Annotated in this window: 192 protein-coding genes, 3 tRNA genes, 2 pseudogenes and 1 riboswitch (1 of these 198 running past the window's edge); of the genes and pseudogenes, 92 read left to right on the forward strand and 105 right to left on the reverse strand. The window is 69.0% G+C overall.

The window, feature by feature from the left end; translation table 11 throughout:
* On the forward strand, positions 1 to 1,182 hold the 3' portion of the coding sequence (locus DL991_RS20090) for an alpha/beta hydrolase (protein WP_233598915.1). Its footprint begins 282 nt before the window's first position; 1,182 of the gene's 1,464 nt are visible here — the last part of the coding sequence; its start codon lies off the left edge, out of view; it ends in the stop codon at positions 1,180 to 1,182.
* On the opposite strand, the gene DL991_RS20095 is transcribed toward DL991_RS20090, so the two are convergent.
* The 4 genes from DL991_RS20095 to DL991_RS20110 form a co-directional block, all read right to left on the reverse strand.
* Complete coding sequence (locus tag DL991_RS20095; protein WP_125785877.1) at positions 1,158 to 2,387, reverse strand: styrene monooxygenase/indole monooxygenase family protein; 1,230 nt, start codon at positions 2,385 to 2,387, stop codon at positions 1,158 to 1,160. The genes DL991_RS20090 and DL991_RS20095 overlap by 25 nt on opposite strands.
* A 9-nt stretch (positions 2,388 to 2,396) precedes the next feature.
* Positions 2,397 to 3,632, reverse strand: a complete 1,236-nt coding sequence (locus tag DL991_RS20100; protein WP_125785878.1) for a serine hydrolase — start codon at positions 3,630 to 3,632, stop codon at positions 2,397 to 2,399.
* A gap of 10 nt (positions 3,633 to 3,642) precedes the next feature.
* Positions 3,643 to 4,443 carry a siderophore-interacting protein gene (locus tag DL991_RS20105; RefSeq protein WP_199754015.1) on the reverse strand — a complete coding sequence of 267 codons (801 nt, stop codon included), beginning with the start codon at positions 4,441 to 4,443 and terminating at the stop codon, positions 3,643 to 3,645.
* A gap of 121 nt (positions 4,444 to 4,564) precedes the next feature.
* Positions 4,565 to 4,978 carry an SgcJ/EcaC family oxidoreductase gene (locus tag DL991_RS20110; RefSeq protein ID WP_125785879.1) on the reverse strand — a complete coding sequence of 138 codons (414 nt, stop codon included), beginning with the start codon at positions 4,976 to 4,978 and terminating at the stop codon, positions 4,565 to 4,567.
* A gap of 111 nt (positions 4,979 to 5,089) precedes the next feature.
* Between DL991_RS20110 and DL991_RS20115 the strand changes: the two genes are divergently transcribed.
* On the forward strand, positions 5,090 to 5,764 hold the full coding sequence (locus DL991_RS20115) for a TetR/AcrR family transcriptional regulator (protein ID WP_125785880.1): 675 nt from the start codon (positions 5,090 to 5,092) through the stop codon (positions 5,762 to 5,764).
* 61 nt (positions 5,765 to 5,825) lie between these two features.
* Here DL991_RS20115 and DL991_RS20120 read toward each other — a convergent pair whose 3' ends face one another.
* From DL991_RS20120 to DL991_RS20140, 5 genes are read right to left on the reverse strand one after another with little or no spacing between them, the layout of a single operon-like run.
* Entirely contained in the window at positions 5,826 to 6,848 is a 1,023-nt protein-coding gene (locus tag DL991_RS20120; RefSeq protein ID WP_125785881.1) for a GNAT family N-acetyltransferase, read from the reverse strand.
* Positions 6,842 to 7,885, reverse strand: coding sequence for a GNAT family N-acetyltransferase (locus tag DL991_RS20125; protein ID WP_125785882.1), 1,044 nt, complete (start codon positions 7,883 to 7,885; stop codon positions 6,842 to 6,844). Before DL991_RS20125 ends, DL991_RS20120 begins: the two co-directional genes overlap by 7 nt.
* Positions 7,882 to 8,985: a hypothetical protein gene (locus DL991_RS20130; protein WP_125785883.1), complete on the reverse strand. Its 1,104-nt coding sequence runs from the start codon at positions 8,983 to 8,985 to the stop codon at positions 7,882 to 7,884. Before DL991_RS20130 ends, DL991_RS20125 begins: the two co-directional genes overlap by 4 nt.
* The gene (locus DL991_RS20135; protein ID WP_125785884.1) at positions 8,979 to 10,016 is read right to left on the reverse strand and encodes a GNAT family N-acetyltransferase; all 1,038 of its coding nucleotides are present in this window, start codon (positions 10,014 to 10,016) and stop codon (positions 8,979 to 8,981) included. Before DL991_RS20135 ends, DL991_RS20130 begins: the two co-directional genes overlap by 7 nt.
* Entirely contained in the window at positions 10,013 to 10,789 is a 777-nt protein-coding gene (locus tag DL991_RS20140; protein WP_125785885.1) for a hypothetical protein, read from the reverse strand. Before DL991_RS20140 ends, DL991_RS20135 begins: the two co-directional genes overlap by 4 nt.
* A 271-nt stretch (positions 10,790 to 11,060) precedes the next feature.
* Here DL991_RS20140 and DL991_RS44000 point away from each other — a divergent pair, with 271 nt between their 5' ends.
* The 4 genes from DL991_RS44000 to DL991_RS20160 are packed head-to-tail and all read left to right on the forward strand — an operon-like array spanning position 11,061 to position 17,088.
* The gene (locus DL991_RS44000; protein WP_125785886.1) at positions 11,061 to 13,295 is read left to right on the forward strand and encodes a glycosyltransferase; all 2,235 of its coding nucleotides are present in this window, start codon (positions 11,061 to 11,063) and stop codon (positions 13,293 to 13,295) included.
* The gene (locus DL991_RS20150) at positions 13,292 to 14,569 is read left to right on the forward strand and encodes a hypothetical protein (RefSeq protein WP_125785887.1); all 1,278 of its coding nucleotides are present in this window, start codon (positions 13,292 to 13,294) and stop codon (positions 14,567 to 14,569) included. The genes DL991_RS44000 and DL991_RS20150 overlap by 4 nt, the downstream gene beginning before the upstream one ends.
* A 21-nt stretch (positions 14,570 to 14,590) precedes the next feature.
* Positions 14,591 to 16,393, forward strand: coding sequence for a carbamoyltransferase C-terminal domain-containing protein (locus DL991_RS20155; RefSeq protein ID WP_125785888.1), 1,803 nt, complete (start codon positions 14,591 to 14,593; stop codon positions 16,391 to 16,393).
* Positions 16,390 to 17,088, forward strand: a complete 699-nt coding sequence (locus DL991_RS20160; protein ID WP_125785889.1) for a hypothetical protein — start codon at positions 16,390 to 16,392, stop codon at positions 17,086 to 17,088. The genes DL991_RS20155 and DL991_RS20160 overlap by 4 nt, the downstream gene beginning before the upstream one ends.
* 248 nt (positions 17,089 to 17,336) lie before the next feature.
* Here the strand turns inward: DL991_RS20160 and hemW are convergent, their stop codons facing one another.
* The 3 genes from hemW to DL991_RS20175 form a co-directional block, all read right to left on the reverse strand.
* Positions 17,337 to 18,551 (reverse strand): radical SAM family heme chaperone HemW, encoded by a 1,215-nt coding sequence (gene hemW / locus DL991_RS20165; RefSeq protein ID WP_125785890.1) that lies wholly within the window; start codon positions 18,549 to 18,551, stop codon positions 17,337 to 17,339.
* A 63-nt stretch (positions 18,552 to 18,614) separates the two neighbouring features.
* Positions 18,615 to 18,971 (reverse strand): hypothetical protein, encoded by a 357-nt coding sequence (locus tag DL991_RS20170; protein ID WP_125785891.1) that lies wholly within the window; start codon positions 18,969 to 18,971, stop codon positions 18,615 to 18,617.
* An 85-nt stretch (positions 18,972 to 19,056) separates the two neighbouring features.
* Positions 19,057 to 19,470 carry a VOC family protein gene (locus tag DL991_RS20175; RefSeq protein ID WP_125785892.1) on the reverse strand — a complete coding sequence of 138 codons (414 nt, stop codon included), beginning with the start codon at positions 19,468 to 19,470 and terminating at the stop codon, positions 19,057 to 19,059.
* A gap of 83 nt (positions 19,471 to 19,553) precedes the next feature.
* On the opposite strand from DL991_RS20175, the gene DL991_RS20180 reads away from it, so the two are divergent.
* The 10 genes from DL991_RS20180 to DL991_RS20220 all read left to right on the forward strand — a co-directional run bounded on the left by DL991_RS20180 (position 19,554) and on the right by DL991_RS20220 (position 27,548).
* Positions 19,554 to 20,126 (forward strand): TetR/AcrR family transcriptional regulator, encoded by a 573-nt coding sequence (locus DL991_RS20180; protein WP_125785893.1) that lies wholly within the window; start codon positions 19,554 to 19,556, stop codon positions 20,124 to 20,126.
* A gap of 153 nt (positions 20,127 to 20,279) precedes the next feature.
* Positions 20,280 to 20,366 carry a putative leader peptide gene (locus DL991_RS44005; RefSeq protein ID WP_360907593.1) on the forward strand — a complete coding sequence of 29 codons (87 nt, stop codon included), beginning with the start codon at positions 20,280 to 20,282 and terminating at the stop codon, positions 20,364 to 20,366.
* Positions 20,367 to 20,402: 36 nt separating this feature from the next.
* Entirely contained in the window at positions 20,403 to 22,097 is a 1,695-nt protein-coding gene (locus DL991_RS20185; protein WP_125785894.1) for a nitrite/sulfite reductase, read from the forward strand.
* Positions 22,094 to 22,246 (forward strand): hypothetical protein, encoded by a 153-nt coding sequence (locus DL991_RS43380; RefSeq protein ID WP_005158649.1) that lies wholly within the window; start codon positions 22,094 to 22,096, stop codon positions 22,244 to 22,246. The genes DL991_RS20185 and DL991_RS43380 overlap by 4 nt, the downstream gene beginning before the upstream one ends.
* On the forward strand, positions 22,243 to 22,938 hold the full coding sequence (locus DL991_RS20195) for a phosphoadenylyl-sulfate reductase (protein ID WP_125785895.1): 696 nt from the start codon (positions 22,243 to 22,245) through the stop codon (positions 22,936 to 22,938). Before DL991_RS43380 ends, DL991_RS20195 begins: the two co-directional genes overlap by 4 nt.
* Before the next feature lie 11 nt (positions 22,939 to 22,949).
* Complete coding sequence (gene cysD, locus DL991_RS20200) at positions 22,950 to 23,870, forward strand: sulfate adenylyltransferase subunit CysD (RefSeq protein ID WP_125785896.1); 921 nt, start codon at positions 22,950 to 22,952, stop codon at positions 23,868 to 23,870.
* A complete protein-coding gene (locus tag DL991_RS20205; RefSeq protein WP_125785897.1) occupies positions 23,870 to 25,132 on the forward strand; it encodes a sulfate adenylyltransferase subunit 1 in 1,263 nt (420 codons plus the stop codon). The genes cysD and DL991_RS20205 overlap by 1 nt, the downstream gene beginning before the upstream one ends.
* A complete protein-coding gene (locus tag DL991_RS20210) occupies positions 25,129 to 25,878 on the forward strand; it encodes a sirohydrochlorin chelatase (protein WP_125785898.1) in 750 nt (249 codons plus the stop codon). Before DL991_RS20205 ends, DL991_RS20210 begins: the two co-directional genes overlap by 4 nt.
* 193 nt (positions 25,879 to 26,071) lie before the next feature.
* Positions 26,072 to 26,695 (forward strand): cyclase, encoded by a 624-nt coding sequence (locus tag DL991_RS20215; protein WP_125785899.1) that lies wholly within the window; start codon positions 26,072 to 26,074, stop codon positions 26,693 to 26,695.
* A 79-nt stretch (positions 26,696 to 26,774) separates the two neighbouring features.
* The gene (locus DL991_RS20220) at positions 26,775 to 27,548 is read left to right on the forward strand and encodes an enoyl-CoA hydratase family protein (protein ID WP_125785900.1); all 774 of its coding nucleotides are present in this window, start codon (positions 26,775 to 26,777) and stop codon (positions 27,546 to 27,548) included.
* Positions 27,549 to 27,567: 19 nt separating this feature from the next.
* Here the strand turns inward: DL991_RS20220 and DL991_RS20225 are convergent, their stop codons facing one another.
* Genes DL991_RS20225 through DL991_RS20235 form a run of 3 tightly spaced genes read right to left on the reverse strand, consistent with a single transcriptional unit; the run spans position 27,568 to position 28,612 of the window.
* Positions 27,568 to 27,924: a barstar family protein gene (locus DL991_RS20225; RefSeq protein WP_125785901.1), complete on the reverse strand. Its 357-nt coding sequence runs from the start codon at positions 27,922 to 27,924 to the stop codon at positions 27,568 to 27,570.
* Positions 27,921 to 28,397, reverse strand: a complete 477-nt coding sequence (locus DL991_RS20230; RefSeq protein WP_125785902.1) for a ribonuclease domain-containing protein — start codon at positions 28,395 to 28,397, stop codon at positions 27,921 to 27,923. Before DL991_RS20230 ends, DL991_RS20225 begins: the two co-directional genes overlap by 4 nt.
* Positions 28,398 to 28,408: 11 nt before the next feature.
* Positions 28,409 to 28,612 carry a CDP-alcohol phosphatidyltransferase family protein gene (locus DL991_RS20235; RefSeq protein WP_125785903.1) on the reverse strand — a complete coding sequence of 68 codons (204 nt, stop codon included), beginning with the start codon at positions 28,610 to 28,612 and terminating at the stop codon, positions 28,409 to 28,411.
* Positions 28,613 to 28,672: 60 nt separating this feature from the next.
* Between DL991_RS20235 and DL991_RS20240 the strand changes: the two genes are divergently transcribed.
* From DL991_RS20240 to DL991_RS20250, 3 genes are all read left to right on the forward strand, one after another.
* Positions 28,673 to 29,638 carry a zinc-binding dehydrogenase gene (locus DL991_RS20240; protein ID WP_125785904.1) on the forward strand — a complete coding sequence of 322 codons (966 nt, stop codon included), beginning with the start codon at positions 28,673 to 28,675 and terminating at the stop codon, positions 29,636 to 29,638.
* A gap of 183 nt (positions 29,639 to 29,821) precedes the next feature.
* On the forward strand, positions 29,822 to 30,865 hold the full coding sequence (locus DL991_RS20245) for an alpha/beta hydrolase (RefSeq protein ID WP_125785905.1): 1,044 nt from the start codon (positions 29,822 to 29,824) through the stop codon (positions 30,863 to 30,865).
* Positions 30,866 to 30,944: 79 nt separating this feature from the next.
* On the forward strand, positions 30,945 to 32,423 hold the full coding sequence (locus DL991_RS20250; protein WP_125785906.1) for an amino acid permease: 1,479 nt from the start codon (positions 30,945 to 30,947) through the stop codon (positions 32,421 to 32,423).
* On the opposite strand, the gene DL991_RS20255 is transcribed toward DL991_RS20250, so the two are convergent.
* Entirely contained in the window at positions 32,398 to 33,447 is a 1,050-nt protein-coding gene (locus tag DL991_RS20255; RefSeq protein ID WP_125785907.1) for a nitronate monooxygenase, read from the reverse strand. The two genes, DL991_RS20250 and DL991_RS20255, sit on opposite strands and share 26 nt — an antisense overlap.
* Before the next feature lie 154 nt (positions 33,448 to 33,601).
* Between DL991_RS20255 and DL991_RS20260 the strand changes: the two genes are divergently transcribed.
* The gene (locus DL991_RS20260) at positions 33,602 to 35,365 is read left to right on the forward strand and encodes a family 20 glycosylhydrolase (RefSeq protein WP_305016695.1); all 1,764 of its coding nucleotides are present in this window, start codon (positions 33,602 to 33,604) and stop codon (positions 35,363 to 35,365) included.
* A gap of 56 nt (positions 35,366 to 35,421) precedes the next feature.
* Entirely contained in the window at positions 35,422 to 35,868 is a 447-nt protein-coding gene (locus tag DL991_RS20265) for a pyridoxamine 5'-phosphate oxidase (RefSeq protein WP_125785908.1), read from the forward strand.
* Between the two features lie 49 nt (positions 35,869 to 35,917).
* Here the strand turns inward: DL991_RS20265 and lepA are convergent, their stop codons facing one another.
* The gene (lepA, locus tag DL991_RS20270) at positions 35,918 to 37,759 is read right to left on the reverse strand and encodes a translation elongation factor 4 (RefSeq protein ID WP_125785909.1); all 1,842 of its coding nucleotides are present in this window, start codon (positions 37,757 to 37,759) and stop codon (positions 35,918 to 35,920) included.
* Between the two features lie 113 nt (positions 37,760 to 37,872).
* On the opposite strand from lepA, the gene DL991_RS20275 reads away from it, so the two are divergent.
* Positions 37,873 to 38,460: a class I SAM-dependent methyltransferase gene (locus tag DL991_RS20275; RefSeq protein WP_125785910.1), complete on the forward strand. Its 588-nt coding sequence runs from the start codon at positions 37,873 to 37,875 to the stop codon at positions 38,458 to 38,460.
* On the opposite strand, the gene DL991_RS20280 is transcribed toward DL991_RS20275, so the two are convergent.
* Both DL991_RS20280 and DL991_RS20285 read right to left on the reverse strand, forming a co-directional pair.
* Positions 38,457 to 38,831, reverse strand: a complete 375-nt coding sequence (locus DL991_RS20280; protein WP_125785911.1) for a VOC family protein — start codon at positions 38,829 to 38,831, stop codon at positions 38,457 to 38,459. The two genes, DL991_RS20275 and DL991_RS20280, sit on opposite strands and share 4 nt — an antisense overlap.
* A gap of 23 nt (positions 38,832 to 38,854) precedes the next feature.
* Positions 38,855 to 39,733 (reverse strand): EamA family transporter, encoded by an 879-nt coding sequence (locus tag DL991_RS20285; RefSeq protein ID WP_125785912.1) that lies wholly within the window; start codon positions 39,731 to 39,733, stop codon positions 38,855 to 38,857.
* A 358-nt stretch (positions 39,734 to 40,091) separates the two neighbouring features.
* On the opposite strand from DL991_RS20285, the gene rpsT reads away from it, so the two are divergent.
* Positions 40,092 to 40,352: a 30S ribosomal protein S20 gene (rpsT, locus tag DL991_RS20290; protein ID WP_125786046.1), complete on the forward strand. Its 261-nt coding sequence runs from the start codon at positions 40,092 to 40,094 to the stop codon at positions 40,350 to 40,352.
* Positions 40,353 to 40,404: 52 nt separating this feature from the next.
* Here rpsT and holA read toward each other — a convergent pair whose 3' ends face one another.
* Complete coding sequence (holA, locus tag DL991_RS20295; RefSeq protein WP_125785913.1) at positions 40,405 to 41,388, reverse strand: DNA polymerase III subunit delta; 984 nt, start codon at positions 41,386 to 41,388, stop codon at positions 40,405 to 40,407.
* 135 nt (positions 41,389 to 41,523) lie between these two features.
* A riboswitch (SAM riboswitch) is annotated at positions 41,524 to 41,656 on the forward strand.
* A 12-nt stretch (positions 41,657 to 41,668) separates the two neighbouring features.
* Between holA and thrC the strand changes: the two genes are divergently transcribed.
* The gene (gene thrC, locus DL991_RS20300; protein ID WP_125785914.1) at positions 41,669 to 42,934 is read left to right on the forward strand and encodes a threonine synthase; all 1,266 of its coding nucleotides are present in this window, start codon (positions 41,669 to 41,671) and stop codon (positions 42,932 to 42,934) included.
* A 193-nt stretch (positions 42,935 to 43,127) separates the two neighbouring features.
* Here thrC and DL991_RS20305 read toward each other — a convergent pair whose 3' ends face one another.
* The 7 genes from DL991_RS20305 to nadD form a co-directional block, all read right to left on the reverse strand.
* On the reverse strand, positions 43,128 to 45,533 hold the full coding sequence (locus tag DL991_RS20305; RefSeq protein ID WP_125785915.1) for a ComEC/Rec2 family competence protein: 2,406 nt from the start codon (positions 45,531 to 45,533) through the stop codon (positions 43,128 to 43,130).
* Entirely contained in the window at positions 45,530 to 46,255 is a 726-nt protein-coding gene (locus tag DL991_RS20310) for a ComEA family DNA-binding protein (RefSeq protein ID WP_125785916.1), read from the reverse strand. The genes DL991_RS20305 and DL991_RS20310 overlap by 4 nt, the downstream gene beginning before the upstream one ends.
* A gap of 146 nt (positions 46,256 to 46,401) precedes the next feature.
* Positions 46,402 to 47,247: a DegV family protein gene (locus tag DL991_RS20315; RefSeq protein ID WP_125785917.1), complete on the reverse strand. Its 846-nt coding sequence runs from the start codon at positions 47,245 to 47,247 to the stop codon at positions 46,402 to 46,404.
* 10 nt (positions 47,248 to 47,257) lie between these two features.
* On the reverse strand, positions 47,258 to 47,983 hold the full coding sequence (octT, locus tag DL991_RS20320) for a diglucosylglycerate octanoyltransferase (RefSeq protein ID WP_125785918.1): 726 nt from the start codon (positions 47,981 to 47,983) through the stop codon (positions 47,258 to 47,260).
* Positions 47,984 to 47,986: 3 nt separating this feature from the next.
* On the reverse strand, positions 47,987 to 48,601 hold the full coding sequence (locus DL991_RS20325; protein WP_125785919.1) for a histidine phosphatase family protein: 615 nt from the start codon (positions 48,599 to 48,601) through the stop codon (positions 47,987 to 47,989).
* Positions 48,598 to 49,017: a ribosome silencing factor gene (gene rsfS, locus DL991_RS20330; RefSeq protein WP_125785920.1), complete on the reverse strand. Its 420-nt coding sequence runs from the start codon at positions 49,015 to 49,017 to the stop codon at positions 48,598 to 48,600. The genes DL991_RS20325 and rsfS overlap by 4 nt, the downstream gene beginning before the upstream one ends.
* Positions 49,018 to 49,039: 22 nt before the next feature.
* Positions 49,040 to 49,672 carry a nicotinate-nucleotide adenylyltransferase gene (gene nadD / locus DL991_RS20335; RefSeq protein WP_125785921.1) on the reverse strand — a complete coding sequence of 211 codons (633 nt, stop codon included), beginning with the start codon at positions 49,670 to 49,672 and terminating at the stop codon, positions 49,040 to 49,042.
* A gap of 161 nt (positions 49,673 to 49,833) precedes the next feature.
* Here nadD and DL991_RS20340 point away from each other — a divergent pair, with 161 nt between their 5' ends.
* The 3 genes from DL991_RS20340 (at position 49,834) to argS (ending at position 55,113) form a co-directional block, all read left to right on the forward strand.
* On the forward strand, positions 49,834 to 51,939 hold the full coding sequence (locus DL991_RS20340; RefSeq protein WP_125785922.1) for a RecQ family ATP-dependent DNA helicase: 2,106 nt from the start codon (positions 49,834 to 49,836) through the stop codon (positions 51,937 to 51,939).
* Positions 51,940 to 52,030: 91 nt separating this feature from the next.
* A complete protein-coding gene (locus tag DL991_RS20345; protein WP_125785923.1) occupies positions 52,031 to 53,317 on the forward strand; it encodes an MFS transporter in 1,287 nt (428 codons plus the stop codon).
* Positions 53,318 to 53,388: 71 nt separating this feature from the next.
* The gene (argS, locus tag DL991_RS20350; protein ID WP_125785924.1) at positions 53,389 to 55,113 is read left to right on the forward strand and encodes an arginine--tRNA ligase; all 1,725 of its coding nucleotides are present in this window, start codon (positions 53,389 to 53,391) and stop codon (positions 55,111 to 55,113) included.
* Here argS and DL991_RS20355 read toward each other — a convergent pair.
* A complete protein-coding gene (locus DL991_RS20355; protein WP_125785925.1) occupies positions 55,108 to 56,382 on the reverse strand; it encodes an NAD(P)/FAD-dependent oxidoreductase in 1,275 nt (424 codons plus the stop codon). The genes argS and DL991_RS20355 overlap by 6 nt on opposite strands.
* A 90-nt stretch (positions 56,383 to 56,472) precedes the next feature.
* Between DL991_RS20355 and DL991_RS20360 the strand changes: the two genes are divergently transcribed.
* Entirely contained in the window at positions 56,473 to 57,108 is a 636-nt protein-coding gene (locus tag DL991_RS20360; RefSeq protein ID WP_125785926.1) for a TetR/AcrR family transcriptional regulator, read from the forward strand.
* A 72-nt stretch (positions 57,109 to 57,180) separates the two neighbouring features.
* Here DL991_RS20360 and proB read toward each other — a convergent pair whose 3' ends face one another.
* From proB to DL991_RS20385, 5 genes are all read right to left on the reverse strand, one after another.
* Positions 57,181 to 58,290 (reverse strand): glutamate 5-kinase, encoded by a 1,110-nt coding sequence (gene proB, locus DL991_RS20365; protein ID WP_125785927.1) that lies wholly within the window; start codon positions 58,288 to 58,290, stop codon positions 57,181 to 57,183.
* On the reverse strand, positions 58,287 to 59,744 hold the full coding sequence (gene obgE, locus DL991_RS20370; protein ID WP_125785928.1) for a GTPase ObgE: 1,458 nt from the start codon (positions 59,742 to 59,744) through the stop codon (positions 58,287 to 58,289). Before obgE ends, proB begins: the two co-directional genes overlap by 4 nt.
* 110 nt (positions 59,745 to 59,854) lie before the next feature.
* Complete coding sequence (rpmA, locus tag DL991_RS20375) at positions 59,855 to 60,112, reverse strand: 50S ribosomal protein L27 (protein WP_086846674.1); 258 nt, start codon at positions 60,110 to 60,112, stop codon at positions 59,855 to 59,857.
* A 38-nt stretch (positions 60,113 to 60,150) separates the two neighbouring features.
* Positions 60,151 to 60,465, reverse strand: a complete 315-nt coding sequence (rplU, locus tag DL991_RS20380; RefSeq protein WP_005158538.1) for a 50S ribosomal protein L21 — start codon at positions 60,463 to 60,465, stop codon at positions 60,151 to 60,153.
* A gap of 169 nt (positions 60,466 to 60,634) precedes the next feature.
* On the reverse strand, positions 60,635 to 63,724 hold the full coding sequence (locus DL991_RS20385; RefSeq protein ID WP_125785929.1) for a translation initiation factor IF-2 N-terminal domain-containing protein: 3,090 nt from the start codon (positions 63,722 to 63,724) through the stop codon (positions 60,635 to 60,637).
* A 538-nt stretch (positions 63,725 to 64,262) separates the two neighbouring features.
* Between DL991_RS20385 and DL991_RS20390 the strand changes: the two genes are divergently transcribed.
* On the forward strand, positions 64,263 to 65,696 hold the full coding sequence (locus DL991_RS20390; protein ID WP_125786047.1) for a S8 family serine peptidase: 1,434 nt from the start codon (positions 64,263 to 64,265) through the stop codon (positions 65,694 to 65,696).
* A gap of 63 nt (positions 65,697 to 65,759) precedes the next feature.
* Here DL991_RS20390 and DL991_RS20395 read toward each other — a convergent pair whose 3' ends face one another.
* The 3 genes from DL991_RS20395 to DL991_RS20405 are packed head-to-tail and all read right to left on the reverse strand — an operon-like array spanning position 65,760 to position 68,318.
* Positions 65,760 to 66,587 (reverse strand): ABC transporter permease, encoded by an 828-nt coding sequence (locus DL991_RS20395; protein ID WP_125785930.1) that lies wholly within the window; start codon positions 66,585 to 66,587, stop codon positions 65,760 to 65,762.
* A 1-nt stretch (position 66,588) separates the two neighbouring features.
* Positions 66,589 to 67,404 (reverse strand): ABC transporter permease, encoded by an 816-nt coding sequence (locus tag DL991_RS20400; protein WP_125785931.1) that lies wholly within the window; start codon positions 67,402 to 67,404, stop codon positions 66,589 to 66,591.
* Entirely contained in the window at positions 67,404 to 68,318 is a 915-nt protein-coding gene (locus DL991_RS20405) for an ABC transporter ATP-binding protein (RefSeq protein WP_125786048.1), read from the reverse strand. The genes DL991_RS20400 and DL991_RS20405 overlap by 1 nt, the downstream gene beginning before the upstream one ends.
* Positions 68,319 to 68,436: 118 nt before the next feature.
* On the opposite strand from DL991_RS20405, the gene DL991_RS20410 reads away from it, so the two are divergent.
* Positions 68,437 to 69,471, forward strand: a complete 1,035-nt coding sequence (locus DL991_RS20410; protein ID WP_125785932.1) for a M14 family zinc carboxypeptidase — start codon at positions 68,437 to 68,439, stop codon at positions 69,469 to 69,471.
* A gap of 59 nt (positions 69,472 to 69,530) precedes the next feature.
* On the opposite strand, the gene DL991_RS20415 is transcribed toward DL991_RS20410, so the two are convergent.
* The 4 genes from DL991_RS20415 to DL991_RS20430 all read right to left on the reverse strand — a co-directional run bounded on the left by DL991_RS20415 (position 69,531) and on the right by DL991_RS20430 (position 74,625).
* Positions 69,531 to 72,875 carry a phosphodiester glycosidase family protein gene (locus DL991_RS20415; RefSeq protein ID WP_125786049.1) on the reverse strand — a complete coding sequence of 1,115 codons (3,345 nt, stop codon included), beginning with the start codon at positions 72,873 to 72,875 and terminating at the stop codon, positions 69,531 to 69,533.
* Between the two features lie 128 nt (positions 72,876 to 73,003).
* On the reverse strand, positions 73,004 to 73,747 hold the full coding sequence (locus tag DL991_RS20420; protein ID WP_125785933.1) for a maleylpyruvate isomerase family mycothiol-dependent enzyme: 744 nt from the start codon (positions 73,745 to 73,747) through the stop codon (positions 73,004 to 73,006).
* Between the two features lie 55 nt (positions 73,748 to 73,802).
* The gene (ndk, locus tag DL991_RS20425; RefSeq protein WP_037310703.1) at positions 73,803 to 74,213 is read right to left on the reverse strand and encodes a nucleoside-diphosphate kinase; all 411 of its coding nucleotides are present in this window, start codon (positions 74,211 to 74,213) and stop codon (positions 73,803 to 73,805) included.
* A 64-nt stretch (positions 74,214 to 74,277) separates the two neighbouring features.
* Positions 74,278 to 74,625 (reverse strand): helix-turn-helix domain-containing protein, encoded by a 348-nt coding sequence (locus DL991_RS20430; RefSeq protein WP_125785934.1) that lies wholly within the window; start codon positions 74,623 to 74,625, stop codon positions 74,278 to 74,280.
* A gap of 112 nt (positions 74,626 to 74,737) precedes the next feature.
* Here DL991_RS20430 and DL991_RS20435 point away from each other — a divergent pair, with 112 nt between their 5' ends.
* Positions 74,738 to 75,631, forward strand: a complete 894-nt coding sequence (locus DL991_RS20435; protein ID WP_125785935.1) for an NAD(P)-dependent oxidoreductase — start codon at positions 74,738 to 74,740, stop codon at positions 75,629 to 75,631.
* Here the strand turns inward: DL991_RS20435 and DL991_RS20440 are convergent.
* Positions 75,585 to 77,141, reverse strand: coding sequence for an alkaline phosphatase (locus DL991_RS20440; RefSeq protein WP_125785936.1), 1,557 nt, complete (start codon positions 77,139 to 77,141; stop codon positions 75,585 to 75,587). The genes DL991_RS20435 and DL991_RS20440 overlap by 47 nt on opposite strands.
* A gap of 160 nt (positions 77,142 to 77,301) precedes the next feature.
* Between DL991_RS20440 and DL991_RS20445 the strand changes: the two genes are divergently transcribed.
* On the forward strand, positions 77,302 to 79,683 hold the full coding sequence (locus DL991_RS20445) for a penicillin acylase family protein (protein ID WP_125785937.1): 2,382 nt from the start codon (positions 77,302 to 77,304) through the stop codon (positions 79,681 to 79,683).
* A 75-nt stretch (positions 79,684 to 79,758) separates the two neighbouring features.
* On the opposite strand, the gene DL991_RS20450 is transcribed toward DL991_RS20445, so the two are convergent.
* Entirely contained in the window at positions 79,759 to 80,157 is a 399-nt protein-coding gene (locus tag DL991_RS20450; protein ID WP_125785938.1) for a DUF4233 domain-containing protein, read from the reverse strand.
* A complete protein-coding gene (locus DL991_RS20455) occupies positions 80,154 to 81,830 on the reverse strand; it encodes a folylpolyglutamate synthase/dihydrofolate synthase family protein (RefSeq protein WP_125785939.1) in 1,677 nt (558 codons plus the stop codon). The genes DL991_RS20450 and DL991_RS20455 overlap by 4 nt, the downstream gene beginning before the upstream one ends.
* A gap of 70 nt (positions 81,831 to 81,900) precedes the next feature.
* Here DL991_RS20455 and DL991_RS20460 point away from each other — a divergent pair, with 70 nt between their 5' ends.
* Complete coding sequence (locus DL991_RS20460) at positions 81,901 to 82,530, forward strand: bifunctional 2-polyprenyl-6-hydroxyphenol methylase/3-demethylubiquinol 3-O-methyltransferase UbiG (RefSeq protein ID WP_125785940.1); 630 nt, start codon at positions 81,901 to 81,903, stop codon at positions 82,528 to 82,530.
* A gap of 107 nt (positions 82,531 to 82,637) precedes the next feature.
* The gene (locus DL991_RS20465) at positions 82,638 to 83,513 is read left to right on the forward strand and encodes an SGNH/GDSL hydrolase family protein (RefSeq protein WP_125785941.1); all 876 of its coding nucleotides are present in this window, start codon (positions 82,638 to 82,640) and stop codon (positions 83,511 to 83,513) included.
* Between the two features lie 70 nt (positions 83,514 to 83,583).
* Here the strand turns inward: DL991_RS20465 and DL991_RS20470 are convergent, their stop codons facing one another.
* Complete coding sequence (locus DL991_RS20470; RefSeq protein ID WP_125785942.1) at positions 83,584 to 86,217, reverse strand: valine--tRNA ligase; 2,634 nt, start codon at positions 86,215 to 86,217, stop codon at positions 83,584 to 83,586.
* Between the two features lie 68 nt (positions 86,218 to 86,285).
* Here DL991_RS20470 and DL991_RS43385 point away from each other — a divergent pair, with 68 nt between their 5' ends.
* From DL991_RS43385 to DL991_RS20485, 3 genes are all read left to right on the forward strand, one after another.
* Entirely contained in the window at positions 86,286 to 86,570 is a 285-nt protein-coding gene (locus tag DL991_RS43385; RefSeq protein WP_233598918.1) for a hypothetical protein, read from the forward strand.
* 566 nt (positions 86,571 to 87,136) lie between these two features.
* Positions 87,137 to 87,460, forward strand: a complete 324-nt coding sequence (locus DL991_RS20480; RefSeq protein WP_125785943.1) for a hypothetical protein — start codon at positions 87,137 to 87,139, stop codon at positions 87,458 to 87,460.
* A 46-nt stretch (positions 87,461 to 87,506) separates the two neighbouring features.
* Positions 87,507 to 89,813: an FdhF/YdeP family oxidoreductase gene (locus tag DL991_RS20485; protein ID WP_125785944.1), complete on the forward strand. Its 2,307-nt coding sequence runs from the start codon at positions 87,507 to 87,509 to the stop codon at positions 89,811 to 89,813.
* 3 nt (positions 89,814 to 89,816) lie between these two features.
* Here the strand turns inward: DL991_RS20485 and DL991_RS20490 are convergent, their stop codons facing one another.
* The 4 genes from DL991_RS20490 to DL991_RS20500 form a co-directional block, all read right to left on the reverse strand.
* On the reverse strand, positions 89,817 to 91,220 hold the full coding sequence (locus tag DL991_RS20490; protein WP_125785945.1) for an LCP family protein: 1,404 nt from the start codon (positions 91,218 to 91,220) through the stop codon (positions 89,817 to 89,819).
* 48 nt (positions 91,221 to 91,268) lie between these two features.
* Complete coding sequence (locus DL991_RS20495; protein WP_125785946.1) at positions 91,269 to 92,012, reverse strand: SDR family NAD(P)-dependent oxidoreductase; 744 nt, start codon at positions 92,010 to 92,012, stop codon at positions 91,269 to 91,271.
* Positions 92,013 to 92,075: 63 nt separating this feature from the next.
* Entirely contained in the window at positions 92,076 to 92,204 is a 129-nt protein-coding gene (locus tag DL991_RS43765; RefSeq protein ID WP_255431427.1) for a hypothetical protein, read from the reverse strand.
* A complete protein-coding gene (locus DL991_RS20500; protein WP_125785947.1) occupies positions 92,201 to 93,562 on the reverse strand; it encodes an OFA family MFS transporter in 1,362 nt (453 codons plus the stop codon). Before DL991_RS20500 ends, DL991_RS43765 begins: the two co-directional genes overlap by 4 nt.
* A gap of 119 nt (positions 93,563 to 93,681) precedes the next feature.
* On the opposite strand from DL991_RS20500, the gene fdhD reads away from it, so the two are divergent.
* Positions 93,682 to 94,512 (forward strand): formate dehydrogenase accessory sulfurtransferase FdhD, encoded by an 831-nt coding sequence (gene fdhD / locus DL991_RS20505; protein WP_125785948.1) that lies wholly within the window; start codon positions 93,682 to 93,684, stop codon positions 94,510 to 94,512.
* Between the two features lie 73 nt (positions 94,513 to 94,585).
* Here fdhD and DL991_RS20510 read toward each other — a convergent pair whose 3' ends face one another.
* Positions 94,586 to 96,028: a carotenoid oxygenase family protein gene (locus DL991_RS20510; RefSeq protein ID WP_125785949.1), complete on the reverse strand. Its 1,443-nt coding sequence runs from the start codon at positions 96,026 to 96,028 to the stop codon at positions 94,586 to 94,588.
* A 73-nt stretch (positions 96,029 to 96,101) separates the two neighbouring features.
* Between DL991_RS20510 and DL991_RS20515 the strand changes: the two genes are divergently transcribed.
* Positions 96,102 to 96,800 carry a TetR/AcrR family transcriptional regulator gene (locus DL991_RS20515; protein ID WP_125785950.1) on the forward strand — a complete coding sequence of 233 codons (699 nt, stop codon included), beginning with the start codon at positions 96,102 to 96,104 and terminating at the stop codon, positions 96,798 to 96,800.
* A gap of 96 nt (positions 96,801 to 96,896) precedes the next feature.
* A complete protein-coding gene (locus tag DL991_RS20520) occupies positions 96,897 to 97,838 on the forward strand; it encodes an alpha/beta hydrolase-fold protein (protein ID WP_125785951.1) in 942 nt (313 codons plus the stop codon).
* A gap of 4 nt (positions 97,839 to 97,842) precedes the next feature.
* Here DL991_RS20520 and DL991_RS20525 read toward each other — a convergent pair whose 3' ends face one another.
* The 6 genes from DL991_RS20525 to tig all read right to left on the reverse strand — a co-directional run bounded on the left by DL991_RS20525 (position 97,843) and on the right by tig (position 103,684).
* Positions 97,843 to 98,763 (reverse strand): sensor histidine kinase, encoded by a 921-nt coding sequence (locus DL991_RS20525; protein WP_305015727.1) that lies wholly within the window; start codon positions 98,761 to 98,763, stop codon positions 97,843 to 97,845.
* Positions 98,764 to 98,837: 74 nt separating this feature from the next.
* Complete coding sequence (locus DL991_RS20530; RefSeq protein WP_125785952.1) at positions 98,838 to 99,221, reverse strand: hypothetical protein; 384 nt, start codon at positions 99,219 to 99,221, stop codon at positions 98,838 to 98,840.
* A gap of 103 nt (positions 99,222 to 99,324) precedes the next feature.
* Entirely contained in the window at positions 99,325 to 100,620 is a 1,296-nt protein-coding gene (gene clpX, locus DL991_RS20535; RefSeq protein ID WP_125785953.1) for an ATP-dependent Clp protease ATP-binding subunit ClpX, read from the reverse strand.
* A gap of 218 nt (positions 100,621 to 100,838) precedes the next feature.
* Positions 100,839 to 101,510, reverse strand: coding sequence for an ATP-dependent Clp protease proteolytic subunit (locus DL991_RS20540; protein WP_125785954.1), 672 nt, complete (start codon positions 101,508 to 101,510; stop codon positions 100,839 to 100,841).
* Positions 101,511 to 101,538: 28 nt separating this feature from the next.
* The gene (locus DL991_RS20545; RefSeq protein ID WP_125676314.1) at positions 101,539 to 102,141 is read right to left on the reverse strand and encodes a ClpP family protease; all 603 of its coding nucleotides are present in this window, start codon (positions 102,139 to 102,141) and stop codon (positions 101,539 to 101,541) included.
* Between the two features lie 172 nt (positions 102,142 to 102,313).
* Complete coding sequence (tig, locus tag DL991_RS20550) at positions 102,314 to 103,684, reverse strand: trigger factor (protein WP_125785955.1); 1,371 nt, start codon at positions 103,682 to 103,684, stop codon at positions 102,314 to 102,316.
* Between the two features lie 453 nt (positions 103,685 to 104,137).
* On the opposite strand from tig, the gene DL991_RS20555 reads away from it, so the two are divergent.
* The 7 genes from DL991_RS20555 (at position 104,138) to DL991_RS20585 (ending at position 114,848) form a co-directional block, all read left to right on the forward strand.
* A complete protein-coding gene (locus tag DL991_RS20555) occupies positions 104,138 to 106,150 on the forward strand; it encodes a fatty acid desaturase (RefSeq protein ID WP_125786051.1) in 2,013 nt (670 codons plus the stop codon).
* Between the two features lie 325 nt (positions 106,151 to 106,475).
* The gene (locus tag DL991_RS20560; RefSeq protein WP_125785956.1) at positions 106,476 to 108,008 is read left to right on the forward strand and encodes a cell wall metabolism sensor histidine kinase WalK; all 1,533 of its coding nucleotides are present in this window, start codon (positions 106,476 to 106,478) and stop codon (positions 108,006 to 108,008) included.
* Positions 108,009 to 108,012: 4 nt separating this feature from the next.
* On the forward strand, positions 108,013 to 109,854 hold the full coding sequence (locus DL991_RS20565; protein WP_199754017.1) for a glycosyltransferase family 39 protein: 1,842 nt from the start codon (positions 108,013 to 108,015) through the stop codon (positions 109,852 to 109,854).
* Positions 109,855 to 109,928: 74 nt separating this feature from the next.
* A complete protein-coding gene (locus tag DL991_RS20570; RefSeq protein WP_199754018.1) occupies positions 109,929 to 111,182 on the forward strand; it encodes a bifunctional glycosyltransferase family 2/GtrA family protein in 1,254 nt (417 codons plus the stop codon).
* Positions 111,183 to 111,186: 4 nt separating this feature from the next.
* Positions 111,187 to 113,037, forward strand: coding sequence for a glycosyltransferase family 39 protein (locus tag DL991_RS20575; RefSeq protein WP_125785958.1), 1,851 nt, complete (start codon positions 111,187 to 111,189; stop codon positions 113,035 to 113,037).
* 44 nt (positions 113,038 to 113,081) lie between these two features.
* Positions 113,082 to 113,903 carry a hypothetical protein gene (locus DL991_RS20580; RefSeq protein WP_233598919.1) on the forward strand — a complete coding sequence of 274 codons (822 nt, stop codon included), beginning with the start codon at positions 113,082 to 113,084 and terminating at the stop codon, positions 113,901 to 113,903.
* 246 nt (positions 113,904 to 114,149) lie between these two features.
* Positions 114,150 to 114,848, forward strand: a complete 699-nt coding sequence (locus DL991_RS20585; RefSeq protein ID WP_125785960.1) for a PP2C family serine/threonine-protein phosphatase — start codon at positions 114,150 to 114,152, stop codon at positions 114,846 to 114,848.
* Positions 114,849 to 114,857: 9 nt separating this feature from the next.
* Here DL991_RS20585 and DL991_RS20590 read toward each other — a convergent pair whose 3' ends face one another.
* From DL991_RS20590 to DL991_RS20605, 4 genes are all read right to left on the reverse strand, one after another.
* Positions 114,858 to 115,322: a DUF2127 domain-containing protein gene (locus DL991_RS20590; protein ID WP_125785961.1), complete on the reverse strand. Its 465-nt coding sequence runs from the start codon at positions 115,320 to 115,322 to the stop codon at positions 114,858 to 114,860.
* Between the two features lie 59 nt (positions 115,323 to 115,381).
* Complete coding sequence (locus tag DL991_RS20595; RefSeq protein WP_125785962.1) at positions 115,382 to 115,786, reverse strand: hypothetical protein; 405 nt, start codon at positions 115,784 to 115,786, stop codon at positions 115,382 to 115,384.
* A 39-nt stretch (positions 115,787 to 115,825) separates the two neighbouring features.
* Positions 115,826 to 117,283, reverse strand: a complete 1,458-nt coding sequence (locus tag DL991_RS20600) for an amidohydrolase (protein ID WP_125785963.1) — start codon at positions 117,281 to 117,283, stop codon at positions 115,826 to 115,828.
* A gap of 93 nt (positions 117,284 to 117,376) precedes the next feature.
* Entirely contained in the window at positions 117,377 to 117,829 is a 453-nt protein-coding gene (locus DL991_RS20605; protein ID WP_125785964.1) for a MarR family winged helix-turn-helix transcriptional regulator, read from the reverse strand.
* A 142-nt stretch (positions 117,830 to 117,971) separates the two neighbouring features.
* On the opposite strand from DL991_RS20605, the gene DL991_RS20610 reads away from it, so the two are divergent.
* The 3 genes from DL991_RS20610 (at position 117,972) to DL991_RS20620 (ending at position 122,091) form a co-directional block, all read left to right on the forward strand.
* Positions 117,972 to 119,153 carry an MFS transporter gene (locus DL991_RS20610; RefSeq protein ID WP_125785965.1) on the forward strand — a complete coding sequence of 394 codons (1,182 nt, stop codon included), beginning with the start codon at positions 117,972 to 117,974 and terminating at the stop codon, positions 119,151 to 119,153.
* A gap of 28 nt (positions 119,154 to 119,181) precedes the next feature.
* The gene (locus DL991_RS20615) at positions 119,182 to 120,015 is read left to right on the forward strand and encodes an aldo/keto reductase (protein WP_125785966.1); all 834 of its coding nucleotides are present in this window, start codon (positions 119,182 to 119,184) and stop codon (positions 120,013 to 120,015) included.
* Between the two features lie 234 nt (positions 120,016 to 120,249).
* Complete coding sequence (locus DL991_RS20620; RefSeq protein WP_233598920.1) at positions 120,250 to 122,091, forward strand: M48 family metalloprotease; 1,842 nt, start codon at positions 120,250 to 120,252, stop codon at positions 122,089 to 122,091.
* A 322-nt stretch (positions 122,092 to 122,413) separates the two neighbouring features.
* On the opposite strand, the gene DL991_RS20625 is transcribed toward DL991_RS20620, so the two are convergent.
* Positions 122,414 to 123,244, reverse strand: a complete 831-nt coding sequence (locus DL991_RS20625; protein WP_125785968.1) for an SAM-dependent methyltransferase — start codon at positions 123,242 to 123,244, stop codon at positions 122,414 to 122,416.
* Positions 123,245 to 123,383: 139 nt separating this feature from the next.
* Positions 123,384 to 124,481: a hypothetical protein gene (locus tag DL991_RS20630; RefSeq protein ID WP_125785969.1), complete on the reverse strand. Its 1,098-nt coding sequence runs from the start codon at positions 124,479 to 124,481 to the stop codon at positions 123,384 to 123,386.
* Positions 124,482 to 124,625: 144 nt separating this feature from the next.
* On the opposite strand from DL991_RS20630, the gene DL991_RS20635 reads away from it, so the two are divergent.
* Entirely contained in the window at positions 124,626 to 125,951 is a 1,326-nt protein-coding gene (locus DL991_RS20635; protein WP_125785970.1) for a serine/threonine-protein kinase, read from the forward strand.
* A 43-nt stretch (positions 125,952 to 125,994) separates the two neighbouring features.
* A complete protein-coding gene (locus tag DL991_RS20640; RefSeq protein WP_125785971.1) occupies positions 125,995 to 126,381 on the forward strand; it encodes a hypothetical protein in 387 nt (128 codons plus the stop codon).
* On the opposite strand, the gene DL991_RS42975 is transcribed toward DL991_RS20640, so the two are convergent.
* A complete protein-coding gene (locus DL991_RS42975; RefSeq protein WP_199754019.1) occupies positions 126,374 to 126,550 on the reverse strand; it encodes a hypothetical protein in 177 nt (58 codons plus the stop codon). The genes DL991_RS20640 and DL991_RS42975 overlap by 8 nt on opposite strands.
* Positions 126,551 to 127,000: 450 nt before the next feature.
* Entirely contained in the window at positions 127,001 to 128,578 is a 1,578-nt protein-coding gene (locus DL991_RS20645; protein ID WP_125785972.1) for a SpoIIE family protein phosphatase, read from the reverse strand.
* Between the two features lie 130 nt (positions 128,579 to 128,708).
* On the opposite strand from DL991_RS20645, the gene DL991_RS20650 reads away from it, so the two are divergent.
* Complete coding sequence (locus DL991_RS20650) at positions 128,709 to 133,403, forward strand: HAMP domain-containing protein (RefSeq protein ID WP_370307003.1); 4,695 nt, start codon at positions 128,709 to 128,711, stop codon at positions 133,401 to 133,403.
* Between the two features lie 371 nt (positions 133,404 to 133,774).
* Here DL991_RS20650 and DL991_RS20655 read toward each other — a convergent pair.
* Positions 133,775 to 133,848, reverse strand: a tRNA-Gly gene (locus tag DL991_RS20655).
* Positions 133,849 to 133,932: 84 nt separating this feature from the next.
* Between DL991_RS20655 and DL991_RS20660 the strand changes: the two genes are divergently transcribed.
* A tRNA-Pro gene (locus DL991_RS20660) sits at positions 133,933 to 134,009 on the forward strand.
* A 62-nt stretch (positions 134,010 to 134,071) separates the two neighbouring features.
* On the opposite strand, the gene DL991_RS20665 is transcribed toward DL991_RS20660, so the two are convergent.
* Together DL991_RS20665 and DL991_RS20670 are read right to left on the reverse strand one after the other, a co-directional pair.
* Positions 134,072 to 134,587: a DUF1877 family protein gene (locus DL991_RS20665; RefSeq protein WP_125785974.1), complete on the reverse strand. Its 516-nt coding sequence runs from the start codon at positions 134,585 to 134,587 to the stop codon at positions 134,072 to 134,074.
* A gap of 33 nt (positions 134,588 to 134,620) precedes the next feature.
* A complete protein-coding gene (locus tag DL991_RS20670) occupies positions 134,621 to 135,016 on the reverse strand; it encodes a hypothetical protein (protein ID WP_125785975.1) in 396 nt (131 codons plus the stop codon).
* 63 nt (positions 135,017 to 135,079) lie between these two features.
* Here DL991_RS20670 and DL991_RS20675 point away from each other — a divergent pair, with 63 nt between their 5' ends.
* The 8 genes from DL991_RS20675 (at position 135,080) to DL991_RS20710 (ending at position 142,905) form a co-directional block, all read left to right on the forward strand.
* On the forward strand, positions 135,080 to 135,526 hold the full coding sequence (locus tag DL991_RS20675; protein ID WP_125785976.1) for a GNAT family N-acetyltransferase: 447 nt from the start codon (positions 135,080 to 135,082) through the stop codon (positions 135,524 to 135,526).
* Positions 135,527 to 135,568: 42 nt separating this feature from the next.
* On the forward strand, positions 135,569 to 136,735 hold the full coding sequence (locus DL991_RS20680; protein ID WP_125785977.1) for an ROK family transcriptional regulator: 1,167 nt from the start codon (positions 135,569 to 135,571) through the stop codon (positions 136,733 to 136,735).
* 90 nt (positions 136,736 to 136,825) lie between these two features.
* The gene (locus tag DL991_RS20685; protein ID WP_125785978.1) at positions 136,826 to 137,845 is read left to right on the forward strand and encodes an ABC transporter substrate-binding protein; all 1,020 of its coding nucleotides are present in this window, start codon (positions 136,826 to 136,828) and stop codon (positions 137,843 to 137,845) included.
* Complete coding sequence (locus DL991_RS20690) at positions 137,842 to 138,603, forward strand: ABC transporter ATP-binding protein (RefSeq protein WP_125785979.1); 762 nt, start codon at positions 137,842 to 137,844, stop codon at positions 138,601 to 138,603. Before DL991_RS20685 ends, DL991_RS20690 begins: the two co-directional genes overlap by 4 nt.
* Positions 138,603 to 139,442, forward strand: a complete 840-nt coding sequence (locus DL991_RS20695) for an ABC transporter permease (RefSeq protein WP_125785980.1) — start codon at positions 138,603 to 138,605, stop codon at positions 139,440 to 139,442. Before DL991_RS20690 ends, DL991_RS20695 begins: the two co-directional genes overlap by 1 nt.
* Complete coding sequence (locus DL991_RS20700) at positions 139,439 to 140,761, forward strand: LLM class flavin-dependent oxidoreductase (RefSeq protein ID WP_125785981.1); 1,323 nt, start codon at positions 139,439 to 139,441, stop codon at positions 140,759 to 140,761. Before DL991_RS20695 ends, DL991_RS20700 begins: the two co-directional genes overlap by 4 nt.
* Entirely contained in the window at positions 140,758 to 141,660 is a 903-nt protein-coding gene (locus DL991_RS20705) for a TauD/TfdA family dioxygenase (RefSeq protein ID WP_125785982.1), read from the forward strand. The genes DL991_RS20700 and DL991_RS20705 overlap by 4 nt, the downstream gene beginning before the upstream one ends.
* Before the next feature lie 27 nt (positions 141,661 to 141,687).
* Positions 141,688 to 142,905 carry an RNA polymerase sigma factor gene (locus tag DL991_RS20710; RefSeq protein ID WP_125785983.1) on the forward strand — a complete coding sequence of 406 codons (1,218 nt, stop codon included), beginning with the start codon at positions 141,688 to 141,690 and terminating at the stop codon, positions 142,903 to 142,905.
* Between the two features lie 3 nt (positions 142,906 to 142,908).
* On the opposite strand, the gene DL991_RS20715 is transcribed toward DL991_RS20710, so the two are convergent.
* The 3 genes from DL991_RS20715 to DL991_RS20725 are packed head-to-tail and all read right to left on the reverse strand — an operon-like array spanning position 142,909 to position 144,863.
* Positions 142,909 to 143,538, reverse strand: a complete 630-nt coding sequence (locus DL991_RS20715; protein WP_125785984.1) for a hypothetical protein — start codon at positions 143,536 to 143,538, stop codon at positions 142,909 to 142,911.
* Between the two features lie 2 nt (positions 143,539 to 143,540).
* Positions 143,541 to 143,984, reverse strand: coding sequence for a nuclear transport factor 2 family protein (locus DL991_RS20720; RefSeq protein ID WP_125785985.1), 444 nt, complete (start codon positions 143,982 to 143,984; stop codon positions 143,541 to 143,543).
* A 3-nt stretch (positions 143,985 to 143,987) separates the two neighbouring features.
* Positions 143,988 to 144,863: a TIGR03619 family F420-dependent LLM class oxidoreductase gene (locus DL991_RS20725; RefSeq protein ID WP_125785986.1), complete on the reverse strand. Its 876-nt coding sequence runs from the start codon at positions 144,861 to 144,863 to the stop codon at positions 143,988 to 143,990.
* Between the two features lie 110 nt (positions 144,864 to 144,973).
* On the opposite strand from DL991_RS20725, the gene DL991_RS20730 reads away from it, so the two are divergent.
* Positions 144,974 to 145,747, forward strand: a complete 774-nt coding sequence (locus tag DL991_RS20730; protein WP_125785987.1) for a hypothetical protein — start codon at positions 144,974 to 144,976, stop codon at positions 145,745 to 145,747.
* A gap of 88 nt (positions 145,748 to 145,835) precedes the next feature.
* Here DL991_RS20730 and DL991_RS20735 read toward each other — a convergent pair whose 3' ends face one another.
* Together DL991_RS20735 and DL991_RS20740 are read right to left on the reverse strand one after the other, a co-directional pair.
* Entirely contained in the window at positions 145,836 to 146,645 is an 810-nt protein-coding gene (locus DL991_RS20735; RefSeq protein WP_125785988.1) for an Fpg/Nei family DNA glycosylase, read from the reverse strand.
* A 1-nt stretch (position 146,646) separates the two neighbouring features.
* Positions 146,647 to 147,120: a ribose-5-phosphate isomerase gene (locus tag DL991_RS20740; protein ID WP_007034718.1), complete on the reverse strand. Its 474-nt coding sequence runs from the start codon at positions 147,118 to 147,120 to the stop codon at positions 146,647 to 146,649.
* A gap of 39 nt (positions 147,121 to 147,159) precedes the next feature.
* Here DL991_RS20740 and DL991_RS20745 point away from each other — a divergent pair.
* Positions 147,160 to 147,887, forward strand: a pseudogene (locus tag DL991_RS20745) (2-phosphosulfolactate phosphatase).
* Positions 147,884 to 148,687 (forward strand): MBL fold metallo-hydrolase, encoded by an 804-nt coding sequence (locus tag DL991_RS20750; protein WP_125785989.1) that lies wholly within the window; start codon positions 147,884 to 147,886, stop codon positions 148,685 to 148,687. Before DL991_RS20745 ends, DL991_RS20750 begins: the two are co-directional and overlap by 4 nt.
* Here the strand turns inward: DL991_RS20750 and DL991_RS20755 are convergent.
* Positions 148,684 to 149,304 (reverse strand): disulfide bond formation protein DsbA, encoded by a 621-nt coding sequence (locus DL991_RS20755; protein ID WP_125785990.1) that lies wholly within the window; start codon positions 149,302 to 149,304, stop codon positions 148,684 to 148,686. The genes DL991_RS20750 and DL991_RS20755 overlap by 4 nt on opposite strands.
* A 167-nt stretch (positions 149,305 to 149,471) precedes the next feature.
* Between DL991_RS20755 and pepN the strand changes: the two genes are divergently transcribed.
* Entirely contained in the window at positions 149,472 to 152,045 is a 2,574-nt protein-coding gene (pepN, locus tag DL991_RS20760) for an aminopeptidase N (protein ID WP_125785991.1), read from the forward strand.
* Between the two features lie 84 nt (positions 152,046 to 152,129).
* Here the strand turns inward: pepN and DL991_RS20765 are convergent, their stop codons facing one another.
* The 3 genes from DL991_RS20765 to DL991_RS20780 all read right to left on the reverse strand — a co-directional run bounded on the left by DL991_RS20765 (position 152,130) and on the right by DL991_RS20780 (position 154,114).
* Complete coding sequence (locus DL991_RS20765; RefSeq protein ID WP_125785992.1) at positions 152,130 to 152,612, reverse strand: DUF5130 family protein; 483 nt, start codon at positions 152,610 to 152,612, stop codon at positions 152,130 to 152,132.
* Positions 152,599 to 152,856 carry a hypothetical protein gene (locus DL991_RS20770; protein ID WP_125785993.1) on the reverse strand — a complete coding sequence of 86 codons (258 nt, stop codon included), beginning with the start codon at positions 152,854 to 152,856 and terminating at the stop codon, positions 152,599 to 152,601. Before DL991_RS20770 ends, DL991_RS20765 begins: the two co-directional genes overlap by 14 nt.
* A gap of 763 nt (positions 152,857 to 153,619) precedes the next feature.
* Entirely contained in the window at positions 153,620 to 154,114 is a 495-nt protein-coding gene (locus DL991_RS20780; RefSeq protein WP_037319481.1) for an HNH endonuclease, read from the reverse strand.
* Between the two features lie 430 nt (positions 154,115 to 154,544).
* Between DL991_RS20780 and DL991_RS20785 the strand changes: the two genes are divergently transcribed.
* Genes DL991_RS20785 through DL991_RS20795 form a run of 3 tightly spaced genes read left to right on the forward strand, consistent with a single transcriptional unit; the run spans position 154,545 to position 157,491 of the window.
* On the forward strand, positions 154,545 to 155,522 hold the full coding sequence (locus DL991_RS20785) for a mechanosensitive ion channel family protein (RefSeq protein ID WP_125785994.1): 978 nt from the start codon (positions 154,545 to 154,547) through the stop codon (positions 155,520 to 155,522).
* A gap of 20 nt (positions 155,523 to 155,542) precedes the next feature.
* Positions 155,543 to 155,938: a globin gene (locus tag DL991_RS20790; protein WP_125676391.1), complete on the forward strand. Its 396-nt coding sequence runs from the start codon at positions 155,543 to 155,545 to the stop codon at positions 155,936 to 155,938.
* A complete protein-coding gene (locus DL991_RS20795) occupies positions 155,938 to 157,491 on the forward strand; it encodes a glycoside hydrolase family 13 protein (protein WP_125785995.1) in 1,554 nt (517 codons plus the stop codon). Before DL991_RS20790 ends, DL991_RS20795 begins: the two co-directional genes overlap by 1 nt.
* A gap of 77 nt (positions 157,492 to 157,568) precedes the next feature.
* On the opposite strand, the gene DL991_RS20800 is transcribed toward DL991_RS20795, so the two are convergent.
* A complete protein-coding gene (locus tag DL991_RS20800) occupies positions 157,569 to 159,023 on the reverse strand; it encodes an LVIVD repeat-containing protein (protein ID WP_125785996.1) in 1,455 nt (484 codons plus the stop codon).
* 87 nt (positions 159,024 to 159,110) lie between these two features.
* Here DL991_RS20800 and DL991_RS20805 point away from each other — a divergent pair, with 87 nt between their 5' ends.
* Positions 159,111 to 159,752 (forward strand): DUF305 domain-containing protein, encoded by a 642-nt coding sequence (locus DL991_RS20805; protein WP_125785997.1) that lies wholly within the window; start codon positions 159,111 to 159,113, stop codon positions 159,750 to 159,752.
* A 79-nt stretch (positions 159,753 to 159,831) separates the two neighbouring features.
* Here the strand turns inward: DL991_RS20805 and DL991_RS20810 are convergent, their stop codons facing one another.
* The 8 genes from DL991_RS20810 to DL991_RS20850 form a co-directional block, all read right to left on the reverse strand.
* Positions 159,832 to 160,140 carry a hypothetical protein gene (locus DL991_RS20810; RefSeq protein ID WP_125785998.1) on the reverse strand — a complete coding sequence of 103 codons (309 nt, stop codon included), beginning with the start codon at positions 160,138 to 160,140 and terminating at the stop codon, positions 159,832 to 159,834.
* Positions 160,141 to 160,202: 62 nt separating this feature from the next.
* A complete protein-coding gene (locus DL991_RS20815; protein WP_125785999.1) occupies positions 160,203 to 160,838 on the reverse strand; it encodes a hypothetical protein in 636 nt (211 codons plus the stop codon).
* Complete coding sequence (locus tag DL991_RS20820) at positions 160,831 to 161,250, reverse strand: thioesterase family protein (protein WP_125786000.1); 420 nt, start codon at positions 161,248 to 161,250, stop codon at positions 160,831 to 160,833. The genes DL991_RS20815 and DL991_RS20820 overlap by 8 nt, the downstream gene beginning before the upstream one ends.
* A complete protein-coding gene (locus tag DL991_RS20825) occupies positions 161,250 to 166,223 on the reverse strand; it encodes an NAD-glutamate dehydrogenase (RefSeq protein ID WP_125786001.1) in 4,974 nt (1,657 codons plus the stop codon). The genes DL991_RS20820 and DL991_RS20825 overlap by 1 nt, the downstream gene beginning before the upstream one ends.
* Positions 166,224 to 166,567: 344 nt before the next feature.
* Positions 166,568 to 169,273 (reverse strand): hypothetical protein, encoded by a 2,706-nt coding sequence (locus DL991_RS20835; protein ID WP_125786002.1) that lies wholly within the window; start codon positions 169,271 to 169,273, stop codon positions 166,568 to 166,570.
* Between the two features lie 16 nt (positions 169,274 to 169,289).
* Positions 169,290 to 170,966: an energy-dependent translational throttle protein EttA gene (ettA, locus tag DL991_RS20840; RefSeq protein ID WP_125786003.1), complete on the reverse strand. Its 1,677-nt coding sequence runs from the start codon at positions 170,964 to 170,966 to the stop codon at positions 169,290 to 169,292.
* A gap of 63 nt (positions 170,967 to 171,029) precedes the next feature.
* On the reverse strand, positions 171,030 to 171,512 hold the full coding sequence (locus DL991_RS20845) for a single-stranded DNA-binding protein (RefSeq protein WP_233598922.1): 483 nt from the start codon (positions 171,510 to 171,512) through the stop codon (positions 171,030 to 171,032).
* 389 nt (positions 171,513 to 171,901) lie between these two features.
* Positions 171,902 to 173,929, reverse strand: coding sequence for a cytochrome c oxidase assembly protein (locus DL991_RS20850; protein ID WP_125786005.1), 2,028 nt, complete (start codon positions 173,927 to 173,929; stop codon positions 171,902 to 171,904).
* A gap of 42 nt (positions 173,930 to 173,971) precedes the next feature.
* On the opposite strand from DL991_RS20850, the gene DL991_RS20855 reads away from it, so the two are divergent.
* On the forward strand, positions 173,972 to 174,610 hold the full coding sequence (locus DL991_RS20855; RefSeq protein WP_125786006.1) for a histidine phosphatase family protein: 639 nt from the start codon (positions 173,972 to 173,974) through the stop codon (positions 174,608 to 174,610).
* On the opposite strand, the gene DL991_RS20860 is transcribed toward DL991_RS20855, so the two are convergent.
* Together DL991_RS20860 and DL991_RS20865 are read right to left on the reverse strand one after the other, a co-directional pair.
* Positions 174,584 to 175,750, reverse strand: coding sequence for a sensor histidine kinase (locus DL991_RS20860; protein WP_370307039.1), 1,167 nt, complete (start codon positions 175,748 to 175,750; stop codon positions 174,584 to 174,586). The genes DL991_RS20855 and DL991_RS20860 overlap by 27 nt on opposite strands.
* Positions 175,751 to 175,852: 102 nt before the next feature.
* On the reverse strand, positions 175,853 to 177,031 hold the full coding sequence (locus tag DL991_RS20865; protein WP_125786007.1) for an MFS transporter: 1,179 nt from the start codon (positions 177,029 to 177,031) through the stop codon (positions 175,853 to 175,855).
* Positions 177,032 to 177,152: 121 nt separating this feature from the next.
* Here DL991_RS20865 and DL991_RS20870 point away from each other — a divergent pair, with 121 nt between their 5' ends.
* The 4 genes from DL991_RS20870 (at position 177,153) to DL991_RS20885 (ending at position 180,284) form a co-directional block, all read left to right on the forward strand.
* Complete coding sequence (locus tag DL991_RS20870) at positions 177,153 to 178,202, forward strand: LacI family DNA-binding transcriptional regulator (protein WP_125786054.1); 1,050 nt, start codon at positions 177,153 to 177,155, stop codon at positions 178,200 to 178,202.
* A 188-nt stretch (positions 178,203 to 178,390) separates the two neighbouring features.
* On the forward strand, positions 178,391 to 178,780 hold the full coding sequence (locus DL991_RS20875) for a peptidase inhibitor family I36 protein (RefSeq protein ID WP_125786008.1): 390 nt from the start codon (positions 178,391 to 178,393) through the stop codon (positions 178,778 to 178,780).
* Between the two features lie 242 nt (positions 178,781 to 179,022).
* Positions 179,023 to 179,096: transfer RNA gene (locus DL991_RS20880), tRNA-Arg, on the forward strand.
* A gap of 528 nt (positions 179,097 to 179,624) precedes the next feature.
* A complete protein-coding gene (locus DL991_RS20885) occupies positions 179,625 to 180,284 on the forward strand; it encodes an MFS transporter (protein ID WP_125786009.1) in 660 nt (219 codons plus the stop codon).
* Between the two features lie 3 nt (positions 180,285 to 180,287).
* On the opposite strand, the gene DL991_RS20890 is transcribed toward DL991_RS20885, so the two are convergent.
* Positions 180,288 to 180,698, reverse strand: a complete 411-nt coding sequence (locus DL991_RS20890) for a MarR family transcriptional regulator (protein WP_125786010.1) — start codon at positions 180,696 to 180,698, stop codon at positions 180,288 to 180,290.
* A gap of 87 nt (positions 180,699 to 180,785) precedes the next feature.
* Here DL991_RS20890 and DL991_RS20895 point away from each other — a divergent pair, with 87 nt between their 5' ends.
* The 3 genes from DL991_RS20895 (at position 180,786) to DL991_RS20905 (ending at position 183,547) form a co-directional block, all read left to right on the forward strand.
* The gene (locus DL991_RS20895; protein WP_255433303.1) at positions 180,786 to 181,862 is read left to right on the forward strand and encodes a substrate-binding domain-containing protein; all 1,077 of its coding nucleotides are present in this window, start codon (positions 180,786 to 180,788) and stop codon (positions 181,860 to 181,862) included.
* 82 nt (positions 181,863 to 181,944) lie between these two features.
* Positions 181,945 to 182,562, forward strand: coding sequence for an AmiS/UreI family transporter (locus tag DL991_RS20900; RefSeq protein ID WP_125786011.1), 618 nt, complete (start codon positions 181,945 to 181,947; stop codon positions 182,560 to 182,562).
* On the forward strand, positions 182,549 to 183,547 hold the full coding sequence (locus tag DL991_RS20905; protein ID WP_125786012.1) for an aliphatic amidase: 999 nt from the start codon (positions 182,549 to 182,551) through the stop codon (positions 183,545 to 183,547). Before DL991_RS20900 ends, DL991_RS20905 begins: the two co-directional genes overlap by 14 nt.
* Here the strand turns inward: DL991_RS20905 and DL991_RS20910 are convergent.
* Positions 183,528 to 184,019, reverse strand: a complete 492-nt coding sequence (locus tag DL991_RS20910) for a hypothetical protein (RefSeq protein WP_125786013.1) — start codon at positions 184,017 to 184,019, stop codon at positions 183,528 to 183,530. The genes DL991_RS20905 and DL991_RS20910 overlap by 20 nt on opposite strands.
* A gap of 64 nt (positions 184,020 to 184,083) precedes the next feature.
* Here DL991_RS20910 and DL991_RS20915 point away from each other — a divergent pair, with 64 nt between their 5' ends.
* A complete protein-coding gene (locus tag DL991_RS20915; RefSeq protein ID WP_125786014.1) occupies positions 184,084 to 184,548 on the forward strand; it encodes an SRPBCC family protein in 465 nt (154 codons plus the stop codon).
* On the opposite strand, the gene DL991_RS20920 is transcribed toward DL991_RS20915, so the two are convergent.
* Positions 184,488 to 185,900 (reverse strand): MFS transporter, encoded by a 1,413-nt coding sequence (locus DL991_RS20920; protein ID WP_125786056.1) that lies wholly within the window; start codon positions 185,898 to 185,900, stop codon positions 184,488 to 184,490. The two genes, DL991_RS20915 and DL991_RS20920, sit on opposite strands and share 61 nt — an antisense overlap.
* Before the next feature lie 128 nt (positions 185,901 to 186,028).
* Between DL991_RS20920 and DL991_RS20925 the strand changes: the two genes are divergently transcribed.
* A complete protein-coding gene (locus tag DL991_RS20925; protein WP_125786015.1) occupies positions 186,029 to 186,457 on the forward strand; it encodes a helix-turn-helix domain-containing protein in 429 nt (142 codons plus the stop codon).
* 8 nt (positions 186,458 to 186,465) lie between these two features.
* Complete coding sequence (locus DL991_RS20930; protein WP_125786016.1) at positions 186,466 to 187,440, forward strand: ROK family transcriptional regulator; 975 nt, start codon at positions 186,466 to 186,468, stop codon at positions 187,438 to 187,440.
* On the opposite strand, the gene DL991_RS20935 is transcribed toward DL991_RS20930, so the two are convergent.
* The 5 genes and pseudogenes from DL991_RS20935 to ligD (DL991_RS20950) all read right to left on the reverse strand — a co-directional run bounded on the left by DL991_RS20935 (position 187,418) and on the right by ligD (DL991_RS20950) (position 192,085).
* Positions 187,418 to 188,806: an amino acid permease gene (locus tag DL991_RS20935; RefSeq protein WP_125786017.1), complete on the reverse strand. Its 1,389-nt coding sequence runs from the start codon at positions 188,804 to 188,806 to the stop codon at positions 187,418 to 187,420. The two genes, DL991_RS20930 and DL991_RS20935, sit on opposite strands and share 23 nt — an antisense overlap.
* A gap of 34 nt (positions 188,807 to 188,840) precedes the next feature.
* Positions 188,841 to 190,205, reverse strand: coding sequence for an aminotransferase class V-fold PLP-dependent enzyme (locus DL991_RS20940; protein ID WP_125786018.1), 1,365 nt, complete (start codon positions 190,203 to 190,205; stop codon positions 188,841 to 188,843).
* A 79-nt stretch (positions 190,206 to 190,284) separates the two neighbouring features.
* On the reverse strand, positions 190,285 to 190,827 hold the full coding sequence (locus tag DL991_RS20945) for a MarR family winged helix-turn-helix transcriptional regulator (protein ID WP_125786057.1): 543 nt from the start codon (positions 190,825 to 190,827) through the stop codon (positions 190,285 to 190,287).
* 117 nt (positions 190,828 to 190,944) lie between these two features.
* Positions 190,945 to 191,164: pseudogene (locus DL991_RS44010) on the reverse strand (hypothetical protein); the annotation flags it as partial.
* A 3-nt stretch (positions 191,165 to 191,167) separates the two neighbouring features.
* Positions 191,168 to 192,085 (reverse strand): non-homologous end-joining DNA ligase, encoded by a 918-nt coding sequence (gene ligD, locus DL991_RS20950; protein WP_125786019.1) that lies wholly within the window; start codon positions 192,083 to 192,085, stop codon positions 191,168 to 191,170.
* A 21-nt stretch (positions 192,086 to 192,106) separates the two neighbouring features.
* Here ligD (DL991_RS20950) and ligD (DL991_RS20955) point away from each other — a divergent pair, with 21 nt between their 5' ends.
* From ligD (DL991_RS20955) to DL991_RS43770, 5 genes are all read left to right on the forward strand, one after another.
* Positions 192,107 to 193,066, forward strand: a complete 960-nt coding sequence (gene ligD / locus DL991_RS20955; RefSeq protein WP_125786020.1) for a non-homologous end-joining DNA ligase — start codon at positions 192,107 to 192,109, stop codon at positions 193,064 to 193,066.
* 298 nt (positions 193,067 to 193,364) lie between these two features.
* Positions 193,365 to 194,183 carry a DUF4097 family beta strand repeat-containing protein gene (locus DL991_RS20960; RefSeq protein ID WP_125786021.1) on the forward strand — a complete coding sequence of 273 codons (819 nt, stop codon included), beginning with the start codon at positions 193,365 to 193,367 and terminating at the stop codon, positions 194,181 to 194,183.
* Positions 194,184 to 194,502: 319 nt separating this feature from the next.
* Complete coding sequence (locus DL991_RS20965; RefSeq protein WP_125786022.1) at positions 194,503 to 195,759, forward strand: HNH endonuclease signature motif containing protein; 1,257 nt, start codon at positions 194,503 to 194,505, stop codon at positions 195,757 to 195,759.
* A 332-nt stretch (positions 195,760 to 196,091) separates the two neighbouring features.
* Positions 196,092 to 196,505: a tyrosine-protein phosphatase gene (locus tag DL991_RS20970; RefSeq protein ID WP_255431424.1), complete on the forward strand. Its 414-nt coding sequence runs from the start codon at positions 196,092 to 196,094 to the stop codon at positions 196,503 to 196,505.
* Positions 196,490 to 196,672: a tyrosine-protein phosphatase gene (locus tag DL991_RS43770; RefSeq protein WP_255433305.1), complete on the forward strand. Its 183-nt coding sequence runs from the start codon at positions 196,490 to 196,492 to the stop codon at positions 196,670 to 196,672. The genes DL991_RS20970 and DL991_RS43770 overlap by 16 nt, the downstream gene beginning before the upstream one ends.
* 8 nt (positions 196,673 to 196,680) lie before the next feature.
* Here the strand turns inward: DL991_RS43770 and pip are convergent, their stop codons facing one another.
* Positions 196,681 to 197,637, reverse strand: a complete 957-nt coding sequence (gene pip / locus DL991_RS20975; RefSeq protein ID WP_125786023.1) for a prolyl aminopeptidase — start codon at positions 197,635 to 197,637, stop codon at positions 196,681 to 196,683.
* A 134-nt stretch (positions 197,638 to 197,771) separates the two neighbouring features.
* Here pip and DL991_RS20980 point away from each other — a divergent pair, with 134 nt between their 5' ends.
* Positions 197,772 to 198,869: a glutamate--cysteine ligase gene (locus tag DL991_RS20980; RefSeq protein ID WP_125786024.1), complete on the forward strand. Its 1,098-nt coding sequence runs from the start codon at positions 197,772 to 197,774 to the stop codon at positions 198,867 to 198,869.
* A 12-nt stretch (positions 198,870 to 198,881) separates the two neighbouring features.
* Here the strand turns inward: DL991_RS20980 and DL991_RS20985 are convergent, their stop codons facing one another.
* Positions 198,882 to 199,487 (reverse strand): DNA-binding response regulator, encoded by a 606-nt coding sequence (locus tag DL991_RS20985; protein ID WP_125786025.1) that lies wholly within the window; start codon positions 199,485 to 199,487, stop codon positions 198,882 to 198,884.
* Positions 199,488 to 199,940: 453 nt separating this feature from the next.
* On the opposite strand from DL991_RS20985, the gene DL991_RS20990 reads away from it, so the two are divergent.
* Entirely contained in the window at positions 199,941 to 200,639 is a 699-nt protein-coding gene (locus tag DL991_RS20990; RefSeq protein WP_125786026.1) for an AraC family transcriptional regulator, read from the forward strand.
* Positions 200,640 to 200,717: 78 nt separating this feature from the next.
* Here DL991_RS20990 and DL991_RS20995 read toward each other — a convergent pair whose 3' ends face one another.
* On the reverse strand, positions 200,718 to 201,713 hold the full coding sequence (locus tag DL991_RS20995; RefSeq protein WP_199746773.1) for a DUF1702 family protein: 996 nt from the start codon (positions 201,711 to 201,713) through the stop codon (positions 200,718 to 200,720).
* Between the two features lie 437 nt (positions 201,714 to 202,150).
* Between DL991_RS20995 and DL991_RS21000 the strand changes: the two genes are divergently transcribed.
* The 3 genes from DL991_RS21000 to DL991_RS21010 all read left to right on the forward strand — a co-directional run bounded on the left by DL991_RS21000 (position 202,151) and on the right by DL991_RS21010 (position 204,435).
* On the forward strand, positions 202,151 to 202,756 hold the full coding sequence (locus tag DL991_RS21000) for a DNA-binding response regulator (RefSeq protein ID WP_125786028.1): 606 nt from the start codon (positions 202,151 to 202,153) through the stop codon (positions 202,754 to 202,756).
* 166 nt (positions 202,757 to 202,922) lie between these two features.
* Complete coding sequence (locus DL991_RS21005; RefSeq protein WP_125786029.1) at positions 202,923 to 203,702, forward strand: AfsR/SARP family transcriptional regulator; 780 nt, start codon at positions 202,923 to 202,925, stop codon at positions 203,700 to 203,702.
* 46 nt (positions 203,703 to 203,748) lie between these two features.
* On the forward strand, positions 203,749 to 204,435 hold the full coding sequence (locus tag DL991_RS21010) for a winged helix-turn-helix transcriptional regulator (protein ID WP_125786030.1): 687 nt from the start codon (positions 203,749 to 203,751) through the stop codon (positions 204,433 to 204,435).
* 74 nt (positions 204,436 to 204,509) lie between these two features.
* Here the strand turns inward: DL991_RS21010 and DL991_RS21015 are convergent, their stop codons facing one another.
* Complete coding sequence (locus DL991_RS21015; RefSeq protein ID WP_125786031.1) at positions 204,510 to 205,130, reverse strand: L-threonylcarbamoyladenylate synthase; 621 nt, start codon at positions 205,128 to 205,130, stop codon at positions 204,510 to 204,512.
* A gap of 355 nt (positions 205,131 to 205,485) precedes the next feature.
* Here DL991_RS21015 and DL991_RS21020 point away from each other — a divergent pair, with 355 nt between their 5' ends.
* Positions 205,486 to 207,807, forward strand: coding sequence for a sensor histidine kinase (locus DL991_RS21020; protein ID WP_125786032.1), 2,322 nt, complete (start codon positions 205,486 to 205,488; stop codon positions 207,805 to 207,807).
* 161 nt (positions 207,808 to 207,968) lie between these two features.
* Here the strand turns inward: DL991_RS21020 and DL991_RS21025 are convergent, their stop codons facing one another.
* The 7 genes from DL991_RS21025 to DL991_RS21055 form a co-directional block, all read right to left on the reverse strand.
* Positions 207,969 to 208,577, reverse strand: a complete 609-nt coding sequence (locus DL991_RS21025) for a DNA-binding response regulator (protein WP_199746772.1) — start codon at positions 208,575 to 208,577, stop codon at positions 207,969 to 207,971.
* Positions 208,578 to 208,796: 219 nt separating this feature from the next.
* The gene (locus DL991_RS21030) at positions 208,797 to 208,988 is read right to left on the reverse strand and encodes a hypothetical protein (protein WP_125786033.1); all 192 of its coding nucleotides are present in this window, start codon (positions 208,986 to 208,988) and stop codon (positions 208,797 to 208,799) included.
* A gap of 244 nt (positions 208,989 to 209,232) precedes the next feature.
* Positions 209,233 to 209,778 carry a carboxymuconolactone decarboxylase family protein gene (locus tag DL991_RS21035; RefSeq protein WP_125786034.1) on the reverse strand — a complete coding sequence of 182 codons (546 nt, stop codon included), beginning with the start codon at positions 209,776 to 209,778 and terminating at the stop codon, positions 209,233 to 209,235.
* Positions 209,750 to 210,226 carry a DUF6187 family protein gene (locus tag DL991_RS21040; protein ID WP_125786035.1) on the reverse strand — a complete coding sequence of 159 codons (477 nt, stop codon included), beginning with the start codon at positions 210,224 to 210,226 and terminating at the stop codon, positions 209,750 to 209,752. Before DL991_RS21040 ends, DL991_RS21035 begins: the two co-directional genes overlap by 29 nt.
* Positions 210,219 to 211,535, reverse strand: coding sequence for an NAD(P)-binding protein (locus tag DL991_RS21045; protein WP_125786036.1), 1,317 nt, complete (start codon positions 211,533 to 211,535; stop codon positions 210,219 to 210,221). Before DL991_RS21045 ends, DL991_RS21040 begins: the two co-directional genes overlap by 8 nt.
* Before the next feature lie 8 nt (positions 211,536 to 211,543).
* Positions 211,544 to 212,029, reverse strand: a complete 486-nt coding sequence (locus tag DL991_RS21050; RefSeq protein WP_199746771.1) for a DUF6423 family protein — start codon at positions 212,027 to 212,029, stop codon at positions 211,544 to 211,546.
* Positions 212,030 to 212,286: 257 nt separating this feature from the next.
* Positions 212,287 to 212,595 carry a DUF6235 family protein gene (locus DL991_RS21055; RefSeq protein WP_125786038.1) on the reverse strand — a complete coding sequence of 103 codons (309 nt, stop codon included), beginning with the start codon at positions 212,593 to 212,595 and terminating at the stop codon, positions 212,287 to 212,289.
* Positions 212,596 to 212,887 lie beyond the last annotated feature (292 nt).

The raw sequence follows: 212,887 nt of genomic DNA on the forward strand, positions 1-212,887 counted from the left end.
TTCAGCAGGTTCCAGACTCCGTCCTTGCACCGGCAGTTCGACATCGTCGGCTTCGACCCCCGCGGCGTCGGCGCCAGCACCCCGGTCCGGTGCTTCACGAGCGACGCCGAAACCGAGCCGCTCAAACGAATCCTGGGGAACTTCCCGATCACCGCCGAGCAGGAGGCCCGGCATTTCGCCGACGTCAGGGAGGTCACCGCGTCCTGTGGCCGCAACGCCGGGCCGCTGCTCGGCCACCTGTCGACCGCGAACGTCGCCAGGGACCTCGACAGGATGCGCGAAGCCGTCGGTGAGCGCCGTCTGCGCTATTACGGGCTTTCCTACGGCACCTATGTCGGCGAGGTGTACGCCAACCTGTTCCCGCATCGCGTCGGCGCCTTGGCGCTGGACGCCGTCAACGATCCGATCGCCTGGTCCACCGGGCACCGCCCGGAGGACGCGAACGTCCCGTTCAGCATCAGGCTCGGCGGGTTCCGGGACGCGGACCGCGCGCTCCAGGCGTTCCTCGACGCGTGCGCGGCCGACACCCGGTGCGCGTTCCGTGAGCCGGGGACGGATTTGCGGGCCAAGTACGACGCGCTCCTCGACCGGCTGGAAGCCTCGCCGGGACCGGTGACCTATCAGGAGGTCATCCGGCGTACCCACCACGCGCTGACCGACGAGGCCCACTCGCCCGCGCTGGCGGAATTCCTTCAGTCCGTGGCGAAACCCGTTGCGGCGAAGGCCATCGCGACACCTTTCGATTCCGCGATGGGTGGTGGCGGGACGATCTGCGCGGACACCACGAACCCGCGTGATCCGGCCGCCTGGCCCCGCGCCGCCCGCGCCGCAGACCGGGAAAGCCGCGGTTTCGGTTCCTACGACGCGTATCTCTCCCTGCCGTGCGCCTTCTGGCCCGCCTCCGACCCGGCACGGTACACAGGGCCGTGGAACCGGCCGACCGCGCCGATCCTGTTGCTGGCCAACGGCAAGGGCGACCCGGAAACCCCGTACGCCGGGGCGCGGCGGGCTGAACGCATCCTCGGCAACGCGCGGCTCCTGACGCTGGACGCATGGGGGCACGGCGCGTTGAACCGCAGCGCCTGTGTCGACGCGGCTCTCGACGCGTACCTGGCCAACGGACGCCTTCCGGCGCGCGGCACCGTCTGCGCCCCGGATCACGCGCCTTTCGACGCCAGGTAAGCGCGTGCGGTGTCCGCGTCGGTGAGCCAACCGGCGTAGTCGACGGGGTCGGAGAAGATGTTCGCGAACCGGCGCGCCACCTCGGGCGCCGTCTGCGCGGCTTCCAGCGTGGCCAGCACGTGATCCGGCGGCGGAGCGAGCAGATCGTTGCTCAGCCGGGTCGCGTGCTGCGCCTTTTCCCAGTATTCGGCGAAAGTGCCGCGCAGGAACGCTTCGTCGAACGGACGGTCACCGTGGTCGAGGATGCGCCGTTCGTAGACCGCGGCGGCGTGAGCCGCCATGTTCGCGCCCTGCCCGGCGACCGGATCGTTCGTCACCGCGGCGTCGCCCATCGCCAGGACCTTCGCCCCCGACGGCAAGGTCCCGACCGGATCGCGCACGATCGGCAGGACCCGGCCACGCAGGACGTCCAGCGGCCCGCTGGGGAGGGCGTCGGCGAGCGACTCCTCGACCCACGGGAACTGCTTGCGCAGCAACGTCATCGCGAGGGCGAAGTGCTCGTCGAGGCCGGTGACGCCGTCCCAGACGTCCATCGGGCCGCCGGGTACACCGAAGAACCCGAGACCGAAGACGGGTCCGCGCACGGACTGGATCGGCAGTCCGAACAACTCACCGGCCGGGGAGAGCCCGAACGTCAGCCCCGGATACACCGGAAGCGGCTCGTCCCGGCCGGACACGAGGTACAGGATCCCGATGGTCCGCTGCGGTTCGCGGTGTGGGGAACGTGCGTCGTCACGCGGGAAGAGGGCGTCGAACCGCGGTCCCCGTCCGGCCGCGACCAGCACGAGATCGAACTCGCGGGCGTACTCGTCCAGCCCGTCCGGGGTCACCTTGCCGATCCGGATTTCGCCGCCGCGTTCGGCGAAGGCGGTCAGCCAGGCGGACACCTTGACCCGCTGGTCGACCGACTGCGCGGGATGGTCGAACCGGGCCTGCCACGAGACGGCGGGCTCCGGGGAGTCCCCGGCGAGCCCGAACGACGCGCCGAGGATCTCCGGGGCCTGTCCGTCCCAGAAGTTGATGCCCAGCGCGCGTTCGCGGGTCAGCGCGGGGTGGAACACGCACTGGTTCGAGATGAGCCTCCCCGCGTGGATCGTTTCGGCGTCGCGGTCGGTGACCATGGTGACGGCGTATCCGTGCCGTTGTAGGCCCAAGGCCAGTACCAGCCCGGCTTGTCCGGCCCCGACCACCACGATCCGGCGCATGGCTCCCCCTCAGTCGACCAAAGCCTGATACACCAGGTTCCTCAATTCGACGCGGATCGGATAGGTCGACGACGGCAGCAACTGGGTGAAGAACAAGACCGTGATGTCCTCGTCCGGATCGACCCAGAACGCGGTGCTCGCCGCGCCACCCCAGGCGAATTCCCCCGCGCTGGCGAGGGTCTTGGCCTTCACCGGGTCGTCGAGCACCGAAAAGCCCAGCCCGAAGCCGAAACCGTCGTACGGCGCTTCGGAGAACCCGGTCCGTCCGCAAGTCTCCAGGTCTACGCCGCCGGGCAGGTGATTGGTCGCCATGAGCCGCACCGTGCGCGGGCCGAGCAGCCGGACGCCGTCGAGTTCGCCGCCGCACACCAGCATCTGGGCGAAACGGTGGAAGTCACCCGCCGTGGAGACCAGTCCTCCGCCGCCCGAAAAGCACGAGGGCGCGACGCGGCCGACGTTGCCCAGCTCGTCGTGACGGAACGGCTCCTTGGTGACCGGATGCGGCACGTAGAGCGCGGCCAGCCGGTCGAGATCACCGTCGGCGGCTTGAAATCCGGTCTCGTGCATGCCGAGCGGGGTGAAGATCCGCTCGGCGAAGAAGGCGTCGAGTGACTGACCGGAGACGACCTCGATGAGCCTGCCGAGGATGTCCGTGGCGACCGAATAGTTCCATTCCGAGCCCGGCTGGAACAGCAACGGCAGCCGCGCGATCGCCTCGGAAACACCCGCCAGGTCGAGCCCGGGCGCGGTGCCGAGGTCGAACCCCGCCTCACGGTAGAGCGCGTCGACCGGATGCGTGCGGTGGAATCCGTAGGTCAGCCCCGCGGTGTGGGTGAGCAGATGCCAGAGGCGGATCGGTTCGGCCGCGGGCACGGTCGCCTGCTTCACCGACGAGCCCGCGGCGAACACCCGCGGTTCCGAGAACTCCGGCAGCCAGCGCGAAATCGGGTCCTTGAGGTCGATGAGCCCCGCTTCGACGAGCATCATCGCGGCGACGGAAGTGACCGGCTTCGTCATCGAGTAGACGCGCCAGATCGTGTCGGTCTCGACCGGCAGCCCGGCCTCGATGTCACGCTGCCCGTTCGACGCGAGATGCGCGACCTTCCCGTTCCTGGTCACCACGGCCAGATACCCGGGAATCCGATTGCGCTCCAGGTACCCGTCGAAGTGCTTGTCGATCCGGCGCAGCCGCTCCGCGTCGAAACCCACCTCGGCCGGGTCGACGTCCACCTTCAGCTCGATCATGCGACCGAGGCTACGCGTTCCGTTCGGCCCGTTTCTCCAGTCGCCACGCCTCGTCGGTCTTCCCGATCCGCCAGTATCCGGAGATGGACAGCAGGTCGCGCCGCACGCCCCGGTCGTCCAGCAGATGACGCCGCAGGTCCCGGACGAACCCGGCCTCGCCGTGGACGAACGCCTGCACGACACCTTCACGCCAGTCGAGCGCACGGACGGCGGCCGCGAGATCGTCACCCCGGCTCCGGTGCAGCCAGGTGATCCGCGCGTCGCCCTTGGTGGTCAGCGACTGCTCTTCGGCCACGTCCTCCACGAGAATCACCGCGTGCACGGGCACACCCTCAGGCATCGCCTCGAGCGAAGCGGCGATCGCCGGCAGGGCGCTCTCGTCTCCGGCGAGCAGATGCCAGTCGGCGTCCTCGCCCGGCGTGTACGCCCCACCGGGTCCGGAAACGAGCAGCTCGTCGCCCGGTTTCGCGGCGGCGGCCCACGGCCCGGCGACGCCCTCGTCACCATGGTGGACGAAGTCGAGCACCAGTTCACCGAGGTTCGGGTCGAACGCCCGGACGGTGTAGGAGCGCATCCGCGGCCACTGCTCGCGCGGCAGTTCCTCGCGGACCCGCGCCAGGTCGAACGGTTCGGGATAGGTGACGCCGGGCACCGGGAAGTGCACCTTGACGTAGGCGTCGGCGAATTCGTTGGGCCTGAACGAGGCGATCTCTTCGCCCCCCAAGACGATCCGGACCATATGCGGGGTGATCCGTTCGGTGCGCAGCACCCGCAACCGGGTCGCTGATACCGCTCTCCTCGCCTCGGCCATGCACACTTCCTCTCCTGGGTTAGGTGAACCTAACCGAGCGTACGCCTCTCGCCGCGTGCCGGGCCAGGTCTCCCAGCGTCCGATCGAAGCCCTCCCGGACCCGCTCGGCGAACCCGACGCTTCACGAAGCCTTCGCGGCCGGATCGGTCACCCGGGTGTTCTGGAACGACGCGACGCGCCAGCCGTCGGGCTCCTCCACGAGCACGTACGTCAGCGTCGATTCCCGGCCGGGCTCCGGCTTGCCGCCCGACAGCGACGACCCGCCACCGGCCACGACGATCGCGACGTCCGGCCGGACGAACCGGACCTTCGGCTCGCCACCGCCCGCCTCCAGCTTCGATCCCTTGAGCGGCCCTTCGAACAAGGCCCGGTGCGCGCTTTCGATGACCGCGCGGCCCGGCATGTTCATCCCGAAGAAGGTCACGTAGTCGGCGTCTTCGGTGAAGAGCGACGCGTACGCGGCCGCGTCGCCGTCGTTCCACGCGTCGGCAAGCCTGCTCAGCACGGCCAGGACTTCGGCCTGTCGTTCGGTCATGACTTCCTCCAGTTAGACGAACGGCGTTCGTTTGACGAACACCGTTCTACAGGCGAACGCCGTTCGCGTCAAGTAGAGTGCCCCGGGAACCCGGACCAGGAGGCGAACGAAGTGAGCAGGCCCCGGCGTCGCGCCGAGAAACCCGTGCTGTCCCAGGAGCTCGTGGTGAAGACGGCACTCGACCTTCTCGCCGCCGAAGGGCTGGAGGCGGTGAGCATGCGACGCGTCGCACAGGCTCTGGAGACCGGCCCGGCGTCGCTCTACGCCCACGTCGCGAACAAGGAAGAGCTCCACGAGCTGATGGTCGACCACGTCCTCGCCTTCGGCCCATTCCCCGAGCCCGACCCGAAACGGTGGGTCGAGCAGGCGAAGGAGCTGCTGCGCGAGAACGTGCGCGCCCTGACGTCGTTCCCCGGGATCGCCAAGATCGCGTGGGCCATCCCCGTACCCGTCGGCGCGAACGCCTTGCAGCAGGCCGAAGCCATGCTCGCGGTGCTGCGCGCAGGCGGCCTCGACCTCAAACGGGCACTGTTCGCCGCCGACGCGTTATGGCTCTACGCCAAGGCTTTCGCCTACGAAGGCGCCGGCTGGCAGCACGGCGACATCGACCTGGCCGAGCAGGAGGAACGCGGCAAGCGGATGGTCGAGTACATGACGTCGTTCCCGCCCGGCGCCTTCCCGAACCTGCTGGCTTCGGGCGAGTACTTCACCGCCGAGACCGCGCAGGAACGGTTCGAGTTCGCCATCGATCTGTTCCTGCGCGGGTTGGCCTCCACCGCCTCGTGAGTGCCTCCGGGTACGCGCGTGTCCGGCCGGAGGTGTCGCGAAGGGAGCTTTCCCCGCTACCTCAGAGCAGCGCGACCGCGGCCGCGTACTGCGGCACCAGATGCGCCCCCAAGGACACCTTTATCTCCGACATCTTCTTGCCGAACACCACCTGCGGCCGCCCTGCTTCCACCGCCCAGCGCACGACTTCGCCGTAGAAGTGGAAGTACAGATTGGGCCGCCCGCCGAGTTCCGGTGGCAGCGCCGCCCAATGCCGGGCGATCGGCAGAGCCGGGTGATCGAGCAGGGTCGCGACGGCGATCGCCCGGCCCGTGGCGGTCTCGCGGTACTCGATGACGTACACGTCCGGTTGCCGCAGCAGCGCGCTCACGTAGCCGACGAACGCCGGGAGCGGCACGATCGGCACGTCGCGATGCTTGGATTCGTTGTGCCGCAACAGTTCCGCGATCTCCACCGGATCGGCATCGGCACCTGGCCGCACGCGCACCCCGATCGACGGATCGGCCTCGAAGGTACGGAAGATCTTGCGCAGGTTCTGTTTGCGCTTCCTGGCCAGCGAGTACATCCAGTCGTCCCGGTTCGAGAACGGCGAGACGTCGAGGACCGCGACGTCCTCGGTCCGGCGCACCAGCTTCGGCCCGCCGCGGACACTGTCCACTCCGGACTCGCCGACCTGCCGGATCAGGAGGCCCCGTAGCCCAAGGCCCAGCTCCGAGCGCATGGCCGGGACGAAGGTGTCCAGCAACCTGCCGACGCCGCCGTCACCGTCCGCGCCGTCGAACCACCAGCCCGGCATCGACCCCGAACCGGGGGCACGGACGTCGAGCCCGCCGACCCGTCCGCGCCCTGCCGGGCGGGCGAACCGGTGCCGCCGCGTGAGCCCGGCGACCCACGCGGAACTGACCACGCCACGCGGTTCCCCGTCTTCGAGCAGGACCGTGACCGGCTGTTCGGTGCGTGCCGCCCACGCCTGGGTGGTGAGCACCTCCCAGCTCCAGTCCGCGCGCAGACCGGCCTTGGCCCGCAACGGTTTCCAGTAGGCAGGCTCCGGATCGCGGCGGGGATCCAGCACTTCGATCACCATCGTGTCACCGGTCTCGGCACGATGACCCCGAGCAGCGGGACCGGCTGGAAGCCGAGCGTCGCCTTCAGGTCGGTCAGCCCTCGCCCCATCGACAGGGACTTCCGGTTTCCCTCGATCATATGGCGCACGTTACGGACGACGGCGTCGAAGTAGAGATGTTTCGGCCGCCCCTCCTCCGGCGTCACCGCTGCCCAATGCTGGTGCAGCGGCGCCACCGGGTGATCGAGCACGTTGCCGAACGCGAGCAGCCTGCCGTCGGCGTCGTGGTAGGTCGTGGTGATCACGTCCGGCCTGCGCACGAGTTCCGCGAAGTATTCGGCGGTGATCGGACCGCGCCGGTCGAACTTCACCTGTCCCATCCGCTCGCGGTGCTTCCGCAGCAGGGTGGCCAGTTCCCGTGCGTCGAGGTCGATGCGTGCGGCCTCGCCTCGGACGATCACGTCCGGGTCGGCGGCGACCTTCTTCGACTGGCCGCGCAGGCTCAGCCGCCTGCTCCGGCGCAGGGACGCCAGCCAACCTTCGACGTCGACGAACCGGTTCTCCAGCACCGAGGTCGGCATCGTGTCGAGAACATGCCTGCCCCGTCCGGTCAGCATGTCGAGCGCTTCCGGCTCCACGGTGCGGTAAACGACGCCGAGGCAGCCGGGCCCGGTGAAGCGGCCGACGGCCCGCTCGAACCGGCGCATGATCTCCCGCCGGTCGGCGGCGTCCACACCGTCCGAGAACAACCACGGCGGATATCCGGAAAGCCACGCGTGCTGCACCTCGACCCAGCGCGGCCCCAACCGCACCACCCCGCGTACCGCTCCAGGCCGCTCCGAGGCCGCCGGGGCACACAGCATCGCCAGTACCGCGGCGACGATCTCTCCGCCGGCGCTGATCACGGTGAGGACGTTGGGGCTGCGGGAAAAGCGCGACTCCACCCGCAGCAATCCGTAGTCCCACGGAACCGGAGCCTGCTGCGCGACGAGGAACCCGGCCCAGCCCTCGGGTTCCGGATCGGTCCGCGGGTCGAGCACCCGCACTTCCCAGGTCATCGGCCCAGCACCGGTCTCGGCACGGCGACCGACACCAAGGACCTGGTACCGAAGCCGAACGCGGCCTTGTTCTCCAGCATCGCCCGGCCGGCGGTCAGCTCAGGGCGCCCTTGCGTGATCATGTGTTCCACTCCCCTGGCGTAGAAGTCGACATAGAGCCCTTTACGTCCGCCGCGCGCACTCGGCAGCGCGGCCCACTGGTGCAGCGCGCATCCGTCGTCGGCGTCGAACACCGTGCCGAAGCCCAGCAGACGTCCGGATCCGTCGCGGTAAGTGCGGGTGATGACGTCCGGACGGCGTACGAGGGCGTCCAGGTAGGACGGTGCGATCGGGCTCCGGGTGTCCATGTGCAGCCCGCCGAACCGCGACCGCTGTCCCCCCGCCCAGGCCCGTTCGTCCTGCCTGGTCCGGTGGGCGTTGAGCAGCATGGCGAGTTCGTGGCAGTCCAGGTCCTGGCGGGCGGAGGCCGCTTCGGTGCGCAGATCCTCGTCCTCGTGCAGGTCTCGCAGCGTCTTCCGGGTCTCGTCGCCGAGCGCCCGCTCCCAATCGTCCACAGTGGTGTATTCATTGGCCAGCACGGCGGCCGGGTCGATCTCCCGTGACATCCGGCCGCGGCCTTCCAGCGCCGGGAGGAGTTCCGGGTTCATCGCGCGGTAGATCACGCCAAGCAGACCCGGGCCGAGCCGGGCGCACAGTGCCCGTTCGAACCGGCGGACCGCCTCCCGCCGCTCGACGCCGTCCAGCCGTTCGTCGAGCGCCACGGCGGGATACCCGCTGAGCTGCCAGAGGTAGGCCTCCGCCCAGCGCGGGCGGAACCGGCCGCGCCGGACGGACAGCGGCGCGAAGTCCCCCGCCCGCCAGCTCCGGCACACCATCACCGTGAACGCGCCGACGATCTCCTCGCCCCTGCGGAGCACCGCGAGCACCGCGGGGTTCTTCGCCATCCAGGCTTCCCGGCGCAGCACCTCGTACTCCCAGACCGGCCGTAACCTCGCCCGTCGCAGGAACCCACGCCACCCCTCGGGTTCGGCCGCGGTCCTCGGATCGAGCACCTCGACCTCGACATCGGTGCTCCGTTCCGTCACCTTCATCGTCACCATCCCAGTACCGGTCTCGGCACCGCCGCGGAGTAAACCGGGCGCGCCCGGAAACCCAGCGTGGCCTTGAGTTCGGGCAGTCCGCGCCCGGCGGTGAGCTCCTTGACCCCACGCCGCGTCGCGTAGCGCATGGCGTGGATGTAGGAGTCGAACAGCAGACCCTGCCGCCCGCCTTCGCCCACCGGCAAGGTGCCCCAATGCTGTTTCGCGGGACTGTCCGGATGGTCGAGCAAGGTGTTCACCGCGAGCAGCCTGCCATCGGCGGCGGTGTAGGTCAGCGTGTGCACGTCCGGCCGCCGGAGGAACCAGTGCAGGAACGCCGCGGACGGCGGTGTCCTGGTGTCGAGCGGGAGCTTCCCGTGCCGGTCACGATGTCCCTGGATGAGGGCGGCGACCTCGGCGCTGTCGACGTCTTCCCGGCCCGCACCGCCTTCGACCACCACATCGGGATCCGCGGCCAGCCTCCGTCGCTGCCGTCGCAGGCCACCCCGTCGCGATTTGGGCAGCGACGCGATCCATTCGTCTTCGGAAGCGAAGTGGTTCTCCAGCACCGCGACCGAATCGACCACCTTCACCAGCCGGCCTGGGCCCCGGAGGTCCTGCGCGAAGTCGTGACCCAACGCTCGGTACAGCACCCCGAGCAGGCCCGGACCGAGCCGGCGGCGCAGTGACCGTTCGAATTCCCGGATCAGCGGACGCCGGTCGGCGCCACCGATCCCCGGCGCGAACGCGAACCCCGGATAGCCGCTCAGCCACGGTTGGCACACCTCGGCCCAGAACGGGCGCAGCAACCTGTGCCCCGGCGTCGGCGCGAGGCGGTACCGCAGCCGGGGACGGCACACCAGCACCGAGAACGCCGCGACGATCCCGGCACCGTTCGTGACGGTGGCCAGCATCGGCGGGTTCCGCGCGGTCCAAGCGTCGAGCCTCATCACCTCGTAGTCCCACACCGGATGCAGGCGCGCGACGTGGAAGAACTCCGGCCAGCCGACCGGAACGGGATCGGTGCGGGGATCGTGGAAGCCGATCTTCACGTGAGCACGACCGGTGTCCCGTGTCGCGGGCACGGCGCGATCTCGCCACGGACGCCGCCCGCCGGGAGCACGTCCACGAACCTCGGGGAATCCTGACGCAGCAGGGTGAACGCGAGCCCGCCCGCCGTGGATCGCGCGTAGACGCGGGGCCAGTCGAGGTGCCAGCGGCCGCACTCCTCGATCGCGCCCAGGTACCCCAGCGACGGATCGTGGAGGACACCGTACGGACCGGTGTCCATTGTGTCCAGTTCCCGTCGCGGTACGGATTCGACCCGGTACGCACGGTCCTCGGGTAGCGCCGCGGAGAAGACAGCCAGTTGCTTGTCGTCACCGATAGCGAGCACTCGCCGCCCTCGGCGAAGCGCGGCGGACAGTTCGGCGAGCACACCCGGCGCCGGGACGTCGGGATCCACCAAACAGCAACGAACTCCACGAGGCAGGTCCACCGGTGGCCGCACCCCGTCGTCACCCAGCACGACGACCAGTGCCTCCCCGGTCACCGAGCGTGCCTTGCGCAGCACGGGACCCAGCCCCCGGCTCGACTCGATCCGTTGCGTGCCACCGGCGAGCGGCACGAGATCGATGATCTTGTGCACCGCCTCGGCCAGCGGCGCCGCGCCGGAATCCGTCCCGGTGCGACCGGGCACCAGCACAGGATCCGTTCTGCCGTCGAGTGCCCAGCGCTCCCGGTAGAACGGCACCGTCGCGAAGGCCGACCGTACCGAACGCCGATAGGCGGCCCGCCAGGCAGCACTCACCCCCACTGTCCACATGGCGCGCAAGCCTGCGTCATCGACGCCGGTTTGGGAATACCCCGCGCCAGGTTCATCCGGTTTCCGGCCGACTTCCCACCTTTTCGACTGAGCTGAAAGGACGAACTTTCGGTATGTGCTGGCGATAACAAAGCGAGTCTGCCTATAACACGGGAACTTTCGAGCCGGCACGACCTGCCGGACGCCTGGGGCCAAGGGGACTCATGAACCGTGAAATCACGACGAGTGACGCTACGAACACGATAGCGCAAGCAGCGCGGGGAATCGGAAGATGAGCTGGACGGTCCCCGGTCCGGCGCAGAGTGGACTCACCGTGGTCGTTCCGTGCTTCAACGAAGTCGACAACGTCGAGCCCTCCTATCAGGAGATCGTCGCCGAGCTGGGAAACCTCCCACTCGAACTGCTCTATGTGGACGATGGGAGCACCGACGGGACACTGGACGTCGTCCGGGCGCTCGCGCATACCGACCCTCGGGTGCGGTACCTGTCCTTCACCCGGAACTTCGGTTTCGAAGCGGCGTTTTCCGCGGGTTACCGGTACGCGGGGAAACCGTGGATCCTGCACATCGACGCCGACCAGCAGTTTCCGGCCGCCGAGGCGTGGAAATTGATCACCGCCGCCGAGGAGGGCAACGACGCCGTTTTCGGCGTGCGCACAAATAGGCAAGATCCCTTACTAAGACGCTGGGGTACCGCGGCCTTCCATTTCCTCGGCCGCCGCGTGCTGCGTATCGAGATCCCGCCCGGCGCGACGGCGTTCCGGTTGGTGCGCACGGAGCTCGCGCGCAAGATCGTCGACCTCCGCCTGGGAACCCCGTACTTCCTCGCCACCGTGCCGAGGCTGACCAGCCGCTACACCACCGTCCCGGTGGCACACCGGGCACGCGAACGCGGCGAGTCCAAAGTGGGCTTCGGTTTCCTTTCCTCGCACGCCATCGAGTTGTTCGTCGGCTTCACCCGGCGGCTGACGACGGTGGCTTCGACCACGGCGGTGCTGGCCGCCGGGATCTCGGTGCTCGCCGGGATCGCGGCCGCCACCGGACTGCTCGGCCTGAACGCCGCGTCGACGCTGACGTTCGTCCTGTTCTCCGTGCTGCTGACCGTGCTCGCGTTGTCCGTCCGCTACCTGGTCGTGGTCGGCGCGGGACAGCCGCGGCCACGGCAGTTCTACATCAGGGAAGCCAACTTCCCGGTCGACGAGGACGACCGGCTCTACGCCTCGGCCATGGCCGAGATCCATCCTGGGGAAAGGCAAGCGGGAGTGAAGAAAACCGAAGAGACGGCGGCACCTCGGAGCCTGGTGATCCTGGGCGGGGCCGACGGTTCGGTCAGCACGTACCACCGGGCGCGGGAACTCGGTTTCCGCACCATCTGCGTGGACGTGCGCACGAGCGCGCCCGCGGCCGCGCTGGCCGACGAGTTCGTCCAGGTCAGTGTCCGCGCGCCGGAACAGATCGCGGCGGCGCTGGACGGACGCGACGACATCGCCGGGGTGCTCTGCCCGGCCAGCGACGTCGGACTGCCCGCGCTCGCCTGGCTCACCCGGCACTGGAACCTGCCGGACCCGCTGCCAGAAGCCGCCGTCGCCGCGTCCGTCGACAAGTCCGTCTTCCGCGAACTCTGCGACAGGCTGCGTCTGCCGACCTACCGCAGTGTCGGCGGGAAACCCGGACCGGACCTCGCGCTCGCCGCGCAGCAACTGCGGTTCCCCACGCTGGTGAAACCGGTCGACTCCTCCGGGAGCCGCGGCGTCGTCTCGTGCGCGAGCCCCGGCGGCCTGGACACCGCGTTCACCGACTCGCTCGCGTTCTCGCCGTCCGGGCGGCTGGTCGTCGAGGAACATCTCGACGGCTCGCACTACACGATCGAAGCGCTCGTGGTCGACGGCCGGATCGTGTTCCACGCGGTCACCCGGCGCACGCTCACGCCGCCACCGTTCTTCGTGACGGCCTCCCATCTCTTGCCCGCCGGACTGCCGCCGATGGTCGACCGCGCGCTCCCGGTGATGCTGGCCGGGTTGTGCGCGGAACTCGGCTACCGCACCGGGCCGCTCACCCTCGACGCCGTTCTCGGCCGCGACGGGAAGTTCTACCTGATCGAGATGGGCGCCAGGATGGGCGGGAACGGACTGGCCGAGGCGATCGAGCTCAGCACCGGCGTCGACCTGATCGCCGCGGGGATCGCCGCCGCGACCGGCGGTGAAGTGGTGCTCGCGCCGCGCGCCCCGCGGCCGACGCTGATCCACATCCTCGCCTCCGACCGCGGCGGCCGGATCGTGCGGATCGAGGGCGCCGACGAGGTCCGCGCCATGCCGGCGGTGCACAACCTGGAACTGTTCGCGGAGCAGGATTCCTACGTCAAACCGTATGAGCAGGCGGGCTACAAGATGGGCTACGCCGTACTTTCGGCGCCGACCGTGCCCGATGTCCTCGCCGCGGAGGACGAGTTGCGCGGCACGCTGAAGTTCCTGCTCGACGAACAGGGTATGGCGGTGCCGCTCCCTTGACCGACACTTCGCTCACCGGCTCCGGCACCGCGTCGATCGCGGCGCCGAAGCCGTCGATGGTGCTGCGGCTGCTCGCCGGTCGCGGCGTCTTCCGGCTGGCGATCCAGGCGATGGGCCTGGTGCTGGTCACCGCGTGGGGGGCGCACGACTACGGCCGGTTCGCCACCGCGCTCGGGCTGATGACGTGGCTCAACTTCGTACCGTCCTCGGCGGAGAAGTCGGCGTTGAAATGCCTGCCCCGCCTGCGGATGACGCGGGACGCGGTCGCGGGCTTGGCCGTCCGGGTCGCCGTCGTCCCGGTCATGGTGGTGCTGGTGGCGATGGCGGTCGCGCTGCTCGTCGCGCCGGGCTCGGACGCCGCGCTGTACCTGACGGCGGCAGGCTGGTCGATCTCCGGCGGCCTGCTGATGACCGTCTCCGGCCTGCACCGGTTCAACGGCAAGTCCACTTTGGACGCATTGGCGTTCACCGCGGGCGCGATCGTGGTCGGCGCGGTGACCGTGGGCACCTGGTTCGTCCGCTGGCCGCCCCTGACGCATCTCGGCCTGCTGCTCGGCGGGATCCTGCTCATCCTCGTCTGCTCCGCGGCACTGCTGCCGAAGAAGTGGCTACGGGTGGAAAGGATCGACGGGCACCGGCTCTGGCCCGCGTTCGGCCGGACCACGGTGCTGCTCGGGATGACCGAGGTTTTGGACGTCCTCGCGACGTCGTCGGTGTTCGGCGTGCTGGCGCTGGCCGGACGCACCGTCGACAGTGGACCGTTCTACGTCGCCTTACTGGCCAGCAGCGCGTTCTGTTCGCTGTTGTTCTATCAGCTCCGGGTGCACCAGCCGACGATATCCGCGCGGCTGCGCGGAAGCGGGGCGGTGGCGGGCCGGGCCCGTGCGGTCGAACTGCTGAAACTGGTCGAACGGGGCGCGCTCGCCTTCCTCGTCCTGGTGGGCGTCGCCCTCGTGATCCCGGCGGCTCGCGCGGTGCTGACCGCCGAAAACACCGTCGGCGCCTATGTGGTCCTCGGTGTCTTCGTCCTGGTCGAAACGGTGCTGTTCGCCGTGCGGCTCTACGCGGGCTTCCTGATCGAGAACACCAACAGCAAGGTCCTCACGCTCACCGCGTCCGCCGCGATCGCCGGTCTGGTCGCCACCCCGCTGGCCGCCGCCGCGCTCGTCCCGGCGATGGGGCCGGTCGGCGGATTCGCCGCCCTCGTCTTCGCCATCGGCACGCGGGCGGCCGTGCTCCGGCGGCTGCTGCGCCGCCACCACCCCGAACTCTGAACGTCGCACTGGAGAAGGAACATGTACGTACTGGGAATCAGCAGGGTCCACGACTCGGCGGCCGCGCTCGTGCGCGACGGCGAGATCATCGCTTTCGCCGAGGAAGAACGCTTCACCCGCAAGAAGCACGACGGGGACTTCCCCGCGGAGGCGATCAAGTTCTGCCTGGAGCGCGGCGGGATCACCCTCGCCGACGTCGACCACGTCGCCTACTACTGGCAGCGCTGGCGCGAAGGCATCCACGCGGCGAAGGTGTTCGCGAAGTACTTCCCGGCGACGCTGGAGGTCTTCCGCAATCAGAACGGCGACGAGGGCGGCTCCTCCGCGGGCATGGTGGAGACGTTCAAGACCGGTGGCGGCAAGGGCGTCGACGACTACCACGTCGGCGGCGCGGTGCTCGCGCATCTCAAACGGTCCTACACGCTCGAACGTGACGTGAAGGAAGCCGTGGGCTGGACCGGCCCGACGAAGTTCAAGACGCATCTGGTCGACCATCACAAGGCCCACGCCGCCAGCGGCTACTTCATCTCGCCATGGGAAGAGTCGGCGGTGCTCACCTTCGACGGCATCGGCAGCGACGGCACCGCGACCTATCTGGGCCACGGCAAGGGAAACCGGATCATCGACATCCGGCGGATCAAGTTCCCGCATTCACTCGGCGCGATGTACGCCGGCGTCACCGGGTACCTCGGCTTCTACCCCACCCGTGACGAAGGCAAGATCATGGGGCTGGCGCCGCTCGGCGACGACACCTACGTCGACGCGTTCAAGCAGCTGATCCACCTCGACGACGATGGCGGGTACGAGCTCGACCTGAGCTTCTTCGGCCACCACCGCACCGGCAAGCACGTGATGTCGAAGAAGTTCACCGACCTGTTCGGCCCGGCGCGGCCCAAGACCCGGGTCACCGCGGAGAACCCGGTGCCGCAGCACTACTGCGACATCGCCTATGCGCTGCAGGTCACCCTGGAGGAAGCCGGGCTGCACCTCGCGCGCTGGCTGCAACGGGAAACCGGGTCGCGGCGGCTGTGCGTCGCGGGTGGTGTCGCGCTGAACAGCGTGATGAACGGACGGATCCTGCTGGAAACCCCGTTCGAGGACTTCTTCGCCCAGCCCGCGGCCGCCGACGACGGCTGCGCGCTCGGTTCGGCGCTGGAGGTGTCGGTCGGCAAGTACGGCAAGCCGCGCCCCCGCGACGGCTATACCTACACCGGCCCGGACCACACCGAGGCGGAGATGGAACTGGCGCTGCAGGACGCCGGTGTCCGGTACACCAAGGTCGACGACATCGCCGCCCACACGGCGAAGAAGATCTCCGAGGGCAAGATCATCGGCTGGGTGCAGGGCCGGATGGAATGCGGGCCGCGCGCTCTCGGCAACCGTTCGCTGGTGGCCGACCCGCGTGACCCCGACTCGAAGACGCGGATGAACGAGAAGGTCAAGCACCGCGAGGCGTTCCGGCCGTTCGCCCCGTCGTGCCTGGCGGAACGCGCGGGCGACTGGTTCGTCAGCGACTACCCGTCGCCGGTGATGCTGCTGGTGTTCGACGTCCTGCCGGACAAACGCGACGAGGTCCCCGCCATCACCCATGTCGACGGGACCGCCCGCGTGCAGACGGTGAGCGAAACGGACAACCCGCTGTACTACCGCATGATCAGCGAGTTCGAGAAACTCACCGGCGTGCCGATGGTGGTCAACACCTCGTTCAACGACAACAACGAACCGATCGTCGCCAGCCCGGCCGACGCGGTGGCCTGTTACCTGAAGACCGACGTCGACGCGCTCGCCCTCGGGCCGTTCTGGGCAGAGAAGGACGACCTGTGACCGCCACGCTGCCCGACACGGACGGATGGGTGCCCGCGCTTTACCGGCGGCGCAAATGGTTGTGGCTGGTGGCCGCCGTCCCGGCCGTGGTCACCACGCTGCTGATCATGGTGATCCTGCCGCCGGACCAGACGCTCGACAACGTCGTGGACTGGGCGTTCAAGCTGTGCCCGTTCGTGTTCGCGGTCTGCACGGTGGCGCTCTTCCCGCGCACCAAGTGGGGTCCGGCGCTGATCGCGCTCGCGGTGTTCGTCTACATGTCCTATTTGGACACCGAACTGATCATGCGGATCCAGGCGTTCGCCAGGAACGCCGCCACCGACGAGGACGCCTTCCAGCCGGTGTACCAGTTCGAACTGTTCATCGTGACGTTCATCGTCCTGTTCGGACTGATGGCGTACCGGCTGGGCGGCGGCCGGACGGCGAACGTGCTCAAAACCGGCATCGCGGCGATCCTGGTGGTGATCTCGGGCGCGAACGACCTGACGTTCTGGGCGCTCAACGACGTCTGGGCCGCCGGGACGAAACCGACCGAGCTGAAGTGGGCGTCGCATATGATCGTGTTCCTCGGCGGACCGCCGAGCGTTCCGGTCGCGGTCGTGTTCATGGTGGTGCACCTGGTGCTGGCGGCGATCGTGGTGGCACTGCCGGTTGGCCGGTGGGTGGACCGGGCGCTGGGACTCGCTTCGACCTGACGCACGCGTCACTTTCCAGGTGGCGTGTGGCTACTCGAGCTATTGAGGGGTAAGGCAATGGTGTCGGGTCGCGGGGATTCGCTCGCGGCCGTGGGGCACCCGGTGTCGCGAAAGCCACTTTCGGGACCTCAGGCGTCGCGAAAGTGGCTTTCGCAACCCGCCACCTTTGCCTTACCCCTCGAAGCCGGCAAACGTGCCCCTGACCGCAAAGGCACGGTCACGCCACTCCCCACACACGAGCCCCACGCTCAGGTGAGCCGGCGCACCAGACCGTCGGCCAGCAACCGCCCGCGATCGGTCAGCACCGCACGTCCCTGACAGTCCAAAGCGGACTGATCCAGCAACCCTTCGGCGGCGGCGGCGCGGGCTTCGGCCCGGCCGTCGTCGTCGAGGGCGTCGAGCGGAAGCCCTTCGGAGAGCCGGAGTTCCAGCATCACGCGTTCCAGATGCCGGTCCTCGCCGGTCAGCAGTTCACGGCCCGCGGCCGGTGAGTCACCGGCGGCGAGGGACGCGGCGTAGCGGGCCGGATGCTTGACGTTCCACCAGCGGACGCCGCCGACGTGACTGTGCGCGCCGGGTCCGGCGCCCCACCAGTCGCCGCCGCGCCAGTAACCGATGTTGTGCCGGCAGCGGGCTTCTTCCGAGGTCGCCCAGTTGGACACCTCGTACCAGCGCAAGCCCGCCGAAGCGAGGACGCGGTCGATCATCTCGTAGTCGGCGGCGAGCACGTCGTCGTCCGGCGCGGGCAGTTCACCGCGGCGGATGCGGCGGGCGAGCGCGGTGCCCTCTTCGACGATCAGCGCGTACGCCGAGACGTGGTCGACGCCGGCCGCCAGCACCGCGTCCAGCGAAGCCTGGAGGTCTTCGATCCGCTCCCCCGGCGTGCCGTAGATGACGTCGAGGTTGACGTGCTCGAACCCGGCGGCGCGGGCCTCTTCGGCGGCCGCGACCGGGCGGCCCGGGGTGTGCACGCGATCGAGGATCTTCAGCACGTGCTGAGCGGCCGACTGCATCCCGAGCGAGATCCGGTTGTACCCGGCGTCACGGATGCCCGCGAAGAACTCGGGCGAGGTGGACTCCGGATTGGACTCCGTCGTCACCTCGGCGTCCGGCGCGAGCCCGAAGGTGTCACGAACGGCGTCGAGGACGCTTCGGAGCCCTTCGGCGCCGAGGAGGGACGGGGTGCCGCCGCCGACGAAGACGGTGTCGACCGCGGGCGGCTTCCCCAGCACGCGCGCGGCCAGGTCGAACTCGCGCTTGAGACCTTCGAGCCAGGACTGCGGCGACGAACCGCTGTCCAGCTCTCCGGCGGTGTAGGTGTTGAAGTCGCAGTAGCCGCAACGGGTCGCGCAGAAAGGGACGTGCACGTAGACGCCGAACGGCCGGGTGCCGAGCCCTTCCAGCGCGCTCTCGGGGAGCGCGGACTCGACGGGCGTGGTGGTTTCGGGCAGCAACGCGGGCACACCCCAGTGTCCCCCACGCCGTGAAGGCCTCCTTCCCCGGGGAAAGAGGCCTTCACGGACGAGCTACCGGTCGGCGATGCGCACCTTGACCGAGGTGGAGCGGGTGCCGTCCTCGAACCGCACCCAGACCAGGGTCTCCATGCTCAACGAGTAGTCGTTGACCACGTGGTCCACCGACCAGTCACCGTGTTCGTCCGAGGCGGCGTCGCGGCTCATGGCCACCTCGACGAGCACCATCTGGGACAGGTGTCCCCGGACGTCCCGCGAACAGCCGACCGCCTCGAACCGGTACGAGCTGCCCTTGTGCAGCACCGCACCCTCCTCCGGCGAAACCAGTCTGCACCCCTGCTGAGCCCCGGCGGCCGTACCCGGGATCAGCAGGGATGCCAGCACCATCGCGGCGACCACCCATCGGCGCATGCGCAACTCCTCCGTCCTCTGTGGATCGAAGATCGAAGCTAGCGGCGACGGCGACCCGGCGCGGCCTCACTCACCCGAAGCGGTACTAGGCCAACCCGTTAGCGGCCAGCCACTCCGGCGACGGCGGGATCACCTCGATGATGTCGACCAGGAAGCCGTTCAGGTCCTCGATGTAGAAGTGCCGCTGGCCGAATTCCTCGTCCACGAGTTCGGTGACGATCTTGACCCCTTCTTCGCGCAGCCGCTCATATTCGGCTGCCGCGTCGGCGACCATGAAGCCGACCATGGAACCGGCCGCTTCCTGCGCCCGCCACGGCTCCGGCGTGGCCTTGTGACCACGCTTCGCGAAGCTCATTTCATAGCCGGGGACTCCGGCGTTGAGGCTGGAGAACCAGTCGAGCTCGATCGTCACCGTCAACTGCAGGTGCCGCTTCCACCAGGCGGTGGTCTCGGCGATGTCATCGACGAGCACACAGGCACCGAAACCGCTGAGTTGCATCTGGTGTTTCCTCCCAGTTGTTTACCACTTGATGCGTAGTACTATAGGCATAGTGGTTTGACTGAAGCAAGGAGAATGTCCCGATGCGACAGAACCCGGAGCGCCGGACCGCGCTCACCGACGCCGCGATCACCGTCCTCGCCCGCGAAGGCGCACGCGGCCTCACCTATCGCGCTGTGGACGTCGAAGCAGATGTCCCGCCGGGAACGACGTCCAACTACTTCCGCAACCGGGACCAGCTGCTCGGGGAGGTCGGCGTCCGCGTGCACGAACGGCTGTCGGCGCCGGCCGACGTGATGGCGAACCCGCAGGCCGAGACGCCGTCCCACGACCGGGTCGGCGTCCTGCTCGGCGAGCTCATGGGGCGGCTGACCGCCCACCGCGAGCCCTATCTCGCGCTGCTCGAGCTCAGGCTCGAAGCCACCCGGCGCCCGGATCTTTCGGCCGAACTGACCAAGACCATCCGCGAGGGCATCGACATGAGCGTCGACTGGCACGTCGCGGCGGGAATGCCGGGCGGGCGCGCCGAGGTCCTGCTGATGTACCTCGCGCTGACGGCGCTCACCGTCGAACGGCTGACCCTGCCGGAGGTGCTCGCGGACGTCACCGACGAGGACGTCATCCGGATCATCGTGGACCGCGTCCTGCCTTCTTGAGCCGTGCGCGTTCTGCGTCACAATGCCCGGCCACGAACCCGGGCTTGACCTCCAAAGCAGACCTCTGACCTGCGAATACAGCCAAGTTCGGACAGTGTTCCCAGCATTCGGACCGGCCTGGACCACATAGTGGGCGCGTGGCACGCTGAATCAATGACCCGCGCCGGAATCACCCTCGTGGCACGCCGCCACGTGGATCTCCGTCGTGTGGCGAGCGCGCTCTGTGCGACGAACCGCTGACTCCCCGCCACCACCACGATCTGCCGGAGGACTCCCATGTCGTCGCCCACGCGCGAAACCCCTGCCCGCACGCCCCGGGTGAAACAGAAACGGGGCGAGGGACAGTGGGCTTTGGGCTACCGCGAACCGCTGAACCCCAACGAGCGGTCCAAGAAGGACGACAACCCGCTCAACGTCCGTGCCCGGATCGAGAACATCTACGCCCGCGGCGGCTTCGATTCCATCGACCCGGGTGACCTCCGCGGCCGGTTCCGCTGGTTCGGTCTCTACACCCAGCGCAAGCCAGGGATCGACGGCGGCCGCACTGCGACGCTGGAGCCCGAGGAGCTCGACGACCGCTACTTCATGCTGCGGGTCCGGCTCGACGGCGGCGCGCTGACCACCGATCAGCTGGCCGTGCTCGCCGAGATCTCGCAGACCCACGCGCGCGACACCGCCGACATCACCGACCGGCAGAACATCCAGTACCACTGGATCCAGATCGAGGACGTCCCGACGATCTGGGCGAAGCTGGAGAAGGCCGGAATGACCTCGATGGAGGCCTGCGGCGACAGCCCGCGCGTCATCCTCGGCTCCCCCGTCGCCGGTATCGCCGCCGACGAGATCATCGACGGCACGCCCGCGATCGACGAGATCAAACGCCGCTACATCGGCGACCCGCGCTACTCGAACCTGCCGCGCAAGTTCAAGACCGCGGTCTCCGGGCAGCAGGACGTCGCGCACGAGATCAACGACGTCGCCTTCGTCGGCGTGAACCACCCCGAACACGGCCCCGGTTTCGACGTCTGGGTCGGTGGCGGCCTGTCCACCAACCCGATGATCGGGCAGCGACTGGGCGCCTGGGTCTCCCTCGACGAGGTCCCCGACGTCTGGGAAGGCGTGATCAGCGTCTTCCGTGACTACGGCTACCGGCGGCTGCGCGCCCGCGCCCGGATCAAGTTCCTGGTGAAGGACTGGGGTGTCGCGAAGTTCCGCCAGGTGCTGGAAGACGAGTACCTCAAGCGCAAGCTGACCGACGGCCCGGCACCCGAGGTGCCCGCCACCCAGATCGACCACGTCGGCGTGCACCCGCAGATCGACGGGAAGTTCTACGTGGGCGCCGCGCCGGTCGCCGGTCGCGTCTCCGGGGCCACCCTGCTGGCCGTCGCCAAGGCCGCCGAGCGGGCCGGGTCGAACCGCGTCCGCCTGACCCCGCACCAGAAGCTCGTGGTCCTCGACGTTCCCGAGGCCGAGGTGAACGGGCTGAAGACCGAACTGGCCGATCTCGGCCTTCAGACCGAGCCTTCGCCGTGGCGGCGCGGGATCATGGCGTGCACCGGCCTGGAGTTCTGCAAGCTCGCGATCGTCGAGACGAAGGCCCGCGCGATCGAACTGGTCACCGAACTCGAGAAGCGCCTCGCCGACATCCAGGCCGAGATCGAGAATCCGGTGACCGTGCACCTCAACGGCTGCCCCAACTCCTGCGCCCGGGTCCAGACCGCCGACATCGGGCTCAAGGGCCAGATCGTCACCGACGAGGACGGCAACCAGGTCGAAGGCTTCCAGGTGCACCTCGGCGGCGGGCTCGGGCTCGACGCCGGATTCGGCCGGAAACTGCGCGGGCACAAGGTGACCGCGTCGGAGCTGACCGCGTACGTCGAACGGGTCGTGCGGGCGTACGTCGCCGGCCGCGAACCCGGCGAGCGGTTCGCCCAGTGGGTCCTGCGGGCCGACGAGGGCGTTTTGCAATGACCGAACGCGCGACCCCTTACTACTGCCCTTTCTGTGGCGATGAAGACCTGCGGCCCGAAGAGGGCGGCTCCTGGCTGTGCTCGGGCTGCCGCCGGGTCTTCACCGTGAAGTTCCTCGGACTGTCCTTTCCGGAGGTGTCACCAGGATGACCGCCACTGCCGACTACAAGACGCTCGCCGAACGGGCCTCGAAGGAGCTCGCGGAGGCGACCGCGACCGAGGCCCTGCGCTGGACCGCGGAGACCTTCGGCGACGATTTCATCGTCGCGTCGAACATGCAGGACGCCGTCCTCATCGATCTGGCCACCCAGGTCAAACCCGACGTCGACATCCTGTTCCTGCAGACCGGTTACCACTTCCCGGAGACCATCGGCACCCGTGACGCGGTGCAGGCGGTGTACCCCGGGGTGCGGATCGTCAACGCCGAGGCCGCGCAGAGCGTCGCCGAACAGGACGCCGAGTACGGCCCGAAGCTGCACGAGCGCGACCCGAACCAGTGCTGCCAGCTCCGCAAGGTGGTGCCGCTGCGGAACACGCTCGCGAAGTACTCGGCGTGGGTGACCGGCGTCCGCCGCGTCGACGCGCCGACCCGCGCGAACACCCCGATCGTCACCTGGGACGACCGCAACGGGCTGGTGAAGATCAACCCGATCGCGCCGTGGTCCGACGACGAGTTCCGGGACTACATCGACGAGCACGGGATCCTCGAGAACCCATTGGTGTCCATCGGTTATCTGTCGATCGGCTGCGCGCCGTGCACCGCGAAGGTCGCTCCGGGCCAGGACCCGCGAAGCGGCCGGTGGGCCGGGCAGGGCAAGACCGAGTGCGGCTTGCACGGGTGAGAAGGGACGACATGACCACGCTCGAACCGGTCGCGGCCGCGGCACAGGACAACCTGGCGGCGTTGGAATCCGAGGCCATCCACATCTTCCGCGAGGTGGCGGGTGAGTTCGACCGGCCGGTGATCCTGTTCTCCGGCGGCAAGGACTCGACGCTGCTGCTGCACCTGGCGATCAAGGCGTTCTGGCCCGCGCCGGTGCCGTTCCCGTTGCTGCACGTGGACACCGGGCACAACTTCGACGAGGTCATCGACTTCCGCGACCGGGTCGTCGAGCAGCACGGGCTCCGGCTGGTCGTGGCGAAGGTCCAGGACTGGATCGACGACGGCAGGCTCGAAGAGCGCGCCGACGGGATGCGCAACCCGTTGCAGACCACGCCATTGCTCGACACGATCGCCGAGAACAAGTTCGACGCCGTCTTCGGCGGCGGACGCCGCGACGAGGAACGCGCCCGCGCCAAGGAGCGGATCTTCAGTCTCCGCAACTCCTTCGGCCAGTGGGACCCCCGGCGGCAACGCCCGGAACTGTGGAACCTCTACAACGGTCGGCACCGCCCCGGCGAGCAGGTCCGCGTCTTCCCGCTGTCCAACTGGACCGAGGCGGACGTCTGGAACTACATCGCGCGGGAGAAGGTCGAACTGCCGTCGATCTACTACGCGCACCGGCGCGAGGTCTACCAGCGCGACGGCATGTGGCTGGCCGAAGGACCGTGGGGCGGGCCGCGGCCGGACGAGGTCGTCAAGGAACTGACCGTGCGCTACCGGACCGTCGGCGACGGTTCGTGCACGGGCGCCATCGAATCGGCCGCCGCCACGGTGGACGAGGTCATCGCCGAGGTCTCGGCCTCCCGGCTCACCGAACGTGGCGCCACCCGCGCCGACGACCGGATGTCGGAGGCGGCGATGGAAGACCGCAAGCGGGAAGGGTACTTCTGATGTCCAGCCTCCTCAGGCTCGCGACCGCGGGCAGCGTGGACGACGGGAAGTCGACCCTCGTCGGGCGGCTCCTGTACGACACCAAATCCGTGCTCGCCGACCAGCTGGACGCGGTCACCCGCGCCAGTGTCGACAAAGGACTGTCCACTCCGGACCTCTCGCTGCTCGTGGACGGCCTTCGCTCGGAACGCGAGCAGGGCATCACGATCGACGTGGCGTACCGGTACTTCGCCACCCCGAAGCGCAGTTTCGTGCTCGCGGACACGCCGGGCCACGTGCAGTACACGCGGAACACGGTGACCGGGGCGTCCACCGCGCAACTGGCCGTGCTGCTGGTCGACGCGCGCAAGGGCGTCATCGAGCAGACCCGCCGCCACGCCGCGGTGCTCGCCCTGCTTGGCGTCCCGAACCTGGTGCTGGCGGTGAACAAGATCGACCTCGTCGGCTACGACGAAGCGACGTTCACCGTGATCGCCGAGGAGTTCGCCGAGCACGCCGCCTCCCTCGGCTACGAACGGGGTTCCGTGCTCGCGGTGCCGGTTTCGGCGCTGGTGGGCGACAACGTGGCGGACAAGTCGGACAAGACCCCGTGGTACTCCGGCCCGACCCTGCTGGAGCATCTGGAAACCGTGCCGGTGGCGCCGGATCCGCACGATTCGGCGTTCCGCTTCCCGGTGCAGTACGTGATCCGGCCGCGCACGGCCGACCACCCCGACTACCGCGGTTACGCGGGGCAGATCGCGGCGGGCACCGTCCGGCCGGGCGACGAGATCGTCGTTCTGCCGCAAGGCATCCGCAGCCGCGTCGAAGGCATCGACACCGCCGACGGACCGCTCGCCGAAGCCGGGGCCGGCACCTCGGTGACCCTGCTGCTCGCGGACGATCTCGACATCTCGCGGGGTGACCTGATCTCCGCCGCCGACCGGCAGCCGACAGTGACCGACGAGATCACCGCGACCCTGTGCTGGCTCTCGGCCAAGGCGCTGAAGCCGGGCGCGCGGGTGCTCGTGAAGCACGGGGCGCGGACGGTGCAGGCACTCGTCGGCGAACTCCACGCCCGCTTCGACGAGCAGGCCCTGTCCAGTGTGGACGATCCGGGCACGTTGGAACTCAACGACATCGGCCGGGTCACGCTGCGGCTGGCCGAGGAGATCGGCGTGGACGACTACGGCGTCAGCCCGCGCACGGGCGCTTTCCTGGTCATCGACCCGAAGGACGGCGATACACTGGCGGCCGGACTCGTCGGCGAAAGGTTCGCATGACCTCAAGCCTCACTCCGCCTCTGGTCGCCGTCGCCCACGGCAGCCGCGATCCGCGGTCCGCCGCGACCATCCGCGCCCTGCTCGACGTCTCCCGCGGGCTGGCGCCGGGTCTCGACATCCGTGAGTCCTTTTTGGATCTCTCGGAGCCGCTGCTCACCGATGCCCTGCGCGGGTTGTACGCCGAGGGGCATCGCGAGGTCGTCGTGGTGCCCCTGCTGCTCGGCGTCGCGTACCACGCCCGGGTCGATCTGCCCGCGCTCGTCGCCGAGGTGACCGCGGACTGCCCTGGCTTCGACGTGCGGGTTTCCGGGGTACTGGGCATCGACCCGCTGATCGAGACGGTCGCGCTGGACCGGCTCGCCGAGGCCGGCGCCGATCTGGACGATCCGGGGCTGGGTGTCCTGCTGGCGGGTGTCGGCTCGTCGAACGTCGCGGCGAACGACGCGGTCGCCGGGATCACCACCCGCTGGCAGCTGCGCCGCGGGCTGCTCGCGACCCCCGCGTTCGCCGGCGCCGCGCAGCCGGACGTGCCCGCCGCCATCGCGCGGTTGCGGCTCAACGGCGCACAGCGGCTCGCGGTCGCGGGCTGGTTCCTCGCGCCGGGGCTGTTGCCGGACCGGATCGCGCGGCTGGCCCGCGAAGCAGACCCGTCGGTGGTCGTCGCCGGACCGCTGGGGCCGGATCCGCGGATCGCCGGGCTCGTCCTGGACCGCTACGACGTCGCCGCCGCCCGGCTCGCCGCCTGATCGTTCATCGGCACAGTAGAGCGTCACGTCCCGTTCGGGCGCTTGATACCGATTTTCGGTGGGTCCCGTTCCCAGTTCCGTGACACCCCGCGTATGGGAACGGAGATTTCTTGACGAGTTACTTAACTTGCCGGTAACTCTCTAATCGCTGCGCAGCTCCCTCTCTCCCCATCGAACCCCAGGTAGGTGGAACATGAAGGCTGCCATCCGTGCCCTCGTCTGCGCGTCGGCCGTGCTCGTCCCGCTCGTCGGTCTCGCCGCACCGGCTTCGGCGGCGACCACCGTCGTCTTCGACTGCGAGGCGAAGCCACCGCTCGTCGGCAACAAGTACCTCAAGCTGAACCAGGACGCCGACGTCACCGCGCCTGCCACGGTCGCCCCCGGCGCCGCGCTCGACATCGTCATCGACCCGGCGCCGAACACCGTCCCGGCCGAGGTCAGCGGCTACCAGGTCAAGCAGATCAAGGACTTCTCCCTGAAGATCCCGATCCCGGCGAACTCGACCTGGGTGAGCGCCGACCTCGCCGGCGGCTCCGGCATCGGCTCGACCCCGCCGAAGATCACCGTGTCCGGCAGCGTCGCGACGCTGAGCTTCCCCGGCCCGATCGCGGGCGGTTCGACGTTCGAACTGCCGACCGTGACGGCGCACCTCACCGCCGGCACGTCCGGCACCATCGAGACGAAGCTGGGCGGTTCCAGCTACGCCGACCCGGGCCTGACGTTCACCGCCGTGGTCAGCGCCGGTTTCGACGTCTCCGCCCCGACGTCGTGCTTCCCGAACCCGAGCCCGACCTTCACCACGACGACGATCGGCTGACCCGTGCCTGCGCCACCGTCGGAGGAGATGGTGGCGCAGGCCACTGCCCGGCCCGACTTCGCCCATGCGAAGGTGAGGCATGGCTGACGAACTGGTGCACTACGACGTGGTGGGCGGCACCGCCACGATCACCTTGGACTCCCCGCACAACCGCAACGCGCTCTCCGCCCAGCTGCGGCGTGAACTGAGCGAGTCGCTGGACAAGGCACGGGCGGACGACGCCGTGCGGGTCATCGTGCTCACCCACACCGGCCCGGTGTTCTGCGCGGGAATGGATCTCAAGGAGGCCCGCGGCGCCGGCGCGGGTGCCCAGGGCGTCAACGAGTTCCCGAAGATCCTCGAGCAGCTGTGGACCAGCCCCAAACCTGTCGTGGCGAAGCTGGCGGGCCCCGCGCGAGCGGGCGGGATCGGCATGGTGGCCGCGACCGACATCGCCGTGGCCGTCAACGAAGCGACCTTCGCCTTCTCCGAGGTGCGGATCGGCGTCGTGCCCGCCGTCATCTCGCTCACCGTGCTGCCGCGGCTCACCGCCCGCGCCGCCCACGAACTGTTCCTGACCGGTGACACCTTCGACGCGAAGCGCGCCGTCGAGATCGGCCTGCTGAACTCGGCCGTCTCCGCCGACGAACTCGACGGCGAGGTCGCCCGCTACGTCAAGGCGCTCGCCCTCGGCGGGCCGAAGGCGCTCGCGGCGACGAAGGAACTACTCAGCAAGCCTCGCCCGGCGACACCGAGCGAAGGCTTCGAGGCCATGAACAAGCTGTCCGCCGGCTTCTTCGCGAGCGAAGAGGGCCAGGAAGGCATCACGGCTTTCGCGCAGAAGCGCAAGCCGAACTGGGTGCCCGAAAGCTGAGCCTCAGTCGGGCAGAGCCTCAGTCGGGCAGGACTACGGTGAGGCGCCGGGAGTCCGTCCGCTCATCGGACGGCCCCAGCGCCCGCTGCGCGTCGGAAAGCACGCTGCGGATGGCCAAGTACGCCTTCGGATCGCGCTCTTTGAGCAGCGAGGAACCGGTCCAGATCAGCACGTGCTCACCCGGCGCGAGCCACGACAGGTCGGTGAGGCAGTCGTAGAGCGCGTCGAGGTTCTTCCCGAAGTAGTCGGGAAAGGACAACGCCTCCGCGATCGCGTCGAGTGTCGAAGCCTTGTCGACCGTCTTGCCGCCATCGATCAGATGCGGACGCGCACCGCGGGCGAACGCCTTGTCCGCCGCTTCCTTCGCCGCGCTCATCGGCTGGGGTCCACGACGACGAAGGACTTGTAGTGGTCCTCGGTGTAGTACAGCTCCTTGCCGGAGCCGGTCACCATCCGCCGCGCTCCGCGATCCGGGCTGCCCGGCGTCTTGACCGTGTACTCCCGGTAGTAGCCGGAAGCCTTGGCAGGCAAGACCTTTTCCCGGTTCTGGAAGGTCACGTCGTCGTTGCGCGGATACGGGTACGGCCCGCCCGCCTGGATGAGCTTCCAGGTGTCGGACGCCTGCGAGGGAAGTCCTGTGAGCGGTTTGACCGGAAGACCGGAGTCCGCACCCGCGACCTTGCCCTTCGCCTGGCTCGCGGCGTCTCCCGACGGCGCGGCCGAAGCGGACGAACTCGCCGGAGCGCTCTTCGTGTCGTCACCGCTGATGCCGTCCTTGACGAACCAGCCTGCGAGCACCAGCACGATCAGGCCGATCAGGGCGGCGGTGATCCGCCTACGGTTGAACATGGTGTGCCAGCTTAGGAGGACCGGTCGGAGTCGTTCGCATCGCGGGCCGTACCGAAGAGCCGGGCGACCTTGCCGAAGACCGAGTCGAGCACCCAAGCGGCGACCAGGCACAGCGGTACGACGACCGCCATGACCAGCACGAACTGCACGGGAAACGGGGCCTGCGCGAGCCACAACTCGACGCCGTCCCACCAGTCTGCAAGCCCGTTGAACACGAGTGTGAGCCTACGCTCGCACCCACTGCCACCGCCCGTCAGGCCATGTAGGTTGCTGGCATGTTCGCCGTTTACGCTTCCGAACCCAACGCCGAAAAGCCGCTGGACTCGCTCGTGACCGGCGAGCGACCCGAACCCGACGTGCCCGAAGGCTGGGTGCGGGTCGACGTCAAGGCCGCCAGCCTCAACATGCACGACCTGTGGACGCTGCGCGGCGTCGGCATCAAACCCGAGCAGTTCCCGATGATCCTTGGCTGCGACGGCGCGGGCACCCTCGACGACGGCACCGAGGTCGTCATCCACTCGGTGATCAACGCCCCGGGCTGGCAGGGCGACGACACCCTCGACCCGAAACGCACCCTCCTCACCGAGAAGCACCAGGGCACCTTCGCCGACCAGGTCGTGGTTCCTGCCCGCAACGTCGTGCCGAAGCCGTCGGGCCTGACCTTCGCGGAAGCCGCGACCATGGGCACGGCGTGGCTGACCGCGTACCGGATGCTGTTCGTGAAGTCCGGGCTGCGGCCGGGGCAGACGATGCTCGTCCAGGGCGCCTCCGGCGGCGTCTCGACCGCGCTCGTGCAACTCGGGCGTGCGGCCGGGTTCCGGGTTTGGGTGACCGGGCGTAGCGAGGAGAAGCGTGCGCTGGCCGAGAGCCTGGGCGCACATCAGACCTTTGAGTCCGGCGCGCGGCTGCCGGAGCGGGTCGACGCGGTCTTCGAAACCGTCGGGAAGGCGACCTGGTCCCATTCGGTGAAGTCGCTCAAACCGGGCGGGATCATCGTTGTTTCGGGGTCGACCAGCGGCCCGGACGCTCACGCGGAGTTGCAGCGCGTGTTCTTTCTGCAACTGCGTATCGCGGGTTCGACGATGGGGACCAGGGACGAACTGACCGATCTCCTCGCCTACCTGGAGCTCACCGGGGTGCGCCCGCAGATCGGCGCCGAGTTGCCGTTCGCGGAAGCCGAAACCGGGTTTGAGAACATGCTCCGCGGGGAAACTTCCGGCAAGGTGGTCTTCACGCATTGATCGGAGGGGTGAGCGCTCCCCCTCGCGGTGATCAAGCGCGCACACAAGCGCACGTCCGCGCGTTCCTCCCAGGTCAAACAGTCATTTCGTAGTCTTGTCAAGTGTCAAGAACGTTATGACTCAGGGAGCTTTTCACGACCAAAGTTCGACCAAAATCCGACCTCTCGCGGTTAGCCTGGAACGATGACCGCATCGCAGCGGCCCGAACCGGCGGACCCCGGGGGCCGGACCACCACGGACACCGACCCGATCCGCGTCTCGTTCAGGCGCTACGCCGGCGTTCGCACCAGAGTGCTCGAAGTCGGGCCACAGCCGGTGGAATCGGCCGACCGCGCTCCCCGGCGAGTGCTCGGCAAGCGGGCCGCAGCACGCGCGCACGCCAAGCCGACGGCGCCGCGACTGGTGCTGCTGCACGGCTATTGCGACAGCGCCGACACCTGGCGCCCGGTTCTGGAGCTGCTCGCGGCCGCCGGTGTTCCGGCGGTCGCGGTCGATCTACCCGGGTTCGGTGACGCTCAGCCATTGCGGCCGGGCTCGATGTTGCCGCAGCTGGACGCGTTCACCGCGGCCGTGATCAAGGAACAGGCCGTCCTCGGCACGGTGGTGCTCGCCGGCAACTCGCTCGGCGGCACGATGAGCCTGCGCGCCGCGGAGAACCACCGGCTCCCGGTCGCTGGCGTGGTCTCGATCGCCGCGCCCGGTTTCGTGGACAGCTGGCTCATCCGCACCGTGGCCCGCTATCCGCTGCCGCTTCGGATGTACTCGGCTCTCCCGCTGCCGATCCCCGGCTTCCTCGTGCGCGCCGTCGCCGAGCAGGTCGTCCCCCGGCTGCTGTACGCCAACGCGACGGCCGCGGACGCCGAGCAGGTGCGCCGGTTCACCTCGCTGTTCCCGGACTACCGCTCCACCACCACCCGGCTCGAACAGGCGCGGCAACTGGTCGAAGAGCTGGCGGACGCGTACCGGCTCGAAGAGATCCGCGTCCCGCTCCTGGTGGTCGTCTGTGGCAAGGACAAACTGGTCAGCGCCGCCTCCGGACGGCAGCTGCACGCGCTGGTCCCGCACAGCAGGCTGATGGTGCGCGAGGACTGGGGCCACTGCCCCCAGCTGGACGACCCCGTCGAGATCTCGGAACTGCTCACCTACTTCTCCGCCAGCGCGTCCAGGCCGTCCAAGATCGCCGCCCGCGTCGCCGCCGAAGTGAGCGAGGACACCGTCGCCGGATAGGTGCGATGTCCCGACTCCCGCTACGGTGCCTCTCGGACTGTGACCCAGTCCGAAAAGCACCAACTGTTGGGAGACGACGATGTCCGCACCGCGCAGCCTGGGCTCGGGATCCGGGATATTCCGACGCAAACCGATCGAGCAGATCCAAGAACTCAGTGACGGCGGCGGTGGGCTCCAGCGCACGCTGGGCCTGCGCCAGCTGACCGCGATCGGGGTCGGCGGCATCATCGGCGCGGGGATCTTCTCCCTGGCCGGCGCGGTCGCGAACGAGAAGGCCGGCCCCGCCGTGCTCATCTCCTTCCTCATCGCGGGCATCGCCAGCGCCGCCGCCGCGTTCTCCTACGCCGAGTTCGCCGGGCTGATCCCCCGCGCCGGATCCGCGTACACCTACGGGTACACCGTGCTGGGCGAGATCGTCGGCTGGTTCATCGGCTGGGATCTCCTGCTGGAGTACACCGCGATCGTCGCGGTGGTCGCGATCGGCATCTCCGGCTACTTCAACGAGCTACTGGGCTACCTCGACATCAACCTCCCGGTCTGGATGCTGGGCGCCCCCGGCACCGAAAAGGGCGACGTCGCGGCAGGCTCCTACAAGATCAACCTGTTCGCCGTCCTGCTGTGCCTGTTGATCGCCTTCATCCTCAACCAGGGCATGAAGAACGCCGCCCGGTTCGAGACGCTGCTGGTCTACCTGAAGGTCGGCCTGGTCCTGCTGGTGATCGTCGTCGGTGTCTTCCACATCAACACCGACAACTACTCGAACTTCTTCCCGTTCGGCCTCAGCGGCGCGTTCGCCGGAGCCGCGACGGTCTTCTTCGCCGTTTTCGGCTACGACGCCATGTCCACCGCGGCCGAGGAATCGACCGACTCCCAGAAGCACATGCCGAAGGCGATCATCTACTCGCTCGCCATCTCGATGGTGCTCTACGTGCTGGCCTGCCTGGTCCTGACCGGGATGGTCAACTACAAGGACATCGACGGCGAAGCCGCCTTCTCCAGCGCCTTCGCGGGCGTCGGGATGAAGTGGCTCGGCCTGATCATCGCGGTCGGCGCGATCATCGGTATCACCACCGTGCTGTTCACCTTCCTCATGGGCGCAAGCCGCGTCGGCTACTCGATGAGCCGCGACGGCCTGCTGCCGAAGTGGTTCAGCAAGACCCACCCGGTGCGCAAGGTGCCGAGCCGGATGACCTGGGTGCTCGGCATCGCCTCGGCGATCATCGCCGGGCTGCTGCCCATCGGTGAGGCCGCGGAACTGACGAACATCGGCATCCTGCTCGCGTTCGTCGTCGTCTGCGTCGCGGTGATCGTGCTGCGCTACAAGCAGCCGGACCTGCCGCGGACGTTCAAGACCCCGGGCATGCCGGTCGTGCCGATCATCGGCATCGTCTTCTCGATCTGGCTGATCACGTTCCTGAACTACCACACCTGGCTGCGGTTCGCGGCCTGGTTCGGCCTCGGCCTGATCATCTACTTCGCCTACAGCCGCCGTCACTCCGCGATGAACGCGAACAATGGTGACGCGAAGCAGGTCAGCGGAGACGACTCAAACGCGTAGCGGCTTCGCGGGCTTCGGTCTGGAGGCGTTCGACGATCGACGCCGCCGGGCCGGAGCCCGCGAGTTCGTAGGTCTGCCCCGCGTAGAGGGACATGATCTCGGGGTCGCCCGCCTTGCCCGCCGCCGCGCGGATCGGTTTGGTCAGGTTGTTGACCTGCGGATACGCCGACGGCGCCGTGGCCGAGAAGTCCGTGACCGCGCGGTTGACCAGCGACCGGGCGGGACGCCCGCTGAACGCCCGGGTGAACGCCGTCGGCCTGCCCCCGTCCGCGAGCGCCTGCCGATGCGCGGGCTGCGTCCCTGCCTCGTCCGCCCGCAGGAACGCCGTGCCCAGCTGCGCCGCGACGGCACCCGCCGCCAGCACCGCCGCGATGTCGGCACCGTGCACGAGCCCGCCGGTCGCGACGAGCGGCAGGTCCGTCCGCGCGGAGACCAGGCGAAGCAGGCTGAGTACGCCGTACTGCGCTCCCCCGCCTTCAGCTCCGGGCTCGTCAGCGAAGAGCCCGCGATGCGCTCCGGCCTCGAATCCCTGGACCACGAGCACGTCCGCGCCGACCGCCACCGCCTGATCGGCTTCCGCCGGGCTGGTGACAGTGACGGCCACCTTGCTCCCGTTGGCGTGCAAGCGTTCCACGTCTTCGGGCGAGGGCGTGCCGAAGGTGAAGGAAACGACCGGAACCTTCCGCTCCAGAACGACCTCGAGCTTCGCGCCATAGGCGTCGTCATCCCAGCTCGGCTCGCCGGGCTCGACGCCGTGGCGTTCGGCCTCCGCGCGCCAGCGCTCGATGTGGCCGCCGAGATCAGCCTCTGCGGCGTCACCAGGGACGAAGAGGTTCACGCCGAACGGCTCACTGGTGAGTTCGGCGGTCTTCGCGATCCGGTCCGCGAGGACGTCGGCGCTCAGATAGCCCCCGGCCAGGAAGCCGAATCCGCCCGCCGCGGTCACCGCGGCCACGAGCTCGGGAGTGGTCGGCCCGCCCGCCATCGGGGCCGCGATCACGGGAAAACGCAGATCCTCGAACACGAATCCGACGATAGTCCCCTGGCGGCGACACGGTATGTGACGTTCGAGTCACTCCAAGGATCGCCCAGGGTGGTCTAGACCTTTAACGCAGAAAGTGCGACGATCTGAACCGGCCGTGACGCGGGTCACGTTCCCTGTCCCCTTGGAGGCCCCGGTGAAGACCTTGAGAGCGCGGCTGACCCGCGCCGTCGTCGGGGTGACGCTGCTCGCCGGCGTCACCACCGCAGCCGCCCCCGTCGCCGACGCGGCCACCCCGCCGCTGCAGGCGATCGTCCCGGTCCCGGTCTCGGCCCGAGCGGTCACCGGATCCGACCACGCCCTGACCGCGAACACCAGGATCTACACCCAGGCCGGCTCGGCGCAGGCCAAAGCCGTCGGCGAGTACCTCGCCGGGGTCTTCCGCACCTCCACCGGCTTCCCCCTGCCCGTCTCCGACGCGCCGTCGGGCACACCCACCGACGGCATCTCGCTCCTGCTGTCCGGCGCCGATGCCCGCGTCGGCGACCAGGGCTACCAACTGAACTCGACGTCCACTTCCGTCGTCCTCCGCGCGACGACGGCGCAAGGCCTCTTCGGCGGCGTACAGACACTGCGGCAGTTGCTGCCCGGCAAGATCGAAAGCTCCACGGTGCAGCAAGGCCCCTGGACGATCCCGGGCGCCGACATCCTGGACTACCCGCGCTTCGGCTACCGCGGCGCGATGCTCGACGTCGCCCGGCACTTCCACCCGGTCGCCACGGTCAAGCGCTACATCGACCAACTGGCCCAGTACAAGATCAACAATCTGCACCTGCACCTGGCCGACGACCAGGGCTGGCGCATCCAGATCGACAGCTGGCCGCGGCTGGCCACTTACGGCGGCAGCACCCAGGTCGGCGGGGGCGCCGGTGGCTACTACACCAAGACCCAGTACACGGAGATCGTGAACTACGCGGCTTCGCGGTTCATCACGGTCATCCCGGAGATCGACATGCCCGGGCACACCAACGCCGCCCTGGCGTCGTACGCCGAACTGAACTGCAACAACACCGCTCCCCCGCTGCGCACCGACACCGCCGTCGGCTACAGCTCGCTCTGCATCTCGAAGGAAGTCACCTACACCTTCGTCAACGACGTCATCCGGGAGATCGCCGCACTGACCCCCGGGCCCTACTTCCACCTCGGCGGCGACGAAGCCCAGGCCACCAGCGACGCGGACTACCGCACGTTCATGAACCGGGTGCTGCCGATGGTGGCGGCCGCGGGCAAACAGGTCGTCGGCTGGCACGAGATCGGCAAGGCCACCCTGCCGGCCACGGCCACCCCGCAATTCTGGGGCACGACGACCTCCAGCACTGAGGTTTCGAACGCCGTCGCCCGCGGCAGCAAGGTGATCCTGTCGCCGGCGAACAAGGCGTACCTGGACATGAAGTACAACTCCAGCACGCCGATCGGGCTCTCGTGGGCGGGCTACATCGAGGTCCAGGACGCCTACAACTGGAACCCGGGCGCCTACCTCTCCGGTGTCCCCGAATCCGCCGTCCGCGGCGTCGAATCCCCGCTGTGGACCGAAACCGTGGTAACCCCGGCGAACATCGACTACCTCGCCTTCCCGCGGCTCCCGGCGCACGCCGAACTCGGCTGGTCTCCGTGGGCGACCCACGACTGGAACGCCTTCCGGGTACGCCTCGGCGCACAGGCTCCGCGCTGGCAGGCACAGGGCATCGGCTACTACGCGTCGAGCCAGGTGCCTTGGGAAACGGGATCCGGCAACCCGGGCACCTGTTCACTCCCGGCGTGGGACCGCGCTTCCGTGTACACCGGCGGGGCCACCGTCTCCCACAACGGGCACAAATGGACGGCACAGTGGTGGACGCAGGGCGAAGAACCCGGCGCGGGCGGCCAATGGGGCGTCTGGCGCGACAACGGAGCCTGCTGAGCCCTCCGCTCGCCCGCTCGGCCCCTTGCACCGGCCGGGCGGGCTACGGTGGTTCCATGGCCGCTGATCTCGAACTCGTCCGCACTCTTTCCTTGCGCGAAAACGGACTCACGACCGTCTCGACCGTCCGCGCGGACGGCACCGTGCACTCGTCGGTCGTGAACGCCGGGGTGATCGAAGACCCGGTCACGAAAGCGCCGGGGGTCGGTTTCGTCGCGGTGGGCGGGGCGAAGAAGCTCGACCTCTTCCGCCGGGCGGGCCACGCCACGATCACCTTCCGCCGCGGCTGGGAATGGGCGGCGGTCCAGGGGACCGTCCACCTCATCGGCCCGGACGACCCGGACCCGGACTTCGACCCGAGCGGGCTCCCCGGGCTGCTGCGCGAGGTGTTCATCGCGGCGACCGGGACCCACGACGACTGGGACGAGTACGACCGCGTGATGGCCGCCGAACGCCGCGTCGCCGTCTTCGTCACGGCGAACCGCATCAGCGGGAACCGCTGACACGAAAAGGCCGCCCGGATCGTGCCCCGGGCGGCCTTTTCGTCTGCCGTTACTGCTTCTTCTTGCCTGAGTCCTCTGTGGACAGCGCGGCGACGAAGGCTTCCTGCGGGACCTCGACCCGGCCGACGGTCTTCATCCGCTTCTTGCCTTCCTTCTGCTTTTCCAGCAGCTTGCGCTTACGCGAGATGTCACCGCCGTAGCACTTCGCGAGCACGTCCTTGCGGATCGCGCGAATGGTCTCGCGGGCGATGATGCGGGCGCCGATGGCGGCCTGGATCGGCACCTCGAAGTTCTGCCGCGGGATCAGCTCGCGAAGCCGGTTCACCATGCGGTTGCCGTAGTTGTAGGCGTCGTCCTTGTGCACGATCGCGGAGAAGGCGTCGACGCCCTCGCCCTGAAGCAGGATGTCCACCTTGACCAGATCCGCCGCCTGCGCGCCGGCCTCTTCGTAGTCCAGCGACGCGTATCCGCGCGTCCGCGACTTCAGCGTGTCGAAGAAGTCGAAGATGATCTCGCCCAACGGCAGGTTGTAGCGCAGTTCGACCCGGTCCTCGGACAGGTAGTCCATGCCGAGCAGCACGCCACGCTTGTTCTGGCACAGCTCCATGATCGTGCCGATGAACTCCGACGGCGCCAGGATGCTCACCTTGCTGACCGGTTCGAGCACCTTGTCGATCTTGTTCCCGGTCGGCCAGTCCGACGGGTTGGTGACGTGGATCTCCTTGCCGTCGTCCAGCACCACGTCGTAGACCACGTTCGGCGCGGTGGAGATCAGGTCGAGGCCGAACTCGCGCTCCAGCCGGTCGCGGGTGATCTCCAGGTGCAGCAGGCCGAGGAAGCCGCAGCGGAAGCCGAAGCCGAGCGCCACCGACGTCTCGGGCTCGTAGTCCAGCGCGGCGTCGTTGAGCTGGAGCTTGTCCAAGGCCTCGCGCAGGTCCGGGTAGTCCGACCCGTCCACCGGGTACAGGCCGGAATAGACCATCGGCTTCGGCTCGCGGTAGCCGGCGAGCGGCTCCTTCGCGCCCTGGCGCTCGGAGGTGACGGTGTCACCGACCTTCGACTGCCGGACGTCCTTCACCCCGGTGATGAGATAGCCCACCTCGCCGACGCCCAGCCCCTTGCTGGGCTTGGGCTCCGGCGAGATGATCCCGACCTCGAGGAGCTCGTGGGTCGCGCCGGTGGACATCATCTTGATCCGCTCGCGCGGCGTGATCTTGCCGTCGACGACCCTGATGTAGGTGACGACGCCCCGGTAGGTGTCGTACACCGAGTCGAAGATCATCGCCCGTGCCGGAGCATCGGCGTCACCCTCCGGCGCGGGCACCTGCTTCACCACCGCGTCGAGCAGGTCACCGACGCCGACGCCGGTCTTGGCCGACACACGCAGCACGTCCGAGGGCTCGCAGCCGATGATGTGCGCGAGCTCGGCGGCGTACTTGTCCGGATCCGCCGACGGCAGGTCGATCTTGTTGAGCACCGGGATGATCTGGAGGTTGTTCTCCAGCGCGAGGTACAGGTTGGCGAGCGTCTGCGCCTCGATCCCCTGCGCGGCGTCGACCAGCAGGACGGCGCCTTCACACGCCTCGAGCGCGCGGGAGACCTCGTAGGTGAAGTCGACGTGGCCCGGCGTGTCGATCATGTGCAGGACGTGGTCCTGCCCGTCGACCTTCCAGGGCAGGCGCACGTTCTGCGCCTTGATGGTGATCCCGCGTTCCCGCTCGATGTCCATTCGATCGAGGTACTGAGCCCGCATGGCCCGTTCCTCGACCACGCCGGTGAGCTGCAGCATCCGGTCGGCCAGGGTCGACTTGCCGTGGTCGATGTGCGCGATGATGCAGAAGTTCCGGATGAGCTCCGGGGGCGTGAAGGTCGTGTCGGCGAACGTCGTCAACGGGTTTCCTCGCGAAGGTCGGGGTGTGCCACCTCTATGGTCCCATGCCGCTCCGGGTGCGGGTGGGGGTCATCCCCGATGCGGCCCGTGGTGAGCTGTGGTGCCCTCGAAGTATGAGTACTTCACTGTCCCAAATGCTCGATCGCACGTTCGGCCATCCCAGGGGACTGCTCGGCCGGTTCGGCGGCCTGGCGATGGCGCACGGCAACGCCGCCACCGAACTTCGCATCGTTGAACTGGCGTCGATCGAGTCCGGCGAAACCGCGCTGGTCGTCGGCCCCGGCCCAGGAGTCGGCCTCCAGGCCGCGGCCGAACGCGCGGACCGTGCGGTCGGCGTCGACCCCTCTCCGGAGATGCTCGCCCGCTCCCGTCGCCGCTGCGGCGACAAGGTCGAGCTACGGCGCGGCGCCGCGGAGTCCACCGGTGAGCCCGACGAGAGCGTCGACGTGATCCTGAGCGTCAACAACGTGCAGCTGTGGGAAGACCGGGCGGCCGGTTTCGCCGAGCTGTTCCGCGTGCTGCGGCCCGGCGGCAGGCTGCTGCTGTCTTCGCACGAGAAGTGGCTGCCGGTGTCCCGGCACGAGCTGGCCGACGAAGCGGCCGCCGCCGGCTTCACCGACCTGCAGACCTGGACCTGGGACCCGCCGGGCTTCGGCGCCTCGCTCGCCGCTCAGCTGCGCGCGATCAAGCCGCGGTCCTAACGCGGGTCGGTGCGCAACGGATGCTCACGCGGCACCTCGACCAGCACGATCCTGGTGCCGTCCGGATCGGCGATCCACGCTTCGTCCAGCCCCCAGGGTTCACGACGCGCCCCGCGGACCGGTTCCAAGCCCTTCGCCGCGAGCTCCGCGAGCGCCGCGGACAGATCCCGGACCTGGAGCCACAAGGCGACGTCAGGGGTCGGGCCGGTCTCCCCGGTACCGACGATCTCGATCGACCCGTTCCCGGCGAAGAACACCGTCCCGCCGGGGAACTCCTTGTCGATCGCCAAGCCCAGGGTGTCCCGATAGAACGCCGTCGACACCTCGAGGTCCTTCGGGTGGATCAGCACCCTGCTGCTCAGCACGTCCATGACCCCATCCCTACCGGACGGGTTCAGGCCATCGCAATCGCGGTGATCCCGGCCAGCACCACCGCCGACCCGGCCAGCCTGCGGACGGCGTTCGCCTCCCCCAGTACCAGCCAGGCGGCGAGGCCGCCCAGGACGATGCTCAGTTCGCGCGCGGGTGCGATGAGGCTCACCGGAGCGATCTGGAGGGCGTAGAGGACCAGCAGGTAGGCGACCGGTGAGAGCAGGCCGACGATGAGGATTTCGCGCTTGTGCTCGCGCCACAGCCACGCGACCTCCTCGCGGTCCTTCAGCGCGTACGGCGCCATGAGCAGGCTCTGCACGATCGCACCGGTTCCGAAATAGATGATCGGCGGGACACCGAGGCCGGTGACCGAATGCGCGTCCCACAGTGTGTAGGCGGCGATCGTGACCCCGGTCAGCAGTCCGTAGGCCACGCCTTTGCGGCGAGCGACGCGATCGGCGGCGTCGGCATGCGCCGGTGCGCGTCCGGTACCGATGACCAGCACGCCGGCGATCACGAGGAACGCGCCGATCAGGCCGAGCACCCCTGGCCGCTCGCCGAGCAGCACGACGGCCGCGAGCACCGAGAGCAGCGGCCCGGTACCGCGGGCGACGGGATAGACGACGGACAGATCGCCGACGGCGTAACCCCGTTGGAGGACGATCCCGTAGGTGACGTGGAACACCGCCGTAACCACGGCCGCGAACAGCCAGGTCCACTGTGGACGTTGCGGCTCCACCGCCAGTGAGACCGCCATGACGGGTACGAGAAGGATCGCGGAGAGGCTGTAGTAGGCCCAGACGAACCGGGCTCCGCCACGGCGGATCCGCTTGGCTGCCAGATTCCAGCCCGCGTGGATGACTGCGGCGATGACGACCAAGGACAGAGCGGTGGCGTTCACGGCGGACCTTCCCGTTTTCCGCGCATGCGGAAAACACCGGTCCTCCAGGCTTTTGTCCCGTCAGATGAACGGCAGCGCTTCCGGCCCCGCCGATGGTGCCGCTCGGACCTGTCCCCTCTGCCCTGATTATGTGTTTCGCTGAACGGGCAGGCGGCGGAACCCTAGGCACTACGATCTTCACCGTACCGCAATCCCCCTCCCCAGGCGGCCGTGAGCGGCCCCGGGGCGGCTGTTAAGATTGCCTCTCACCGTCGTGTGGCATTCCGTCATGGAGGAAACCCGCGCCGCTCTCACGAGCATGCAGGGCCGGTCACAGCGCGGCGGCGAAACCACCGAGAGATTCAAGAGGAGCGCCCCCGTGGCCAACATCAAGTCGCAGATCAAGCGCATCACCACCAACGAGAAGGCGCGTCAGCGCAACCAGGCGATCCGGTCCTCGGTGAAGACCGCGATCCGCAAGTTCCGCGAGGCAGCCGACGCCGGCGACAAGGCCAAGGCCCTGGAGCTGCAGAAGGACGCGGCCAAGAAGATGGACAAGGCTGTGACCAAGGGCGTTCTCCACGCCAACCAGGCCGCCAACAAGAAGTCCGCGCTCGCGAAGCGCGCGAACTCTCTCTGATCGGCTTTCGAAGGGCCCCGGCGACTCACGTCGCCGGGGCCCTTCGCCATGTTCAGCGGCTTGTACCGTGGGCGTCGACGACCTCAAGCACGGCGCGTTCCAACGCGTACTCCGGGTTGGCCGCGACCCCCTTGACCTCGGCGTTGAGCCGGGCGACCACCCGCATCGCGGTGGCCAGACCGTCCTGACCCCAGCCTCGGGCCTGCCCCTGCGCCTTGCGCACCTTCCACGGCGGCATCCCCAGCTCGCCGGCCATCTGGTTCGGGTTCCCGCGACCGGCGCCGGACACCCGCGCGATCGTCCGGACCGCGTCGGCGAGAGCGTCGGCGACCAGCACGTGCGGCACGCCCAGTTGCATCGCCCAGCGCAGCGATTCGAGCGCCGCGGCCTTGTCACCGGCGACGGCCTTTTCGGCGACGGCGAATCCGTTCACGTCCGCGCGGCCCCGGTGGTAGCGGCGGACCGCCTGCTCGTCGACCGTTCCGCCCGCGTCCGCGACGAGCTGGGTCGCGGCCGACGACAACTCACGCAGATCCGAGCCGACCGCGTCGATCAGCGCGAGCACGGCCGCACCGTCGATCTTCCCGCCGACCCGGCGGACCTCGTTGCGGACAAAGGATTCCCGCTCAGCGGCCTTGGTCAGTTTCGGGCATTCGACGACCTCCGCCCCTGCCTTCTTCAAGGCGGCGGGGAGCGCCTTCGCGGCCTTGCTCCGACCGCCTCCGCTGTGCACGACGACGAGCACGATGCCGTCGGCGGGCGCCTTGACGTAGGCCATCACCCCGTCGGCGAGCTCCTGCGAAATGTCCTGCGCCGATTCGAGGACGATCACCCTGCCTTCCGCGAACAGCGAGGGGCTGACCATCTCCGCGAGCGCCGGGACTGTGAGGTCCGACACCCGGATCCGGGTGAGATCCGCCGTCGGATCGGCGGCTTTGGCCGCATCCGAAGCGCCGCGGACCGCGCGTTCGATCAGCAGCTCTTCCTCACCGAGAACCAGGACCAGCGGCGATGGGGCGGAAGCTTGCGTCGTCACGGTGACGATCCTGCCACTCGTCCTCTCGTGTGCTTTGTCCGGTGATGTGTTCCGGGCACGGTGGCCCCACCTGAGGCTCATGTCGTACGGTGTTGGCGAGGCGACGCGATGACACGCGTGCCGACAATCGAATACCGCTCATCCAGAGGGGCAGAGGGAACGGCCCGACGAAGCCCCGGCAACCGGCGTCAGCCTGTCATTCCGCGATCGCGGGATAGCTGACGAACACGGTGCCAATTCCGGCCCGCCACGGCGGGGCAGATGAGGAAAGGACCTCGCGATGACCGCAACCCTCGGCACGACCTCCACCACCAAGACCCCGGATCTCGGACCGGCCGTCGAACTGGTGTCGAAGGAAGAGGGACACCGGCAGCCGCTCGCCCCCGAATTCGTTTCCGCCGAGGACTTCTCGCCGCTCGAAGTCGCCTACGACTTCGGCCGCGTGCGCCGCGAGGACATCGAAGCCGGACCGAAGAACATCTGGCGCTACAAGAAACTCCTTCCCGTTCCGTCGAACGTCGAAGAAATCCCCAACACCGAACCCGGCGCCACCCGGCTCATCCAGGCCGACAGGCTCGCGAAAGCCTTGGGCGTCAAGAAGGTCTGGGTCAAGGACGACACCGGCAACCCCACGCACTCGTTCAAGGACCGTGTGGTCGCCGTCGCGCTGGCCGCCGCCCGCGAATTCGGCTTCGACGTGCTCGCCTGTCCGTCGACCGGCAACCTGGCCAACGCCGTCGCCGCCGCGGCGGCCCGCGCCGGCTGGCGGTCGGTCGTGCTGATCCCGAAGACCCTCGAGCGCGCGAAGATCCTCACCACCGCCGTGTACGACGGCGACCTGATCGCGGTCGACGGCAACTACGACGACGTGAACCGGCTCGCCACCCAGCTCGCCGCCGAGCAGGAGAGCTGGGCGTTCGTCAACGTGAACGTCCGGCCCTACTACTCCGAAGGCTCCAAGACGCTGGCCTTCGAGGTCGCCGAACAGCTCGGCTGGCGGCTCCCCTCCCAGATCGTGGTCCCGATCGCCTCCGGTTCCCAGCTCACCAAGGTGGACAAGGGTTTCCGCGAGTTCGGGCAGCTCGGTCTCGTCGACGAGACGCCGTACAAGGTGTTCGGCGCGCAGGCCACCGGCTGCTCCCCCGTCTCGGCGGCCTTCCGTGCGGGCCACGACGTCGTCCAGCCGGTCAAGCCGGACACGATCGCCCGGTCGCTCGCGATCGGCAACCCGGCCGACGGCCCCTACGTCCTCGACGTGGTCAACCGCACCGGCGGCGCGATCGAAGACGTCACCGACGAAGAGGTCGTCGAGGGCATCCGGCTGCTCGCCCGCACCGAGGGCGTCTTCACCGAGACCGCCGGTGGGGTCACCGTCGCGACGGCCAAGAAGCTCATCGAGACCGGCAAGCTCAACCCGGACGAGGAGATCGTCCTGCTGATCACCGGTGACGGCCTGAAGACCCTCGATGCCGTCGAGGGCAAGATCGGCCCGAAGGCCACCGTCAGCGCCTCAGCCGACGCGGTCCGCGAAGCACTCGGCATCTGAGACCTGTTGGCGGAGCTGAGGACGGGTTCGCCAACAGGACATAACGCGTGAACCCGCCCTGGTCGAAGGCCCGCTATCGCGGTGGCAGGACGCCCTGACCGCCCATAAGGACGTGTTCAACCAGATCGCGTCCTGTCGACGTCGATCGCGGCGCGGATTCACCGACAGGCACTGAGTTCCCGCCCGGCCCGCCTCAAGAACGAGGCGGGCCGCGGGGCTCACCCCGGCGCAGCAAGGCAAGTCCCCGCGCGTCGGCGACGACCGCGGTGTCGCCGTCAGTGTCCGTTCTGGCGATCGACGCGCCGACCGTGGCCAGATTGTCCAAAGTGGACTTGTTCGGATGGCCGTAGGTGTTTCCGGCCCCGACACTCACCAACGCCACCCTCGGTGCGACGGCGTTGAGGAAATCCGGTGCCGTGTAACGGCTTCCGTGATGCGGGACTTTCAGGATCTCGGCTTGCAGATCGGCACCCTCGGCCATCAGGTCGGCCTGCGCGGCGAGCTCGACGTCGCCCGTCAGCAGAAGCCTGCCCGCCGGGGTCCCGGCGCGCAGGACGACCGAACCGTTGTTGATCACCGTGCCGTCCTGTTCGAGGACCGAACGCCGGGTGACATACCGCGGCCCCAGTACGTCGAGCGACAGCCCCGGCCAGTCCAGCCGCTGCCCGATCCCCAGCTCCAGCAAGGGAATCCCGCGGCGTGCGGTCTCGTCCGCGACCTGTTGCCACGCCCAGGCGGGAGCCCGGCCCGGGCCGACGGCGACCGCACCGACCGACCGGCCCTCGAAGACGGATTCGAGGCCGCCGATGTGGTCGGCGTGCAGATGACTCAACACGATCAACGGAACACGATCCACGCCGAGCCTGCGCAGGCATTCGTCGACCGGTCCCGGTTCCGGCCCGGTGTCGACCAGGACCGCTCTGCCTGGCTCGCCCGTGGCGAGGGCTACGGCATCCCCCTGTCCGACGTCGCAGGCGACGGCGCTCCACGACGCCGGTGGCCAGGCCGGTGCCAGCACCCGCACCGGTACGAAGACGAGCAGACCGGCGGCCAGCGCAACCGCCAGCAAGATCCTGGCGTGGCGCAGCCGGACGACGACGAGCACCACGACGAGCAGGCCGGCCGCCAGCAGCCCACCCCACCAGCCATCCGGCCAGTCCACGACCGCACCCGGCGCCCGGGCGCCGTGGCGGGCCACGGTGATGAGCCAGCTCGCCTCGGGTTCGGTCAGGCGGACCAGCAGCCTGCCCGCCGACGGCCACCACGGTCCGACGACGGTGGCGAGCACGCCGAACACGGTGGCCGGGGCGACCACCGGCGCGGCGAGCACGTTGGTCACCACCGAGACGAGACTGACCGATCCCGCCATGCCCGCGATGACCGGCGTCGTCACCACGAACGCGGCCAGCGGGATGGTCAGCCCCTCGGCGTAGCCTGCCGGAACTCCGCGTCCGACCAGCCACTCGGCCCACCGCGGTGCCAGCAGGACGAGCCCGGCCGTGGCCAGCACCGAAAGCGCGAACCCGAAGTCCGCGGCCATGGCCGGATCGGCCACGACGAGCCCGGCGACCGCGAACGCCAGCGCGGGCAGCGCCGAACCCCGGCGCCCCAAGGCCAGCGCCAGCAGCCCGACCGCCCCCATCACCCCGGCGCGGAGCACGCTGGGCGCGGGCCCGGCGAGGACCACGAACCCGGCGAGCCCCGCGGCGGCCGCGGCGGCGGACGTCCGCGGCCCGACCCGGAGCACCCTCAGCAGGAGAAGGATCGAGCCACAGACGATCGCCATGTTCCCACCGCTCACGGCCATCAGGTGGGACATGCCGGAGTCCGTGAACTCGCGTTCGACCCTCGGGGACAACGTGCTCGTGTCCCCCACGACCAGTCCGGGCACCAGACCGGCCTGCTCCTCCGGGAGGACGGCGCACAATTCCCGGAGCCCGGTGCGCAGCGATTCCGCGGCTCGCTGCCACCAGGGCGCCGGTCCGAGGGCCGACGGCGGACCTCGCACCGAGAGGACCGCGACCGTGAGCTCGGCCCCCTTCGCCGGTGCGAGCCGCCCGGAAGCGGTGACCTGCTGCCCGGGCAGCAGGTCCGTCCACCCCTCGGCGGGAGCGAGCAGGAGGATCCGGCCGGCCGAATCCACCACCCGCTCACCCGTCACCACGGTGTCCACCGTCGCGGCGATGACCACCAGGCGGGTGCCTGCCCGGCGATCGGCGTATCCGGCACCGCGGACCGGACGTGGCCGCTCGGTGACCACCACCCTCGTGGTGACTTCGCTCCCCCGTGCGGCGGCGGCACGGAGGTCGTCGTGCTCGGCGGCCCGGATCCGCAGCGCCACCGGACCGGCGGTGAGCACGCCGAGGACCGCGAGCGCGCCGAGGCCCACCACCCACCGGGACGCCGTCCGGCGGGCACGGACACCGGCGGTGATCGCGAGCACCACGGCGGCCGCACCGCAGAGCATCGTGATCCACCAGCCGCCCAGCAGCCCGGAAAGAGTGCCGAGCCAGGCCGTCGCCGCGGCCGGTACCAGCCGCAGGTCCTGCCCTCGCCACGACGCGGTGTCCACTTCGGACGGATCGGCGGACGGGTTCATCCGACGGACACCAATTCCCGGACCTTCTTGAATTTAGATTCGCCGATCCCTTCTACTTCACGGAGTTGCTCGACACTGGTGAACCCGCCATGCCCGGACCGCCAGTCGACGATGCGCTTCGCCATCACCTCGCCGACCCCGGGCAGGGTGTCGAGTTGCTCGGCCGTGGCCATGTTCAGGTCGAGCTTCCCCACCGGTGCCGCCGTTCCGGCCGCGGCCGGAACGGGGACGCCGACGGCCACCTGCTCGCCATCGGTGAGCCGCCTGGCCAGGTTCACCCCGGTCAGATCCGTTCCGGGCTGTGGCCCACCGGCCGCCGTGAGGGCATCGGCGACCCGTGCGCCCGGAGGGATCGTGACCAGGCCGGGTTTGAGCACCCGGCCGACGACGCTGACCACCAGAGGCGCCTTGGCCGCCGCGGCGGCGGGGGCGTCTCCGGCGGCCTTCGCCGACGGCAGGGGCGGCGCGGTCTCCGCCCCTGGCCGGTGTCCGAACAAGGCGATCGCGCCGGTCACGATCACGGCCACCGCGATCAGCACGGCCGCCACGGCGAGCCACCGCCGGTTCACCGGGATCCCGTCCGCCGTGAACCGGGCGGGCACCCAGCGGCGGGCGAGCCTGCCCACGGGCGGGCCCTGGCTGGGCGACGACAGCTGCGCGGTCAGCCACGCCAGCCTGGCGTTGACGGAGGGACCCGATGGACGGGCGGTTTGGTCGAACACGTGAACGACGCTACGGAGCGGGGATGGCGGGCGGCAGTGGCAAATCCCGGGGCTGTGGACAAGTGGGGTGTTGTGGACAACTCGGCCCCAGCCGAGGCCTGATCACCGGTTTCCGTCGGTGCCGTATGGGACCCTGGCGGATTGCCCTAGCCCGCGCGCTGGATCACGACACCGAGCACACCGGGGCCGGTGTGGGCCCCGATGACCGCGCCGATCTCCGAAACCACGCACCCCTCCGGGCAGCTGATGGACTCCTCCAGCCGGTTGGCCAATTCGACGGCGCGTTCCGGGGAAGCCAAGTGATGGACGGCGATGTCGGCCAGTCCGCCTTCGGCCGCCTTCACGGCGAGCTCGACCAGGCGAGCCACGGCGCGATTCATCGTCCGGACCTTCTCCAGCGGCTGGATCCTGCCTTCGGACATGTGGAGCACCGGTTTCACCGCGAGCGCGGTGCCGAGCAGGGCGGCGGCCGGGCCGATCCGCCCGCCACGGCGCAGGTATTCGAGGGTCTCGACGGCGAACAGGGTTTCCGAGCGGCTCACCGCGTCGACCGCCGCAGCCTCCACTGCGGCCGGTTCCGCCCCCGCCGCGGCGGCGCTCGCCGCTCGCAAGGCGGCGAAGCCGAGCCCCATCGCGGTGCTGCGTGAATCGACCACGCGCACCTTGTCCGGCCCGACCTCCTGGGCGGCGAGCACCGCCGCCTCCCAGGTCCCGGACAGTTCCCGGGACAGATGAACCGACACGACGGCGTCCGCGCCCTCGGCCAGCGCCGCACGGAACTCCTTGACGAATTCGGCGGGCGTCGGCCGGGACGTCGTCACCAGACTGCGTTTGCCGAGCGCCTCGGCCAGGGCCGCGGGCCCCATTTCGACGCCGTCGAGGAAGACGACACCGTCCACGAGGACATGCAGCGGGACCACCCGGATCCCGTTCCGTTCGGCGAAGCCTTCCGGCAGGTGGGCGGTGGAATCCGTGACTACGGCGACCGACACGGCAGCCAGCCTACGTTGCCGCGGGGCGGAGCACCGGGGCCATCAGGCGGGCCATTTCCGTGCCGACGGCGGCATGTCCTTCCCAGCCCCAGTGCATGCCGTCCGGATTGCCCCGGCCGCTCAGCACGTGTTCGCCGACGACGGCTTCGAGATCGAGAAGCGGGACATCCGCGCGACGGCCCCAGTCGGCGAGGGCGGCGGCGGCACCGGCGCGGGCGGTGTGGACGCGGCCGTACGAGTCGGATCGATGCACGGAGGGCAGCATGCCGAAAATCGGCAGTTCCGGTCGCAGCGCGCGCAAGGCTCCGACAGCGGTGTCGAGATACTGGACGGTGAGCCTCGACGGCAAGACCACCGGACGGCCTCGGAGGGCGATCGCGAGCCGGGGCTGAGCGGCCAGGTACGCCTTGCGCACCACGCGTCGCAGCGGGTCGGGCCGCAGATAGCGGAGACCGGTGCGAAGGTAGGTGGGCAGCGGCGAGGGCAGGGTGTCCATGCTCCCGATGGCCAGCACGACGGCGTCGACGTGATGGAGATCGGCCCAGACACGCGGGTCACCGATCAACGACCACCAGGCGTCACGGGCATTCCAGCCGAACCCGGCGACGAGGTCCGCGGCGCCACCGAGCGCTTCGGCGGCGATGTTGGGCCACAGACGCGCGTCGTCGGCGGCGTGCGGGCCGTCCGGGCCGTGGAAGCTGAGGGAATCGCCGAACACCAGCAGGCGCGGGGCCATGGGTCAGCCGGTGATGCCCGCGTTGTAGGCGGCCAGCCGCCAGTTGCCGTCGCGCCGGGTCAACTCGACCCAGTGACAGTTCGCGATCCCGCCCAGCGTCGGCCAGGACGTGACCGGGAGACCGAGCAGTTTCGCGGTCAGCGCGATGATCAGGCCACCGTGCGTGGCGAGCAGCACGGCGTCGCCGGCGTCGGAATTGGGCCGATCCAGGTCCGCGACGACCTCCATCGCGCGTGCGGCGACGTCCACCCGCGACTCGCCGCCGGGCGGGGCCCACGTCGCGTCGACACGCCAGCGGGCGCGTTCACCCGGGTACGACTCGTCGACCTGCTGGCCGGTGAAGCCCTGCCATTCACCCAGATGGGTTTCCCGAAGACGCTTGTCGATCCGCAGTGGGACGCCGATGGCCTCCGTGAGCACGGTGGCCGTGTCGGTCGCGCGGCGCAGATCCGAGGCGATCACCAGATCCGGCGAGAACCGGGCGAGCGCGGGCACGGCGAACCTGGCCTGGTTCCAGCCGACCGGGGTCAGCGCGGAGTCCAGATGCCCCTGCATCCGGCCCGCCGCGTTGTAATCGGTCTCACCGTGGCGCCAGAGCACCAGCCGCCGCGGGCTCATGGGGCGCCTTGCGCGTCGGCGGGGTCCTCCTCGGCTGGGTCCTGATGATCCGGCACTGCCAGACCAGCGACCTCGATCCGCGGGCAGTCCTTCCAGAGCCGCTCGAGACCGTAGAAGGAGCGTTCCTCCTGGTGCTGGACGTGGATGACGACGTCGACGTAGTCCAGCAGGACCCAACGGCCCTCGCGGGCGCCTTCACGGCGGACGGGCTTGTGCCCGCCGAGCCGCAGCTGCTCCTCGACGTTGTCGACGATGGCGCCGACCTGGCGTTCGTTGGGCGCGGACGCGATGACGAAGGCGTCGGTGATCACCAGCTGGTCGGACACGTCCAGCACGACCACGTCGCTCGCCTTCTTGTCCGCCGCCGCATGGGCGGCCGCTACGGCCAGCTCTCGTGCCTCGGACGTGGCTGTCACAGTTCTCCTCAAACAGATGGTTTTACTCGCGGGTGCGCCCGACGAGGGTACCCGGTGGGGAACCCCGGTCTTTCCGATAGAGGTCCTTTTTGGCGATGTAGCGCACCACACCGTCGGGGACGAGGTACCAGACGGGCTCCCCGGCCTCGACCCGCTCACGGCACGCGGTCGACGAGATCGCCATCGCGGTCACCTCGACGAGGCTCACCTTCCCGCTCGGCAGATGCTGCGAATTGAGCCGGTAGCCGGGCCTGGTGACGCCGATGAAATGCGCCAGGTCGAACAGCTCGTCGGCGTTGCGCCAGGTGAGGATCTGTTCGAGCGCGTCCGCGCCGGTGATGAAGAACAGCTGGTCGTCGGGATACTCCGCGCGCAGGTCGCGCAGGGTGTCGACGGTGTAGGTCTGCCCGACGCGGTCGATGTCGACGCGGCTGACCGAGAACACGGGGTTGGACGCCGTCGCGATCACGGTCATCAGGTAGCGGTCCTCGGCCCGGGTGACCACTCTGTCGGACTTCTGCCACGGCTGACCGGTGGGCACGAAGATGACCTCGTCGAGCGCGAACCGGGACTGGACTTCGCTGGCCGCGACGAGGTGCCCGTGGTGAATGGGGTCGAACGTGCCGCCCATGACCCCGATCCTGCGTGGTGACATGGGTCGTGAGCCTATACAGCGCGCACGGCTTCACGCGCGGGTCGCCGGACCCACCGACCGGTGGTGATCTGGGTCACATTACAGTCGGTTCCATGGATGAACGGTCCGTTCACGACATGCCGATCGCGACTTCGTCGGTGGCATGGGGTAGAGGTGGGGACGTGGACACATCGACTCTCCGGGACCGCGCCGAGACCCTCCTCCAGTCGTTGGCGGGCGACGGCGCCCGCCTGCGTGACGACCAGTGGACGGCCATCGAAGCGCTGGTCGCGCACAGCCGTCGCGCACTCGTCGTGCAGCGCACCGGCTGGGGGAAGTCCGCGGTGTACTTCCTCGCCACCGCGTTGCTGCGGGAACGCGGCAACGGCCCGACCGTGATCATCTCGCCGCTGCTCGCGCTGATGCGCAACCAGATCTCCGCGGCGGCGAGGGCGGGTATCCGCGCGGTGACGATGAACTCCGCGAACCCGCAGGAGTGGGATCAGGTCCAGGCGGCGATCGCGGCGGGCGAGGGCGACGTCCTCCTCGTCAGCCCGGAACGGCTCAACAACCCGGACTTCCGCGACACCGTCCTCCCGAAGCTGACCGCGACGGCCGGCCTGCTCGTGGTCGACGAGGCGCACTGCATCTCGGACTGGGGCCACGACTTCCGGCCGGACTACCGGCGGCTGCGGACGCTGCTGAAGGAGCTGCCCGACGGCGTCCCCGTCCTCGCCACCACCGCGACCGCGAACGACCGCGTGGCGACCGACGTCGCCGAGCAGCTCGGCATCGGCAACGGGGGCGACACCCTCGTCCTGCGTGGCAGCCTGGACCGCGAAAGCCTGCATCTGTCGGTGGCCAAGCTGCCGACGTCGCAGGCCCGGCTCGCCTGGCTTGCCGAACACCTGGCGGAACTGCCGGGATCCGGGATCATCTACACGCTCACCGTCGCGGCCGCACACGATGTGGCCGGCCTGCTGACCGAGCGCGGCTATCCGGTCGCCGCCTACACCGGGAAGACCGACCCGGCGGACCGGCAGGCGTCCGAGGACGATCTGCTGAACAACAACGTCAAGGCACTGGTGGCCACTTCGGCGCTGGGCATGGGGTTCGACAAACCGGACCTGGGCTTCGTCGTCCATCTCGGCGCACCGTCCTCCCCCATCGCGTATTACCAGCAGGTCGGCCGTGCCGGTCGTGGCGTCGATCGCGCCGAGGTGATCCTGCTGCCGGGCCACGAGGACAAGGACATCTGGGCGTACTTCGGTTCGCTGGCGTTCCCGGACGAACTGCGGGTGACCCAGGTGCTCAACGCGCTGGCGTACGCGGACCGTCCACTGTCGACACCGGCGCTCGAACCGTTCGTCGAGCTCTCCCGTTCTCGGCTGGAGATGGTCCTGAAGGTGCTGGACGTCGACGGCGCCGTGCGCCGGGTGAAGGGCGGCTGGGAAGGCACCGGCGAAGAGTGGCGCTACGACAAGGAACGCTATGCGCGGGTGAGCGCGGCGCGGACCAACGAACAGAACGCCATGCTGGCGTATCTGGAGACCACCGGCTGCCGGATGGAGTTCCTGCGCAAGCAGCTCGACGATCCCGAAGCCACCCCCTGCGGGCGGTGCGACAACTGCACCGGAAAGCATTGGGACACCACGATTTCCGACGACGTCGTCGATGCCACCCGGCAACGGCTCCGCCGTCCGGGGGTCGAGGTCGCGCCGCGGAAGATGTGGCCGACCGGGATGGCCGGACTGGAAGTCCCGCTTTCCGGGCGGCTGCCGGCAGGCGAGCAGGCCGAAACCGGCCAGGTCGTGGGCCGGGTCACCGACGTCGGCTGGGGCACACGGCTGCGCGAACTCGTCGGCCCGGCCGCGGCGGACGCCGAACTCCCCGATCCGGTGTTCCAGGCCTGTATCGAGGTACTCAAGGGCTGGCAGTGGACGGAACGTCCGGTCGCGGTGGTGGAGGTTCCCTCCGTCACCCGGCCCCAGCTGGTGCACAGCCTGGCGACGAAGCTGGCCTCGATCGGACGCCTGGAGTACCTGGGCGCCATCGCCTCGGCGGGGCCGCCCCCGCGGCAGGCGAACAGCGCCCAACGGCTGGCCGATCTGTGGAAACGCCTCAGTCTTCCCGACGAGCTCGCCGCCGAGGTCGCCGCGGCCGAGGGCCCGATCCTGCTGGTCGACGACCTGATCGACACCGGGTGGACGATGACGTTGTCCGCGCGCCTGCTCCGCCAGGCCGGAGCCCGTGCGGTGCTGCCGTTCGCTCTCGCCAGCACTTCGTGACCGAGGAGCCCGATCCCGGCATTCGACAGGTTCTTTCCCGCGCGGGAACTTTCTGGCAAGGTTCCGTCCACGCGCGAGTACGGAGGTGCCGATGGCGGATGCGACGACGGAGCGGCTAGAGCATCGGCTGCCGGTGAAGAAACTGTTCGCCGCCAGTGTCGGGAACGCGCTGGAATGGTTCGACTGGACCATCTACGCGACCTTCAGCATCTACTTCGCCAGCGAGTTCTTCCCCAAGGGCAACGAAGCCCTCGCGCTGATCAACACCTTCGCCACGTACGCCCTGGCGTTCTTCTTCCGGCCGCTCGGCGGGATGCTGCTCGGCCGCTTCGCCGACGTCAGGGGCCGGAAGCCCGCGATGATCCTGACCATCGTGCTGATGGCGGGCGGTTCCGTGGCGATCGGCCTCCTGCCGACGTTCGACCAGGTCGGCTGGCTGGCTCCGATCCTGTTGCTGCTGGCGAGGGTGGCACAGGGATTGTCGCTCGGCGGCGAAGTCTCCAACGCTTCGGCGTACCTGGGTGAGATCGCGCCGCCCACCCGCCGCGGGCGGTACTCCGCCTTCTTCTACATCTCGACCGGTTCCGCCGTCTTGCTCGCTTCGATCCTCGGGTTCGTGCTCGCGCGGACGATGTCCAAGGCGGATCTGACCGCGTATGGCTGGCGGATCCCGTTCCTGCTCGGCGGCGTTCTCGGGATCATCGGACTGTGGCTCCGGCGCAGTCTCGTCGAGACCGAGATCTTCGAGGCGAAGAAGTCGACGGCGCGCCGGGTCGAGCGGCCGCTGCGCACCACTCTTCGCGAGCACCCTCGGGCCGTCGTGCAGCTCGTGGGTTTCTCGATGCTGTCGACCCTTTGCTACTACACGTTCTTCAGCGCCCTGACCTCGTTCGCGGTCAAGACCCGCAAGGCCGACGACGTCGACGTGTTCCTCGCCTTGTCGATCGCGACGGCGTTGTTCGTCGCGCTTCAATATCCGATGGGTGCGTTGTCGGACCGCTTCGGCCGGAAACCACAGCTGCTCTTCTGGTCGGCGGCGACCGCGATCCTCATCGTTCCACTGTCCACTTTGGTCCGCCCGGGACTGCCGGGGCTGCTGGTCGTATTCTGTGTCGGGCTCTGCCTGTACACGGCGATGACGTCGATCGCGCCCGCGATCATGAGCGAACTGTTCCCCACCGAACTACGCGGGCTGGGCATCGGCGCCTGGTACAACCTGACCGTCGCGCTGTTCGGCGGCACCGCTCCCCTGGTGCTCACCGCGCTGTCCGACGCCGGGTTGTCGACGTTGTTCTTCTGGTACGTGGCCGCCGGAGCGGCGATCGCGTTCTTCGTCATCCGGACCCTGCCGGAGACCAAGGGCAGCGACCTGCGCTGAAACTCCGTCGCCGACAACGTGGCGAGGTGGCTACTCTCGCGCTCCTACGACGAGCGCGAAGGAGGGACACCGTGTTGTTCGGCGATGTGAGCGAGGAATTGGCGCGACGCGTGGTGGAAGCCCTCCATCACGTCACCGGCATCGAGCCACCGTCCGCACTGGTGCGGGTCTCCTCGCAGAGCGGGGTCGACTATCAGTGCGATCTCGCGATGAGTCTGGGCAAGCGGCTCGGCAAGCCGCCGAGGGAGATCGCCGCCGACATCGCGGCGCGGCTCGACGTCACCGACATCGCCGAGCCGCCGGAAGTCGCGGGGCCGGGCTTCCTCAACTTCACGCTGCGCTCGGCCTGGCTGGCTGAACGGACGACCGCGCTCAACGGTGATCCACGGCTAGGCGTCGCGGTGACGCCGCGGCCACGGCGGATCGCCATCGACTACAGCAGCCCGAACGTGGCGAAGGAAATGCACGCCGGGCATCTGCGGTCGAGCGTCATCGGTGACGCGATCACGCGGCTGTCGCGGTTCGCCGGGCACGAAGTGATCCCGCACAACCATCTCGGCGATTGGGGCACTCCGTTCGGCATGCTGATCGAGCACCTGCTCGACGAACGCCCGTCAGGTCCTTACACGATCGGAGATCTCAACGGCTTCTATCGGGCCGCCCGGTCGAAGTTCGAGACCGACGAGGACTTCGCGACCCGGTCACGGGAGCGTGTGGTGCTGCTTCAAGGCGGTGACGACGAGACCTTGTCGCTGTGGCGGCGTCTGGTCGATGAGTCGACCCGGCATTTCAGCCAGGTCTACGAACTCCTCGGGATCGACCTGTCGAGCGAGGACGTCTACGGCGAGAGCTTCTACGGCCCGTTTCTCGCCGCGGTCGTGGACGATCTGACCACCGCCGGGCTGACCGAGATCAGCGATGGCGCGGTCTGCGTCTTTCCCGACGGTTTCCGCAACCGGGAAGGCGAGCCGCTGCCGCTCATCGTGCGGAAGCGGGACGGCGGTTACGGCTATGCCGCCACCGACCTCGCGACCCTGCGCTACTGGACGGAACAACGCGGCGTCACTGATCTGCTCTACGTCGTCGGAACGCCACAAGCACAGCACTTCGCGATGGTGTTCGCCGTCTGCCGGGCCGCCGGTTGGCTCCGTGAGGAGCATCGGGCCGAGCACATCGGGTTCGGCTCGGTGCTCGGCGAGGACGGCCGTGCCATGAAGACCAGGGCGGGCGAATCGGTCCGTCTTTTCGATCTGCTCACCGAGGCGGTTTCCCATGCCGCCGAAGTGATCGAGGGCCGAGGCGACCTCTCCCCCGAGGTCCGGGAAGAGGTCGCCAGGGCGGTCGGTATCGGCGCGCTCAAGTACGCGGATCTTTCCGGCGATCGCGAGCGTGACTACGTCTTCTCCTGGGAACGCATGCTCTCCAAGAACGGGAACACGTCGGTCTACCTGCAGTACGCCAACGCACGGATCCGTTCCGTGTTGGCGAGGGCGGATCAGGACCTCGCCGGAGTGCGGATCCTGCTTGGCCATCCCGCGGAACGGGCGCTGGCGCTCGCACTGATCCGCTTCCCCGAGGCGGTCGGCGCGGCGACCGCCGGGCATCTCCCCCACAAGCTGTGCACCTATCTGTACGAAACCGCCGTCGTGTTCTCGCGGTTCTACGAACAGTGCCCGGTGCTGGACGCGGAAGGCGACGGTGTCCGTGACTCTCGTCTGCTGCTGGCCGAACTCACGTCGAAGACCTTGACGCTGGGCTTGTCCCTGCTGGGCATCTCCACCCCTGACCGGTTATGAGTCGCCGTGGTCGCTGAAGACCTTGCGCTTCAACGGAGGGACCGCCTGGAAGAAGCGGAACATCCCTCGCGCCATCGTGCGGCCCGCCCGGTTCTCCGAAACGAACTGACGGGCACTGCGTTCCGAGTCGCGCACCGCCGCGAAGCCGTAGTCGCGCATTCGCCGCTCGTAGTCGGCGATCGCGGGAAGCAGCGCGCCGGTCTTCCGCGCTTCGATGAGGTTGCGGCACAACAGTTGCGCGTCGCGGAGCGCGGTGTTCGCACCGATGCCGCGGAACGGGGTCATGCTGTGGATCGCGTCGCCGAGCAGGGTGACGTTGCTCGGCGACCATGGCTCGACGGACTTCGAGGTGAAGATCGGCAGCCGGGACACAGTCCCTCCGGGCGAGCCGGCGACCAGTTCCTTCAACGCGGGGTCCCAGCCGTCGATCAGGTCCAGCACCAAGGCCCGCAGCGCTTCACCGTCCAATGAGGACAGGTTCTCGGGATAACGCCGGTTGTCCGCCGCGAACGCCCACATGATGTAGCTCGAGGTGTTGTCGAACAGGACGGGGTCGTGGTCGGCGGTCTCGTCGTTGACCGACGAAGCGTCGGTCAACTCGTGCGGCGCGCTGAACAGTCCCGCGCCGGTTCGCGGCATCACCATGCTCGGGCCGTCGGTGAGCCGGGAAGGCAAACGCTTGCGGGTCTCGTCGTTCAGCGGATGCTTGCCCGCGATCGCGACGATCCCGGTGTCCACCCGGCCGGCTTCGGGCAGGAGCTGTCCGCGCACCCGGGAATTGGCCCCGTCTGCGCCGATGACCAGATCGGCCTCGACGGTGCTGCCGTCGGCGAACTCGCAGACGACCGCCCCGCCCTCGCGGCGGTAGCCGACGAACTCCTTGCCGTGGTGCAGAACTCCGTCGAGCCCGTCGGACAACACCTGGTGCAGGCTGATCCGGCTGACCGAGTGGTGGTTCGACGCGGGATCGGGGCTCGACGTGAGTTCGCTGTCGATCACCATCAGATCCCGCAACCGCTCGGTCACGAAGGTGAACGGACCGCTCGTGGTCCCGGTGGTGGCCAGGAACCGTTCCCAGAGTTCGGGCGGCAGACATTCGTGCAGTGCGGCCGAGCCGTGCGGGTTGATGTGCACGCGATAGCCCTGCAGGCGTTCGGTCCGGGTGCGGCTGCGCTCGTGGACGGACACGTCGATTCCCGCCTTGCGCAGGCCTTGCGCCAGGCAGAGCCCGCCCGTTCCGCCGCCGATGATCGCGATTCTCGTGGTCATGGGTTTCTCCTCTCTTCGCCGTCCACTATCAACCGTATGGGTAATTAAGTCAACCGTACGTTTGAATGAGTCAGCGGCTAAGGTGATCCCATGTCCGAAGCCGCCGCGCGCAGCCCACGCCGCGCCCCCGTCGAACGCCAGCGCGACCCCGAGCGCACCAAGACACAGCTCCTGGAGGCGGCGAAGGCCGAGTTCGGCGCGAAGGGTTACGCCGCGGCACGAGTCAGCGAGATCGCCGCGAAGGCGGGAGTGAACAAGCAGCTGATCTCGTACTACTTCGGCGGCAAGGAAGGGCTGTACAACGCACTGACCGCGACGATGTACGACGGCTACGCCGCGGTCGCCGACCACGACAGGCCGTTCGCCGAGGTGGTCCGGTTCTTCGTCCAGTCAGGGGTGCGGGACCACGATCTCGCCAAACTGTTCCTCTGGGAGAACCTGACCGACGGCGCCCCCGGCGCGATCGGCGTCGAAGATCAGCGCGAGTTCCTCCGGCGGCAGGTGGAGTACGTCCGGGCCCGCCAGGCCGCGGGCGATTTTCCCGCCGACCTCGATCCGGCCTTCCTGCTGGTGATCTTCATGGCCGCGTCCAGTGCCGCGCTGGCCCTGCCCCGGATCGTGCGAGCCGTCTCGGGTCAGGAGCCCGACTCGGCCGAGTTCGCCGAGGCGTACGGCGAACAGCTGGCACGGCTCGTCGGCCATCTCGCCGATCCGGGGAAGCGATAGCAAAGGTCCCCCGCTGTTCGCTTGGACCTTTCGCGACCTGCCGGACCGGCGACTTCGGCAGGGTCTGGTGCCCTAGCGACGAAGGGGGACGAGGTCGTCCGCGTGGACGACCTCGCGTCGCTGTTCGGCGGGGAGGTCGTGGCTGGAGCGGCCGATGAGGTCGGGCAGTTCGCCCGCGTCGAAGGCCACGACGCCACGCGCCACGGTCCGCTGCCGAAGGTCGACCAGGTCGACGACGTCGCCCGCTTGGAAGTCGCCGTCGACGCCGGTGATCCCGGCGGCGAGCAGCGAGCGGCGGCGGCGGACGACGGCCGCGACCGCGCCGTCGTCGAGGTGCAGTTTCCCGGATGCGCCCGCGGCGTAGCCCAGCCAGAACCGGCGGGCCGACAGCCGGGAGTCCGCGGCGGCGAACGCCGTGCCGACCTCGGCGGTCGTGAGGGCGCGCGCGGCCTCGGAAGCGGCGGCGAGCAGGACCGGGATCCCGGCACCCGCGGCGGTGCGGGCCGCGGCGAGCTTCGAGACCATGCCTCCGGTACCCAGTCCGGAGCTCGACATGCCGACGGTGATGCCGTCCACGTCGGCGTCTCCGGCGACTTCGGCGATCTTGCGAGTCGCGCCGTCACGCGGATCCCCGTCGTACAGACCGTCCACATCGGACAACAGGACCAGTGCGTCGGCACCGATGAGGTGGGCCACCAGCGCGGCCAACCGATCGTTGTCGCCGAAGCGGATCTCTTCGGTGGCCACGGTGTCGTTCTCGTTGACCACGGGCACCGCGCCGAGGGCCAGCAACCGGGTGAACGTGTTCTGCGCGTTGCGGTAGTGCGCGCGGCGTACGACGTCGTCCGAGGTCAGCAGGACCTGGCCGACGATCAGGGAAAACCGGCCGAACGACTCGGCGTAGGCATGGGCCAGCGCGAGCTGGCCGACGCTGGCCGCGGCCTGCTGGGTGGCGAGGTCACGCGGTCGTTTTCCGAGCGCGAGCGGCGCGAGTCCCGCGCCGATCGCCCCCGAGGACACCAGCACGATCTGCGTGCCGCGGGACACCCGGTCGGCGATCGCGTCGACCAGCGCGTCCAGCCTGGCCACGTCGAGACCGTCGCCGGCGGTGGTCAGCGCGGAGGAACCGACCTTGACGACCACCCGCTTCGCGTCGGCGATCGCACCACGGGTCGAGCTCACTCGTCGTCCATCGCGTCTTCGACACCGTCCGGGCCGTCACGACGGATCCGGCGGGCTTCCTTGCGCTCGGCGGCACCGATCCGGTCGGTGTTCTCCAGCCGCACGTCCGTGCCGCGGCCCGAAAGGTGTACCGCGACGCCCGCCGGGGTCGACGGCTCCCACTCGAACTGGACGTCGCCGATGGTGACCGGGCTCCCCGGTACGGCGCCCTTGCGGGCCAGCGCTTCCTCGACGCCGAGCCGCTGCAACCGGTCCGCGAGGTAGCCGACGGCCTCGTCGTTGCCGAAGCTCGTCTGGCGGATCCACCGCTCGGGACGGACACCCCGGACGATGAAGGCGCCTTCCTCCTCCGGGTCGTGCTCGACGGTGAAGCCCGCGTCGTCGACAGCCATCGGGCGCAGCACGACCTTCGCCGGCTCCGGGGCGGGCTGGTCGGCGCGGTACTTCTCGACCACGGCGGCGAGCGCGTACGTCAGTTCCTTGAGTCCCTTCCGCGTCGCCGTGGAGATCTCGAACACACTGAGCCCGCGGGCTTCCAGTTCCGGGCGCACGAACTCCGCGAGTTCGGCGGCCTCAGGAACGTCGATCTTGTTGAGCACCACCACGCGGGGCCGGTCGGCGAGGTCGCCGCCGAGACTCGGGGTGTAGCGGGCGAGTTCCTCTTCGAGGGCGTCCATATCGGACAGAGGGTCGCGTCCGGGCTCCAAGGTCGCGCAGTCGATGACGTGCACCAGCACCGCACAGCGTTCGATATGGCGCAGGAAGTCGAGGCCGAGGCCCTTGCCCTCGCTCGCACCGGGGATCAGGCCCGGCACGTCGGCCATGGTGAACACGGTCGACCCGGCGGTGATCACGCCCAGGTTCGGCACCAGCGTGGTGAACGGGTAGTCGGCGATCTTCGGCTTGGCCGCGGACAGCACCGAGATCAGCGACGATTTGCCCGCGGACGGGAAACCGAGCAGGCCGACGTCGGCGACCGAACGCAGCTCCAGGACGAGGTCGCGGGCCTCCCCCGGCTCGCCGAGCAGCGCGAACCCGGGCGCCCGGCGGGCCTTGGAGGCCAGCGCCGCGTTCCCGAGACCGCCACGGCCGCCTTGCGCGGCGACGAAGGTGGTGCCGGGGCCGACCAGGTCGGCCAGGATCTCGCCGTCCTCCGTCATCACGACGGTGCCGGACGGGACCCGCATCTCCAGCGTCTCCCCCGCCGCACCGGCGCGGTTGCCGCCCTGGCCCAGCTTGCCGTTGCCGGCGCGGGCGTGTGGGCGGAAATGGAAGTCGAGCAGCGTGTGGACGTTGGGGTCGACGATCAGCAGGACGTCGCCGCCGTTGCCGCCGTTGCCGCCGTCCGGACCGCCGAGGGGCTTGAACTTTTCGCGGTGCACCGAGGCGCAGCCGTTCCCACCGTCACCGGCGGCCAGATGGATCACCGCACGGTCCACGAACCGGGACGCCATGACTTGCCTCTATTCACTCGCGATAGAAAAGGGGATACACAAAACAAACGAGGGGTGGGCCCGGATATTCCGGCCCACCCCTCGTCAGAGGTCTAGCTTGAAGCCGAAACTCAGGCTTCGGACGGCACGATGTTGACCGTCTTGCGGCCACGCTTCTCGCCGAACTGGACCGCACCGGCGGCCAGGGCGAACAGCGTGTCGTCGCCGCCACGTCCGACGTTCACGCCGGGGTGAAACTTGGTGCCACGCTGGCGGATCAAGATCTCGCCCGCGTTGACTTCCTGACCACCGAAACGCTTGACGCCCAGCCGCTGCGCGTTCGAATCGCGACCGTTGCGGGAGCTGGACGCACCCTTCTTGTGAGCCATGGCTCAATCCTCTTTCTGACGAAGATCCGGAGAAAGTCCTACTTGGAGATGCCGGTGACCTCGACGCGGGTCAGCTTCTGCCGGTGACCCTGGCGCTTGTGGTAGCCGGTCTTGTTCTTGAACTTGTGGATCCGGATCTTCGGACCCTTGGTCTGCTCGACGACCTTGCCGGTGACCGAGACCTTCGCCAGTGCGTCGGCGTCCGTGGTGACGTCGCCACCGTCCACAAAAAGGACTGCGGGGAAGGTGTGCTCGGTACCCGGCTCGCCTTCGAGCTTCTCGACCTCGACGACGTCGCCGACGGCCACCTTGTACTGCTTGCCGCCAGTCTTGACGATCGCGTACGCCGACACGGAAGTCTCCTGCTTACTCGACAACGGGTGGGGGCTTGCGTGATCGGCCCACCAGGAAAGTCTCGGTGGTCCAGATGCTGCGCAAGGTGCCCGCTCTAGGTGGCGGGCCGTTCTACAGGTTACGTGGAGCTCCCCGGTGCGATCACACCGGGGTGCCCCTAGGTGTTCACTAGCTCTTTTCCGACGCCTTGACCGGCGGACCGGCCGGCCGCGAGGCCGCCCGTCGCGGACGACGGCGAGTGGTGGCAGGACCGGCCGGGGCCGGAACGTCCACCTCGGACTCGGAAACCTCTGGTGTCACAACGGTCTCAGTAGTCACCGGAACCTCGGGAGCTTCGGGCTCGGGGCCCGATTCCCCGACGACGGCGATCTCTTCGTCCCGCGCGGCCGGAGCCTCGTCGTCCGGAGTCGTCACCGGTTCACCGGCGAGTTCGGTCGCGGGCGGCTCGGCGACCGGCTCCGAAACCGGCTCAGCTGCCGCCTCGGCCGCCTGTTCGACGGTTTCCTTGGCAACGGGCTCCGAAGCTTCCTTCGCCGTCTCAGCGGGCTGCTCCGCCGCCTGCGGGGCGTGGCCGTTGAGCGCGGCGCCCTCGGTGTTCTCGGTGACCTCGTGCGGGTGCTCACCCTTGGCCGCCTTGGCGGCGTTGGCCACGGCCTGGACCGCCGAAACCACCGACTCACGCTGGCCGGAGGCCTGCGGAGCCTCGGTCTTGGGCGCCGCGGGCTCGTTCTGCCCCTGGTCCTCGCCCTTGCCGCGACCGCGGGACCGGCGAGAGCTCTGCTCCTTGCCGCCGCCGCTGCTGCCGCCACTGCCGCCGTGGCTGTGACCATTGCCACCGCCGGCGGTGCGCTGCGGCTCGGTCGAGACGACCACGCCGCGGCCCTTGCAGTGCTCGCACGGCGTCGAGAACGCCTCGAGCAGGCCGGTGCCGATCTTCTTGCGGGTCATCTGCACCAGGCCGAGCGAGGTCACCTCGGCGACCTGGTGGCGGGTGCGGTCGCGGCCGAGGCATTCGGTCAGGCGGCGCAGCACCAGCTCACGGTTCGATTCGAGCACCATGTCGATGAAGTCGATGACGATGATGCCGCCGATGTCCCGGAGCCGGAGCTGGCGGACGATCTCCTCCGCCGACTCCAGGTTGTTCCTGGTCACCGTCTCCTCGAGGTTTCCACCCGATCCGGTGAACTTGCCGGTGTTGACGTCGATGACCGTCATCGCCTCGGTGCGGTCGATGACCAGGTAGCCACCCGAGGGCAGCCAGACCTTCCGGTCCAGCGCCTTGGTGATCTGCTCGTCGATCCGGTGGTCGGCGAAGGCCGAACCGGTGCCCGTGTACCGCTTGACCCGGTCGGCCAGATCCGGCGCCACGTGCTGCACGTAGTCGTAGATGGTGTTCCAGGCCTTGTCGCCCTGGATCTCCAGCTTGGCGAAGTCCTCGGTGAACAGGTCACGCACGACCTTGACCAGCAGGTCCGGCTCTTCGTAGAGCATGACCGGGGCGCTGTTCTTCTTGCCGCCGTTGCCGGCTTCGGCCTTCTCCTTGATGACGTCCCACTGCGCCTTGAGGCGGCGGACGTCACGGTCCAGCTCCTCCTCGGCGATGCCCTCGGAAGCGGTGCGGATGATCACACCGGCGTCCTCGGGGACGATGCGCTTGAGGATGTCCTTCAGGCGGCGACGCTCGTTCTCCGGGAGCTTCCGGGAGATGCCGGTGGCACCGCCCGCGGGCACGTAGACCAGGAAGCGGCCCGGCAGCGAGATCTGCGTGGTCAGCCGGGCACCCTTGTGCCCGACCGGGTCCTTGGTGACCTGGACCAGCACGGAGTCGCCACTGGAGAGCGCCTGCTCGATCTTGCGGGCCTTGCCCTCGAGACCGGCGGAGTCCCAGTCGACCTCACCGGCGTAGAGCACGGCGTTGCGGCCGCGGCCGATGTCGATGAAGGCGGCCTCCATCGACGGCAGCACGTTCTGCACGCGGCCGAGGTACACGTTGCCGACGATCGAGCCGGTGCCCGACGAGGTCACGAAGTGCTCGCACAGGACACCGTCCTCGAGCACGCCGATCTGCGTGGACTCGCCCTTCTCGGCGACGACCATGGTGCGCTCGACCGACTCGCGGCGGGCGAGGAACTCGGCCTCGGACAGGATCGGCGCCCGACGGCGGCCCGCCTCGCGGCCGTCCCGGCGGCGCTGGCGCTTGGCCTCGAGCCGGGTGGAGCCGCGCACGCTGCGGACCTCGTCCCTGGCGGGACGCTCGGTCTCGGCTGCCTTGGCCTGGCGCACGTGGACGACCGTGTTGGGCGGGTCGTCGCTGGTGGCCTCGGTGGCGTCGTCGTCCCCGCCCTTGCGGCGGCGACGGCGACGGCGGCGCTTGCTGCCGTTGTCGGAATCGGCGTCGTTGTCCGAATCGGACTCCGCCGAATCAGAAGCAGCGGATGCCTCTTCGGCGTTCTCGGCCGCGGCCTCTTCGGCCTCGGCGGCCTTCTCCTTGTCCTTCGCGCGCTGATGACGACCGCGCGGGGCTTCGGGCTGCTCGTCCTCGTTCTCGTTCTCGGACTCGGCCGAGTTCTCGTCCCCGCCCTTGCCGCGGCCACGGCCACGACGTCCGCGACGACGGCGGCGACGGCCGTTGGCGTCGTCACCGTCGTCGTCGGTGCCGTGGCCCTCGGCCTGGTCGTTCTGCGTCTCGTCCTCGTCGGCAGCCGTCTCTTCGGTGAAGGCGGGCTCCGGCTTGCGGGCGGGCTTCGCCGAGACGGGCTCCGGCGGCAGGAACACCGGCGACGGCGCGGCGAACACCGGGACGTGCACGGCGGCCTTCGACCGCCGGGTCGTCGTCTGCGGCGGCTCCGGGGTCACCGGGGCGGCCAGCGCGGGCGGAACACGCCGCGAAGGAGCCTCCACCTGCGGAGCGGGCTCCGGCTCGGCCTCGGGCTTCTTCGCCTCGGGTTCGGGAGCCGCCGGGGTCTCGGCGACGGGTGCCTCGACCGCAGCAGCCTCGGCAGCGGGGGCCGCCTCGGGCTCGTCTCCGACGGCGAGGGCTTCAGCGAGCTTGAAGGCCACATCGCGAGTGACGCTGGACTGCGCACTCCGGACGGTCTCGCCGAGCTCGCCGAGCTTGGCCATCAGTTCACGGCTGTTGGATCCCAGCAGCTTCGCCAGCGCGTGCACCCGGATCCGGGGAGGCAGTTCGCCCAGCTGGGCTGCGATGGGTGTGGCGGTATTCCCGCCGGTGACGGCGGGTGTGTCCGCGTTCGACATATATCTCCTCCGCCCCCGGGCGCGTCGGCTGGCTCACACCGGCTCGACGCGGCCGCGCAGGGGCCCCTTTCTGTTCGTTCCGCCGTGGTGGTCACCAGCAGCGGGAATCCTTGCCCGGCACCGCGACGGCGCGCCGGGGTTGTCCGGGCGCCGCATACGGCTGAAGGTCTGCTCGGCGGAGCGCTGGCCACGTTCGCGACATCGGGCCGCCCGCCACGTCGTCGAGCCGCATACAAGCGGCGACGCGTGTGGAGGATGTGCAGCACACCACCGGGCCACGAGACCGCGAGCGCCACCTCTCACGTGTGCCCATCGGCCAGCGGCCATCGTGAGTATCCCACACCCCGGCCCCACTCCGGTGTACTCGGTGCCACAGACCCGGCTCCCGGGCGCGCCGCGACCACCGGCCGAGCGAACTTCGCGGGAGAGCTTGTCGACCCGGCCGAGGGTGGCTACCGTGCCGCTCGGGGATACCGACGTCCAGGCTGGCCAGGTCGCGGCGACCCCCGTTGTCCGATGTTCTCCGGTGGGAGGTCCGGTGTCCCTGCTGGGGCAGCCCCTGCGAGCGGCCGTGTGCGCCTTCTTGGTGCTCTGCGGCTCGGTCGCCGCTGTGGCGACGGCCGAGGCCGAGCCATCGTGTCATCCCCAGGGCCGGGCGCTGCGTTACGTCGTGGCCTTCGACCGCGGCACCTCCGAGGCCGAGGCCAGAGCGGCCGTCACCGGCGGCTGCGGGAGCACGACGATCTACTACCCGCAGATCGCGGTGGCCGTGGCGACCTCCGCCGACAAGGACTTCGCCGAGCTGGTCCGGCCGGCCGCCGCGTTCAGCGCACAGGCGGAACGGCTGGCCGTGCAGCGGGCCAACGGCACGTCACCGGCCAGTTCGGCGCCCGCGCGCGCCGAACTCGAACCGACGGATCCCACAAAGGTGCCTTCCGCGGACCGCACCGGCGAGCAATGGGACATGCGCGCGATCGGCGCCGACAAGGCCCGTGAGCGGGAGCCGGGCAGCCAGGACGTCGTCGTCGGCGTCCTCGACTCCGGCGTCGACCCCACCCACCCCGAACTGGCGAGCGCCCTCGATCCCGGCAAGTCCGCGGGCTGCCTGACCGGCGCACCCGACCGGAACTGGGCCGCGACGACGTCGGTGCACGGCACCCACGTCGCGGGGATCATCGCCGCCGCCGACGACGGCAAAGGCGTCACCGGGGTGGCGCCCGGCGTGCGGATCGCCTCGGTGAAGGTGATCGACGATCGCGGGTACGCCGACCCGGAGGCCGCCGTCTGCGGGCTGATGTGGGCAGCCTCACAGGACATGGCCGTGACGAACAGCAGCTACTTCGTCGATCCGTGGTCGCTCTCGTGTACCCACGACGATCGACGGGGCGTGGTGAACGAGGTCATGGCCCGTGCCGTCGAGTACGCGACCTCGGCAGGCACGCTCACCGTCGCGGCGGCGACCAACGAAGCCGTCGCGCTGGTGCCCTCGCCGCACTCGGGTGCGCGGCCCCAGAGCGAAGGCTGCCAGGCGCTGCCCGCCGGCCTCCGTGACGTCGTCGCGGTGTCGTCGGTGAGCGAAGAGCGGGTCAAGGCCGGCTACAGCTCGTACGGGCTGGGCGTGATCGATGTGACCGCTCCCGGCGGCGAGGCCGGGCGGTGCGTGCTTTCGACCGTTCCCGGCGGATACGCGCCGCTGTGCGGGACGTCGATGGCGGCACCGCACGTCGCCGGTGTCGCGGCGTTGCTCGCTTCGGAACACCCCGGTTACAGCGCCCGCCAGCTGAGGCGGACGCTGAACGGCCAGGCCACCCCGATCGCGTGTCCCGCCGACTACGACCTGACCGGTGACGGCTCTCAGGACGCGTACTGCACCGGGTACGCGGGGTTCAACGGCTTCTACGGGCACGGGATGGTCGACGCGCTGGCCGCCGTGGCGCCGCGGCGATCCAGCTCGACCTTCTCCCGCAATTAGTCACCTACTTGCGGGAGAAGAGCAACGCAAGTAGGTGACTAATTGCGGGGAGGATCGACGGGGTCAGCGCAGCAGGAGCTTGCCGAACCGCTTCGAAGACGCGTAGATCCCGACGGCCGCCAGCGCCAGCAGATACGCCACGTTCCCGGCCATACCCCACGACAGGACGCCGACCGAGAGGCCGCGCATCAGCTCGATCCCGTGGTACAGCGGGAAGATCTGCACGATCCACTGGATCCCCGCGGGGTAGACCGAAAGCGGGTAGAACGTGGTGGAGAACAGGAACAGCGGCATCAGCACGAGGTTGATGTAGTCGAACTGCGAGACCGACCGCAGGAAGGTCACCAGCACGATGCCGATGGCCGAGAACGCCATCGCGATCAGCAGTGCCGCCGGGATCATCAGCAGGGCCCACCACGATCCGGGCAGCCCCATCACGGTCATCACGCCGAGGAACGTCGCCGAGTAGATCCCGCCGCGCAGCACCGACCAGCCGACCTCGCCGAGCGCGATGTCCAGCGGCCCGATCGGGGTCGCGAGCATGGCGTCGTACAGCTTGGCGTACTTCAGCTTGAAGAACAGGTTGTACGTCGAGTCGAGGATCGCGCCGTTCATCGCCGACGCCGCGAGCAGGCCGGGAGCGACGAAGGCGACGTAGCTCATCGCCTGTCCGCCGGGCCCGACGACCTCGCCGACGAGTTTGCCGAAGCCCAGCTGGAAGGCCATCAGGTAGAACAGCGGCTCGAAGACGCCGGACACGAACAGCATCCAGGCGTGCGAATACGTCAGGAAGGTGCGCTCCAGCACCGCCGTCGACCGGCCGCTGTACAGCGCGGACGGCAGGACACGCAGCAGCACCCCGCGCCGCGGGGCTTCGGTGAGCACTGCCATTTCAGACCACCAGCCGTCGGTAGAAGTACTTGTGCGCCAACGCCCAGCCCGCCCCGGCCAGCACCACCAGGAACGCGAGGTGACCCAAAGTGGCGAGCGGGCCGACGGTGCCGAGGCTGACCGCCCTCGCCGCTTCGTTGCCGTGCCACAGCGGGGAGATCCAGGCGATCCACCTCAGGGGATCCGGCAGCTGCGAGATCGGGAAGAACGTGCCGGAGAACAACGTCATCGGGATCAGGACGAACCGGAACACCAGGCCGAACCGGGCGCCCTCGTCGTAGGTGGTCGCGGCCAGCGCCATCACCGGGGTGCCGCACGCGATGCCGGTGAGCGTCCCGATCAGGATGACGGCGAGGACGCCGAAGCTCGTCCAGGATCCGAAAAGCGCCGCGATGACGGCGTAGATCGTGCCGGCCATGGTCAGCCGCAGGCTCACCCACATGATCTGGCTGCCGAGCACCTGCCCCGGTGTGATCGGGGTGGCGGTGACGGCCAGGTAGTCCTTTTGCCACTTGAACCCCGACAGCACCGGATAACTGGACTCCCCCACCGCCAGTTGCGCCGCGCCGGCGACGAGCAGTGCCGGGGCGACGTACTCGAGGTACGAGAACCCGCTCGTCGCCGCGCCCGCCTGGACCTGGGAGCCGAACCCGAGCCCCATCGCGACCAGGAACAGCACCGGCTGGAGACCCGTCGAGTACAAGGTGGACACCCAGTACCGGCGGTACCACATCCAATGGCCCTCGACCCGCAACCAGGCTCCCGCCCAGCGCGAGACCACACGGCCCGTCGACGCCTTCGTCTGTGCTGTCGTCATCAGTCGACCAGCGTCCGGCCGGTGAGACGGAGGAAGACGTCCTCCAGCGAACTACGGCGGACCAGGCTCGACAGGGGACGCAGCCCGCGCGCGTGCGCCTGTTCGAGAGTGGCCTCGCCGGTCATCGTGTAGAGCAGGACGCGGTCCGGCAGCACCTCGACGCGTTCGGCGAGGCCTTCGATCTGCTTCGCGGCCGCCTCCTGCTCGCCGTTCGGGAAGCGCAGCTCCACGACCTCGCGGGTGGAATACCGGCTGATCAGGTCCGCGGGCGAACCTTCGGCGGCGATCCGGCCGTTGTCCATCACGACCAGCCTGTCGCAGAGCTGCTCCGCCTCGTCCATGTAGTGCGTGGTGATGATCAGCGTGGTCCCGCCGGCCTTGAGCCGGAACAGCCTGTCCCACAACAGGTGGCGGGCCTGCGGGTCCAGCCCTGTCGTGGGTTCGTCGAGCAGGAGCAGCTCCGGGTCGTTGACCAGGGAGCGGGCGATGGTCAGCCGCCGCTTCATCCCGCCGGAGAGCGAATCGACCTCCGCGTTCGCCCGGTCGGTGAGCTGGGCGAACTCCATCAGCTCCTCGGCCTTGCTCCGCACGTGTGACCGGGAGAGCCCGAAGTAGCGGCCGTAGATCTGCAGGTTCTGCCGGACGGTGAGCTCGGTGTCCAGGTTGTCCTGCTGCGGCACGACCCCGAGCCGGGCACGGATCTTCGGCCCCTCGACGTCCGGATCCATGCCGAGGACCCGCAGGTCGCCGTCGCTGCGCGGGGAGACGCTCGCGATCATCCGCATGGTGGAGGACTTGCCCGCGCCGTTGGGCCCGAGGAACCCGAACGCCTCCCCCGGCCGGACCTCGACATCGATCCCGCGGACGGCCTCGAAATCGCCGAAACGCTTGACCAACGCCTTCGCCTGCACCATCGCCGGTTCGTGCTCTGAGTCGCCCACGGTTGGCACCCTAGGACCTGCCACCGACAAAACTCGACCGGTTTACCGGCACCCTTGTTGGACGGCCCCGGCTCGTCGATACTCACCGACCATGAGTCTCAAGACCGGAATCGCCCTGTTGTCCTTTTTTGTCAGCGCCGGGCTCCTGGTGACGCCCGCCGCTCAGGCCGCCGAGACCACCGCGCCCACGGTGACCACTGTGGACGGTCGGACCGTCGACCCGCGGCCCTCCACCGCCAAGCTGGCCTTCGAACTGCACAAGCTGGCCGTGCTCAGCCACGGGAAGATCCGGGTGGACAGGATCGGCCGCAGCAACGAGGGCCGTCCGGTGTGGGCGGCCAGGGTCGGCCACGGCAAGACCCGGATCCAGTACGTCACCCAGCAGCATGGCGACGAGCCGCTCGGCACGCCCGCCGCGCTCGAGTTCCTGCGCAAGGTCGGCGTCGGGCACAGCGCGTGGCAGCAGAAACTGCTCGCGAAGGTGACCGTCGACATCGTCGTGCGCGCCAACCCGGACGGCCACGAGCGCGACTGGCGCTACAACTACGACCCGGCCGCCACTCCCGAATACGGTGAGAAGGGCAAGGGTTACGACATCAACCGCTACCACGACCCGGCCGTCGCTCCCGAGGACAACCCGGCCACCGAGGCTGGCCTGATCCAGCGGCGGAACGCGTCGTTCAAGCCGGACATCATGGTCGACTACCACATGCAGGGCCGGTACCGGGACGCCGACGGCAAGGAGATCACCGCTTCGACGATGTGGCCGACGCATCCGGGCGTGAAACCGTCCGATGTGGACTTCGCGAAGCAGATCGCGGTCGTGGTGCAGCGGTCGATCGACGGCAACGGCGGCTACGTCTCGCAGTACCCCGGCGGTGACTACCAGGGCATCGCGCGCAACGGGTACGGGCTGCTCGGCAACGGCAGCGTGCTGATCGAGCTGAGCCTCATCCCGGAGCGGGAGCAGCAGCAGATCCAGGACGCGCTGGCCTCGATGCTCGCGATCGCGCGGACCGCGGCCGACGGTTCGGTGCGGAAGGTCGACCCGGCCGACGCCGAGGCGATCCCGCCGCGGGGTCCGGCGCTGCCGGGTACGGTCGAAGAGGCGCACGAAGCCGCCTGACGCGTGCAATGAAAGGTCCTTTCCTAGCAAATTTTGCTAGGAAAGGACCTTTCATTGCATTAGCGGACGGTGACCGAGAGGCTCTTCGTAACCCCGTTGACGGTGACCGAGAGGTTCGCCACCCCCGCCCGCAGCGCGGTCAGCACCCCGGTCGCCGGATCGAACGACGCGACGTCCCACGGCATCGCGGGAACGAAACCGCCGGCGACATGCGTGCCCCAGCCGCCCTTCCAGTCCGCGCTGACCGGATACGAAACCGGCACCTGACGCGCTCCCTGCGTCACCACCGCCCGGACGTCCGCCTTCTCCCCCGGCGCCAGCGACGAGGGCCCGGACAGCGTCAGCGCGTCGACGTTCGGCCGCGTTTCGAACCGCACCGGCTGCGCCTTGTCGCCCGGCTCGAACCGGACCATCGTCCAGCCGACGAACCCGCCGTCACCCGGAGCCGCCGCGGGCGACTTCCCGGAGTTGCCGTTCACCAGATAGGGCACGCCGTCGACCCGCGAAAGGCTGAAAACGCCCGCGTGCGAGGCGATCGCGGCCGTCTGCTTGCCCGACTCGCGTTCGAAGGCGGTCAGCCAGTCGGTCAACATGGCGGCTTCCTTGCGGTCGGCCAGCTGCGAGTTCCCGGCCGCGCTGGGGTCCTTGACCGGATGGTGCATCGCGACGACCACGCCGCGGATCCGCCGGTCCGCCTTCGCGCCGTCCAGCGCCTCGCGCAGCATCCGGATCTGGTCGAACCCGCCCGCGCGCAGCGATCCGCGCGAGGAATCCATGAGCACCAACCGGATCCCGGCGACATCGGCGACGCGGTGGGTCTCCCCGAACGCCGCCTGGAACTCCGCCAGCCCGTGCCCGCCGTCGGCCTCGTGATTGCCCGGAACGTAGTACCAGGGCGCCTTGCCGACGAGCTCTTCATCGATGATCGAGCGAGCCAGCACGAAATCGGCGGCCGTGCCGCGGTCGACGAAGTCGCCGTTGATCAGCACGAGATCCGGTTTCGCCGCCACCGCCTCGCGCAGCGCGCGCCGGGCCTGGGCGACCAGCGGGCCGTCCGGCTGGTCGGCGGTGAACTGCGCGTCGCTGACCACGGCGATCCGCAGGCCGCCGGTCGCGGCGCCGTCGATGATCAGCGCCGGGTCACGCGGCGCCGGGTCGGCCGGGACGGCGGCCGCGGGCGCGACCTCGAAGGTGAGGTCGTCGAACACCAAACGTCCCTCGTACTGCTGGGCCGGGACGTTCTCGACGGCATAGAACTTCGTCAGCCGCTGCCCATCGGGAAGCCCGGCCGGGATCGCCGCGCGGACGTAGCGCCAGCCCGTCCAGTCGACACTCAACGACAGGTCCACGACGGACGGGACGTTGGCGGCGTCACGGAGTTCCGCCCGCAGCCAGGCGCCCTTCGCGTCGCCGTTGACCCACAGGCCGACACGCTGGGTGCCGGGCGGCAACGCGACCGGTGCCGCCGAGTTGACGTATGCGGCGCGCGTGGCGTTGGTCCCGTTCAGCCGGTAGTCCAGTGCGAGACCGCGTCCGCCGTCACGCCCGGGTGCCTCGGAAAGCGCGGCGCCGACGACGGCGGGGAAGACGCTCGCGGTCCAGCCCGCCGGGCCGTCCAACGACGCCGCCACGCGGGATTCCGTGCCGACGGACGCCGCCAGATGCGTCACCTTGCCGCCGGCGGTGGCGGTGATCGCCGAAGCACCCGAGGCCTTCAGCGCGGTGACGGCGAACCCGTCACCGGACGGTTCGATCCGCACCACCGCGGGGTCGTAGTCGAGTTTGACGTCGTCGGGCTCGATCCACGTGCCGTAGCCGTCGGCGTCGTAGCCGAACACCTTGAAGGTGCTCTTCGCGCCTTCGCCGGACAACGCGACCTGCTCGGTGCTCGTGCCCAAGCGGACCGGTGAGCCGAGGACGTTCAGCGTCGCCTTGCCCATGACACCGCCGCGCTTGGCGTAGACGTCGACGCTCGCGGGCGCGTCCGGGCGGAGCCTGTCGGCGTGCGCGGTGAACACGCCGCCGGTCACGGTGCCGCGGACAGGATTCGTACTGAGCCACTGGACCTTGCCGTCGACGGCGGCACCGGTCTCGTCGTGGCCTCCGGCGGCGAGTTTTCGCGTCAGCCCGGAGAGCACGCGTGTCGCGTCGGCGCTGTCCTGCGCGGGACGGGGCGAGAAACCGGTCAGGCGCCCGCTTCCCGGCACGGTGGCGACACCGATGCCGTTGGGCACCAGCCGTTCCCCGCCGTCCGACGGCGCATTGCGCACCAGCGGCGACTTCTCGCCCTCCTCGCGGGCGAGCATGGTCGACGAGCCGCCACCGTCGAGGTTGATCGCGTCGTCCGCGCCGAGCGACTTCAGGTGGCGGGCGAGTTCCAGTTCGGTCATGCCACGGCTGTCCGCCTGACGGCCGTCGACCGTGGCCAGCCACATCTTCGTGCCGTCGGCGGAGAACCCGACCGCGGTCCGGGGGTGCATGGCGACGTTGTCGACCGGCTGGATCGCACCGTCACGCACCAGGATCTTGTTCCCGCCGATCGACACGGACAGCTTGCCCGCGTCACTCTTCGGCGCGTACGCGACGCCCACCCTGTCGCCGGTCTTCAAGCCGGACAACGTGTCCACGCCGCCGTCACGGGCCAGCAGGATCGTCGTGCCTGCCACGATCGGACCGTCCGCGGGCTGCGGACGCACCTGCGTGACGACGCCGTCGGAAACCTCGATTTCGACGACACGCTGGGCTCCGGCGACCGAGGTCCGTCGCGAAGACGCGCCCCACAGCGGGGTGTAGACGCCGATCGCGTCACCGCTCAGCACGGGGCTGTTGAAGTTCGACGCGGGCACGACCCGGCCGTCGGGCAAGGTGACCGACGCGTCGAGGAACACCTCCGCGAGCCGCGCCTTGCCTTCTTCGGTGATCGACGCGGTCAGGTTGTGGCCGCGCGCGGGCGCCGTCTGGAGTTTCCCGGCGTCGATGCCGACGCCGATCGGCGCGCCGCTGGCGTTGATGTCGAAGAAGTCCCCGTTGACCCCGGCGACCGCGCCTGCCCTGGCGACCTGTTGCGAAAGCGGTGTCCGCGCGGAAACCGTGCCAGGGCTGAGATACGTCGGCTTGAGGGTCTTGCTGGTGAGGTCGACGGCGAGGGTGTCGCCGCGGATCCAGCCCGCCGGGTCGTAGCGGTCGAACTCGGTCAGGCTCAGGCCCGGCGCGACGGGCGAAGTCGCGCTGGTGGTGACGAGACCGTCGTCGGGCGCGGCCACGGCGTACGCGGACGGCCCCTCCTTCGCAGAGGAGGCCGCGGGGGCGGCTTCGATGGGCGCAGGGCCGAGTGGAGCGGCCAGAGGATCGGCGTGCGCCGGTGCGGCGACGAACAATCCGGGCAGCAGGGCAGCGAGCAGCAACAGGCGTGAATTTCTCACGAAATACCCCACGATCGAGTGATAGGCAGCTCGGCTCAGCACAGCGGACGCGAGCCGCCAGGAGAAGACCCGGAGGTGAACGTGAACCGAACGGCGTAGGGCGCCGAAGGTCAGGGCGTGAGAGGCCCGGCGAGGAACGTCTCCGCCGCCGCGACGTCACCGGTGATTTCGAGGCTCACACCATCGAGTTCGATCCGTTGCCACAGCAGCAAGTCCAGCCCTTCCGCGGGCCCTTCGACGACGGCTTCCGCGGTTTCGGCGGGATCGGCCGTTCGCGAACCGGGGACGTCGCTTTCGCCCGGCGGTGTGATCAACCAGGCGTGTCCGGTGTCGCATGTCTTCAGCAGCAACGGAACGGTGACCACGGGCGGGGTGTGCCAGCGCTTCACCTTCGGCAGCATGCCGAGGAGGACCTCGTCCACGCCGTCGGCGGCGATGGCCGGGTCGAGGGTGTGCTCGGTCCCCGCCGCGCGGTGCGCGTCCAGCAGATGCACCGCGGTCTCGTGGACCTGGCGGCGGAACCAGAAGGCCTTGGTCTTGGCGGCGGCGGTGAAGTTCCAGGCGCCGTCCTGCGGGGAAGCCTCACGCAACGCCTCGATGAGGTCATCCGCGCATTCGCCGTACCAGGCGGCGAGATCCGCGCCCGGTTCGGCTTCGAAGATCTGCTGCGCGGGGTCGCCGGTGCGCACGATCCCTGCCGCCCAGCGGTGCACGTTGCCGAGGTGGACGACCAGGTCACGCAGGCGCCAGTCGCCGCAGCACGGCACGGGCGCGGCGTGGTCCGCGGTGCGTGCCACCCGGGCGAAACCGGTGGTGAGTTCCCGCAGCCGTTCCAGGTACTCGTCCGGTGTCATCGAAGCTCCCCCGATCCGTGGACGGCGCGGCGATCCCGCGCCGCCCACGAGTGTGTCAGACCTCGGGGAACCAGAGCTTGAGCTCGCGCTCGGCCGACTCCGGGGAGTCCGAACCGTGCACCAGGTTGTACTGGGTCTCCAGCGCGAAGTCGCCGCGCAGGGTGCCAGGGGTGGCCTTCTCGACCGGGTCGGTGCCGCCGGCGAGTTGACGGAAGGCGGCGATGGCGCGCGGGCCCTCGACGGCGATCGCGACCAGCGGGCCCGAGGTGATGAACTCGAGGAGGTCGCCGAAGAACGGGCGCTCCTTGTGCTCGGCGTAGTGCTCCTCGGCGACCGAGCGCTCGACGGTGCGCAGTTCGAGGGCGGCGAGCTTCAGGCCCTTGCGCTCGATGCGCGAGATGACCTCGCCGACGAGGCCGCGCGCGACGCCATCGGGCTTGACGAGGACCAGCGTGCGTTCAGTCACGGCGGTATTTCTCCTTGGGTGGGTTTCGTGCTATTCGCCCGGAGCCTACTGGGTGCTTCGCCGCTCACTTCACGTCGGACCAGGGAATGGCCTCGATACGCTCCAGGTGCTCGTCGCCCCACTCCCCCAGCGCGGCCATCGCCGTGTTGAGGGAATCCCCGAACGCGGTCAGCGAGTACTCCACCTTCGGCGGGACCTGGTGGTACACCTCGCGATGCAGCAGTCCGGTGGCCTCCATCTCTCGCAGTTGCAGGATCAGCACCCGTTCGCTGATGCCGGGCACCGCGCGCCGCAGCTCCCCGAAGCGCAGCGGCCCGTCCTGGAGCGCGAACAGGATGAGCCCCTTCCATTTGCCGCCCACGACGGCGATCGCGGCGTCGAGGCCGCAGGTGAACGTCCGGTTCTTGGTCATCGCGTCACTTACCTTTTTGTCAGTACCCGGCAAAATAGTAGGTACTTGATCGAATGTACGCGACCGTCCAGCATGAAGTCATCCCGAAGATTTCCTTTGACTGGAGCGAAAAATGACGAAGACGCCGGTGACCGTCCTTGGCCTCGGTTCGATGGGCTCGGCTCTGGCGGGCGCGTTCGTCACGGCCGGGCATCCGACCACGGTGTGGAACAGGACGGCCGCGAAGGCCGATCCCCTTGTCGCGCTGGGAGCGCGGCGGGCCACGACGGCCGAAGAGGCTGTGCGTGCAAGTCCGTTGGTCATCGCCTGCTTGACCACCTACGAGGCCACTCTCGCCGCCTTGGCGCCGGTTTCCTTGACCGGACGCGCTTTGGTCACCTTGAACAGCGGCTCACCGGCGGGAGCGCGCCGGATGGCCGAGTGGGCGACGAGCCGGGGCGCGCGGTACCTCGACGGCGCGATCAAGAACGTGCCGTCGGCCGTGGGCGGACCGGACACACTGCTGTACTACGGCGGCGACAAGACCGTTTTCGACGAGCACCTGGACACGTTGCGGGTGCTGGGCGGCGACACCGTCCACCTCGGCGAGGACACCGACCTCGCGGCGCTGTACGAAACGGCCGTCGGCGGCACCCTGTTGCCCGCGCTGGTCGGGTTCTTCCAGGGCGCCGCCGCTCTGCGGTCACGCGGACTCGAAGCCGAGACGCTGCTGCCGTACGCCACCAAGTGGTTCGAGATGATCATCTCCGTCCTGCCGATGCTCGCCAAGGAAATCGACAGCGGCGACTACTCGAATCCCGCCTCCTCGGTGGACATCTTCCACGCCGGCGCCGCCGCCGACCTCGGACTGGCCGAGGAAGGCGTCGACGTCGGCTGGCAGCTCCCGATGCATGACCTCGTGCGGCGGGCCGCCGAGGCCGGGCACGGCGACCGCAGCATCGCGGTACTGACTGAACTGCTCAGCGTTGGGCCTGCAGGGTCTTCGACCACAGAGAAGCGCCGGTAGCGTCCCTCAGATCCACAGTGAGCGCACCGCTCCGTCCGTCGATGTTCACCTCGCCGAAGTGCTGGAACCCGTCGGCGGGCGAGGTGTTCGCGGCGGGCGGGGCGTGCACGAACACCGCTTCCGGCCCGAAGGTCGGGTCGAGCGTGTTCGGGCCGAACGCGCCGGCGTTGAGCGGGCCGGAGACGAACTCCCAGAACGGGTCGAAATCGGTGAAGGACGCGCGATCCGGCGAGTAGTGGTGCGCCGCGGTGTAGTGCACGTCGGCGGTCAGCCAGACGACGTTGCGCACCCGGCGCCGCGAGATCTCCCGCAGCACCCAGGCGAGTTCCGTCTCACGGCCGCCGGGCGCGCCGGGCAGGCCGTTGGCGACGCCCTCGATGGCCTTGCCGTCCGGCACGGTGAGGCCGATCGGGAGGTCGGCCTGGACGATCTTCCACGTGGCGGTGCTGCGGTCGAGCGCGTCGACGAGCCAGCGCGCCTGGCGGTCGCCGAGGATCCGGCCCGGCTTGCTCTGGTCGGCGGTGTTGGCGTCCTTGTAGGTCCTCATGTCCAGCACGAAGACCTCGGCGCGCGAACCGTGCCGGAAGTTGCGGTAGACGCGGCCGTCGACGGCCTGGCGCCGGTCGATCGGATGCCATTCGTGGAACGCCTGGAACGCCCGCGCGGCGAGTACGTCGACCCGCTTCTCGGTGTATTCGGGACGGTCGTTGAGGATCTCGCCCGGGTACCAGTTGTTCACGACTTCGTGATCGTCCCACTGGACATAGGCTGGCACGTTCGCTGTGAACCGCTTGAGGTTGTCGTCGAGGAGGTTGTAGGCGAACTGGCCGCGGTACTCGTCGAGCGTCTCGGCGACCTTCGACTTCTCCGGGGTGACGATGTTGCGCCACACGCGCCCGCCGGGCAGCGCGACGGTCTCGGTGAGCGGCGCGTCGGCGTAGACCGTGTCTCCACAGTGGAGGAACAGATCCGGACGGCGGTCGGCCATCGCGCGGTAGATCGTCATTCCGCCGCGTTCGGGGTTGATGCCCCAGTTCTGCCCCGCGACGTCACCGGACCACACCAGGCGCACGTCGGAGCGGCCGACCGGGGCGGTGGCGAACCGGCCGGTGACGGCCTCGCTGTGCGTCCGGCCGTCGAGTGCTTCGGCGGTCACGCGGTAGTGGACCTCGGTCCCCGGCGGCAGGCCCGCGACACGGATCTTGCCGGTGCCGCCCGTCTCCGGGCTCATCACCGGCCCGCGCACGCGGCGCGCGTGCCGGAACGAGGGGTCTTTGGAGACCTCGACGATCAGTCGTGCGGGCCGGTCGGCGCGCGACCAGACGATGCCGGAACCGGTGGTGACGTCGCCGGACTGGACACCGTGCGTGAGCACCGGGCGGTCGCGGCGGATCAGCGGGACGGGATTCGCGATCGCGGTTCCGGGGAGGAGCAGGCCGCCCGCGACCGCTCCGGCGCCGGTGAGACCGGCCTTGAGCAGCGTGCGGCGGTTGTGGTGGGTTGCAGTCATGGCGCGGTTCTATCCCGCGGCCACGGCCGGTGGGCCAACGGCGGTTGACCTGGTGATGAACGAACGGACGGTAGCCGGCTCAACCGTTCGGCCGATGCTTCCTGCCGCTCGCCGCCGGTAGCGTCGATCACCGGGGACGATCGATCCGGATGGGGGAACGATGCGAAGATTCCAGCGTGGTCTCGTGCTGCTCACAGCGGCTTTGGCGACGTCGAGCCTGGTGACGGGGGTTTCGTCGGCGGGCGAGCTGGGCCGCACGAGGGCGGTGATCGCGTACACCGAGTACGGGATTCCACACATCGCCGCGAAGGACTTCGACGGGCTCGGCTACGGCTACGGGTTCGCCGCGGCCAAGGACAACATCTGCGAACTCGCGAACACCTATCTGACGGTCTCCGCGCGGCGGTCCGCGCACCTCGGACCGGGCGGCCAGGGCAATCCGGCGATGAGCGAGGCGAAGAACAACCTCGACAGCGACCTGCACTTCCAGCGGATCAACGATTCCGGCGTGATCGAACGGCTGCTCGCGCGGCCCGCGCCGCAAGGCCCGCGGACGGAGGTCCGGGAACTCGCCGCCGGATACGTCGCGGGGTACAACGAGTATCTGAAGCGGACCGGCGTGCGGCGGATCACCGATCCGATGTGCGGCGGCGCGGACTGGGTCCGGCCGATCACCGAGCTGGACTTCTACCGGCACCTGTACGCCATCTCCTCGGTGGGTGGGCAGGGCGCGCTCGCGGCCGACCTGGTCCGCACTCAGCCTCCGTCCACAAAGGACGTTCCGGCCGCGGGACCGGAATCGGCACCGAAGATCGCCGACGGACTCCGCAAGGCCATGGGGTCGGGTGAGCTCGGCAGCAACGGCATCGCCATCGGCGGCGACGGAACGAAGTCCGGCGGCGGCCTGCTGCTCGGGAATCCGCACTATCCGTGGCAAGGCGGACGCCGGTTCTGGCAGTCGCAGCTGACCATCCCCGGCCGGTTCGACGTCGCCGGCGGAAGCCTGTTGGGGCTCCCGCTGCCGCAGATCGGGCACAACGCCGACGTCGCGTGGACGCATACGGTGTCGACAGCCATCACGTTCGGCCTCTTCGAGGTACCGCTGGCACCCGGCGACCCGACGACGTACCTCGTCGACGGGAAACCGGAGAAGATGACCGCGCACGAGGTGAAGGTCGAGGTCCGGGAGCCGAACGGCGAGCGCAGGCAGGTCGGCCGCACCTTCTACGGAACGCGTTACGGCCAGGTGATCGGGTCGGCGTTCGGCGTGCCGACGCCATGGACGACGACGTCCGCGCATGCGTTGCGAGACGGGAACGCGGGCAATCTGCGCGCACTGAACACCTGGTTCGAACTGAGCGGATCGCGCAGCACCAAGGACGTCGCCGCGGCGCTCGAGCACACCCAAGGTGTCCCGTGGGTCAACACCGTCGCCGCCGACCGGGCGGGCAACGCGTTGTACAGCGACATCCAGGTCGTCCCGCACGTCACCGACGATCGGGCGGCGAACTGCGGCACCCCGCTGGGCCGTGCGCTGTTCCCCGGCACCGGACTGTCCATCTTGGACGGTTCGAAGTCCTCATGCGACTGGGGTTCCGACCCGGGCTCCTTGGAGCCGGGCCTGTTCGCGCCGTCCCGGCTGCCGCTGCAACAGCGACGCGACTACGAACTCAACGCCAACGACAGCGCCTGGCTCTCCAACGCCCGCGCGCCGATCGCGCCACTCCCCCGGATCGTCGGCACGACCGGGACACAGCGATCGGACCGGACGAGGGAAGCGCTGATCGCCACCGAAGAAGGCTTGACGGGCAAGGGTTTCACGCCGTCGTCGATGAAGGAGATGCTGTACCGCGATCGAAGCCGCACCGCGGAACTCGCGGCCGCCGACACGGCGAAGATGTGCGCGACCTTCCCGGAAGGGCAGGCTCCGTCCGCGTCAGGCCCGGTGCCCGTCGGCAACGCCTGCGCGACACTTTCGGCCTGGGACCGCACGTTCCGGCTCGACAGCCGCGGCGCGCTCTTCTTCGAGCGGTTCAGAAACCGGCTCAACGGCCTTCGGAACATCTGGCAGGTCCCGTTCGACCCGAACCGGCCGGTCACGACGCCGCATTCGCTCGCGACCGGGAATCCCGACGTGCAAAAGGCTTTCGGTGACACACTCGCCGAATTCCGCGACAACGGACTCCCCGTCGACGGCAGGCTCGGCGACCACCAGGCGGTGACACGCGCCGGACAGCGGATCCCGATCCACGGCGGGCCTGGCGGTCTCGGCGTGCTCAACGTGATCACGTCGCTGTGGGACCCGGCCAAGGGCAACCACGAGGTCGTGCACGGATCCAGTTACGTGCAGGTGGTCGGGTTCAGCGGCAAGGCCTGCCCGGACGTCTCGACGATCATGACGTATTCACAGTCGGCCGATGTCACCTCGCCGCATTTCACCGACCAGACGCGGTTGTACTCGCAGGGCGGCTGGGTGCGGGGCCGGTTCTGCGCCGCGGATATCGCGAGGTCACCGGAACTGCGGGTGGTGCGACTGCGGTAAGCGCTCCCAATGTCATGAAAGGGTCGTTCAGGACATTTTTGTCCTGAACGACCCTTTCATGACATCCGCGAAGCCCTACTGCGGTTGCTGCTGCTGACTCGGGAGCATCCCGGCCGCCATCCGCCGCGCCACGTCCTTCCGCAGCCACAACAGCCACAGCCAGATTCCGAGGAAGACCACCCCGAGGATCGCCACGGCGGGCAGTGCGACGAAGAAAGCGATCAGCGCGACCTGCAACACCAGCACCGCGGGCACCGCCCACGGCTTCTTCAGGAAACCGCACAGCACGATCAGCGCGACCGCGATCACGATCACCGACCAGCCGGTCAGCGAGCCGACGCCGCCGCCGAGTTTCGCCACCACCGGCAGCGCGAGCGCGACGGTGATGCCCTCCATGATCAGGGAACCGGCCATCACGCCACGGAAGGACTTCATCGGGTCCTTGGCGGGCGGTTTCGGGGTCTCGTCGGTCACGCCGGCTCCTTACCGAACAGGGTCCTGGCCTCGCCCGCGGTGACGACCGAGCCGGTGACCAGCACGCCGCCGCCCGCCAGGGGCTCCTCGGGGTCGTCGCTCTGCTCGACGAGGCCGATGGCGGTCTCGATCGCGGCGTCCAGGCTCGACTCGGCCACGACGCGGTCTTCGCCGAAGATCGAGATGGCGATGTCGTTGAGTTCGTCGAGCGGCATCGCGCGCGGGGACGAGTTCTTGGTGACGACGATCTCGGAGACGACCGGTTCGAGGGCGTCGAGGATGCCGCGGGCGTCCTTCTCGGCCATCACGCCGACCACGGCGACGAGGCGACGGAAGGCGAACTCCTCGGCGACGGTGGTGGCGAGCGCCTTGGCGCCGTGGGGGTTGTGGGCGGCGTCGAGCAGCACGGTCGGTGCGGCGCGGACGCGCTCCAGCCTGCCGGGGGTCTCGACCTCGGCGAAGGCCTCGCGGACGGCCTCGACGACCAGTTGCCTGTCCTTGCCCGCGCCGAAGAACGCTTCGACGGCGGCCAGCGCGAGCGCGGCGTTGGCCGCCTGGTGCGCGCCGTGCAGGGGCAGGAAGATCTCGTCGTAGACCCCGCCGAGGCCCTGCAGCTTCAGCATCTGCCCGCCGACGGCGATCTCGCGCTCCATCACGCCGAACTCGCTGCCCGCGCGGGCGACGCTCGCGTCGACCTCGATGGCGCGTTCCAGCAGGATCTGCTGCACTTCGGGGTCTTGATCGGCGATGACCGCGACGCTGCCGGGCTTGATGATCCCGGCTTTCTCCACCGCGGCTTTGGCCGGAGTGCCGCCGAAGTACTCGACGTGGTCGACGCCGATCGGCGTGATGACGGCGACCTCACCGTCCACGACGTTCGTGGCGTCCCAGGAGCCACCGAGACCGGTTTCGACGACCGCGGCTTCGACGGGTGCGTCGGCGAAGGCCGCGAACGCCATCCCGGTGAGCACCTCGAACTTGCTCATCGGCACCGCGTCGGGTCCGCCCGCGTTGTCCACCATGGTCACGTACGGCGCGACATCGCGGTACAGGTCGACGTAGGCGGCGGCGGAGATGGGGGCGCCGTCGAGCGCGATCCGTTCGGTGACCAGCTGCAGGTGAGGGCTCGTGTACCGGCCGACGCGCAGGCCCATGCGGGTCAGCAGCGCGTCGATCATCCGGGTGGTCGAACCCTTGCCGTTCGTCCCGGCGACGTGCACCACCGGATAACCGCGGTGCGGTTCACCCATGAGGTTGACCAGGGCCGCGATCCGGGCGAGGGACGGCTCGATCTTGGTCTCGGGCCACCGCTGGTTCAGCTCGGCTTCGACGGCGAGCAGCTCGCGGCGCGCCTGCTGCCCGTTCGGGTCGGCCGGGGCGAACTCGTCGCCCTGGTCGTCGAGTTCGTGCAGTTCCACGTCCTCCGGGGCGACGAGGTCCGGCACGGGGCCGAGCGCGAGGTTGTCCCCCAGCTGCCCGATCCCGCCGATGCCGCCACCGGCACCGCCACCCGCCTGGTACGCGGCGTCGGGGGCGTCCAGATCCGGGTCGGTGTCGTCGGACGGATCGTGGGCGCGTGCCCCCAATTCGTCGACACCGGCGAAACTGTCCAGATCTGCCAGGTCCGGGGATTCCCTGAAATCTTCGGAATCCCGGCCGTCACCTCGCGGCACGAACTCTCCTCTTAGCCTTGCTACCTGTCGGACCGAGTCTACGTGCGGCTTTTGCTGGCACTCTCGACGCATGGGGTTCAACCACAACGACCACTACCATCCGCTGCTGCTCGACCAGCTGCCTCCCGGTCCCGGCGTGGCGCTGGACGTGGGCTGCGGCGGCGGACGGTTCGCGCGGCGGCTCGCGGCGACCGGAATGCACGTCGAGGCGATCGACCGGTCCGCTTCGATGATCGACCTCGCCCGCGCCGCCGGCTCGCCGGGCCCCGGCACGATCTCGTACCGGCAGGCCGACGTCGTCACCGAGAAGCTGCCGGAGGGCGCGTACGACTTCATCTCCTGCCTCGCATCACTCCACCATGTGCCGTTCGACACGGTCACGAGGCTGCGGGACGCGCTGGTCCCCGGCGGTGTCCTTGCCGTGCTCGGCCTCGGCAGACCCAGCACGTTCGCCGACTACGCACGCGCCGCCGTGGCGTCGCCGGTCAACGCGCTGGCCAGGGTGGTCGTGCACGCGGGCGACCGGCTCAACGGCGGGGCGGATCCGCTGCCAACGGCGCCGATCGTGGAGACCTACCCGCCGATGAGCCGCGTCCGGCGCGACGCGGCTCGGCTGCTGCCGGGGAGCAAGGTGCGGAATCTTCTCTTCTACCGCTATCTCCTGGTCTACCGCAGGCCGGAAGACGATCACCCGATCTGACAGCCCAAGCGGGTGAAACCGGCGCTCGTCCACCCGATCGGCGGCGCCGGGCCGGCCGGATCCGGTTCATTTTTGAGAGGCCATCCAGTCCGGAGATCGGGGTCCTCATGCGCTTAAGACGTGTCCTGTTCGCGGCCGTCTCGACCGTCGTCCTGCTGATCGCCTCCGCCACGGCGGCCACCGCCGCCGAGCGGTCCTACCGGAATTACGTCGCGCTGGGTGATTCCTACACCTCCGGACCGCTCATCCCGCTCCCCCGCCTCGACCCGCTCTTCTGCGGCAAGTCGACGCAGAACTACCCGTCGATCCTCGCCTCGGCGCTGCGGGTGCGCTCGTTCACCGACATCAGCTGCGGTGGCGCCGACACCACGAACATGACGCAACGGCAACGGGTGACCCTCGGCAGCAACCCGCCGCAGTTCAGCGCGCTGCGCGCGAACACCGACCTGGTCACCGTCGGTATCGGCGGCAACGACTACGGCGTCTTCGGCACGCTGGTCGGCACCTGCCCGACGCTGCGCGCGAGCGATCCCACCGGGAGCCCGTGCCAGAACAGGTTCACCGTCGGCGGCGTCGACACCATCAAGGCCAAGATCGCCGACACCGGCAAGAACGTCGAGAAGGTGCTGGCCGGCATCCACGCCCGCTCGCCGCGCGCCGACGTGCTCGTCGTCGGCTACCCGCGGATCGCGCCGGAATCCGGCTACTGCCCGAAGATCCTGCCCTTCGCCGAAGGCGACTACGCCTGGCTCAACGACGTCGAGACGGCGTTGAACTCGGCGATCGAGAAGGCCGTCGCCGCCGACGGCAAGGCGACCTTCGTGGACACGTTCGGCCCGTCCGCCGGACATGACGCCTGCGCGCCGAACGGTGCCGCGTGGATCAACGGGCAGCACACGAAACTGCTCGCCGCGGCGGCGTACCACCCGTACCGCACCGGGATGGCGGGGGTGGCCGGAGTGGTCCTCCGTCACCTCCGCTGAGCCTCCGCGCGTGCAATGAAGGGGCCTTTCATAGCAAAATTTGCTATGAAAGGCCCCTTCATTGCAGTCGTCAGGAGGCGGGCAGCGTCGCCAACCGGGCGTTGATGCGCTCGATGTCGGCCACCGCGGTCTCCTTGCGGGCCCGGATCTTGCCGATCACCGGCTCCGGCGCCTTGTCGATGAAGGCCTGGTTGCCGAGTTTGGCCTCGGCCTGCGCCAGTTCCTTCTCCGCCGCGCCGAGGTCCTTCTGCAGGCGCTTGCGCTCCGCGGCGACGTCGACCGTGCCGGACAGGTCCAGTTCGACGGTGACGACACCGGCCGACAGCCCGACCTCGAGCGACGCGCTCGGCGCGAAGCCATCTTCGGGCTGCGTGAGGCGGACCAGCGCGCGGATCGGCTCGTCGTGTCCGATGAGCTCGGCGAACCCGTCGCCGGACAGCCGCGCGGCCACCTTCTGGCTGGGCTTGAGGCCCTGGTCCGCGCGGAACCGGCGGACCTCGGTCACCAGCTTCTGCACGTCCGCGATCCGCTTGTCGGCCACCGCGTCGGCGTACGAGGCGTCCGCCACCGGCCACGGGGCGATCACCAGCGACTCGCGGCCGGTCAGCGCCGTCCACAGCTTCTCGGTGATGAACGGGATGAACGGGTGCAGCAGCTTCAGCACGGTGTCGAACACGTGCCCCAGCACCGCGCGCGTCGCCGTCACGCGGGCTTCGTCGCCCTGGAAGACCTGGACCTTCGACAGCTCCAGGTACCAGTCGCACAGCTCGGTCCAGGTGAACTGGTAGAGCGTGTCGGTGGCCTTCGCGAACTGGTAGTCCGCCAGGTATCCGGTGACCTCGTCGACGACGGTCCCAAGCCTGCCGAGGATCCAGCGGTCCGCTTCGGTGAGTTCGGCCGGGGCGGGCAGCGGGGCGTTCGCGTCCGCGCCGTTCATCATCGCGAATTTGGTGGCGTTCCAGAGCTTCGTGGTGAAGTTCCGGGAACCCGCGACCCACTCCTCGCCGATCGGGACGTCGGTGCCCGGGTTGGCGCCACGCGTGAGGGTGAACCGCAGCGCGTCGGTGCCGTAGCGGTCCATCCACTCGATGGGGTCGACACCGTTGCCCGCGGTCTTCGACATCTTCTTGCCGAACTGGTCGCGGACCATGCCGTGCAGCGCGATGGTCTTGAACGGCGCCTCGCCGGTGGCGTAGAGGCCGAACATCATCATCCGCACGACCCAGAAGAACAGGATGTCGTAGCCGGTGACCAGCACCGACGTCGGATAGAACTTGTTCAGGTCCGGGGTCTTCTCCGGCCAGCCGAGGGTGGAGAACGGCCACAGGCCCGACGAGAACCAGGTGTCGAGCACGTCCGGGTCCTGGGTCCAGCCTTCGCCGGAGGGCGGCTCCTCGTCCGGGCCGACGCAGACGACCTCGTCGTTCGGGCCGTACCAGACCGGGATCCGGTGGCCCCACCACAGCTGACGCGAGATGCACCAGTCGTGCAGGTTGTCGACCCAGTCGAAGTAGCGCTTCTCCATCTCCGGCGGGTGGACGTTCACCCGGCCGTCGCGCACCGCGTCGCCGGCGGCCTTCGCGAGCGGGCCGACCTTGACGAACCACTGCAGCGAAAGCCGCGGCTCGATCGGCTCCTTGGACCGCTCGGAGTGCCCGACGCTGTGCAGGTACGGACGCTTCTCCGCGACGATGCGGCCCTGCTCGCGCAGCTTCTCCCGCACCGCGACACGGGCTTCGAACCGGTCCATGCCGTCGAACTCGGTACCGGTGCCGTCGATGCGGCCCTGCTCGTCCATGATCGTGATCATCGGCAGGTCGTGCCGCTGGCCGATCTCGAAGTCGTTCGGGTCGTGCGCGGGGGTCACCTTGACCGCGCCGGTGCCGAACTCCGGATCGACGTGCTTGTCCGCGACGATCGGGATCTTGCGCCCGGTCAGCGGAAGCTCGACCTCGGTGCCGATGAGGTGCGTGTAGCGCTCGTCGTCCGGGTGGACCGCGACGGCGGTGTCGCCGAGCATCGTCTCCATCCGGGTGGTGGCCACGACGATCGCGTTCTCGCCGTCGCCGTAGCGCATGGAGACGAGTTCGCCCTCGACCTCTTCGTGCTTCACCTCGGCGTCGGACAGCACCGACCGCAGCTCCGGCGACCAGTTGACCAGCCGCTCGGCGCGGTAGATCAGGCCGTCGTCGAAGAGCTTCTTGAAGATCGTGTTGACGGCCTTGGACAGGCCGTTGTCCATGGTGAACCGCTCGCGGGACCAGTCGACGCCCTCGCCGAGGCGCTTCATCTGGGCGAGGATCTTGCCGCCGTGCTCGTTCTTCCACTGCCAGACGCGCTCCACGAAGGCCTCACGGCCGAGCTCGCGGCGGCTGGTGCCCTCGGCGCGGAGCTGCTTCTCGACCAGCGCGTGGACCGCGATGCTCGCGTGGTCCATCCCCGGCAGGTACAGCGTCTCGTCGCCGAGCATGCGGTGGTAGCGGGTGATGGCGTCGATCAGGGTGTGCTCGAACGCGTGCCCGATGTGCAGCGAACCGGTCACGTTCGGAGGCGGGATGACTACCGTGAACGGCGGCTTGTCCGACGTGGGGTCGGCCGTGAAGTAGCCGGCGTCTACCCAACGCTGGTAGAGCGAGGCTTCTTCGTCGGCCGGGTTCCAGGCACCCGGAAGGTCGGTCTGCTGCGGCTGGGCGTTCTCGGTCACAGTTGTCAAGTCTACGAACCCCCTCCGACGAGTTCCTCACCGGCCGTAACGCCCGCCGTTCCCAGCCGATGAGGGGATGTCGTCACGCACTGGGGGAAGGCGGGCTCGTAGAAGACCGGCAGCTGGAGACGCATCCGGATCTGATGGATCCGGAATGGCGCAAGCGGGCCGAACGGGACGCACGGCTCGGCGCGAAGCTGGACCTCGAACGGCGGCGGAAACAGCGGCCGCGCCGCCGGTTCCGGATGTCCCGGTGGCACGTCGTGGTCCTGTTCCTGCTCATGACCGTGGCCGTGCTCGCGGCCTCGGTGGTGGTCGTGAACCAGATGCGGGGCAGCGCCGTCTCCGGATGACCTCCGAAGGTGGCTCCGGTGCTCAGCGGCGTCGACCTCGACCGGCCATTCGACCGCACCCCCGCCGCGAACTGGCGCGAAGGCATCGCCGGGATCACCGTGCCGCCGGGGCATCGGTACTTCACCCTCATCGGAGCGAAAGGGCTGTCGCAGGTGCCGCCGCGCATGACCGGGTCACTCACGGCGAAGCCCGGCGGCAAGGGCGAGTTGATCGTCCACGCGAGTTACGCGGTCGCCTACGCCTTCGACGCGCGCCCGGACGAGGCCCGGTCACCGGCGGACATCGTCCCGTTCGTCCGCGAGGAACAGGACTACGTGCTCCGCAAGGCTCCGCCGTTCGCGAGGCCGACGCCGGGCCCGGCATCGGGGAAGGTTCGGGCTACACGTCGCGCATGGCCTGCGACGCGATCGAGACGGGTATCCTCGCGCCCCAGTACGCTGACAAGGGCAGACCGGTCGTCGGCGTACCCGTCGGCGACGATGCCGCTGCCTACGATCCGACGAAACCCCTGCCGTCGCTGGACACCTGCGGGTAGCGGGCCGAAACACTGGGGAAGAGGACAGAGATGGACGAAGAGGACCGGCGGATCGAGACCCACCCGGACCTGGTCGACCCGAACTGGCAGAAACACGCCGAACTGGACGCCTGGCTGGGTGCGAAGAAGGAACTCAAGAAGAAGCGCCGTAAGCAGCGCAAGGCGGCCTCCTCCGGTGGCGGCTACTCCGCGCCGGGTTCGAGCCGGTGGCCGGGCATCGCCGCGATCGCCGGCCTGATCGTGCTGGTCGTGGCCGCGGTGACGGTGAACGCGGTGCAGGAACACGGCGTCAACGAGACGCCCTGGTTCCCGCTGGACGAATCGCAGATCACCCGGCTCGTCACCGACGCCTGACACCCCTCGGTCGCGCGCGGAGGCGGCAAGGCGCACGATGGGGTCCATGACCCGCGAAGCACCCGCGAACGACGTTGACGAGACACAGCTCGAAGTCGGGAAACCGAAGAGCTGGGCGGCAGGGATCCCCGGGGTCGCCGTCTCCCTGATGCGTGGCATGGAGCAGATGGGCGCCGCGCGCACGGTGAAGACGCTGCGCCTGCTGAACCAGCGCGACGGCTTCGACTGCCCCGGTTGCGCCTGGCCGGAGCCGCGCGAGGTCGACGGCGAGCACCGCAAGCTCGCGGAGTTCTGCGAGAACGGGGCGAAGGCCGTCGCCGAGGAGGCGACGAAACGCCGGGTCGGCCGCGAGTTCTTCGCCGAGCACTCCATCCACGATCTCGCGGACAAGACGGACTTCTGGCTCGGGCAGCAGGGCCGCATCACCGAGCCGTTCGTCCTGCGCGAGGGGGCGTCGCACTACGAGCCGATCTCCTGGGACGACGCCTTCACCCTGGTCGCGGACGAGCTCCGCGCGCTGCGGAACCCGGACGAGGCGATTTTCTACACCTCCGGCCGCACCAGCAACGAGGCCGCGTTCCTCTACCAGCTGCTCGTGCGTTCCTACGGCACCAACAACCTCCCGGACTGCTCCAACATGTGCCACGAGTCGTCCGGCGCGGCCCTCGCGGCCACGACCGGGATCGGCAAGGGCTCGGTGTCGCTCGCCGACATCCACAAGGCCGACCTGATCGTGGTCGTCGGCCAGAACCCCGGCACCAACCACCCGCGCATGCTCTCCGCGCTGGAGGAGGCCAAGGGCAACGGCGCCAAGATCATGGCGGTCAACCCGCTGCCCGAAGCCGGCCTGATGCGGTTCAAGAACCCGCAGAACGTCCGTGGCGTGATCGGCAAGGGAACCCCGCTGGCCGACGAGTTCGCGCAGATCCGGCTCGGCGGCGACCTCGCGTTGTTCCAGGCGATCGGTCATCTGCTGCTGAAGTGGGAACGGGAGACCCCCGGCACGATCGTCGATCGCGCGTTCGTCGAGTCGTCCACCGAGGGCTTCGAGGACTACGCGAAGCATCTGCGGGAGATCGACTGGACCGAAGTGGGCGCCGCGACCGGGTTGCCGCGTGAGCAGATCGAGCGGCTGGCGCGGATGATCGCGACGTCGGAGCGGACCATCTACTGCTGGGCGATGGGCCTGACCCAGCACAAGCACGCGGTGCAGACGATCTCCGAGATCGCGAACCTGGCACTGGTGCGCGGCATGATCGGCGAGCCGGGCGCGGGACTGTGCCCGGTGCGCGGGCACTCCAACGTCCAGGGCGACCGGACGATGGGCATCTGGGAGAAGATGCCGGAGTCCTTTATGGACAGTCTCGACGCCGAGTTCGGCATCGAGGTCCCCCGGGAGCACGGTTACGACACGGTCGCCGCGATCCGCGCGATGCGGGACGGCAAGGGCAAGGTCTTCTTCGCCGTCGGCGGCAACTTCGCCTCCGCCACCCCGGACACCGAGCTGACCGAGAAGGCGCTCAAGTCGTGCTCGCTGACCGCGCACGTGTCGACGAAGCTCAACCGCTCGCACGTCGTCCCCGGCAAGACCGCGCTGATCCTGCCCACCCTCGGCCGCACCGAACGCGACGTCCAGACCGGCGGCGAGCAGTTCGTCACCGTCGAGGACTCGATGTCGCAGGTGCACACCTCACGCGGCAGGCTGGCCCCGGCCAGTGAAAAGCTGCTCTCCGAGGTCGCGATCGTCTGCCATCTCGCGGAAGCGCTGTTCGGTCCCGGACATGCCGTGCCGTGGCGGGACTTCCACGCCGACTACGACCTCATCCGCGACCGGATCGCCCGTGTCGTCCCCGGTTGCCACGACTACAACGCCCGGGTGCGCGAGCCCGACGGCTTCGTCCTGCCGCACGCGCCGCGCGATTCCCGGCAGTTCAACGGAACCGCCAACGGCAAGGCGAACTTCACCACCTCCGAGCTCGAGTACCCGCAGGTGCCCGACGGCAGGCTCCTGTTGCAGACGATGCGCAGCCACGATCAGTACAACACCACGATCTACGGTCTTTCCGACCGCTACCGCGGCATCGAGGACGCCCGGCGCGTGGTGCTGGTCAACCCCGAAGACCTGGTCTCGCTCGGGCTGACCGACGGCGCGATGGTCGACCTCGTCTCGGAATGGCGGGACGGCGACCGCCGGGCCCCGCGGTTCCGGGTGGTCTCCTATCCGACGGCGAAGGGCTGCGCGGCGGCGTACTTCCCCGAGGCGAACGCCTTGGTGCCACTGGATTCGGTGGCGGACAAGTCGAACACCCCAGTGTCGAAGGCGATCGTGGTGCGGCTGGAACCGGTGGCTTGACCCTCAGTTGATGCACTCGGTGTCTTCGGAGGTGATGGGCTGGTCGGTCCGGACCCCGGCCGCCCCGCCGCCCGCGGATACGCCCGGTCCCTTGTAGACCTGTCCGAGCACGACCTGGACATGGCCGGCCGCGACGGAAGCGGCCTTCTCGGTTTCCAGACCGCCGAGCAGTTTCGCGATCTCCGTGGCGGGGCCGGACGCGTCGCTGAACCGGACGACGGAGGTCCGCCGTCCGGCATCGGCCGTCGTCTCGCCCTTGCCGAATCCCTTCTCCGCCAGTAGATCCGAAACGCGAGCGGCCAGGCCGTCCTTGCCGCTCGCGTTGACGACGTCGACCTTGGGGCCGGCGGGCGCCTGCGGCGTCGCGGGCTGGACGCCGATCAGCGAGGCGGCGAAGGCGCGCACCTGCGCGGGGTCGACCTGCACGGCGGTCGCGGTCGGTTGCCTGGGGTTGTAGCGGTAGTCGGGGTTGACCACCGGGATCGTGTCGAAGGCGATCCCGCCGCCGGAGACGCCCCGCATCTGCCGGACGAAGTCGAGCAGATCCCACGAGCCGTCGAGCACGACGGAACGTTTCACCGCGTCGATCAGTTCGGAGAGGCGGGCCGGGTTGGCGAGAGTTCCGGCGGAGAGCACCTGCTTCGCCAGTCCCGCGAGGAACACCTGCTGACGGCGGACGCGGTCGAGGTCGCTGCGAGGCAGGTCCTCGCGCTGGCGCACGAAGGCCAGCGCGTCGGCGCCCTGGATCGTCTGCTTCCCCGCCTTGAAGTTCGCCCCGGACTTGATGTCCTTGGTGTCCCTCTTCAAGCACACCTCGACCCCGCCGACGGCCTTGCTGATGTCGTAGAAACTCTGCAGGTTGACCTCGGCGAAGTGGTCCATCTTGACACCGGTGAGGTCCTCGACCGCCTTCAAGGTCGCCTTCCGCGCGGCCGTGATCGCCACCTTGTCGATCTCCGCCTTGTCGGTCTTGCCCGCCGTGCGCTGTGCACTCGCCGAAGCGAACTTGGCGTGACCGAAGATCCCGTTGATCTTGGTCTTGTCCTTCGTCCCCGGCTCCGCGACCCAAGAGTCGCGCGGGATGGAGAAGGCCTTCACCGCCTTCTGGCCGTTCGGGATGCGGAGGACGATAAGCGTGTCCGTCAGGTCGTCGCCGTTCGCACCCACGCGCAGCTCGCGCAGCATCTCCGGGGACAGCGGGTTACCGTGCTCGTCGGTCCGCGAATCGCGCCCGACCAGCAGGATGTCCAGCGAACCGTCGGCGGGCTGCTCCCCCGGGTCCGGCGCTTCGATCACGTCTTCGCGGGTGACGCCTTCGAGCGACTCCAGCGTCGTGTATCCGTACGCGGTCCCGCCGAACACCGCCACCGCCATCGCGGCGACCAGGACCTTCCCCAGCTTGTGCACCTCCCTAAGACGCACGGGAGGCCGTGATTGCTGCAAGGGTGAGCCACTTCACATCCGCAGATGCGACGCGCCGTTCAGGTCGAGGATCGCGCCGGACGCCCATGCGGCGTCGGCGGAGGCGAGGTAGAGCACCGCCGCCGCGACCTCCTCCGGCGTCCCGACCCGGCCGAACGGGCTCTCGCCGCTGGCGCCTTCGACCTTCGCCGCGACCCGGTCGGTGGCGGTGAAGCCGGGTGCGACCGAGGTCACCTCGATCCCGTGCGGGGCGAGGGCGACGGCGAGCGACTGTCCGAGCGAGTGCAGCGCGGCCTTGCTCGCGCCGTAGGCCGGGAACTCGGGCTCACCCTTGAAGGCGCCCCGCGAACCGATGTTGACCACCCGGCCCGCCGCGCCGCGCTCGATCATGTGCCGGGCCACGCAGTAGGTCACGTTCGCGGTGCCGAGCACGTTGACGTCGACCATCCGCCGCCAGATCCGCTGCCAGTCCGCATAGGACACTTCGGCGACGGGATGGGCCGCCGCCGCGGACGGCGCGTAGGCGGCGTTGTTCACCAGGACGTCGACACCGCCGGCCAGTGCCTCGGCTTCGTCGGCGACCCGTTGGGCCACTTCGGGATCCGAGAGGTCGCCCTGGACGAGCCCGTGGCCGGAACCCGGCAGCCCGGCGAGCGTCCGCTCGGCGTCCTCCCGGTTCGAGGCGTAATGGACGGCGACACGGTCGCCCTTTTCCGCGAAGGCCCGCGCGATCGCACGGCCGATGCCGCGCGACGCCCCGGTGACCAGAATTCCCACGGGCCGACCCTAGTGGTCACGTCCGAAGTTCGAGACCCCCGACAGGCTTCCGGACGTGACCACTCAGCCGCCGAAGAGCTGGACCATCTTGCGGAACAGTTCGTAGACGCCGTAGGCGAACGGGAGCGCGACCCACAGCCAGGCGAAGACCATCAACCCGGTGCGGCGGCGTTCGGGAGCCTGTTCGGTCATCGGGTCTCGCTCCTCGCGGGCTCGCCGGACGGCGCCGGCTCGTGGAACTTCGGGTTGACCGGGCGCACCAGTTCGTTGGCGACGAAACCGGCCACCAGCAGGCCGATCATGATGAACAGCGACGTCGTGTAGAGGTCGGGGCCGACCTTGCCCGCCGCCTTCTGGCTGTCGGAGATGGCGTTGACGATGAGCGGCCCGAGCACGCCTGCCATCGACCAGGCGGTCAGCAACCTGCCGTGGATCGCGCCCACCTGGTAGGTGCCGAAGAGGTCCTTCAGGTACGCGGGCACGGTCGCGAAGCCGCCGCCGTAGAACGACAGGATCAGCATGGCGCACAGGACGAACACGAGCTTCGAAGCGTTGGTGGTCAACGCGATCACCAGGTACAGCAGTGCGCCGACACCGAGGTAGAGGCGGTAGATGTTCTTGCGCCCCACCAGGTCCGAAGTGGACGACCAGACGAACCGGCCGAGCATGTTGGTCAGCGAGAGCAGCGCGACGAACCCGGCCGCGGCGGCGGTGCCGACCGGCGTCGACGTCTCGCGGAAGAAGTCCGCGATCATCGGCGCCGCCTTCTCCAGGATGCCGATCCCCGCGGTCACGTTGAAACACAGGACCACCCAGAGCAGCCAGAACTGCGGCGTCTTGATGGCGTTGCGCGCCGACACGTTCGCGGTGGTGATCATCGCGTTGCCGTGGTCGGTCTTCGGCGTCCAGCCCTTCGGCTTCCAGTCGTCTGCGGGGACCCGCACCAGCAGGATGCCCAGGCTCATGAAGACCGCGTAGACCAGGCCGTGCACGAGGAAGGCCGTCGCGACCGTCCCGATCGACCACGGCGAGCCGCCCAGCATCTGCGTCGACCACGGGGAGGCGATCAGCGCGCCGCCGCCGAAGCCCATGATCGCGATACCGGTGGCCATCCCCGGCCGGTCGGGGAACCATTTGATCAGCGTCGACACCGGCGAGATGTAGCCGATCCCGAGCCCGATGCCGCCGATCCCGCCCCAGCCGAGGACGACGAGCCAGTACTGCGACGTCGCGACACCCAGCGCCGAGATCAGGAAGCCCGAGCTGAAGCAGACCATCGAGACGAACATCGCCCAGCGCGGCCCGTTTCGCTCGACCAGCGTCCCGCCGAAGGCCGCCGAGAGCCCGAGCATCACGATCCCGAGCTGGAACGGGAGCGCGCTCTGCGTGCCGGTGAGCCCGAGGGTCTTCTCCAGCGGCGCCTTGAAGACGCTCCACGCGTACGCCTGCCCGATCGACAGGTGGACGGCCAGCGCGGCGGGAGGGATCAGCCAGCGGCTCCAGCCCGGTGATGCGACGATGCGGGAACGGTCCAGGAAGCCGACAGCCATCCGGCGCCTCCGTACTCTGGGGATGTGCACTGGGAATGTATTACTTAATTCCCGACGTTGCAGTACTCAGGTGTTGAATGTTTCGGCGTCGAGCAATCGGTCAGAAGGGTGGACCACACGTGGGCAGGGTGACGGTGCGGCGTCCGGTGCGGATGATCTCCGCGACGAAGGACGTGCGACGACCCGACTCGCTCGCGGCCGAAGAACCGCTGGAGATCCGCGTCGGCGGCAAGGCACTCGCGGTCACCATGCGGACACCCGGTAACGACGTCGAACTGGCGCACGGGTTCCTGTTGTCCGAGGGCGTGCTCGCCTCCCGCGAGGACGTCGCGGTCGCCCGGTACTGCGACGGCGTCGACGACCAGGGGCGCAACACCTACAACGTCCTGGACATCGCGCTGGCCGAAGGTGTCGCGCCACCGGAGACGGGCGTCGAGCGGAACTTCTACACCACGTCCTCGTGCGGCGTCTGCGGCAAGGCCGCGCTCGACGCGGTGAAGCTCAAAAGCCGGTTTTCACCGGAGAAGTCCGGATTCACCGTGAGCAAGGACGTGCTGGCGAAGCTCCCGGACACGCTGCGCACGCATCAGAAGGTCTTCTCCAGCACCGGCGGGCTGCACGCGGCCGCCCTGTTCGACGGCGACGGGAACCTCGCCGTCGTCCGCGAGGACGTCGGCAGGCACAACGCCGTCGACAAGGTCCTCGGCTGGGCACTGCAGGAAGGCCGGATCCCCGCGTCGGACGCCGGCCTGCTGGTGTCCGGACGCGCCTCGTTCGAACTGGTGCAGAAGGCCGCCATGGCGGGGATCGGCCTGCTGGCGGCCGTTTCCGCGCCGTCGTCGCTGGCCGCGGAACTGGCCGACGAGAACGGCATGACCCTCATCGGTTTCCTGCGCGGCGAGAGCATGAACCTCTACACCGGCGAACAGCGGGTGCTCGGGCTCGCCTGACCCTGGACCGGGGCCCGTGTCGCGAAAGCCACTTTCGCGACACTCGCCACGGCACGTCAGCGGCCGAGCGCCTTCAGTCGGTGCCCACCCAGTTACCGTGGAAACCGTTGGGCACCCGGTCCGGCAGATGCACGGCACCGACGGTCTCCAGCGTTCCCGCGTCCAGGATCGTCAGGTCGCTCTTCTGTGTCGCGGGATCGTAGACGAAACCCATCAGCACGCCCTCGTCCTCACCGGCGTCCACTGAGGACGGGACGAACACGAACTCCCCGACCTGGCTGCCCTCGCCGAATTCCCTCGAAGCGACCGACCGGTTCCACAGATCGTGCTTCAGCAAGGAACCCGAGGACGCCGATCCGTCCCTTGTGGACACCGAGTAGCCGAAGCGGTGCCGTCGCCCGACCAGCCGCTCGTCGACGCGCGGGAATTCCTGGCCCTGGTCGTCGAGGCGTTCCTCGACGACCTTGCCGACGGTCAGATCGATGGTCCAGCGGTCCAGGGTCGGCGGCCCTTCGGCGGGACCGAGCAACTCGGTGTCGAACATCTTCGGGTGGCGGACGACGTCGAGGACGATGTCGTCGCCGTCGTCGTAGGCGTTCATCGGGTGGAACACGTAGCACGGCTCGATCTCGAACCAGCGGACGTCGCCGTCGCCGCCCTCTCGCGGCATGACCCCGATCCGTGCCGGGTACTTCGGGTTCCAGCGATACGGCAGGCCGGAGTTGCCCGAGATCCGCTGACGCAGCCTCGCGCTGAGGGGATCCGGCACCTTCACCTTGCCCACGAGCGCGGACAGCACCAGCTGGGCGGGAGTGCGCAGGAACGGCGGGACGGACGCGGCGACGGCCTGTTCGGTGTCGAAGGTGACCGGGAGGTCGTAGAAGACGACGTGTTTCTCGGTCAGGGAGAAGTCGTGCATCATCGGCGAACCGGTGACCTCGATGTCCACCTTGCGCCGCGCGCGGCCTCGGGCGTCGATCACCGAATACTGCACTTTGTTGCCCTGACCGAAGAAGTACGACACGGCGTGCAGTTCGCCGGTCTCCGGATCACGCTTCGGATGCGCGGTGTAGCCACCGGGAAGGGTGCCGTCGAAGTCGCAGGCGCCGACAGTGTCGAGTTCGTCGGTGAGCTCGAAGCTGGTGGCCCCGCCTTCGATCAACGCGAGGGTCTTGCCGGCGTGGCCGATCACGTTCGTGTTGGCCCCGAGGGAGGAGACCCCGGAGACCGGTCCGTCTTCCCAGCGTTCGCCGATCTGCCGCGACAGCCGGGGGTTGCGCACCCAGCGGTTGCGATACCACTCGGCGCGGCCGTCACGCAGCCGGACGCCGTGCACCATGCCGTCGCCCATGAACCAGTGGTAGGCCTCCGGGTCCACTTCGGACAGCGGATTCGGCCCGTTCCGCAGGTAGCGCCCGTCCAGGTACTCCGGGATGTGCCCGGTGACGCTCAGTTCGGTGATCGTGTGTTCACGGCTGACCGGGGCGAAGTTGCCCTGGAGGAACTTGTTGCCCATCAAAGGCCCCCTAGCGACGGATATAACACAGTTATGGATACATTTATAACAGGGTTATGGAATACTGGCAAGCATGTCACCGAAACCCTCCGCCACCGAGGTCAAGGCGAAACTGGTCGAAGCGGCGATCCGGCTGCTCTCGGACGGCGGCCCGGAGGCACTGCAGGCCCGCAAGCTGGCGGCGGAGATCGGCGCGTCGACCATGGCCGTGTACACCCACTTCGGCGGGATGGGCGCACTGGTGGACGAGGTCGCGCGCGAGGGATTCCGGCGGCTGTCGGCGAATCTGGGCGAGGTCCGGGAAACCGCCGACCCGGCGGCCGACATCCTCACCTTGGCGCTGGCGTACCGGCGGACCGTGGTGGACAACCCGCAGCTCTACGCCGTGACCTTCGGCCAGAGCCAGCCCAACGGGCAGAAGGCGGCACTGGTCGACATGACCAGCAAGGAGACCCGCGAGAGCCTCAGCGACGAGGGCATCGAGGCCTTCGGTTACCTCGTCCGTGCCGCGAAACGCGTGATCGACGCGGGCCGGTTCCGGCCGGCCCCGGAGTTCGACGTCGCCGCCCAGCTCTGGAGCGCCGTGCACGGCTACATCACGCTGGAGGTCGCCGGCCACTTCGGCGACAGCGGGAATGGTGTGGACCACATCCTGATTCCCCTGGCCACCGCCCTCGGCGTGGGTCTCGGCGACACTTACGAGGCCGCGACGCGGTCCGCGCGGATCTCGATCGAGGCATGGCGCGCGAAAGAGGGAAACATCGGCACCTGATCCGGCGATACCCCGGTCACAGGTCGGTGACATGTGCAACCTTCCAGCGGAAACGTGCGTCTGACCTGGTGGAAGCAAACGGGGGAACGGGGATCGGTGAACGAGGACGATCAGGGGCACACGACGCTGCCGGGGGTGGACGGCGCCCGTCGCTGGCTGAGCCGCCGGTCCGTGCTGATCGCCGGCGCCTCCGGTCTCGGCGTCGCCGGGCTCGCCGCCGGAACGGCCACCGGAGCCCTGCCGTTCAGTGAGGCGCTCCAACGGGCACTCGGCGTCGCGTCGCCGACCCCGGCGACCCAGCTGGGTAGCCCCCGCGTCGAGCGTGTCTATTCCGAAGCCCGCGGGCGCGAGGTCGACCTCGTGCTCATGCTGCCGACCAAGGCACCGCCCAAGGGCCTGCCGATGTCGCTGATGCTCCACGGCCTCCACGGCACCGCGCGGCACGCGGCCCCCACCGGGCTGCTCAAGCAACTCAGCAGCGAGGTCGCCCGTAAGGCGGTGCCCCCATACGGGTTCGTCGCGGTCGACGGTGGCGACCATTACTGGCACGAGAACCAGCCCGGCGACAACCCGATGGCGATGCTGCTCGAAGAGGTCCCCCGCTGGCTTGCCGCCCGCGGCCTCGGCGGCCGGGACGGGTTGCCGTTCGCCGCCACCGGGCTTTCGATGGGCGGTTTCGGCGCGCTGCTCTACACGCGGCGCCGTCTCGAACGCCGTCGCCCGCCCGCCGCGGTCGCGGCGCTCGCGCCCGCGCTGATGACGTCGTGGGCCGAGATGAGCAAACGGCGCGCGTTCCGCGACGCCACCGACTGGGGCTCGCTGGACCCGTTGCGCCACATCGACGTCACTAAGAAGGTGCCGACCGGGATCTGGTGCGGCACCGAAGATCCGTTCATCGGCGGGGTGCGGAAGTTCATCTCCGAAGCGCGGCCCATGGTCGCGCACACGGCGCGCGGCAAACACGGCGACACGTTCAACCGCACCGTCGTGCCGAGCCTGGTCGCGTTCCTCGGCAAGCACGTCCCGAAGAACGCCTGAGCGCTCAGACGCGGAAGAAGATCCTGGTCACGGTCGAGCCCGGTCTCAGGTACTGCCGGACGAGATCGGCGACCTGGTTCACCAGCACCAGACCGCGTCCGCCGATCTGTCCGGCGGTGGCGGGCCGCCTGCCCGCCAGCGGATCGCTCAGGGTGCCTTCGTCGATGACCTCGCAGAGCACGTGGTCCTCGTCGCGCCAGACGCGGACGACACCCTGGCCCGAACCGTGCAGCACGCTGTTGGCGGACAGTTCCGCCACGGCGAGCACGAGATCCTCCACCCGGTTCGGGGCGAGCCCGCTCTCCTCGGCCCGCACCTGCGCGAAGTGCCGCACCGCGCTGAGCCTGGCGAGATCGAACCGGAACGCGTCGGCCACGACCGGTTCGGGCAGCGGCAGGTTGTACTGCTCGACGACCGCGTCGGGGGCGTAACCCTCGCTGCGGCGGTCGCCGTCGGCGCCGGAGAGGATCGGGTGGGTCCGCTCGGCGTCGGCGAGGACGCCGTCTTCGAGCCTGGTCCGGTCGTACGGGCACAGGATGCTGAGGTCGCGGTCGCCGAACGCGAAGTTGATCAGCGCCTCGTGCTGGGCACACGCCGGGTATTCGAGGGGCGACCGGCCCGCCCAGATCGGTTCGCCGATGATCCGGACCGGCCCCGGCCGGTTGTCGGCGAACGCGAGCAGCACGCCGGGAAGGATGCGGCCCGGGTTACGGCCCGCTTCGGTCATGTCGATGAGCTCGACCTCGGCGGCGGAATCGCCCAGCGCGTCTTCGATCAGCGTCAGGTTCCGGCCCGGGACGGCGACCGCGACCGGCTCGTCGAGCTTCAAGCCCTCGAGGATGTACGGAATCGTTCCGTCCAGGTACTCGGTGTCACCGGAGTAGAGCAGGCCCACGTGGGTGAAGGGACCCGCGGTGACTGTCACGGACTCGTCTTACCCCGTTGGAGCGGTTCTGAAACCCCGCTAACGGAGGGAAATCCGAAAATGGTGCGGGCCGATCAGCCGAGCCAGCGTCCCGCCATCGAGATCAACCAGAATCCGGCGAGCGTCGCACCGGTGAAGAGTCCTGTCCAGGCGACGAGTGAAGAGTTTGCCTCCGCGCTTCGCGCCGTCTTGATCCGGACGAGCGCGTACGCCGAGACGGCGAAGAACGGCAGCGGGATCAGCGGAAGCGGCGACAACCGGACGACACCGGCCACCAGGCAGGTCGCCACCAGCACGCCCAGCGCGATCGTGAGCGCGCGCGGGATCCACGGATGCCCTCGATACGCCCCGACGACGATGCGTTCGGTGAGTTCGACGAGTCCCCTGACCTCGCGTGGACTCGCGGCTTCCAGCTCGGGAGCCTCGTTCTCGTCCTTCGTGGGAGTCAGCGGCACCATCGCATCCTATCTCGGTCCGGTCACCGGCCGGACCTGGCCGGAGAAACCGATGCCCCGGCCGGAAGGCTCCGGCCGGGGCATCGTTGACGCTGACGTGCTTTTGTCAGGCTGACTTCTCGCCGCGCTCGTTGCCACGACGGCGTGACGGCTGACGCGCCACGATCGTCGGGTTCACGTTCTCGCGGACGGTCTGCTCGGTGATGACGACCTTCGCGACGTCGTCGCGGCTGGGGATGTCGTACATGACCGGCTGCAGGACCTCTTCCATGATCGCGCGCAGGCCACGGGCGCCGGTGCCGCGGAGCACGGCTTGGTCGGCGATGGCCTCGAGCGCGGTCTTGGTGAACTCCAGCTCGACGTTGTCCATCTCGAAGAGCTTCTTGTACTGCTTCACCAGCGCGTTGCGCGGCGTGGTCAGGATGCTGACCAGCGACTCCTTGTCCAGGTGGGTCACCGTCGCCACGACCGGGAGGCGGCCGATGAACTCCGGGATCAACCCGAACTTGATCAGGTCCTCCGGCATGGTGTCGGAGAAGATGTCGCTCTCGTCGATCTCGGCCTTGGTGCGGATCTCCGCGCCGAAACCGAGGCCGCGCTTGCCGACCCGCTCGTTGATGATCTTCTCCAGCCCGGCGAACGCGCCGGCCACGATGAACAGCACGTTCGTCGTGTCGATCTGGATGAACTCCTGGTGCGGGTGCTTGCGGCCGCCCTGCGGCGGCACCGACGCGGTGGTGCCTTCGAGGATCTTCAGCAGCGCCTGCTGAACACCCTCGCCCGACACGTCACGCGTGATCGACGGGTTCTCCGACTTCCGGGCGATCTTGTCGACCTCGTCGATGTAGATGATGCCCGTCTCGGCGCGCTTGACGTCGTAATCCGCCGCCTGGATCAGCTTGAGCAGGATGTTCTCGACGTCCTCGCCCACGTAGCCGGCTTCGGTGAGCGCCGTGGCGTCCGCGATCGCGAACGGGACGTTCAGCATCTTCGCCAGCGTCTGCGCCAGATAGGTCTTGCCGCAACCCGTCGGCCCGAGCATCAGGATGTTGGACTTCGCCAGTTCGACGGTCTCGTCCTTGGAATCCTTCGGCCCGGCCTTGTCGTCGGACTGCACACGCTTGTAGTGGTTGTACACCGCCACGGCCAGCGAACGCTTCGCGTCGTCCTGGCCGATGATGTACTGCTCGAGGAACTCGTGGATTTCGGCGGGTTTGGGCAGCTCGTCGAGCTTGACCTCACCGGCTTCGGCCAGTTCCTCTTCGATGATCTCGTTGCAGAGATCGATGCACTCATCGCAGATGTAGACCCCGGGGCCGGCAATGAGCTTCTTCACCTGCTTTTGGCTCTTGCCGCAGAAAGAACATTTCAGCAGGTCGCCGCCGTCACCGATCCGTGCCATGGCCGTTGACCTCGTCCCCTCCGGCGCGATACGCGCCTGACTGTCTTACCGCCCCGGTCACGGATGACCGCTCGGAGCCTCACACACTGCCACTGACGGTACCCGCCCGATGCCGCCGGCGGGAGAACCAACGTCACATCTGAGCACGCCAGAAGCTGACCTTAGACCAGGGATCCGGTGCGTGTCGTCTCCCGACACGCACCGGGCCCCTCCCGCGATCAGCTGCTCGAGGCCTTGCGGTACTCGAGAACCTCGTCGACGATCCCGTACGCCTTGGCCTCGTCGGCCGTCAGGATCTTGTCGCGCTCGATGTCCTTCTTGATGTCGTCGGCTTCCTTCTTCGTGTGCTTCGCCAGGATGACCTCCATCTGGCGCCGCACCCGCTGGATCTCGTTGGCCTGGATCTCCAGGTCCGAAACCTGGCCGTAGGTGCCCTCGGTCGCGGGCTGGTGGATCAGCACCCGCGAGTTCGGCAGCGTGAACCGCTTGCCGGGGGTCCCGGCCGCCAGCAGCACCGCGGCGGCCGAAGCGGCCTGGCCGATGCACATGGTGACGATGTCGGGGCGGACGTACTGCATCGTGTCGTAGATCGCCATCAGCGCGGTGAACGAGCCACCGGGCGAGTTGATCAGGATCATGATGTCGCGGTCCGGGTCCTCGTGCTCGAGGTGCAGCAGCTGGACCATGACGTCGTTCGCCGACGCGTCGTCGATCTGCACGCCGAGCATGATCTGGCGCTCTTCGTACAGCTTGTTGTACGGGTTCGATTCCTTGATGCCGTAGCTGGTGCGCTCGACGTACGAGGGCAGGACGTACCGCGACTGCGGCAGCTGGAGCCGCGACTGCATCCCAGGCGCCTGCGACCCGATCGGAAGCTGGAAGTTGCTCATTGAAAATTCTCCTGTGTGCCGGCGCGGATCAGCTGTTGGGAAGCGGGTTCTCGCGCGTGAGGACCTGGTCCACGAAGCCGTAGTCCTTCGCCTCCTGCGCGGTGAACCAGCGGTCGCGGTCACCGTCCTTGACGATCTGCTCGACGGTCTGGCCGGTCTGCTCGGCCGTGATCTTGGCCAGCTCCTGCTTCCACTTGCCGAACACCTCGGCCTGGATGGCGATGTCGGAGGCCGTGCCGCCGACACCCGCCGAGGGCTGGTGCATGAGGATGCGCGCGTGCTGCAGCGCGTACCGCTTGCCGGGCGTGCCGGAGGAGAGCAGGAACTGCCCCATCGACGCGGCCAGGCCCATCGCGTACGTCGCGACGTCCGGGCGGATCAGCTGCATGGTGTCGTAGATCGCGAAACCCGCGGTGACCGAGCCACCGGGCGAGTTGATGTAGAAGCGGATGTCCGACTCGGAGTCGTCTGCGTCGAGCAGCAACAACTGGGCGGTGATCCGGTTGGCGACCTCGTCGTTGACCTCGGAGCCGAGGACGACGATGCGCTCCTGGAGCAACCGCTCGAAGACCGAGTCGGTGAGGTTGAGCCCTGCGGTACCGGTCCGCGCCTGGGGCGTGTGCTGCGTCACGTCATGCCTGCCTTTTCGCCGACGGCGGCGGGTGGAACGTTCGCCGCCGCGTATGTCCAGATGCTTGAGGATCTTGCAACCGACCCTAACGAACTTGGGCGGTGCAGAATGCCTGACACCGCCCAAGTTCGCTTACAGCTTTACGGTCCGTTTCGACCGGACCGCGTATTCCCTACTCGGCCGCAGTCTTCGCGGTCTCTTCGGTGACCTGCGTCTCCTCGGCTGCGGGGCCGAAGAGCTCTTCGAGGTCGACCGTGGCGCCGGAGGCGTCGGTCACGGTGGTCTTGCGGACCACCGAGGCCAGCGCCTTGCCGCGGCGCACGTCGGCGTAGATCGCGGTCAGCTGGCCGGACTGCTGCGCCCGCTGGACGTACTCGTCCGGGCTGACGCCGAAGCGCTGCGCCTGGTAGATGATGCGTTCGGTGAGCTCGCCGTCGTTGACCGACGTCTGCTCGGCGTCGGCGATGCTGTCCAGCAGCAGCTGCGTGCGGACCGCCTTCTCCGACTCCTCGCGGACCTCGGTGTCGAACTCTTCGAGGGTGCGCCCTTCGGCCTCGAGCGCCTGCGCGAACTGCGCCTCGTCGTGGTCGAACGGGTGGATCGCGTCGTGCTTGCGGTTCTCGATCTCGGCCTCGAGGACCTTCTCCGGGATCGCGACCTCGGTGCGCTCGAGGAGCTCCTCGAGGACCTTGTCACGGGCCTGGACGCCCTGCTGCATCTTCTTGACGCGGCCGAGACGCTCGCGAAGGTCGGCCTTCAGCTCGTCGATCGTGTCGAACTCGCTCGCCATCTGGGCGAACTCGTCGTCCGCCTCGGGCAGCTCACGCTGCTTGATGGTCTGCACGGTGACGGTGACGTCGGCGTCCTTGCCCGTGTGCTCGCCGGCGACCAGCTTCGTGGTGAAGGTCTTGGTCTCGCCCGCCTTCGCACCGATGATCGCCTCGTCGATCCCGTCGACGAGCTGGCCGGAGCCGATCTCGTAGGACAGGCCGGTGGTCGAGGCCTCCTCGACCTCCTGACCGTCGACGGTGGCCGCGAGGTCGATCGAGACGAAGTCGCCGTTCTCGGCCGGACGGTCGACGCCGGTCAGCGTGCCGAAGCGGGCGCGCAGCTCGTCGAGCTGCTCGTCGACCTCGGCGTCGGTCAGTTCGACGTCGTCGACGCTGACCACGAAGCCCTCGAGGTCGGGCAGCGAGATCTCCGGGCGGATGTCGACTTCGGCGGTGAACTCGAGGACCTCACGGTCCTCCAGCTTGGTCACCTCGAACTCGGGCTGGCCCAGCGTGCGGACCTCGCCCGCGCGCACGGCTTCCATGTACTTGGCCGGAATGACCTCGTTGACGACCTCGTCGAGCACCGGGGCTCGCCCGATCCGGCTTTCCAGCACGCGAGCCGGCGCCTTGCCCGGGCGGAAGCCGGGGATGCGCACCTGCTGGGCGATCTTGCGGTAGGCGCGGTCGAAGTTCGGCTTGAGCTCGTCGAACGGCACCTCGACATTGATCTTGACTCGCGTCGGGCTGAGCTGCTCGACGGTGCTCTTCAACGTATTCTCCTCGAGCGGTAAACGATGTGATGGGGCATCCGCATGCGGTCGACAGCGGATGTGCCCTGGCCAGCTTGTGGACAGGGCCGTCCGAGTCTAGGCCGTAGCCCTGATAGGCCCGGGCCCGGGGCCATCAGCCCGCCCTCCCCCGCCGAGCACAGCCCCCGCGCGCGGTCCGGCAAACGGGACGTGGACCACCCGATCGGACGAGTTTTCGGTTCTTCTCTGTTACGAAGCGGCCCGTTCCTGGACACGGATGCGCGCCACGCCTCACCATCGGGCGCTGTGACGTGGTGTTTCAGCACTCGGATGAAGTTTACAACCCAGTACTAATTGTCTACGGTGTGACAGCTTGTCCCGGTAGCCATCGACCGAGGGGAACGATCGATGACCGTCGCCGTAACCCGGTCCGAGGACACGGGGGAGATACCCGAGAGAAGACCGAGACGCGGCGTGCCCAGCCCGCGGATCCCGCTGCCGGTCGTCTCGGTTCCGACAGTGTTGTTGTTCACCGGCGGCCTCATGGTGTGGAGCGGCGCCACCTGGCTGGTAGTCAACGAGGCCGCGCCGCTGTGGGTGACCATTCCCCTGCACGCGCTCGTCACCTTCACCATGTTCACCGTGCTGCACGAGTCGACGCATCACGCGGCCGGACAGCTCACCTGGGTCAACGAACTGCTCGGCAGGCTCGCGATGCCGTTCGTGGCGGCCTACGGCTCCTTTCCCCTGGTGCGCTACATCCATCTGGAGCACCACCGCAACACCAACGAGGACGCCCACACCGATCCCGACGCCTGGACCGCGCACGGCCCCTGGTGGCAGTTGCCGCTGCGCTGGCTGACCATCGACTTCTGGTACGCCCGCTTCTACGTGGCCCGGCAGCGCACGCGCCCGCCGTCGGAGCGGATCGAGACCGCGGCCGTCGTCACGCTGAGCCTCGCCGCGTTCGCCTGGCTGGCGGTGACCGGCCACGGCTGGGAACTGCTGATGGTCTACCTGGTCCCGCAGCGCTTCGGGCTGGCCGTACTCGCCTGGTGGTTCGACTGGCTCCCCCATCACGACCTCGGCGCGCAGCGGCAGAACCGGTTCGGCGCCACTCGCGTCCGCGTCGGGCTCGAATGGCTGATGACGCCGATCATGCTGTGCCAGAACTATCACCTGGTGCACCATCTCCACCCGGCTATCCCGTTCTACCGGTACCTGCGCACGTGGAAGGACAACCGCGACGCCTACCTCGCCAGGGACGTCCCGATCGCGACCCCGTGGGGCCGCGAGCTGACGGCGACGGAGTACCGCGAATGGCGTCAGCTCACCGGTTCGTTCGACGAGGAACCGCCCGCACCCCAGCCCCGGGGGCCGAGCCGGTTCCACTCGCTGCGGGTCGCCGAGGTCCGGCCGCTGTGCGAGGGCGCCGTCACCGTGACGTTCGACGTGCCGGAGCGGCTGCGGGAGACCTTCCGGTTCACCCCTGGCCAGCACCTCGTCATCCGCGCCGAGGTCGACGGGGAAGAGGTGCGGCGCGCCTACTCGATCTGCTCGACGCCGGACTCCGGCATCCTGCGGATCGCGATCAAGCACCAGCTCGGCGGCGCGTTCTCGACGTTCGCCACGACGGAACTCGCGCCGGGCGACGAACTGGACGTCCTGCCCCCCGACGGTGTTTTCACCCTGACCCCGGAGCAAGGCCGCGCGGGCCGGTACGTCGCGCTCGCCGCGGGCAGCGGGATCACGCCGATCCTGTCGATCCTGACCGCGACGCTGGAGAACGAGCCGAACAGCAAGGCGACCCTGCTGTACATCAACACCTCCGGCGCCAGCACGATGTTCGCCGACGAACTCGGCGGCCTCGCCGCGCGGCTGGGCGGACGGCTGCACGTCGTGCACTACCGCACCGACGAACGCGACCCGGACCTGCGCACACACCGGCTGGAGAAGCCGTTCGACATCGTCGGCGAGGCGCTGGCCATCTCGCATGAGCGCTACCAGCGCGGCAGGCTCGACAGCACCCGCCTCCGCGCGCTGCTGCAAGCGCGGCTGCACCCGGCGAAGGTGGACGACTGGTTCCTGTGCGGCCCGCGCGACCTCGTCGACATGGCCCGCCGGACACTGGCCGACCGTGACGTCCCCGAGGAACACGTCCACTTCGAACTGTTCCAAGGCGCGCTTCCCGTCCGCCCCTCACGGCGGCCGGGCCCGACGCTGACGGTGACGGCGGCCGGGAAGACCGTCGAAATCGCCGCGACGGTGGGCGAAACCGTGCTCAGCGCCGCGCTGCGGCACGGCGTCGACGCGCCGTACGCGTGCGTCGGCGGCGCTTGCGGCACCTGCCGGGCGACGGTGGTGCGAGGCAGCGCGCGGATGGACGTGCACTACGCGCTCGGGGACGAGGAGGTCGCGGCCGGGCAGATCCTGACCTGCCGGGCGGTGGCGACTTCGGCCGAACTGGGCGTGGACTACGACCGCTGAGCCCTTCGCAATTAGTCACCTACTTGCAGCGGGTCGGGGCACTCTGGCCCCGGGCGCAAGGGCGTCGAATCCTCCGCCGGCCTTCGCCCCCGCCTTGAGTACAGGTAGAAGACTGGTCGCGAAAGCCACTTTCGCGACGCCTGATGTCCCGAAAGTGGCTTTCGCGACATAGGTTGCACGCCGGCGGGTAGTGAGGGTCGCCTTCATTACCCTGAGGGTAGGCAAGGAGGCCTTCACGGGCCGGGCCATGCCCTGTCTGCCGCGCACAGCGGGCTCACAGGCGGGTCACAACGCGCGCATACGACCGCGGCGCACCCTCGATGTCATGGCACCCGGTTCGGTCCCGACCACCGGCCCGCGCCGGTCGTTCCGGCCCGGGCGGCTTTCCCTGCGCGCCAAGCTGACCGGCTCGATGGTGCTGTTGCTCACCTTCGTCTGTCTGGTGATCGGCGTCGCCGGCGAGGTCGCCCTGCGGTCGTTCCTCACCCGCCAGATCGACGACCAGCTCTCGGCCGCGTCGGCCCGTGCCCACGACTTCGCGAACCGGCCGCCGGAGGACGATCTCGGTCCCGATCCGCTCGACGCGCCGGGCCAGGCCTCCGGGACGCTCAGCGTGCGGTTCTCCGGTGACCGGGTGCTGTACGCGGGAATCCTCACCGTGCAAGGGCTTCCGCAGGGATTGTCGGCCGAACAAGAGGCTGGTCTGTTCTCCGTCCCGGCGGACCGGCCGCCGATGACGATGACGCTCGGCGGCCTTGGCGAATACCGCGTGCAGGCCGTCTCGATCCCCGGCGGCGCGGTCGTCACCGGGCTCCCACTCGGGCCGATGCAGGACACCTTGACCACGGTCCGGTGGATCCTGTTCGGGGTCGCGGTGGCGGGTGTCGCCGGTGCGGGGTTCCTCGGCGCGTTCGCGGTGCGGCGCACGCTGCGGCCACTCGACCGGGTCGCGGCGACCGCGGGCCGGGTGTCGGCGATGCGGCTCGACCGCGGTCACGTCGCGCTTTCGGTGCGGGTTCCCGAGATCGACACCGATCCGCGTACCGAGGTCGGCCAGGTCGGTTCGGCGCTGAACCTCATGCTCGGGCACATCTCGCGGGCGCTGGAAGCCCGGCACGCCAGCGAGACCCGGGTCCGCCGGTTCGTCGCGGACGCGAGCCACGAACTCCGCACCCCGCTCGCGGCGATCCGCGGGTACGCCGAACTCGCCGGCCGCGGCAGCGCGCTGGTGCCGCCGGACGTCGCGCGTTCGGTGTCCCGTATCCAGTCCGAGGCCGCCCGGATGACGACGCTGGTCGAGGACCTCCTGCTCCTGGCGAGGCTCGACGCCGGACGACCACTCGAAGCGGCCGAAGTCGACCTCACCCGGCTGACCGCGGACGCCGTCGGCGACGCGCACGTCGCCGGACCGGGTCACCGCTGGCAACTCCGGCTCCCGCCGGAATCCGTGTTCGTGCGCGGCGACGTCCAGCGCCTGCACCAGGTCCTGGCCAACCTGCTGTCCAACGCGCGTACGCACACCCCGCCGGGCACCACGGTGAGCACCGCGCTGAACCGCTCCCACAGCGGATCCGCGGTGCTCACCGTCACCGACAACGGGCCCGGGATCGCCCCCGAACTCCTGCCGGCCGTGTTCGAACGCTTCGCCCGCGGCGACACTTCCCGGTCGCGGACCGCGGGCAGCACCGGGCTCGGGATGGCGATCGCGTCGGCCATCGTCGTCGCCCATCACGGCACGATCGAGGTGCACAGCCGTCCGGGGCACACCGAGTTCGCCGTCCATCTGCCGGTGATCGGTTCCTCACAGCGGGTGCACAGCTTCGGCACAACCACGCCCCAGGTCGGCCCCCGACGCTGAGGCCATGACCCTCCTCGCCTCCCGCGACGAAGCCGACCGAACCGCTCCCCCCGCCCGAGGAACACCGGCCGATCCGCGCTGGGTCCGGCCGTCCGTGGCCGTGCTGCTGCTCGCGACCGCGGTGCTGTACCTGTGGAACCTGGGGGAATCCGGCTGGGCCAACGCTTTCTACTCGGCGGCCGCGCAGGCCGGGTCGCTGAGCTGGAAAGCGTTGTTCTTCGGTTCCAGCGACGCCGCGAACGCGATCACGGTGGACAAGACACCGGCCGCGTTGTGGGTGATGAGCCTTTCCGCGCGCCTGTTCGGCGTCAACGCCTGGAGCGTCCTGGTGCCGCAGGCGCTCATGGGTGTCGGCTCGGTGGCGTTGCTGTTCGCCGCGGTGCGGCGGACGTCCGGCCCGGCCGCGGGTCTGCTGGCGGGATCAGTACTCGCACTCACCCCGGCCGCCGCGTTGATGTTCCGGTTCAACAACCCCGACGCGCTGCTGGTCCTGCTCCTGACCGCGGGCGCCTACTGCGTCGTCCGCGCGCTGGAGAAGGCGAGTCCGCGCTGGCTGGCGCTGGCCGGGGTCGCCGTCGGATTCGGTTTCCTCGCGAAGATGCTGCAGGCGTTCCTGGTGCTGCCCGCGTTCGGGCTCGCGTACCTGATCGCCGCGCCGATCCCGCTGGGCCGCCGGCTGCTGCATCTGCTCGGGGCCTTGATCTGCACCTTCCTGTCCGCCGGCTGGTATCTCGCCGTCGTCGCGTCGTGGCCCGCCGCGGACAGGCCGTACATCGGCGGCTCGCAGGAGAACAGCCTGTGGGAACTCGCCTTCGGCTACAACGGTTTCGGCCGCATCACCGGCGACGAGGTCGGCAGTGTCGGCGGAGGCGGCTGGGGCGGCACGGGCTGGGATCGGTTGTTCGGCAGTGAGATGGCGGGCGGGATCGCCTGGCTGCTCCCGGCCGCCGTCCTCGCTCTGGCCACCGGGTTGTGGTTCACCCGCCGGGCCCCGCGCACCGACCGCGGCCGCGCGGCACTGATCGTCTGGGGCGGCTGGTTCCTGGTGACCGCCGTGGTGTTCAGCTACATGAGCGGCATCATCCACGCCTACTACACGATCGCGCTCGCCCCGGCGATCGCGGCGCTCGTCGGGATCGCGGGCACGCAGTTGTGGCGCGCACGGGGGAATCCGGCCGCCGCGGGCGCCTTGAGCGCCGGAATCGGGCTGACCGCGTTGACGGCGTATCTCCTGCTGTCGCGGCAATCCGACTGGCTTCCCGGGCTGTCGATCGCGATCCTCATCACCGGCCTGCTGTGCGCGTTTCTGGTCTTCGTCGCAGCGCGCTTACCTGATGTGGCAAGGCGTCTGGTCGCCGTCGGCGCGCTGATCACCGTTCTCGCGGGCACGGGCGCGTACACCGTCGCGACGGCCGCCACTCCGCATTCGGGCGCGCTGCCTTCCGCCGGACCGGAAACGGGCCGTGGCATGAGAATGGGTGGCCCCGGCGGTCTGCTCGGGACGAGCCTGCCCGGCGCAGACCTGGCCGCCCTGCTCCGACAGGAAAGCGAGAACTACACCTGGACGGCGGCGACCGTCGGCTCCAACAACGCGGCGGGCTACCAGCTCGGCAGCGGGGCACCGGTGCTGGCCGTCGGCGGGTTCAACGGCACGGATCCGGCACCCACCCTGGAACAGTTCCAGGATCATGTCCGAAGTGGACGGATCCACTACTTCCTCGGCGAAGGCATGATGATGCGCGGGGAGACCGGCAGCGACGCCGCCGAGCGGATCGCCGCCTGGGTCGCGGAAACCTACCCACCGACCACTGTGGACGGCGTCACCGTCTACGACCTGAGCCGGTGAAACCCGTGCCGGAACACAGCGACGGCACAGCCGGGACACAAGCCGGCCTCAGCGCGATGGCCGAGATTGACGCTATGACAGCCGCGATCATCTCCGGCGCCGAAACCGGCCGCCGCCCCGCCATCGCCCCGGACGGCTCGCCCGTCCTCGACGTCGTCATCCCCGTCCACAACGAGGAAACCGATCTGGAGCCGTGCATCCGCAGGCTGCGCGCGCACCTCGTGGAGCAGTTCCCGTACCCGTTCCGGATCACCGTCGCGGACAACGCCAGCACCGACGGCACCCTCCGGGCCGCCGAACGGCTCAGCCGCGAGTTCGACGACGTCGAAGTCCGGCACCTCGAGGAGAAAGGCCGCGGCCGCGCGCTGCGCGCCGTTTGGTCCACTTCGGACGCTCCGGTGCTGGCCTACATGGACGTCGACCTCTCGACCGATCTGGCCGCGCTCGGGCCGCTCGTCGCTCCACTACTGTCCGGGCACTCCGACCTCGCCATCGGCAGCAGGCTCGCCCGCGGCGCGCGGGTGGTGCGCGGGCCGAAACGGGAGTTCATCTCCCGCTGCTACAACCTGATCCTGCGCGGCACGCTGGCGGCGCGGTTCAGCGACGCGCAATGCGGGTTCAAGGCGATCCGCGCCGACGTCGCCGAGCGCCTGCTCCCCCACATCCAGGACACCGGCTGGTTCTTCGACACCGAACTGCTCGTGCTGGCGCAGAAAGCGGGACTGCGGATCCACGAGGTCCCGGTCGACTGGGTGGACGACCCGGACTCGTCGGTGAACATCGTCGCCACCGCGACCGCCGACCTCAAAGGCATCGCGCGCCTGACCAGGGCGACGCTGACCGGCGAGATCCCGATCAGCGGCCTGCGCGAACAGCTCGGCCGCGCGCCGATCCAGGTGCGGGCACCGGGAGTGGCGCCGAGCCTGGTGCGGCAACTGGTGCGGTTCGCCGCCGTCGGCGTCGCCAGCACCATCGCCTACCTCGTGCTCTTCCTGCTGCTGCGGACGTTCACCGGCGCACAGGTGGCCAACCTCGTCGCACTGCTGGTGACGGCGATCGGCAACACCGCCCTCAACCGGCGCCTGACCTTCGGCATCCGCGGCCGGGAAGGCGCCGGGCTGCACCAGTTCCAGGGCCTCATCGTGTTCGGCCTCGGGCTCGCGCTCACCAGTGGCGCGCTGGCGCTGCTGCACACGATGACGGCACCGGGGCTGCCGCTCGAGATCACCGCACTCGTGCTCGCGAACCTCGCGGCCACCGTCCTGCGCTTCCTGTTGCTGCGCGGCTGGGTGTTCCGCCGCCGCACCGCCACCGAGATGGAGAGCTGACCCCATGACCACCGCACTCGCTTCCCGGGCGGAGCCTGGACACGTCGACGAAAACACCGCGAAACCACCCGGCCGGTGGGTCCGGCCCGCCGTCTTCGGGCTGCTCGCCGCCACCGCGCTGCTGTACTTCTGGAACCTGACCGCCTCCGGCTACGGCAACTCGTTCTACGCGGCCGCCGTGCAGTCCGGCACCCAGGACTGGAAGGCGTGGCTGTTCGGCTCCCTCGACGCCGGGAACGTGCTGACCGTCGACAAACCCCCGGCCGCGCTCTGGGTCACGACGGCGTTCGCCCGGCTCTTCGGCTTCTCCGGCTTCACCGTGCTGGCACCCCAGGCGTTGATGGGGGTCGCCTCCGTCGGCCTGCTGTACCTGACGGTGAAGCGGACCTCCGGACCGGTCGCCGGCCTGTTCGCCGGGGCGGCGCTCGCCGTCACCCCGGTCGCCGCGCTCATGTTCAAGTTCAACAACCCCGACGCGCTGCTGACGCTGCTGCTGATCGCCGGCGGGTACTGCACGATCCGCGCGATCGAAAAGGCGAGCCCACGTTGGCTGGCCTTCGCCGGTGTCGCCGTCGGGTTCGGCTTCCTCACCAAGATGATGCAGGCGTTCCTGGTGCTGCCCGCCTTCGGGCTCGCCTATCTGATCGCCGCTCCTACTTCGCTGGGCAAACGCTTGCTTCACCTGCTCGGGGCCTTGAGCGCGACCGTCCTGTCAGCTGGTTGGTTCATCGCGCTGGTCGATCTGTGGCCGACCGAGTCCCGGCCGTACATCGGGGGTTCGGACGGCGACAGCCTGCTCGAACTGGCCTTGGGCTACAACGGCCTCGGCCGGATCTTCGGCAAGGGGGGCGGCGTGATGGTCGGCGGTCCGGGCGGGACCGTGAGCGGCTCGGCCGGCGGGAACGTCGGCTTCGGCGGCGAGAGCGGCCTGACCCGGATGTTCGGTGCCAGCTTCGGCGGCGAGGTCTCGTGGCTGCTGCCCGCCGCGCTGATCGGGCTGGTCGCGGGGCTGTGGTTCACCAGGCGGGCCGCCGGGACCGACCGGACGAGGGCCGCGCTGATCATGTGGGGCGGCTGGATGCTCGTGAGCGCGCTGGTGTTCAGCTTCATGAGCGGCATCGTGCACCCGTACTACGCCGTCGCGCTGGCGCCGTCGATCGCCGCGGTGGTCGCGATCTCCGGGACCTCGCTGTGGCGCGGCCGGGCGCATCTCGCGCCGAGGGTGTTCCTGTCGCTGATGATCGCGGCCAGCGCCGTCTGGGCGTACATCCTGTTGGACCGCAACGCCGACTGGCTGCCCGCACTGCGCTGGACCATCGCCGGGCTCGGCCTGGTGACCGCGACCATTGTCCTGGTGGGTGTCCCGCCGATCCGGAAACTCGTCGCCGTCGTGGCGACGGCGGCCGTGCTGACCGTCGGCCTCGGCACCACCGCGTTCGGCGTCGAAACCGCTTCGCAGGCGCACTCCGGCTCGATCCCGATCTCCGGTCCGGCCGTGAACGACTCCCGCGGGATGGGCATGGGAATGGACGAGGGTTCGTCGGCGGAGATCGGGGCCCTGCTCGCCGCGACCACGACGAAATGGGCGGCCGCGGCGCCGAGTTCGCAGTCCGCGGCGAATCTGGAACTCGCGAGCGGGAAGTCGGTGATCGGCATCGGCGGCTGGAGCGGTTCGGATCCGGCGCCGACACTCGCGGAATTCCAGCAGTACGTGGCGAACGGCGACATCACCTACTACGTCGAAGGCGGCCGCGGCGGGCCCGGTGGCGGCTCGGACGAGATCGCCGAATGGGTCGCGGAGAACTTCGCCGCCACCACCGTCGGCGAGCAGACGGTGTACCGCCTGCTCTCCTGAAAATGCTTCGACAAGTGTTGGGGCGCACAGGGATCCTGGACGGCGTGAATCGGCCGTACCGCTGGGACCTCGTGCGCCCCGACCAGCTCGGGACGCTGCTGGAACGCGCCGAAAAACCTTCGCTGTGGTTCCTGGACGAGCTGATCGCGTGCGCCGCGAAGGTGATCGCCCGCGCGGGAGACGCGGACCTGTATTTCGTCGGGCGTTCCGCGGACAGCGTGCACGACCTGCTGAGCGGAACCCCGTGGCGGGAACGGATCCACCAGCTGCCGCTGTCGTTCGCCGGAGCCTGTGACGACCTGACGGCCGCCGATGTCGCGCGGCTGCGCGCCAATCTCACCGCGGCGGGGCTCAGCCCGTACGACCTCGCGCGCGGACGGCCGAAGGTGTTCGTCGACCTGGTCTACACAGGACGGACGTTCACCGAGCTGTACCGGCTGCTGCGCGACTGGATCGACGACGAACGCGAGGCCTGGAGCATCATCCGCGGTCGGCTGCGGTTCCTCGGGATCACCATCCGGGAGGACACGACCCCGTCGGCGTTCCGCTGGCAGCAGCAGTTCGCTTGGCCCGCCGACCTGCCGTCGCACGGCGTGCGGAACATCTCGCTCGACGAGCCGGTGTGGCTCTACTTCGGGAACACGCAGCCCAAGCTCACGGCGTCGTTCCCGCGGCCGCGCTGGTCGGACGAGAACGGCCGCGCGCCGGAGCATTCGGAAAAGCGGCTGCGGGGGCTGGCCGAAGCGGTCGCGGTCGTCGAGGCGGGCCGTTCGAAGGCGGCGCGAGACCTGCTGGTGCGGCATCTTCGGAGCGAACCGGCGATGGCGGAGAGCTGGCTGCGGACGCTGATCACGCGACTGCGGTGACCGAAGGCGTGAGCGGCAAGGCGTGACTCGCGTGATCAGAGACCGCACTCACGTGATTGGAGGCGTAACTCGCGTGATTGGAGACGGATCGCGCCTGATCACGCGAGTTACGTCTCTGATCACGCGAGTTACGCCTTTGATCACGAGACGGGACCGACAGCCGGCTATCACCCCACCCTCAGCTCGCCCACAGGAAAGGGGCGGACGCTGGAAGCAGGCGGATCACCCAGGGGTGAGGAGAAGACCATGAGGGAGCTTCCACACTGGCACACGGCGAGCGCGCAGGGGCCGCGCGCGCACAACGCGGACGCCGTCGCGGCGTATGCGGCCGCGGGCGGCCGGGGAATCGTGTTCGCGCTGGCCGACGGAGTCGGAGATCACCCGAACGCGGCACGAGCGGCGCGGACGGCGGCTTCGGCGGCGGCCCGGACACCGGTCGAGCAGGGCGCCACCGCGGCTGTTCTCGCTGCTCAGCGCGCTGTACTCGGGCTCGGCGGGACCGGTGACTGCGTCCTCGTCGTGGCCGTCCGCACCGACGAGGGGTATGGCATCGCTTGGGTCGGGGACGCGCGGGCGTACGCTTGGGATGGTCACACCGTGCGGCAAGTGACCAAGGACCATACGCTCGCGCAGTACTTCCGCGACCACGAACAGCCCGTGACACCGCGGATGGAACACGTCGTCACCACCAGCGTCCGCACGGCCGCCGCGCACGAGATCGGCACGGCCACCGTCACGACCGGCGGGCTCGTGCTCACCAGCGACGGTGTGCACAAGACGCTCAGCGGGCCGACCATGCTCGACATCCTCGGGATGCCGGACAGGGCGGCCACCGAGCTGGTGCGAACGGCGATCTCACTCGGTGGCTCGGACAACGCCACCGCGATCGTGGTGGATCCGCCCACTGCGGAGGTCACCACGGAAAAGTTTCGCGTCGCGGCCTGAACCGGGCGGTCAGGCCGCGACGCGATCCCGTTTCAGCTGCCGGTATTCGCGCAGCACCAGCACGACGATCACGACGTCGAGGGCGGCGAAGAACGGCAGCGCCAGCGAGTGCGTGTGGATCGCGCGGAAGATCTCGTAGACCACGAACGCCGAGAGCACGACGGCGGCGACGGGGTACGCCCGCATCACCTTTTTCGCCAGCGCCCAGACCAGGCCGAGTTTGATCAGTCCGTGCGCGACGAGGTACACGACGGCGAACGTCCGGCCCTCGACGAAGTGGCCGGCGGCGAGTTCGAGGTGCCGGGCCAGCGTCCCTTCGGGGTCGCCGAGCAGGTCGCGGGTGACCACGGCGTGCGCGAAACCGGAGACGGCCGACGCCGGCACGAGCATCAGGACGAGCCCGCCCACCAGCTGCAACGCGCCGTCGAGCCCCTTCAGGGTGATGGCGATCCGGAACAGCTTCTCGGTGTTCATGGGCGCTCCCTCCGCGATCACCTCACCCTGCCCCACGTGGCGGCCGTCCGCAGCCGCCGTCACCGGAACAGGCGGTCCCGGCAGGCCGGGCACCGCTCGTGCCGGGCGGTGCGGCCGGAGGGGTCCCTGCCGTAGAAGGGAAAGCACGGCGCTCCGCAGAGGGCGAGATAGATCCGCCCGCAGCGCAGCGGCCGTCCGCCGACGTTGTGGGCCACGCTCAGCGACTGGTGATGCTCGCCCGCTCCGGGCAGCCAGCCGTCGTCCGGCAGCTTCGCCAGCACGTCGGCGTTGACGTCGTCCGAGCGGCGGAGCAGCGCGCCGCCGAGGTCGGTGAGCCGTTCCCCGAGATCGCGGAGGACGTCGGCGCGCGGCACGTCGTCCTCCACCATCCGGGTGACGAAGGTGATGTCGGTGCTCAGGGAGCCGTGGAGGTCCCGGAGCCGGTCGAGCAGGCGGTGATCCATGCCCTTCCATTAAGGCGTTGCGCCCTGGCAAGGAAAGGGTCAAGCCGCGTAGGTGACCCGGCCGTTCATGACGGTGGCCGTGACGGGGGTCTCGCGCAACCCTGCCGGAGTCAGCCGCGACGGGTCCACCGCGGTGACGACCAGGTCCGCGACGTCTCCGACGGCCACTCCGATCCGGCCGCCGGACGACGCCGCGAGCGCGGCCTCCAGCGGCATGGCCTGCTCGGGATGCCACGGCGGCCGGTCGTCATCGGTGCGGCTGACCGCCGACGCGATCGCGTCCCACGGGTCCAGCGGCGCGACCGGCGCGTCGGAGCCGAACTCCAGCCGCACCCCGGCGCGATGCAAAGCGCCGTAAGGGAAGGCCCGATCGGTCCAGCCGTGCCAGTGCCGGTCGGCGACGTCGCGGTCGTCCGGCTGATGGGCGGGCTGGACGCTCGCCGCGACGCCCAGTTCGGCGAAGCGCGCGACGTCCTCGGCGCACAGCAGCTGCGCGTGTTCGATGCGGCCCGAGCACCCGACGCCGGCGAAGGCGTCGAGCGCGATCTTGTTGGCATGATCGCCGATCGCGTGCACCGCCGGGGAAAGGCCGTGTTCGGAAGCCTTGCGCATCAACGGTTCCAGCTCCTCGGGCGGCAGTTCGAGCAGCCCGTGGGACTCCGTTCCGGCGTAGTGGCCCACGCAGTACGCGGTGCGGGTGTTCAGCGAACCGTCGACGAACAGTTTGTACGGGCCGACCGTGAGCAGGCCGCCGGTGTCTTCGAGGACGTCGCCGGTTCGGTGGCCGCGTTCGACGGCGGTGTCGAGCAGGTATTTCGCGATCACGCAGGAGATCCGGACCGGCAGGGGTTTCCGCGCCAGCCGTCGCCGCCAGTCGGTGACGGTGTCGGCGTACTCGTAGTCGACGATCTTGGTGACACCGCGGGCGGCCGCCGCGTCGAGTGCGTCGGCGACCCAGCCGTCGATGACGTCGTCGGGGGCGACCGGGAGTTCGGCCGTCGCGCTCATGCAGTCGTTCTCCAGCAGCACGCCGGTCGGGTGCTCGCGGCCGATGAGCTTCAGCGCTGCCGGGCTGAGCCACAGCGTGTGCAGGTCGGCGCTGAACAGGGCGACCGGATGCCCGGGCAGCGCCTTCTGCAGCAGGTCCTTGTGCGGGGCGTCGGACCAGAGGCCGTCGCGGAATCCGGCGCCGAGGACCAGATCGCCGGGCGGCACAGGATTCGCCAGGAGATGGGCGAGCACGAGTTCGACCGTGTGGGCGGCCGACGTCGCCTCCCCGAGCGGGATCCGGCGGCGCGCGGCCGACCACTGCGCGGTGTGCACATGCGCGTCGACGAGGCCGGGCAGCAGCGTGCCGCCGTGGCCGTCCAGGATCTCCGACGCCTCACCCGCCTGCCCCGGTCCCGCGATGGCCGCGATCCGGCCGCCTTTGATCAGCACGTCCGACAGGGAACCCGCCAAGCCGACCCGGACCCGGCGCAACAGAAGATCTTCCACGCCCTCACCTTGCCAGCCAGTGCCGCGATTCGGCACCTGCTTGCGGTGGTTCGCGATGCCGACCACCGCAAGCAGGTGCCGAATCGCGGGACGTCAGGAGCGGGCGAAGGTGAGCTTTCCGAGCGCGGCGACCAAGGGCGCGAGTTCGGGGAGTTCCTCGGCGGCGGCGAGTGCCTCGGTGAGGACGGTGTCGTGCGTCGGCCGCGCGGCCGCGAGCAGTTCCTGCCCGGCCGGGGTGACCTCGGTGTAGATCCCCCGCCGGTCGTCCGGGCACAGGTACCGCTGCAGCAGTCCCCGGTCCTCCAGCCGCGACACCAGCCGGGTCGTCGCCGACTGGCTGAGCACGACGGCGTTCGACAGCTGGTTCATCCGCAGGTGGAAACCGTCCTGGCGGGCGAGCACGTCCAGCACGGTGTACTCGGTGACGGACAGGGTGTGCTTCTGCGCCAGCGCGCGCTCGAGCGCGTCCTCGATCCGCGCGTGCAGTGCGGCCAGGGTCCGCCAGCCCTGCGCGCGTGCCTCCACGGCGTCGTCTGCCAGTGACACGGTTCACCTCTTCCCCGGTTGCCCGAGCTTCGTTGCGTCATGCATCATCAAGCGTGTGCAATATACGGCGCGTGCAACTATTTCAGGCGCTTGTAGTTGCTCACGCCAGTAACACCACTCTACGGGAAGAAGTGAGAACCCCATGCCTGCCGCTCTGCTCGCACTGGCGATCAGCGCCTTCGGGATCGGCACCACCGAGTTCGTGATCATGGGCCTGTTGCCCGAGGTCGCGGGCGACTTCGGCGTATCGATCCCCTCCGCGGGGCTGCTGATCTCCGGATACGCGCTCGGCGTCGTGGTCGGCGCCCCGATACTCACCGCGCTCGCGTCGCGGGTGCCGCGCAAGACGGTCCTCGTCGGCCTGATGGTCCTGTTCATCGCCGGCAACGTCGTTTCCGCGCTGGCCCCCACCTACGGCCTGCTGATGACCGGCCGCGTGGTCGCCGCGCTCTCGCACGGCGCGTTCTTCGGCGTCGGCGCGGTCGTCGCGGCCTCGCTCGTCGCGCCCAACAAGCAGGCAGGCGCCATCGCGATGATGTTCACCGGCCTCACCGTCGCCAACGTCCTCGGCGTCCCCGCCGGGACCGCGCTCGGGCAGGCACTGGGCTGGCGCTCGACGTTCTGGGCGGTCAGCGCACTCGGAGTCATCGGCCTGATCGGGATCCTCGCGCTGGTTCCCGTCCAGTCGACGACGAAGAGCGCGGGACTGCGCAGCGAACTGGCCGTGTTCCGGCGTCCGCAGGTGTGGCTCGCGCTGGCGATGACGGCACTCGGCTTCGCCGGGGTGTTCGCGTCCTTCACCTACATCGCCCCGATGATGACCGAGGTCGCCGGCTTCTCCCCCGGCGCGGTGACCTGGCTGCTGGTGCTGTTCGGCGCCGGGCTGTTCGCGGGCAACCTGCTCGGCGGCAAGGCGGCCGACCGGGCGCTGATGCCCAGCCTGTACGTCATCCTCGCCGTGCTCGCGGCCGTCCTGGTCGTGTTCGTCTTCACCGCGCACGCCCAGCTCCCCGCCGCGATCACCATCGCGGTCTTCGGCGCCGCCGGGTTCGCGACCGTCGCGCCGTTGCAGGCCCGCGTCATGAACAAGGCCGAAGGCGCGCCCGCGATGGCTTCGGCCGCCAACATCGCCGCGTTCAACCTCGGCAACGCCGCGGGCGCGTGGCTCGGCGGCAAGGCCATCGACGCGGGTCTCGGCTACACCGCGCCCAACTGGATCGGCGCCGGGCTCGCCCTCGCCGGACTGCTGGTCGCGGTCATCTCCGGCATGCTCGATGGCGGGCGGCGAAAGGCTCGTCGCGCCGAACTGGCCCCCGCCGCCTGACCCGCGAGTACCCACGAAAGGAACGCAAGTGACCGACATTCCCACCGTCAAGCTCAACAACGGGGCGGAGATGCCGCAGCTCGGGTTCGGCGTCTTCCAGGTGCCGGACGAGGAGACCACCGCCGCCGTCAAGGCCGCGCTGGACGCGGGCTACCGCAGCATCGACACCGCCGCCGTCTACGGCAACGAAGCGGGCGTCGGCAAGGCGCTCGCCGAGTCCGGGATCGCCCGCGACGAACTGTTCATCACCACCAAGCTGTGGAACAGCGAACAGGGCTACGACGCCACGCTGAAGGCGTTCGACGCCAGCATGGCCAAACTCGGCCTGGAGAAACTGGACCTGTATCTCATCCACTGGCCGACGCCGGAGCGCGATCTCTACCGGGACACGTGGAAGGCCTTCGAGAAGCTCTACGCCGACGGCCGGGTGCGCGCGATCGGCGTGTCCAACTTCCAGCCCGCGCACCTCGAACGGCTTCTCGACGCCGGTTCCGTGACCCCGGCGGTCAACCAGGTCGAGGTGCACCCGTACCTGCAGCAGGCCGAGGTGCGTGAGTACGACGCGAAGCACGGCATCGCGACCGAAGCGTGGAGCCCGCTGGCCAAGGGCGGCGATCTGCTCGGCGAGGACGCGATCAAGACGCTCGCTTCGAAGCACGGCCGGACCCCGGCGCAGATCGTGCTGCGGTGGCACCTGCAGCTCGGCAACGTCGTGATCCCGAAGTCCGTGACGCCGTCGCGGATCAAGGAGAACCTCGACGTCTTCGGGTTCACGCTGTCGGAGGAGGACATCGCGTCGCTGTCCGTGCTGGACCGGGGCGAGCGGACCGGTCCGGACCCCGACACCTTCAACGTCGCCTAGCCCCCTCCCCCGATCAGTCACCTACTTGCGGCCTCCCAGGAGCACGTCGCGCGCTCTGTGAGCGCAAGTAGGTGACTGATCGCGTGTTCGCAGGTCGTGGGCGTAGCTCTTTGTTCCGGCACGGAGCCGCTGTGTAGCCGGTTACTATTCGGCCGCACAGACGGCACTTGTGCGAAAAGAGGTAACCGGACGATGCAGGCCCGAGGACGCGCCGTCCTCGCGACACTTCTGCTCGTGGCGTTCCCAGTGGTGGTCGTCGCGGTGGGTGTCGCCAGTGTGCTGGCAGGCCTGCGGATCCAGGGCAAGATCGGCATGTACGTCATGCTCGCCGGGCTCGCGATCATGATCGCGCTGGGCTTCGGCCTGGTGAGCGCGTTGCGGGCGCGGCGTCCCCCGATCGAGGGGCCGCGGCTCGACCGCGACGCCCATCCCGCGTTGTGGGAGATGATCGACGACCTCGCCGCCCAGGTGAAGACGCGGCCGCCGGACGAGATCGTGCTGATCGGCGAGATCAACGCGGCGGTCAGTGAGGACGCCCGGTTCCTCGGTCTGCGGCCGGGGCGCCGCACGATGCTGATCGGGCTGCCGTTGCTGGCCGCGATGAGCGTGAGCGAGCTGCGTTCGGTGCTGGCGCACGAACTCGGGCACTACAGCGGCGGCCACACGCGGCTGCTAGCGCTGACCTATCGGGGCACCCAGACGCTCGCCTTCACCGTCGACAGGCTGGACGGCGGCCCCGCCAGGGCGCTGCTCTCCGCCTACTCGAAGCTGTACCTGCTGGTCGCCCGGTCGGCGAACCGGCGGCAGGAACTGCAGGCCGACGAGGCGTCGGTGCTCGCGGCGGGCAGCCGGACGGCGGCAGCGGCGCTGCGGAAGGTCGCGACGCTGAGCCCGCTCTGGAAGGACTACGCCGAGCGCTACCTCTCACTCGGCGCGACGGCGCGGCGCACTCCCCCGGTGCTGCTGGGGTTCCGGTCGTACCTCAATCACCCCGTCCAGCGAGACTGGGTGGCCGAGTACGCCGAAGACATCATCGACGGCGAGGAGCTGTCGAAATACGACAGTCATCCGCCGACGAAACGCCGGATCGCCGCGCTCGCCGGCGTGCCCGACAACCCGGTGAAGCCGGACGCGCGGCCGGGCTGGTCGCTGCTGGGGGCGCCGAAGGTCGACGTGCCGGAGGCGGAGCTGGACGTGCTGATCCGCGACGTCGGGCCGCGCGCGGACTGGGACGAGGTCGTCAAACGCGCGGGCCGGGCGTCGGTCGCTGAGGGCGCGAGGCTGCTGACCTCGGCCGGGCTCGAAAGCAGGCTGGCGCCGCGCGGCACGATCGGCGAGGTCGTGCGGGTCCTGCGCGACGGCGACGCCGAAGCGCTCGCCAGGCCCCTGCGGGCCCCGTCCCGCGAAGAGGGCCTCGACCTGCTGACCGAGCTGTTCGCCGACACCGTCACCGCCGCGATGATCGACAACGGCGTCGCCGCGCACCGCCTGAACTGGGGCGGCGGCTGGGAACTGTGCCTCGGCGACGGCGAGCCGTTCGACGTCGCCGAGCTGGTCGCCCCGGCGGTGCGGAGCCCGCGCGCGGTCGACGAACTGGTCCACAACCTGCAACTGCTGAACGTGCCCGCCGCGTACTTCTGCAAGCAGGAGCCCCAGCCCGAGCCCGATCCCGCCGAAGCCCGGATGCTCGGGCTGTTCACCGCGCTGAAGGCCAACCGGAGGCTCTACGACCTGATCGTCTGCGACACCGAAGTGATCTTGCTGCCGATGGCGCGCTCGGTGCTGGTCCGCCGCGGACTCGCCGGCCTGATCGGGGCGCGCGGGGTGTCGGACCGCAAACGGATCCGGAAGCTGCGGGAGCGCGGCCTCGACGATCTGCGCGCCGAACCGGGCGCGCGGCGGATCCCGTTCGCGGACATCGTTGACGGCGGTTTCCCCCGCCGGAAACTCACCGTGTTCCTGACGCTGGAGCTCTCCGACGGCGAAACGCTGGAACTCGCGATAACCGGCAACACCGAGGACTTCGGCACGGCCCACGACGAACTGAAGGCGTTCTTCAGCTCGCTGAAGGTCTGAGGCCGGGCGCTGTCGTGAGGGTTCTCGCATCCAGGCACGCGAGTCACGCCTACCGAAGTACATGAAGGCCCCCTTCCTTGCGCTAGGCGCAAGGAAGGGGGCCTTCATGTACTTCACGACCAGCCGCCGGAGGTCGCAGCCGCCCCACTGTCACCAGGGACCACATCCGACGGTAGCGAAAGCCTCCTTCACTACCGTCAGAGTAGGCAAGGAGGCCCTCACTACCAGGAGAACTCGTCCGCGACCGTCCTTTATGGACACAAGGCAAGGCCGCGGGCGCCCGGATCGCCCCTTCCGAGTTCCGTGAAGAGGGACCGGCGACCTAGAGCTTGATCCCCACGCCGCCGAGGCTCAGGTGGTTCAGCTCGGTCAGCGGCGCGAGGCGCGGGCCTTCCGGCCACCATTCGTGCAGGTGGACCAGCCCGGGCTCGAGGATCTCCAGCCCGTCGAACAGGGACTCGATCTCCTCGCGGTTTCGGTGCACCGTGCGATGCCCGGTGCTGCCCATGAGGTCGTCGAGTTTCCGCGCGAGCGCGCCGCGCGCGCCCTCGCCGGGGGTGAAGTCGTGGGTGATCAGTACGTAGGATCCCGGCGCGATCGCGTCGACGTAGGCGCGGACGACGGCCCGCGCCTTGCCGAAGTCTTCGATGTGGTGCAGCACCGAGTTCAGGATCACCGCGACCGGGCGGTCGAGTTCGATGTGCTCGGTGACCACCGGATCGGCGAGGGTCTGCTCGGGATCGGTCAGATCAGCGCCGCTGACGTGGACGAGGTGGTCTTCCAGCAGTGCCAGCCCGTGTGCCTGGACGACCGGGTCGTGGTCGACGTAGACGACCAGTGCGTCGGGGTTGTACCGCTGCGCCGCCTGATGGGTGTTCTCCGCGGCGGGCAGGCCGGAGCCGAGGTCGAGGAACTGGTCGATGCCGCGGGCGCCGGCGAGGAACCGGACCACCCGGTTCGCCCAGGAGCGGAACTCCTTGGCCATCGCGGCGGCGTCGGGGGCGAGGGCGAGCAGGTCGTCGACCGCCCGCCTGTCGACCTCGTAGTGGTCGTGCCCGCCGAGAAGGGCGTCCTTCATCCGGGCGAGGTTGGGCTTGCTGTAGTCGAGGGGAAGCGGGCGCCTCGGCACAGACCGGACCTCGTCCGAAGTCATGGACACGTTCCACCCTTCAGCCGCGCACGGGCCACGTGAACGTGCCCACGGCTCCCTCGACATCGACGGACCGTACACAGATTACGACATGGCGTGCATCTACGTGAACCTCCCCAAGGGCTTTGCCCACCTGCGATGATCACCCGAAAGCGAGCTCACGCCACGTGCCACCACCGTCGGTGGTGCGGTACACGGCCGATCCGCCGTCGGCATCGGGCAGCCCGTCCACGACCACGCCCACCCGTTCGTCAGGGAAGTCCAGGTCGTTGAGGCAGACGCCGCGGCCGCTGAGCTCCGTGGTCGTCCAGGTCGCCCCGCCGTCGGCGGTGCTGTGCAGGAATCCGGTGCCGCCGCCTTCCGCCGCGACGGTCGCCGACGAGGGCGACGCCGCGCTGAAGCTCTGGTTGATCCCGAGCGTGGGCGCCTGCGCCGTTCCGGTGAAGTGGCCGCCGAGCTTCGGCGCGCGCCACAGCCGCCGGACGGTCGCCCCCGGCTGCGGTGTCCCCGGTCCCCCGCTGCACAACGCCAGCACGTGCCCCTGCCGGACTCCGCTCAGCGAAGCCGCGCTATCCGCCGGGCAGGGCGGCGGCGCGGGCGCGAAGGTCAGGCCGTCGGACGACGTCCAGTACTTCTGGACGCGGTAGTCCGCTCCCATCGACACCTGGATCCCGCCGCTGGTGGCGACGTCCCCATAGGTGGACGAGCCGGTGACGGCGAACCCCGGGACGGGCTGGAGGAGCCGCGTTCCGGAGATCCCCGCGTACAGCGTCGTCGTCGACGGGCTGCCGAAACCGGTGACCATCGCGAACACCCGAGGCCCTGCTTCGGTGATTTTCGAAATATAGAAGGGTTCCCTGGCTCCGGCGAGCCGGACCTCCGACCACTTGCCGCCACCGTCGTGGCTGGCGAGCAGCCGGGTGCCGTCGGAGAGGAAGACGTCGCGTTCGTCGACCACCGTGAGCTTGACCTGATTGTGGTTGTCCGGCAATGAGATCGGCGGTTCGCCGACGCGCCGCCACCGCTTCCCTCCGTCGGTCGTCGACAGCAGGGACGCGCACCATCCCGGTCTGCCACACGGAAAGAAGCCGAGGACGAAGCCGCGCAGCGGCCCGGTCCAGCTCGTCGACGCGGGAGCGAAACCCTTGGGCACAGCCGAATCGGCGGCGGCGGGCGGAGTGAAGACGGCCAGGGCGGTCAGGGCGGTGGCGGCGAGCGCGGCCCACCGGTTCGGCTTCATGACCACGAGACGTCCGGCCCCCGCCGGGGTTGCCCGCCGTTCGGGGTGAACCCGCAGATCATCTCGGGTACGCTGTCGAACCTTGTTTCACCCGGGGCCGGACCGGGTATACGGCGTTCGGCCGGTGAGACGGAGGTAGCACCGATGGACGACGCGGGTCCGCGCGCTGACGGTGAGGTCGAAGACCCCGGCGAGCCTGACGCCGGGACCACCGAGCGCCGGTTCAGCCTGAACGTCCACGACCCGGACCATCTGCCGCGCAGGCTCGCCGGCCGGTACGAAGTCGGCGAACTGCTCGGCCGCGGCGCGACCTCGCGCGTTTTCCGAGCCCACGACCTGCGCGAAGGGCGCGAAGTCGCGCTGAAGCTGTTCCACGCCGACACGATGCTCCGGGACGAGCGCCGCCGGGAGCAGGAGATCGAGACCCTCAGCGCGGTCCGCCATCCCGGGCTCGTCCCGCTGTACGACGCGGGGTCCGACGACGGCTACACCTATCTGACGATGCGACTGGTCGACGGGCCGAATCTGGCCCAGCTCCTACGCTCGGGCCCGCTCCCCCAGGACACGGTCGTCGAACTGGCCGCCCGGCTGACCGACGCGCTCGCGCACGTCCACGCGCACGGCATCACCCACCGCGACCTGAAACCGGCGAACATCCTGATGGCCGACGACGGCCCGCTGATCGGGGACTTCGGGGTGGCGCACGCCTTCGACGCGACCAGGGTGACCGAGACCGGTGGTGTCGTCGGCACGGCGGCGTACATGGCGCCCGAGCAGGTCCGCGGTGAGAACGTCGGCCCGCCCGCCGACATCTACTCTCTCGGCCTGGTCCTGCTCGAATGCCTGTCCGGGGAGCGGGAGTACACCGGGACGCCGGTCGAAGCCGCGGTCGGACGGCTGCACCGGCCGCCCCGGATCCCCGAGGGTCTGTCGGTGACCATGACGACGCTGCTGCGCGGGATGACCGCGCGGAAGCCGTCGCAACGCCCGACGGCCGCGGCGATCTCGCGGATCCTGCTGGAGGACTCCACCGGGACGAAGGTCGTCCTTCTCGCGCCCGCCACCCGCAGGCGGGCGGCCGTGGTCGCCGCCATCAGCGCGCCCGCCGCCGCGATCACCATCGGTGTCCTGCTGGCGGCCAACCAGACCGGGGCGAACCCGCCGGCTCCGCCAGGCGGAATGTTCCCCCCGGCGGCGACCGGCTCGTCCACTCCGGTGGCGGGCCGAGGAGCGCCATCCTCGGAGGCCGTCGAAGTGCCCACAGGCGGCGTGAACGCGCCCCAGGGCACGGTCGAGGTGACCGAGGCCGTCCCGGTCTCCGCGAATCCGCCGGCCACCACCGAAAGCACCGGTGCCACCTCGACGCCGAAAAGCACGACCGCTTCCAGCGACCGGCCGGAAACCTCGGTCAAACCGAGCAAAACGAGACCCAACCCGCCGACCAGGAGCAGGCCAGGGCCACCCGGCTGAGCGACCGCCCGGCCGGGGTGTCCACAGTGGATGGGAGACGGCGATGAGCTACCTCAACGACCCGCGCGAGCCGCAGGAAGAGATCGTCGAACAGACACCCGCCAGGATCCGCGCGGTGCGGATCATCAACGCCGTCGTCCACGCGGTGTGCTGGATCTTCGCGCTGGTGCTGATCTTGCACATCCTGCTCGTATTCGGCGAGGCCAATCCGGGGAACGGGTTCGCGCGGCTGATCGACCAGTGGTCGCGCGGCGTCTCGCTCGGGCTCCGCAACCTGTTCACCCCGGAGGGCCTCAAACTGCGCACCCTGTTCAACGACGGTCTCGCCGCGCTGTTGTGGCTGATCATCGGCGGCGTGGTGACCGACCTGGTCTCGCGGATCGGCCTCCCCGGGCCGAAACGGGTCTGGTACCGGCGCACGCTCAGTTGAGCGAACCCGGCTTCGCCTCGGGGGCGTCACCGGCCTGGGCCTGCTCGGCCCTGGCATCGGTGACGTCCGGGGTGGCGGCGGCCTCCGCGGGCTGTTTCGGATCCGGCTCGGGCTCGGTGTCGAAATGCTCACGGCACCACCGGCCGTAGCGTCTTGCATGCACGGTCATCGCGGCACCTCCTTTTCTGCCACCACGATCCCCCATCCCTGTGACGCGCGCCACTCGTTTACCCCGCGAAGGCGGTCACGATCGCGGATTCATCGTGCCGCCGGGCAGTACGAGCGCGTCGAAGCCCGGACCGGGCCGGCCGAACCATGGGCATGAAGTCCCGCAGCGGCGGGTATCTGCCCGCATGCGACTTCGGCGAGCGGACCTGAGGTCCCCCGCAGAGGTCGTGGCTTCGGCTGTCTGACCGCGGACGGCGAGCCGCTGAAGGACCGGCGAACGATCGAGCGGATCGACGCGCCGGCACGGAAGCTGCCCAAGCTACGCGAAACGGGTGCGGCTGGTCCGCCGCCTCCGGCGGGTGCGGGGCGGCGACGTGCGCCTGCTCGCTTATCGCAACGGCGACGGCTTCACCGCCAAGCGCGGCAGATCGTCGAGCGGGCGGTGGTGCGGCTACTGAACGGGTCGTGACGCTTCGATGGCGAGGACGGCGATGTCGTCGTGCGCCCCGCTGCCGAGCCATTCCCGCACCGCGGACCGGATCCGGGCGACCACCTCGCGGCCGGACAGCCCCCGGCAGCCGACCAGCAGTTCACGCAGCCGCTCGTCCCCGAACAGGTCCGACGGCCGCTCGTGATGCCGTGCTTCGGTGATCCCGTCGGTGTAGAGCAGGCAGACGTCGCCCTCGGCCAGCCGGATGGCCGTCTCGGCGAACCGGGCCTGCGGGGAGATGCCGACCAGGGTGCCGGGCAGGGTGATCTCGTCGACCCCGCCGCGGCGGCGCACCACCAGCGGCGCGGGATGCCCGCCGGAGGCCAAGGTGACGCCGAGACCGTCTTCGCCCGCCAGCACCGAACCGAGCACCAGGGTGGCGAACCGGCCGCTGCCGCCGGTGATGAGCAGGGAGTTGAGCAGGCTCAGCAACGTCGTGTTGTCGTGCTCGACGAGGTCGAGCGCGGCGAGGGTCTGCCGGACCCTGCCGGTGAGCGCCGCCGCTTCGGCGCCCTTTCCGCAGACGTCGCCGAGGACGAACATCGCGCTGCCGTCTTCCCGCGGCAGGACGTCGTAGAAGTCGCCGCCGACGTCGAGCAGCCCGCCCGACGGCTCGTACCAGACGTCGAACTTGACGCCGTGCACGTCCGGCGGCGGGGTCGGGCGCAACGTGGTCTCCAGACCGCGCGTGGCCTCTTCCTGGCGGGCGTAGCGGTGCGCGTTCGCCAGCGCCGTGCCCGCCGCGCGGGCGAACTCGGTCACCGCGCGCGGATGGTCCTCGCCGAACGCGGCCGCGCCACGCCTGCCGAGCACTACCGCGCCGGTGACCCCGGCACCGCCGTCGAACCCGAGTGAGACCACGGTCACCGACGGATGGACGGCGAGCCGCTCCGCGACGACCGCGGGCAGCGTCGCGACCTCCTCCTCCGGGACCGCTTTGGCCTCGGGTTCCTCGGTGGAGGCGAAAGTGCCGGCGAGCACCGGCGCCAGCTGGGCCGGGACGCGGCGGATCCGGCCGTGGCCGTGGTTGGTGCGATGGTCGCAGCTCCACCACTCCCAGCGGCCGCGGGTGGTCGGCAGCAGGACGAACACGCAGTCGGCGAGTTCGGCCGCGGCGACCTCGGCGATCACTTTGGCCGTCCCGTGCCGTCCGCGTGCGGAGGCGAGCCTGGGCGCCGAAGCGGCGAGGAAGCCGTCCACGCGCGGGCCGTCGGCCGCGACCGCGGAGGTCACCGTCCACGCGTGCCAGCCGCCGGGCAGTGTCCGGATCCGCGCGGGGAACCGGCGGCCGGTGTGTTCGACATGCCCGACGTCGGGGCCTTCCGCGGTCAGCACCGGGCGGCCGCCGCCGAACAGCTCACGGGCGGCGGGATTCGACCAGCGCAGCGCGCCGCCGACGTCCTGCACGAGCACCGCGTCACGGACGTCTTCGAGCAGCTCACGCCAGAACCTGCCGGATTCGGGCAGCGCACCCTCGCTCGTCGTGGTCGACGACTCCGAGGGGAGCGACGTCGAGGCCGGGGCGGGCCGTGACACCATTCCCGGACCTCCTCCTGCCTTGCGGGTAGCGCAGTGTGAGCGGGCGGACTGGCTCGAAGTGTAGGTCGAATCATGGCACGCTGATGCGACGACCATGGCTTGGCATGCGTGGTGGAGAGGGTCGACACAGATGACACAGCACTCCCAAAGGGACCGGCTCCCCGTGGAAGGTGGTGGCGGCCAGGTGGACGAAGCGACCCTGGAACGCCTGCTCGCGGCGGCTCGTGACCTCGGGGACGGCAACTTCCGGCGGCGGCTCGTGGCGCACGGAGACGGGCTCGCGGCCCAGCTCGCGGGCGCCTTCAACGACATCGCCGAACGAAACCAGCGACTGGTGACCGAACTCCTGCGCGTCCGCGAGGCGGTGGGCAAGGAAGGCAGGCTGACCGAGCGCGTCGCCGCCGAGATCGGTCCCGGCGGCTGGGCCACCGCGGTCGACGTCGTCAACGGGCTGATCGAGGACGTGAGCAGGCCCACGGCCGAGCTCAACCGGGTCCTCGGCGCGGTCGCGGAGGGCGATCTGTCCGAGCCGATGCCGCTGGAAGTCGGCGGGCGGCCGCTGCAGGGCCAGTTCGCCGAAGTCGCGAAGACGGTCAACGGCCTGATCAAGCAGCTTTCGCGGTTCGCGACCGAGGTCACCAGAGTGGCCCGCGAGATCGCCACCGAAGGACGGCTCGGCGGTCAGGCCGAGGTCCCGGGTGTGGCTGGCACCTGGCGTGATCTCACCGACAACGTCAACGTGATGGCCAGCAACCTGACCGATCAGGTCCGCAACATCGCCCAGGTGACCACCGCGGTGGCGCGGGGCGACCTGACCCAGAAGATCAACGTCGACGCGCGCGGCGAGATCCTGGAGCTCAAGAACACCGTCAACATCATGGTCGACCAGCTCTCGGCCTTCGCCGACGAAGTGACCCGGGTGTCCCGCGAGGTGGGTAGCGAAGGCCAGCTCGGCGGCCAGGCGCAGGTGCCCGGCGCGGCCGGCACGTGGCGCGACCTCACCGACTCGGTGAACCTGATGGCGGACAACCTGACCGACCAGGTCCGCAACATCGCCCAGGTGGCCACCGCGGTGGCGAAGGGCGACCTCTCGCAGAAGATCAACGTCGACGCCAAGGGCGAGATCCTCGAACTCAAGAACACGCTGAACACCATGGTCGACCAGCTGTCGTCGTTCGCGGACGAGGTCACGCGGGTGGCCCGCGAGGTCGGCAGCGAAGGACGTCTCGGCGGTCAGGCGACCGTGCCGGGTGTGGCGGGCACGTGGCGCGGGCTCACCGACTCGGTCAACCAGATGGCCGACAACCTGACCGACCAGGTCCGCAACATCGCCCAGGTCACCACGGCGGTGGCGAAGGGCGACCTGACGCAGAAGATCACCGTCGACGCGCGCGGCGAGATCCTCGAACTGAAGACGACCGTCAACACGATGGTCGACCAGCTCTCTTCGTTCGCCGACGAGGTCACCCGGGTGGCGCGCGAGGTCGGCACGGAAGGTCAGCTCGGCGGGCAGGCGCAGGTGCCCGGCGTCGCCGGTACCTGGCGTGACCTCACCGGGTCGGTCAACTTCATGGCGAACAACCTCACCGCGCAGGTCCGGAACATCGCCCAGGTCGCGACGGCGGTGGCGAAGGGCGACCTGTCGCAGAAGATCGCCGTCGACGCCAAGGGCGAGATCCTCGAACTCAAGAACACGCTGAACACCATGGTGGATCAGCTGTCGGCGTTCGCGGACGAGGTCACCCGCGTCGCCCGCGAGGTCGGCAGCGACGGGCGGCTCGGCGGGCAGGCGCAGGTGCCCGGCGTGGCCGGGACCTGGAAGGACCTCACCGACAACGTCAACTTCATGGCGAAGAACCTGACCGACCAGGTCCGGAACATCGCCCAGGTCACCACCGCCGTCGCGAAGGGCGACCTGACGCAGAAGATCATCGTCGACGCGCGCGGTGAGATCCTGGAGCTCAAGAACACCGTCAACATCATGGTCGACCAGCTCTCGGCCTTCGCCGACGAAGTCACGCGGGTGTCGCGCGAGGTCGGCACCGAAGGCAAACTCGGCGGGCAGGCGCAGGTGCGCGGCGTCGCCGGGACCTGGAAGGACCTCACCGACAACGTCAACGTCATGGCCACCAACCTCACCGATCAGGTGCGGAGCATCGCGACGGTGACGACGGCGGTGGCGAACGGCGACCTGTCGAAGAAGATCTCGATCGACGCGCAGGGCGAGGTCGCGGTCCTCGCCGAAACGATCAACAGCATGGTCGAGACGCTGCGCGCGTTCGCCGACGAGGTCACCCGGGTCGCCCGCGAGGTGGGTACGGAAGGCATCCTCGGCGGCCAGGCCCGCGTGCCGAACGTGGCGGGCACGTGGAAGGCGTTGACGGACAACGTGAACGTCATGGCCGACAACCTGACCGGCCAGGTCCGCAGCATCGCGACGGTGACCACCGCGGTGGCGCAGGGCGATCTGTCGAAGAAGATCGACATCGACGCGCGCGGCGAGATCCTCGAACTCAAGACCACCATCAACACGATGGTCGACCAGCTGTCCGCCTTCGCCTCCGAAGTCACCCGAGTCGCCCGCGAGGTCGGCACGGACGGCACGCTCGGCGGTCAGGCGGAGGTACCCGGCGTCGCGGGCACCTGGTCGCGGCTGACCGAAAGCGTGAACCAGCTGGCCGGGAACCTGACCACCCAGGTGCGGGCGATCGCCCAGGTGGCCACCGCGGTGACCGCCGGCGACCTGACCCGGCACATCACCGTCGACGCGTCCGGGGAGGTGGCCGAACTCAAGGACAACATCAACCAGATGATCGCGAACCTGAAGGAGACCACCCGGGCGAACCGCGAACAGGACTGGCTCAAGACCAACCTGGCCAGGCTGTCCGCGCTCATGCAGGGGCACCGCGATCTCGCGTCGGTGGCGTCGCTGATCCTGTCCGAGCTGACCCCGCTGGTGTCCGCGCAGCAGGGCGCGTTCTTCCTCGCCCGCGAAGACGAGCAGGAAGAGGTGGTCCTGGAGAGCATCGCCACCTACGGGCTGGCGAAATCCCAGACGGGTCTGCGGTTCTCCCCTGGCGAGTCGCTCATCGGGCAGGCCGCCGTCGACCGCCGCACGATACTGGTCCACGAGGCCCCGCCGGAGTACGCGCTCATCTCGTCCGGGCTGGGTTCGGCCGCTCCGGTGAACGTGATCGTGCTGCCGGTCCTGTTCCAGGGCGAGGTGCTCGGTGTGCTGGAACTGGCGACGATCAACGCCTTCAGCACCGTCCACATCGACCTGCTGGAGCAGCTGAAGGAGACCATCGCGGTCAACGTCAGCACCATCCAGTCCAACTCGCGCACCGAGGCGCTGCTGACCGAATCCCAGCGCCTGGCACAGGAACTGCGCGCCCGGTCCGAGCAGTTGCAGGCACAGCAACGGGAACTGCGCCGGTCCAACACGGATCTCGCGGAGAAGGCGGCGCTGCTGGCCCAGCAGAACCGCGACATCGAAGTCAAGAACAGCGAGATCGAGCAGGCACGGCAGGAACTCGAAGAGCGTGCCGGGCAGCTGACCATGGCGTCGCAGTACAAGTCCGAGTTCATGGCGAACATGTCGCACGAACTGCGGACCCCGCTCAACAGCGCGCTGATCCTCGCGAAACTGCTTTCGGAGAACCCGGACGGGAACCTGTCGGGGAAACAGATCCAGTTCGCGCGGACGATCTACTCGGCGGGCAGCGACCTGCAACAGCTGATCAACGACATCCTCGACATGGCCAAGGTCGAGGCCGGTCACCTCGACCTGCAGATGTCCGACGTCACGCTGCCCGAAGTGGTCGAGTACGTCGAATCGATCTGCCGTCCGCTCACCTCGGACAAGGGGCTGGAGTTCGCCGTCCTGATCGACCCGCCGGTGCCGTCGTCGATCCACACCGACGAACACCGGTTGCAGCAGGTGCTGCGGAACCTGTTGTCCAACGCGGCGAAGTTCACCGACGAGGGCGGCGTGCGCCTGCACATCCGGATGGCCGACCCTGGCGAGGTCGAAGCCGACTCGCTCCGCCAGGCCCCCGGCGTACTCGCGTTCGCCGTCGAAGACACCGGGATCGGCATCGCCCCGGACAAACTCGCGATCATCTTCGACGCGTTCCGCCAGGCCGACGGCACCACCAGCCGTAAATACGGCGGCACCGGACTTGGCCTGTCGATCAGCCAGCAGCTGACGGAACTGCTCGGCGGCGAACTGCGCGTCCGCAGCGAACCCGGCAAGGGCAGCACGTTCACCCTGTACCTGCCGGTGAGCGCCGCGAACCTGGTCGTCCCGACCACGCAGGCGAGCGGTGTCCCGCTGATCATGGCGGTGCCGCAGGTGATCCCCGTGAGCCCGTCGCTGCGGTTCCACGGCGAGAAGATCCTGATCGTCGACGACGACCTCCGGAACGTCTTCGCGCTGGCCGCCGTGCTGGAACGCAACGGCCTGGAGGTCATCTACGCCGAGACCGGCGTCGCCGGCATCCGGGCCCTGGAACGGCACGAGGACACCGCGCTCGTCCTGATGGACGTGATGATGCCCGAACTGGACGGCAACGCCACCATCACCGCCATCCGCGCCGAGGCCGCGCACGAAGACCTGCCCGTGATCGCCGTCACGGCGAAGGCGACCGCGGAGGACAAGGCGCGCACCCTGGCTTCAGGAGCGGACGACTACGTCACCAAACCCGTCGACACCGACAAGCTGCTGGACCTGATCGCCGCCCACCTCGAAGCCGATGCCGCCTCCAGTGGCCTCTCGCAGGCCGTGGCAGGCGCCGGTGACGACTCGGACGCCGGCACGGACTGACGCTTGGAGCGGGTGTGGGCCGGGCGAACGTGGTCGACAACTGTGTGGATTTTGGGACGTCAGATGACCCGAAATCCACACGGTCCCGTGAGACTGTCCCTGTCACGACCGGGCCCTTTACCCCGGCCTGGGCACCGGGGCAGGTAAGAGCCCGTGACCGAGATCACTGAACACACGTGACCTCAGAGTCCAGTCGGGCACGGGTCGGCAAGCACTGTCCCCGACTCTCACGACCCACGTCAGTCCCGCTGTCCTGAAGGTCACCTTTAAGACGTTAGATGTCCTAAAGGTGACCTTCAGGACGCCCCCACTCCGCTCCGGAAACGAAAGAACCCGCAGGCTAGGCGCCTGCGGGTTCGGATGTGGAGCTGTGGAGCGGGTGACGGGAATCGAACCCGCGTAGCTAGTTTGGAAGACTAGGGCTCTACCATTGAGCTACACCCGCATGCCCCCGGAGTACCGGGTGCGAAAACAGCTTAGCGTGACCCGCTAGGCTGTGCGCACACCCCCCGGGAGATCGGGGAAGCCACGGGCTGTGGCGCAGCTTGGTAGCGCATCCGCTTTGGGAGCGGAGGGTCGCAGGTTCAAATCCTGTCAGCCCGACCAGATGGGGCCGGACCTGCGGGTTCGGCCCTTTTGGTTACCGCCGCTCGGCGACGTCGGAACGCTCAGTCCCACCACCGCACGATGGCCAGCCGACGGCGGGCGGCTTCCTCATAGAAGTCGCGTAGGACGGTGTGTTCCCGAGTCAGTTGCTCGGCCAGATCACCGCCCAAAGCCAGCGCGCTCTTGCCCAGCTCGGCCTCGATCCGGTCCGGGTCCGACGGCACGACGGCACGGACCGCATCGGGTGTCACGGCACGCAACGCTTCGGCGACCTCGCCGACCTGCGGTGGCTCCAACGCGGTCACCGGGTGTTCCCAGATCGTGTCGGGATGATCCCGGTAGGCCGGGTTGACTTCTTCATCACCGTTGAAACAACGCCGCAGCCGCGCCGAGGTGCGGCCATCAGCTCCGGTCAGCGCCCAAGCTCGCTGCAGGGTGGCTGGCCACCAATCCAGGTCGAGGTGGTCCTCCGCTGGGGTCGTTGAGAAGGAGCAGAGCTCGTGCAGCGCGTCGACCGACCGGCGACATTCGGCGAGCCGCGTGGCGGGGATACGCGCGAGTTGCTGGGTCACTGCCATATGGCTCAGTGTGCCAAGATCGCCGGCGTCGGCTCAGCCCTGGGAGGGCCACAAACGCAGGAAGTCCCGGACGTCGTCGAAACCGTCCATCGCCCGCCCGTCCACGTCGGCCGGGTCCGCTTCCGCTCGGGCGGCCAGGGATTCGGCTAGTTTCACCGCCTCGTCGCCGAGCTGCCCGAAGCGGCGAGCGGTATGCCCCAAGCACAACCCGGCGAGCCCGAGCAAAGGGCTGCCCGGCCCGGCCCGTGTCCCCACCTCGACACACCAATGCTCGACGAACGCGTGGTCGTCGTCATTCAACGCGGTCCCGACCAGGGTCTCCGCCGCCTCGCCTTCGAACGATCTGTCCCGCAGGGCACGCTCCAGCGTCTCGACGACCGTGGCGTGGGGCAACGCGGGCGGGTTCTCGAAGCTCCGATGTGTGTGCACAGCGCGAGACTAGCCAGGCTCGCGGTACTCGTCGGCCGTCGCACATCCGGCAGGATGGCGATCATGGAGATCCGCCACGCCCTCGGCACCGACGCCCCCGCCGTGACCACGCTGCTCGCCGAACTGGGTTACCCGGACAACGACGAGACCGACGTGCGCGGCCGGCTCGAACGCTGGGCACGGCATCCCGAAGGTGCCGCGTTCGTCGCCGAGACGGACGGCAAGGTGGTCGGTGTCGTCGCGGTGGTCGCGATCCCGCTTCTCGAGCGGCCAGGTTCCGGCGGGCGCATCGTGGCCTTGGTGGTGGACGAGACGCAGCGCGGAGCCGGGATCGGACGCGAGCTGGTCGCCGCGGCCGAGGCCGAGGCGCTGCGCTTGGGCTGCGACACCATGGAGGTCACCAGTTCCCGCCACCGGACGGCCGCACACGCCTTCTACCGAGCGCGGGGATACGAGGACCGCTGCGAACACAGCGCCAGGTTCATCCGGCGGCTTGCTCCCGGATGGTGAGAGCCCTAGGCCCACCCGCACCCGCTTGCGAACATCGGCACCGTGACGGGCAGGCGGAGCGCCAGTGCCAGTGCGGTGCTCCGCGCGGTGCTGGACGAAGGGGCGATAGCGCGCAGCACCATCGCGCGCCGCACCGGGCTGAGCGCCGCGGCTGTCACGGGGCATGTGGCCGAGTTGATGCGCCGCGGGTTCCTCACCGAACTGCCCGAGGTGGCAGGCGCGGTCGGCAGGCCGCATGTGCCGGTGGACCTCGACACGGAAAGGTTCGTGGTGTGCGGGGCGCATGTCGCGGTCGACCAGCTGACGGTCGGATTGCTCGACCTGCGCGGGAAAGTGCTGGCACAGCACGAGGCACCGCATCACGGCGCCGAGCCCGCGGTGCAGGCCGCGCAGATCGCGGAGCTGCTCGACGACCTCCTCATCGGACACGCGCCTGAGCGGACGCCGCTCGGGTTGGGGGTGGCGACCGGCGGGTGGGTCGACGAGGCGTCGGGGACGGTGGTGGAGCACGGTCTGCTCGGCTGGCACGGGGTTCCGTTGCGCGATCTGCTCACCGAGGTCACCGGTCTCGACGTCCGCGTCGACGGGCATTCGCGGGCGCTCATCCACGCCGAACGCCTGCTGGGGCAGCCGAGAGCGCGCAGCAGTGTCGTGCAGTTGTTCACCGGCAACGTGGTCGACGCCGCCTTCGCCACCGGTGACACCGTCCATCATGGACCGCGGTCGGCGGCGGGCGCGGTGGCGCATCTGCGGGTCGACGACAGTGAGGAGCCTTGCCGCTGCGGGCGTTCCGGGTGTCTGGAGGCCACGGTGTCCGAGCGAACGGTCGCCCGTAAGGCGTTCGAAGCGGGGCTCGTCGAAGAACCGATTTTCACCGATGTACTCCATTCGGCGGCATCGGGAAACGAACGTTCCATAGCCTTATTTCACGAGCGTGCGCGAATTATCGGACAGGCCGCCGCATTACTCTTCGACGTCCTCAATCCGGAGATCCTCATCGTGCTCGACCAGAGTGTACGCGACGTCGAAGGGTGCCTTTCCACGATCCGGGACGAGGTCGCCCAACGTTCCTGGATCTGCCAGGACGCGACGAAAAACGTTGTGGCGTCGAGCTTTTCAGGCACAGAGCTGGCGACGGCGGGTGGCGCCGTCATGCTGAACGCCCTCTACGAAGATCCGCTTTTCGCGAAGCTCGCCAACGCCTCCTGAGTTACTTCACTAAATCGCAAAATTGACGCTCTCCGCCGGGCCTGCGAAGAATCTTCTCCATCGACGCGAACCCGAACGAAAGAGCCCACAGTGAAGAAACCAGTGCCCTTGCTCGCCGCGCTCCTCGCCGGATTGGCGCTGTCGGGCTGCGGCGCCTCAGCGACCCCGGCAGGCGTGGCCGGGCAGCCGGAAAAGCTCGAACTGCGTTACCAGGGGTCGGCGAACAACGTCACCTTCCCCGAACTCGCCGAGGACCTCGGGTACTTCGGCCCGGTCAAGCTCAAATGGGTCGGCAACACGATCAGCGGACCGCAGGACATCCAGTCCGCCGCGACCGACCAGACCGATTTCGGCGGCGCCTTCACCGGCGCGGTCGCGAAACTCGTCGACGCCGGCGCCCCGATCAAGGCGGTCGTCAACTACTACGGCTCCGACGAGAAGACCTTCTTGGGCTTCTACGTCAAGGAAGACAGCCCGATCCGCACCCCACGTGACCTCATCGGCAAGAAGGTCGGCGTCAACACGGTCGGCGCGAACCTGGAGGCCGCCCTCGACACCTGGCTCGAACGCAGCGGCCTGACCGATGCCGAGATCGACCAGGTGCAACTGGTCGTCCTGCCGCCGATCAACACCGAACAAGCCCTGCGCAACGGCCAGATCGACGTCGCCGCGCTCAACGGCGTCCTCCAGGACCGCGCCCTAGCCGGTGGCGGCGTGCGACCCATCGTGAAGGACGTCGAGGCGTTCGGTCCCTACAACGGCGGGCCGTACGTGCTGCGGACCGACTTCATCAAGAGGTACCCGGAGACCACGAAAACCTTCGTCACCGGAGTGGCCAAGGCGATCGAATGGGCCCGCACCACGCCACGCGACGAGGTGATCGCCCGGTTCGCCAAGATCATCCAGAACCGCGGCCGCAACGAGAACACCGAAACGCTCAAGTACTGGAAGAGCACCGGCGTCACCAAGGGCGGGCTGATCTCCGACAACGACTACACGCTCTGGACCGGTTGGCTCAAGCAGTCCGGGTTCATCAAGAACGACCAGGTCGACCTCGAAAAGCTCTACACCAACGAATTCAACCCGTACCGCGAAGGCGGTGGCGCATGACCGCCAAGATCAGTCTCCGCTCGGTCACCAAGACCTTCGGCACGCTGACCGCACTGGACGACGTCTCCCTCGACATCGAGGACGGCACGTTCCTCTCCCTCGTCGGGCCGAGCGGCTCCGGGAAGTCCACGTTGCTCGACCTGCTCGGCGGGCTCGCGAAACCCACTTCCGGCGAGGTCCTGATCGACGGGAAACCCGTCACCGGCCCTGGTCTGGATCGCGGGGTCGTGTTCCAGCAGTACGCGCTGTTCCCCTGGCGCACCGCGCGCGCCAACGTCGAGTTCGGTCTCGAAGGCGGCACGCTGAACAAACGGCAACGCGCCGAAAGGGCGCGGGAATTCCTCGACCTGGTCGGGCTTTCCGGGTTCGAGGAGCATCTCCCCCACCAGCTTTCCGGTGGCATGAAACAACGCGTCGCGATCGCGAGAAGCCTCGCCTACGATCCGGACGTACTGCTGATGGACGAACCGTACGCCGCGCTGGACTCCCAGACCCGTGAACTGCTGCAGGAGGAACTGCGGCGGATCTGGCAGCGCACCGGCAAGACCATCGTCTTCATCACCCACAGCATCGAAGAGGCCGTCTACTTGGGACAGAAGGTCGCGGTGCTCACGTCGCGGCCGGGCAGACTCAAGGACGTCGTCGACATCGACCTCGGCGACCGCTCGAACGACGACCTGCGCTCGGCGCCCGCGTTCGTGGCCCATCGCCACCGCCTGTGGGAACTCCTGCACGACGAGATCCGGAGGGCCGCCTGATGACCGCCACCCTCGAGGCGCCGACTGTCCATACAGGACCGAAGGCCGCCACGAAACCTCACAAGAAGAAGAACCGGATCGGCAAAGCTTTCCGCGGTTCCGCGGCGATCCTGCTGTTCCTCGCCGTCTGGGAGCTCGCTCCCCAGTACGTTCTCGACGAGGGCAGGAGGACCTTCCTTCCGCCGCTGTCGGAAGACCTCGCCGCGCTTTGGGAGCTGATCCTCAACGGGCAGCTGGCCGACCATCTGCTGGCGAGTCTCGGCCGGTCCGCCGCCGGTTTCGTGATCGCGGTGGCGGTTTCGGTGCCGCTGGGGCTGCTGATCGCCTGGTACCGCCCGCTCGCCGAATTCCTGAACCCCTTGCTGGAGCTCGCCCGCAACACCGCCGCGCTGGCGTTGCTTCCGGTGTTCACGCTCCTGCTCGGCATCGGCGAGCTGTCCAAGATCGCGCTGATCGTCTACGCCTGCGTCTGGCCGGTGCTGCTCAACACGATCGCCGGGGTGAACACCGTGGATCCCTTGCTGGTCAAGGCCGCGCGTTCGCTCGGGCTGTCGAGCCCGAACCTGTTCCGCAAGGTGATCCTGCCGTCGGCGGTGCCGACCATCTTCACCGGCATCCGGATGGCGGCGGCGTACTCGATCCTCATCCTGATCGCCGCCGAAATGGTCGGCGCCAAGGCAGGACTCGGCTATCTGATCAACAACTCGCAGGTCAACTTCCAGATCCAGCAGATGTACGCCGCGATCATCACGGTTTCGGTGCTCGGCCTGGCCATCAACGCCGGCTTCGTCGCGCTGGAGCGGCGGTTCTCCACCTGGCGTGTCAAGGAGAAGGCATGAAGCACTTACACCTCAACGCTTTCGTGATGCCGAACGGACATCACGAGGCGGCCTGGCGGCATCCGAGTACGGATCCACACCGCGCCACGACACTGAAGCACTATGTCGACATCGCCCGCACGGCGGAACGCGGCAAACTGGATTCACTGTTCCTCGCCGACGGTGTCGCGTTGTGGGGCAACGTCCGCTACAACTCGCACACCCTGTTCGAGCCGCTGACACTGCTTTCGGCGCTGGCCGGGGCGACGGAGCACATCGGGCTGATCGCCACCGCGTCGACTACCTACAACGAGCCGTACCACCTGGCGCGGAAGTTCGCGTCGCTCGACCATCTCAGCGGCGGACGCGCGGGGTGGAACATCGTGACGTCGGCAGGCGAGGACGAGGCCCGCAACTTCAATCGCGACGCCCGGCCGTCGCACGCGCTGCGCTACGAACGTGCCACCGAATTCGTCGAAGTCGCCAAGAAACTCTGGGACAGCTGGGACGACGGAGCGGCCGTCATCGACAAGGCGACCGGGGTCTACGCCGACACCGACCGTATCCATCCGATCGACCACGACGGCCCGCATTTCCAGGTGCGCGGACCGCTGAACATCCCGCGTCCGGTGCAGGGGCATCCGTTGCTCGTTCAGGCCGGGTCCTCGGAGACAGGCAAGGAGTACGCGGCCCGGTTCGCCGAGGCGGTGTTCACCGCGCAGCAGACTTTCGCCGAGGGCAAGGCTTTCCACGACGACGTCAAGGGCAGGCTCGCGAAATACGGGCGCTCGCCGGAGGAGATCAAGATCCTGCCGGGGATCAGCCCGATCCTGGGCCGCACAGAGGCCGAAGCGAAGGAACGCGAGGCCGAACTCAACGCCCTCATCACGCCCGCGTACGGCGTGCGGCAGCTGTCGACCATGCTCGACCACGACCTGACGCCGTACCCGCTCGACGGCCCGCTGCCCGACGTCGGCACCTTCACCGAAGGCGCGCAAAGCCGGTTCGAGCTGGTCACCGGGCTGGCGAGGCGCGAGAACCTGACCATCCGCCAGCTCATCGAACGGCTCGCGGGCGGTCGTGGTCACCGCGTTTTCGCCGGCACCGCCACGCAAGTAGCCGACCAATTGGAGCACTGGTTCACCGAAGGCGCCGCGGACGGCTTCAACGTCATGCCGCCCACACTTCCGGGTGGCCTGGAGGACTTCGTGGACCTCGTCGTCCCGGAACTCCAGCGGCGCGGGTTGTTCCGCACCGAGTACACCGCCACGACCCTGCGGGGCCACTACGGCCTCGCCCGCCCCGTCACCCGCACCCGAGTAAAGGAGCACGCCGCATGACCGCACTCAACACCCAGGTCGAGGTCCGCAAGATCACCGGCAGGATCGGCGCGCAGGTCGTCGGCGTCGATCCGGCCAAGGAACTCGACGCCGCGACCGTCACGTTCGTCACCGAGGCCCTGCACGAGCACAAGGCGCTCGTCTTCCGCGACGTCGACCTCGACGACGCGGGCCAGCAGCGGTTCGCCGAGCATTTCGGCGAGCTGACGAAGGCGCATCCGACCGTCCCGTCCGTGGACGGCGAGCCCGCGATCCTGCCGGTCGACAGCGAGCAGGGCCGCGCGAACCAGTGGCACACCGACGTCACCTTCGTGCTCAACCCGCCGAAGGTCAGCACGCTGCGCAGCCTGGTCGTTCCTCCGTACGGCGGTGAAACGCTGATCGCGAACTCGGCTGCGGCCTACCGGGACCTGCCGGAACCGCTCCGGGCCTTCGCGGACACGCTGCGCGCCGAGCACACCAACGACTACGACTACGCGAAGGCGCCGGAGACCCTCGACGATGCGGAGCAGGAACGCCGGAAGGTGTTCGTGTCGCGGAAGTTCCGCACGGTCCACCCGGTGGTGCGGGTGCATCCGGTGACCGGGGAGCGCGGGCTGTACATCGGCGGATTCGCGCAGCGGATCGTCGGGCTGTCCAAGGGCGAGTCGCGGGACATCCTGCGGCTGCTGCAGTCCTACGTGACGCGGCCGGAGAACGTCGTGCGGGTGAGCTGGGAGCCGAACCAGCTGGTGCTGTTCGACAACCGCATCACCCAGCACTACGCCGTCGACAACTACGACGACCTGCCGCGCCGTCTGAACCGGGTGACCGTGGCGGGTGATGTCCCGGTGGGCATCGACGGGGTGCCGAGCGAGTCCCTCGAAGGCGACGCTTCGCACTACTCCCCCGTCGCCTGACGGCTCGCATGGGGTAAGACTGGCGTCGTGAAGGACGATCGTCAGGTGGAAGCGCTCCTGCGGGAGCTGGCCCCGCAGGTCATCGGGTTGCTGGTGCGCAAGCACGGGCAGTTCGACGCCTGCGAGGACGCCGTCCAGGAAGCCCTGCTCTCGGCCGCACAGCAGTGGCCGGAGCAGGGCATCCCGGACAGTCCGAAGTCGTGGCTCGCGACGGTCGCGTCACGGCGGCTGGTGGACGAGTGGCGCAGCGAGAGCGCGCGACGCCGTCGCGAGGAGAACGACGCCCTGATGGACCTGTCCGGTCCGGGGGATACGTCCAATTCGGACGACACGCTCACCGTCCTTTTCCTGTGCTGCCACCCTTCTCTGTCCGCGCCGTCGCAACTCGCGCTCACCTTGCGCGCCGTCGGCGGCCTGACCACGGGCGAGATCGCGAACGCCTTCCTGGTCCCGGAATCGACGCTGGCCCAGCGGATCAGCCGGGCGAAACAGACCATCAAGAAGGCGGGCGCCGAATTCGTCCTGCCACTGGCGGCGGAGCTCGCCGAGCGGCTCCGCGTCGTCCTCCAGGTGCTGTACCTGATCTTCAACGAGGGCTACACGACCAGCGGCGGCCCCGACCTGCACCGCGCCGACCTGACCGCCGAGGCGATCCGGCTGACCCGGCTGCTGCGGCGGTTGATGCCGGACGAGGACGAGGTCACCGGCCTGCTGGCGCTCATGCTGCTGACCGACGCCCGCCGCGCCGCCCGCGCCGGCGAAGACGGCTCGCTCGTCCTCCTCGCCGAGCAGGACCGGTCGCGCTGGAACGCGGAAATGATCGCCGAAGGCGTCTCGCTGGTGAGCGCGGCACTGGAAACGGGCCCGGTCGGGCCGTACCAGGTGCAGGCCGCGATCGCCGCCGTCCACAGTGAGGCGCCCACGGCGGCCGAAACGGACTGGTCCCAGATCCTCGCGCTCTACGACGTCCTCGAGAAGGTTTCGCCCGGCCCTGTCGTCACGCTCAACCGCGCTGTCGCGGTCGCGGAGGTCAACGGGCCCGAAGCAGGACTCGAACTGCTCGCCACCCTCGACGACGACAGCCGGATGAACCAGACCCACCGGCTCGATTCCGTGCGGGGGCATCTGCTGGAACTGGCGGGCGACACCGCCGCCGCACGCGAGGCCTACCTCCGTGCCGCCGGGAAGACCGCGAGCGAACCCGAGAAGCAGTACCTGGCCCGGCGCGCGGAGCGGCTCACCTGAGGCTCAGATGCGCAGGTGCGGCAGCAGGCGGCCGATCACCGCGGTGTAGTCGGAGCGGGCTTCGACGGCACGGGGCACGTCGTCGACCGTCGTCACCGAACGCGGGCACACCCGGACCCCGGGCAGGACGAAGGTGTCGAGCAGGCGTTCGCTTTCGGCGTCGTAGGCCTTGTAGGTGTACTGGACACCGGTGACCGTGACGGAAACAGGCGCCTTACCCTGCCGCTCGTAACCGTCACAGGTGCCGACGCGCTCGTTGGTCGGTTTCGGGTATTCGCACACCACCACCTGAATCCGCCCCTGCTGGGACGTACCCATCGGCAGATGCTGGGCAGCGGTGCCGGTGAGGTCGCGCATGCCCTTGTCGTCGACCACGAAGTAGGCCAGCCGATGCGGGCCGGACGGCGTGCGCGGCTCCGTCTTCCCGTCGAGGCCGGACGGGGAACGCACGCGCTCCGACTCCGCGGTCTCCGGGCAGAAGGCCACGGGAGGCTCCGCCGTCGTCGCCGATACCGGCGGCGGCGTGCTGGATTCCGCCACGGACGCCGGTTCGCGGCGGGAGGTCACCACGACGACGGCGACCACGCCCAAGGCCACGACGGCCAGGAGCGTGATCACGAGCCGCCGTCGCATGCTCAGCTCTCTTGGCGGGCCGTGGCCATGGCGCGCCCGGTCTCCCAGAACGCCCGCATCGACACGATCAGCCCGTCCTCGCGCACCCGGTAGACGAACACGCCGTCGGTGTCGACGCGGTAACCGCCGGGCAGATACGTCGTGATCGTGCCGACGTTCGCGACCTCGTCACCGGCGGCATGGGAGTCGCGGATGGTGAACTGGAAGCGTTCGACGTTCGCGATCGTCTTGTCCCAGAAGGCACTGATCCCGTCGTGCCCGTGATGCCCCTTGCCCTCTTCGTCGAACATCGAGGGGCCGATGGGATCCTCGACGACGGCGTCACCGGCGAAGAGTTCGAGCCAGGCGGCCTTGTCCCCGGCGGTGACCGCGGTCATCGAACGGAACGCGGCTCGGCGCGCGGGCGGCTGCGTGGCGGCCGGATCCCAGCAGACGTCGACACCCATGGTTCAGTCTCCCATCTTCGCGATGATCTCGTCGCCGAACTTCTTGATGGAATCGAGTTTCGGGCCGACTTCGGCGTCGAAACCGAGACCGTCGAACACCCACGGCATGGTGATGATGTCGGTGACGCCGATGTCGCCCTGTTCGCGATAGCCGTCGAGACCGAACTTGTCGATGCACACGGCCTGGTACTCGAAGGGATCGTCGGCACGGCCCCGTTCGGCCAGCAGTCCGCGCAGTTTGGCGATCGTGTCGCGGAGGTCGTCGAACTTCATCATCGCCGACGACCAGCCGTCGGCGACGCGGGCGGCCCGGCGCAGCGCGACGTCGGTGTGACCGCCGATGTAGAACGGCACCCGCGACGGCGGCGTCGGGCTCATACGGAGCTTGTCGAAGTCGAAGAACTCGCCGTGGAATTCGACCATCCCGCCGTCGAGGATCAGGCGCAGCACCTCGATGGCCTCGTCCACGCGCTTGCCGCGCTTCTCGTACGGGGCGCCGCACCAGCGGAACTCCTCCGGCGACCAGCCGACGCCGAGCCCGAGGCCGAACCGGCCGCCGGTCAGCGCCGCGACCGAGTTGACCTGGCGCGCGAGCAGGACCGGATTGCGGGAGCCGAGCTTGAGCACGGAGGTGTAGAACGTGAGCCGTTCGGTGACCGCGCCCATCGAGGCCGCCGCGACCAGCGGATCGGCCCAGGGCGTCTCCTCCGTCCAGAAGCGACTGCCGTCGGGCGTGTACGGATAGTCGGCAGAGACCGTTTCGGAATAGAACAGGGAATCCGGGAGCGCGATCGAGGAGAAACCCGCCTCTTCGGCGGCGCGGGCGAGCTCGCCCAGCTGATCGAGCGGGTTCATCGCGATCGACAGGGTGAACTTCATGGAGCCGAACTATAACGTGTTCTAGTTTCTGCCGCCAGTGCGCGCGGGAACCACCGGCGGGCCGTCCGCGTTGATCGGAGCAAAGGCCGAACGATTCCTGGAGTGAACCCATGGGTACCGCGATCTTCCTGATCGTGCTCCTCGTCGTCGTGGTCGGCGGCGGCATCTACTTCGCGAAATCCCAGGCGGCGGCCAAGAAGCGCCTGCTGGACGACGCGAAGGCCGACGCGCGGCGCCTCGTCGAGCGGCTCGGCGGTCAGGTCATGAACCTCACCGGCACGGACACCGCCTCCCAGCAGGCGATGGCGGACGCGTCCGAACGCTTCACCGCGGCGGGCTCGCAGATGGAGCAGGCACAGACCGTCGAACAGGCCCGGCTGGTGCGCGAGACCGCCATCGAAGGCCTCTATTACGTCCGCGCGGCACGGCTCGCGATGGGCATGGACCCCGGTCCGGAACTGCCCGCGAGCGAAGAGCGCGACCGCGCCGGCAAGGTCACCGAGTACCGTTCCGTCGACGTCGAGGGCGAGCACTACGAGGCCTCGCCCGACCCGAGCCGGCGGACGCCCCACTACTACCCCGGTGGCCGCGTGGCAGGCCGTCCGGTGCCGCAGGGCTGGTACAGCGAGCCGTGGTGGAAGCCCGCGCTCGTCGCCGGCGCCTGGGGTCTCGGTTCGATGCTGCTGTTCAGCGCGATGTTCTCCGGGATGGCGGGTATCGCGAGCGCGTCGGCCTGGGAATCGGGCCATGACGCGGGCCAGGAGGACGCCGGTGCCGGTGACGCGGGCGGCGACGCCGGTGGCGACACGGGCGGAGACGCCGGTGGGTTCGACGGTGGCGGCTTCGATGGCGGCGGTTTCGACGGCGGCGGGTTCGACTTCTAGTCCGCGCCCCCTCCCGCAAGCGCAATGAAGGGGCCTTTCATAGCAAAATTTGCTATGAAAGGCCCCTTCATTGCATCGGGAGAGGCCGTCAGGCGGGCTGGCAGGTAGGGCACCAGAAGAGGTTCCGCGCCGCCAGATCGCTCCGCAGCACCGCCGTCCCGCACACGAGGCAAGGCATCCCCTCTCGGCGGTAGACGTAGACCTCGCCCCCGTGCCGGTCCTGCCGCGGCGCGCGGCCGGTCGCCTCGGGCAGATGCTCCGGCGCGACCGTGTCGATCCGTCCCACCCGGACACCGTGCCGCATGAGCGTCACGAGATCCGCCCACATGTCCTCCCACAGCCCGCGGTCGAGCGCGCGGCCGGGAACGAGCGGGGCGACACCGTGCCGGAACAGCACCTCGGCGCGATACACGTTGCCGACGCCCGCCAGCACCGACTGGTCCATCAACAGTGCCGCGATCGACGTCTTCGACCGCGAAATCCGCTCCCACGCCTTGTCCGGCTTCGCATCGCGGCGCAGCGGATCCGGGCCGAGCCGTGCCTTGATCGCGTCCACTTGGGGCCTGTCAAGGAGTTCACACCGGGTCGGGCCGCGCAGGTCGGCGGAATGCGTCGGGCCGACCAGCCGCATCCTCACCTGCCCCACCGGCTCCAGAGCGGGCAGCGGCACGTCGGAGAACGTGCCGTAGAGGCCGAGGTGGACGTGCACCGTCCCGTGTGGACCGTAGTCGTGGAACAGGTGCTTCCCGTACGCCTCGGCCTTGACCAGCAACCGGCCGTCCAAACGGGACGCTTCACCGGCGAATCGTCCTTGCGGGCTGCTCACCTCGACCGGGTGACCGGCGAAACGGCGTTTGTGCAGACGTGCCAGGCGATGGAGCGTGTGCCCCTCGGGCATGTCAGTGCTCGGGCAGCGGCGGCGGCCAGCCGGTGTTCTCGTAGTCCAGGATCTGCTGGACGCGGCGGCCGTGGCGCTCGTCCGGGCTCGGCGGGGTCGCGAGGAACGCCTCGACGATCTCCGTGGCCTCTTCGGTGGTGTGCATCCGCGCGCCGACGCCGATCAGCTGGGCGTGGTTGTGCTCGCGGGTGAGCTTCGCGGTCTCGACGCTCCACGCGAGGCCGGCGCGGGCGCCCTTCACCTTGTTGGCCGCGATCTGCTCGCCGTTGCCGGAGCCGCCGACGACGATGCCGAGGCTGCCCTCGTCCGCGACGACGCGGCGGGCCGCCTCGATGCAGAACGCGGGGTAGTCGTCGGCCGCGTCGTAGACGAAGGGACCGACGTCCTCGACGTCGTGGCCCTGCTCCTTGAGGTGGGCCACGAGGTGGTTCTTCAGTTCGAAACCGGCATGGTCGGAGCCAAGGTAAACACGCACAGCGCGGAGTCTGCCATCACGTTCCCGGGCGAGCATGCTGTGGGGGTGGACATCAGACTCGAGTGGGGAACCGAGGGAGTCGGCGCACTGGGCGCGGACTGCGCCGTTCTCGTCATCGTCGACGTACTTTCCTTCTGCACCACAACGGATCTCGTCCTCGGCAACGACGGCCGTGTGCTGCCCGTCCGCTGGCGCGATCAGCGCGGTGCGGAGGCCGCGAAAGCGCGAGGAGCCATCCTCGCGGGTGAAAAACAGTGGACCTTGCGACCTTCGTCTGTGACGGAAATCCCTTCCGGCACCCTCCTCGCGCTCCCCTCCCCCAACGGTGCCACGCTCTGCGACGCCGCCGCCACGACCGGTGCCGTCGTCCTGGCGGGATGCCTGCGCAACGCGGCCGCCGTCGCCGCCCGCGCGGCGGAACTGGCGGACCGGCGCGCCGATCGGCGTCATCCCGGCCGGGGAACGCTGGGGCATCGGCATCCACACCGAAGCCACGACGTTCGGGCCGCTGAGGCCGTGCGTCGAGGATCAGCTCGGCGCGGGCGCGATCGTCGCGGCGCTGGACGGTTACGGTCGTCTGTCCGCCGAAGCCCGCCTCGCGGCCATCGCGGCGAAATCGATCGACATCGCCGAAGCACTGACAAGAGTGTTCTTCAGGACGTGAGCTCGCCGCGGCCGGACACGCGAACGACGTGACACTCGCCGCGAAGCTCGATACGAGCAGCAGGGTTCCTTTGCTGCGCAACGGAATTCTGGAGGATTCGTGACTTGGCTCGAACTCGCGGACGGCGTGTACGCCCGCCGTTACGAAGAGCTGGACCTGACCGTCGGCCTCGTCGTGGGCGGTGAGCGCTGCCTGGTCGTCGACGTCCGCGGTGACGTCGATCAAGGCGCCGAACTGGCCGCGGCGGTCCGGGAGATCACGCCGCTGCCGTGGTCGGTCGTCTACACCCACGCGCATTTCGACCACGCCTTCGGCACCACGGCGTTCCTGCCGTGCGACGTCTGGGCACACGACGGGTGCGTGGCCGAGCTGACCACCTACGGCGAGGGCGCGCGGCGCAAGTGGATCCAGCACTACCTCGGCGAAAACCGGCCCGAGATGGCGGAGGCGCTGGAGCGCACCGAGATCACCCTGCCCACCAAGCCGGTCACCGACATCGCGGAGATCGACCTCGGCGGCCGCACCGTCGTGCTGCGCTTTCTCGGCCGGGCGCACACCGATCACGACCTGTTCGTGGAAGTGCCCGACGCGGGCGTCATCTACGCGGGCGACGCCGTCGAGAACGCCGAAGCAGGCTTCAGCGCGTTCTCGTTCAACGACGGCAGTTTCCTGGCCGAATGGCCTGGCGTGATGGACGAGATCCTCGCGCTGGAGCCGAAGATCATCGTGGCCGGGCATGGGGACCCCGTCGACACCGCGTTCATCGAAAAGCACCGCCACGGGCTGCGCGAGCTCGTCGCGTTCAAGACCGGAATCGCGGCGGGAGACCTCACGACGGACGAAGCCGTCGCGAGGTCCTCCTACCCCGACGATGTCACCAGGGCCGCACTGGCGACGCCTTAGTCGAAGTTCAGCTCACCGGACCGGGTGCGCTTCAGCTCGAAGAAGTCCGGGTAGCTCGCCAGCGCGCGGGCGCCGTCGAACACCTTGACGGCGTCCTCGCCACGCGGGATCGAGCTGAGCACCGGGCCGAAGAAGGCGACGCCGTCGATGTGGATGGTCGGGGTACCGACATCCATTCCGACCGGATTCATACCTTCGTAGTGACTCTTTTTCAGCGCTTCGTCGTACTCGGTCGACTCCGCGGCCTCGGCCAGCTCGGCCGGGGCGCCGATGGCCTCAAGGGTCTCCTTGATGACCTTCGGGATGTCCTTGTCGCCCTGGTTGTGATGGCGCGTACCGAACTCCGTGTAGAAGTCGCGCAGGGCCTCTTCGCCGTTCTTCTGCGCCAGCGCGGTGGCGACGCGGACGGGACCCCAGCCGCGGTCCAACAGCTCCTTGTACTGCTCAGGCAGGCCCTCGCGGCCGCTGTTCAGCTCGGACAGGCTCATGATCCGGAACCTCAGGTCGAGGTCGCGGTGCTTCTCCACCTCGAGGATCCAGCGCGAGCTGATCCAGGCGAACGGGCAGATCGGATCGAAGTAGAAGTCGACCTTGGTCGTCTCGGACGGGGCGGTCATCAGGTTCTCCCAGTGCCATCGTCTTGGGTGGGCCGGTACGCACAGAGTGCTACACAGCGAGCCAACATCGCGGCCATCGGCGTTGTTCCCGTCGTCAGCACCGGCCTGGACATGATTGGATGCCAGTAGTTGGAAACCAAAACCGATACCGATGACCAGAGGTGCCAGTGCCCGCCCCCAACCTGACCCGAGACCAAGCCAAGCTGCGCGCGGAGCTGCTCGACGTCGAGTCCTACGACATCGAGCTGGATCTGACCGACGGCCGCGGCGGTCCCGGTGAGAAGACCTTCACGTCGAAGACGACGATCAAGTTCGCGAGCGCCAGAAGCGGCGAAGCGTCGTGGGTCGACATCGTCGCGGAGGGGATCGAGTCGGCCGTCCTCAACGGGACGGAACTCGACGTCAGCGGGTACGTCGAGGACAAGGGCGTCGAGCTGCCCGCGCTCGCCGAGTCGAACGAACTCGTCGTTGACGCGGTCTGCCGGTACATGAACACCGGCGAGGGCCTGCACCGCTTCGTCGACCCGGTCGACGACGGTGTCTACCTCTACACGCAGTTCGAGACCGCGGACGCGAAGCGGATGTTCGCCTGCTTCGACCAGCCCGACCTCAAGTCGGTCTACCGGCTCACCGTCATCGCGCCGAAGGACTGGAAGGTCATTTCGAACGCGCTGATCGAGTCGGCCGAGGAGACCCCGGAAGGGGCCGTCCGCACCGTGTTCAAGGTGTCCGAGCGGATCTCGACCTACCTGGTCGCGTTGATCGCCGGCCCGTACAGCGAGTGGCGCGACGAGTTCTCCGACGCCCACCGCACGATCCCGCTGGGCATCTACTGCCGCGCCTCGCTCGCCGAGCATATGGACGCGGACCGGCTGTTCACCGAGACCAAACAGGGTTTCGCCTTCTACCACGAGAAATTCGCCACCCCGTACCCGTTCTCCAAGTACGACCAGCTGTTCGTGCCGGAGTTCAACGCGGGCGCGATGGAGAACGCCGGCGCGGTCACCTTCCTGGAGGACTACGTCTTCCGGAGCCGCGTCACGCGCTACTACTACGAGCGCCGCGCCGAGACGCTGCTGCACGAGATGGCGCACATGTGGTTCGGCGACCTGGTCACCATGCGCTGGTGGGACGACCTGTGGCTGAACGAGTCGTTCGCGACCTTCGCGAGCGTGCTCGCCCAGGCCGAGGCCACCGAATACAAGAACGCGTGGACCAGCTTCGCGAACATCGAGAAGTCGTGGGCGTACCGGCAGGACCAGCTGCCCTCGACGCATCCGATCGCCGCGGACATCGTCGACCTGCACGCGGTCGAGGTGAACTTCGACGGGATCACCTACGCCAAGGGCGCGAGCGTCCTGAAGCAGCTCGTCGCCTACGTCGGTCTCGACCACTTCCTCGAAGGCCTCAAGGTCTACTTCGGCAAGCACGCCTGGGGCAACGCGACCCTGGCGGATCTGCTGGGCGCGCTGGAAGAGGCCTCGGGCCGCGACCTGTCGTGGTGGAGCGCGCAGTGGCTGGAGACCACCGGCCTCAACTCGCTGAGCCCGCGCTACGAGGTCGGCGCCGACGGGAAGTACACCGCTTTCGCCGTCACCCAGACCGGCGCCAAGCCGGGTGCCGGTGAACTGCGCGCGCACCGCGTCGCGGTCGGGGTCTACGACGAGGACGAGCACGGCAAGATCGTCCGCAAGCACCGCGTCGAACTCGACATCGACGGCGAACGCACCGAGGTGCCGGACCTGGTCGGCCTCCCGGCGGGCAAGCTCGTGCTGGTCAACGACGACGACCTGACCTACTGCACGATGCGGCTCGACCCGGCGTCGCTGACCACGCTGATCGACCGCATCGCCGACATCACCGAACCGCTGCCCCGCACGCTGTGCTGGTCGGCGGCGTGGGAGATGACGCGCGAGGCCGAGCTCAAGGCCCGCGACTTCGTCACGCTGGTGCAGCGCGGCGTGCACACCGAGACCGAGGTCGGCGTGGTGCAGCGGCTGCTGCTGCAGGCGCAGACGGCGCTGAACTCGTACGCGAGCCCGGCGTGGGCGGCGGACAGGGGCTGGCCGGAGTTCAGCTCGCGGCTGCTGGAGCTGGCGCAGGGCGCCGAAGCCGGTTCGGACCACCAGCTCGCGTTCGTCAACTCGCTCGCCGGATGCGTGCTCGACGACAAGACGCTGGCGATCATCGCGGGCTGGCTCGACGGCACGGCGCCCCTCGACGGCCTGACCGTCGACACCGACCTGCGCTGGCGGCTGCTGCACGCGCTCGTCGCGCACGGCAAGGCGGAGAACCCCGAGATCGACACGGAGCTCGCGAAGGACGACACCGCCGCCGGACGGCGTCAGGCGGAGCGTTCGCGGGCGCTGCGGCCGACCGCCGAGGCCAAGGCAGACGCGTGGCAGCGGGCGGTGTACGACGACGAGCTGCCCAACGCGGTCAGCGACTCGCTCATCACCGGCTTCTCCCACCCGGGCCAGAAGCACCTGCTCGGCGACTACGTGACGCGCTACTTCGACGTCATCGGCGAGGTGTGGCAGCGGCGCTCCAGCGAGCGGGCGCAGCCGACCGTCGTCGGGCTGTACCCGTCGTGGGCCGTCGAACCGGCTGCCGTCAAGGCGTCGGACGAGTGGCTGACCGGGGAGCACCCGGCGGCACTGCGCCGTCTGGTGTCGGAAGGCCGGGCCGGGATCGTGCGGGCGCTGGCCGCCCGTGAGTTCGACTCGCAGGCCGGGGTCTAGTCCCGTAACGCAATGAAGGGGCCTTTCATAGCAAATTTTGCTATGAAAGGCCCCTTCATTGCACTTGAAAGAGCGTGAAGGTGCTTAGTGCTGCGGAGCGCCCGCCTGGTCGCTCAGCATGCGAAGTGCGTTCACGAGGCCGCCGATGAGGTCGCCTTCCTTGAAGGAGGCCACCATGCTGGCCACGGCGAGCTTCGCGCCGCGGTCGGGCAGGCGGAACCGGGCCTGCGAGCCCGTCACGATCTCGATGGCACGCTGTCCGGGCGACACGGCGACGACCACGGCGTCGGCCGGGTTGTCGGTCGAGGCCAGCAGGCCTTCGGCGGTGACGCGCGTGTCTTCGCCGAGGTCGCCGAGGTACACACTGAAGTCCAGGCCGGTCTCGCGGCTGGCCAGCGTCAGCGCCTCGTCCAGCCGGGCGAGCTGCTGGGTGGTGAATGGGCTGATCGGCCCAGCCGGTTCGTACATCTTGGCGGCGGAAATCCGGCCGCTGGAAGTAACGGCGGCGCCGTAACCGGGCTCTTCGTCAACAGCGGTGGACGAATGGGTCAGTTCACCAGTTGCCACGAGCGCCTCCCGTCACCGAAGCTCCGTCCGCCGCACCGACGGCGGTCGCGCCGCCCGCGTGCGAATGCCTGGCGCCGACCCCGTCGGGGTTGGCGCTCCACCACATGGCCGGGTGTTCCCACGGCTGCCCCGGCCGGTACCGGGCGACGCCCGCGCCCTTCGACCGCAGCGTGGCCACCCCGCAAAGCGCGTAGATGGCCAAGGGGATCACCGCGAAGACCAGGATCGTCTCGACAAGGTTCACGCGCGTGAGCGTATCCGATGGCTCGCGGCCGCACCCGCTCGCACGGGTGTGCGCCCCGGCACCTACCGCTCACCGTCCGGCGGGGGCCGTCCGCCGCTTGCCACGAAAGCGCTCCCACGTTGGGGCGAAGCCCTCAAGGCCGAAAGGTTGCAACTCAACGTACGGGCGGCCGCACCCGGCGCTGTCATCTTGTCGGAGCCTTGAAATCCTCGTAGCTTTTTCACCTGTACGGGCCTTGCGCCCAGCTCTCCCACCCCAGCAGGTAACGCACCGGTCGCAGGAGGATATGTCATGCAGAGCACCCAGACACCCGGCCAGGCGATCATCGACGACATTTCGTCACTCTTCGAAATTGGATTCGTCCCCGGCACACGTGTGACGGCGGGCACACGGGTTACTCGCGGTACTCGTGTCACGCGCGGTACGCGGGTCACCGCCGGAACCCGCGTCACTCGCGGAACCCGCGTCACCCGAGGCACCCGTGTCACCGCCGGAACCCGCGTCACCCGTGGCACGCGCGTCACTCGCGGTACCCGCGTGACCGCCGGCACTCGCGTCACCTGCGGCACGCGCGTCACGCGGGGGACCCGCGTCACCCGAGGCACCCGCGTCACCTGCCAGAGCGACTTCTCCCTCGCCGCCTGAATTCGGGCACGACCGGTCAGTGGGGAACGGCGTACTCCGTAACGAGGTTCATCACGGCATCATCGGCTCGCCCCGGCCGCCGAAAGGCAGCCGGGGCGCCGACGTGTTCACAGCCGGATCAGGCCGCGGTTCCCAGGTACGGCCGCCACAACGGGTCGGCCTCCTTCGAATGCGCGAGCAGCCGCCAGTGCGGCCCGTGCGGGGCCCTCGGCACGACGCGCAGCCGCCAGCCGATCTCGGAAAGCAGCTTGTCCGCCTTCCGGTGGTTGCACTTGGCGCAGCAGGCCACGCAGTTCGTCCAGCTGTGGGGGCCACCGCGGCTGCGCGGGACGACGTGGTCGATCGTCTCGGCCCGCCCTCCGCAGTAGGCGCAGCGGTATCGGTCGCGGTGCATCAGCCCGGCCCGGGTCAGCGGCACCTGTGCGCGGTAGGGCACGCGCACGTAGGTGCTCAGCCGGATCACCGAAGGCACGGGCAGCGAGACCGTGGCGGCGTGCAGTTCGAGCCCTCCGGGGTCTCCGTGCACCACCTCGGCCTTGCCGCACATCACGAGGACCACCGCGCGCCGCAACGGCAGCGCCGTGAGCGGCTCGAACGTGGCGTTCAACAGCAATACCCGTCTGCGGCCCCAAGACGACGCTGATGTCGTAGTGGGTACCGCCGTAGTCGACGGGTCCCGCCCTCTACGCTGTCCGGGCGGGCGGGCTACACCCCCTGGCCGCGTTCCCGGCCCGCCCGGTGGCGCCCCGTGCGAGGGGGCACCTCCCGGATGAGCGCGCAACACGACCTCCGGCGCCTGTCCGGCCAAGGCTTGGCTCGGGACGCCGAGGGGGATGGGTTGTCGGTCTGGCACTCGACCACCTCCACCGGTGCAGGCATAGTCGACCACAGATCAGCCCCAAAACGCACGTGTGTTAGTGGACGTGTCACATGCCCGCGACCCGGCGGCCACCCGAATCGGGGTGTTCCGCGCCCGCCGGGACGCCCGCCGCGCGGAGCAGCGCGAACGAACCCCGCCGAGTACGAAAGGACATTTCTTCTCAGTGAACCTGCTGCCCACCGAACCCCCGGCTTGCACGCGAGACGTCGAAACCTTCTGCTACCAGGTGTTCCAGGTCACAAAAAACGAATGGCTGTCCGCGTCGGCAGGCTGGCTGCTGACGAAGCCGATCAAGATCCTGATGATCGTCGCCGTGGCGTTCCTGCTGCGGTACCTGGTGCGACGTCTGATCAACCGAGTGACGCGGATGCCGAGCGGCTCCAAGAAGCTCCCCGCCCTGTTGAGACCGCTTCGGGAGAAGGCTCCCGAGGTGCTCGGATCGGCGGTGGTGGAGCGACGTCGTCAGCGCGCCGCCACGATCGGCTCGGTGCTCAAGTCGATGGCCACGTTCCTGATCTACGGCCTGGCGTTCATCCTCGTACTCGGCGAACTGGGCATCGACCTGGCGCCGATCATCGCCTCCGCCGGCATCGTCGGCGTCGCACTCGGTTTCGGCGCGCAGAATCTCGTCAAGGACTTCCTCTCCGGCATCTTCATGATGATCGAGGACCAATACGGCGTCGGTGACGTCGTCGACGTCGGTGAGGCGTCCGGCACCGTCGAGGCCGTCGGCCTCCGGATCACCACCCTGCGTGACATCAACGGCACCGTCTGGTACGTCCGTAACGGCGAGGTGCTGCGAGTCGGCAACTCGAGCCAGGGCTTCGCGGTGGCCGTCGTCGACGTCCCCCTCAGCTACTCCGCCGACGTCGAGAAGGCCATCGAACTGATGGCCCAGAAGTCGACGACGCTGCTGGAGAGTGAGGGGCTGGCGCCCAACGTGCTGGAACCGCCCGAGATGCTCGGTGTGGAGACCGTCACGCCCGAAGGCATCAAGGTCCGCATGACGGTGAAAGTCCGCCCGGGCAAGCAGTGGGCCGTGCAGCGCGCGCTGCGGGCGCATCTGCTCGCCGCGCTGGACGAGGCCGGCTTCGAGCCGCCGCTGGGACGCTTTATGTCCACCGGCCCCGCCCCGCAGTAGGACAAGGGCAGAATGGAGCTGTGTCCGTGACCGAACCTGACCCCACCACCTTGTACGAAGCGATCGGCGGTGAACCGGTCTTCACCCGGATCGTCGCGCGGTTCTACGCCGAAGTCGCCGTCGACGAGGTGCTTCGCCCGCTGTACCCCGAGGAGGACCTCGGCCCGGCCGAGGAGCGTTTCCGGCTGTTCCTCATGCAGTACTGGGGCGGCCCGCACACCTACTCGGATCAGCGCGGTCACCCTCGGCTGCGGATGCGGCACGCCCCGTTCAAGATCGGCCCGATCGAACGCGACGCCTGGTTGCGCTGCATCAAGATCGCGGTCGACGAGGAGAACATCGAGGAGCCCTACCGCTCGCAGCTGTGGGCGTATCTCGAAATGGCCGCCAACAGCATGATGAACAGCTTCGTGTGATGGCGACGGGCGCGGCTTGGTGGGACCAGGCGGTCTTCTACCAGGTTTACGTGCGCTCGTTCGCCGATTCGGACGGGGACGGCGTCGGTGACCTCGAAGGCATCCGCGGCAAGCTCGGGTACCTGGAGCTGCTCGGGGTCGACGCGTTGTGGCTGACGCCGTTCTACCGCTCCCCCATGGCCGACCACGGCTACGACATCGCGGACCCGCGCGACGTCGACCCGATGTTCGGCACTCTCGGCGACTTCGACGTCCTGCTGACCGAGGCGCACAAACGCGGCATCAAGGTCACCGTCGACGTCGTCCCCAACCACACCAGCAACACCCACGCCTGGTTCAAATCGGCGATGGCCGCGCCGCCGGGCGGCCCCGAGCGGGATCGCTACATCTTCCGTGACGGGCTGGGCCCGCGCGGCGACCTGCCGCCGAACAACTGGGTCAGCGCGTTCGGCGGCCCGGCGTGGACGCGGGTTCCGGACGGCCAGTGGTACCTGCACCTGTTCTCACCGCAGCAGCCGGACCTGAACTGGGCCGACCACGAGGTCGCCGCCGATCTGGAGCGGACCCTGCGATTCTGGCTGGACCACGGGGTGGACGGCTTCCGCGTCGACGTCGCGCACGGCATGGCGAAACCGCCGGGCCTGCCGGACATGGACCCGCGGGTGACCGCGCTCGGGCCGAGCGAGTTCTACGACCCGAGGTTCGACAACGACCGCGTCCACGAGATCCACCAGATGATCCGCAAGGTGCTCGACGAATACCCGGGCACGATGGCCGCCGGCGAGATCTGGGTGACCGACGAGGAACGCCTCGCACGCTACCTGCGGCCCGACGAACTGCATCTGGCGTTCGACTTCCGGCTCGTGCTCACACATTTCGACGCCGACGCGCTGCGGACGGCCATCGAGCGATCCCTGGCGGTGCCGAAGTCGGCCGGGGCCCCCGCCACCTGGACGTTGGGCAACCACGACGTCTGGCGGCAGGTCAGCCGCTACGGCGGCGGCGAACGCGGCGTGCGGCGCGCGCGGGCGATGGCACTCGTCGAACTCGCGCTGCCCGGGGTGGTCTATCTGTACAACGGCGAGGAACTGGGGCTCGGCAACGTCGACCTCCCGCCGGAGGCGCTCGCGGACCCGCGTGCCAAGACCTCCGGCCCCGAGTTCGGCCGCGACGCGTCACGGGTGCCGCTGCCGTGGGAAGGCGACCTGCCGCCGTTCGGGTTCTCGCGCAATCCGCGGACGTGGCTGCCGATGCCCGCGTCGTGGGCGTCGGTGACGGTGGAAGCGCAACTGGAGGATCCGGCGTCGACGCTGTCGCTGTACCGGCGGGCGATCGAGATCCGCAAGTCGCACAAGGCCTTCAACGGTGACGATCTCGAGTGGTACGGCGCGCCCGCGGGATGTTTCGCGTTCCGGCGGCGCGGCGGCGGGCTGGTGTGCGCGCTGAACACGTCGGCGAGCCCCATCGCGCTGCCGCCCGGTGAGGTGCTGCTGTCGAGCGTTCCGCTGGTGAACGGGAAACTGCCGCCGGATGCGGCCGCCTGGCTCGTTTGAGCCCGGCCCCCGTGCAATGAAAGGCCCCTTCATTGCAAATTTCGCAATGAAGGGGCCTTTCATCTCACGCTAGTGGGTCACTTGTTGAAGCCCGGGTGCAGCTTGTACTGCGTCTGGGCGTTGAACTCGTTCTGCCGGACCAGCTTCGCCGGGGAGGTCCGCCAGTCGTTGAGGTCCAGGACGTCCAGTCCCTTCACGATGTCGGACGAGAAGATGTGGCCGTTGTACCAGTACGCCGACCACGTGCCACCGCCGACGAGCTTCTCGTTCGAGAGCGGGCCCCGCTCCCAGTACGCGATCTCCTTCGGCCGCTTCGCGTCGGTGAAGTCCCACACCGAAATGCCGCCCTGGTACCAGGACTGGACCATGATGTCCTTGCCGGGCACCGGGATCAGCGAACCGTTGTGCGCCACGCAGTTCTCGGTCTCGGACTGCAGACGCGGGATCTTGTAGTAGCTGACGAACTCCAGCTTGCGGTTGTCCCCGCGGCCGGTGATCTCGTAGATGCCGTTGGCGCCGCGAGTGGGGCCGAACTTCTCCAGGCAGGTGGCCATCCCGCCGCCGCCGAGCTCGTCGGTGAAGACGACCTTGGTGGCGTCGTTGTTGAAGGTGGCGCTGTGCCAGAACGCGAAGTTCACGTTGTCCTGCACGCGGTTGATGACCCGCGGCTTGAGCCGGTCGGAGATGTCGATCAGGACACCGTCACCCATGCAGGCACCGGCCATCAGGTCCTTCTCCGGCAGCGCCGTCAGGTCGTGGCAGCCGGTGGTCTCCGACCGGCGGGTGCCGTCGGGGTTGGTGCCACCGGGGTTGCCGCCGTCGGTCGGGAACATCACCGGCGTCGCGACCAGCGAAGCCTTCGCCGGGTCCTTCACGGGGACCTTGATGATCGACAGCTTGTCGTGCGGCGGCTGGCAGTCGGGCAGGTTCGCCGCCGGCGCGTACGACGAGACGTAGATGTAGACGTCCTTGCCGCGTTTGTCCGGCACCAGGGTGTTGGTGTGCGAACCGCAGTCGGTCTCGACCGCCGCGACGTACTTCGGCGCCGCGAGGTTCGAGATGTCGAAGATCTTGATGCCCTCCCACGCCGTCTTGTCCGAAGCGGGCTTCGAGACGCTGTTGCACGAGTTGTCGCTGCGCGACGCGTCCGTGGAGAGGAAGAGCAGGTCGCCGGAGACCGACACGTCGTTCTGCCCGCCGGGGCAGAGGACCTGGCTGACGATCTTCGGGCGATAGGGGTTGCGGACGTCGTAGACGTTGAAGCCGTCGTACGTCCCGATGATCGCGTGGCCCTTGGTGAACGCGATGTCGGTGCCGGTCGAGTCCTTGGTGAACGGTCCCTGCTGCGGGACGTTCGCGATCGACCGGAGGTTCGGGCTGTGGACGATCTCGTCCACACCCGGAATCGCGGTCGCCGACGGTTCGGCGATGACGGCCGGCGCGGCGAGCGCGCTGGAGGCCCCGAGGGCGGCGACTGCGACCGCCGACACGAAGCCCCTGGTCAAGCGGCGTTTCAGCCCAGGCTGCAGCACGATATGGCTCTCCTTCCACCCAGCTTTACGCGCACCTTATTCCTTATTTAGGCTCAGCAGATACCGACCAACGGAGGATCTCCCGGGATGAGAAAAAGTTTGACATCGGCGCTGCTCGTTGCCGCTTTCGTAGTCTCGGGCTGCAGTGGCGACGAAAACCCGGCCCCACCGGCCCAGAGCGCACCGGTCATCGTTCCCGGGAGGCCCGGCGAGCAGGCGGGCACCGGTGTTCCCGGCCCGGTGAACCGCGATCAGCCCAACGAGGCCGACGTCGAGTACATGACGATGATGATCCCCCACCATCAGCAGGCGAAGGTGATGACCGACCTGGTGCCGGGCAAGACGGCGAACGAGCAGATCCGGGCCATCGCCGGCCGGATCTCGGTCGCGCAGGACGGCGAGATCGCGATGATGAAGACCTGGCTGGCCGATCGCGGCAAGCCCGTGCCGGGCGCGGGCCACGGCGACCACGGCGGGGGGCACGATCACGCGCTCATGCCGGGCATGGCGACCGAGGCCCAGCTGGCGGATCTGCGCGCGGCGAACGGGGTGGCGTTCGAAAAGCTGTTCCTCGATTTGATGATCGCGCATCACCAGGGCGCGCTGACCATGGCCGAAACCCAGCTCGGGAAGGGTGTGGAGATCAAGGCGCAGGAGATGGCGCAGGAGGTCGTCACCGGCCAGACCGCCGAGATCGAGCGAATGAAGAACATGCGCTCGAAGCTCTAGCCCAGTCCCGCGATTCGGCACCTGCTTGCGATGGTTCGCGATCCGGACTACCGCAAGCAGGTGCCGAATCGCGAAGGTTTCAGGCTTCGCCGGAGGAGCCCATGTCGCCGAAACCGGTGTCGTCGGAGTCGGCTGAGTCGTCCAAGGTGCCCGAGACGATCCACGTCGCCAGCGCGGCGGCCTGGACGTAGGGCGCCGCCTTCGCCGCGGCCCGCCCGGCGGATTTGGCACGGCCCCATTTCTCCGGGCGTTCGGCGCGTTCCGGCGCCTCCTCACCCGGCGGACGCTCGGTCCGCCACGGGGTCTCCTCCTGCCGGACCTCGGCGAGGAAGTCCGCGGTCGGGTCCTCCCCGTTCTTGTCAGCGTCGCGAGGGGCACTGTCGGTCATGCGGACAGCCTGACACCGCAGGCGGCCGGAAGCCACCCGCGGTGCGAAGCGTAAGGAACCTGTCAGAAAAGCAGCGGCAACAGCGCGTGACGGCGCTTGAGGACGGCGCCGTACCTGGCGTCGATGCGCATCCACGAATCCGTCGCGGTGACGCGGACGACGTCGCCGTCGATCGTCGAGTCGACGAAGCCCATCCCCGACAACGCGAACAGGCACCGCATCTGGACCTTGATCTCCTGCTCGCCGCCGATGACGGTGAGCACCGTCTGATCCATCAGCGAGGCGGGCGGGTTGCCGTGCGGGCCGACGTTGTCGCGGGCCAGTGTGACGCCCCGATCGGCCAGCTCCGAGATCACCGTCGCCGGCAGTTCGTCCACCAGCTGCCAGCGTCCGGAAGCGGGCAGCTCGGAATGCCACATCAGGTCGCGAGCCGGGCCCGGATCCATCCGCTCACCGCCGGCCACGGTCAGCGCGGCGAGCAGCTCGTTCCCGGACACGGTGACGTCCGACGGCGTGATGTCGCCGGCGACCGCCCTGGTGGCGAGGACCTCGAACGGGGTCGTGCTCCACGCCTCGACGACGCCGTCACCGCGCTGCCGAAGCCGCACCAGCGTGTTCTGGTCGAGCCGGACCGCCCTGGCCACGAACGCGCCGAGCGTTTCGCGGTCGCCCGCGTCCGGGATGACGAGCTCAGGCATCCGCGAACCCCTTCTCCAGGAAGGCGCGTTCGTCCTCGGTCAGCCGCCGGGGCCGCTCCGACCCGGTGTCGAACGGCGCGAGCACCGTCTCCGCGGTGACCGCGACCTTGTCGGACCCGGCAGGCCCGGCGTGCACCCGGTAGCCGAGAGTGAAGCTGGCGTGCTTCAAGTCCTTCAACGAGATCTCCACCCGGATGTCCTGATCGGACACCACGATCGGCGAACGGTAATGGACGGCCAGCTTCACCACGACGATGCCCTTGGGCAGTTCGGTGAGCCCGGCCCGGACGGCGTCCCCGAACAGCAGGGGGATCCGTGCCTCTTCGAGCAGGGTCACCAGATTCGCGTGGTTGACGTGCCCGTAGACGTCCATATCCGACCAGCGCGGCCGGATCAGGGAAATGTACGCCACTACCTCACCGTGCTCCGGATCTGCCTCGCCGCCACCGACAGCGTCGCCAGGTCGAGTTTGCCGAACTGGCTGATCTCGTCCAGCGCGACGCGGGCCCGCTGCAACCGCGAAGCGTTCGTCTTCTCCCAGTGCGCGATCTTCTCGTCCGGGTCGGTGCCCGAATCGCTGTGCCGCAACGCGTCCAGCGTGATCGTCCGCAAGGAACCGTACACGTCGTCACGCAACGCCAGCCGCGCGAGCGCGTGCCAGCGGTTGCCGCGTTCGAGACCGCTGATCGACGTCAGCATCTTGTCGATGCCGAGGTGGTCGGAGAGCGCGTAGTACAGGCCCGCGGTCTCCGCCGGGGTGTGCACCGCGTCGATCCCCGCCTGCTGCTCGGCGAGCTCCGCGACGTCGGTGACGTCGAGCAGGCCGAAGGTGTGCAGCAGGAGCGCGACCCGCTCCGCCAGTTCCGCCGGGACGCCCTTCTCGATCAGCCGCTCGGTGTTCGCGTCCACCGAAGCGCACTCGACACCGCGAAGCAGCTCATGCGCCCGCGGGGCCAGTTCGCCGACGACCCGGCCGAACCGGTTGATCTCGGCGAGCGGGGCCAGCGGCTGCGGCCGGTTGGTGAGGAACCAGCGGGCGGCCCGGTCGAGCAGCCTGCGGGTCTCCAGCATCATCTCGTCCGCGACCTCGGTCGGCACGACGTTGTCCAGCGCGTCGATCTGGGCCCACAGCGAGGGCAGGTCGTACACGTGGGTGACCACGGCGTACGCGCGGACGGCGTCGGTGGCGGTCGCGTTCATCTCCTCCATCAGGCGGAAGACGTACGAGATCCCGGCGCCGTCGACGACCTCGTTGGCCACCATCGTCGTGATGATCTCGCGCTTCAGCGGGTGCTGGAAGATCGCGTCGCCGAAGCGTTCCCGAAGCGGCTTCGGGAAGTATTCGGGCAGGCGGCGGGAGAACACCTCGGAGTCCGGCAGCTCGCTCGCCAGCAGCTCGTCCTTGAGGTCGAGCTTGACGTGCGCGAGCAGCGTCGCCAGCTCCGGCGAGGTGAGGCCGTCACCCGCCTTCTCCAGCGCGCGGAACTCCGCCGAACTCGGCAACGCTTCGAGCTTGCGGTCGAAGGCGCCCTTCGCGACCAGCGCCGCGACGAGCCGCTGGTGCACCGAGACCATCGGACCGGCGTGCGCGCGGCTGACGCCGAGCACGGCGTTCTGCCGGTAGTTGTCGGCCAGCACCAGCTCGCCGACCTCGTCGGTCATCTGCTCCAGCAGTTCGTTGCGCTCCTCGGCGTCCAGCGATCCGGTCGAGATCAGGTGATCCAGCAGGATCTTGATGTTGACCTCGTGGTCGGAGCAGTCGACACCGGCGGAGTTGTCGAGCGCGTCGGTGTTGATCTTGCCGCCCGTGCGGGCGAACTCGATCCGGCCGAGCTGGGTCAGCCCCAGGTTCCCGCCCTCGCCGACGACCTTGACGCGGAGCTGGTTCCCGTTGACGCGCAAGGCGTCGTTGGCCTTGTCGCCCGCGTCGGCGTGGGTCTCGTTCTCGGCCTTGACGTAGGTGCCGATACCGCCGTTCCACAGCAGTTCGACCGGGGCCAGCAGGATCGCCTGCATGAGGTCGTTCGGCGCCAGCTTCGTGACGTCCTCGCCGAGGCCGAGCGCCTCGCGGACCTGCGGGCTGATCGGGATCGTCTTCGCCGACCGCGAGAAGATCCCGCCGCCCTCGCTGATCAGCGAGCGGTCGTAGTCCTCCCAGGACGAGCGCGGCAGGTCGAACAGCCTGCGCCGCTCGGCGAACGACGTCGCCGAATCCGGGTTCGGGTCGAGGAAGATGTGCAGGTGGTTGAAGGCGGCCACGAGCCGGATGTGCTCCGAGAGGAGCATGCCGTTGCCGAAGACGTCACCCATCATGTCGCCGATGCCGACGACGGTGAAGTCCTCGGTCTGGGTGTCCTTGCCCAGCTCGCGGAAGTTGCGTTTGACGCTCTCCCAAGCACCCTTCGCGGTGATGCCCATGGCCTTGTGGTCGTAGCCGACCGAGCCACCGGAAGCGAAGGCGTCGCCCAGCCAGAACCCGTAGTTCGCCGAGACCTCGTTCGCGATGTCGGAGAACTTCGCGGTGCCCTTGTCGGCCGCGACCACGAGGTAGCTGTCGTCACCGTCGTGGCGGACCACGCCCGGCGCCGGAACGGTCTTGCCCTCGACGCGGTTGTCCGTCACGTCCAGCAGGCCGGAGATGAACATCCGGTAGCAGGCGATGCCCTCGTTCAGCTGGGCGTCACGGTCCAGGCCCGGGTCACCGGTGGCCGTCGGCGGGCGCTTCACGACGAAGCCGCCCTTCGCGCCGACAGGCACGATGACCGCGTTCTTGACCGCCTGCGCCTTGACCAGGCCGAGGATCTCCGTGCGGAAGTCCTCCCGGCGGTCGGACCAGCGCAGGCCACCACGCGCGACGTCACCGAAGCGCAAGTGCACACCCTCGACCCGGGGCGAGTACACGAAGATCTCGTACTTCGGCCGCGGCTCGGGCAGTTCGGGCACCGCGCTCGGGTCGAGCTTGAGCGCCAGGTACCGGCGGGAGTTCCCCTCGCCGTCGGTGACGTGGTAGTTCGTGCGCAGCGTGGCGAGGATGACCGCCATCAGCCGTCGCAGGATCCGGTCCTCGTCGAGGCTGGTCACCTCGTCGACCAGCTTGCCGATCTCGGTGGTCAGCTGCTCCGCCTGCGACGCGCGGGCCTCCTCGCCGAGCGAGAGATCGAAGCGGGTCTCGAACAGCCGCACCAGCGCGGTGGCGATGTCGGTGTGCGCGAGGACGGTGTTCTCGATGTACTCCTGCGAGAACGGGATCTTCGTCTGGCGCAGGTACCGCGAATAGGCCCGCAGGATGGCCGCCTGACGCCAGGTGAGCCCGGCGCGCAGGACGAGGCCGTTGAAACCGTCGACCTCGCAGTCGCCGCGCCAGGCGGCGTGGAAGGCGTCCTGGAAGCGGGTGCGGAGGTCGTTGTCCGCGTGGTCGAGGACCTGCGGGTCGATCCGCAGGCCGAAGTCGTAGATCCACGACCGGCCGCCGTCCTCGCGGCGCAGTTCGTACGGACGTTCGTCGACGACCTCGACGCCCATCCGCTGCAGGACCGGGAGCACCTGGGAGAGGGTGACGCCCTCACCGCGCAGGTACAGCTTGAAGCGCCGCTCCCCCGCCTCGGCGTCGGCCGGCAGGTAGAACGACATCGACAGGTCGCCCTCGTCGGTCAGCGCCTCCAGGGCACGGAGGTCCGCGAGCGCTTCGAGCGCGGTGAAGTCCTCTTTGTAGCCCTCGGGGAACACCGCGGCGAACCGCTGCCCCTGTTCGCCCGCGGACTCCTCGACCAGCAGGCCGATCGCGACGCCGCTGTCGCCGGCGCGCTCGCGGCGCTCGGCGAGGATCGCCTCGACCATCCGGTCGTCCCAGCCGCGAACGGCTTCGTTGAGCCGTTCCTGGATGCGCAGGGTGTCCGGTTCGGACCGCTGCGACGGATCGGTGTGCACGATGAAGTGCACCTGCGCGAGCACGGTCTCGCCGATGCGCGCGCTGTACTCCAGTTGCGTGCCTTCGAGTTCTTCGAGCAGGACCTCCTGCATCGCGAGCCGCGAACGGGTCGTGTAGCGGTCACGCGGGAGGTACACGAGGCACGAGTAGAAACGGCCGTACGGGTCACGGCGCAGGAAGAGGCGCAGCCGTCTGCGATCCGACAGCGTGATCGCGCCCGTCGTCGTCGAGTACAGCGAGTCGGTGTCGGCCGAGAACAGGTCCGCGCGCGGCCAGTTCTGCAGCACCTCGAGCATCCGCTGGCCGGAGAAGGACTCCATCGGGAAGCCCGCGCGGTGGATGACCTCGCGGACCCGGTTGCAGACCACCGGGATGTCCAGCACGTTCTCGTGCAGGGCGGTGGTGGTGAACATGCCGAGGAAACGGTGTTCGCCGGTGACCGTCCCGTTGTCGTCGAACGTTTTCACGCCGACGTAGTACGGGTAGACCGGGCGGTGCACCGTGGACGGCGCGCTCGCCTGGGTCAGCACCAGCAGCGTCGGCGCGAGCGCGGACGCCGCCGTGTCCGGACCGGCGGTGAGGCTGCGCGCGGCCAGGCTGTCCTGGCGCAACACGCCCAGCCCGGTGGCGAGCACCGCGCGCAGGGCGGGCTCGTCGCTGTCCGGATGCGGGTTGTCGATCAGCTCGTAGCGGCGGTAACCGAGGAAGGTGAAGTGGCCGTCGGCGAGCCAGCGCAGCAGCCGGGCGCCCTCCGCGACCTCGTGCGGCGACAGCTGGGGCGGCTGCGCGTCCAGCTCGTCGGCGAGGCGGCGCGCCTGTTCCGCCATCTTGTCGGTGTCCTCGACGACCTCGCGGACATCACCCAGCACCGACGACAGCCGATTGTCCAGCTCGCGGGCCCGGTTCGGGTCCGTCACCAGGTCGATCTCGATGTACATCCACGACTCGGCCGCCGAATTCGACGGCGGCTCCGCCGGGTCGGCGTCCGGGTGGACCTCCAGCAGCTCACCGGTCAGATCCCGGCTCACCACGACGATCGGGTGCACGATGCGCTGCACCTGCACCCCGTCCCGCGCGAACTCGGCCGCGACGGAATCCACCAGGTACGGCATGTCGTCCGTGACGACCTGCACGACGGTCGCCTCACGCGTCCAGCCGTCTTCGGGGCCCGTCGGGTTCAGCAGCCGCACCGCGGGGCGGCCGGGCATCCGGTCCTTCGCCAGCTGGAGGTGCGAACGGACGGCGCCGACGAGGTCGACCGGGTCGTCACCGAGAATCTCTTCGGCCGGGATGTGCCGGTAGTACAGGCGGATCAAGTCGCCGATCTCCGGGGCGTATGCCGCGGCGGCGTCGATCAGGTCGTCCCGGATCTGCTCCGGGTTCGCCGACCGGCGCCGGGCGCCATCCTCGGTGCCGACATCTTTTCCGGGCAGGGACGAGACTCCCGTCGAGCTCATTTGAGGCAACTCTCCACTGTAGCGAGATTGACACCGCGACCGGCACGACTCTGTACCGGCCCAGACCCCAACCTACAGCTCCGGACAGTCGGCCCCACAAGGCCGGGTCCTTCCCGGCCGTCGAAGATTTCCCTGCTCAGATACCGGAATCGCCGTGATCGGTTCAGCTACTCGCCGGTCACATCGGCGGTCTGTCCGGCCCTTCCCACGCCCCGCCGCACCGGGGTGACCAGCACCCATTGCCCCGCGAGGGCGCGGCGGGCGGTCCCGCCGGGCCGACTGAATCGTTCAAGCCAGGCTCGGCTCCCACCGAGGTGCAGCAAGGGACCTTTGCTATCGCGCGGTCAGTCGCTTCCGTTGGTGCGGTGCCGGTCGTGGCCGTTGACCGGACGCTTTCCCGAGTCCTGGGAACCGAGCTGCTTCACGAGCGCGGCGGCGCTGGCAGTACCCGCCTGGTGCTCCGCGAGCGCGCGGGCGAGCAGGTCGGCGAGACCGGCGTCCGGCGGCGGCTCGTCCTCCGCGATCGCGCGGGCGTAGCTCTCCGGGAACGGCGTGATCGGCCGCCAGGAACCGGTGTCGGTCAACGGATCCAGCGCGGGCGGCATCCGCAACCGCGGCAGCCACGGATCCGCGACCTCTTCCTTGGCGCTCGGGCGAGGACTTTCCCGGGTCTCGCAGCTCGGCGGCGGCGCCGGGTCTTCCCGAGGCGGCGGCGCGAGCGGCACGGCGGGTTCGGTGTACTCGACCGGGGGCTGCTCTCGACGGGCACGGCCGGTGTCGGCGCGCTCTTCGGTGACGGGTTCCGGGTGCACGGGATCCGCGGCGCCGTCCGCGCGACGGCGGCCACCGCCTTTTCCTCCGGCGCTCGAGATCCCGAGCCGGTCCAGCACCGATTTCGCCGCCACGGAACCGTGTTCGGCGTCGTGCCTGGTCTTGCGGGAAACGGGTGCGGAAGACCGGCGGGCACGCTCTTCGGCCGCCCACTCGTCGCTCTCCCACAACGGGGCGGCGGTCCCCGGCGGACGCGGAGTCCCGACCTCCGCCGCCATGCGCGGCCGGGGTTCGGCCGCGGGCTCGGGAGCGAGAAGCAGCTCCGGGGCCACGGATTCCGAGAACGCCACGGGCACCGGCTCCTCGGCGCGGACGGGCGCCTCAGTCTGGACGGGCGCCTCGGTCGGGACGGGCGCCTCGGGCTCGGGTCGCCGTCGCGCGGCCGGGGTTTCCGGTTGGGCGACCGCTGGTTCGGCCGTGACGGTCTCGCGAGGCGCGGGAGCCTCCGGACGGCGTCGCCGCCCGGTCTCCAGACCCGGACGCGACGTGGGCTCGGGCTCCGGTTTCGGCGACGGCATCAGTTTCGGCGTGACGGGTTCGGCCCTGGGTTCGAACCTGATCGACGGCTTGGGTTGCTGAGGTTTCTTCGGCACCCGGCGACGCCAATCGCTGTCGGATACCACCGTTTCCTGAGCGGGCTCCGGACGGGACGGCGGTTTCAACACCGGTGTTTCGGTCTTTTCCGCGACCGGTGTCACGGCAGGCTCCACCGGACGTGGCGGCTCGGCGGGACGGGGGACCTCGACCGGCGCCTGCCGCACCGGCGCGGGTTCTGCCTGTCGGCTCTGCCTCGCCGGAGCGGGTTCGATCTGCCTGCCCTGCCGCACCGGCGCAGGTTCTGCCTGTCGGCTCTGCTGCACCGAAGCGGGTTCCATCTGCCTGCCCTGCCGCACCGGCGCGGCTTCTGCCTGCCGACTCTTCCGCACGGGCTGCGTCGGCTCGCGACGAACCGGCGGCTCGGCCGCGGCCCGCTTCGGGGGCGCCGCGTCGATCGGCGCCATCACCGCGGTCACCTCGGCCGGTTCCGGCGCCGGAACCGGCATCGGGGTGGCCGACGGCCTCCCGGCGACGGCCCGCAGGACGTCGTCGAGGTCGACGGCCGCGTTCTCGGCCGCGCCGAACTCGCCGACCAGGACATTGCACGCCTGCCGGCGCGCACGCGAGTGCAGATGCTCGGCGGCGCGCGAACGATGCAGGCAGCCGATGGCCTCCTCGGCCCGCCCGAGCCGTTCCTCGATCTGCGCGAGTTCCAGCCACAGCCGTGCCGTGACGGCGTGCAGGTTGTGGTCCTCGGTCGCGGCGACCGCTTCACGGACGAGCATGCCCGCGGCTTCCCCGGCTCCCGCGGGCAGCAGGACACGGGTGGCCACCGCCAGCCGCAGCCACGCGGCAGGCGCGATCCCGGCGGCCCGGACGGGCGCGTCGAGGATCGGCTGCGCGACCTCCAGCGCCAGCTCCGTGTCGCCCCTGTCCAGCAACGTGCAGACGAGTTGCAGGGCCAGCCTGATCCGGACGAGACCGCCGTCGTCGTCAGGATTCGCGAGCTTTTCGAGCATGCCGAGCCCGGTCCGCGCGGCGTCGGCGGCCGACGTCAGATCTCCGTGACGGCGACGGTGCGCCGACACCCCGACCCGCAGCATCGCGCGGATCAGCAGTTGCGAGTCCGCCGTCATCGAGCCGTCGCCGAGCACCAGTTTGTCCGCCTCGGCCAGCACCCGATCCAGTTCCGCCTTGCGGCCGAACTGCGCCAAGCAGCCGACGAGGTGACACAACGCCTCGGCCCGGTGCGCCGGCGAGACCGCCGGATCCGCCAGCAACGGACGCAGCGCGGCCAGCCCCGTCAACGGGATGCCGACACTGCGCGCGCAGACCGCGAGGTCGATCCGCAACCGGGCGGCGATGTCGCCGTAGCCCGCGTGTTCGGCGGCGCGCAGGGCGGCCACCGCCCTGCCGACCGTCCGGGGACGGCCACCGAGCCGCACCCGCGCGCTCACCACCAGGCTCTCCGCGCGGATCCACTGTTCGTCGGCGCCGGCGGCCTCGGCGAGCGCTGCCGCGCGCTCCCCGAGGACCAAGGCGAGCTCGGGCGCCCTCAGGTGCAGGGCATCCGCGCGTTCGATCAGCCTGCCGACAGCGGACAGGGTTCCCCCGGTGGCAGCCGTCCGCCCACCCACCAAGGTGGTGGGCGAGCCCGGCCGTTGGCGCTTGCTGGCTTCCACGGGGAACCCCCGGCCCTCAGTCGCGGGTCAGCTTGCGATGGGTGACGCGGTGCGGACGAGCCGCCTCGGCACCGAGACGTTCGACCTTGTTCTTCTCGTAGCCCTCGAAGTTACCTTCGAACCAGAACCATTGCGAGGGGTTCTCGTCCGTGCCTTCCCAGGCGAGGATGTGCGTCGCGACCCGGTCGAGGAACCACCGGTCGTGCGAGATGACCACGGCGCAACCGGGGAACTGCTCGAGAGCGTTCTCCAGCGAGCCCAGGGTCTCGACGTCCAGGTCGTTCGTCGGCTCGTCGAGCAGGATCAGGTTCCCGCCCTGTTTGAGGGTCAGCGCCAGGTTCAGCCGGTTGCGCTCACCACCGGAGAGCACGCCCGCCGGCTTCTGCTGGTCCGGACCCTTGAAGCCGAACGCGCTGACGTAGGCACGCGAGGGCATTTCGGTCTGCCCGACGTGGATGTAGTCCAGCTTGTCCGAAACCACCTCCCATACCGTCTTCTTCGGGTCGATCCCGCCACGGTTCTGGTCCACATAGGACAGTTTGACCGTCTCGCCGATCTTCACCTGGCCGTCGTCCGGCTCTTCGAGCCCGACGATCGTCTTGAACAGGGTCGTCTTGCCGACACCGTTCGGCCCGATGACACCGACGATGCCGTTGCGCGGCAGGTCGAACGACAGCCCGTCGATCAGCACGCGGTCGTCGAATCCCTTGCGCAGCTTCTCGACCTCGACGACCACGCTGCCCAGCCGGGGCCCCGGCGGGATCTGGATCTCTTCGAAGTCGAGCTTGCGGTGCTTGTCCGCCTCCGCGGCCATCTCTTCGTAGCGGTCGAGCCGGGACCGCGACTTGGTCTGGCGTGCCTTGGCGTTGGACCGGACCCAGTCGAGTTCGGACTTCAGCCGCTTGGCGAGCTTGGCGTCCTTCTTGCCCTGGACCTCGAGGCGCTCGCGCTTCTTCTCCAGGTACGTCGAGTAGTTGCCCTCGTAGCCGACGACGCGACCGCGGTCGAGCTCCATGATCCACTCGGCGACGTTGTCCAGGAAGTACCGGTCGTGGGTGACGGCGAGGACTGCACCGGCGTAGTTCGCCAGGAACTGTTCCAGCCACAGCACGCTTTCGGCGTCCAGATGGTTGGTGGGCTCGTCGAGGAGCAGCAGGTCGGGCGCGGACAGGAGCAGCTTGCACAGCGCGACCCGGCGACGCTCACCACCGGAGAGGTGGGTGACCGGCTCTTCCGGCGGCGGGCAACGCAGGGCGTCCATCGCCTGCTCCACCGCGGAGTCGATCTCCCACGCGTCGGCGTGGTCGAGGTCCTCCTGGAGCTTGCCCATCTCCTCCATCAGCTCATCGCTGTAGTCGGTCGCCATCAGCTCGGCGACTTCGTTGAAGCGGTTGAGCTTGACCTTGATGTCGCCGAGACCCTCTTCGACGTTCTCGCGGACGGTCTTTTCCTCGTTGAGCTCCGGCTCCTGCATGAGGATGCCGACGCTGGCGCCAGGCTGGAGGAAGGCTTCGCCGTTGCTGGCCTGCTCGATCCCCGCCATGATCTTCAGAACGGTGGACTTACCCGCGCCGTTCGGCCCCACCACGCCGATCTTGGCGCCGGGGTAGAACGCGGTGCTGACGTCGTCAAGGATGACCTTGTCCCCGACGGTCTTGCGCACCTTCTTCATGGTGTAGATGAACTCGGCCATACAAGCGATCGTAGAGCGAGCCGATCGCGGCCTCGACGGCGGTCACCATCGAGCTACCCTCAGTCAGCCCGACATCACTGAACGAGCATCGGCGCCTTCCGCCACGGGCGCGTCCTCCAGCGCGGTGACCATGGGATTCCCCACGGGCGGCGGTGACAGCGGGATCGCCCTCGGCCGGTCACGTCCCATCCGGTGGATCTCGGCCGAGCAACGCGCGAGGTTGGGGCCGATGGAGAAGGCCTCAAGCTCAGGTAGACCCAGAGGTGCCGGGATCTCCTCCGCGGTCTCGGCGCCGCGCAGCCGCCCGGCCACGATCACCGGATCGCCCTTGCTCAGGCAGGAGAACGCCGCCATCGCCAGCTTGCGCCAGCAGGTGACCTTGACCGCGAGCTGCCGTCCCTCGCCCCACTCCCCTCTTTCCTTGTCGTACCGGCGTTCGACACTCCGCAAGCCGAACGACACGACATCGTGCCCGTGCACCCGCTCCGGATGGTGGACCGGTTCGCTGGTCAGGTTGCCGATCATGGTCACCCACGTTTCGCCCATCGCCATCACTCTCGCCTTTCTCCTCGTTCCGGGCCGCTCCCGGTGTTTCCCTTGATCACAGACTGCCTCGGATCGAAGGGCGGAAAAGGACGCGAGCCGGATCTGTGGACAACTCCGGGCGCCGGGGGCTTCCTGTGGACAACTCCGGCCGCAAGGCCGGCGTGGGCGCGGAGACGTGGTAGGGGACGGTCAGCGCCGGAGCGGTAGTGGCCCCTGTCTATGCCCGACCGGCTCGAGGGCCGACGATGGAGGAATCGGGACACTGAACGTCCCGATTCCTCCATCGTCAGACATGTCGTGCCCTCGACCCTGGATCGACAGGCGCGCGGGGAGGAGCCGAGTGACCGTCCCGGCGCGAGTCCTGCCAAGCCGCGATCACGAGTGCCGCGCTACGAGCCGGAACCCGGCCCCCTGCCCTGATCCGCGAGTTTCTTCAGCATCGCGTTGTAGGCGTTCAGATCCGCGTCACCCGAGGCGTCCTCCCGGCGATCCCGCCGCCGGGCCTCCCGTTCGTCCTGACGCGCCCACTGCACCAGCAGCGCGACCAGCACCAGCAGGACCGGCAGTTCGCCGGACGCCCACGCGATCCCGCCGCCGAGCCGCTGATCGGTGAGCAGGTCGGTGACCCACGGCAGTTTCAGCCCGCGGTAGAAGTCCTGTCCGAGCACGGTCTGCATGCTCATCAGCGCGATCCCGAAGAACGCGTGGAACGGCATGGCGGCGAACATCATCCCCAGCCGCCCCAGCGGCGGGAGCCGTCGTGGCGCCGGATCGACACCGATCACCGGCCAGTAGAAGACGTATCCGGCGAGCAGGAAGTGCGCGTTCATCGCCAGATGCGCCCAGTGGTAGTTCAGCGCGGAGTCGAACAGACCCGAGAAGTACAGGCCGTAGAAGGAACCGACGAACAGCAGCAGCGCGACGATCGGATGCGTCAGGAACCGCGAAAGCGGCGAGTGCACGAAGGCGAGCAGCCATTCACGCGGTCCGGGCGGGGCGTCCTTGCCCGCGGCGGGCAGTGCGCGCAGCGCGAGCGTCACGGGTCCGCCGAGCACGAACAGCACCGGCGCCACCATGGACAGCAGCATGTGGTTGCCCATGTGCACGCTGAACATCGCGGGCGCGTACCGGCCGATGCCGGACGACGTCGCGATCAGCAGCACGAAACAACCGCCGAGCCAGGAGACCGTCCGGCCCGTGGCCCAGGTGTCACCGCGGCGGCGCAGCCGCCGCACCCCGGCGAGGTACAGCCCGGCGAGAACGAGCGCGAGCGTGCCGTAGACGAGGTCGAACCGCCAGTCCGTGAGCAGTCTGAAGACGGTCGGCGGGCCGTAGAGGTCGTAGCCGATCAGCAGTTCCGTGGTCGACGGCTGCGTGAGCGATTCCTGTGGCGGCGGGGTTTTCGCGAGCCCGGTGGCGATGCCGATGGTGATGAACATGATCAGCACCTCGACGGCGGCGAGCCGCAGAAGCTGCCCACCGCCCGCCCCGTTCACCAGCCCGGCGACACCCTTCTGCCGCTGCTGGTGACCGAAGACGCCGAGCAGCAGCAACGCGACGATCTTCGCGAGCACCAGCAGGCCGTAGTCGGTGGTGAACAGGTCGGCGATCCTGATCCGCACCAGTGCGTTGACGATGCCGGAGACCGCCATCACGATCCAGCAGACCAGCGCCAGCTTGGAAAACCGCGTCGCGGCCAGCTTGAGGTTCTCGCCGCGGCGCCAGCCGAGCGCGAGCAGCGCGACCAGGCCGCCGACCCACAGCGCGGCGGCGACCAGGTGGTACAGCAGGCTGTTGGTCGCCATGTCGTGCGAGCCACCGCTCGCCGAATGGCCCGTGACCGCGACCGGGACGAGGCCGCCGACGGACAGGAAGAAGACCACCGTCGTCCAGCCCCAGGTCAGCGCGAGACGGCAGCCGAGCGCGACCAGCAGTGCGATCAACGCGGTGAACAGCCAGGCCTTGGGCTGCTCGATGGCGTCGACGAGGTCGATCAGCACCTGCGGCGAGAGCACCTCGGTGAACGGGCGCCCGGCGCCGTCGGCCGCGGAGAAGAAGATCGACGCGGCGGCCGCGAAGAACCAGACCCATGCGGCGACACCCGCGACACGGATGGCCGCGTAACCGTCGGCCGCGAGCGTGCCGGACTTCTGCGGCGGGACGAGGAACGCGGCGAGCAGCAGTGAACCCACGCACAGCACCGAAGCCGCCTCGGCGAGCACCCGGACGACGGTGATGCCGTAGCGGGTCACCAGTCCGGGATCCGGCAGGCCGGCGATGACGTAACCGGCGCCACCGGTCAGCGCGACCAGGCCGACGGCCACCACCGCGGCCAGCAGCGCACCGATCGACACCAGCGGCAGGACACCGGCCTTCCGCGCGGACGGGGCCGGTTTCGTCTCGGGGTCTGAAGGCACGTCACGAGGGTATGCCGGGCGCGCAAGGGGCAAGATGGCGGCGTGCGGATCATCCTGCTGAGGCATGCCGAGTCGCTCGGCAACGTCGACGAGCTCGCTTACACCCGGATTCCCGACCACGCTCTCCCGCTGACCGAGGCCGGCCGCGAGCAGGCGAAACTGGCGGGCCCGGAGATCGCGGAACTCCTCGGCGGGCAACGACCGGCGGTCTACGTCAGCCCGTATCTGCGGACGCGGGAAACGTTGCGGCTACTGGACATCCGGGACGCGTGCGAGCGGATCGTGCCGGAGCCGAGGCTGCGGGAGCAGGACTGGGGCAACCTCCAGGATCCGCTGGAGCAGGAGATCCAGAAACAGCGGCGCCACGAATTCGGGCACTTCTTCTACCGGCTCCCCTTCGGCGAATCCGGGGCGGACGTCGACGACCGGGTCGCGGCGTTTCTCAGCGAGCTGGCGGCGTGCGGCGAAGATCACCCCGAAACCGTGCTGGTCGTCTCGCACGGGCTGACCATCCGGTTGCTGTGCCGCCGTCTCTTCGGCTGGAGCATCGAGCTGTTCGAATCCCTGTCCAATCCGACGACCTGCGAATACCGCGTCGTCGAGCGCACGGGTGACAAGTGGACGCTGGACCGCCCGTTTCGCCAGTGGCGCGACTCACCCGACGGGGACACGCAAGACTGACGGCGCGAGGAGCACCACCCGGGTCCCCAGTCCCGGCGTGGACTCGATCCGCGCGAAACCGCCGATTTCCGCCATCCGCGCGATGATCGAGTTCTCGAGGCCGAAGCCGCGCCGCCGGTCGCCGACATCGAAACCGGCGCCGTGATCGCGCACCGTCAAGGAAACCCCGCCGCCGATCTCCTCGACGCTGACGACGGCCCGTCGGGTCCCGGAGTGCTTCAGCGTGTTGCGCAAGGCTTCCCTGGCCGAGTCGTGCAGGGCCATGGCCGCTTCTTCCGGGAGTTCCGGGGCACAGTCGTCCTGGATGACGACCTCGGCGCGCAGGCCTTCCGCGGCCATTTCGGCGGCGAGCAACCGCAACCGCTGGCGCAGTCCGATCCTCTCGGAGGATTCGTGCTCGAGGCTGATCCGGATGCGCATCGCCTGGGCGCGAGCGGTCCGGCGGACGCGGTCGAGGCTGGCCGCCGGATCGAGTTCGTCGGCGGGCGCGGGGATGGCGAACGACTCCATCACCTGCAGAACCGTGTCGTGGACGTCGCGGCGATGCCGTTCGCGTTCCGCCGCCCGGCCCTGCTGCTCCCCGAACCCGAGCGCGAACCGCATCGAAGCGCCGACCAGACCGACGATCGCGAGGGACGCCACCAACGCGGTCGCGAGGGTGAGGAAGAGCCCCAGCGAGGAGGCCGGGTCCAGCAGGGTGTTGAGCGCCATGGCCCCGCCGACGACCAAGGATCCAGCCAGCGCGCCACGCAGCAGGGCCCAGATCATCACCGTGCCCATCAGATGGGTCCAGGTGATCGACGTGATCGCGAGATCCGGCGAGATCAGCGCCGCCGCCAGGATGAAGAGGGCGGCGAACCCGGCGTCGGCCACCGGCACCATTCGCGTACCGGCCGGAGACCGCCGGAAGGCCCAGAGGGCTTCGGCGACGTTCGGCACGAGGTGCATCAGCGCGAACGTCCACAGCACCGAGGGCGCGCCGAGACCCGCCGACCACAGCGCCTGCACCAGCATCACCAGCCGGAAGACCAGCGGGACCAGGACGAGCCGGGGCAACGTGGTCTGCACCAGTCGCGCCGGGATCCCGGGCACCTGGTGACGACCGGTCAGGATCCCCACGCCACCGCCGAGCATCAGCACCCTCACGCCGCTCCTCCCCGGATCAGCCGTCCTGAAACAGCGAACGAGTCGCATTCATTTCAGTTTACGAGCAATCAGCTTGCCCGCGTTCCGGCGAGGATGTCAACGGCTGACGGGTTCGGAGGCCTTCTCCCGTTTGCCCGCCCGCGCCGCGGCCACCGCGGACGGCACGATCAGCGCGGCGGTCAGTCCGACGAACAGGAACGACACCGAAAGCGACGTCACCTGCGCGATCCCGCCGATCAGGGGTGGCCCGGCGAGGAAACCGGTGTAGGCGATCGCGGTGACGAAGGCCAGTTCCCGTTCGCCTCCGGTGCCGTCCGCGCGTTTGCCCGAGGCGCCCGCGAGGCTCAGCGCGATCGGGAAGGCCGCGGCCAGCCCGGCGCCGGCCAGCGCGAAGCCGACGAATCCGAACACGGGAACGTGGGCCAGCGCGGCGAGGACGAGCCCGGCCGCGGCGATCCCGGCACCCACCGCCAGCGCACGGGTCGCGCCGAAGCGGTTCTGCAGCCAGGCGCCCGCGAGCCTGGCGAGCGCCATGGCCAGTGCGAATCCGGAATAGGCGAACGCCGCGGCGCCGTCACCGACCCCGTGCACGGACGTCATCAGCAGGGCGGACCAGTCCGAACTCGCGCCTTCCGCGATCGCCGAGAACAACGCGATCGCGGCGAGCAGCCAGAGGACGGGCCGTTTGATCGGCGCCACCCGCGGCTTCTCGACGGGTTCGGTGTGCACGGGCCGCGCGCCGGGCACGGCGACGATGACGAAGGCGAGCACCACCAGCGCGGCCAAGGCGGCGACCGTGAGGTGCCGCCCCGGTGACCAGTGGTGAGACGCGGCGAATCCGGCGGCGACGGAGCCCGCCAACGCGCCGAAGCTGAACCCGGCGTGCAATATCGGCATGATCGCGCGTCCGGACCGGCGCTCGACCTCGACTCCGGCGACGTTCATCGCCACGTCCAGCGCGCCGACGCTCGCGCCGAGGACGAACAACGCCCCGGCGAGCAGGGCGACCGACGTCGAGAAGCCGATCATCGGCAGCGCGGCACAGGCGATGATCGTGCTGCCCGCGACCACGGCGCGGGCACCGTGGCGCTCGATCAGCCTTCCCGAAACCGACGCCGCGATCAGCATGCCGACGCTGGCGCCCAGCAGGGCGAGGCCGAAGACACCCGGCGAGGCGCTCACCCGTTCCGACAAGGCGGGTGTCCGCGGCGCCCAGGAGCCGAGCGCGGCCCCGTTGAGCGCGAACACGACGAAAACGGCCGTACGGTCACGCATAGACCCCAGTCTCCTTCCGATTCCTCTTCCCCCAGAATGACTTAAGCGCTTCAGAAAGTCCACCGGTCCTATCCGGGACTAGACTGCGGCGGTGACCACCACGCGACGGCGAAGGCCGACGTTGGACGATGTCGCCGACGCCGTCGGGGTGTCGCGGGCGACCGTCTCCAACGCCTACAACCGGCCTGATCAGCTGTCCGCACAACTGCGCGAAGAGGTACTTCGCGCGGCCAAGAAGATCGGGTACGCGGGGCCGAATCCGACCGCCCGAAGCCTGGCCACCAGCCGCACCGGCGCGATCGCCGTCCTGCTCGACACGAATCTTTCGACGGCCTTCTCGGATCCCGCGTTGTCGCTCACCCTCGACGCCCTCTCGACCGTCGTCGATCCCGAGGGCCATGCCCTCCTGCTGCTCCCTGGCGACGGCGAGAGCGGCGGCCCGCGCGCGGAGCGGATCCTGACCGCGCAAGCCGACATCGCGGTGGCGTATTCGCTGCCCGACGGCGCCCCGGCGCTGAACGCGGTGCGGGATCGAGGCCTGCCACTGGTGGTGATCGACCAGCCGCATATCCGCGGTTCGGCCAGGATCGGGGTGGCGGACCGGGCGGGAGCGGCCGCCGCCGCCCGGCATCTGGTGGGACTCGGGCACCGGCGGATCGGGATCTTGTCGGCGCAGTGCCTCTCGGCTCCCCGCGGCGGCGAGCTGAGCATGACGGAGGCAGGCGACAGCCGGTTCCACGACAACCGCGAGCGGATGGCCGGCTACCTGGAGACCCTGGCCGAGGCGGGGATCCCGGCGGCGGACACACCGATCTGGGAGGCGTCGGGACTGTCGGCCGAAGCAGCGCTGCCGAGCGCCTTCGGCCTGTTGGACCGGCAACCGCGGCCGACCGCGCTGCTGTGCATGTCGGACCTGCTGGCACTGGCGGCGATCTCGGCGGCGAGACACCTCGGATTGTCGGTCCCGGGTGATCTTTCGGTCGTGGGCTTCGACGACGTCCCGCCCGCTCGGTGGTCCGAACCACCGCTGACGACCGTCCGGCAGGACCTCACCGCCAAGGGGCGCGCGGCCGGCGATCTGGTGCTGGGGCTGCTGCGCGGGGAGAAGGCACCGCCCCCCGCCGAGATACCGGCCGAACTGGTCGTCCGGGACTCCACCGCGCCCGTGTAGCAGCCGATTTCGGCGAGCACAAGGCGGTCCCGGTGATATGTGGACAACTCGCCCCGATCGAGCGGCGCACAACTACTTATCCACAGAAGTAGAAATGCGGGCTGACAAAGCCTTCCCCTCGGGTCATCGTGGAATCACACATTCACCGACGGCGCCCGAGCCGCCGAATCACGGGGGAGAACCCAGCCATGCAACGACGTTTGACGAACCTGCGCGCCCGCCTCCCGCACGTGCTCCTGCTGGCCATGTTCGGCCTGCTGACCAGCGCCGGAGTCGCGAACGCCACCACGGCGCCGCCCGAACCCGCCTGCCAGAAGGGCGAGTTCTGCGTCTGGGGCGAAGAATCATACGGCGGCACGGTGCACAAATTCGACCTGCGTACCTCCAATCCCGACGAATGCATTCCCTTACCCGAAGGCTTCGACGGGCATTCGTTCGTCAACCGGCTCAGCCGGGACGTGACGATTTACCAGAGCGAGGAATGCACGACGGAGGGAGATTTCATCACCTATCCGGGTGGCGGCACCTACGTACCCCAGGGACCGTTCGTGATCCGCGCCCTCAAGATCTGGGACTGACCACCCCGGCGGTTCGTGCCGGTCACTCGCGGAAGAGTCGACTCGCGACCTGCACGAACCCAGGGGCCGCTCCCCCGAAGCGGCCCCGGCCCGTGGGCGCGTCACCCCGCGTCGTGACGCGCTCACGGGCGTTCCAAAAAACGGTGGGCTCGACCTGAAACGATCTGGCGGTGTCGAACGATCGACAGGTTGGCGACGGCTAAGCTGCCGATGCTGGGCGACACCCAACGTCGCCGACGTCGGCCCTCGTAGCTCAGCTGGATAGAGCAAGAGCCTTCTAATCTCTAGGTCGCAGGTTCAAGTCCTGCCGGGGGCACGCCGCCACAGGGAAACCCCTGGTCACGCAAGTGGCCAGGGGCTCCCCTATCAAGTGCCGTCCGGGGCTCTCAGCCTGCGTGTGAAGGCCAAGGAAGCCGACTTCCGTGACTCGGATCACCGTGCCGTAGAGCCGAATGGCGCAAGCGTCAAAGCCCACCGAGGTTTCCCGGTCCAGCGCCAGTAATTCACCAATTCGATGACCCAGGCCGGGATGTCGCGAGGTCTCACCGGGCCACTGTCTTCGAGTCGCTGTTTCTTTGCTTTGTTCACATTGGACACACTCAGCCGCCCCGCGGGCTTCGGTCTCGCACGAGCTCAACCGGTCACGAGCAGCCAGTCGACCACCATGACGACCGAAAAGACCGCTACACCCACAGCGACGCGCGTCCACTCAGCCCCTCAGAACACCCGTGAACAGCGAAAACACTCGGTCGGCCAACTCCCGGGCGCTCGCCCGACTCCGACCATGAGCGGCTTTCCCGGCGAAGTGGTCCATCCGCATCGCCGGTCGCTATAGGTTGTCCCCATGTTCGTGCCGACACCGACGCACCACGACCAGCAGCCGACCTCCGGACCGCCCTGGTGGCTGGTGATCGGGCCGGGGTTCGCCGCGCTCATCGGGCTGTTCCTGCTCACCGTGATCTACCGCTTCGACGGCTCGTCCGCCCTGCAGATCGAGCTGGGCATGTCGAGCCAGTCCCTGCTGCTGAGCGGGCTCGTCGCGTACCTCGTCGCGGCCGCGATCGCCTTCCCGGCGGGTCTGCTGCTCGGCGCGCGCTTCCCGACGTCGGTGACGGTGCCCGCGCTCTTCCTGATGCTCCTCGGCGTGGTGCTGGTCGCTTTCGTTCCCAGCAGCGGCCTGCTCCTCGTCGGGCGGGTGCTCAACGGGCTCGGCGCTGGCGCGGCGATCGGCGTGACGGTCGCGCTGATCCGGCGCCTCCAGTCCGGTCGCGGCGCCGCGACCGGTGCGGCAGCGGGCGTCGGCGTCCTTGCCTTGGTGATCGCACCGTTCCTCGGCGGGTTGCTCTCGGACGCCTTCAGCTTCCGCCTGGTGTACGTGGTGGCCGCGCTGTTCGTGGTCGTGGCGCTCGTCGTCACCGGCGTTGTCGGCATCGTCGCGCTGACAAAGGTGAAACCACAGGCGCGGCCGATGCCGTATCCGCCACAAGGTCCGCCGCAGGCCTGACCTTCAGTCGCCGAGGCCCCGCAACGCCACGAGCACGTCGTCCGTCACGTCGAGACGGGCTTCCACCTCGGCGATCTTCGCGGCCACGCGCCGGTACGTCGCCCGGCCGCGGGTGCTGAGGTGCACGAGTACTCGGCGCCTGTCCGCGGCGTCGACCTCGCGGTACGCCTGCGCGGTGGTGACCAGTTTGTCCACCACCCTGGTCAGCGTCGGTGCGGTGGCCAGGGTCCGGTCGGCGAGGTCGGCCATGGCGAGGCCGCCCTTGCCGCTCAGCGCGTCCAGCACCAGCCACTGGTCCAGGGTGAGACCCTCCTTGGCGAGCACCTGCTCCACCTTGCCGGCGACGGCCCTGGCGGCACGGGTGAGCGAGCCGGTGAGCGACGTTCCGGCGGTCGCGACGCCGCGTGTCCCCATATCCCGTCCCCTTGCCAAAACCGGACACCCTCGCAATACTTCCAGGTGGAAGCACTTTGACCTTACCGGGCCACCGCACGGAGCGCCATGCCCCTACGCCTCGCCACCCGGACCCGCGACGACACCTGGCGTGTGGCCATGGTGGTCCCGTTGCAGGGGCCCGCCGGGCTGTTCGGCCCGTCCTGCGAGGCGATCACGGATCTCGCCGTCCACGAACTCAACGAGTCCGGCGGGATTCTCGGCAGGCAGGTCGAGGCCGAGGTGGTCGACGGCGGCGGCACCCCCGCGCAGGTGGCCGAAGACCTGCGACGGCTGGTCGACGCGGGACGGGTCGACGCGGTGAGCGGCTGGCACATTTCGTCGATCCGGCACGCGCTCGCGCCGGTCGTGGCCGACAGGGTGCCGTACGTGTACACGTCACTCTATGAAGGCGGCGAGCGCCGTGCCGGCATCTTCTGCACGGGAGAGACGCCGCGCTGCCAGATCGAACCGGCGCTGCGCTGGTTGCGTGACCACCTCGGTGTCCGACGGTGGTTCGTCGTCGGTGACGACTACGTCTGGCCGCACCGGTCGACCCGGGCGATCCGGCAGTACGCCAAGGATCTCGATCTGCGCATCACCGGCGAGGCGTTCGTCGGGCTCGGCGCGGGCGATATGTCCACAGTGGTCCGTTCGGTCGAACGGTCCACAAGCGACGGTGTGCTCATGTTGCTGGTCGGGCAGGACGCGGTGCGCTTCAACCGCGCCTTCGCCGCGCAGGGACTCAGCGACCGGCTGGTCCGGTTCAGCCCGCTGATGGAGGAGAACATGCTCCTCGCGAGCGGCGCGCACGCCACCGGCAACCTCTATGTCTCCGCCGCGTACTTCCGGTCGATGGTCACCGCCGACGCGATGGACCTGCTCGGCCGTTACGTCGACCGCAACGGTCCCGGCGCCCCGGCCTTGAACAACGCCGCCGAATCCTGTTACGAGGGACTGCACACGCTGGCCGAACTCGTCCGCCGGGCGGGCAGGCCCGACCTGCCCGCGCTCAACGCGGCGATCGACGGCGTCGCCTATCACGGCCCGCGCGGCACGATCGAGTTCCGCGGGCAGCAGGCCGACCAGCACGTCCATCTCGCGGTCGCCGACGGCTACGACTTCGAAGTCCTCACCCGGCTCTGAAACCCACCCTTGACTCACTCCGGCACACCACATACTTTCATTTGAAATTATTCCACGTGATGCACATTACGCGGAGGTGAGCATGGGCAACGTGGGCCTTCTCTACGTCGGCGCCGCCTTGATGATCAACGGCCTGATGTTGCTCGGCCGGATACCGCCACGTTCGGCGGCGGTGCTGAACCTGTTCGTCGGCGCGCTCCAGTGCGTCACCCCGACCGTGCTGATCGTCCAGGCGGACGGGAACCCGGACGCGATCCTCGCCGCGTCCGGGTTGTACCTGTTCGGTTTCACCTACCTGTACGTCGGCATCGCGAACCTCGCCGGCCTGGCGCCCGAAGGCATCGGCTGGTTCTCGCTGTTCGTGGCGGGCGCCGCCGTGGTGTACGCGGGAATCGCCTTCTGGCACGACGCCGATCCGGTGTTCGGCGTCATCTGGCTGTCCTGGGCACTGTTGTGGACGTTGTTCTTCCTCGTGCTCGGCCTCGGCAAGGAACGGCTGACCCCGTTCACCGGCTGGACCGTCCTGCTGCTCAGCCAGCCGACCTGCACGGTGCCCGCCTTCCTCGGCCTCACCGGCGCCTACCGCAGCGACGGCGGGACGGCGCTGATCGCGGCCGCGATCGCCTGCGTCTTGGTCGCGGCGGCCATGTTGCTCCAGAAAACCCATCAGGAGAAGAGGAATCCCCATGCGACACGGTGACATTTCCGCCAGCCCCGACACGGTCGGCGTCGCGGTGGTCAACTACAAGATGCCGCGGCTGCACACCAAGGCCGAGGTGCTCGACAACGCCCGCAAGATCGCCGAAATGGTGGTGGGCATGAAATCCGGGCTGCCGGGCATGGACCTCGTGGTGTTCCCGGAGTACTCGACCCAGGGCATCATGTACGACCCGAAGGAGATGTACGAGACCGCGGCGACGATTCCCGGCGAGGAAACCGAAATCTTCGCCGCCGCCTGCCGGGATGCCCAGACCTGGGGCGTCTTCTCCATCACCGGCGAGCGACACGAAGACCACCCGAACAAGCCTCCGTACAACACGCTCGTGCTCATCAACGACCGCGGCGAGATCGTCCAGAAGTACCGCAAGATCCTGCCGTGGTGCCCGATCGAAGGCTGGTACCCCGGCGAGGACACCTACGTCAGCGACGGCCCGAAGGGCATGAAGATCTCGCTGATCATCTGCGACGACGGGAACTACCCGGAGATCTGGCGCGACTGCGCGATGAAGGGCGCCGAGTTGATCGTGCGCTGCCAGGGCTACATGTATCCGGCCAAGGAGCAACAGATCCTGATCGCCAAGGCGATGGCGTGGGCCAACAACTGTTACGTGGCCGTGGCGAACGCCGCCGGTTTCGACGGCGTGTACTCCTACTTCGGCCATTCCTCGATCATCGGCTTCGACGGGCGCACGCTCGGTGAGACCGGCGAAGAAGAGTACGGGATCCAGTACGCGCAGCTGTCGGTGTCGGCGATCCGCGACGCGCGGACCTACGACCAGTCGCAGAACCACATCTTCAAGCTGCTGCACCGCGGTTACACCGGCGTGCAGGACGCGGACGAGGGCGACAAGGGCGTGGCGGACTGCCCGTTCGACTTCTACAAACTCTGGGTCACCGACGCCAAGAAGGCGCAGGAGAAGGTCGAGTCGATCACCCGCGACACCATCACTCCTCGGACCCCATGATGAGGACGGTGAGCCGGACACCCCGTGACGTGTGGGCGAAACTCAGCACCAGCGGGACGAGCACCAGCGCGAAGTAGGTCCACAAAGGCCAGTGATACAGATGGTTCAGGTGCCACGTTTCCTTGAGGGCGATGAAGAAGGCGCCCCCTGTCACGATGAACCAGCCGCGGGCCTTGTTGGCGAAGGTGGCCATGGTGCGCCGCTGCTCGGTCGTGAACGACTTCATGACCTCGCGGTGCACCTTGCGCCGCCGTCGCCGTTCCTTGGCGATGGCCACCGGCGGCAGCAACCACCACCAGCGCGAAACGGGCCGTCCGAAGTCGGGGCGGGGCATCTCCTCGAGCAGGCGCAGGTCGGCGAACCGCTTGCTCTCCTCGCGGAGTTCGAGCGCGCCCTGGTACATGGGCCCGGCGACGAGGAGCCAGCCGCCGAGGAAGGCGGACCAGGCGACGACGTACTCGATGTGGATCACCCCTCCCGGACCACCGGCGGCCGTGATCCGCGATGATCAGCTTAGCCGTCCTAGACTCGGGACGATGGACAGGATCGACAGCGGCCGCCGGGTGATCGCCGCCTCGCCCGAGACCGTCTACCAGGCCCTCCTCGACCGCGAGTCGCTGGAGGCCTGGCTGCCGCCCGAAGGCATGCGCGGCCGGATCGACCGCTGGGATCCGCGGCCGGGTGGCGGCTTCCGGATGATCCTCACCTACCTCGACGCGTCCGCCGCGCCCGGCAAATCGTCGGACGCGACGGACGTGGTCGAAGTCGGGTTCGCCGACCTGGTGCCCGCGAAACGCGTGGTGCAGCTGGCCGTGTTCGAGTCCGGGGACTCGGCGTTCGCCGGCACCATGACGATGACCTGGGAGCTGGCCGCCGCAGGTGACGGCACCGAAGTGACCGTCACCGCGACGGACGTCCCGTCCGGCATCGGCCAGGCGGATCACGAGACCGGGATCGCCTCTTCGCTCGCCAATCTGGCCGCCTTCGCCGAAACGCGCTGACGGCCGGACGCGATGACGATCGCGGCGAGGACGGCCATCACCAGCGGCACGACCAGCGCCGCGCGGAAGCCGCCGAGCGCGGCCTCTCGCGACCCGTCACCGAGGGCGGCGACGTTGACGGCGGTCACCGCGGACAGCCCGAGCGCCGCGCCGAACTGGAACGCCGTGTACAGCAGACCGCCGGCGAGTCCCTGTTCGTCCTCGGCGATCCCGTCGGTGGCGACGATCGTCAGCGGACCGTAGGCGAGGGCGAACCCGAGGCCCAGGATGATCATCGACGGGAACATCGCCGCGTACGTCCAGTCCAGGCCCAACGGCAGGAAGAGCGCGTACGCCACGGCCGCGAGCACGAAACCGCCGAAGATCAGCCGCGTGTTGCCGAACCTCGCCACCAGGCGAGGGGTCAGCGTCGGTGCCAGGATCGCGTCGATCCCGACGGCCAGCAGCGCCAGGCTCGTCTCCAGCGTCGACCAGCCCCGGAGTTCCTGCAGGTACAGCGTGACCAGGAACTGGAACCCGAAGAACGAACCCGCGAAGAGCAAGGCGCTGACGTTCGCCCGCACCAGCGGTCCCGACCTCAGGATGCCCAGGCGCACCAGCGGCGCGGGAGAGCGCCGTTCGACGGCCACGAAGGTGACGAGCGCGGCCACTCCCCCGGCTAAGGACGCCACGGTCCAGCCCCAGCCTTGCGCGGGGTGCTCCAACCGGACCACCGCGTAGGCGATCAGCAGCATCGCCATGGTCACGGTGAGCGCTCCGGCGAAGTCCAGGCGACGGGGCCCGCGCTCCTGCCGCGCGGGTTCCTTGATGAGCCAGAGCGCGGCGACCAGGATGACGGCGGACAGGATCACCGGAGTGAAGAACACCCAGCGCCAGTCGATCCTGGCCAGCAGGCCGCCGATGACCAGGCCGAGCGAGAAGCCACCCGCCCCGGTACCGGCGTAGAACAGCAGCGCTTTGTTGCGTTTCGGGCCCTCTTCGAAGCTCGTCGTGATGATCGAGAGGCCTGCCGGGGTCATGAAGGCCGCGGCGACACCGGTGACGAACCGGGCGAGCAGCAGCATCCAGCCCTCGGTGGCGAACCCGCCCAGCCCGGAGAAGACGAGGAACACCACCAGCCAGCCGAGGAACATGCGACGGCGGCCGTACAGATCGGCGGCGCGCCCGCCCAGCAGCATGAACCCGCCGTAGCCGAGCACGTAGGTGCTCACCACGCCGCTCAGCGTCGCCGTCGACAGGCCGAGTTCGGCCCGGATGGACGGCAGCGCCACGTTCAGCATCGCGACGTCGATGCCCTCCAGGAAGATGGCGCCGCACAGCACTATGAGCACGCCCCAGGCCCGGCCGCCCATCCGGTCGGCGGCGCGCGACGGCGTTTGCGAGTTGGTCAAGGTCTTCTCCCTCAGTGAACGGGAACCGACGGTTACTCATCAGCCGGTCGGTTCCCTCTTGTAACCAAGGGGATCTTCCGTCACTATCGATGACCATGGAAGAAGGCACTTTGAACTCACCTAGTCGTTGTGAACTCACCGAGGAGGACTACGAGGCCTTCCAGTGGGACACGCGCGAGGACTGCGAGGTCCGCCAGATCCTGGACAGGGTGGCGGACAAGTGGTCGCTCCTGGTCATCGCGCTGCTCGACCGGAACACGCTGCGGTTCACCGAGCTCAAGTACAAGATCGACGGCATCAGCCAGCGCATGCTCACCACCACGCTGCGTCATCTCGAACGCGACGGGCTGGTGAACCGGACCGTCTATCCGGTGGTGCCGCCCCGCGTCGAGTACGCGCTGACGCCGCTGGGGATGACGCTGCACAAGACCATCCAGTCGCTGGTCACCTGGACCGAAGACCACCAGAGCGAGATCGCCCTCGCGCGCGCCCAGTACGACAAACGCGTCACCGTTTAGGGAGCCGCATGGCCAGACTGTCGCGAGGGGATCCGTCACTGCTGCGGCGGCTGAACGCCATCGCCGTCCTGCGGGCGCTGTACGCGGCCGAGGAACTCACCCTCGCGGACCTGGTCAAGGCGAGCGAGGTCTCCCGGCCGACGGTCGAGGAGATCGCCGCCGACCTCGGTGAACAGGGCCTGGTCGAGGAGGTGCCGCTCTCCCCCGACGCGCCGCGACCGGTCGGCAGACCCGCCAAGCGCTACCGCTTCCGGCCCGAGGCCGGCCACGTCGCCGGCCTCGAAGTCGGCCCGCACCAGGCGTTGTGCCTGGTCGCCGACCTGCGGGGCGAGGTCGTCGGGCGGGCGAAGACCGGCCTCACCCCGGAAATGGCCGCCTCCGACCGGCTCGGTGCCGCGCGCCGGGTGCTCGGCACGGCCGTCGAAGGCCGCGTCAACGTGCGGCTGCTCGGCGTCGGCACCACCGGCGTGGTGTCCGGCGGCAAGGTCGTCCGCGACGACCGCCTTCCCGGCTGGACCGGTGTCGACCTTCCCGCGGAGTTCGGCGGCGGATGCCCGGTGCTGGCCGGGAACGACACCAAGCTCTCGACACTGGCCGAACACTGGCGCGGCGCCGCGCACGGCCTCGACGACGTCGTCTACGTGCACGCCGGGCGCACCGTCTCACTGGGCCTGTTGCTCGGCGGGAAGCTGCACGCCGGCCACCACGGCGCGGCGGGCGAGATCGGCGCACTGCGGCGGACCGGTGGGTTCGTCGAACTCGTCGCCGCGACCGTCCTCGCCGTCGACCCGCAATTGGTGGTGATCGGCGGCACCGGAAACCCGCTGATGACGCCGCTGCGTGCCGAACTGGCCCGGCTGTGCCTGTTCCCGGTACGCGTCGAGACGTCGACACTGGGCGAAGATTCGGTGGCGCTCGGCGCGGTCCGGCTCGCCCTCAGCCGCGTGGAGCGCGAGCTGTTCAGCGTCGCGGATGTCGCCTGAGCAGGCCGATCACCACGATCAGCACGGCCACCGCACCGCTGGTGAACAGCTGTGTCCTCGCGTCGGCGTCCGTCCACATGAGAATGAGCACGCCCGCCATCGCGATCAGCGCGATCCAGCTGAGCCACGGGAAACCCCACATCCGCACCGGCAGCTCCGCGGCCGTGCCGTCACGGTCGGCGGCCCGGCGCAGCCTGAGCTGCGAGATCGCGATGAAGATCCACACCAGCAGGATGTTGGCGCCGATGGCGTTCAGCAGGAACGGCAGCACGTGTTCGGGGGCGAGGAAGTTCAGCAGTACGGCCACGAAACCGAAGGCCACCGACGCCAGCACCGCGGTCCGGGGGACGCCCGCTCCCGACAGCTTGAGCATCGCGCGCGGCGCTTCACCGCGGTCGGCAAGGGAGAACACCATCCGCGAGGCGCCGTAGAGGTTCGCGTTCAGCGCCGAAAGCAGCGAGGTCAGCACCACGAAACTCATCAGCAGCGCCGCCGACGGCACCCCGATCTGCTCCAGGATGGTCACGAACGGGCTGGTGTTCGCCGAGGCGGACTCCCACGGCAGCAACAACACCATCAGCGCCACGGAACCGATGTAGAACAGCAGCAGGCGGACGATGACCGTGCGCGTGGTGCGGCGGATCGAGTCCGCCGGGTCGTCGGACTCCGCCGCGGCGATGGTGACCAGCTCCATGCCACCGAAGGAGAACGCGACCGCGAGCAGACCGGTCAGCACCCCTTGGAGGCCGTTGGGCAGGAAACCGCCGTGCCCGGTGAGATTGTCCAGCCCGACCGGTGAGGTCCCCGGCAGGACCCCGAACACCGCCAGTGTGCCGAGTACCAGGAAACCGACCACGGCGGTCACCTTGATCGCGCCGAACCAGAACTCGAATTCCCCGAACGAGCGCACCGCGAACAGGTTCACCACGGTCAGCACCGCCATGAACAGCAGCACCCAGGTCCACTGTGGAATCACCGGCAGCAGCCCGTTCGCGATCCCCGCCGCCGCGGTGGCCTCGGCGGCGACCACGACCACCAGCAGCGACCAGTACAGCCAGCCGACGGTGAACCCGGCCCAGCGCCCGAGCGCCTTCTCCGCGTACACCGAGAACGAACCACTGCTCGGCTCGGCGGCGGCCATCTCGCCCAGCATGCGCATGACCAGCACCATGAGCAGGCCCGCGACCACATAGGACAGCAGGATGCCGGGGCCCGCGGTCTTGATCCCCGCGCCGGTGCCGACGAACAACCCGGCGCCGATGGCCCCGCTGATGGCCAGCATGGTGACGTGGCGCCGCCGGAAACCGGTGCCGAGCGACCGGGTCTCGATCGCGGTCACGGGTTCGGCGGGACCTGGTTCGGGCATGGCGGATCCATTCGTCTGCGGCGTACTGAGAAGCTCAACCGCGGGACAACTCTTCCAGCCGCTCGTGGAGCCGGTCGACGTGGTCCTCGCTTTCGGGCTTCATCAGCACGCTACGCAGGATCCTCGCGCCGTCCGCATCCGCGTCGGCCCCGGTGTGACGCAGACCGAACTGCGGCTCGCTCACCCGGAGCGTGCTGAGGAACACCGGTTCCCTCGCCGCGGCCATGCCGTTGCGCAGTATCCGCGCGCTCTCCTGGTCGATCTTCGACAGCGAAAACGGGTCCGTGCGGGGGAAGTAGGTGACGATGTCGAGTTCCGGTCGCTGGTACAGGTCGAACCGCTCGGAGTCCTCCAGCAGTTTCGCCCACCGCAGCGCCGCGCGGCGACCGGCCGCGAGCACCCGGCCAAGGCCGTCGGGGGTGGGCGGCAGCACCCGGAAGGTGAGCCACAGCGCGGCGGCCGCGGCACCCGCGCGGGAGCATTCGAGACTGATCTCGCCGAGGTGCAGGTCTTCCGAGGTGAAGTAGGTGTACGGCGAATCGTGCAGGTAGAACCGGCCCGCCGCGGGGTCCTTGAACAGCACCGCGCCGCAGCCATAGGGCTGGAGGCCGTGTTTGTGCGGGTCGATGACGATCGAGTCCGCCTCGGCGATGGCGAGCCAAGGGGCCTCGGGCAGCCCTTCCGGACCGTCCAAACCGGACAGAAGCCGGAAGAACCCACCGTAGGCGGCGTCGACGTGCACCCGGACGCCGTACCGTTCGCGCAGCGCCAGCGCCTCGTGGACCGGGTCCACCGTGCCGAGCGCGGTCGTGCCGGCGGTGAGCACCACGGTGCCGATCTTCCCGGTGCGCAACAGTTCTTCGAGCGCCTCGAGATCCATCGCGCCCCGGGCGTCGACGGGCACCGTATGCCCCTCGACGCCGAGTACGCCGCACATCCGGCCGTGCGTGTAATGCGCCTCGGCGCTGTACGCGATCCCCTTGCCCGGATGCGTTTCCCGCGCGACGAACAGTGCCTCGAGGTTCGCCACCGTGCCGCTGGTGGTCAGATGCCCGAGGTGCTCCGGGTAGCCGAACATCGTGGCCAGCTGCCGGACGACCTCACGCTCCATCTCGGCGGTCGCGGGGCCGCCGTCGAGCGCGTGGTTGTTGGGGTTGACGAGCATCGCGGTCAGGTAGCCGACCACCGCGGCCGGATGCGGCGGTTTCAGCATCTGACCGGCGTAGGACGGGTGGAAGAACGGGTAGTTGTGCTTCAGCCGCTCGGTGAGTTCTTCGAACGCGGCCTCGAACAGCCCGTCGGAGATCTCCAGCGACGGATGCGGCCGGAAGGGGGCGAACGTCTCCCCCCACGCCTCGTTCGACGTCAACGCCTGACCGAGCCAGTACCGGAAGTCCATCAAGCGCGCCCTTCGCTTCGTTCGGCTCCAAAAAACGTAGGAGTCTCCGGAGGTCTCGCGCAACCGTCTTCGGTAGGGGTCAGTCGCCCCGGGCCGCCGCCTGACGCCGCTCCTCGCCCTTCTCCTCCAGCTGCCTGACGATCTCGCGCAGCGAAGCGGCCAGCTCGGTGCATTCCGCGGGGCTGAGCCGATCGGTGACGAACGCTTCCTCCTGGTTGAACTCGGGGAAGAGCTCCCGCATCAGCCGCTCCCCCTCGGGCGTCAGCGCGAGCAACACCAAACGTCCGTCGACCGGATGTTTGCGCCGGGTGACCAGGCCGTGCGCCTCCAGGGTCTTCATCACGCCGGTGAGCGTCCCCTTGGTGATCCCGGACTCGGCGGCGACGTGCCTGGTCTCCTTCTCGCCGAAGATCCACACCACCCAGAGCACCACGAACGCGGTCCAGGTGAGGCCCGCGTTGCGGAGGACCGAGTTCTCGAAGTGCAGCCGCACCGCCGTCGCGGCGCGATGGAGGTTGGCGACCGCCTCCATCCGCTCCCACAACAGCGGGATCCCGCCCAGTTTGGCCCGCACGGCGTTCTCGGTCTCGGCCAGTGTGTGATACCCGGTCAACAGCCACATCCTCACCGGCCCCGGAGGCACCAGCCCGGTGGGCGCGCACCCCCGCGCACCCGCTCCGCCGATCGTATGCGGAACGGGTCGGAGTCCACAGTGGTCTTTCCGGGTTGCTCCGCGCCAGGCGGCGGACACCAAGCGCTCCAGCAGATCCTGTCCGGTTTCGGACAACTCGGCGGCCACCCGGTTGCCCGGAACGCCTTCACGCGGCCGTCCGGATCAGCCCGGCGTTGGCGAGGCGGTGGGCCGTGTTCTGGTCACTGCACGGCAGGCCGTCGACGTAGAGATCCGGCTCCAGGCTGACGGTGATCTCGGCCCTGCCCTGCGCCACGGCTCGCAGCATCGGTCACCGGGCGGGGACGGCCGCGCGGTGCTCGGTGATGTCGCCGAACAGGTCACCCATCTCCTCGACGCGTTCGATCACCTGGTCGGCGGTGAACAGCAGGTCGGCGGCCTTGCGGCAGGATTCGACCTCTTCCCAGGTCACGGGCGTGGAGACGGTCGGGATGGCGCGGCCCCGCAGCGAGTACGGCGCGATGGTGGTCTTGGCGGTGTTGTTCTGGCTCCAGTCGATGAACACGCGGCCGGGGCGGATCGCCTTCGTCATCCGCGCGACCACGGATTCCGGTGACCGGCGCGCGAGCTCCTCCGCGACCGCCTTGGCGTAGGAGGAGGTGCGTTCGTCCGACCGGGTGCGCACCGGGCAGTACAACTGCATTCCCTTGTTGCCGCTGGTCTTCGCGTACACGGTGAGACCGTCTCCGGTGAGCAGGTCGCTGAGCGTCTCGGCCACCCGGCAGCAGTCGACGACGTCGGCGGGCGGGCCTGGATCGAGGTCGAAGACGAGCAGATCGGGTGATTTCCGCGCGCCGCGCGGACCGACCGTCCACTGTGGAACATGCAGTTCCAGCGCGGCGAGATTGGCGGCCCACATCAACGTCGGCAGGTCGCCGACGACGGGGTAATCGAGTGTCTCCTCCCCGCCGCGACGGCCCCGGTTGGTGAGCCGCGCGGTGCGCACCCAATCGGGCGCGTGCCGGGAAACGTTCTTCTCGTAGAACGGTTCTCCGTCGACACCGTCGGGAAACCGGCGGAACGTGGCGGCGCGATCGCGCAGATGCGGAAGCAGCACGGGGGCGATCCTGCGGTAGTAGTCGAGAACCTCCCGTTTGGTGAAACCGTGCGACGGGTAGAGCACCTTGTCCAGATTGGACAGCGCCAGCCGCCGTCCCTCGACCTCGACCGTTATCCGCTCCTCAGGCACCCCTCGACGGTACCGTGAGGTATGACCACCGTGCCGGATGCGATCGCCCCGATGCTGGCGACCGACGGCGACCTGCCCACCGGCGGGTGGGGGTACGAGTACAAATGGGACGGCTACCGCTGCTGTCTGCGGATCGCCCGCGACGGCGAGACGCGCTTGACCAGCCGGCGCGGCCTCGACACGACGGCGACGTACCCGGACGTGACCGGCGAAGCGCTCGATGGCCGCGAAGCCGTCCTCGACGGCGAGATCGTCGTCCTCGACGACGAGGGGCGGCCGAGCTTCCCGCTGCTGCAAACACGGCATCTGCGCACGCCGGACGCGTCGCTGCTGGAGCGCAGCCCCGTGCACTTCTTCGCCTTCGACGTGCTGTTCCTCGACGGCGACCTCCTGCTCGACGAGCCCTACGCCGCCCGCCGCGAGCTGCTGACGTCCCTGGGCGGCGGCGGCCGCATCGTCATCCCACCGGGGTACACCGACAGCGACATCTCTCCCGATCGGCTGCTCGAGGTCGCCCGGGAGCACGGGCTCGAAGGGCTGATAGCGAAGAAGCTCGACAGCCGGTACTACCCCGGCAAGCGGACGCGGCAATGGTTCAAACGGGCGCTGTGGCACACCCAAGAGGTCGTCATCGGTGGCTGGCGCGCCGGCGAAGGGCGGCGTTCGGGCACTCTCGGCGCCCTGTTGCTGGGCGCGCACGACGAGTCCGGCGATCTGCGGTACATCGGCGATGTCGGCACCGGGTTCAGCGACAAGGCCCTCGAAGACCTGCATGCCAGGCTCGCGCCACTGGCACGGAAGACACCTCCTTTCGCTTCGGAAGTCCCGCGTGACCGGGCGCGGCGGGCGCGGTGGGTGGAGCCGGAACTCGTCGGGGAGGTCGTGCACCGGAACTGGACCCCGGACGGCCGCCTGCGGCACACGACCTGGCGAGGGCTGCGCGCGGACAAGACCCCCGACGACGTCGTACTGCCGTCGTAGTGGCTCACGTCGGCCGGATGACCCCGGCCCGCTCGAACTTGTCGTAGCGATCGAGGATCGCCTGGCCGGAATGGCCCTCCTTCCGGCCGGAACTCACCCCAGTCACGTTCCATGTCGACGGACATCGCGTCGCCCTTCCATCCACACCGATGTTCGGCCACTCCACGAGGACGGGAGCGTCCTGACCTGTTCCGGCGTCGTGTCCCCGGCATGTCAGCGTCGTGGCGGTCCCGTGTCAGCACGGTCGGCGATCGTTGCTCTCACAACGAAAGATCACCGCGACCGAGGAGTTCCTCTCATGTCTGTCTTCCCAACACCGGCACCGATCACCGCCACGCTGACCACCGCGGGCGCCCGGGTCCGCGTCACCGCGAGCGAACGTCCGGACACGGTCGTGCTCGTCGAGCCGATCGACGCCGCGAGCAAGTCGGACGTGAAGGTCGCCGAGAACACCAAGGTCGGCTTCGACGGCGGCAAGCTGTCGATCGAGACGAAGAAGGCGGGCGGCAAGAACGGTTCGGTCGCGATCACCATCGAGGTGCCCACCGGTTCCCAGCTGGTCCTCAACACGGCTTGGTCGGACGTGACCGCCGAAGGCCGGTTCGGCGAGTGCGCACTGGAGGTGTCGTCAGGCCGGATTCAGATCGACCGCGTCGCGTCGGTGCGCGGCAACCTGGCGGCGGGCGAGATCGCGATCGGGCACGTCGCCGGCACCGTGGACGTCGACGGCGGCTCGGCCGGAGTACGGATCGGCGAGGTCGAGGGCACCGTCCGATACGAGGGCGCGACCGGGAAGGTCTGGATCGGGCACGCCCGGTCCGACGTCGACCTCTCCGGTTCGAGCGGGAGTTTCGACATCGACCGCGCCGACGGTAACGTCGCCGCACAGGCCGCCAACTGCCCGATCCGCGTAGGCAGGCTGTCGCGTGGCAAGGCCGAGCTGTTGAACGCGTCCGGCGGCATCGAGGTCGGGATCGAAGGAGACACCGCGTCGGTGGATGCCAAGAGCACCAAGGGATCCGTGCGCAACTCCATCGCCACGGACGGCGGACAGGGCGGGGTCAAGGTCTACGCCCGCACTCGCCTCGACGACATCGTCATCCACCGGGCGGCTTGAGTCCTGGTGTTCCGGGTCGCGGGTTCGTGGTCTTTTGGGCGGCAGTGCCCTCCAAGGGTTTCTTCGGGACGCTTGGGTGGCGCTGCCGCCTTGAAGTGGTGACGTGGTGCGAATTTGCCGCAATTAGTCACCTAATTGCGGTGCGCTTCGCGTGTTTAAGAACGCTTCGCCGCTTTCGCTGCTTCACGACTTTCTCTACTTCGCTGCTTTCTCTGCTTCGCGCGCTTCGCTGCTTTCTCTGCGCGTGCATTTCGGATTCTTTTCCACGCTAGGCCATTAGGGCTCGCACGCCTGTTCGATTATGTGTAGCGTGAGGGTCGTGGCCAGCAACGACGCACCCCCGACGACACCCACCGAGTGGTGGCGCGTCGACACCGCGACGCTGCACGCCCGCAAACAAGAACTCGAAATCATCAAACGACGAGCCGATGCGGAACAGAACGCGATCCTCGCGGAAATCAATTCCCGTGGAGTGCGCGGGTGTTCGGGTCATTCGACGTTGGCGGCGCTGATCTTCGAGGACTTCCACGTGACGGACAAGGAAGCCAGTGCCCGCGCGAACCGCGTCTTGGCCCTGCATCCCGGCCCGGCTATCGGCGGAGACTCCGAGCCACCCCTCGCGCCGCTGACAGCCGCAGCCGCCGCCGAAGGCGCGATCGGCGGCTCCCAGATCGACGCCATCATCCGCACCCTCGCCCGCATCCCCTCCACCGTCCCCGACGAAGACACCCGAGCCGGGGAAAAGATCCTCGTCGACCTGGCTCGCCATGCCGGGCCTCGGCAGATCGCCCGCGCCGGACGGCGCCTGCTGGACAAACTCGACCCCGATGGCAAAGAACCCCGCAACGAAGACCCCCAAGACACCCGCCCGGAGATGCGGTTCATCAAACACCGCGACGGCACCCTCGGCCTGAAAGCCACCCTCGACCTCGAAACCTACGCCCGCCTCAAATCCGATTTGGATCCCATGGCCAAACCCCACAAAGCCACCGACGGCATACGGGACTCCCGCACCCAGGACGAACGCTACGGCGATGCCTTCACCGACTACGTCCGGTTGAAAACCACCAGCCGCAACCTCCCCGGCCAGGCGGGCGAGGCGACCCACATTTTGGTCACCATGTCCTACGACGACCTCATCCGCGACATCGGTGAGGCACACCTGGATCTGGTGGGACCCATCAGCGCCACCGACGCCCGCATCCTCGCGTGTGATGCTCGTGTGCGACCAGGTGTCCTCGGCACCGCAGGCGAACCCCTCGACATAGGGCGGTCGAAACGGACCGTGTCGCTCGCCCAGAAATACGCACTCACCCTCCGAGACGGCGGCTGCGCCTTCCCCGGCTGCGACATGCCCGTCCCCCGCTGCACCGCCCACCACATCGTCTTCTGGCGACACCACGGCGACACCAAAATCGACAACCTCGTACTGCTCTGCACCCGGCATCACCGGCTCATCCACCACAGCAAATGGAAAGTCCACATCGCCCAAGACGGACTACCCGAATTCACCCCGCCCGCCTACCTCGACCCCACCGGAACACCACGGAGGAACACCATGCACCTCAGGATCTAGGCCGACCACCCACCAAGCCGTCCACACACCCACGGCGGCGAGAACACCCACCCCCAAGCCGCCCCAGCCCCTGGGAGATAAGGAAAACGCGCCTAAACCGTGACGCTTCCAATGTGGCGACCCAACCTCGCGCGCCCACGGTGACCCAAAACCACAGTGCCCCCAATGCGGCATTGGGGACACTCACCGTCCCCAATGCCACATTGGGAGCACCTTCCACAGCATCCCCGGCCGGGTACGTCACCGACCCGCCCGCGACCACGCCACCTGCGCCCGCCGCTTTAAGCTCGTGATCACCCGGCCTTGGAACAGTTCACCTTGGGAGTCGCTCGATGAAGCTGGATTGGGAAGGCTGCCTCAACGGCCGTGACGTAGGCGGGCTCCCCTCAGCCGACGGCCGACGGATCCGTTTCGGTGAGCTTCTCCGGTCGGACAGCCACAATCGGTTGACCGCCGGTGGGATAGCGGCGGTTCGCGCGGCGGGGATCGGTCGCATCCTGGACCTCCGGTGGGCGCGAGAGACCGCGCGGGAGCCCAGCCCGTTCGCGAATGATCCCGTTTATCTCAATGCGCCCTTGATCGCCGAGCTGGCGGAACAAGGCACCACCATGCCGGACGCCCACCGGTCCATGCTCGACGACAACCAACGCCAGATCACGGGACGTCTTCCTGCGGCTGGGGTCCGATCGCGGTGCACCGCAGCGCCGGGCGAGACCGGACGGGGGTGCTCGTGGCGCCGGCGCTGAGCGTCGCGGGAGTGCCCGCCGCGTCGATCGCCGCGGACTATGCGCGCACGGATGGTTGCAGTGGCGCCACAATCCCCCGGACGCTGGCCCACCTGGAAGATCGTCATGGAGGTGTGCCGCCTTACCTGCTGAAGGACGGCGCAACCGACAGCCGGCTCAGGCGGTAGGAAGCCGCCTACTTACCCGAAGCCGATCCTCGTGAAGCGAACCGGTCCAGCGCCGCCAGTTTCCAGGCCCGTTTCACGTCGCTCGACCGATGCCCGGAGCCGTCGTCGATCAGCAGCTCCGCGCCGGGCCAGGCGCGGGCGAGTTCCCACGCCGTGTCCACCGGGCAGCTCAGGTCCCGGCGTCCGTGGATCAGCACACCGGGGATGTCCCGCAGCAGGACGGCGTCGCGGATCAGCGCGCCGGGTTCCAGCCAGCCGGCGTGGGAGTAGTAGTGCGTGACGATGCGCGCGAAGGCCAGTTCCCAGTCGCCGATCGGACCATTGTGGACGGTCGCGCCGGGTTCCAATGAGAGCACGGTGTCCTCCCAGGCACACCATGAGCGGGCGGCGTCGGTCCGCACGTGCGGGTCGGGATCTTCCATGAGCCGCGCGTAGGCCGCGACGAGGTCACCGGAGAGATCGCCGCGGAAGCGAGCCCATTCTTCGGGGAAGAACCGGCCGGCGCCGTGGTACAGCCAGTCGATCTCGGAAGGCCGTGTCGTGCTGATCGCGCTGACGATGATCTCCGTGACCCGCTCCGGGAACCGTTCGGCGTAGGCGAGCGCGAGCGTCGTACCCCACGAACCGCCGGTGACGAGCCAGCGTTCGATACCCAGGTGTTCCCGCAGCCGTTCCATGTCGGCGACGAGATGGTGGGTCGTGTTGTGCCGCATGTCGGTCGCGGGGTCGCTCGCGTGCGGGGTACTGCGGCCGCAGCCACGCTGGTCGAACAGCACCGCGCGGTAGCGGGCCGGGTCGAACATCCGCCGCATCCCCGGCGTGCGGCCCTGCCCGGGGCCGCCGTGCAGCATGACCGCCGGTTTGCCGTCCGGGTTCCCGCAGGTCTCCCAGTAGACGAAATTGCCGTCACCTACATCGAGCAGTCCCTTGTCATAAGGCTCGGCAGGTGGGTACAGATCGATCATGAGCCAACCCTAGACGGTCAGTGAGACCACGAAACACTTTCGCCGCAACGAAGTTCAGCAAACCGGCCCTTTCCCCGCCGCGCTCGAAGGAGGAGATTCGGAGGTACCGGCGAAATCCCCGGAAACGGAGAGACATGGCGGTCGACGGCATGGACTTCACCCTTGGGGTGGAGGAAGAGTTCGTCCTTCTCGACCCGGTGGACGGCGCGGTCACGTTGCGTGCCCCCGAACTTCTCGCAAGTCTCGCTCCCGGGCCGGACGTCAGCGGTGAGCTGATGCGGTTCCAGATCGAGACCGCGACCGGCGTCTGCCGCGGTCTGGACGAGGTGCGCTCGGAGCTGACACGGTTGCGGCAGACCGTCGCGACGGCGGCGGAGGCCGACGGTTGCCTCATGGTGGCGGCGGGGATCCCGCCCGGCGACCTGCGGGGGGACACGCTCACCCCCGAGCCCCGGTACCGGCGGATGGCACAGGCGTTCCCGGAGCTGATCGACGAGGCGGGAACGTGCGCCTGTCATGTTCACGTCGGCCTGCCGTCGCGGGATCTCGGCGCGCGGATCCTCACCGGACTGCGGCCGTGGCTCTCCCCGTTGCTGGCGCTCAGCGTGAACTCCCCGGTGGAGCGCGGCGCCGACTCCGGGTGGTCGAGCAGGCGCTTTCCGATCTGGGACCGCTGGCCGACGGCGAGACCGCCGGACGAATGGTCCGGCGCGGCCGCGTACGACCGGAGTATCGGCGACGCCTTGCGCCGAGGCGACGCGCTCGACGCGGCTGGGGTGTACTTCTACGCCCGCCTTTCCCCTCGCCATCCCACGGTCGAGGTGCGCATCGCCGACGTCTGCCTTGCCGTCGACGACGCGGTGCTCCTGGCCGCCTTGGTACGCGGACTGGTCGCGACCTGCGCCGTGACGACGAGGCCGCCGCGGGCCCGCGGGACCCGGATCGGCGCGGCTTTGACGGCCGCCGCGCGCCGGGGCCTCGACGGGCCGGGCATCGACGTCTTCACCGGCAGGGAGGCCGACCAGCGCGACCTGCTCCGCGAACTGGTCGATTTCGTCCGGCCGGCGCTCAGGGCCGCGGGCGACGAGGAAGACGTCGAGCGGGGGTTGGACTCGGTGTTCGAACACGGGACCGGCGCTGCCCGGCAGCGCCGGTTGTTCGCGGAAGCCGCTTCGCCGGGCGAGTTCGCCGCGGAGCTCGCCCACGCGACGATGAACGTCCCGACCCGGTGAAACGAACCGGCGTCACAGCCAGCCGGACTCCTTGGCGATCCGCACCGCGTCGACCCGGTTGCGGGCGCTGAGCTTCGACACGATGGTCGTCAGGTAGTTCCGCACGGTGCCGGCGGACAGGAACAGCTCGGCCGCGATCTCGGTCGGGTCGGAGCCGACCGACGCGAGCCGGAGCACCTCGATCTCGCGGGCGGTGAGCGGGCATTCCTCGCTGTCCCAGGCGGCGAGCGCCAGATCGCCGTCGACGACGCGCCGCCCGGCGGCGACTCCGCGGATCGCGTTCGCGAGCCTGTCGGCGGGCGCGTCCTTGCGCAGGAAACCGTTGACCTTCGCGGCCAGGGCCCGCCGAAGGGTTCCCGGGCTGCCGAGCGAGGTGAGGATCAGCGTGCGCACGCCGGGCAGTTGTTCGTGCAGTTCAGCGGCGGCGGTGAGCCCGTCCTTGCCGGGCAGGTCGATGTCGATGAGCGCGATGTCGGGATTCGCGGACCGCGCGAGCGGGAGGATCTCGTCGCCGCTGGCGCATTCGGCGACGACCTCGATGTCGGGTTCCAAACCGAGCAGCGCGACCAGGGCTCCACGGACAATGTGCATGTCCTCGGCCACCAGGACCTTGATCATCGACCCCATCTGCCTTTCGCCGCTTCCCGCCCCGAGCCGCCGATACTATCCTCACACACACGTTCCGCGAAATGGAAACCGGCCCTTGACCGCCGCGGGGGGACGCGGTCAAGGGCCGGTTCTGTGTTGCCGCGGGAATACGTTCTTCGGACCGCGCCAACACGGCCGGGGAAGTTCCGGCGTGAATGCGCTACCAGGAATTCTGCGGCCATCGGCCGGGGAGATCCAGTGTGCCCAGCACCGCCGGACCGTGGTTTTCGCATGTCCGGGACACTGTGAAATTTTCACGTCGGCGCACACATGAATCCATATCCGGCGGTGAATCAAGCACTTCAGGAGAAGCGGCGGCGAACACTAGTGTCGAAACCGCAAAGCAGACCAGAATTCCTCGAGCGAAAGGGCGGTACAATGGATGAGACTGTCCGGCGAGCCGTGGAGCGAGCCATTGGGGCCATGAACGAGAAACTGGGCGAAGAGCTCACTATCGATGACATCGCCCGTGCGGCGACGTTCAGCAAATTCCATTTCACCAGGGTGTTCCAGCAGGCCACCGGCGTCTCGCCAGGCCGGTTCCTGTCCGCGCTGCGGCTCGACGAGGCCAAGAGCCTGCTGTTGACGACCTCGATCACAGTCGCCGACATCAGCCGCCAGGTGGGCTACAACAGTGTCGGCACCTTCAGCACGCGGTTCAGCAGCCGGGTCGGCCTCTCCCCGTCCGCGTACCGACGGCAGGGCGGGTTCCAGCGCCACCTCGCGGGCGATCCCCGTCCGGGCGCGAAGCGGGCCGTCGTCCGAGGTTTCGTGTCGGCGCCGCCGGAGATCTCGCCCGGCCTCGTCTTCGTCGGCCTCTTCCCGACGCGCATCCCCGAGGGCGCGCCCGTGCGTTACACGGTCATCGACGCCCCCGGCCCCTATCAGCTGACCGATGTCCCGGAAGGCACCTGGCACCTCGTCGCGCACTGCGTGACCGGGCCGCCCATGCGCCGCGGCACCGGGTACACCGGGCACCACGGCCCGATCACCGTCGAACCGGGCGTCTCCGCGCGGCTGGCGGATCTGCGGATGCGCCCCAAGCGCCTGTTCGACCCGCCGGTCCTGCTCGCGCTGCCCGACCTGCGGCACCGGCCGGAGCCGTTCAAGCGCGCGGCCTGATCCTCTCCCGGATCTCAGGAAAGGGTCGTTCAGGACGAAAAACGTCTCGAACGACCCTTTCCTGACATCTGCGGCACCTCAGGCGGACAGGCGGCCCGCCGCCGGGGCCAGCCCGTCCCGGATGTTCTGCCGCCACAGTTCATAGGCGGGCGTCCCGTCCGCGGCGTCCGCGGTGACCTCGGTCGAGTCGGCCAGGTCGACGGCCTCCTCGATGCTCAGCCCGGCGAGCGCCCGCGCGGCGCGGCGGGTGTGCGGCGGGACGAACGACGAGAACGTCCTCGCCTTCACCGCGAACACGACACCGAGGCCGAGTTCGTCCTGATGCTCCCCCGCCGACTCACGCAGTCTCACCAGCCCCGGCCGGTCGCAGCCGCCCGCGAAGGTCGCAGCCAGCCCGACCCCGCTCCACAGGTCCGGACGGCGTCCGGCGGGGAAGCGGTTCACCGCCGCGGCGACCTTCACCGGGTCGCCACCGTTGATGAACCACAGCGCCCGCCCGATGCCCTGGTCGCAGGCGCGCGGGAAGTACCCGGGGGCGCCCGCCCACGGGTACGGCTTGGGGACGAACTGCCGGTCGACCCACTTGCGCGTGTCGAAGTAGGCGCGATCGAAGGCGTAGCCGTCGACGGCCAGCCAGCTCATCGTCGGGTGGAACGGGACGCCGTCCAGTTCCGGCAGCACCTTCTTCCACAGCGGGCGGGGCAGCCGGGCCATCGCGAACCCGATGCCGATGTAGGTCAGGAACACGTGCGGGAGGCCGGGGCCGCTCATCAGTTCGGCCGTGCGGTCCGTCCGGCCGCCGGGCATGACGTCGAGGATGGTGAACGCCATCGCCGCGCCCTCGTAGGCGAACCCGCGCAGCTCCGGCTCGACCATGTCCAGCCGCCGCTCGGCCTCCCACAGCGCCGGCGCGTCGATACCCCACTCGAAGCCGCACACCACCGACTGCGGGATCGACTCCAGACGGGCGGTCGCCGGCGTCGGCGATACCCCGAAGCCTCGCCCCTCGAAGCCGACCGAAGCCAGCGAAGGCGCGAACATGACCTTGCGCAGGGCACCCAGCAATGAGCTCATCACTTACGTCCTTTGTGGATAGTGTCGGCTTCGCGCGAACTCGGCTCGTGCCGAGGAGACCACGCCGTGCTCGCCGTCCGCTCGACGGCCGATCGAGGTCGGCGCCCCGGTACCGCCGAACAGTCCATCCCCGTCTTCGAAAGACGTCGAATTCACCCGTTCGCCGGACGAATTCACCGTAATGGAACGTACTCAACAGGCAATGAAAACCACTTATGGCAATAGTTTTACCGTCTTCTCACCTAACAGCGAGTAATCGACCGCTCTCAGTTTCAGTGTGGTCGAAGCCATGCCATCGTCGCAGCTCACCAGGGTTCCGAGTGGCCGAGCAGGCCGCCGAAAAAACCGCAACCTTGTATCGTGCGATTCCGATTCACTCTTCCGGGTTTGCTATGTACACTGAGAGTTAGCGCGTTTCTGGGGAAGAGGAGGTCGGAGTGATCCGAGTCCTATTGGCCGAGGATATGCACATGGTCCGCGGCGCCTTGGTCGCTCTGCTGAACCTCGAACAGGACATCGAGGTGGTCGCGGAGGTCTGCTCGGGCGACAAGATCCTTCCGATGGCCGCGGAGTATCTGCCGGACGTCGCGATCATCGACATAGACCTGCCCGCCAAGGACGGGCTCGCCGCCGCTTCCGAGCTCTATCAGCAGCTTCCGAGCGTCCGCACGCTGATCCTCACCTCGCTCGGCCGCCCGGGCACCGTGCGCCGCGCGCTCGACGCGAAGGTGAACGGGTTCCTGCTCAAGGACGCGCCCGCCGACAAGCTCGCCAACGCCGTCCGCTCGGTCGCCATCGGCCGCCGCGTCATCGACAGTGAACTCGCGCTGTCCGCCTGGGAAACCGAGGATTGCCCGCTGACCCCGCGCGAAGCCGAGATCCTCCGCCTCGCCGCGAACGGGCGCACGGTCGCCGACATCGCGGCGGAGCTGTTCCTGTCACCGGGAACCGTGCGGAACTACCTCGCCACGGTGGTCACGAAACTCAACGCCCGCAACCGGGTGGACGCCATCCGCATCGCCACCGATTCCGACTGGCTCTGACCCATTCCGCGTCTTCTCTTTTGCCACAACCGGTTCTCCGCTCCAGGTCGTGACGATCACATACGGGGCAACGAAGAAATCACCGGCCGCCGGGTGTTTCCGGCACTGTTCCGAAGGTTCCGCCTCTGTCACCGTCATTGAGGGGGATTCCGCCGGAGGGGCAGGGATGCACGCGATGACCATCGGAGAAGGTGACACGGCCAGGGTTCTGGGGCCGCTCGAGCTGCACATCGGCGGTGTCGACCGCGCGCCGAGCACGCCGAAACTCCTGCAACTGCTGGCGATGCTGCTCATCCGTCCCGGCAAGACGGTCCACGTCGACTCGCTGGTCCACGAGCTGTGGAACGACACGCCGCCGCGCAGTGTCCGCCGGACCCTGCACACCTACGTCCACCACCTCCGCCGCCATCTCGACCCGGACGGCACCGGGGGACTGCTGGTCACCAGCTCACCCGGGTACCGGCTCGACATCGACGCGGGCGTGGTCGACGTGTCGGAGTTCCACCGGCTTCACCGCCTCGGCCGCGACCTGCTGGACGAAGGCGACAACGCGGCGGCCGCGCACGCGTTCCGTACCGCGCTGGACCTGTGGTCCGGTCCCCCGCTGGCGAACATCCACTGTGGACCGACCTTGGCCGCCTACACGGTCTATCTCCTCGAGCATCGGCGCAACGCCCGCGACCTGTGGATCGAGGCCGAGATCCGCGCCGGCAAGCACCGGGAGATGCTCGGCGTGCTGCGGTCGCTCACCACCGCCGACCCGTTCGACGAAACCCTGCACGCCCAGCTGATCCGCGCGCTCGGCCTCAGCGGGAGGCGGAGCGACGCGCTCGCGACGTTCGAGTGGCTGCGGACCAGGCTCGAGGACGAACTGGGGGTGAAACCCTGCGCCGAACTGCGAGAGCTGCACCGCGAACTGCTTTCCGAGGGACACCCCGTCCGCTGAACGAGCACCACCCCGTCACCAGATCAAGGAAGTTGAGGAGTCAAGCATGACCGCTCGCACCTACGGCCAGTTCTGCGGCCTCGCCCGCGCGCTCGAGATCATCGGGGAACGCTGGTCCCTGCTCGTGATCCGCGACCTGGTGCTCGGCCCGAAGCGTTTCGACGAGCTGCAGCACGGCCTGCCGAAGATCCCGACGAGCATCCTGTCGACCCGGCTCAACGAGCTCGAACGGCACGGCGTCGTCCAGCGCCGGGTGCTCTCGCAGCTCGACGCCGGGGTGGTCTACGAACTCACCGAGTACGGCAACGACCTCGACCAGATCCTGCTGCAGCTGGGCCTGTGGGGCGCCCGTTCGCTGACCGACCCGGCGGCCGACGACCTGTTCACCCTCGACGCGGCCATCCTGTCGCTGTACACGACGTTCCAGCCGGACGCCGCCCGCGGCCTCCAGTGCTCGTTCGAACTCCACTACGGCGACCAGATGATCGTCCACGCGGTGATCGACGACGGCGCGGTTACGGCGGGCGAGGGCCCCCTGCCGGAGCCGGACCTCGTCATCGAGCCACGCGGCCCGGTCGTGCTCAAGCTGCTGAACGGCGAGCTGGACGCCGCGAGCGCGCTCACCTGCGGCGCGGTGGCGGTGAAGGGCGACCCCGCGATGCTGGAGCTGTTCACCAGGCTGTTCCACATCCCCTCGGCGCCGTCGAAGACCGAAGGGCTCGTCACGCACTGAAGATGACCTCCGCCATTCGGCACCTGCTTGCGATCGTTGCGTGTGCAAGGACCGCAAGCAGGTGCCGAATCGCGTCATTCGAAGCGTGCGGTGTCGCCGGCGCCGCGCCGCACGATCTCCGGCTCCCCCGACGAGAAATCGATGACCGTGGTGGGTTCGACCCCGCACTCGCCGGAATCGATCACCGCGTCGACCACGTGCTCCAGGCGTTCCTTGATGTCCCAGCCCTGGGTCATCGGCTCCTCCTGGTCGGGCAGCAGCAGCGTGCTCGACAGCAGCGGCTCGCCGAGCTCGCCCAGCAGCGCCTGGGTGACCACGTGGTCCGGGATGCGCACGCCGACGGTCTTCTTCTTGGCGTGCAGCAGGCGGCGCGGCACCTCCTTGGTCGCGGGCAGGATGAAGGTGTAGCTGCCCGGCGTCGACGCCTTGACCGCGCGGAAGACCGCGTTGTCCACGTGCACGAACTGGCCCAGCTGGGCGAAGTCCTGGCACACCAGGGTGAAGTGGTGGCGGTCGTCCAGTTTGCGGATGCTCCGGATGCGGTCGATGCCCTGCCTGTTCCCCAGCTGGCAGCCGAGGGCGAAACAGGAGTCCGTCGGGTACGCGATGAGCCCGTCTTCGCGCAGGATGCCGACGACCTGTCCGATCGCGCGTCGTTGCGGATTCTCCGGATGTACGTCGAAATACCTGGCCATGCGCCGAGCTTAGGGCCACCGGGCCGCGGCCGCCGCGAGAGCCCGCCCGGCACGGCGTACACATTAGAATGGCGGATCGGCCCACGTCTTCCATCGTGGCGTCTTCCGCGATCGCGCTCATGGTCCGAACGAACCACACCCGCTCGGGTGATCGAGGCGATTTTCCCTGTCCCCAGCGGGGAAAGCGTCTCCCTTGCGGCCGTCCTCCCCTACCCGGAAGAAGCCACCAGGGTAACGAACATGGGTTAGGATCCGAATCACACGGCGATGGAAGGTCGCGCGGCGGCCTGCCACGGCCGACGCAGGGGGAAGCACGACGAAGACCGAGACTTCTTCTGTTACCACTGGGGTGCCTGTGCCGGAACAGCTCGCGGTGACCGCCGAACCTCTGGGTACCGCCGGGGTCGACCGGCGTCCCCGGCGGGCATTGTTCCTCGCCGGGCTGATCATCACCGTCGTCTTCGTCAACTCCTGTCTGTTCGGTCTCCTCGCGGTTCTGCTGCAGCCGGGGGTCGACTTCTGGCATGGCCTGCTGGCGGTGCTGTACGTCGGGCCCGTGCTGGCGATCCAGCTGCTGTACTTCAGCCGTCCGGCGGTCCGCCTGGACACCAGGCTCGCGAAAGCGATGCTGGCGGTGCAGGCGTGCCTGGCCTACCTGTCGACCCTGCACTTCGACGCGGCGCTGAGCTCGCTGACCACCCTCGCCGCGGGCAGTGCGCTGCTGCTGTTCCGGCCGAGGACGGGCTGGACCGTGTTCACCGTGTTCATGGCGGGCACGATCTGGATCCTGTGGACCTACGACGAGACCTGGCTCGGGGCGTTGTTCGACAGCGTCACCGCCGTCTTCTACGCCCTGGTCGTGTATCTGCTGACCTGGCTCGCGCGGCTGGTGACCGAGCTGCACCAGGCCAGGACCGAACTGGCGCGGCGGGCCGTGGCCGAGCAGCGGCTGGCCTTCGCGAGGGACCTGCACGACCTGCTCGGGCTCAGCCTGTCCGCGATCGCGCTCAAGGGCGAGCTGGTGCACCGGCTGCTGCGCAAATCCCTGGACCAGGCGCGGGCGGAACTCGCCGAGATCACCGGGATCGCCCAGCGGACGCTGTCCGACGTGCGGTCGGTGGCCAGGGGCTACCGGGAGCTTTCGCTCGACAAGGAATCACGGACCGCGGTGTCGCTGCTCTCGGCGTCGAACGTCGCGGTGCGGGTCGAACTCGAGCAGGTCGAGCTGCCGGTGAAGCTGCGCACCCTGCTGGCGAAAGTGCTGCGCGAGGGTGTGACGAACGTGCTCCGCTACACCGGCGTCGAGCACTGCGAGATCACCGTGCGCGAGACCGGGGGCCGCGTCGTGCTGGAGATCGCGCACGACGGGACGGCACACGAGGACGTCCCGGAGGAGACGGCGGAGAGCCTGCGTGAGGTGACCGAGGAGGTCGCCGGGCACGGCGGGAAGCTCAGCGCGGGCACCGACCCGGCGGGCCGCTGGCGGCTGCACGCCGAACTCCCGGTACCCGAGCAGGCCGAGCCCGCCGAGGCGGCGCTGGAGCAGGAGCCCGGCCACTGGTCCCGGATCGACGCCAGGAACGTCCAATGGACGATGTCCGCGGTCTTCATCATCTTCAGTCTCTCCGCGATGGCCCGGGCCTTCATGCTGACCGACGACGGCTGGTCCCTCACGCTCATCGCCGGGTATCTCACCGCGCTGACCACGCTGCAACTGTCCTATTTCGCCCGGCCGAACGTCCGGTTGCGCTCGCGGCAGAGCTACGCGCTGCTGTTCGTGCAGGCCTGCCTGATCTTCCTGCCGCTGATCCCGCTCGGGCACGCCTGGGTGAGCCTGCCCAGCCTGTTCGCCGGCACCGCGCTGCTGGTGCTGCCGCCGCTGGCCGGATGGACGGCGTTCGCCGCGACCGCGGTGGGCGTGGTGCTGATCCGGATCGGCTACGGCACCGACTTCCTCGGCGGCTTCTACAGCTTCGCGTCCATCCTGAACACCGGGCTGATGGTCTTCGGTCTCATCTGGCTGATCCGGCTGGTGACCGAACTGGGCGAGACCAGGAAACGCCTCGCCGAGGTCGCGGTCGCCGAGGAGCGGCTGCGGTTCGCCCGCGACCTGCACGATCTGCTCGGGATGAGCCTGTCGGCGATCGCGCTGAAGAGCGAGCTGACCAGCCGGATCATGGACATCGACACCACCCGCGCCTCCGACGAGCTGCTGGAGATCCTCGGGCTGACCAGGCAGGCGCTGGCCGACGTCCGCTCGGTGGCCAGCGGCTACCGGGAACTGTCGCTGGATCAGGAGTCCCGGTCGGCGCAGGCGGTGCTGGTGGCCGCCGACGTCCAGGTGCGGCTGGAGATCGAGCAGGACGACCTGCCGACGACGGTGCGGACGGTGCTGGCCGTGGTGCTGCGCGAAGGCGTGACGAACGTGTTGCGGCACAGCAAGGTCGAACGCTGCGAGATCGCCGTGCGGCGGACCGTGAACGGCGTCGCGCTCGACATCGTCAACGACGGTGTCCAGAACGGACGGCCACCGGATCCGGAGCGGCCGGAGCGGGTCGAGGCCCCGGGCAGCGGCATCACGAACATGTCCGACCGCGTCACCGGACTCGGCGGGGAGCTGACCGCCGGGGTCGAGGCCGACGGACGGTTCCGGCTGCACGCCGTGGTGCCCGTCTAGGCCGTGTCCGGTAAGTCGGTTCGATGGGCTTCGTGATCCAGGTGGTTCCTGGCGGTGCGGACGGATCGGCCTCGTACCGGGGTCGTACTCGGCCGCGTCCGCCCGTGCCGTCACGGACCGCCTGGGCGCGAAGACCGCGAACATGACTTACAGGACACGGCCTAGATCCAGCCGGAGTCCCTGGCGATCCGGATCGCGTCGACCCGGTTGCGCGCGTTGAGCTTCGAAACGATCGTGGTCAGGTAGTTGCGCACGGTTCCGGTGGAAAGAAAGGCCTTCGCCGCGACCTCCAGGGTGTCGCGGCCTTCGGCGGTCAGCCGCAGGACGTCGATCTCCCGCGGGGTCAGCGGGCATTCCACGGTGTCCCAGGCGGCGAGTGCCAGGTCGCCGTCGACCATCCGGCGCCCGGCCGCCACGCCGCGCACGGCGTTGGCGAGTTTCTCCGCGGGGGCGTCCTTCAACAGGAACCCGTTCACCTTGGCCGCCAGCGCCCGGCGGAGCGTGCCGGGCCTGCCGAGGCTGGTCAGGATCAGGGTCCTGACCTCGGGCAGCTGCTCGTGGAGTTCGGTGGCCGCGGTGAGCCCGTCCTTGCCGGGAAGGTCGATGTCGATGACCGCGACCTGGGTCCGGGAAACCCGCGCGGCGGTGAGGATCTCGTCACCGGAAGCCACTTCGGACACCACTTCGATGTCGGGCTCCAGCCGCAGCAGCGCCACGAGCGCTCCCCTGACGATATGCATGTCTTCGGCCACCAGAACTCTGATCACCATCGCGCCGTCCCCTCACGCGCACCCCCATGGCCCCAACATAAACACGCCCGGACGGAACGCGTTCCACCGTTCGGGTGGTGCGTCGGTCCGGTCCGTTTTGGGGACGTCACGGCAAAAGCGGCGCGGGCGACCGATTCCGCAGTCGGTCGGCTACTTTCCGTCGACATGCCGGACCGCCGCTCGCCTTCGGGGCGCGAGCGGCGGTCCGGTGGGGTGCGCTCAGCTCGCCTCGGCCAGTGGCGGAGCGGTGCAACAGGCTCCGGTGAAACAGTTGAAGACCTCACCACGCGGCTGATTGGTCCAGTTGTCGAAACGGTCGATCACCAGATCGACCTGGCCTCCGGCGAAACCGGTGTCGATTCCCCGGACGGCGAAGAGCGAGCGGACGTTGTCGGTCACAGCGTTCTTCATCGAATGACTCCCAGGCTGTTCGGCGGTTTTCCTTCGCTGAGGGAATCGTGCTGCCCAGGGCCGGTTCGCGGCCAGTGCCATGCATCATCGCGGGGATGTGCTTTTCACCTACGCCAGAAGGTTCTCCTCGACTGCTCCACTTCCGCGACCTCCGCTGTCGAACGGAGTAGCAGAGGCTTTGGCGGTGACGGAACGCGGCCGGCCGGTCTCAGTGAGGCACGGTTGTCCGGTGTGGACAGTCGAATCAGGATTCGAGCAGGCGCGCCAGACCGGCGTACCCACCCTCCTTCAGCCGCACGCCCGAAATCTTCGCGTAGGCGTCGTCGGCGCGGATCCCGAGCCCCTCGACCATCCGGTTCATGAAGTTGAACAGGGCGCAGACGAGGACGGCGTCGTGCAGCGCGGCCTCGTCCCAGCCCGCCGCGAACACCGCTTCGGCGTCGGCGTCGGTCATCCGTGACGGCGTGCGCGTCAGCTTGCCCACGTAGGCCAGTACGGGCTTCATCCGCTCGTCCACCGGCGACGAGTCCAGATCGGCCAAAGCGGCCGTCAGAAGCCCTTCCGGCACACCGAAAGCCTCCGCGGTGACGGTGTGGACCCCGTGGCAGTACCGGCAGTCGTTGACGCCGGAGACGTAGGCCGCGATCAGCTCCCGCTCCCCCGCGTCGAACGCCGACGGCGCCCGCATGATCAGTTCGTGCAGATCCAGCAGTTTCGACGCCGGGGCCGGGAACTTCCGGAAGACCTGCAGCAGCGTGGTGTCAGTCGGCAAAGACCCGAGATAGGACATCGTGTGTACCGCTCCCCTTTTCCGGCGCCCGCCCGTGCTCGGCGAACTCTTCGACGTCGTCGCGACGCAGCCAGCAGGCCGCGAGGCAAGCCACCGAAGCCGGTCCCAGCCCGGTCACCGTGGCGGCGACCCGCGCGGTGGCGTGTTCCCATTCTCGGCGCAGGGAACCCGCCGCTGTCATCTCCGGACCTGCTTCGATCAACGGGCGCACCGCGCGCCAGCGCACGATCCCGGCTTCGACGAGCGCATCGGTGCCCAGATCGAGCGCGTCGTGCCGGGCCTGGTCCACGGCGAGGGCGACCAGCGCGGGCTCGTCGGCGAGACGGGCGAGCCCGACGCCTGCCAGCAGACGTTCGGCGTCCAGGCCCAGGAGGATCACTCCCGCCTCGGTGGAGGGAGCGTCGTCGATCGACGGCAGGGTGAAACGGGAGTCGTACGGTTCAGACACGGGCGACGTCCTTCGCGGCCGTCCGCAGCGGGGCTTCCCGCCGCAGGTTCTCGGCGACGGCGGCCGCGACCCGCGCGGTGGCGACGCGGTGGCCGTCGATGTTGCGGGCGGCCGGGCCCAGCGCCATCCCCGCGGCCGCGCCGACGGCGAAGACCCGGGGCGCACCGAGGTAGGCGAAGGTGCGCTCGTCCAGCTGAGGCCAGCCGCCGCGGTCGAGAACGGCCTCGCCGGGCATCAGACCGTCACCGATCGACGGCGTGGTGCCGAGCGCCAGGACGGCGTGCTCCACGGAAACCCGCGAACCGTCTTCGAGGTGGAGGGCGACCCCCGGTGCGACCTTCGTGATCGCCTTGCCGCGATGCACGATCAGCCGTCCCTCGGCTTCGGCGGCCTCGAGCATCGGCCGGAACTCGAACATGATCGACGCGCGCCGGAAGCGGCCCATCAGTTCGAGCCGTTCCGGCCAGCTCACGCCGTCGAAACGGGCGCGGCCTTCCGGCCGGAAGAACGACGAGTTGACGTCGGCGCACTGGTAGCGTTCGCCCGTTTCGCGGACGATCCAGTGCACCTCGCGGCCTTGGGCGAGCCCGTTGGAGATCAGGTGTGCGGCGGTGAGGCCGGCGCCCACGACGGCGAGCTTCCCACCGACGGGAACGGGTTCGTCCCAGTAGCTCACCCCGCGCGGCGGATGACCGCCGCCCCACCAGGTGTCCGGGGCGGACCGGCGCTCCTCGCCGAGACACAGCACGGCGTGGCGCGCGGTCACGGAGAACCGGTCGGCGCGCACGGTGACCGCCTCCGACGTCGGCAGCACCTCGCGCACCGAACCGCGCCAGGTCCGTTCGGTGACGTGATGGCTCGCGGCCAGATGACGGCAGTAGGCCTCGAAGACGTCGACGGGGACGACGGACCGGTGCCCGGCCTGCGCCATCCGGATCTCGCGGCGCTCCACCGGTGTCAGCACCGACCAGTGCAGCCGGGCGAAGTCCAGCAGTTCGCAGTCGCGGTAGCCCTCGACGCCGGGATGGTGCTCATACGGTGACCGCAGCACGCGCTGGCCGAGCAGGTCGATCCGGTCGAAGAACCGGCCGCAGGGACGGCCGTCGCGGTCGACGACGACGAGGTCTCGCACGCCGTGGTGCCACAACGCGGAAGCGACCGCGAGCCCCGCCGGGCCCGCGCCGACGATGACCACGTCGGCGCTGGACGGCGGTTCGGCGGTGGCCGCCGCGCGGGCGCCGGGGACGACCGGCCACTCCCGCCCGCGCGGCGATTCGAGCAGCTGGGGTTCCGGGACGAACGTGATCACCGGCGTACTCAGCCGATCACGGTCACCGGGACGATCAGCTCGATCACAGGGCGCTGTTTCATCCCGTCGCTGATCATTTCGTCCAGGGTCTGCTGGGACTGCTCGGCGGTGTCGGTCGCGATCGGGCTGTACCGGGAGTAGGAGTAGGTCGGCTTCCGCCCTCCCGCGTCCAGCGAGTACACCTTCAGCACGGCCTCGCCGGGCCGGACTTCACCGTCGTAGAAGGTGAGGCGGCGCTGGTCGGGCGTCATGAAGGACTTCGAGAACTGGCGGGAAAGCACGAGGGTCTCGGCGTCGTTGACGAAGGTCGAATCCTCGTCCGTGACGACCTGCATCGCGACCCAGGTCTTGTCGGTCAGGTTGGTCTCGGACTTGATCACCTGCCAGCGACCCGGCTCCGGGAGGTTGACGCTGACCGAAATATCGTGGTCGGTGGTGTCGATCGCGCCGGAGATCATCAGCACCCGGCGGCGGACATCGGCGACCCCGGCCATCTGAATGTCACGTGCGCGCACCCGTGTGGAAACATCCAATCCCGGGAATTCAGGTGATGACATCTTTTGTGCCTCCAGCCCTCGAGACGAACACAGAACACAAAACGCAAATTCCAGCCCGACAGAATTCCCCCGCCCCCAAACACCGGAAGAATTTCACGCCGAACTGGACGATGTCAAGATGAGGAACGCATGACCCGCTGGTACGAAAGGCCGCCGGTAAGAGGCAGGAGACTGGGCCGTTCAGCGGTACCGGCTCAGGAGCCGTCGGCGTCCTCGATCCAGGCAGCGGCGGGTGTGCCGTGCTCCAGCGCGCCGATGTAGACGATCTCGAACGAGGAATCGGACCGCTTGAGCCCTATCCGGATGACGAGATCATGCTTCACCAGAATAATGAACTGATGCGGATCGCGGCCGTCTCCGAAGATGTCGTAGATGAGAAAGGCGGATCCGTCGGCCACCGCGAAAAGTGCTTCGTAGATGACATTTCGATCAGCCTGCGGTGCATTGATCGCCCATTCTTCCAGCACCTGCAAACCCGACGTGAGCTGGAGGCGCATAGCCATCCGGAGGCCTCCTCGTGGTCTGGCCGGGTCGTGGGCGATCTTCATTCTCGCGCGCGCGATACCCGGTGGTCTTCTTTGTCCGTGCTTTACGTACCGGTCGAGCAGGCCGTGTCCGGCAAGTCATGTTCGATGGGCTTCGTGATCCAGGTGGTCCCTGGCGGTGCGGGCGGATCGGCCTCGTACCAGGTCGTACTCGGCCGCGTCCGCCCGTACCGTCAGGGACCACCTGGGCGCGAAGACCGCGAACATGACTTGCCGGACACGGCCTAGTTGTAGCCGAGGACGATGTGGT

The organism is Amycolatopsis sp. WAC 01375 (assembly GCF_003947325.1).
Lineage (GTDB): Bacteria > Actinomycetota > Actinomycetes > Mycobacteriales > Pseudonocardiaceae > Amycolatopsis.

Bases quoted from the DNA above. Each gene is read 5' to 3' on its own strand.
- DL991_RS20140 (WP_125785885.1), bottom strand. From the start codon at position 10,789: ATGTGGACAGTGGGGGTGAGTGCTGCCTGGCGGGCCGCCTATCGGCGT.
- DL991_RS20560 (WP_125785956.1), top strand. From the start codon at position 106,476: ATGGCACCCGGTTCGGTCCCGACCACCGGCCCGCGCCGGTCGTTCCGG.
- DL991_RS20990 (WP_125786026.1), top strand. From the start codon at position 199,941: ATGAACGAGAAACTGGGCGAAGAGCTCACTATCGATGACATCGCCCGT.
- thrC (WP_125785914.1), top strand. From the start codon at position 41,669: ATGACCGCAACCCTCGGCACGACCTCCACCACCAAGACCCCGGATCTC.
- DL991_RS21055 (WP_125786038.1), bottom strand. From the start codon at position 212,595: ATGGCTATGCGCCTCCAGCTCACGTCGGGTTTGCAGGTGCTGGAAGAA.
- DL991_RS20240 (WP_125785904.1), top strand. From the start codon at position 28,673: ATGTTCGCCGTTTACGCTTCCGAACCCAACGCCGAAAAGCCGCTGGAC.
- DL991_RS20715 (WP_125785984.1), bottom strand. From the start codon at position 143,538: ATGCGACGGCGGCTCGTGATCACGCTCCTGGCCGTCGTGGCCTTGGGC.
- DL991_RS20220 (WP_125785900.1), top strand. From the start codon at position 26,775: ATGGCTGACGAACTGGTGCACTACGACGTGGTGGGCGGCACCGCCACG.
- DL991_RS20195 (WP_125785895.1), top strand. From the start codon at position 22,243: ATGACCGCCACTGCCGACTACAAGACGCTCGCCGAACGGGCCTCGAAG.
- DL991_RS20180 (WP_125785893.1), top strand. From the start codon at position 19,554: ATGCGACAGAACCCGGAGCGCCGGACCGCGCTCACCGACGCCGCGATC.
- DL991_RS20845 (WP_233598922.1), bottom strand. From the start codon at position 171,512: ATGGGCGAAACGTGGGTGACCATGATCGGCAACCTGACCAGCGAACCG.
- DL991_RS42975 (WP_199754019.1), bottom strand. From the start codon at position 126,550: ATGACCGTGCATGCAAGACGCTACGGCCGGTGGTGCCGTGAGCATTTC.
- DL991_RS20625 (WP_125785968.1), bottom strand. From the start codon at position 123,244: ATGACTTCGGACGAGGTCCGGTCTGTGCCGAGGCGCCCGCTTCCCCTC.
- pip (WP_125786023.1), bottom strand. From the start codon at position 197,637: ATGATCGATCTGTACCCACCTGCCGAGCCTTATGACAAGGGACTGCTC.
- DL991_RS20930 (WP_125786016.1), top strand. From the start codon at position 186,466: ATGGCCAGACTGTCGCGAGGGGATCCGTCACTGCTGCGGCGGCTGAAC.
- DL991_RS20230 (WP_125785902.1), bottom strand. From the start codon at position 28,397: ATGTTCAACCGTAGGCGGATCACCGCCGCCCTGATCGGCCTGATCGTG.
- DL991_RS20690 (WP_125785979.1), top strand. From the start codon at position 137,842: ATGACCGCCAAGATCAGTCTCCGCTCGGTCACCAAGACCTTCGGCACG.
- DL991_RS20980 (WP_125786024.1), top strand. From the start codon at position 197,772: ATGGCGGTCGACGGCATGGACTTCACCCTTGGGGTGGAGGAAGAGTTC.
- DL991_RS20435 (WP_125785935.1), top strand. From the start codon at position 74,738: ATGACGAAGACGCCGGTGACCGTCCTTGGCCTCGGTTCGATGGGCTCG.
- DL991_RS43385 (WP_233598918.1), top strand. From the start codon at position 86,286: ATGAGGGGATGTCGTCACGCACTGGGGGAAGGCGGGCTCGTAGAAGAC.
- DL991_RS20815 (WP_125785999.1), bottom strand. From the start codon at position 160,838: ATGCCTGAGCTCGTCATCCCGGACGCGGGCGACCGCGAAACGCTCGGC.
- DL991_RS20210 (WP_125785898.1), top strand. From the start codon at position 25,129: ATGACCTCAAGCCTCACTCCGCCTCTGGTCGCCGTCGCCCACGGCAGC.
- ligD (WP_125786020.1), top strand. From the start codon at position 192,107: ATGACCACCGTGCCGGATGCGATCGCCCCGATGCTGGCGACCGACGGC.
- DL991_RS43765 (WP_255431427.1), bottom strand. From the start codon at position 92,204: ATGACCGAACAGGCTCCCGAACGCCGCCGCACCGGGTTGATGGTCTTC.
- DL991_RS20440 (WP_125785936.1), bottom strand. From the start codon at position 77,141: ATGACTGCAACCCACCACAACCGCCGCACGCTGCTCAAGGCCGGTCTC.
- DL991_RS20705 (WP_125785982.1), top strand. From the start codon at position 140,758: ATGACCGCACTCAACACCCAGGTCGAGGTCCGCAAGATCACCGGCAGG.
- ettA (WP_125786003.1), bottom strand. From the start codon at position 170,966: ATGGCCGAGTTCATCTACACCATGAAGAAGGTGCGCAAGACCGTCGGG.
- DL991_RS20355 (WP_125785925.1), bottom strand. From the start codon at position 56,382: ATGACCACGAGAATCGCGATCATCGGCGGCGGAACGGGCGGGCTCTGC.
- DL991_RS20825 (WP_125786001.1), bottom strand. From the start codon at position 166,223: ATGAGCTCGACGGGAGTCTCGTCCCTGCCCGGAAAAGATGTCGGCACC.
- rpmA (WP_086846674.1), bottom strand. From the start codon at position 60,112: ATGGCTCACAAGAAGGGTGCGTCCAGCTCCCGCAACGGTCGCGATTCG.
- DL991_RS20095 (WP_125785877.1), bottom strand. From the start codon at position 2,387: ATGCGCCGGATCGTGGTGGTCGGGGCCGGACAAGCCGGGCTGGTACTG.
- DL991_RS20510 (WP_125785949.1), bottom strand. From the start codon at position 96,028: ATGGGCAACAAGTTCCTCCAGGGCAACTTCGCCCCGGTCAGCCGTGAA.
- DL991_RS20465 (WP_125785941.1), top strand. From the start codon at position 82,638: ATGCGCTTAAGACGTGTCCTGTTCGCGGCCGTCTCGACCGTCGTCCTG.
- DL991_RS20805 (WP_125785997.1), top strand. From the start codon at position 159,111: ATGAGAAAAAGTTTGACATCGGCGCTGCTCGTTGCCGCTTTCGTAGTC.
- DL991_RS20635 (WP_125785970.1), top strand. From the start codon at position 124,626: ATGGACGACGCGGGTCCGCGCGCTGACGGTGAGGTCGAAGACCCCGGC.
- DL991_RS20810 (WP_125785998.1), bottom strand. From the start codon at position 160,140: ATGACCGACAGTGCCCCTCGCGACGCTGACAAGAACGGGGAGGACCCG.
- DL991_RS20995 (WP_199746773.1), bottom strand. From the start codon at position 201,713: ATGAGCTCATTGCTGGGTGCCCTGCGCAAGGTCATGTTCGCGCCTTCG.
- DL991_RS20420 (WP_125785933.1), bottom strand. From the start codon at position 73,747: ATGACACCGGACGAGTACCTGGAACGGCTGCGGGAACTCACCACCGGT.
- DL991_RS20530 (WP_125785952.1), bottom strand. From the start codon at position 99,221: ATGGTGCCGCTGACTCCCACGAAGGACGAGAACGAGGCTCCCGAGCTG.
- DL991_RS20865 (WP_125786007.1), bottom strand. From the start codon at position 177,031: ATGCGTGACCGTACGGCCGTTTTCGTCGTGTTCGCGCTCAACGGGGCC.
- DL991_RS20590 (WP_125785961.1), bottom strand. From the start codon at position 115,322: ATGAACACCGAGAAGCTGTTCCGGATCGCCATCACCCTGAAGGGGCTC.
- DL991_RS20105 (WP_199754015.1), bottom strand. From the start codon at position 4,443: ATGGCCGAGGCGAGGAGAGCGGTATCAGCGACCCGGTTGCGGGTGCTG.
- DL991_RS20640 (WP_125785971.1), top strand. From the start codon at position 125,995: ATGAGCTACCTCAACGACCCGCGCGAGCCGCAGGAAGAGATCGTCGAA.
- DL991_RS44005 (WP_360907593.1), top strand. From the start codon at position 20,280: ATGACCCGCGCCGGAATCACCCTCGTGGCACGCCGCCACGTGGATCTC.
- DL991_RS20250 (WP_125785906.1), top strand. From the start codon at position 30,945: ATGTCCGCACCGCGCAGCCTGGGCTCGGGATCCGGGATATTCCGACGC.
- DL991_RS44000 (WP_125785886.1), top strand. From the start codon at position 11,061: ATGAGCTGGACGGTCCCCGGTCCGGCGCAGAGTGGACTCACCGTGGTC.
- DL991_RS20970 (WP_255431424.1), top strand. From the start codon at position 196,092: ATGAAGCTGGATTGGGAAGGCTGCCTCAACGGCCGTGACGTAGGCGGG.
- DL991_RS20675 (WP_125785976.1), top strand. From the start codon at position 135,080: ATGGAGATCCGCCACGCCCTCGGCACCGACGCCCCCGCCGTGACCACG.
- DL991_RS20630 (WP_125785969.1), bottom strand. From the start codon at position 124,481: ATGAAGCCGAACCGGTGGGCCGCGCTCGCCGCCACCGCCCTGACCGCC.
- DL991_RS20920 (WP_125786056.1), bottom strand. From the start codon at position 185,900: ATGGGCGGCCGGGCCTGGGGCGTGCTCATAGTGCTGTGCGGCGCCATC.
- DL991_RS20945 (WP_125786057.1), bottom strand. From the start codon at position 190,827: ATGTGGCTGTTGACCGGGTATCACACACTGGCCGAGACCGAGAACGCC.
- DL991_RS20565 (WP_199754017.1), top strand. From the start codon at position 108,013: ATGACCCTCCTCGCCTCCCGCGACGAAGCCGACCGAACCGCTCCCCCC.
- DL991_RS20540 (WP_125785954.1), bottom strand. From the start codon at position 101,510: ATGAGCAACTTCCAGCTTCCGATCGGGTCGCAGGCGCCTGGGATGCAG.
- DL991_RS20985 (WP_125786025.1), bottom strand. From the start codon at position 199,487: ATGATCAAGGTCCTGGTGGCCGAGGACATGCACATTGTCCGTGGAGCC.
- DL991_RS21015 (WP_125786031.1), bottom strand. From the start codon at position 205,130: ATGGCCAGGTATTTCGACGTACATCCGGAGAATCCGCAACGACGCGCG.
- DL991_RS21010 (WP_125786030.1), top strand. From the start codon at position 203,749: ATGACCGCTCGCACCTACGGCCAGTTCTGCGGCCTCGCCCGCGCGCTC.
- DL991_RS20650 (WP_370307003.1), top strand. From the start codon at position 128,709: ATGACACAGCACTCCCAAAGGGACCGGCTCCCCGTGGAAGGTGGTGGC.
- DL991_RS20940 (WP_125786018.1), bottom strand. From the start codon at position 190,205: ATGGACTTCCGGTACTGGCTCGGTCAGGCGTTGACGTCGAACGAGGCG.
- DL991_RS20795 (WP_125785995.1), top strand. From the start codon at position 155,938: ATGGCGACGGGCGCGGCTTGGTGGGACCAGGCGGTCTTCTACCAGGTT.
- DL991_RS20735 (WP_125785988.1), bottom strand. From the start codon at position 146,645: ATGCCCGAGGGGCACACGCTCCATCGCCTGGCACGTCTGCACAAACGC.
- DL991_RS20570 (WP_199754018.1), top strand. From the start codon at position 109,929: ATGACAGCCGCGATCATCTCCGGCGCCGAAACCGGCCGCCGCCCCGCC.
- DL991_RS20875 (WP_125786008.1), top strand. From the start codon at position 178,391: ATGCAACGACGTTTGACGAACCTGCGCGCCCGCCTCCCGCACGTGCTC.
- nadD (WP_125785921.1), bottom strand. From the start codon at position 49,672: ATGTCACCACGCAGGATCGGGGTCATGGGCGGCACGTTCGACCCCATT.
- DL991_RS20890 (WP_125786010.1), bottom strand. From the start codon at position 180,698: ATGGGGACACGCGGCGTCGCGACCGCCGGAACGTCGCTCACCGGCTCG.
- DL991_RS20610 (WP_125785965.1), top strand. From the start codon at position 117,972: ATGCCTGCCGCTCTGCTCGCACTGGCGATCAGCGCCTTCGGGATCGGC.
- DL991_RS21035 (WP_125786034.1), bottom strand. From the start codon at position 209,778: ATGTCCTATCTCGGGTCTTTGCCGACTGACACCACGCTGCTGCAGGTC.
- DL991_RS20695 (WP_125785980.1), top strand. From the start codon at position 138,603: ATGACCGCCACCCTCGAGGCGCCGACTGTCCATACAGGACCGAAGGCC.
- DL991_RS20430 (WP_125785934.1), bottom strand. From the start codon at position 74,625: ATGACCAAGAACCGGACGTTCACCTGCGGCCTCGACGCCGCGATCGCC.
- DL991_RS20410 (WP_125785932.1), top strand. From the start codon at position 68,437: ATGAGTCTCAAGACCGGAATCGCCCTGTTGTCCTTTTTTGTCAGCGCC.
- clpX (WP_125785953.1), bottom strand. From the start codon at position 100,620: ATGGCACGGATCGGTGACGGCGGCGACCTGCTGAAATGTTCTTTCTGC.
- DL991_RS20720 (WP_125785985.1), bottom strand. From the start codon at position 143,984: ATGGGTGTCGACGTCTGCTGGGATCCGGCCGCCACGCAGCCGCCCGCG.
- DL991_RS20305 (WP_125785915.1), bottom strand. From the start codon at position 45,533: ATGAACCCGTCCGCCGATCCGTCCGAAGTGGACACCGCGTCGTGGCGA.
- DL991_RS20960 (WP_125786021.1), top strand. From the start codon at position 193,365: ATGTCTGTCTTCCCAACACCGGCACCGATCACCGCCACGCTGACCACC.
- DL991_RS20460 (WP_125785940.1), top strand. From the start codon at position 81,901: ATGGGGTTCAACCACAACGACCACTACCATCCGCTGCTGCTCGACCAG.
- DL991_RS20500 (WP_125785947.1), bottom strand. From the start codon at position 93,562: ATGGCTGTCGGCTTCCTGGACCGTTCCCGCATCGTCGCATCACCGGGC.
- DL991_RS20275 (WP_125785910.1), top strand. From the start codon at position 37,873: ATGAGTACTTCACTGTCCCAAATGCTCGATCGCACGTTCGGCCATCCC.
- DL991_RS20895 (WP_255433303.1), top strand. From the start codon at position 180,786: ATGCCCCTACGCCTCGCCACCCGGACCCGCGACGACACCTGGCGTGTG.
- DL991_RS20225 (WP_125785901.1), bottom strand. From the start codon at position 27,924: ATGAGCGCGGCGAAGGAAGCGGCGGACAAGGCGTTCGCCCGCGGTGCG.
- DL991_RS20400 (WP_125785931.1), bottom strand. From the start codon at position 67,404: ATGACGACAGCACAGACGAAGGCGTCGACGGGCCGTGTGGTCTCGCGC.
- DL991_RS20480 (WP_125785943.1), top strand. From the start codon at position 87,137: ATGGACGAAGAGGACCGGCGGATCGAGACCCACCCGGACCTGGTCGAC.
- DL991_RS21050 (WP_199746771.1), bottom strand. From the start codon at position 212,029: ATGGCCGGGGTCGCCGATGTCCGCCGCCGGGTGCTGATGATCTCCGGC.
- DL991_RS20215 (WP_125785899.1), top strand. From the start codon at position 26,072: ATGAAGGCTGCCATCCGTGCCCTCGTCTGCGCGTCGGCCGTGCTCGTC.
- DL991_RS21030 (WP_125786033.1), bottom strand. From the start codon at position 208,988: ATGAAGAACGCTGTGACCGACAACGTCCGCTCGCTCTTCGCCGTCCGG.
- DL991_RS20265 (WP_125785908.1), top strand. From the start codon at position 35,422: ATGGCCGCTGATCTCGAACTCGTCCGCACTCTTTCCTTGCGCGAAAAC.
- DL991_RS20730 (WP_125785987.1), top strand. From the start codon at position 144,974: ATGGGTACCGCGATCTTCCTGATCGTGCTCCTCGTCGTCGTGGTCGGC.
- DL991_RS20925 (WP_125786015.1), top strand. From the start codon at position 186,029: ATGACCATGGAAGAAGGCACTTTGAACTCACCTAGTCGTTGTGAACTC.
- DL991_RS20445 (WP_125785937.1), top strand. From the start codon at position 77,302: ATGCGAAGATTCCAGCGTGGTCTCGTGCTGCTCACAGCGGCTTTGGCG.
- DL991_RS20345 (WP_125785923.1), top strand. From the start codon at position 52,031: ATGGCGGATGCGACGACGGAGCGGCTAGAGCATCGGCTGCCGGTGAAG.
- DL991_RS20360 (WP_125785926.1), top strand. From the start codon at position 56,473: ATGTCCGAAGCCGCCGCGCGCAGCCCACGCCGCGCCCCCGTCGAACGC.
- DL991_RS20595 (WP_125785962.1), bottom strand. From the start codon at position 115,786: ATGGATCACCGCCTGCTCGACCGGCTCCGGGACCTCCACGGCTCCCTG.
- DL991_RS20170 (WP_125785891.1), bottom strand. From the start codon at position 18,971: ATGCGCCGATGGGTGGTCGCCGCGATGGTGCTGGCATCCCTGCTGATC.
- DL991_RS20885 (WP_125786009.1), top strand. From the start codon at position 179,625: ATGTTCGTGCCGACACCGACGCACCACGACCAGCAGCCGACCTCCGGA.
- DL991_RS20575 (WP_125785958.1), top strand. From the start codon at position 111,187: ATGACCACCGCACTCGCTTCCCGGGCGGAGCCTGGACACGTCGACGAA.
- DL991_RS20915 (WP_125786014.1), top strand. From the start codon at position 184,084: ATGGACAGGATCGACAGCGGCCGCCGGGTGATCGCCGCCTCGCCCGAG.
- DL991_RS20110 (WP_125785879.1), bottom strand. From the start codon at position 4,978: ATGACCGAACGACAGGCCGAAGTCCTGGCCGTGCTGAGCAGGCTTGCC.
- DL991_RS20905 (WP_125786012.1), top strand. From the start codon at position 182,549: ATGCGACACGGTGACATTTCCGCCAGCCCCGACACGGTCGGCGTCGCG.
- DL991_RS20245 (WP_125785905.1), top strand. From the start codon at position 29,822: ATGACCGCATCGCAGCGGCCCGAACCGGCGGACCCCGGGGGCCGGACC.
- DL991_RS20325 (WP_125785919.1), bottom strand. From the start codon at position 48,601: ATGAGCCCGCGGCGGCTGGTGCTCTGGCGCCACGGTGAGACCGATTAC.
- DL991_RS20725 (WP_125785986.1), bottom strand. From the start codon at position 144,863: ATGAAGTTCACCCTGTCGATCGCGATGAACCCGCTCGATCAGCTGGGC.
- DL991_RS20645 (WP_125785972.1), bottom strand. From the start codon at position 128,578: ATGGTGTCACGGCCCGCCCCGGCCTCGACGTCGCTCCCCTCGGAGTCG.
- DL991_RS20120 (WP_125785881.1), bottom strand. From the start codon at position 6,848: ATGGTGATCGAAGTGCTGGATCCCCGCCGCGATCCGGAGCCTGCCTAC.
- DL991_RS20130 (WP_125785883.1), bottom strand. From the start codon at position 8,985: ATGGTGACGATGAAGGTGACGGAACGGAGCACCGATGTCGAGGTCGAG.
- DL991_RS20175 (WP_125785892.1), bottom strand. From the start codon at position 19,470: ATGCAACTCAGCGGTTTCGGTGCCTGTGTGCTCGTCGATGACATCGCC.
- DL991_RS20935 (WP_125786017.1), bottom strand. From the start codon at position 188,806: ATGCCCGAACCAGGTCCCGCCGAACCCGTGACCGCGATCGAGACCCGG.
- DL991_RS20585 (WP_125785960.1), top strand. From the start codon at position 114,150: ATGAGGGAGCTTCCACACTGGCACACGGCGAGCGCGCAGGGGCCGCGC.
- DL991_RS20485 (WP_125785944.1), top strand. From the start codon at position 87,507: ATGACCCGCGAAGCACCCGCGAACGACGTTGACGAGACACAGCTCGAA.
- DL991_RS20155 (WP_125785888.1), top strand. From the start codon at position 14,591: ATGTACGTACTGGGAATCAGCAGGGTCCACGACTCGGCGGCCGCGCTC.
- octT (WP_125785918.1), bottom strand. From the start codon at position 47,983: ATGGCCCCGCGCCTGCTGGTGTTCGGCGATTCCCTCAGCTTCCACGGC.
- DL991_RS20700 (WP_125785981.1), top strand. From the start codon at position 139,439: ATGAAGCACTTACACCTCAACGCTTTCGTGATGCCGAACGGACATCAC.
- DL991_RS21025 (WP_199746772.1), bottom strand. From the start codon at position 208,577: ATGGTGATCAGAGTTCTGGTGGCCGAAGACATGCATATCGTCAGGGGA.
- DL991_RS20125 (WP_125785882.1), bottom strand. From the start codon at position 7,885: ATGACCTGGGAAGTGCGGGTGCTCGACCCGCGGACCGATCCGGAACCC.
- DL991_RS20665 (WP_125785974.1), bottom strand. From the start codon at position 134,587: ATGGCAGTGACCCAGCAACTCGCGCGTATCCCCGCCACGCGGCTCGCC.
- DL991_RS20395 (WP_125785930.1), bottom strand. From the start codon at position 66,587: ATGGCAGTGCTCACCGAAGCCCCGCGGCGCGGGGTGCTGCTGCGTGTC.
- DL991_RS20515 (WP_125785950.1), top strand. From the start codon at position 96,102: ATGTCACCGAAACCCTCCGCCACCGAGGTCAAGGCGAAACTGGTCGAA.
- DL991_RS20405 (WP_125786048.1), bottom strand. From the start codon at position 68,318: ATGGTGCAGGCGAAGGCGTTGGTCAAGCGTTTCGGCGATTTCGAGGCC.
- DL991_RS43380 (WP_005158649.1), top strand. From the start codon at position 22,094: ATGACCGAACGCGCGACCCCTTACTACTGCCCTTTCTGTGGCGATGAA.
- DL991_RS20205 (WP_125785897.1), top strand. From the start codon at position 23,870: ATGTCCAGCCTCCTCAGGCTCGCGACCGCGGGCAGCGTGGACGACGGG.
- DL991_RS20185 (WP_125785894.1), top strand. From the start codon at position 20,403: ATGTCGTCGCCCACGCGCGAAACCCCTGCCCGCACGCCCCGGGTGAAA.
- cysD (WP_125785896.1), top strand. From the start codon at position 22,950: ATGACCACGCTCGAACCGGTCGCGGCCGCGGCACAGGACAACCTGGCG.
- DL991_RS20755 (WP_125785990.1), bottom strand. From the start codon at position 149,304: ATGACCGCCCCGTCCGAGACGACCAAGGTCGACTTCTACTTCGATCCG.
- DL991_RS20900 (WP_125786011.1), top strand. From the start codon at position 181,945: ATGGGCAACGTGGGCCTTCTCTACGTCGGCGCCGCCTTGATGATCAAC.
- DL991_RS21005 (WP_125786029.1), top strand. From the start codon at position 202,923: ATGCACGCGATGACCATCGGAGAAGGTGACACGGCCAGGGTTCTGGGG.
- DL991_RS20385 (WP_125785929.1), bottom strand. From the start codon at position 63,724: ATGTCGAACGCGGACACACCCGCCGTCACCGGCGGGAATACCGCCACA.
- DL991_RS20280 (WP_125785911.1), bottom strand. From the start codon at position 38,831: ATGGACGTGCTGAGCAGCAGGGTGCTGATCCACCCGAAGGACCTCGAG.
- obgE (WP_125785928.1), bottom strand. From the start codon at position 59,744: ATGGCGTCCCGGTTCGTGGACCGTGCGGTGATCCATCTGGCCGCCGGT.
- DL991_RS20100 (WP_125785878.1), bottom strand. From the start codon at position 3,632: ATGATCGAGCTGAAGGTGGACGTCGACCCGGCCGAGGTGGGTTTCGAC.